Consider the following 202,295-nt stretch of genomic DNA (forward strand, 5'->3'; position numbering starts at 1 on the left):
AACCAGCGGCCGACAGATCCAAACCAGGACACCACGGTCCGTTCTCGCGCGGGTCAGGCCACGGCCCGGGACAGCACCCGTCGATTCTCACAGTTCTCGCTCGTGAGTTTGTGAGACCACTGGTGGTGGAAGTTCCGGCGGGCGTCGGCGACTTTGGCGTGGGCCCTGGCGAAACGGATGCGGGCCTTGTCTCGGTTCTTCGATCCCTTCTGCTTACGTGACAGCTCGCGTTGCCGCTTCTGGAGCTTCTTTTCTGCCCGGCGAAGGTACCTCGGGCTGGAGATGTGGCTGCCATCTGAGAGGACAGCGAACCGGGTCAGACCAAGGTCGATGCCGATGTCGCCGGTTGCGTCCGGCATCAGGTCAGCCGCGGGGTGGGTCACAACGACAAACGAACAGAAGTACCGGTCGGCAGCATCTTTGATCACCGTTACCGAAGACGGCTCAGACGGCAGACCACGCGACCACCGCACCCGGACCTCACCGACACCGGGCAGCCGGAGCCGGCCACTGTCCGTGATCCGGAATCGGGTGTTTCGAGCGAATCGGATCGCAAACCGACTGTCCTTGCGGCTCTTGAAGGCTGGCTTGCCCATTCTCGGCCCCTTGCGGGTGCCCCTCCGCGACGCGAAGTGGTTTGACCAGGCCCTCCCGAGGTCCCGTACGGACTGTTGGAGCACAGCCGCGGAGACGTCGCCGAGCCAGGCCCGTTCCGGCGTCTTCTTGGCCTCGGTGATCACCAACTTCGACAGCTCTACGGCAGTCGGGACCCTCGCTCCATGCGCGGCGGCGTCCAGGCATATCTGGAGGCCGTCGTTGTAGACCACCCGCGCACAGCCGAACATGCGGGCCAGCGCGACACGCTGGCCCGCCGTCGGTTCCAGTCGGAAGCGATACCGGAGCTGCATGTGACCGAGTCTGCACGCGCATTCGGCTCTGGACATGCGAACTGGGGATCTTCACTCGCAAGAGTGAAGATCCCCAGTTCGCAAAAACTGTTGGAGCGAATGCCGATCCCTTCGAATCGAAGGAAAAGTGCCCCGAGTGGGATTCGAACCCACACTGTATGGTGTTTGAGACCATTGCCTCATGCCAATTGGGCTATCGGGGCCTACGATTTGAAGGCGCTTGCCTTCGCGTCGTGTCTCAAACATACCGTGTCTAGGTACCCTCGTGCATGCAGTACCCCGCCGGAACTAGGAGCCCCGTGAGCACCGCCGACGAGCAGGCACAGCCGCTTGAGACCGATACGCCCCAGATCACCCGGATTGTGATCGCCGAGGACGAGGCGCTGATCCGCCTCGACCTGAAGGAGATGCTGGAGGAGGAGGGGTACACCGTCGTCGGGGAAGCGGGCGACGGGGCGACGGCGGTGCGGCTGGTGAAGGAGCTGAGGCCGGATCTGGCGATCTTCGATGTGAAGATGCCGGTTCTGGACGGGCTCTCGGCCGCTGAGCAGATCCACGAGGAGCACCTGGCTCCCGTCCTGATGCTGACGGCGTTCTCGCAGCGGGAGCTGGTGGACCGGGCCCGTGACGCCGGGGCGATGGCGTACATCGTGAAGCCGTTCTCGAAGTCGGACCTGGTGCCGGCGATCGAGATGGCGGTGTCGCGGTACACCGAGATGCGGGCGCTGGAGAAGGAGATCGGGGATCTCACCCAGCGGCTGGAGACCCGGAAGCTGGTGGACCGGGCGAAGAGTGTGCTGCAGACGAAGTTCGGGCTGAACGAGCCGGCGGCGTTCCGGTGGATCCAGAAGACCTCGATGGACCGCCGGATGACGATGGCGGCGGTGGCCGAGGCGGTCATCGAGGAGGGCGAGGCCCAGGACCGCAAGAAGGCGGAAGAGGGCGCGTCCGAGTAGTTCGGAACAAGGCGATACGCGGAAGGGCCCGGCAGAACGTTTCTGCCGGGCCCTTCTTGCGTGAGGCGACTCAGTCCTCGCCGAGGTACGCCTTGCGGACGGACTCGTCGTGGAGGAGGTCCGCGCCCGTCCCGGAGAGGGCGATGCGGCCGGTTTCCATGACGTAGCCGTGGTCGGACAGCGACAGCGCGGCCTGGGCGTTCTGCTCGACGAGCAGGATGGTCGTTCCGCTCGCCTTGAGCTCGACGATGGTGGACATGATCTTCTGCATCATCAGCGGGGAGAGGCCCATCGAGGGCTCGTCCAGCATGAGCAGCTTGGGCTGGGACATCAGCGCCCGGCCCATGGCGAGCATCTGCTGCTCGCCGCCGGAGAGCGTCCCGGCCGCCTGGCGGCGGCGTTCGCCGAGGATGGGGAAGAGGGTGTAGGCCCGTTCCACGTCCGCCGTGATGCCCGCCGCGTCGGTGCGCAGGAAGGCGCCGAGGAGGAGGTTCTCCTCGATGGTCATCCGGGGGAAGATGTGCCGGCCTTCGGGGGAGTGGGCGAGGCCGAGGGCGACGATCTTGTGCGCGGGGACCGTGCTCAGGTCCTGGCCGTCGAAGGTGATCCGGCCGGCGGTGGGTCTGAGGAGGCCGGAGAGGGTGCGCAGGGTGGTGGTCTTGCCGGCGCCGTTGGTGCCGATGAGGGTGGTGACCTCGCCCTGGTTGACGGTGAAGCTGATGCCCTTGACGGCTTCGATCTTGCCGTAGGCGACGCGGAGGTCCTCGACCTCGAGGAGTGCGGTCACTGGTCGGTCTCCGTAACGGCGGGGGTGGTGCCTTCGAGCGGGGTGCCGAGGTAGGCGCTGATGACGCGTTCGTCGTTCTGGACGGTCTCGCGGTCGCCTTCGACGATCTTCTGGCCCTGGACCAGGACGGCGGTGCGGTCGCAGAGGTTGAAGATGAACCGCATGTCGTGCTCGATGACGAGGACGGAGACGCCCTTGTCGCGGATGGCGAAGACGAGTTCCTCGGCGGCCCGGGTCTCCTGGGGGTTCATGCCGGCGGTGGGTTCGTCGAGGAGCAGCAGGCCGGGGTCGGAGGCGAGGGCGCGGGCGATCTCCAGCTTGCGCTGTTCGCCGTAGGGGAGGTTGCGGGCGAGGTGGTCGGCCTTGTGGGCGAGGCCGGTGAAGGCGAGGAGTTCCATGGCCTTCGCGCGGCTCTCGGCTTCGGCGTGGTGGTAGCGGGGGAGGCGGAGGATGGCGGAGAAGATGCCTTCCTTGGTGCGGCTGTGCCGGCCGACGAGGACGTTCTCCAGGACGGTCATGTTGGCGAAGAGCCGGATGTTCTGGAAGGTGCGGGCGATGCCGGCCTGGGTGACGAGGTGGGGTTTGGGGGGCAGGACGGTGCCGCGGTAGCGGACGGCGCCTTCGGTGGGGACGTACAGGCCGGTGAGGCAGTTGAAGAAGGTGGTCTTGCCGGCGCCGTTGGGGCCGATGAGGCCGATGATCTCGCCCTCGCCGACGGTGAGGGAGACGTCGTTGACGGCGGTGAGGCCGCCGAAGCGCATGGTGACGCCGGTGACGTCGAGCAGGGGCGCAGCGGTGGTGGTCATCTGGCGGGTCACGCCCCTGCCTTGGTGAGTGCGGTGGCGTCGTCGCCGGTGGGTTGGGCCGGGATGTCGGCTTCGTGGAACTCCAGTTGCCGGCGCCGGTTGGGGATGAGGCCTTCGGGGCGGACGCGCATCAGGATGATGAGGGCGGCGCCGAAGGCGAGGAGCTGGTAGTCGGAGAGGAATTCGAGCTTCTTCGGGATGAGGAAGAGGAGGGTGGCGCCGGCCAGCGGGCCGCTGATGGTGCCCATGCCGCCGAGGATGACGGCGGCGAGCAGGAAGGCGGAGTTGGGGGGCAGGGCGTCGGCGAAGGTGTACTGGTCGGGGGTGACGGTGTAGCTGACGTGGGCCTGGACGGTGCCGGCGAGGCCGGCGAGGCAGGCGCCGAGGGCGAAGGCGAGGAGCTTGAGGCGGAAGCCGTTGATGCCCATGGCTTCGGCGGCGGTCTCGTCCTCGCGGATGGCGACCCAGGCGCGGCCGATGCGGGAGTTGCCGACGCGGGCGAAGACCAGCACGACCAGGGCGGTGACCAGCAGCATCAGCAGGTAGTAGTTGGAGAAGCGGCCGAGTTCGATGCCGCCGATGGTGTGCGGCTTGCCGAGGTCGAAGCCGAAGATCTCCAGGTCGGGGATGCGCGGGATGCCGTTGGAGCCGTTGGTGACGTTGGGTCCGGTGGTGCCGTTGAGGTTCTGCATGGTGATGCGGAAGATCTCGCCGAAGCCGAGGGTGACGATGGCGAGGTAGTCGCCGCGCAGGCGCAGGGTGGGGGCGCCGATCACCACGCCGAAGATCATGGAGACGGCGGCGCCGGTGAGCATCGCGGCCCAGAACGGAAACTGGACGTGGATGGGCGAGGCGGGGGAGCCGGAGACCAGGGCGGCGGCGTAGGCGCCGACGCCGAGGAAGGCGACGTACCCGAGGTCGAGCAGGCCGGCCAGGCCGACGACGATGTTGAGGCCGAGGGCGACGGTGGCGAAGATCAGGATGTTGGTGGCGACCGAGGTGTACTGGTCGCTGCTCTGGGTGAACGGGAAGCTCGCGGCGGCGGCGAAGGCGGCGCCGGTGGTGACCGGGCGGTACTTGACGGTCAGTGTGCGTAGCCTGCCCAGCAGGCCGGACCCGGTGAGTGCGGCGATGGTGGGGCCGGCGAGCAGCAGGTAGCCGATGAAGAGTTCGCCGTACTCGGTGTCGATGCCGAAGGTGATCGCGTACAGGCCGAGTCCGAAGGCCAGGACGATGAGCAGGACCTCGGCCCAGGACGGGAGTTCGCGGGGTGCGGGGAGAAGGCGGTCGATCTTGCCGAGGCGCAGCCGGCTGTTGGCGAGGTGGCCGAGCTGGAGCAGCAGGACGGCGCCGGCGGCGATGGCGATGGCGCCGGACAGGGCGGTCATCACCGGGGCGACGGGTTTGTCGCCGGGGATGGCGTGGGCGGCGATCCAGCCGACGGGGGCGGCGGGCAGGAGCAGGAAGAGTCGCTTGTCGAGGATGCGGAGCGGTACGTGGGTGCGTCGGTCGAGGGGGAGGCCGAGGGCGCCGAGGACGCCGAGCAGGCCGCCGGCGGCGAGGACCCAGCCGCCGGGTTCGAGGTTGGCGAGGCCGCCGAGTTCGACGGAGATGGCGGCGACGGAGTAGGCGGCGACGGCGAGGGCGCCGGTGGCGGCGTACAGGACGGCGTTGTTGCTGCGGGTGGGGGCGGCCCAGCGCAGGCCGGGGGTGCCGTGGGTGGCGAGCAGCAGGGCGAGGGTGAGGACGCCGGCGGCGACGGCGAGCCACTGGAGGCCGGCCGGGGAGCCGTAGTAGGTGAGGTCGCCGGGGAAGTCGCTGGTCCAGGTCCAGGACATGGCCGCGGAGGCGGCGACGGCGAGGGCGCCGAGGCCGGTGAGGGCGGTGGCGGCGGTGGCGGGCAGGGGGATGACCGGGGTGGTCTCGGTTCTGGTGCTGGTCATGGTGGTCACGCCCTGTCCGCGACGCGCTCGCCGAGCAGGCCTTGGGGCCGGACGAGGAGCACGAGGATGAGGAGTACGAAGGCCCAGACGTCCTTCCAGGCGCCGCCTCCGAAGAGGTGCATGCCGGGCAGGTGCTGGATGTAGCCGGTGGCGAGGGCTTCGGCGAGGCCGAGGGCGAGGCCGCCGAGCATGGCTCCGTAGATGTTGCCGATGCCGCCGAGGACGGCGGCGGTGAAGGCTTTGAGGCCGAGGATGAAGCCCATCCGGAAGTCGACCTGGCCGCTGCGCAGGCCGTAGGCGACGGCGGCGACGGCGGCGAACGCGGCGCCGATGGCGAAGGCCATGACGATGATGCGGTCGGTGTCGATGCCCATCAGCTTGGCGGTGTCCGGGTCCTGGCTGGTGGCCTGCATGGCGCGGCCGGAGCGGGTGCGGGTGACGAACCAGCCGAGGGCGAGCATGCACAGGGGGGCGGCGATGATCAGGAAGATGTCGCTGCGCTGGATGGTGACGGAGCCGAGGCTGAAGGGGTCGCCGGGGATCTTGGGGAAGACCCGGGCCTTCTTGGCGTCGGGGTAGAAGGAGAAGACGAGTTGCTGGAGGAAGATGGACAGCCCGATCGCGGTGATCAGGGGGGCGAGCCGGGGGGCGTTGCGCAGCGGCCGGTAGGCGAAGCGTTCGGCGGCGACGGCGGTGAGGGTGGAGACCAGGATGCCGGCGATCAGCATGAGTGGCAGGGCCAACCACAGGGTGGTGCCGCCGGGGAGGGCGAGGTAGGCGGTCAGGGCGCCGAAGCCGCCGACCATGACGATCTCGCCGTGGGCGAAGTTGATGAGCTGGACGATGCCGTAGACCATCGTGTAGCCGATCGCGACGAGGCCGTAGAGGGCGCCGAGGATCAGGCCGTTGGCCAGCTGCTGCGGTAGGTCGTGCACCGCTGGGCCTCCGTAGTGCGTTCTGGGGTGTCCGCGTGGGTGGTGGATGTGGGGGCGCGCGGGGGCGTTCGTGGCGCCCCCGCGCGCTGGTGGTGCTGCTGGTGCTGGGTTCCGAGGGGCGGTCAGCCGTTGAAGGTGCCGGACTTCTCCACGGCCCACTTGCCGCTCTTGACGGTGTAGACGGTGAGCTGCTTGTTGGTGGTGTCGCCGAACTCGTCGAAGGAGACCTTGCCGGTGACGCCGTCGAAGGAGACCTTCTGGACGGCGTCGCGGACGGTCTTGCGGGCGTCGCCGGTGGGCAGCTTGCCGTTGTTGGCGGCCACGACGTTCTTGACGGCCTCGATGATGGCCCAGGCGCTGTCGTAGGAGTAGCCGCCGTAGGTCTCGTAGGCGTCCTTGTAGCCGGCGGTCTTGTAGTCGGCGATGAACTTCTTGGCGGTGTCGAGGGTTTCGACGGGCAGGCCGACGGCGGTGGCGAAGTCGCCCTGGCTCTTGGGGTTGAGCTTGATGAACTCGTCGCTCTGGATGCCGTCGCCGCCCATCAGGGGGATGTTGACGCCGGCGTCCTTGAGCTGGAGGGAGAGCGGGCCGGCGGCGGGGTACTCGCCGCCGTAGTAGACGGCGTCGGCGCCGGAGGCCTTGACCTTGGTGACGATGGCGGAGAAGTCGCGGTCGTCGGGGTTGACGTGTTCCTCGCCGGCGAGGGTGCCGCCGAGCTTGGTGAACTCGCCCTTGAAGGTGGCGGCGAGGCCGGCGCCGTAGGTCTTCTGGTCGTCGATCAGGAAGACCTTGGTCTTCTTGGCGTCGTTGTAGAGGAACTGGGCGGCGAAGGGGCCCTGGACGGCGTCGGTGGTGGCGGTGCGGAAGTAGGACTTGAAGGGGCGCTTCTTGTCGCCGCTGGCCCACTTCTCGCCCTGGCTGAGGGCGACGCCGGTGTTGGCGGGGGAGATCTCGGTGAGGCCGGCGTCGTCGAAGATCTGCTGCATCGACTGCGCCACGCTGGAGTTGAGCGGGCCGACGACGCCGAGGACCTTGGAGTCGCTGACGAGTTGGGTGGCGTTCTGCTGGCCGGGGGCGGGCTTGGCGGTGTCGTCCAGGGCCTTGACCTCGAACTTGACGCCGGGGACCTCGTTGGTGGCGTTGGCGTTCTTGACGGCGAGGTCGACGGAGTTGCGGATGCCGAGGCCGAGGGCGGAGAGGTCGCCGGTGAGCGGGGCGTCGACGCCGATCACGACGGTGGTGGCGGCGCTGTTGTCCTTGCTGCCGGCGTTGTCGCCGGACTTCCCGCCGCGGGAGCCGCAGGCGGTGAGGCTGAGGGCGCCGATCACGGCAATGCTCACGACAACTGCTGAACGGTGACGCACGAGGGTCCCCTTCGGTTCAGGAGGCGCCCGCGCCGATTGGCGGGAGCCGGGATTGCGCGGAGGGCCGGGTCCATTCCGGATGGCGCGGTGACTGGCCGTGACTCTAGATGTCGTTGGGCGGCTCGGGCAGTGGTGCGAGCAGGCTGTGATTCTCTTGTTATGAGCACACGGAGCAGTTGTCTCAGAATGTGGTCGTTCCGGCCCGACCGACCCTGAACTGCCGGGCGCTTACCCGCTGGTAGAAGGATGTAAGGCCCAGAAATGGGGGTTGCAGCTGGCACTGTCGATAATCGGACGCCAGTGTCCGGTGTGCTGCTTTCGACCGCGCACGTCCGCATTGCGGACAAGGAGCGCGGTGGCGGAAGGGGCTCCGCGGTCCTTGCGGCCTTGGAGCCGCCACTTGCGTGGATTTCCTACTTGTTACGCAGCGTTACAGGGGTGGGAGACGCGTCGATCGCATCCGGACATGCCGACGCCCCCCTGCTCAGACCAACGCCTGCCCAGCGAGGCGGAAGGTCAAACAGGGGGGCGGGAAAGGGACTTGATGTTCTCCGTGCCGAACGGTCCGTACCCGGACGCCCGTTACAGGTCGCGCAGCATGCAGGTCAGTCGGCAGCTGGTGACCCGCTTGCCGGTGTCGTCGGTGATCGCGATCTCGTAGGTGGCGGCCGTACGGCCCTTGAACACCGCCGTGGCCACCCCGGTGACCAGGCCGGAGGTGGCCGAGCGGTGGTGGGTGGCGTTGAGGTCCACGCCCACCGCGTACCGGCCCGGGCCGGCGTGCAGCATCGCGCCGATCGAGCCGAGCGTCTCGGCCAGCGCCGCGGAGGCGCCCCCGTGCAGCAGCCCGTACGGCTGCTGGTTGCCCTCCACCGGCATGGTGCCGACCACCCGGTCGCCGGAGGCCTCGACGATCCGGATGCCGAGCTTCTCGCCGAGGTGGCCGCCGGAGAAGGTCTCCGGGCTCACCCCGAGCTTGGCGAAGTGGTCCAGCACGTCCTGCGGGACCTTCAGGACGGGGGCGGTGTCGGGGGCCGCGTCGGTCATGGGGAACTCCTGCCGCTCGGGGGTGTCACGTCGTCGTGCTGCCTGTGATCGTACGACCGTCCTACTCGCCGGTAGTGGCGCTGGCCGGACTGGCGCGGCGCCCCTTTTGTCGGTGCCGGGCCATAGGATCGGTGACCGGTAGTGGAATCGGCAGGAACGGACGTTGACGTGGCTACGCAGAGTACGGACAAGGGTGCGACGGGTGACGGCTGGGCCGGTCCGCGGCCCCGGCTGATGCTGCTCGACGGGCACTCGATGGCCTACCGGGCCTTCTACGCCCTGCCCGTGGAGAACTTCAACACCTCCACGGGTCAGCCCACCAACGCGGTCTACGGCTTCGCCTCGATGCTCGCCAACACCGTCCGCGACGAACAGCCCACCCACCTCGCCGTCGCCTTCGACCTCTCCCGGCAGACCTTCCGCTCCGCCGAGTTCCCCGACTACAAGGCCAACCGCGCCAAGACACCGGACGAGTTCCGCAGCCAGGTCGGCCTGATCGGCGAACTCCTCGACGCCATGCACATCCCCCGGATGACGGTCGAGGGCTTCGAGGCCGACGACATCATCGCCACCCTGGCCACCGCCGCCGAGGCGGCCGGCTACGACGTCGACATCGTCACCGGCGACCGCGACTCCCTCCAGCTGGTCACCGACCACGTCACCGTGCTCTACCCCACCAAGGGCGTCTCCGAGCTCACCCGCTTCACCCCGGAGAAGGTCACCGAGAAGTACGGCGTCACCCCCCGCCAGTACCCCGACCTCGCGGCCCTGCGCGGCGACCCGTCGGACAACCTGCCCGGCATCCCCGGCGTCGGCGAGAAGACCGCCGCCAAGTGGGTCAACCAGTTCGGCTCCTTCGACGAACTCGTCGCCCGCGCCGACGAGGTGAAGGGCAAGATCGGCGAGAAGCTGCGCGACAACCTCGACTCGGTCAAGCGCAACCGGGTGCTCACCGAGCTGGTCCGCGACGTCGAACTCCCGCTGGGCGTCGGCGACCTGGCCCGCCGGCCCTTCGACAAGACCGCCGTCGGCACCCTGATGGAGTCGCTGGAGTTCCGCAACGCCAACTTCCGCGACCGGGTCTTCGGCATCGACCCGTCCGTCGGCGAGGAGGAGGCCGTCGAGCTCGCCCCCGGCGTCGACGTCGACGGCGAACTGCTCACCGACCCCGGCACGCTCGCCGGCTGGCTGCGCGAGCACGCCTCCGACGGCAAGACCACCGTCGCCCTCGCCGCCGTCTACCAGTGGGCGCTCGGCACCGGCGAGGTCACCGAAGTCGCCCTCGCCGCAGGCGAGTCGGCCGCCTGGTTCGACCCGGCACTGCTCGCCGAAGAGGACGAGCAGGCCTTCGCCGGCTGGCTCGCCGACGCCGCCGCCCCCAAGGCCCTGCACATCGCCAAGCAGGTGATGCGCGCCTTCGCCGAACGCGGCTGGACCATCGCCGGCGTCGTCGCCGACACCGCGCTCGCCGCCTACCTGGAGAAGCCCGGCCGCCGAACCTTCACCCTGGAGGTCCTCGCCGAGGAGTACCTGGCCCGCTCCCTCACCCCGGCCCCCGCCGCCGAGAGCGGCCAACTGGCCTTCGACGCACCGGAGGAGGACCCGACCGCGCACGCCCAGGCCCTCATGCTCCAGGCCCGCGCCGTGCTCGACCTCGCCGCGCTCTTCGACACCCGCCTCGCCGAGGTCGGCGCCGCCGGGCTGCTGCACGACATGGAACTGCCCATCGCCGCGCTGCTCGCCCGCATGGAGCGTCACGGCATCGCCGCCGACCGCGACTGGCTCACCCGGCTGGAGAGCCAGTTCGCCGCCGAGATCCAGCGCTGCGTCGAGGAGGCCCACGCCGCCGCCGGGCGCGAGTTCAACCTCGGCTCGCCCAAGCAGCTGCAGGAGATCCTCTTCGGCGAACTCGCCCTCCCCAAGACCAAGAAGATCAAGACCGGCTACACCACCGACGCCGACGCGCTCACCTGGCTGGCCACCCAGACCGACAACGAGCTGCCCGTCATCCTGCTGCGCCACCGCGACCAGGCAAAGCTGCGCACCACCGTCGAGGGCCTGCTCAAGACGGTCTCGCCCAAGGGCCGGATCCACACCACCTTCAACCAGATGGTCGCCGCCACCGGCCGGCTCTCCTCGCAGGACCCGAACCTGCAGAACATCCCGGTCCGGACGGAAGAGGGGCGCGCCATCCGCCGCGCCTTCATCGTCGGCGAGGGCTACGAGTCGCTGCTCACCGCCGACTACTCGCAGATCGAACTGCGGATCATGGCCCACCTCTCCGAGGACGAGGCGCTGATCGAGGCCTTCGCCACCGGCGAGGACCTCCACACCACCGTCGCCTCCCAGGTCTTCGAGGTCCCCGGCGCAGCCGTCGACGCCGAGATGCGCCGCAAGATCAAGGCGATGTCCTACGGCCTCGCGTACGGGCTGTCCGCCTACGGGCTCTCCCAGCAGCTCGGCATCAAGCCGGCCGAGGCCCAGGGCCTGATGGACACCTACTTCGAGCGCTTCGGCGGCGTGCGCGACTACCTGCGCCGGGTCGTCGAGGAGGCCCGCGCCACCGGCTACACCGAGACCCTGCTCGGCCGCCGCCGCTACCTGCCGGACCTCAACAGCGACAACCGCCAGCGCCGCGAGATGGCCGAGCGGATGGCCCTCAACGCCCCGATCCAGGGCTCGGCCGCCGACATCGTCAAGATCGCCATGCTGCGAGTGGACGACGCCCTGCGCGCGGCCGGGCTCACCTCCCGGATGCTGCTCCAGGTGCACGACGAAATCGTGCTGGAGCTGGCCCCGGGCGAGCGCGAGCAGGTCGAGGCCATCGTCCGCGAGCAGATGGCCGGCGCCTACCCGCTGCGCGCCCCGCTCGACGTCTCCGTCGGCGTCGGCGCCGACTGGGAGGCCGCCGCGCACTGACGCTTCCGTTGACGGCGGGCCCGGGCACGGGGAGTGCCCGGGCCCGCCGGCTTCTCGGCTACGGCAGCTCCGGCTTCTCGCCTACGGCAGCTCCGAGGTCCGGGCGTGGCTACGGAAGTCCGGGTAGCCCAGGATGAGGACCTTCTCGGACGGGTCGAGGGCGTAGGGGACCACCTTGCCGGTGGGCTCGAAGCCGAGCCGCCGGTAGAACGCCAGTGCCCGCTCGTTGCCCTCGTGCACGCCCAGGGTCAACCACCGGACGTCGGTGTGGACTTGGGCGTAGCGGACGCCGGCCCTCATCAGGTCGGCGGCGGGGCCGGTGGGCCCGCGGTGCTCCGGGCGCACGTAGACCGAGTGGATGTGGACGTGGTCCGGGACGTCCGGGAGCGGCCCGACGCCGGCGATCCCGAGCCAGTTCCCGGCGTCGTCGGCGGCGATGAAGGTGGCGGAGTCCACGGCGGAGGCCTCGACGGCGGCCCGCTGCTGCCAGACGTCGTCGGGGAGGGCGGCGGTGTCGTCGTAGGAGGAACCGAAGGCCATGGGTGAATCGCGCAGCGCCTCCAGCCTGATCGCACGGAGTTCCCGGTGCTCGGTGCCGGTCACCCGGCGTATGAGGTAGTGCATGGGCTCAGACCTGCTCGAAGTGGAACGCCTTGATGAAGCAGTCGCGGGGCTGGGCGACCGCGAAGAGGACGCACTGCACGAGTGACTGCGCGGTGAGGGCGTCCTCGGCCCCGCGCGGTGTGGTCTCCCACTCCTTGGTGAGGGGGTCGGGGTTGTCGAAGTCGGGCGGGTAGAGGGAGATCACCCGAACTCCCCGGGGCCGCAGGCGCTTGGAGAGGATGTCGACGAACCCTGCCTGGGCGCTCTTGGCCGCGTAGAAGGCGTCGTGCGCGTCCGAGCGGTGGTGCCCTGCGGTTCCGCAGGCGGAGACCATGGTCACCACGTCGGGCTTGTCCGAGTTGAGCAGGAGGGGGAGGAAGTTCTTCACGGTCAGGACGGTGCCGGTGGCGCCGGAGGTGATCGTGTCGACGACGTCCTCATCGGAGGCGGAGAGCAGGTCCGGGCCTTCGAGGTAGCGGGAGCCGTTGTTGATCAGCACGTCGATGTGGCCGGTGTGCCGGCCGACCTCGGCGGCGAAGCCGCGGATCGAGGCGGGGTCCGTCAGGTCGCAGGCGAAGGCGTGGACGCGCTGGTGCCCTCGGCCGCGAATCTCGTCCCGGACCCGCTCCGCGGCGGCGAGGGTGCGCGCGGAGAGGAAGACCTCGGCGCCGAGGTCCGCGAGACGGATGGCCAGTGTGCGCCCGAAGTCGCGGCCGGCAGCGGTGATGACCACCCGGTGGTCGTCGAATCTCATGTCAGCACTCCTGGTCGGTGGATCGGGCGGCACACCGACGATGACATGTCACCCGAGGGGTTGGCTAAGTCTGTCCAGCAGCCCGCGTTCGAGAGCCACGACCACCGCGTGGGTGCGGTCGCTGACGTCGGGCTTGGCGAAGACCCGCAGCAGATGGGTCTTCACGTCGCAACCGATCTCTGGACTCCCTCGCTTCATGTCATGCGTGCCAGCGAGCCCTTGGCATCAATCATCAAGTGAGGCGACCGTCGCGGCTGCGGGCCCCGCCGAACGGGGGGAACCAAAGGCGGCCATCCGGGCATCCATTAACCTGTCACCCCAAAAGCGATCGAACGGACACGGGGGAGGGTTGATGGCGGACGGGTTCAAGGTCGACCTGGATTCGCTCGACAAGGCGGCCTCGGGCATCACCGACACCTTGGCAAAGCTTCAGTTCAAGAAGGTCAGCGACCTCGACCACAAGAAGGAGGACATCGGTCACGACCATCTGGCCGACGTCCTCGGGCACTTCCTGAAGCGCTGGGAGATCGGCGTGGAGAACCTTGGGAAGGACGCCGCCCAGGTCTCCCAGCGCCTCAACGCGAGCGTGAAGGCGTACGGACAGCTCGACGGGCAGATCGCCGGGCACCTGCACGGCACGCTCAGCCGTGACAGCGGTGAGGACCCGGGGGCGAAGTAGTGGCGAAGGAACTCGGAGAGACGTCCGACCCGAAGGAACTCGTACCCGGCGACCCGGAAGCGGTCGGGTCGACCGCCGCCTGGCTGAAGAGCTACGGCGACACCCTGCACTCAACCGGTGAGGGGCTCAAACGGATCGACACCACCGACGGGTGGTCGGGTAAGGCCGGTGACGCGTTCCGGGCCGCCTTCAAGGGCGAGCCCAAGAAGTGGCTGGAGGCGGGTGACTGCTTCCACGACGCCGCCACCGCGCTGACCACCTACAAGTCGACCCTGGAGTGGGCGCAGGGGCAGGCCAAGGACGCGATCCGGCAATGGGGCGAAGCCCAGGCTGCGACCGACAAGGCCAAGACCGAGCACGACGCGCAGGAGAAGAGCGAAGGCCACACGCTCCCGTTCACCGATCCCGGCGACGGCACCCGGACCACCGCCCAGCACACCCTGAGCAACGCGCGGAGCCAGCTCAAGACCGCGGGCGACACCGCAGCCGACGCGATAGCCAAGGGCCGCGACAAGGCCCCTGAGGAGCCCGGCTGGCTGGACAAGGTGGGCGACTTCTTCTCCGACGCCGGGGACTTCCTCGAGGACGTCGGCAAGACCGCCGTCGCGGACCTGGCCTCCGTCGGCAACGCGATGATCCACGACCCCGGCTCCGTCCTGGAGATCGCGGGCGGCCTCGGTCTCGCGACGCTCGGCGCCGGTGGCGAGATTCTGGGCGTCGGCCTGGACCTGACCGGTGTCGGTGCGGCCATCGGAGTGCCCGTCAACATCGCCTCGGCCGGCGTCATCGCCACCGGCCTCGGCATAGCCGGTCTCGGTGGGGCTCAGATCGCCCAGGACGCGGTGGGACCCGACCGGGTCCAGATGGAGGGCAACGGCGGAGGCGGTGGAAGCAGTTCGCCGGACATGCGGACTCAGCCCTCCAAGCCGGCGGACCCCAACGCCAGCCCCGAGGGGCGCGTCACCAACATCCCCAAGAACGCCGACCCGACGACCGTGCGCGCGTTCACCCGGGAGAACGAGTCGGCCGACATCCTCGCGAAGAACGGCTACAAGGTCGAGCAGAACCCCGACGTCCCCGGCACGACCAAGAATCCCGACTACCGTGTCGAGGGTGAAGTGATGGACTGCTACGCGCCCACCGCGAAGAACCCCCGCTCCATCGCCACCGGCATCCAGAAGAAGGTCGACGAAGGACAGGCGGACCGCATCGTGCTGAACCTGTCCGACAGCGACGTCGACGTGGGCGCCATGCGTAAGCAGCTGAACGACTGGCCGATCGACGGACTGAAGGAGGTCACCGTGATCGACAAGGCCGGCAACGTGATCTCCCTCTACCCGTAGCAGAACAGAAAGACGGACATGGCAATCTCCTACAGCCTCGAGCTGGTGACCCCGTGGTCCACGGCCCAGGTCGCCCAGACGTTCGCCGACGTCGCCCGGTCCCTGCGGCTCGTCGACGCCTCCGCGACCGTCGACGCGCTGCTCGGCGACGGCGTGCTCACGGTGTACGGCACCTGGCTCCGGGTGGCCACCCGCAAGCCCACCCCGTGGGGGGACCCGGAGATCGGCGGCCGCGTCTTCACCCCGACCGTCTCAATCGTGTTCCGGCTGGGCAAGGACGCCGACATCTCCGGCCAGCAGGACGACATGACCCGCCTCGCCGACGGCCTGCTGGCGCAGGTGCCCGGCGACGCGGTCCTGCACCTCGACCACGAGGACGTCTGGATGGTGCGCCAGGACGGCGAGTTGGCCCTGAGCGAGCGCTCCGACTTCTGGCCGCCGAACCGTCTTGCCGGCATCTCGGCGCCGTACCGCCGCCGGAACCACGAATTCGTCGACGAGGAGTGAGCAACACCCGGCCCGTCTCGGCCTCGGCCTCGGCCCGCTTCGTGCGGACCGGCTTGCCGCGGGCCGCACGGCGGGCCAGCACTGCCACAGGGGCGAACCAGGCGGGGGCCTCATCGTCGGGCTGTACCACAACGAAGACGTTGCCGGAATCGTCCAGGCCGTTGATCAGATCGAGAACGCTGCTGGGCATGGCGGCGGGTGTGCTGTGCGTAGGAAGTCGGTGGGGTCTTCTGCTGCTACTTTCTCGCGTTGGTGCGGCGGGTGGGCTCTGCTGTGGTCGGGTCTTCGGGCCAGGGGTGGCGGGGGTAGCGGCCCCTCAGCTCGGCGCGGACGGCGTGGTAGCCGTTCTGCCAGAAGCTCTCCAGATCTCCGGTGACGGCGGCGGGGCGGCCTGCCGGGGAGAGCAGGTGGATGGTCAGCGGGACGCGGCCTCCGGCCAGGGCGGGAGTTTTGGTCCAGCCGAAGAGTTCTTGCAACTTGACTGCAAGCACTGGTCGTTCGGTGGTGTAGTCGACTCGTATCTTCGAGCCCGAAGGCACGGTGATGCGCTCGGGGGCGAGTTCGTCGAGGCGGACTGCTTCGCCGGTGGCCCAAGGGAGTAGGCGCTGCAACGCGGCTGTCGTATCGATTCGCGCGAGGTCGGCGCGGCGGCGGGCGCGGGAGAGTTCGGATTCCAGCCACTCCTCCGCGCGGTCGAGGAGTGCCTCGTCGGAGACGTCCGGCCAGGGGGCGCCGATGGCGGTGTGGAGGAAGGCGAGGCGTTCGCGTAGACCAGAGGGGAAGGTCAGGAGCGTGCTGATGCCTTCGCGGGTGAGGCCTTCGAGGATCGCGGCCCGGACGAGCGCCGGGTCGGGGCGGTTGAGGGGTTTCCCGGAAAGCTCGATCGCGCCGAGGGCTTCGAGCCGGCGGGAGACGACTTCGTCCCGGCGGGTGTCCCAGTGGACTTCCTCGCGCGAAGCGAGCAGGGCCGCGCCGGCTTGGAGGGCGGTGTCCTCGTCCAGTGCGGCGGCGTGCAGGATGCGGGCGGAGTGGGAGCCGGCCGGGCGGTCGGCGACAGCGACGGCGAGCCAGGGGAGGGCGCCGAGCCGGGTGTCGGGGGCGAGTTCAGCAGCCGTACCGGAGGCCATCAGGTACGGGCTGCGCTCGCCGGGGGCGGGCCGCTCCACCCGGGCGCGGGCGATGCGTTCGGGGAAGGCGAGGGCGACGACGAGTCCTGCAGCGGTGGTGTCGGGCAGGGCGGTGGCGGGTTCGTCGGAGGTGGCGCGCAGGAGGCGGCGGACTTCGTCGCGCCAGCGGCCGGCGTAGGGGTCGCTGGAGGAGCGAACCAGCCGCCAGACCGCACCGAGGTCGTCGCCGAGGGCGCGCGGTGGTTCCTCGGAGAGCAGCGCGACGACTTCGGCCGCCCGGCGGGCGCCGACCGCCGCCGCGCCGTCGACCAGGGCGCGGGCCAGTCGGGGGTGCAGCCCCGTGCGGGCGAGGCGCACACCGCGCGGCGTCGCCCGGCCGTCGGGGTCGACGGCGCCGAGGGCCTGGAGCGTCTGCCGGGCGGCGGCCATCGCCCCGGCGGGCGGGGCGTCGGGCAGGGCGAGGCCGGTGGCATCCGGGTCGCCCCAGCAGGCGGCCTGGAGAGCGAACGAGGTCAGGTCGGCGAGGGCGATCTCGGGGGTGGGGTAGCGGGCGGCGCGCGCGTCCTCGGCCTCGTGCCAGCAGCGGTAGACGGTGCCCGGGGCCTCGCGCCCCGCACGGCCCGCGCGCTGGCGGGCGGCGGCGAGCGACGCCCGTACGGTGACGAGTCCGGCGAGGCCACGGGCGTGGTCGGTGCGCGGTTCGCGGGCGAGTCCGGCGTCGACGACGACCCGCACGCCGGGGACGGTGAGCGAGGATTCGGCGACGGAGGTGGCGAGGACGACACGGCGTCCCGCCCCAGCGGAGAGCGCGGCGTCCTGGACGGGCTGCGGGGCGCGGCCGTGGAGTTGGAGCACCTCGGCGGCCACACCGCCGAGCAGGCCGGCGACCCGCGAGATCTCGCCGACGCCGGGCAGGAAGCAGAGCACGTCCCCGTCGCGCTCACCCAACGCCCGCCGCACAACAGCCGCGACGTGGTCGAGCAGCGCCGGGTCGACCCGGGTCCCGTGCGCGGGCCGGACGGCGCGCGGCGGCGGCGCCCAGACCACGTCCACCGGGTGGGACACCCCGTGCGCCTCCACCACCGGTGCGCCGCCGAGCAGTTCGGCCCAGGCGGCCGTATCCGAGGTGGCGGAGGCGCAGACCAGTCGCAGTTCGGGCCGCAGGGCGGCGCGGACGTCCAGCAGGAAGGCGAGCGCGGTGTCGGCGTCCAGGTGCCGTTCGTGACACTCGTCCAGGACGACGACGTCCACCCCGGGCAACTCCTGATCGCGCTGCAGCCGCTGCAGCAGCACGCCGGTGGTGACCACCTCGACGACCGTCTCCGACCCGACCCGGCGCTCCCCGCGCACGGTGTAGCCGACCCGGCCGCCCACGGACTCGCCGAGCAGCCAGGCCATCCGCCGGGCGGCGGCCCGTACGGCGAGCCGGCGCGGCTCGGCGACCAGCACGCGCCGGACAGCACCCGAGTCCAGCAGCCCGGCCAGGGCGAGCGGCACCAGCGTCGTCTTGCCGGTGCCGGGCGGTGCGGCGAGGACGGCGGTCCCGTCCTGCTCCAGCGCCTCGTGCAGAGCGGGCAGGGCGGTGCGAACAGGTAGCTCTCGCCACGCGGGGTTCAAAGGGCTCAGCCCCGCTCGGTGACGAAGATCGCCGTGCCGGGGATCAGCCGCCCGCGCAGCGGGGACCAGCCGCCCCACTCCTGTTCCAGTCCGGCCGGCCACTCGGGCTCGACCAGGTCGATCAACCGGAAGTCGGCGGCGACGAGTTCGCGGACCCGGTCGCCGAGGGTGCGGTGGTGTTCGACGTAGGTGGCGCGGCCCTGCTCGTCCTCCTCGACGTACGGGGTGCGGTCGAAGTAGGAGGACATCGCGGTGAGCCCCTCGACGCCGGGCTCGTCGGGGAAGGCCCAGCGGATCGGGTGGGTGACCGAGAACACCCAGCGCCCGCCGGGCCGCAGCACCCGGTGCACCTCGCGCATCAGGCGTTCGGTGTCGGCGCTGAACGGGACGGCGCCGTAGGCGGAGCAGGCGAGGTCGAAGGAGGCGTCGGCGAAGGGCAGGACGGCGGCATCGGCCTGGACGACGGGGACGGGCGTGGTGCCGCGGCCGAGGTCGATCCGGCGGGAGTGCTGGAGCTGGCGGTAGGAGATGTCCAGGGCGACGGGGCGGGCGCCGCGGGCGGCGAGCCAGCGGGAGCACTGGGCGGCGCCGGCGCCGATCTCCAGCACCTCCTTGCCGCTGACGTCGCCGAGCAGGCGGGCGTCGGCCTCGTCGAGGCCTTCGGGGCACCAGGTGAAGCGGTCGTCGCCGAGGAACTCGCCGTGCTCGTCCTGGTACTCGTCGGCGTTGCGGTCCCACCAGTGCCGGCTGGCCCGGCTGCTCTCCCCGACGCCGGCCGAGCGCCGCACCGCGTCGTCGCCCTCCTCCTCGACCTCCGAGGGGGAGGTGTCAAGATCGTGAAGGGAGGAGTGGGGGGTGGTGGCCACGGTGACAATGCCCATCGCGTAGGGTATGGAACTGCGGAAGCGCCGCTGCCGCGAACCGGCCCGTCAAGGGCCGGGTCCTGGCGGTGGCATCCGGGGAAGGGCCCCTTCGAGCGCCACCGCGAGGTGCGCAATCGGAGGATATGGCCTGATCCGTACCGGGCTCCACCGTCTTGCCTCTCTTGGCGTTGACCGTGCCTGGCCGTCCCCGTATGCTACAAGTTGCGCTGCGGGCCTGCGCGCCTCGGACGGAGCAGGTCGCGCTCGCATCTGTCGAAGACCCCACGGTCGCAAGACGGACGCCGGTTCTCGTTGTCACGGGATCGCCGGTGCGCCGTGTTCTTGGCTGTCCGGCTTTCGGTGGGAGCGATACGGGCCCTCCGCGTGGCATTACCTACGACTTTCATGTCCGTACCGGAGCCCTTTTCCTAATGACGAGCCCCACCGACTCCTCCCTCAGCACCACCCCGCAGGTCGCGGTCAACGACATCGGCGACGCGGACGCGTTCCTCGCCGCGATCGACGAGACCATCAAGTACTTCAACGATGGCGACATCGTCGAGGGCGTCATCGTGAAGGTCGACCGTGACGAGGTTCTCCTCGACATCGGTTACAAGACCGAGGGCGTCATCCCGTCCCGCGAGCTCTCGATCAAGCACGACGTTGACCCGCACGAGGTCGTCGCCGTCGGTGACAACATCGAGGCCCTGGTTCTCCAGAAGGAGGACAAGGAGGGTCGTCTCATCCTGTCCAAGAAGCGCGCTCAGTACGAGCGTGCCTGGGGCACGATCGAGAAGATCAAGGAAGAGGACGGCATCGTCACCGGTACCGTCATCGAGGTCGTCAAGGGTGGTCTCATCCTCGACATCGGCCTCCGCGGCTTCCTCCCGGCCTCGCTCGTCGAGATGCGTCGCGTCCGCGACCTCCAGCCCTACGTGGGCAAGGAGCTCGAGGCCAAGATCATCGAGCTGGACAAGAACCGCAACAACGTGGTCCTGTCCCGCCGTGCCTGGCTGGAGCAGACCCAGAGCGAGGTCCGCCAGACCTTCCTCACCACCCTGCAGAAGGGCCAGGTGCGCTCCGGCGTCGTCTCCTCGATCGTCAACTTCGGTGCCTTCGTGGACCTGGGTGGCGTCGACGGCCTGGTGCACGTCTCCGAGCTGTCCTGGAAGCACATCGACCACCCGTCCGAGGTTGTCGAGGTCGGCCAGGAGGTCACCGTCGAGGTTCTCGACGTTGACATGGACCGCGAGCGCGTCTCCCTGTCGCTGAAGGCGACCCAGGAGGACCCGTGGCAGCAGTTCGCCCGTACCCACCAGATCGGCCAGGTCGTTCCGGGTAAGGTCACCAAGCTGGTTCCGTTCGGTGCGTTCGTCCGCGTGGACGAGGGCATCGAGGGTCTGGTCCACATCTCCGAGCTGGCCGAGCGCCACGTCGAGATCCCGGAGCAGGTCGTCCAGGTCGGCGACGAGATCTTCGTCAAGGTCATCGACATCGACCTCGAGCGTCGTCGCATCAGCCTGTCGCTGAAGCAGGCCAACGAGGCCCTGGGTGCCAACCCGGCCGAGGTCGAGTTCGACCCGACCCTGTACGGCATGGCCGCCTCGTACGACGACCAGGGCAACTACATCTACCCGGAGGGCTTCGACCCCGAGGCGAACGACTGGCTGCCCGGCTTCGAGAAGCAGCGTGAGGAGTGGGAGCGCCAGTACGCCGAGGCGCAGTCCCGCTTCGAGCAGCACCAGGCCCAGGTCATCAAGAGCCGCGAGGCCGACGCCGAGGCCGCTGCCGAGGGTGGCGACGCCGTCGCCGCTGCCGCCGGTGGCTCCTACTCGTCCAGCAGCGACGAGGGCTCGGGCGCCCTGGCCTCCGACGAGGCCCTGGCCGCCCTGCGCGAGAAGCTGGCCGGCGGCCAGAGCTGAGGCTCTCGCCCCCCGCTAGCTGACAGCTAGGGAACGGGCCCCATCCGGATTCGTCCGGGTGGGGCCCGTTTCGTGTTTCCCGGCTCCGAGCCGGTGTTTCCCGGCTCCGAGCCGGTGTTGTCCGGCTCCGCGCCGGTGCTTTCCGGCTCCGGGCCGGATCCATTGAGCGCCTTCGTTTTCCGGTTTGACTTATGTGTGGTTTATGTGTAGGGAAATGTGAGATGAGGCTCATTGCCCTGCTATAGGTCGGAGTTCGGCTTGCACCTACATTGAGTGGAGCTGCCCGAAAGGCTCCTTCATGCGCAAACCCTCCTCCGCCGCCCCCACCGCTGTGGTCGGCGGCCGGCTCGCCGCGATCGGCCGGTTCTGCTTCCGCCACCGCCGCTGGGTGCTCGGCTTCTGGGCCGTCGTCCTGGTCGTCGGGGTGCTGATCGGGGGGCGGGTCTTCGAGGGTTCGGTGGCCGGGGCCTCCTCCGCCACCGCCGAGGCCGACCGGGGCAGCGCGGTGGTCGCCGCGGCCGATCCGGTCAAGGGCACGGTGACCGCGGTGGTGGACGGCAAGCCGGTGGACGACCCGGCCGTGCGCGCCGCCGTCCAGAAGGCCACCGCCGGCATCACCGCCCTGCCCGGGGTTTCCGGCGTCCAGGACGCGTACGGCCCGGGCCCCGGCCCGGCCGCGCTGCGGGCCCCCGACGGGACGGCGAGCCTGGTCACCGTACGGATGGCCGGCACCGCGACCTCCGCCCAGACCGACGCGGTCACCCACCGGCTCGCCGCGCTGGACGGCGCGGGCGGGGCGCACGTGACCGTCGGCGGGGACCTGGTGCTCCAGCAGGAGGTCAAGAAGCAGACCGAGCAGGACACCCGCTTCGGCGAGATGGTGACCCTGCCGCTCACCCTGGTCGTGATGGTGCTGGTCTTCGGCGGCCTGGCCGCCGCCTCCCTGCCGGTGATCGGCGCCGTCGCCTCGGTGGGCGGGGCGCTGCTGGCCATGTTCGGGTTCAGCCGGATCATGGCCATCGACACCAGCGTGCTGCCGATCGCCACCGTGCTGGGGCTCGGGCTGTCGATCGACTACGCGCTGCTGATGGTGAACCGTTTCCGCGAGGAACGCGGCCACGGCGCGGGCATCGCCGCCGCCGTCGAGCGCACCGCCGCGACCGCCGGACGCACCGTCGCCTTCTCCGGACTGACCGTGGCCGTCGCCCTGTCCGGCCTGTTCGTCTTCACCAGCCCGGTGCTGGGCGCCGTCGCCGCGGCCGGGGTGAGCGTGGTGGTGATCGCGGTCGCCGCGGCGCTGACCCTGATCCCCGCGCTGCTCGGCTTCGCGGGCTCGCGGATCAAGACGCCGACCTCGCCCGTCCCGGACGAGGGCTTCTTCAGTCGGACCGTCCGCCGGGTCCGCAAGCGCGCGGTGCTGGTCACGCTCGCCTGTGTGGGGCTGCTGATGGCGGCCGGGGCGCCCTTCTTCCACGCCGAGATGCGCAGCTCCGGCGCCGCCGTGCTGCCCGCCTCCTCGGCCGGTCGGCAGGTCGCCGAGACCGTCGACCACCGCTTCCCGCAGGTCGCGGCCGCGCCGATCACCGTGGTGGTCGAGGGCGGGGCGCCGGTGGCGCAGGCGTACGCGGACGAGGTGGTCGCCAAGCTGCCCGGGGTGAGCGGGGTGCGGGCGGTGACGCCGGTCAGCGACAAGGTGTCGACGGTGGACGTGCTGGTGCACGGGGACCCGCAGGGCGACACGGCCAAGCAGGTGGTGGACGAGCTGCGGGCGGACCGGGGCGGGCTGCGGACGTACGTCACCGGTGGCGCGGCCTCGGTGGTGGACTTCAAGGACGAGCTGCTGTCGCGCGGGCCGTGGGCGCTAGGCCTGGTCGCGGCCGGGACGCTGGTGCTGCTGTTCCTGATGACCGGCTCGGTGGTGATGCCGGTCAAGGCACTGCTGATGAACCTGCTGTCGCTGGGCGCCTCGCTCGGCGCGCTGACCCTGGTGTTCCAGGACGGGTGGTTCAGCGGGCTGCTCGGCTTCAGTCCGACCGGCGGGCTGGAGACCTTCATCCCGGTGCTGGTCTTCGCCTTCGCCTTCGGGCTGTCGATGGACTACGAGGTGTTCCTGCTCTCCCGGATCAAGGAGCTGACCCAGCGCGGGCACGGCTGTGTCCGGGCGGTGGAGCTGGGCGTCCAGCGCAGCGGTCGGATCATCACCTCGGCGGCGCTGCTGATGGTGATCGTCTTCGCGGGCTTCGCGCTCGGGGACATGCTCATGGTCAAGCAGATGGGCATCGCGCTGGCCGTGGCCGTCGCGGTGGACGCCACCCTGGTGCGCTGCCTGCTGGTGCCCGCCGCGATGAGCCTGTTCGGCGAGTTCAACTGGTGGGCGCCCGCTCCGCTGCGGCGGCTGCACCGGCGGTTCGGGCTGAGCGAGCACGTCGACCTGCCGGAGATCGAGCAGCCGGCGATCCCGGTTCAGGCGCAGCGGCCGGAGCTGGTGGGGTCGGCTCAGACGCCGTAGCGGCCGCGGCGGTGGTGGGGTCGGCGCAGACGCCGTAGCGGCCCCGGTGGGGTCAGCTAAGGCGCTGGAGCAGCTCGACGCTCGCGCGCAGCTGGGCCCGTTCCTCGGAGCTGAGCCGGGTCTCGATGGCCGTGGCGATGTGGTGCTCGCGGCGGGCGCGCTGGTCGAGCAGGGCGGTGCGGCCGGCCTCGGTAGGGGCGATCAGCTGCTTGCGGCCGTCGGTGGGGTGGGGCTGCTGGGCGACCAGGCCGGCTTCGGTCATCAGCGCGACGGTGCGGGCCATCGACTGGTGGCGCACGCGTCGGCGGTCGGCGAGTTCGGCGACGGTGTAGGAGCGTTCGTCGCGGACCAGCAGGCCGAGCACGGCGGCCTGGTTCGGCGGCAGGTCGTCGTTGTCGCGCAGGGTGCGGACCAGGCTGCCGAGGGCGGTGCGCAGGTCGGCGGCGAGGTCCAGGGTGTCCGGGTGCGGGGCGTCGCTGGTCATGGGAGAAGTGTATCCGGAAGATATGCAGCAAGACTGTACAGCGATGCTGTATTGTTTCGGGTATGCGAATCACGAAGTTCGGACACGCCTGCGTACGCGTCCAGCACGACGACACCACCCTGATCGTCGACCCCGGGGCGTTCACCGACCCCGCCGCACTGGCCGGGGCGGACGCCGTCCTGATCACCCACGAGCACATGGACCACTTCGAGGAGTCCCGGCTGCGCGCCGCGCTGGAAGCCGACCCGGCCCTGCGGGTGTGGACCAACAGCGCCGTCGCCGCCCAGCTGGAGGGCCTCGGGCAGCGGGTCACCGCGGTCGGCGAGGGCGACGCCTTCGAGATCGGCGAGGTCGGCGTCTCGGTGCACGGCGAGTGGCACGCGGTGATCCACCCGGACGTCCCGCGGGTGAAGAACATCGGCTTCCTCTTCGACGGCCGGCTGTTCCACCCCGGCGACGCCTTCACCGTGCCGCCGCACGCCGTGGACACCCTGCTGCTGCCGCTCGCGGCGCCGTGGAGCAAGGCCTCCGAGGTGGTCGACTACGTCCGGGAGTCGGGCCCGCGCCGGGCCGTCCCGGTGCACGAGGCGACGCTCAGCCCGATCGGGCACATGGTGGCCACCCGGCTGCTCGGGCCGGACGGGCCGGGCACCGGCGGCGCGGATCTGGTGGTGCTCGGCGAGAGCGAGAGCCTGGAGCTGGGCTGACGGTTCAGGTGTTGCGCCGGTAGCCTGACGCCATGCTGAAGATCGGACTGACGGGTGGCATCGGCGCGGGCAAGAGCGAGGTGTCCCGGCTGTTCGCCGCGCACGGCGCGGTGATCGTGGACTCCGACCTGATCGCCCGCGAGGTGGTCGCCCCCGGGACGGACGGCCTGGCGGCCGTGGTCGCCGAGTTCGGCCCGCAGGTGCTGCGGGAGGACGGCACGCTGGACCGCCCGGCCCTCGGGGCGATCGTGTTCGCCGACCCGGAGAAGCTCCGGGCGCTGAACGCGATCGTCCACCCGCTGGTGCGGGCCCGCTCCGCCGAACTGGAGGCGGCGGCCGCACCGGACGCGGTCGTCGTGCACGACGTGCCGCTGCTCACGGAGAACGGGCTGGCCCCGCTGTTCGACCTGGTCGTGGTGGTCGACGCCGACGACGAGGTGCGGGTGGAGCGGCTGGTGCGGCTGCGCGGGATGGCCGTGGAGGAGGCCCGGGCCCGGATGGCCGCGCAGGCCTCGCGGGCGGACCGGCTGGCGATCGCCGACCTGGTGATCGACAACGGCGGGCCGCTGGAGGCACTGGCGGCGCGGGTCGACGAGGTCTGGGCGGAGTTGGTGAAGCGGGCCGCCGCCGCGTAGTTCGGGCCGGGTTCAGGCCACCGTCAGCGGCAGCCGGGCCCGGACGGCGAAGCCGCCCTCGGGGGTCGGGCCGGCGTGCAGGGTGCCGCCGAGGTCGTCGGCGCGGGTGCGCATGCCGTCCAGGCCGTGCCCGCCCGAGGGCAGGCCCGGCCCCGCGTCGTCCGGATCGGCGGGCTCGGCGGGAGAGTTGACCACCGCCAGGCGCAGCCCGTCCGGTTCGACCGCGACCGTGACGGCCACCTCGGCGGCCGGGGCGTGCTTGTGGGCGTTGGTCAGCGCCTCCTGGACGATCCGGTAGGCCGCGTACTGCACCTTCGGGCCGGGCGCGGGCAGCCCGTCGTCCGGGCCGGTGACGGTCAGGCCCACCGCGAGTCCGGCCTGCCGGGACTCCTCGACCAGGGTGGGCAGGCCGCGCAGCGAGGGCGCCTGGTCGGAGGCCGGGGTCAGCACCCCGAGCAGGCCGCGCAGTTCGGTGAGCGCCTGCAGCCCCAGGGCGCGGATCAGGCCGAGGGTCTCCCGGACGGCGGCCGGGTCGTCGGCCTGGGCGACCTGCCCGGCGCCCGCGTGCAGGGTGATCAGCGAGACCCGGTTGGACACCACGTCGTGCATCTCCCGGGCGAGCCGGGCGCGTTCGGCGGCCACGGCTCGTTCCTCGGCGTGCCGGCGGGCCTCCACCAGCAGCCGGTTGCGCTCGGCGAGCACGCTGACGGTGCGGGCGCGCTGGTGGGCGGTCAGGCCCAGGGCGAGCGGGACGGCGCCGAAGACCAGTGGGTCCTCGATCAGGTTGGCCAGCGCGGTGGGGGTGCTGACGTCCCCGAGGTCGAAGGGGACGAACAGCCGCACCTCCGACAGCACCGCCAGGACGTACAGCAGCAGGGTGGCGCCGCGTCGCGCGGTCAGCCCGTAGAGTGCGACGGCGAGCGGGAGTTGGCCGCTCAGCAGGGTGGCGGCGGCGGTCGCCGCCGGGAAGCGGCGGCGGAAGGCGAGGGCGAGGGCGCCGAAGGCCATCAGGGCCGCGTTGGTCGGCGGCGAGCCCGTCGGCCCGAAGTCCGGATCGTGCGCGGCGAGCGGGACCAGCACCAGCAGCACCACGGCGGTCGGCCCGAGGGTCCGGACCGGGCGGGGCAGGCGCAGCAGGGGGCCGGGCAGCGGTGCCGCGAGGAGGTCGTCGGCCGGCTGGTCGGTGGGCTGGCGCATGAGGGGCATGCTTCCACACCGGGGGTGTCCCGGGATGATCTTCCGACCGGGATGGCCGGTATAGGTGGCCGGTATCAGGTGGCCGGGACGGGACTTGGACGGCGCTCCGCTGGGAAGGGAGCATCAAGTGATGAATGATCGTTTTTCTGCTGAACCGCTGGCCGTCGAGCGGCTGGAGGAGTACTCCCGCGCCGACCAGGACGTGATCCTCGGCCCGGGCGAGGACCCGTACGGCGTCGCCTACACCGGGTTGACCTTCCTGCCCAAGGAGATCCACTTCGGCATCCGGGCCGCCGGCGGCCGGTTGATCGCCCACACCGGGCTGCTCCCCGTCCCGCTCACCGTCGGCGGCACCGACCTGGAGGCGATCGGCGTCGGCGGGGTGTGCGTCGCGGCCGAGCGGCGGGGCGAGGGCCTGGCGCACGCCGTGGTCGGGACCGCCCTGGACCACGGGCGCGCGCTCGGCTTCCGGTACGCGCTGCTGTTCTGCCGCCCGCCGCTGGCGGTGTTCTACCGGGGGCTGGGCTTCCGCGAGGTGGCCGAGGAGGTGACGGTCGAACAGCCGCAGCGGCGGCTCGCGGTGATGCCGCTGTGCACCATGTGGCGGCCGCTGACGGCGGACGCCGGGTGGCCGGAGGGGCCGGTGCGGCTGCGCTCACTGCCGATGTGACGGGCTGCCCGTTCGATCAGGCGGGCGTCGCCTCGCCGAGCGCCGCGTGGGCGACGGCGGCCGCGGCCAGGGCGCGGATCATCGGATGGGCCCGGGTGCCGTCGCCGGACAGCTCGGGCTGGAACAGCGAGGCGAGGAAGAACGGGTGCCCGGGCAGTTCCAGGACCCGGACCTGCCCGGACTCGTCCGCCCCGCTGAAGCGCAGCCCGTGGGCGCGCAGCCGGTCCAGGTAGTCGGCGTTGAGGCCGTAGGAGCAGTGGTAGCGCTCCAGGGTGTCGGTGGCGCCGAGGGCGCGCTCGGCCAGGGTGCCGGGGGTGATCACGACGGTGCCCTCGTGGCCGACCAGGGAGCAGGCGAGCGGCACGATCACCTGCTGCTCGCGGTCGGGTTCCTCCTCGCCGTGGACGGCGTCGGTGAGGCCGCAGACGTTGCGGGCGTACTCCAGCACCGCGTGCTGGAACCCGGCGCAGGTGCCGAGGAAGGGGATGCCGCCCTCGCGGGCGGTCCGGATCGCGGCCAGGGCGCCCGCCTCGCTGCGGTACGGGCTGCCGGGCAGCAGCCAGACCGCGTCGAAGCCGTCGAGGGCGCCGGGCGCCCCGGCGTCCTCGGTGGGGATCCAGTAGGCGTCCAGGACGAGTTGGTCGCGGTCGGCGAGGGCGTCGAGCAGGCCGGGGATGCGGGCGTGCGAGCGGACGGCGGGGGAGCGGTCGCCGACCAGGGCGATCCGCGGGGTCAGGTAGGTCATGGGGCTATCCTGACCCCGCACCCGAGATCAGCGCCAACGATGATTTCTTACCTATCGATCAGATCGGTTGATGGCCACCGTGGATCCGCAGCAGCTGCGCACCTTCGCCACCGTCGCCCGGCTCGCCTCCTTCTCCGAGGCGGCCCGGGAGCTCGGCTACACCCAGTCCGCGGTGTCCCAGCAGATCGCCGCGCTGGAGGCGGACCTCGGCACCGCCCTGCTGGTGCGCCGCCCGGTCGGCCCGACCGTGGCCGGGCGGCGGCTGCTGGAGCACGCCGTGCCGCTGCTGGTCCGGCTGGAGGCGGCGCGCGCCGACGTCGCACGCCTGGCCGGTGCCCCGAGTGCCCGACTGGTGCTCGGCGCCACCCCGCTGGCGGTCGGGGCGGCGCTGGGGCGCGCGCTCGGCGAGGTGCGCCGGGCGTACCCGCAGGTGGAACCGGTGGTCCGGGTGCTCGCCCAGGACGTGCTGGCGGCCCGGGTCGCCACCGGTGAGGTCGACCTCGCGCTGATCGACGGCCTGGCCGCGCCCAGCGATCCGCTGCCGCTGCCCGAGGTCGGCCCGCTGACCACCGTCGCGGTGGACGAGCAGCCCGTCGCCGTCGCCCTGCCGGCCGGGCACCCGCTGGCCGGCCGCACCGGCCTCGCCCTCGCCGACCTGTCGGCCGCACGCTGGCTGGACGCCCCCGACCTCGCCCCGACCGCCGCCCGGCTGCGCGCTGCCACCGGCACCGACGGCTTCCGGCCCGCCACCCGCTACCGGGGCACCGACCTGCACGGGCTGCTCGCCCTGGTCGCCACCGGACACGGGCTCACCCTGCTGCCGGAGCCGGTGGTGGCCCGGGCGCCCGGCGTCGACCACGCGCCGATCGCCGCGCCCCGGCTGGTGCACCGCACCGAACTCGTCCACGGCAGCCTGCCGGAGGGGCCGGCGGCGCTGCTGGCACGGCTGTTGGTCGACTGACGCGCGTGCGGATGTGGAGGGGTGGTCACCACTCGTTCACATCCCGGGGCTGACGGTGGTCGCGCGGACGGTGCTGTCATGGGCACAGTCGCCCGGCGATCGGCCGGGCCGGTCCAGGAGAGCGCCCTCATGATGCTCCGTCAGCGTCTCACCGTCGTCGCCACGGTGGCCGTCCTCGCCGCCGCCGGGCTCGCCACCGGCACCGCGCAGGCCGCCGCGCAGGCCGCCGCCCCGGCCGCCGCCCAGGCCAAGCACAAGCCGGTCAAGTCCGGTACGCTCACGGCGAGTTGCTCGCAGGCCCACCTGCCGCTGCCCGACCCGTCCTGCACCCCCGGCGCGTACAACCCGGCGGTCACCCAGGCCACCATCGGCCGGACCATCTGCGTCTCCGGCTGGACGGCCACCGTGCGCCCGCCGGTCAGCTACACCAACGCGCTGAAGATCCAGCAGATCGCCCAGTACGGCTACTCGGACACCAACCCGGCCGACTACGAGGAGGACCACTTCGTGCCGCTGGAGCTCGGCGGCGCGCCGCGTGACCCGCGCAACCTGTGGCCCGAGCCGCGCTACGGCAACGAGCCCGCGCAGAGCAAGGACTCGGTCGAGACCAGACTGAAGAACGCGGTGTGCGGCCACAAGGTGACCCTGGATGCCGCCCGGAGCGCGATCGCCAGCGACTGGACCACGGCGCTCAGTCGCCTGGGCCTGTGAGCACCTGAAAAGGTGCCGCCCGGTCCGTCCGGTCCCCTGTGCCGGACGGACCGGGCGGCCGTCTGTGTGGGTGGTGCGGGGCTGCTCGGATCAGCAGCCCGGATCTAGTCGCAGCCCGGAAGGACCTCGCAGAGCGCGGCCGTCATACCGGTGAAGACGTACTTGTCCTCGGGTGCCTTCCAGGCGTCCTTGGGCTGGGCGCCGCCCTTGGTGGTGGCCCAGACGGACAGTTCGCTGACCGTCCCGCCCGCGTTGATCACGTACTCGTGCAGGGTGACGGTGGAGCCGTCCGCCTGCGGGACCGTCAGGGTGGCGGCGAAGTCCGGCGCGTCGGCCGCGGTGGACATCTTCACGGTGGCGCCCGGCGCGGTCTTGCCGCAGTCCTTGACGTACTGGGTGAGGCGGTCCTTGATGAAGCCGACGCTCTGGCCGGTGCCACTGCTGTGGGTCGGGTCGCCGAAGAAGAAGAGGGTCTGCTGCGCCGTCCAGCGGTCGCCGCCGAAGCCGACCGAGGCCATGGCCTTGGCGGTGCCGCCGGTGAAGAGGTCCTCGTCATCCTTGGAGAGCGAGGAGTGGCACACCTGCATGCCCTTGAAATCGGACGATCCGGTGACCGACTTGGCGTTGGCGGCCAGCGGGGCGTAGTGGTAGGTCTCGTCCATCGGGATGCTCTTGGTGTCCATCCAGGCCTTGGCCGGAATGCCCTTGCCGTCGGCGGGCTTGGACGCTCCGCCGGTGGGCTTGGCGGTGCTGCCCCCGGTGGCGGGCGCTCCGGTGGGCGCGGCGCCGGTCGGTGCGGCGCCGGTCGGTGCAGGGGCGGCGGTCTTGCCGCCGTCCTGGCCGCCGTTGTCCGGGCCGCAGGCGCTCAGGGCGCCCACGCAGAGCAGGGCGGCGGCGGTGGCGGTGACCAGTCGGGTGCTGCTGCGCAACTGACGATTCCTCGCGTGTCCGGTGTCGTGGTTCGGGGCCGGGGTCACTGGTGGCCGTCGCAGCCCGGGAAGGCCTCGCACAGCGGGGCGCTCATGCCGGTGGCGACGTACTTGTCCTCCGGGCCCTTCCAGGCGTCCTTCGGCTGGGCACCGCCCTTGGTGACGGCCCAGACGGACAGCTCGCTGACCCACCCGCCGTCGGTGGTGACGTACTCGTGCAGGGTGGTGGTGGAGCCGTCCTGCTGCGGGACGGTGAGTACGGCGGCGAAGTAGGGCGCGCCGTCCGCGCTGTTGACCTTCACCGTGGCGCCGGGTGCGGTCTTGGCGCAGGCCTTGAGCGCGTCCGTCAGGTTGCCCTCCGCCAGGTTCGTCAGCTGCTTGGTGCCGCTGCTGTGGGTCGGGTCGCCGTGGACGAGCAGGGTTTGCTGGGCGGTCCAGCGGTCGCCGCCGAAGCCGACCGAGGCCTTGGCGGCGGTGCCGGTGAACTGCCCCTCCTGGTCCTTGGTGGGCGCGGCGTGGCACAGCTCCATGCCCTTGAACGTGACCGCTCCGGTGACCGGCTTGGCGTTGGCGGCCAGCGGGGCGTAGTGGTAGGTCTCGTCCATCGGGATGCTCTTGTTGTCCATCCAGGCCTTGGCCGGGAGGGTCTTGCCGTCGGCGTCCGGCTTCGACGTGCTGCCCCCGGTGGCGGGCGCTCCGGTCGGTGCGGCGCCGGTCGGTGCGGCGCTGGTCGGTGCGGGGGCGGCGGTCTTGCCGCCGTCCTGGCCGCTGTTGTCCGGGCCGCAGGCGCTCAGGGCGCCCACGCAGAGCAGGGCGGCGGTGGTGGCGGTGACCAGTCGGGTGCTGCTGCGCAACTGACGATTCCTCGCGTGTCCGGTGTCGTGGTTCGGGGCGGAGGCCGGGACCGGTGACGCTTCGGCCGCCCGTCCTCGCCGCCCGGTCGACCCGTGGCTGCGGGCACTCGACATGGCTGTTCCTCCCCCGTTTCGTGCTGCCGTCAGGCCCCCTGGCTCCGCAGCTCACCGCAGGTCTGATGGTTGGTCAGAGCGGGTGCTGCGTTGACGGCGGACGAAACTTATGACACGGGGGCGCCGGGAGCAAAGCGGGATTCCTGCCGGGGGCCGGGGGAGTGCGGCAGTTGCAGCGGGCTGGTGGGGAACATGTGTGCGGCCGCGGCGGAAGAGATGGGCGGGGCGCGGGTGCGCTCGGCGGATCCGCCCGCGCCCGGACGCCGCCGGGCGCGGCGGATCCCTTGCCGGGCGCGTGGTTCGGCGGTGGGTCGTGCCCGTCCGGAGCGGCGTCGGCCCGGACGGGCGGGGCGGCCGATGCCAAGGCTTTCCCCTGGCCGTGGGCGGGTGTGATCCCACCCACGGTCCGTGTCGGGGCGTCCGCACAGGGTGGCGGTTCGGGTACGGACGGTACGGAATCCGGACGGAATCCGGACCGGGCCGTTACGACCGGCGGGGCGCCCGGGCCGTTACGGCTGCGGGTGGGTCTCCGGGCCGTTACGGCCGGAGGGGCGCCCGGTCGTCAGGGCTGCGGGTGGGTGCCCGGGACGCCGAGTTGGGCGGCGAGCCAGGGCAGGGCCTGGGTGAAGGTGGCGGCGCCGGTCTGCCAGGTGTGCTTGCCGGAGCCGACGACGGAGGTGGTGCGGATGCCGTCCCGCTTGGCGGCCGCCTCCAGCGCCTTGGCGGACTCGATCTGGCCGTGCTCCTCGTCGCCCTGGCCGAAGAAGCCGGAGACGGCCTGGTACTTGGGGTGGTGGGCGAGCACGGTCAGCGGGTCGTGGGCGGCCCAGGCCGCCGCGTCGCCGCCGTACAGCTCCTGGATGGTGTGGTCCTTGTCACCGATGTACGGGCCCTTGTCCCCGGAGAAGTCGCCGAAGTGGGTGAAGCGGTTGGGGTGTTCGACGACCAGGTCGACGGCGCAGGTGCCGCCCATCGACCAGCCGGCCACGCCCCACTTGTGCGGGTCGGTGGCGGCGTTGAAGGTCTTCTCTATGTACGGCGGTACGTCCTTGAGCAGGTGGCTCTCGGAGTTGCCGTGCGGCCCGTCCACGCACTCGGTGTCCACCCGGAAGCCGCCGGTGGCGTCCACGAAGACCAGGATCGGGGCGAAGCCGTTGTGCTTGGCGGCGAACTCGTCGGCGGTCTTCACCGCGTTGCCGGAGCGGATCCAGTTGTCCGGCGCGGCGAACTCGCCGCCGATCATCTCCAGCACCGGCAGCCTGGGCCGGCTCTGGCTGCGGAACCAGGCGGGCGGCAGGTAGACCAGCTCCTGGCGGTGGGCGAAGCCGCTCGCGGTGTCCGGGATGTCGACCTGGACGATGCGGCCGGTCTTGGTCTTGCCGTGGATCGAGCCGAGTTCGGCCAGGGTGATCTGGTCCGGCAGCGGCTGTCCGCTGAGCTCGCCGATCGCGTCGTCGATCGTCGGGTAGTAGCCGGTGGCGATGTTCACGCTGTTCGCGGCGCAGAACAGCGCCAGCAGCGCGGTCGGCGCCACCAGCGCCCGCCGCCACCACTTCGCGCCGCGCCAGCCGAAGCCCAGCACGGAGAACGCCGCGATCGCCACCCCGCTCCACAGCCACACCCCGAACGGGATCGGGTCGGTGATCCCGCCCAGGGTGAGCACCCCGACGGCGAGGACCGCGGTGATCGCCAGCGCCGTCCCGAGCGCGATCGGCCCCCACTTGCGCTGCCAGGTCCGGTCCCGCCAGCCCACCGTGGCCACCAGCAGGGCGAGGGCGGCGGCCTGGACCGTCCAGGGGAACCAGCCGTCGAGCAGGGAGACGTTCATGCGCGGAGGCTAGGCGCGGCGGATGAGAAGGGGCTAAAGAAGCTGACCGTCCGCTGGTCGTCCGCTGATCGGATGCTGGGAGCCGGCGGGGAGCCGGAGCCTCCGGGTCGCTTTGTTCGCGCGCCGTCAGACGGTGAAGCGCTCGTGCGGGATCCCGCGCTCCCAGGCGGCCTCGTAGGCGGTGGAGACCGTCTTCACCACGGCGGGGTCGTCGGTGAACTCGTGGCCGGCCCAGGCGCCGTCACCGGTGAACCAGTGGAAGAGGACCAGGCGGTCGTCGATCAGCCAGAGGTCGTTGCCCGGGAGGGCGAGGTCCGAGGCGAGACGGCGGGGAAGCCAGCGGACCCGTTCCCCGGCCGCGATGTTCGCCGCCGTCAGGGCGTGCTCCCAGCGGATGTAGTCGGTCACGGGCTCGGAGACGATCCGGGCCCGCCGCAGCACCACGCCACGGGCGACGGTCTCCCGCACCAGAGGGAGCCAGCCGGCCCAGAACTCGGAGTCGGGATCGAGGTCGACCGCGCCGGAGCGCTTGAACTCTTCGAAGGCGGCGGCCTCGTCGGCGACGCCGTAGACGTCACGCATCTCCAGGTGGACGGCCGTTCGCTGCGCGCTGTTCAACAGGGCGGAGAAGTCCGGCACGTTCTGCGTCATCGCACACCTCTCGCGGGGTCGGGATCGTTGCGGCGGACGAGGGGGATCAGTTCGGCGCGGTCCCGCCACCAGGGCAGGAGCTGTACGGCGCCGAACGTCACCTCCACGGCGAAGAAGAGCCACAGCACCCGGGTGGCGCCGTGGGCCAGCGCGTACGCCTGCCACGCGGCGAACAGCGTACGCGCGATTCCGTCCAACAGGCCGTGCAGCGGCAGGGGTTGGACGATCCGCAGGAGCGCCCAGACCACCACGACCGAGCCCATCAGGTTCGCGTACAGGGTCTGGACCGGATCGAGGGCGGGCAGGGCGCCCAGCCCGAACCGTGTGCCGAGCGACGACAGCGCGCCGTGCAGCAGTGCGTACGTCCACGGCGTCGCGAATCCCGCCGTGACGACGAGGTCGTACCAGGCACTCGCACGTACGAGCCGAAGGTAGGCGGCGGTGCGGGGCGGGGCGAGTGGGTCGGGCTGACGGATCACGAGGGGGCTCCTGCCGGTCTCTGTGGGGCGACGGCCTCACGGTAGACAGTGGAGTACTGTCCAAGGTCAAGCCCACAGTTCGGCGAGAACGTTCGGCGGAGGGTCATGAGGATCGGGGAGCTGGCCGCGCAGGCGGGCGTCAGCAGGGACACCGTTCGGTTCTACGAGAAGATCGGCCTGCTCGAAGGACGTCGGCAGGCCAACGGCTATCGCGACTTCCCGCCGGAGGCGGTGACCTGGCTGCACTACGTCCGCACCGCGCAGACGCTCGGGTTCACGCTGGCCGAGATCGCCCAGCACGGCGCGCAGCTGCGCGACGCGCCCGATGGCGCGGAGGCGCTGTCCGCGCTGCTGCGGGAGAAGATCCGGATCATCGACGAGCGCATGGCCGAACTCGCATCGCTCCGGGCGGACCTCGATGCGCGCGTGGGCACCGGATGCCCGCTGCGGGGCTGAGTCGGCTGGGTCAGCCGGTGGGGACCCCGGGTGCGGTCCAACTGGCCAGCACCCGGAGGGACTGGGCGGTTTCGGATCCCGGCTCGACGTTGTAGACGCACAGCGTCTGCTCGGCGTCGCCGGGGACTTGGAAGGACTCGTAGGAGAAGTGCAGGTCGCCGACGAGCGGATGGTGGTAGTGCTTGGCGCCGTGGGTGCGGCGCAGCACCCGGTGGTCGTTCCACCAGCCGGTGAACTCCGGTGACTGAATGGTGAGTTCGCCGACCAGGTCGGCGAGCCGGCGGTCGTGCGGGTAGCGGCCCGCTTCGAGCCGGAGGATGGCCACGGTCTCGGCGGCGATCCGCTCCCAGTCCCCCACGCGCTCGCGTGCCCGGGGGTCCAGGAGGTAGTAGCGGGCCAGGTTGCGGCGGGTGGCGGGCAGGGCGTCGAAGTCCGTGAGCACCTCCCGGGCGAGCCGGTTGGAAGCCAGCACGTCGGTGCGCCGGCCGAGGATGAAGGCCGGTACGTGGTCGAGGGTTTCGAGCATCAGGTGCAGGCCCGGCCGGACCCGCTGCGCCCTGGCGGGTGCGCGGCGAGGGGCTTGGGTGCCGGAGTGCAGGAGGTCGGTGAGGTGTTCGCGTTCGGTGTCGTCCAGGCGTAGCGCGCGGGTGATCGCGTCGACGACCTCGCGGGACGGGTTGAGGGCGCGGCCCTGCTCCAGGCGCGTGTAGTACTCGGTGCTGACGCCGGCCAGGCGGGCCACCTCGTCCCTGCGCAGGCCGGGTACGCGGCGGACGCGCCCGTCGGAGGGCAGCCCGGCTTCCTCGGGGGTGACGCGTGCGCGGCGTGAGCGCAGGAAGCCGGCGATTTCCTTGGTGCGGTCCATGGAGTCCATTGTCGGTGTGGCGGCGGGGTTGTGGTGGGCCTTGGGTGGCCCTGGTAGTACCTGCCTGGGCAGGGCCAGTTATGGCGTCCTGGGGGGCTGGTTCGGGGGCTGTACTGGATCTGCGGCCGACGGGGATCGGCCGGAAGATTCGGTAACTCCCTTGGAGGGAAAGCAACATGTCTACGAACACCTCGTCCCAGCCGCTGGTCGGTCGCGTCGCCGTCGTCACCGGTGCCTCAAGCGGCATCGGTGAGGCGTCCGCCGAGCGCCTGGCGGCTCTGGGTGCCCGCGTTGTCGTCCTGGCGCGGCGGGCCGAGCGGCTGGCGGAGTTGGTCGAGCGGATCGAGAAGAACGGCGGCAGCGCGCTGGCGATCGCGGTCGACGTGACCGACCTCGCCGCCGTGCAGGCCGCCGCCGACCGGGTGGAGGCCGAGCTCGGCGGTGCCGACCTGCTGCTGAACAACGCCGGCGTCATGCTGCCCTCTCCGATCGAGGAGCGGGCGACGGGCCAGTGGAAGCAGCAGATCGACCTGAACATCACCGGCCTGATGAACGCGATCGGTGCCTTCACTCCGCAGCTGGTCAAGGCCGCTGCCGAGCGCGGGGTGGCCGATCTGGTCAACACCTCGTCGATCGCGGCGCAGAACATCTTCCCGACCTTCGCGGTCTACTCCGGGACCAAGGCGTACGTCTCCCACCTGTCGCGTCACCTGCGGACCGAGCTGGGCCCGAAGAAGGTGCGCGTCTCGGCGGTGGAGCCGGGGATCGTCGCCACCGAGCTGCAGAGCCACGTCACCGACCAGGACGCCAGGGACTGGCTGGAGGGTTCGCGGGAGACCATGGAGTGGCTCACGCCGGATGACGTCGCGCAGATGGTCGGCGTCATCGCGATGCTGCCGCCGCGGGTGAACCTCCAGCAGGTCACCATCATGCCGACCGGCCAGGCCAGTTGAGCGGTCCGAAACGGGTGGCCCCGCGCGCTGCGCGGGGCCACCCAGGTGGGTACGCCAGGCAGCCTCGATTCGTTTCGGGACGTCCCCAGAGCGTCCCGAAACGTGGTTGGAAGGCACCCAGTAGGCCCGCCAGAATCAGGGAAAATTCTCCGTTCCGACGGCGCAAGGTACTCGCAGCCTGAAAACAGCGCTGCTTCTGGAGCCGGCGCAAGTCGCGCAGCCCTCTTCCCGGACGGCATTCCCCTGAAAGGCAGGTGCCCATGAAGCGCGAAGTCAGGCAGACAACCCTGAAGGTGATGGACAACCGGTACTCGCCCGGTATGCGCAAATGGAACCTCCGGTTCGGCATTACGTCCCGCTGCAATATCCGCTGCCAGTACTGCCTGCCGGAGGGGAAGCAGGGAGTCATCGTTCAGCCTTCGCTGGAGGAGGCGATCGAGGTCCTGCAGGCCGGCTACGACATCGGGTTCCGGCGGGTCCACTACACCGGTGGAGAGCCGACCGTGAGGCGCGACTTCGTGGATCTGCTGCGCGCCGGCAAGGAGATCGGCTATGACCAGCAGATCGTCACGACCAACGGCTACCGCCTGCACCACTTCATCGAGGAGGCGGTCGACGCCGGCCTGACCCGGGCGATCGTCAGCATCGACACCCTGGACGAGCAGCGCAATCTGCTGATCACCCGCCGGGGCTTTCACGATGACACCCTGCGCAGCATCGAGCGTTCGGTCGAGCTGCTGCCGACCCTGACGAAGATCTCGTGCGTGACGATGCGCGACACCCTTCACGAGCTGCCCGCCTTCATCGACTACGCCCGTCAGCTGAACAACAATGGAGGGGCGGGCCAGCTGGCGATCAAGCTGAACCAGTTCTTCCCCTCGAACCCCGCCCAACTCGGGGCCGAGGGCGAGGCATTCTGGAAGCACCAATTTGTGGAGGAGCAGGCAATCCTCGAAGCACTCGCAAAAGCGGGTGAGCTGCGGCCGGTGCGGCGGGAGTCGATCGAGGGCGACAACCCGAGCTACAACTACTACGAGATCGGCGACACCGGGGTGAAGGTCGCGGTGCTCGCGATGTTCTCCTGGGACTACCCGTGCGGCGGCTGCTGGAAGCTACGGATCAGCCCGAACGGGATGACGACGGTCTGCATCAGCCAGAAGAACCCCCCGGTCCTGTGGGGGATGTCCCTGGACGAGAAGCGCGAGACGTTCAAGCGGCTGACCGGCTACCGCGACAGCGAGCAGTTCGACATCGACAATCCGAACCGAAAGCACTACCGCGACCAGCTCGGCGAGCTGCGGTTCGACAAGGTCGTCGGCGAGAAGAAGACGATCGCGCACTTCCGCACCATCCTGACCCGCGAGGCGCTGGAAGCACGGGGAGAGATGTGACGGGTCTGGAACGCCTGTGCTTCGGCACCTCGACGTTCGTCGCCGGCCGTCTGCTGCCCGGCAAGGACTCCCGGCCCGGACTGGAAGCGCTGCGTACCGCGCTGAAGGTCGGGGTCCGCACGATTCACTCCAACCCACACCTCGGCACGCAGTGGGCGGTGCGGGAGGTGCTGGACGAGGTCGGCCCGGTCGCCGGGCTCCGCCACCTGGTCAAGGCGGAGTGCCCGCTGCGGGGGGATCTCGAAGCGCGCATCAACACGGCCATCGAGATGTCCACTGGCCAGCTGGGAATCGGCCGGATCGACGCCGTGGTGCTGCAAGTTGATCTCAAACGCACAGAGCGGACCGGACTGCTCAATGATCAGGCGGCGTTGAGGGAGTTCTACCGGTATGGCGCCCAGGTGGCGTTCGCCTCCGGCCGGATCGATGCGGTCTACGCCTACTGCCATGGCCCCGCGGCCGTCCGTGCCGCTCTGCGGGAGGAGTCGATCACGGCCGTCGCCGCCCAGTACCACCTCGCCTCACCCTGGCCGATCTCCCATCTGGCCCAGATCTCGCAGGCCGGCCGCGGCTTCGTCGGGATGTCGCCGCTCAACCGCGGCGCCCTGATCGATCCGCTCGCCCACACCGTCAGCAGCAGACTCCGTCCTCTCGCCTGGGCGCTACGTGACCCGCGTGTGGAGACCATCGCCATCACGATGTCCTCACCGGAGCACGTCAACGAAGTGCTCGAAACCGTCCGGAACTCGCAACGCTCAAGGCCCTCCGGTCCTCGCACCGGCAGCGCAGAGCGGATCGGCAGGCGCTGTTGACTCTGACCCTGGGGCTGAACTTCGGTAGCCACGACGCGGCGGCGGCCATCGTTCACAACGGGACGGTGGTCGCCGCCGTCGAAGAGGAGCGCCTGAATCGGATCAAGAACACGAAGGTGTTCCCCGAGCAGGCGATCTGGGCCTGCCTGGACCTGGCCGGCGCCCACCCGCAGGACCTCGACCAGGCCGCGCTGTTCGTCGATCCGAAGCTCCACCTTCTCCTGGCGCCGTCGAACCTGCGCTACGGCACGCCGGCGTCGATCGGCTCGCTGCTGTCTGACCTGGACAAGTACCGCACGCGGCGCAGGCTGCCCAAAGTGGTTCGCCGCAGCGGTCTCTTACCGGGCGACCTGCCGCTCATGCCCGTGCCGCACCACCGAGCGCACGCCGCCAGCGCCTACCTGACCTCCCCCTTCGATGACGCTCTGGTGGTCACCCTCGACGGCCGCGGCGAGTACGAGACCGCCGCGATCTACGACGGCACCGACGGCCGGATGACGAGGCGCCATCACATCGTCTATCCCCACTCGTTCGGATACCTGTACAGCGCCCTGACCCGTTACCTCGGCTTCCGGCCGCAGAGCGACGAGTACAAGGTGATGGGCCTGGCAGCCTATGGAGGCCCCCGGTACTTCGACCGGATCAGGCGCCTCGCCTGGTTCGCCCAGCGCACCGGCCGACTACACCTGAACCTGCGCTACTTCGACCACCACCGCCGGCCCAGCACCCAGCGCAACCTGTACAGCCCCGCTCTGGTCGAACTCCTCGGGCCGCCCCGTAGCCCCGAGGACGCGATCACCGATCGGCACCGCGACATCGCCCGCGCCCTCCAGCACCTCCTGGAGCAGTTGGTCGGCTCCTACCTCGTCTTCGCCCAGCGCCTCGTACCGCGACGATCCCTCTGCCTGGCCGGCGGCGTCGCACTCAACTGCGTCGCCAACGCCACGGTGATCGCCTCGGGCCGGTTCGACCGGATCTTCATCCAGCCGGCAGCAGGCGACGCCGGCACCTCCATCGGCGCGGCGCTGGCCGCCTCGGCCGGCCCGGTCCGGCGCCCGCTTCGACACGCCTTCCTCGGCCCCTCCTACGACGAGGAGACCATCCGCTCGGCCCTGAGCGGCATCCCTGCCGACCGCTACCGGGTGCGGCGCACGGCCGAGCCGCACCGAGAAGCCGCCCGGCTGCTGAGGGAGGAGAAGGTGATCGGCTGGTTCCAGGGCCGCATGGAGTTCGGACCGCGGGCGCTGGGAGCCCGCAGCATCCTGGCCTCTCCCCAACACGCCACGACCGCTTCCCGGATCAACGCCATGATCAAACAGCGGGAGGCGTTCCGCCCGTTCGCGCCGGCTGTACTGGCTGAGCACGCCGACGGCTTCTTCGCCCTGCAGTCGGCCGGCGCACTCGTCTACCCGTACATGCTGGCGACCAGCACGGTGCGCCAGCACCAGCGGGATCGCCTTCCAGCCGTGGTCCACGTGGACGGCTCCGCCCGCGTCCAGACAGTGCACCGGGACACAAACCCGCTGCTGTGGAACGTCATCGATGCCTATCACCAGCTTTCGGGTCTACCCGTCCTGCTGAACACCTCGTTCAACGGCGTGGACGAGCCGATCGTCTGCACCCCGAGTGATGCGGTCAGCACCTTCCTGCGCTGCGACCTGGACGCGCTCGTGGCCGGCCCGTACGTCATCGAGGAGACCGCCCGTTGACCACCTCGGCGGCATCCTCCCCGCCCCCTTGCGCGAGCTGGCAAGACGGCGATTCACACCACCACCGTGACGCCACTCAGGGTGATCGGCCGATTCTGGACGGCGATTCTGCGTTGCTCGCTCCGCCTGGGAGTTCTATCCTCTGGGCAACGCGCTGACGGAGACAAGTAGCCGCAGGGCACGCGAGCCGAGAGAGCTGCCGGCAGCTGTGAAGGCAGCCTCGCGTCCTGGGGTGAATCCCCTCCCGAGTGCGGGGAGGAACGGCCGGCCGCGGCCCAATGCCCCGCCGGTTCGCTCCCGTTATCGAGCTGTCGAGGCCGTCATCTTCGGGTGGCGGCGAAGGCGTGGTGGCACCGCGAGTTCCCTTCTCGCCCACGCCCCCAAGGGATCACGTCGCACTCCGACTGATCGATGGGACCCGAAATGCTGGACATCACCGTGATCCGCGAGCACCCGCAGCGCGTCGAGCGCGCGCTGGCGAAGCGAGCCGTTCACATCGACCTCACCGCCTTCCTCGCCCTGGACGAGAAGTACCGGCACGGCACGACCGAGGTCGAGACGCTACGCGCCGAGCGCAAGCAGATCTCTCGCGAGATCGCGCGGCTCGACTCGACGGACCCGAATGCCCTCGCCAAGCGCACCGAGGCAACCGAACTCGGTGCCCGCCTTGCCGCACTCGAAGAGCAGCTCACCGCTCTGGCCGGCGAGCGCCAGGCGTTCCTCGACCAACTGCCCAACCTGCCCGACGAGGACGTGCCGACCGGCGGCAAGGAACAGAACCAGGTCGTCCGCGAGCACGGCACCCGGCCGGACTTCGACTTCGATCCGCACAACCACGTCGATCTGGCCCGCCGGCTGGGGCTGATCGACTACGAGCGCGGCGTCAAGCTCGGCGGCACCGGCAACTGGGTCTACCGCGGCAACGGCGCTCTCCTCGAATGGGCACTGCTCAACTTCTTCATCGAGACCCACGTTCAGGACGGCTACGAGCTGGTCCTGCCGCCCCACCTGCTGACCTATCAGGCTGGCTACGCCGCAGGCCAGTTCCCCAAGTTCGCCGATGACGTCTTCGCCCTCGAACAGGGTCCGGCCGGGCCGCAGCGGTTCCTACTGCCGACCTCGGAGACCGCCCTGGTCAACCTCCACCGCGACGAGGTCCTGACGGAGGACGAACTTCCGCGCAAGTACGTCGCCTACTCGCCCTGCTACCGGCGCGAAGCCGGCAGCTACCGCGCCGCCGACCGTGGAACCCTTCGCGGCCACCAGTTCAACAAGGTCGAGATGTTCCAGTTCGCGCACCCCGACGCCTCCGACACCGCCCACGAGGAACTCCTCACCAAGGCAGCCAACTTGGTCGAGGCACTCGGCCTGCACCACCGAATCACCCGGCTGGCCGCCGAGGACACCAGCGCCTCGATGGCCAAGACCTTCGACGTCGAGGTCTGGCTGCCCAGCATCGACGGCTACGTCGAGGTGAGCTCGGTGTCGAACGCCCGGGACTACCAGGCGCGACGCGGCAACATTCGCTACCGCCCCGCAACGGGAAAGCCCGGCTACGTGCACACCCTCAACGGCTCCGGGCTGGCCACCAGCCGCCTGGTGCCGGCCCTACTGGAACAGCACCAGCAGTCGGACGGGACTGTCGCGGTGCCGCCGGTGCTGCAGCGCTGGCTCGGCTGCAAGTCCCTGACCCCGGCAGCACCCAGGTAGTCGTACCGCCGGTAGGCCCGGAACAGCACATCCGGGCCTACAGCGCAGGAGCGGCCACTGCCAGGGTCGCCGCCTCGGCGGCGACCCTGGCAGTGCGTGCCCTCCTGCAGCAACGCATGGACCAGGCACCAGGTGGGGAGGCCGACAGCGTGATGGAGACCTTGGCCCAGTGGGCATGGAGGATCGCCGAGCAGGAGCTGGCGGACACCCTGTCGAGGCGGTGGTCGCACTCCCAGGGAGTGGCACGCCGAGCGGCGCAACTGGCTGCGATCGCCGGGCCGGATGATGGCCTGCTGGTCGCCGCCGCGGTGCTCCACGATGTCGGCTACGCACCCCGCCTGGCCCTGACGGGCTTTCACCCTCTCGACGGTGCCAGGTTCCTGCGGGACGCGTACGGCGCGGACACGCGTCTCGTGCGACTGGTGGCCAATCACTCGCTCGCCCGGCTGGAAGCCGAGGAGCGCGGGCTGCGCGAGGTGCTGGAGGACGAGTTCCCGATGGTCGATGACCAGGTGCTGGTGGACGCTCTGATCTTCTGCGACATGACCACCGCCCCGGACGGGACACCGACCAGCGCCCGTGACCGGGTCACGGAGATCGTTACCCGGTACGGAGCCGGCACGCTGGTAGGACGGTTCATCCAGCGCGCGCAGCCGGAGCTAGAGGCGGCAGTGGCCCGCACCGAACACCGGCTCGCTCTTGCGAGTCAGCCGAGGTAGGGGTACCGGCCGCTGAGGTAGTGGCCGATCTGCTGGCGCATGCTCGGGTGGATGTCATAGTCGTCCAGGTCGCCCGGCCGCACCCAGCGCACATCGTCGGCCTCATCGTTGATCGTCGGGCTACCGCCGATCGGGCGGCCGATGTACGCCACCTCGAATTGTTGGCGGGCTTCGCCGTTGCTGCTGTAGACGACGATGTGCTCCGGATTGGAGTAGACCCCGAGGAGCCCGGTGATCTCCGCCTTGATCCCGGTTTCCTCCTCGCACTCGCGCACCGCGCAGTCGGCGGCGGACTCGCCGATGTCCTGCTTACCGCCGGGCAGCGCCCACTGCCCGGTGTCGCGCCGGCGCTGCAGCAGGATCTCGCCGGCCTCGTTCTGCACGAGCAGGTTGCTCGCAGGGACCAGCGAGTTCGCGGCCGGTGCGTCCGGATCGCCGTAGTACTCAGTCCTGCCGGCCATGAGACTGGGCCCCCTCCGTGTCGTCGGTCCACGGCCGGGCAGCGCCCCAGACCGCATCGAAGCTCTGAGCGTAGCCGTCGAACCAACCCAACTCGCCGCCCCTCTGAAGGTGCAGCAGCGGGTTGGCGGACGCCGGCCGGCCCCAGACGTGCGGGTTGACCAGTAGGTCGTCGTCGAAGCGGAACAGCGAGTTGTACAACGTGGTGTCATGCAGGCGGATCTCGCATCCGGGCGTGCCCAGCAGCGGCCGGTAGTAGGTCAGCGAGGCGCCGATCTTCGCTGCGAGGGCGTCGCCGATGCCCTCCTCCCGTCCGCGGATCGCCACCGCGCGGCCCTGCGGATCACCGAAGCACAGCCGGACGTTCACGCCGGCCGCCGCGCGCTGCGCCAGCATCGTGGCGATCCGCGGGTTCGACTGGGCGAAGAACGTCCCCGAGAACACCAGCACGTCGATGTGCTGCGCTGCCTCGAGGAGCAGGGACAGCCACATCTCCCGCGGGACGCTGGCACGGTCGGGGTAGGTCGCCACGAGGCCGGCACCGGGACCGGTGACCTGTGCGGCTCGGGGATGGGGCTCCGGCCAGAGGAAAGTCTCGTCTACCTGGAGGTGGTGTGCAACGGTCCACCGGTGACGGGCATGGGGTACGCGACCGCCTAACCAGCGGGTCACGGTCTTGGGGTCCACCTCGCAGACCGTCGCAAGTGTCGCAGGAGGCACACCGCGCTGGGCGAGTGCGGAGCGCAATCGCTCGTTCACAGTGGATATCCAATCGGACTCCGTCGGGACCTGCAAGGACGTCTTGGCCCGCGGCTCGGCCGATCTTGGCCGACCTGCCGCCTGCGTGACCCACTGGCGGGTGGCCCCGCGCGCTGCGCGGGGCCACCGGTGCGTCGTTCAAGGTGCGGTGGCGACGAGGCGGCGCAGGGCTGCGTGGGCGGGCGGGCCCCAAGTCGCCTTGCCACCGGGGCGGTTGTGGCGGCCCGCCTCGCCGATGAGGATGCCGCCGAGGGCGCGGATGAGGGCCCAGCCGCGGGCGCGGCGCAGGGTGGCGGGGTCGGCGGCGGGTTCGTAGGCCTGGTGGAAGAGGTCGGCGGCGCCGTCCGGGAGGAGGTTCCAGGGGGCGGCGAGGTCACAGGCCGGGTCACCCGCGCAGAGTTCGCCGAAGTCGATCACGCCGCAGAGGGTGCCGTCGGCGGTGAGGACGTTGGCGGGGTGGAGGTCGCCGTGGATCCAGAGGGCCGGGCCGCTCCAGGGCGGGGCGGTGACGGCGTCGTCCCAGACGGCGCGGACGGCGCCGGGGTTGGGGATCAGCCCCATGTCGGTGGCCGCGGCGAGGCCCTTGGTGAACTGGTCGGCGTGGTGGGCCAGCGGCCCTCCGCGTGCGTCGCGCCCGGTGGGGGCGTCGGCGGGGGCGGGCTGGTGGAGGGTGGTGAGGAAGGCGGCCAGGCTGCGGGCTGCAGTCGCGGCGCGGGTGACCGGGGCGCGGTCGGCGGGGGCGCCCGGGACCCAGGTGGTGATCAGCCAGGGGTGGGGGAAGCGCTCGGAGGGCTCGCCGAGGCGCTGCGGGACGGGGATCCGGAGGGGGAGCGGCTGCGGGAGGGCGGGCAGCCAGGCGTGTTCCTTGCGTAACAGGGCGCTCGCCGAGTCCGTCGCCCAGGGCAGCCGGACGGCGAGGTCGTCCCCGAGCCGCCACATCTGGTTGTCCCAGCCGCGCGCCCCGAGGTGGAGGGGGAGGTCGGCGAGGTCGGGATGCTGGTCGAGGAGGAGGTCGCGGATGAGGTCGGCGGTGATCTCGGTCGGGGTGTGGGGCATAGGGGAAGGGTAGTTGGACGTACGGGAAACGGGCGGCCCCGCGTGGTGCGCGGGGCCGCCCGTTGGGGAGTGCGTCAGCGGTTGGTGGGGAAGTCGTCGGAGCGGATGCCGTCGATGAAGGACTGCCAGGCCTCCGGGGTGAAGCCGAGGGCCGGGCCGTGGGGGTCCTTGCTGTCCCTTACTGCGACAACACTCGGTATGAAGTCAGCCACTTCGATGCAATCGCCGCCCGATGGGTTGCTGTAGCTGCTCTTGCGCCAGTTCATACTCCGTACCCTTCTGTTGCCAACTTCTGCATCCAAGACGCGGAGTCCGTCGGAGTCATCGCCAACGAGGCTATGTGCTCGAAGACATGCTCGTGTCGAGCGACGTCAGACTTCTTCTCGATGTAGAGGCTGCTGGTGACTGACTCGCAGAAGACGATCTCGCCAGGAACCTCGGAGAACGACAGGATGCGGAAGTTCGTGCCCATCGCCGGGTGTGCGCCAGCACTGAACGGGAGCACCTGGACAGTGATGTTCGGCTGCTGAGCGGCCTTGATCAAGTGGTTGACCTGCTCCGTCATCACATCGGCGCCACCAACGGCGCGACGGAGAACCGCCTCGGACAGTACGGCATGCACGGTGAGGGGCTCTGGGCCTCGAATGATTTCCTGGCGCTGCATTCTGAGCTTCACGCGGCGCTCGATGATGTGGTCGCTGTCCTGCTCCGGCCAGAAGGACCGGAATACCTCACGTGCGTAGTCGGCGGTTTGAAACAGGCCGGGCACCAACTCGGACTCGTATGACCGAATCCGCGAGGCGTCGGCCTCCAGGCCGACGTAGGTCTGGAACCACTCCGGCAGGGTGTCCCCGTAGTCGTGCCACCAACCGCGTTGCGTGCTGCGGCGGGTCAGGGAGATGAACTGGTGCAGTTCGACCTCGTCGCTGACACCGTACAGTTCGAGCATCGCGCGGATGTCGGATTCCTTCAGGGTTGTCTGGCCTGACTCGATCCGCGACACCTTGGACGCGCTGAAGCCGAGTTCGTCTGCAACGAACTTGGCTTGAAGATCGGCCCGTTCGCGCAATCGTCGCAGCTCGGAGCCGAGCCTACGGCGCAGCACGGTTGGACTGTCCACGCTCGTCGCTCCCTCTTGGTTGACATCGAGTCACAGTCTGCCACCTCCTTCGGTAAGCACAGGGGTCTTGCGATGTCATGCAATTGCATGGAGGCGGGCTTGCATGAGCCCCCGAGTGCGTCGCATGCTACAGGGAGTAGCTCATTGGGTCGCATGAGTGACCGTGATGGATCTGCTGCCGGGCATTCCTTTGCCTCCGCCCGGCCGTCGCATGGCTTCAACCCCTCTCCCTGGAAGGTGACTTCGCCATGTCTCGAACCTCCTCCTCCACTATCTGGCTCCCGCGCAGCCGCCGCTCGCCCGCGATCGCCCGCCAGCGGCTCGCCGCCCTGCTCTCCTCCACCCCGCACGGGGACCGCTTCCTCGACTCCGGGCTCGTGGTCACCACCGAGTTCGTCACCAACGCCGTCCTGCACGGCACCCCGATCGGGCACCTCATCTACTTCGCCCTCGATGTCGACCCCACCCGCCTCCGCATCGAGGTCCACGACGCCCGGGGCGACCGCCTCCCTGCCCTCTCGGCGCCCGGTCTCGACGGCGAGACCGGGCGCGGCCTTCACCTCGTTGACTCCCTCACCAAGCACTGGGGCTGCTGCCCGCGCCGGCCCGTGGGCAAGATCGTCTGGGGCGAGGTGGCCGCGTGAGGGCCGATCACGAAATCCGCGTCGAGATCCCCGGGTTGAGGCCCCCGTTGGTCCGCACCCTCATTCCCCACGCCCTCGAATCCATCTGGAACTCGATCTGCTTCCGCCCGATGCCCAGGTGGCAGCATCAGCTCCTGGAGCACGCCCTCACCGGCCCCTGCGCCGAGCGCGACGTCATCCGTCACCTCGCCGCGAACCCGTTCCTCGTTCTCCCCTTCGGGGACTGCGAGTTGCGCATCAGCTGGGCGAACACCGCTGAGGGGGACCCCGCGTGATCGACCACTTCCGGGACTGGTGGTTCCAGCACTGTTCCCGCGCGCCTGTGGCCCGTCTCCTCCGCGCCGAACGGCGCCGCCTCGAAGCCGAGTTGGCCTGCTGGCTGCCCGATGCCGCCGCTGCGGTCCGCCAGCGCGTGCTCGCTGCGATCCGCGACGAATCCACCTGATCGCGCCCGCCCCGCACGCTTGGTTTGAACGCGTTCAAAGTGCTGGTGGGGATGGCCGTGGTTCCCGCGAGTGCGCGGTGGTTGGCCGGGGTGGCGTGCGCGGTGTTCGTGGTGCCACTGGTGCTCATCATGGTGGCGTACGGAGTCAGTGCGCGGCTGTTCCTGCTGTTCCTGTCTATGGTCGGGCTGCTGACCGCCGCCGTCTGCACGGTGCCGGTCTTCTATCGTCGCCAGGACCGATTCCGGGTTGCCTGTGCGGCGGCCGGGTTCACGGTTGCCGGGGTTTGGGTGCCGCTACTGATCCTCGGCGTCCTGGCGGCCCTGGACCAGGGCAGCTGGGCCTGGTGCCTCGCCTATCTCTTCATGTCGGTCGCGGCGATCGCCGCGCTGATCGCCGCCTTCCAGCGTGCCTGCGGGCCTGACTGCGGCCGGGTGGCGGTCGCCCTCGGGTGGTCGGCCGCAGTGGTCTCCATGGCCTGCTGGTTCCCGCTGGCCGCGTGAGGCAGGTCGACCCGGCGCGGCGCCGGGTCGATCTGCCTCGCCGCTCCGCGGGTCAGCCGGCGACGACGATGGCCGTGGTCCTGGCGCGGGTGAGCTCGGCCACGGGCTGTCGGGCGAGGCGGCGCTGACCGGAACGGTCGCGGTCGCCAGCGCGCCGGTGCAGGGGACGTGGACTCGGCCACGGCCCGACACGGCGACGTTCACCGGTAGCGAGTGATCCGGACCGAAATCACGCCCTCATGCTCCATATCGGCTCCCTCGCCGGTAGCAACGTCAAGAAGCACCGGCCCCCTGGATGTATGCGCCACAGCGATCAGCCTGCCGACGCTCTCCCGCCCTCGGCGGTCACGCCGGCGGACCCAGGCCAACATGCGAGCGCCCTCCGGGGTGCGGACCACCCCGGCCATTGCGGTCAGCCAGTCGGCGAACTCGGCCGTTTCCAGGACCGGTCCCAGCCGCGCCAGGGTAGGTGCGAACCAGGCCGCTTGGCCGGGAGCGGGCGGCAAGGCCATCTCATCCAGCCCGGCACGCCGTCGGCGAGCCACCGGTCCAGCCAGCCCCATGGGTCGGTGTTGGGTAGTCCGAAGGGTGAAGTGTCATCCTTCGGCACTACAACGGCAGCATCCAACATTCCCTGGGACCAATCCCCGGTCGCGAGAAAGGCGCGGTTGTTGCACGCGAAAAGCCAACCCCGGCCGAGATCGTCCTGTTCGCCGTGATCGACTAGAACGACCTCGCCGCGGTAGTGCTCAGCCAGCCAGGCCTCAGCCTTGGCCACTGCTGAGGCGAGGTCGGTGGCGGCGCGCCGCCACGGTGGAGAGGCGGAGGATGCGCCACCACGCGGTCGGTGGAAACGGGCCAGGGCGAGCTGGCGCACCCCGGTCGTTTCGAGACGGGCGAGTCCGCCGCTCTGTCCGTCCAGCACGGTGACGCGGGTTCCGTCGTTGTAGACGTACAGCAGATGCCCGGTTGCCTCGAAACCACCCAGCTCACGACGGATCCGCACGACACCGCGCGTGTCCTGGCCTCCCTGGCCGACAGCCGTGAGTACCTCGTCCCAGTCCGCGCAGGTGCCGACTTCGGCGCCAGTGAAGTATCGGCGGATCAACCGCGGCCACCAGCCCGGCGCTTCATGGTATGGCTTCCACGGCAACATACTGATCGCCGCCTGGTCGATGGCTGCGTCCACTGCTACCACACAGCTCCGGGCATTGACTCGGTTCTCCCAGTCCTGCCGAGTGCGCGGACTGGGGTCCTGAGCGAGCGCCGTCGCATCTCCCCAAGGGTCACTGTTGCCCGGGTGGAAAGGAGCCGAGCCATCCTTCGGCACGACGATGGAGGCGTTGAGCATCGGCGTGGTCTTGTAACCGGGTTCGGACAACGCGCGCAGGGCATACCACCACGCCTGCTCGGTTTCGGCGACCGGCTGGTCAGTTGCGAGGTCGACCACCGGCCCGTAGAGCTGTCGCAGCCAGGCCCGCGTACGGGCAGTGGTGTCGTTCACAGCTCAGAGTCCGGGGGCGGGGGGAAGATGCCGGTTTCCAGGAAGTAATTGCTCTGCTTGACGGACAATGCGGACGAGATAAACTCGACTGCCCCGTTGTCCTTGCGAACGTACAGGTGTCGGCTCATCGGTCGTGTGCTGGTGTCGCCGGTGTCCAGGTACTCCTGGGTGTCGAATGCCACCTTCCAAGCCCACCTGTACTCCTTGATCCATTCGTCCCGAAGCACAATAGTCGGCGGCGCCATGGGGTAGAGAACGGAAAGACGGGCTCGCGCCGCCTCGATTACTTCCTGTCGCGTCATCGACGCCAAACTCCTAACGCAATAATTCAAGGCGATTTCGACATTGGCTATCGATAAGGCATATATTTTATACTGACAATATCGTCTTTCTCCAGCGTTGCCAGTCTGCCGGTTTGACCGTCTATATAGATCACGCGACCATCAATATTGACTACGTTGAACACGTGGCCGCTTCCCCCTTCCCGGCCAATCTGCACGACTCCACGAGAGCCGGGCCCTCTTGCCGACATGTCCTCGCTGATCACATCGTATCCGCGAACCTCTTGGAACGATGCTGTCGGATTTCCGAGCTCTTTTTTGAACAGCTCTTCGGTCTCCAGTTCAGTACGCCCAATCGGATGTGGCGCAGTGTACAGGTCCAGGCCATCAAGTCTTTTGTCGACCGTGACAACATTGTTGGTGCAGTTCACCCCGTATCCAGGCTGTTCGGAATCCCAGCGCGGCTTGTTCATGTCCTTCAGCCAGGGGAATTCGCTGTCGATCAGGGCCTGGGCCTGCTCCGGTGACAGTGAGCCCGCATGGTAGGCCGGGTATGTGGCTTGGGTGTCCGGCCGCCAGGGACCTTGCGGCTTGAAGATGTCCTTGTACCAGTCGGCCGTGCCACCCTGCCCAGCGGCGTCCTTGGCGACCTGTTCGGCGGTGTTCTTGGCTGCGTCTTCGGCTACCGCGGTGGCTCCGCGTTCGGCGGCGGTGGCGGCGACGCCGCTGCCTCCGGTTTCGGGGGCGAGTAGCAGGTTGCCGAAGAGTTTGCCGCCGGCTTCGGCGGGGTCGGAGCCCCAGCCGCTGCCGACGAGACCCTTGACTGCCTCGGTCGGGTTGTTGGCGGTGCTGGACAGACCGGACAGGAGGCCGGAGAGGCCGGTTGCGTACTCGGCGGGGTGGGTGGCGTTGTAGGGGTCGATCGGGTTCACGCTGCGCAGGAGCTTGTTCAGGTCGACGGCGCTTTTGATGACGCCGCCGCCGAAGTGGACGGCGAGCTGCGGGACGGACGTGGCGGTGTCCATCAGGTCGGCTTTGAGGATCTCGGTCTGGCTCGGCATCGCCGGGGCGGACTCCACGAGCGCCTTGACCGTCGCGAGTGCCGTTCGGGCGGCCGAGTCCCGCTGGGTGCGGGCGGCGTTCAGCTTGTCCTCGGCCTCTTTGAACTGGGCGACCGCGTCCGCAGGGGCCGTGAATTCGCCGGGCTTGGCCGGCGGGTCACCCTGGCGCTGGTCGGCCGGCGTCGCGTTGTACGCCTTGAGCCGCAGGTCGTAGGTCATCGCGTCGTTCATGTAGGTCTTGGCGGCGGCGTCCGTCTTCTTCTGCGCCTCCTTCCAGATCCTGACGGCCTCCTTCGCCTGGTCCTGCGCCCAGCTGACGGTGTGGGCATAGGCGGTCAGAGCGGTTCCGGCCTTCGCGAAGGCGTCCGCCGCCGCCAGCCACTGCTTGGGCTGGGGGTCGAACTCCCCGCGGAACTTCTCGGCGGCCTCTCCGGTCCAGTGGTCGGTGTCCAGGCGGGTCAGGCCCTGGCCGGCCTTGTCGAACGCGTCGTGGAACTTCTGCAGGTGGCCGGCGACCTCGTTCAGCTTCTTGGCGTCGCCGTGCAGCAGTTCCTTCGGGTCGTCGCTCTGGTCGAGGTTGCGTTCCTTGACCTTGAGGCCGGCGTCGTCGGCGATGTCGTCGCCCCAGCCGCTGACGGTCTGTCCGGCGCCGTGCAGACCGGCCGCGTCGAGTGCCTCCCCGGCCAGGTGCCCGCCCTTGCGCAGGCCCTTGGCGACGAACTTCGTCCCGCTGTCGACGGCATCGTCGACGAAGTCCAGGGCGTCTCCGAGAAATCCCATGCCGTCACTTCTCCGGGGCCGGCGGGACGGGGCCGACCGTCGCGGTCAGCGTCATGTTGACCATGCCGGGTTTCTGGACCGCGTCCTGGGCCGCCTTCTGCCACTGCTGCTTGATGTCGCCTTCGGCTTTGTCGAAGGACTTGCCGGAGTAGTCGGGGTGCATGACGTCGTTGATCGGGTTGTCGGCCCACACCTGCGACCACGACTCGTGTTCGACCTGTTCCTCGGTGAGGTGGGGATTGCCGATGATGCCGGCCACGACGTCCTTCGTCAGCCCGCTCGCGTACTGCTCCTGCTCGTGGTAGGTGCCGGCCGCCAGGCCGATCTTGCTTGCCATGTTCGAGCCCTTCACCACCAGCGACCTGACCGCCCAGCTCCAGCGCTCGCAGAACTCCCCGAACGACGTGGACAGTTCGAAGTCACCGACGTCCATCCCGCCCAGTTCCAGCTCGGTGAAGCCGCGCCCGCCCTCCGCGATCCCGGCTATGCCGATCGACTTCAACTCGGCGATCACTCCGTTGAGGCCGTCCGCTACCAGCTTCAACGCCTCAGGATCTGCTTGATAGCCCTCACCCAACGCCCACAACCCCCGTCGTCTCTGGCCCGTCCAGAGCCACCTCGTCCGGCACGATCCCCCGCACCGGAGGAAAGAGCATCGGCTCCTTCCCCACCACATCCAGCGCGATCCCCCCGGGCACACCCAGACCCGGCACCGCGACATCCAGCAACCGGCTCCCCAGCACCGTCATGTACGGAAACCCGTCCAGCGACAGCCCCTTCGACCGCACGAACGCCGCCAACTCCTCCTCGGACGAGAACGCGAAGATCCACCGCAGACCCCCCTCGTCCCCCGTCCACACCGCCTCGTCGCCCCACAACGGCACCAACACCGCGCTCAATCGAAACTGCGCCAGCATCACCGACGGATCCCCGACCCCAGCCCGCAGCATCCGCACCTGGTGCACCAGGCCCGCGTTACCCACCGTTACCCCCAATACACAAACCGCTCGACACCTTAGCGCACACACTTTCGAGCAGAGTGTCACCGGGCTGTGAGGGTCTCCCAGGGGATAAGCGGCTCCGCATCCGTGAATGGGAGTGACCGCACCGTGGGTACTCGCCACGACCGAGCGGCCCGTGTACCTCGACGCTTCCGCCTTGGCTTGCGAACCGCGAACGACCTGCCCAGGGCCAGATCGACGTGACGTTCATCGAAACCGATCGGGCTCCGGCCCGCGCCCTGGCGCGCAGTACTGAGCTTTGCTCGGCAGCTCGGCTGGTCGCGCGATCGGTACCCTCGCCCCGTGATCGATCACGGCATCGCCTTTCCGAACTTCCGGCTCCACGTCGTGCCTGCGGTCGTGGCTCTGGCCAGCCCGACCTGGCAGCGGGAAGTGTGGCTCGACCGGGACCAGTTCGAGGATCTCGACCACGTCGTGCACGTGCTCTTCGACGACTTCTGCGATGCGCACGAGCCCGCGCGTTTCCTGGCTGGGAGCCTTCGCACCGCGGAGGAGGTCGAGCTGATGTCGTGTCTCGGCGCTGCCTACGGCGCGGTGCAGGACGCGGTCGGCGCTTCTTCTCCCGACGAGGCTTTCCTGGATGATCCGGGCTGGCCTGCCGTGGTGGCTGCGGCCGCCCGATTGGCCCAGGTGATGCTGAGCAACGACTACCGGGCCCTGGCCGCGCTACACGAGGCCGGTCACAGCTGGCCGCCCGGGGCCGGCCGGATGGCGGAGGAGGGCGAGGCGGCCGGCGGTGCGGTCGAGGCCGTGTAGGAGAGCGGCGTCGGTGGGGGAGGCCGGTGAGTGGGTTGGCGCCGACAAGTGCGACTCCACCGACATGCGGAGCTGGGAACCCGCGCCGACCACCCGGCAGCTGGACCTGAGGGACGGCGGGGCAGGTCCGTCGGACCCGCCCCGCGTGGTCAGGCGGCGAAGCGGTCGCGGAGGCCGGCCAGGCCGGTGGTGAAGACGCCGTGGACGCGCTCGGTGGAGTCCTTGCGGTGCTCGGCCTCGATGTCGTACGTGACGCTCCACTCCACGAAGCTCGCGCCCAGCTCGGTCACCGGGGTGACCCGCAGGGTGGCGCGGTAGCCGTCGAAGTGGAAGGTGCCGTCGGGGAAGCTGTAGGTGTAGCTGCGGGCCTCCTGGTCGTAGGCGAGCAGCGTCTCGTGCAGCACGACGCCGTCGGGCAGTTCGAAGACCCGGACCGAACCGATCGCGTTGCCCGCCGGCCCGTTGCCGAGTCGGCTCGGTGGCAGGTGAGGGTGCCAGTCGCCGAGGGAGTGGAAGTCCCCGACCAGCTCCCACACCTGCTCGGCGGGGGCCTCCACCACTGTGCTGACCGTCAGGACCGCCATGATTGTTGCCGCCTTTCGTCCGCTGGGCCGGGGACCAGTCTGACGTCACGTCAGGCGGCGGCGCCAGGGGACAAGCCGTTCAGGGCCGGCCGTAGGATCGCCGATCATGGAACCAAGTACCGGACTGATCGCCGTTCCGCCCGGCCGCGTCACGCTCTCCGACCGCCGTACGCAGCGGACTTGGAGCGTGGAGGTGGACCCGTTCGAGCTGGCGCCCTGTCCGGTCACCCGCGAGCAGTACGAGGGTGTCGTGGGTGACCGCCGACCCGCACACAGCGTGTCCTGGCTCGACGCCGTCCGCTACTGCAACGAGCTGTCCCGGCGCGAGGGCCTCGCGTCCGCCTACCGGGTGGACGGCGACGAGGTGGCCTGGGACGGCAGCGCCGACGGCTACCGGCTGCCGACCGAGGCCGAGTGGGAGCACGCCTGCCGCGCCGGGACGGACGGGCCGCGGTACGGCCCGCTGGACGAGATCGCCTGGCACCGCGGCAACTCGGGCGAGCGTCCGCACGAAGTCGGCGAGCTGCGGCCCAACGCCTACGGGCTGTACGACCTGCTCGGCAACGTGTGGGAATGGTGCTGGGAGCTCTACGACCCCGAGGTGTACGGCAGTTACCGCGTCCTGCGCGGCGGCGGCTGGTTCGACGAGCACTGGAGCTGCCGCGCCTCCGTCCGCCGCCGCAGCCACCCGACCCTGCGGATCGACGACGTGGGCTTCCGGCTCGCCCGCTCGACCGGCCCCTGATCCCGGCGAATACCCGGCGAACACCCGGCGACTACCCAACGGAACCCTCCCGGCGGGCCGCGCGTTGGCGCCTGCATGAGCGATGAAACGGTATCCCTGCGTCCGATAGCCGAAGCCGACCTCCCCGCGTTCGGCCGACTGGTCAACGACCCCGAGGAGATGGGCGAGTTCCAGTGGTACGGCTGGCGGGACCCGGAGCGGTTCCGGCGCCGGTGGGCGGAGCACGGGCTGCTCGGGGAGGACCAGTGGATCTTCGCGGTCGTCGCCGGTGACGAGTTCTGCGGCTTCGTCGCCGCCAGGCGGAAGGGGATGCTGCCGACGGCGCCGTACTGGAACATCGGCATCCAGCTGATGCCGCAGGCGTGCGGGCGGGGGATCGGCACCCAGGCCCAACGGCTGCTGGTGGACTACCTGTTCACGCACACGCCGGTGATGCGGGTGGAGGCGGACACCGACGTCGACAACATCGCGGAGCAGCGCGCCCTGGAGAAGGTCGGCTTCACCCGTGAGGGTGTCCACCGCGCGGTGACCTTCCGGGGCGGGCAGTGGCGCGACGGGGTGATCTACGGCCTGCTGCGCACCGATCCGCGGCCCTGACACAAGGCTTCTCAGGCGACCCCGAACCACTCCTCGGCGAGCTCGTCCAGGGCCTGCGCCGAGGGCTTCAACTCCCGCAGGTACCACGGCAGATTGCTGTACACGTGCAGCAGTGTGTACGCCATCAGCAGTCGCGGCTCGAAGGGACGGCCGTAGGCGGTGAGCAGCTGTCCGAGCAGGCGCGGGTCGGCTCGGGTGGTGAAGAGGCCGACGGCGACCAGGTCGTAGGCCGGGTCGCCGATCATCGCGGGCCCGAAGTCGATCAGGCCGGTGAGCCGCCAGCGGCCGGCCGGATCGGTGATCAGGTGCTCGCGCATGAACTCGGTGTGCAGCAGGGTGCGTTGTGGGATGGCCGGCAGCGGGGCGGCGGCGAGGAAGTCGGGGATCTGCTCCAGCCAGGCCTCCGGCAGGCCGTGTTCGCGCTGCCGGGCGACGGCGCCCGCGCGCTGCCGGGCCAGGAAGGCGGGCCAGTCGCCGGGGGCGAGGGTGCCGGCGAGCGGCTCGGCGTCGAGGGCGTGCAGGGCGGCGAGCGCCTCGCCGCAGTCGCGGGCGATCCGCTCGCGGTCGGTCTGCGGGATGCGCGGCCAGGCGGGAGCCAGGCCCTCGCCGTGGAGGCGGGACATCAGGACGTAGCGCCAGCCGTTGACGTACTCGCCCGCCGCCCGGGCGGCGGGGATGGGGATCGGCAGCGCGCCGTCCAGGAAGGTCAGGACGCGCTCCTCGGCGGTGCCGTCCTGGGCGCTTGCCGCCGGGAACAGCTTGAGCACGTGCTCCCCGCCGACCGCGTAGACCGGGACGGACCCCTCCGCGAAGCGCGTCAACGGCTGCCCGCCGACGCCCAGTTGCGTGCAGAGGGCCTCGGCGCCCGGGCGCATCACCGACTCGTCGGGGACGACCGCGTCCCACTGTTCGTCCGTCTCCACCAGAGGCAGCATGCGGTCACCGTAGGCACACCAACCGCCCTGCGGCAAAGGCTCTTCAGTCCGTGCCGGGCCGGGTGTCGCAGCCGCTCCGGACGTCGGCCGGGACGGGTTCCGGGCCGGTGCCCGGGTCGCGGGTGAGCAGGTAGCGGGCGCCGGGGCCGGCCTGGGCGGCCCGGTCGTCGGCGTTGTAGAGGGCGCAGCGGGTGAGCGAGAGGCAGCCGCAGCCGATGCAGCCGCTGAGCTTGGCCTTGAGCAGTTCGAGTTCGGCGATCTGTTCGTCGATCCGGCTCTGCCAGGACGCGGCGACGGCGGTCCACTCGGTGCCGCTGGGGGCGGGGCGCTCGGGCAGCCGGTCGAGGGCGACGCGGGCCTCGTCCAGGGAGAGGCCGACCCGCTGGGCGGCCCGGACGAAGGCGATCCGGCGCAGCGTGCCACGGAGGTAGCGGCGCTGGCCGCCGGCGGTGCGGGTGGCGTGGATCAGGCCGAGGCTCTCGTAGTAGCGCAACGCGGAGGCGGCGAGCCCGCTGCGGGCGGCCAGCTGGCCGATGGTGAGGAGGTCGCCGGTGCGCGGGCCGGTGGTGCGGTCGCCGTCGGGTATCGCGGTCATGGGCACTCACTGTAGCGGCTTGACCTCAAGTTCGCTTTAAGTTGCACGATCGGTGCATGACGACGAAGACCGCCACGGAAACCACCGCGGGCACCGCCCGCTTCGAGGACCTCCAGCCGCTGATGGCCCTGATGACCGGCGACGAGAAGCACGACGTCGCGGCCACCTCCACCCTGGACGCGCTCTGGGTGCTGTACGACCGGGTGCTGCGGGTCACCCCCGACACCGCCGAGGCGCAGGACCGCGACCGCTTCCTGCTCTCCAAGGGCCACGGCCCGATGGCCTACTACGCCGTACTGGCCGCCAAGGGCTTCATCGACCCCGCCGTGCTGTCGAGCTTCGGCGGCTACGACTCGCCGCTGGGCTACCACCCGGACCGCACCCTGCTGTCCGGTGTGGAGATCTCCTCCGGCTCGCTCGGGCACGGCCTGCCGCTGGCCGTCGGCACCGCGCTCGGCCTGCGGGCGCAGGGGCTGACCGACCCGGCGGTGTGGGTGCTGGTCGGCGACGCCGAGTTCGACGAGGGCTCCAACCACGAGGCGGTGGCCTTCGCCGGCGCCTACGGGCTGGACCGGCTGCACGCGGTGGTGATCGACAACTCCTCGGCCACCCACGGCTGGCAGGGCGGGATCGCCCAGCGGTTCGCCGCCGCGGGCTGGTCGACCGCCACGGTGGACGGCCGTGACCACGAGGCGCTGCACCGCGCCTACACCACCGCGCACCCGGGCCGCCCGCACGTGGTGGTCGCCCGCGTCGAGCCGAAGAACTCGTGAGCCGAAGAAGCCCTGAGTCGAAGAAGCCCTGAAGAACTCCTGAGCCCAAGAACTCCTGAGCTCGCCAACCCCACCAGAACGAAAGGCACTTCACCGATGGACACCATGCGCGAGCGCTTCGTCGACGTCACCACCCGCCTCCTGGACGAGGACCCCCGGCTGGCCGTGGTGCTCGCCGACATCACCGCCGCCGCCTTCGAGCCCGCCCGCGAGCGCCACCCCGACCGGGTGGTCAACGTCGGCATCCGCGAGCAGCTGCTGGTCGGCGCGGCCGGCGGCCTGGCGCTCAGCGGGATGCGCCCGATCGCCCACACCTTCGCCAGCTTCCTGGTCGAACGGCCCTTCGAGCAGCTCAAGTTGAGCCTGGTCCACCAGGGCGTCGGTGCCGTCCTGGTGAGCGCGGGCGGCTCCTACGACAACCCGGCGGCCGGCCGCACCCACATGTCCCCGGGCGACATCGCCCTGCTGGACACCCTCCCGGACTGGACGGTGCACGTCCCCGGCCACCCGGAGGAGGCCGAGCAGCTGCTGCGCCACGCCGTCGCCGACGGCGACCGCAACGTGTACGTCCGGCTCTCCAACCACCAGAACGCCGCGCCGGTCGCGGTCGAGCCCGGCCGCTTCACCACCGTGCGCACCGGCTCGCGCGGCGTGGTGCTGGCCGTCGGCCCGATGCTGGACGCGGTGCTGGCGGCCACCGAGGGCCTGGACGTCACCGTGCTGTACGCGGCGACGGTGCGCCCCTTCGACACCGCCGGGCTGCGCGCCGCATTGGGCGAGCGGACGGACGTGGTGCTGGTGGAGCCGTACCTGGAGGGCACCTCGGCCAACGAGGCGCACGCGGCGCTGACCGACCGCCCGCACCGGGTGCTGGCCCTGGGCGTGCCGCGCGGGGAGCACCGGCACTACGGCTCGATGACTGAGCACCTGGCCGCCTACGGCCTGGACGCCTCCTCACTCAAGGAGCGGATCGCCACCTTCCTCTGGTGATCCCTCAAGTGCGGACGATCGCGACCGAGTTCGCCGCCAGCCGCACCGCCGCTCCTTCCAGCGCGGCCGTCCCGAAGGCCGCCACCATCTCCCGTCCGGCGGCCGCCAGCGGCAGCGCCGCCCCGGCCGGGCCGAGGTTGACCGCCACCCGGTACGGCCCCCGGTGCACCACCAGCCAGCCCGCCGCCTCGTCGAAGGCGACCCGCACCGCGCCGAGCTCGGGGTCGGCCAGTTCCGGGCGTTCGCGCCGCAGACGGATCAACGTCCGGTACCAGCCGAGGAGTTCGGCGTGCGGGGCGCGCCGGGTCTCGGTCCAGTCGAGCACCGACCGCAGTACGGTGGCCGGCTCCTGCGGGTCCGGGACGGCCTCGGCGGCCCAGCCGTGCTCGGCGAACTCCCGGCGCCGGCCCTGTCGGACGGCCTCCGCCAGGTCCGGGTCGGTGTGGTCGGTGAAGTACTGCCAGGGGGTGGCGGCGCCCCACTCCTCGCCCATGAACAGCATCGGGGTGAACGGTGAGGTGAGCACCAGCGCGGCCCCGCAGGCCAGCCGTCCGGCGGGCAGCGAGGTGGAGATCCGGTCGCCGAGCGCCCGGTTCCCGACCTGGTCGTGGGTCTGCAGGTAGCCGAGCAGCCGGTGGCCGCTGCCCGGGCCGAACGGCCGCCCGTGGCTGCGCTCCCGGAACGAGGACCAGGTGCCGTCGTGGAAGAACCCGCGCCGCAGCGTCTTGGCCAGGGCGGCGAGCGGCCCACGCGCGAAGTCCCCGTAGTAGCCCTGGGATTCGCCGGTGAGCGCGCAGTGCAGGGCGTGGTGGAAGTCGTCGCTCCACTGCGCGGTGAGGCCCTGGCCGCCGGCCTCGCGGGCGGCGGTGGTGCGCGGGGTGTTGAGGTCGGACTCGGCGATCAGGAACAGCGGCCGGTTGCTCGAAACCGCCAGCCGCTCGACCTCGTGCGAGAGCTCCTCCAGGAAGTGAACGGCCCGGTCGTCCACCAGGGCGTGTACCGCGTCCAGTCGCAGGCCGTCGATCCGGTAGTCGCGCAGCCAGGCCAGCGCGCTGCCGATCAGGTAGGCGCGTACCTCGTCCGAGCCGGGTGCGTCCAGGTTGACTGCCGAGCCCCACGGGGTGTGGTGCCGGTCGGTGAAGTACGGGCCGTACGCCGGAAGGTGGTTGCCGGACGGGCCGAGGTGGTTGTGCACCACGTCGAGCACCACTCCGAGGCCCTTGCGGTGCGCGGCGTCCACGAAGCGCTTGAGCCCCTCCGGCCCGCCGTAGGGTTCGTGTACGGCCCACAGGGACACCCCGTCGTAGCCCCAGCCGTGCTTGCCGGGGAACGGGCAGACCGGCATCAGCTCGACGAAGTCCACGCCCAACTCGACCAGGTGGTCCAGCTGTTCGGCGGCCGCGTCGAAGGTACCGGGCGCGGTGAAGGTGCCGACGTGCATTTCGTACAGCACCGCGCCGGGCAGCGCGCGGCCGCGCCGGCCGGTCTGCGACCAGCGGAAGGCGGCGTGGTCCACCGCCCGGCTGGCGCCGTCCGGGCCGTGCGGCTGTCGGGGCGAGCGCGGGTCGGGCAGCGGCGGGCCGCCGTCCAGCCGGAAGGCGTAGTCGCCCTCGGGCGCCTCGCCCGCCCACCAGCCGTCCCGGTCGGCGCAGCGGGCCAACTCGTGGACACCGCCGTCCACTTCGACATCGACCCGGTGTTTCGCGTACGGCGCCCACACCTCGTAGCGCGACATCCTCAGCCCCTCCTGGTCAGCAGTGCCACCGGGTACGTCGCCAGCAGCTCCGCCACCGGCACCGCCCCGGCCGGGAAGCTGCGCAGCGACAGCAGCTCCGTCCACGGGCCGCCGGCCGGCAGCTCCAGCACCTCGCCGCGCCAGCCGCCCGCCCGGGCCAGCCCGTAGGGCAGCCGGGTGACGGCGGTGACCACGTCCTCGCCCCGGGCGAAGGCCAGCAGGTGGTCGGGGGCGGCCAGCGGCCGGTAGGCGCCGAGCGGGCCGGAGCGGCGCAGGTGCAGGGCGGTGGCGGTCAGGTGGAGTTTCTCCCGGGCGAGGTCGCCGGGGCGCGGGGTGGCCGCGTCGGTGAGCCGCACGGCCAGCGCGCCGAGGTCCACCACGCCCCGGTTGTCCGGGTCCACCAGGGTGTACAGCGGCTCCTCGCTGCCCTGGTAGAGGTCCGGCACGCCCGGGACGGTCAGGTGCAGCAGGGCGGCCGCCAGGGTGTTGGAGCGGGCGTACGGGGCGAGGGCGTGCACCAGGCCCTCGATCCGGGGGAGCAGCCCGGCGTTGCCGTGGACGGCCCGGGCCCGCTGCTCCAGGGCCTGCTCGTACCCGGCGTCGGGGGCCGTCCAGGAGGTGCGCAGCTTGGCCTCGCGGGCGGACTTGAGCAGGGCGGCGACCAGCCGGTCCGGGCTGATCGGCCAGGCGGCGACCAGGGTGTGCCAGAGCAGCCAGTCCGCGTCGCGATCGAAAGCGGGCCCGGCGGCGGTGGACCAGGCGGCGGCCTCGGCGGCCCAGGCCTCGGGCTGCTCGGCGAGGACGGCGAGCCGGGCCCGGGCGTCGGCGCTGCGCTTGGTGTCGTGGGTGGAGAGCACCGTCATGCTGTGCGGCCAGGTGCGCTCCAGGTAGCGGCACCAGTCGTGGAACTCGGCCGGGTGGAGTCCGGGCCGGGCGGGGTCGCCGCCGACCTCGTTGAGGCCGGGCAGCGCGTTCCAGCGGTAGAAGGCGGTGTCCTCGACGCCCTTGGCGGCGACGGCGGCGGCGGTCTGGGCGAAGCGCACGCAGAACTCGTCCTTGTCGGTGCTGCGCCCCAGCTCGCCCAGGGCGAGCGCGGCGACCAGGCGCTCGGTCGGGTCCGCCGCGCCGTCCGGGCCGAGCGGGCCGGTGGCCTGCAGCGGGTCGTCGAAGGCGGGCTCCCCGGGCCGCGCGTAGGGCCGGTACGCCGGGTAGTCGGTGAGCAGCCGCCGCAGCGCGGCCCGCAGCTGCCCGGGCGCGTGGTCGGCGTGGGCGGGTTCGGCGGCGCCGATCCGCAGCGCGATCCGGACCAGCCGCTCGACCTCGGCGGTCAGCTCGCCGTCGGGCCCGGTCATGTCGGCCCGGCCGCGCCGGGCGGCCGCGATCGCCGGGTGCGGGTCCTGGCACAGGTCGCGGACCGGCCCGCCGTGCAGGAAGGACTCGTACGCCCCGGCCAGCCGGCAGGCGCCCGCGTGGTCAGTGAGCACGCCGTCGATCCGGCGCAGCGCGTCGTAGCCGGTGGTGCCCGCGACCGGCCAGTCCTCGGGCAGCCGCTCATCGCCGGTGAGGATCTTCTCGACCACGATGTACGCGCCGCGCGCGGCTTCGCTCAGGCGCCGCAGGTAGCCGCGTGGGTCGGCGAGCCCGTCCGGGTGGTCGATCCGGAAGCCGTCCAGGACGCCGTCGGCGTGCAGTCCCAGCAGCACGGCGTGGGTGGCGGCGAAGACCTCCGGCTCCTCGACCCGGACGGCGATCAGTTCGTTGACGGTGAAGAAGCGCCGGTAGTTGAGCTCGGTGCGGGCGAGGCGCCACCAGGCCAGCCGGTACCACTGGCGGGCGAGCAGCTCGGGCAGCGGCAGCTCCTCCGTGCCCGGGCGCAGCGGCAGCTCGTGCCGGTGGTAGCGCAGCCGTTCGCCGTCCACCGTCAGCTGGTCCAGGACGGCGCCGAGCCGGTCGCCGAGCAGCGGCAGCAGCACCCGCCCGCGCCCGGGGGCGTCGGCGGGCCCGGGCTGGGCGGTCCAGTCGATGTCGAACCAGTGTGCGTACGGCGAGTCGGGCCCGTCCCGCAGGACCTGCCAGAGCGGTTGGTTGAGCCGCTCGGGCACGGGCACGGCCATGTGGTTGGGCACCACGTCGGCGATCAGCCGCAGGCCGTGCCGGTGCGCCTCGGCGGCCAGGGCGCGCAGCGCGGTCTCGCCGCCGAGTTGCTCGCTGATCCGGGTGTGGTCGACGGTGTCGTAGCCGTGGGTGGAGCCGGGGGCGGCCTCCAGCAGCGGGGAGAGGTGCAGGTGGGAGACGCCGAGGGCGGCCAGGTAGGGGACGGCGGCGGTGGCGTCGTGGAGGGTGAAGCCGGGCTGGAGCTGCAGGCGGTACGACGCGGTGGGAAACGAGGTGGGGGGCGTGGTCGGGGGCGAGGCGGGGTGGGTAGCGGCCGGGCGGGGCTGCGCGGGCTCGGCGGCGGAGGTCATAGGTCCATAGGTACCCGGCCGGGCCCGCCGCCAAGACCCGCTGCTGACCCGAACAGGTGAGCGCACGCCCGCTACGCCGGTCGCTGCAGCACCATCACCGAGCGGTCGGTGAGCCACAGCGCGTCCCCCGCCTTGACCCGCGCGCCGGCGCCCGGGGCGGGCAGCCGGGGCTGCGCGGTGTCCACCACGACCTGCCACTCCTGCCCGTGGTCGGCGGGCACTCTGAACTCCAGCGGCTCGAAGTGGGCGTTGAACATCAGCAGGAAGGAGTCGTCGACGATCCGCCCGCCGCGCCGGTCCGGCTCGGAGATGGCGTAGCCGTTCAGGAAGACGGTCAGCGACTTGGCGTAGCTGGCGCCCCAGTTGCGCTTGGTCATCTCCTCCCCGGCGGGGGTGAACCAGGCGATGTCGGTGAGGTCGTCGTAGCCGTTCGGGGAGAGGACCCCGGAGCCCTGCCGTCCGGACACCGGCCGCCCGTGGAAGAAGCGCCGCCGCCGGAACACCGGGTGGTCGCGCCGCAGCCAGATCATCCCCTGGGTGAACTCCAGCAGCCGTGCCGCCGGCCCCTCGCCCTCGGGCCAGTGCACCCAGGTGAGCTCGTTGTCCTGGCAGTACGCGTTGTTGTTGCCCAGCTGGGTGCGGCCGAGCTCGTCGCCGTGGGAGAGCATCGGCACGCCCTGGGAGAGCATCAGGGTGGCGATGAAGTTGCGCTGCTGGCGGGCTCGCAGCTCCTCGACGGCCGGGTCGGTGCTCGGGCCCTCGACGCCGCAGTTCCAGGAGCGGTTGAAGGATTCGCCGTCCCGGTTGTCCTCGCCGTTGGCCTGGTTGTGCTTGTCGTTGTAGGAGACCAGGTCGCGCAGGGTGAAGCCGTCGTGGCAGGTGACGAAGTTGATGGAGGCGATCGGGCGGCGGCCGTCGTCCTGGTAGAGGTCGGAGGAGCCGGTGAGCCGGGAGCCGAACTCGGCCAGGGTGGCGTTCTCGCCGCGCCACAGGTCGCGCACGGTGTCCCGGTACATGCCGTTCCACTCCGTCCACAGCGGGGGGAAGTTGCCGACCTGGTAGCCGCCCTCGCCGAGGTCCCAGGGTTCGGCGATCAGCTTGGCCTGGGAGACCACCGGGTCCTGCTGGACCAGGTCGAAGAACGAGGACAGCCGGTCCACCTCGTGGAACTGCCGGGCCAGGGTGGCGGCGAGGTCGAAGCGGAAGCCGTCCACGTGCATCTCGGTGACCCAGTAGCGCAGTGAGTCCATGATCAGCTGGAGCACGTGCGGGCTGCGCATCAGCAGGCTGTTGCCGGTGCCGGTGGTGTCCTCGTAGAAGCGCTGGTCCTGGGCGAGGCGGTAGTAGGAGACGTTGTCGAGGCCGCGCAGCGACAGTGTCGGCCCGAGGTGGTTGCCCTCGGCGGTGTGGTTGTAGACGACGTCGAGGATCACCTCGATCCCGGCCGCGTGCAGCGCCTTGACCATCGACTTGAACTCCTGCACCTGCTGGCCGCGGTCGCCGCCGGAGGAGTAGGAGGAGTGCGGGGCGAAGAAGCCGATGGTGTTGTAGCCCCAGTAGTTGGCCAGGCCGAGGTCGCGCAGCCGGTGGTCGCGGACGAACTGGTGCACCGGCATCAGCTCGATCGCGGTGATGCCGAGCTTGGCCAGGTGCTCGATCGCGGCCGGGTGGGCCAGGCCGGCGTAGGTGCCGCGGATCTCCTCGGGGATGCCGGGGTGCAGCTGGGTGAGGCCCTTGACGTGGGCCTCGTAGATGACGGTGCGGTGGTAGTCGGTGCGCGGCGGGTGGTCGGTGCCCCAGTCGAAGTACGGGTTGATCACCACCGAGTGCATGGTGTGCGGGGCGGAGTCGAGGTCGTTGCGGCGCTCGGGTGCGCCGAAGTGGTAGCCGTAGACGGACTCGTCCCAGTCGATGTGGCCGCTCATCGCCTTGGCGTAGGGGTCCAGCAGCAGTTTGGCGCTGTTGTGCCGCTGGCCCAGGCCCGGGTTGTACGGGCCGTGCACGCGGAAGCCGTAGCGCTGGCCGGGCTGGACGCCCGGCAGGTAGGCGTGCCGGACGAAGGCGTCCGTCTCGCGCAGTTCGACGGCGGTCTCCGAGCCGTCCTCGCCGATCAGGCACAGCTCGATCCGGTCGGCACTCTCCGAGAACACCGCGAAGTTGGTGCCGGCCCCGTCGTAGGTGGCACCGAGGGGGTAGGGCTTACCGGGCCAGACCTGCATGACGTCCTCAACTTCCTAGCGGTGTACAGAAACTGACATGTAGTCCGACAATCTGCCTGGACCCGTGCGCTCTCTTCCCGGCCGGGCGGTCGGGCATGTGCGACGCTCTCGCGCCGTGACGCACGGCACAGCCCGCAATACTTCCCGAGCCCTTCCCCGACGGCCGGGAGATAGCGCCGGGGTTCGCCCGAACGGGTGTCCAGCGGCGAATCCTGTGAAGAGTGGGGCGGGTGGTGCGCGCGAGCCCCCTCGCCCATCCGGCTGCGGGCGGCTCGCGGCGGGCAGTACCCTTGATCGTCCGGCCGCCCCGGCCGGTCCCGCGGACACCGACGGTCCGTCAACCTCCCCGGGGCAGAACGAGCAGCAACCAGATGAGGTGGCGCATGGTGTTCCCCGCCGGCGGCCGTGGCTCCGGGCCCGACGGCCCCGACCGGGGCGGTACCCGCAGCGAGGCGCCCACGGTGGTCATGCGCCCCACCATGACCGGCCGCGCCCTGGTGCCGGCCCAGGGCGGCCCCGTCGAGGTCCCCGCGCTCGCCTGGTCGGCGGGCGAGTGGGAGGACGCCTACCAGCGGGTCCGGCTGTCCGGCCGCGCCTACGTCTGGCTCAACCTGGTCGAACAGCGGCTGCGCTCCCTCGTCGACGAGGTGCTGCACCCCATCTACGCGCCCGCCCACGGAGAGGACTGGGTCACCGCCGCCGCCGGCCCGGCCGGCGAGGAATGGGCCCACCGGGCCGGCGCGGTGCGCGAGGTCAGCCGCCGCAAGGGCTACCTGCTCGACCCGGCCGACGACGACCCGCTGGTCTTCCTCACCCTGCCCCAGCTGCGCGAACTGATGGTCCAGCACTGGCCCTGCTTCGAGCCCTACCTCGCCGACCGGCGCGAGATCGAACTCGCCCTGGACGAGCTGGAAGTGGCCCGGCACGTGGTCTCCCGCAACCGGGTGCTCACCCAGACCGTGCTGGCCCAGACCGAACGCGCCGCCGCCCGGCTGCTCGCCGTCCTCGACGGCGGCGCTGGCGGGGTGCCCGCCGACGTGGTGGAGTCGCTCGTCGCCGGGCGCTACGCGGACGTCGTCGCCGTACACGCCGACCGGGTCCGGCTCCAGCGCGACCTGCCCGTCGAGGACCTGCTCGACGGCGCCCGCCGCCTGGACGCCCTCGGCATCGGCCTCGGCATGCTCTGCCAGAACTACACCGGCAAGCGCCTGGTCCGCCTGGCCGGCGAGGGCTGCCGGGTGCGGCTGCTGTTCCTCAACCCGGCGAGCAGCGCCGTACGCCGCCGCGAACGCGAACTCGGGCTCTCCCGCGGCGAGTTGTCCCGCTCCATCGAGATGAACATCATGCACGTGCGGAGGGTCCGGGCCCGGCTGCGGGACCAGGGCGGCTTCGAGATCCGGGTCTTCGACGAGACCCCGCGCTTCACCGCCTACCTCGTCGAGGGCCCCCGCCCCACCGGCCCGGTCGCCGGCCGCAGACAGAGCCGCGACCTCGGCGTCATCCAGCCCTACCTGCGCCGCTCCCGCGGCATGGAGTCCCCGGCGCTGATCCTGCGCGGCGGAGCGGGCCAGCAGCCGGGCGGCACCGAACCGGGGCTGCTGGAGGTCTACCGCGAGGAGTTCGAGGGGGTCTGGGCGGACTCCCGGAACGTGTCCTGAGGCTCGCATCGTGAGATAACCGCTGGTCACGGCGGCGGCGCCGGTGGAACACTGCGGGCCGTGAACAGCCTCCCCGCCTGGACCCTGGAACCCGCCGGCCTCAAGGACCTCGAACCCATCGTCGAACTCAAGGCCCAGGTCATGCGCGCCGACCTGGAACGCCTCGGCCGCTGGGACCAGGAGCGGTCCCGGGAACGCGTGCGGAAGTCCTTCTCCACCCGGTACACCTCCGTGCTGCTGGTCGAGGGAGCCTTCGCGGGCTGCGTCACCATCCGCCCCGACGAGCAGGGCGGGCGCCACCTGGAGCTCTTCTACCTGGCCCCGCACCTCCAGGGCCGCGGCCTCGGCACCGCCGTCCTGCGCCACCTCCTCGCCGACGCCGACGCCGCCGGGGACCCGATGCGCCTCGTCGTCCTCCAGGGCAGCGCGGCCCAGCGGCTGTACGAGCGGCACGGCTTCGAGGTCGTCCACGAGGACCCGATCGACGCCACCATGCACCGGGAGCCCGCCCGATGACCCCCGACGATGCCCGCGAGGACCTGTACGACCGCTCCGCGCTCTGGGCCATCGGCGAACTGCGCGCCCGTGACGTCGTCGACGCCGCCTGCGCGGCCCTGGTTGCCGGACTGGACACCCCGGCCCTGCGCGTCCTGGCCGCCTGCACCTACGGCGAGGCGGACACCGACGTGGAGGGCCTGCTGCCACCCGTCATGGCCGAACTCGGCCTGGACCTGCCCGAGCTCGACACCCGGGAGAGCGAGGAGGCCGGCCTGCGGGCGCTCGCCCGGCAGCTGCTGAACGCGGAGCTGACGCCCCGGGAACTCGCCCGCACCGTCCACCGCCGGTTCGGGCACCGCCTGGAGCTCGCCGAACCGCTCTCCTGCCTCGACTACGAGTACGACGCACTGGAGTACGGCACCCGCACCCGGGAGCAGCTGGACGCCGAGGCCCGCGCCGAGGCGCTACGACTGGGCCGGGGTCGCCACGCTCAGTAACGATTCCCTCAAAACCGCTGGTCGTCCGGGTTGCGCACGTGGTAGGTGTAGCTCCCGTGAAGATCATGGGGGAGGGCGGGGCCGCTGTGCTGCGCCTCGAAGACGTACACCGCACCTACGGCACCGGCCCGGAGGCCGTGCGGGCGCTCAGGGGGGTGGACGTCAGCTTCGACCGCGGCACCTTCACCGCCGTGATGGGCCCCTCCGGCTCCGGCAAGAGCACCCTGCTGCAGTGCGGCGCCGGCCTCGACCGCCCCGACAGCGGCCGGGTCGTCCTGGACGGCACCGACCTCGCCGGGCTGACCGAGACCCAGCTGACCGTCCTGCGCCGGCAGCGACTCGGCTTCGTCTTCCAGGCGTTCAACCTGGTCGGCTCGCTCACCGCCGAGCAGAACGTCGGCCTGCCGCTGCGCCTGGCCGGGCGCCGGCCCGACCGCGCCGAGGTCCGGCGTGCCCTCACCCAGGTCGGCCTCGGCGAGCGCACCGGCCACCTGCCCTCCCAGCTCTCCGGCGGCCAGCAGCAGCGCGTCGCCATCGCCCGCGCCCTGATCACCAAGCCCCGGATGCTGTTCGCCGACGAGCCGACCGGCGCCCTCGACAGCTCCAGCAGCCGCGACGTGCTCGCCCTGCTGCGCGACCTGGTCGACCACGAGGGCCAGAGCACCGTGATGGTCACTCACGACCCGGTCGCCGCCTCCTACGCCGACCGCGTCCTCTTCCTCGCCGACGGCCGGATCGTCGACGACCTGCCCCACCCCAGCGCCCAGCAGATCGCCGAGCGGATGACCGCCCTGGAGACCGTCGCATGACGTCGCTCGGCACCCTCCTGCCCGTCGCCGCCGCGAGCCTGCGCCGCCGCAAGGCCGCCTTCGCCGGCTCCTACGTCGCCCTCACCCTCGGCGTCACCCTGGTCGCCACCACCGGCAGCCTCCTCAACGAGACCGCCGGGGACGACTCCCCGATCGGCGCGCCCTCGCTGCACAAGGTGCTCCAGTTCACCTCCGCGATGGCCGCCTTCGTCGCTGTCTTCGTCGTCGCCGGCACCTTCGCATTCGCCGTCGCCCAGCGCCGCCAGGAGATCGCGATGCTGCGCGCCGTCGGCGCCACGCCCCGCCAGATCGTCTGGCTGATCACCGGCGACGCGGCGGTCGTCGCCCTCGCCTCCGCCGTCAGCGGCTGCCTGCTCGCCCTGGCCGGCGCACCCGCGCTCGCCGCCTGGCTGGTCGCCCGCGGCGCCGCCCCCGACGGCTTCACCGCCCGGCCCGCCGTCGGCCCGATGCTGCTCGCCGCCGCCGTCGGCCTGCTGGTCGCCCTGCTCGGCGCCGTCACCGCCGCCGCCCGGGCCGGGCGGGTGCGCGCCGTCGAGGCGCTCGGCGACGCCGCCGTCGACCGCAAGGTCATGACCGGGCCGCGCTGGGCCTTCGCACTGCTCGGACTGCTCGCCCTCGCGGGCACCGTCTACTACTACCTCTCCGCGGCCACCATGCCGCCCGTCCCCGGCGACCAGCCGGACGACCCCCAGGTCGCCTCCCAGTGGGTGCTCGGCGCCGATCTGGCCGCCATCACCACGATCGCCCTGTTCGCGCCCGTGGTCGTCCCGGTGCTGGTCCGGCTGCTCAGCGCCCCGCTGGCCCGGCTCACCGCCGCCGCCCCGCTGCTCGCCCGGCAGAACGCGCTCACCGCGGTGCGCCGCACCGTCTCCACCGCCACCCCGGCCTTCCTCACCATCGCGCTCACCGGCACCATGGTCGGCTCCACCGCCGCCTTCGCCGACGCCATGACCGCCCAGGGCAAGGCCACCGCCGCCGCCCGCTACGTGCTGCGCCCCGGCAGTGCCCCGCTGCCCGCCGACGCCGCCCGCCGGCTCACCGCCGGTACGCCCGGCCTGCACGCCACCGCCACCACCTCCACCGTGGTCATGGGTCTCGGCGCCGACCGGCCCGCCTTCGACGACCACGGCGAGGACTCGCCCGCCTCCGTCCCGTCCGCCGCCACCGTCGTCGACGGCGACCTCGCCACCGCCTGGACCCTGCCCGCCGTCGACGGCACCGCCGCCGACCTGCGCGGCGCCACCCTCGCCGCCTCCACCGATCAGGCCCGCGGCCACGGCTGGAAGCTCGGCGACCAGGTCAACCTGCGCCTCGCCGACGGCACCATCGCCAGCCTGCGGCTCGCCCTCGTCTACCGCACCCAGCTCGGCCTGGACGAGATCATGCTCAGCGGCGACGCCGCCGCCGGCCACCTCGACGGCGCCCGCCCCGGCGCCGTCCACCTCAGCGCCGAACCCGCCGACCGGCTCGGCGGCGTCCTCACCGACGCCCACGACCCCGGACCCGACCCCAACGCCCACTACGCCTGGATCGCCACCACCACGATCCTCGGCCCCGCCCTGCTCTACGCCCTGATCGCCATCGTCAACACCATGGTGATGAGCGCCGCCGACCGCCGCCGCGACTTCACCGTGCTGCGCCTGGCCGGAACGGTGCGCCGCCAGGTCCTGCAGATGGTCGCCCTGGAAGCCGTCCTGGTCGTGGCCACCGCCGCCGTCCTCGCCCTCGCTGTCACCGCACTCACCCAGTACGGCACCACCGCCCTGCTCAACCACCGCATCCTGGCCGGACAGGCCGGCGTCGCACTGCACCTGCCCTGGCTCCCCCTCGGCGCGGGCGCGGCCCTCTGCCTGGCCCTCGCCGTGGCGGCCAGCGTGCTGCCCAGCCGCCTCGCCCTGACCGGCCCGGTGGCGGCGCGGTAGGGCCCAGGACCGGTCGTCGTACGACACCGTCACTCGGCCCCGGCGCGCTCGCGAGCGCGCCGGGGCCGTTCCGTGTGGCCACTCAACAGCCCTACAGGACAGTGGTGTCGGTCCGGCGGACGGCTTGCTCGAATCCCGCCCGGACGGCAACCCCGTGGGCCCGGCGAGTTGGGGGCCGAGACGGCCGCCGACGCGGTCCTGGCAGCCGCCCGAGCAGCCGGGACGGCTCCCCTGGCGGCCGGGTTGTCGGTGGGGCGGGTGATGATAGGGGCTGTTTCGCTGGAGGACGGAAGGACACACCTGATGAGCTGGTGGCAGCAGCCACTGGTCGGCTTCGACCTGGAGACCACGGGCACCGACCCGGCCGTGGACCGCATCGTCACGGCCGCGCTCGTGGACACGGTCGGCGCCGTCCGGGTGGAGGTCGCCGACTGGCTGCTCGATCCCGGGGTGCCGATCCCCGCCGAGGCGGAGGCGATCCACGGGATCGGGGATGCGATGGCGCGCAGCAGGGGGCGGCAGGCCAAGGAGGCGGTGGAGGAGATAGCCGCGGCGCTGTGCGCGCGGATCGCGGACGGGCGGCCGGTGGTGGCGTTCAACGCGCCGTTCGACCTCTCGCTGCTCGACGCCGAGTTGCGCCGGTACGGGCTGCCGAGCCTGGCCGAGCGGCTCGGCGGGCCGGTCGGGCCGGTGCTGGACGCGCTGGTGATCGACCGGGCGGTGGACAGGTACCGCAAGGGCTCGCGGACCCTGCAGCGGGTGTGCGAGGTGTACGGGGTGGAGCTGACGGACGCCCACGAGGCGGGCAGCGACGCGCTGGCCGCCGTACGGGTCGCCGTCGCGCTGGCCGGGCGCTACCCGGCCGAGGTGGGGGAGGTGGCGCCGGCCGAACTGCACGGGCGGCAGATCGGCTGGTACCGGGAGTGGGCCGAGGGCCTGCAGGCCTGGCTGCGCCGCGGCAAGGACCCGCTGGCGGTGGTGGATCCGCGCTGGCCGTCCAGGCCGACGGACCAGGAGTCGCCGGGCGTGACCGGATGACCGTGACCGTACGCCCGGCCCGCCCCGGGGACTTGCCGGGCTTCCTCGCCCTCGCCGCCGAGGTCGAGCACTGGTTCGGCCCGATGGTGGCCGAACCCGGCTTCCACCGCGCGGTGGAGAGGTCCCTCGCACGGGGGAGCGCGACCGTCGCGGAGGATGACCGGGGCCTGCTCGGCGGCCTGCTGTTCGGCGGCGGGCCCCCGTTGCACCACCTGCACTGGCTGGTGGTGGCCGAGCGCGCCCGGGGTACCGGCGTCGGCCGGGCGCTGGTGGAGGACGCGCTGCGCCGGCACGTCCGCGCCCCGGCCGTGGTCGAGGTGGTCACCTTCGGCCCGGACCACCCCGGCGCGGTGACCAGCGGCGCCCGGGTGTTCTACGAGCGGCTGGGCTTCACCGCCGCCGAGGCCGCCGAGCCCGGACCGGAGGGCGGCTCCCGCCAGGTCTACCGGCTGCGCGTCACCTGACCGCTACTGCAGGTCCAGCCCCACCGGGTGCGCCACGTCCACCGGGCAGACGAACACATGCAGTTCCCCGTGCCGTCCGACGGACAGGTCCGGGTCGTCGCCGCTCTCCACGGTCAGCAGGTGCGTCATCCGCTCGCCGCACCGCCCGCAGTCGACCGGGACGAGGTCGGTGAGGTGCCAGGACGGCCAGCCGCCCAGCTTCCAGCCCTCCGCGCGGCCCGGGTCGCGCTCGTACTCGATACCCTGCCGTTCGGCGAACTCGGCGACGGCGCGGGCCAGTTCCTCGGGCAGCTCGTCCCGGTCGGGCAGGTCGAGGAGCTGTTCGGGGCGCAACGCGCACGGCTGCGGCAGGTACTCCTCCTCGCTGAGCCGGGGCGGCGGGGGAGTGGCCGGGGCGAGTTCGGCGGCGCGCTGCCAGTGGAGTTCGACGGCGGGGCCGTAGTAGTAGCGCTCGCCCTGGATGTCGTCGTGGTCGTTGGGGCACCAGAGCACCTGGAGCAGGTCGGTGCCCTCCGGCCGGGGCAGGTGCGGCGCGTCCTCGGCGCGGATCAGGGCGAGCGGGATCAAGGCCGTTGGGACGGCCCGCAGTTCGGGGTCAGGGCGGGGGATCCGGTCGTCCTCCTCCGGGTGCCTGGCGGTGCAGTGCGGCCAGGGTTCGCCGGCCGGCCACAGCGCCGGGCCGCCGATGCCGCTCGCCCCCGGCGCGGGCTGCGCGGCGTACGGGTGCAGCAGGGTGGCGGGCCGCAGGTAGGGGGCGAGCCCGGGGACCGCGGCGACGAGTTCGGCGGGGCTGGGTGGAAGATCCGTCACGGTGAACCACCTTAGGGACAGCCGTAACTCCCTTACGCCGCAGGGAGGTCGAAGGTGTACCCCTGGGCGACGAGCCAGGGCAGCAGCTGCTTGAGCGCGGCCACGGTCTGGCTGCGGTCGCCGCCGCCGTCGTGCATCAGGATGACGCCGCCGGGCTTGAGCTGGCTCTGCACGGTGGAGACGATCGCGGGCACGCCGGGGCAGGACCAGTCGCGCGGGTCGACGGACCAGGCGAGGGAGGACATCCCGAGCCCGGCCGCGATGTGCTCGTTGTCGGCGTTGAAGCCGCCGCCCGGCGCGCGGAACCAGCTGACCTCGGTGCCGGGCCCGCCGGCCTTGACGATCATGTCGTGGGCGGCGGTGACCTCGTACACCGCCTTGTCGTGGGGGAGCTTGGCGAACGGCTGCGGGTGGTGGACGCTGTGGTCGCAGAGCCGGTGGCCCTCGGCCAGCACCCGCTTGACCAGGGCCGGGTTGGCGGCGGCGTTCTGGCCGATCTCGCAGAAGGTGGCCTTGACGTGGTACTGGGCGAGCAGGTCGAGGATCTGGCCGGTGGCCGGGCCGGGGCCGTCGTCGAAGGTGAGCGCGACGGTGCGGCCGCCGGAGGCGGTGGAGCCGATCACCTTGGTCGCCTTGCCGGTGGCGGCGGGCGGTGCCGCGGGCGGTGCCGCGGGTGTGCCGGGCGCGGAGGAGGCGGCCGGCGCGGTGGACGCGGCCGGCGCGGCGGGCGTGCGCGGTTTCGCGGTGGCCGACGGGGCGGCCGGGCCGGAGCCGGTGGCCGCGTCGGAGCCGGGGGCGGGCGCGATGGTGGTGGCCGCCGTGCCGGTCGGCTGCTGCTGCGGCGAGGCGGTGCCGGTGGTGGTGCCGGTGCCGGTGCCGGTAGTGGTGGTTCTCGGCTGCAGCGCCCCGCTGGCGGTGCCGCACGCGGACAGGCCCAGGACGGCGGCCACCGCGATGCAGCCCGCGATCAGCCGACTGCGGCCGACGGCCGGGCGGGCCGGACGGGTCGGGAGGGAGGGGCGGTGGCGGGCGGCGTTCCAGTGCATGGCGGCGGCTCCTGAGGGGCGGGAAGGGTGCCGATCCATCGGTCAGGATGACTGTGCGATAGGACGCCGATCGTACGTGCCCCAGTTGCGCGCCGGACCGATCCGGCGCGGGAGTCTTCTCACACTCGGCCGGTTTGGCGTCCGCCGTTCAGAAGGGGTAGCGGCGCCCGGTCAGAACGGGTACCACCGCACCTCGGTGGCCCCCTCGCGGAGCGAGGCGACCCGGCGGCCGAACTCCGCGAGCGCCGCCGGGTTCCCGGCCACCTGCTGGGCGACCCAGGAGGCGCTGGCGGTCTCCCGGGCCCCGCGCAGCACCGCGAAACCGGGCCAGTCCCGTACGTCCCAGCCGTAGGCCTCGGTGAACGCCCGGTACTCCTCGCCCGGCACGCCGTAGCGGTCATGGCTGAGCGCGAGGACCACCAGGTCGTGTTCGCGCAGGTCGTGCGAGACGTTCTCCAGGTCGAGCAGCACCGGCCCGTCCGGACCGACGTGGACGTTGCGCGGCAGCGCGTCGCCGTGGATCACCCCGGAGTGCAACTGCGGCACGAGGTCGGGCAGGGCGGCCTCGAAGGCGTCCCGGCGGTGGCGCAGGAAGGCGACGTCCGCGGGGTCGACCTGCCCCTCGGCGGAGGCGAGCCAGCGCTCGACCGGCGCCAGCAGGTCGCGGCGGCCGAGCGGGAAGGGCGGCAGCGGCAGCCGGTGCAGGGCGCGCAGCAGCGGGGCGAGGTCGGCCGGGCGGGCCGGGCGGACGGCGGGGGCGAGCCGGTGCCAGAAGGTGACCGGGTGGCCGTCGGCCAGCTGCGGTTCGGGCGCCACCGCCTCGTACGGGCGGACCACCGGGACGTCCTGCCCGGCCAGCCAGTGCGCGACGGCCAGCTCGCGGTGCGCCCGGTCGTACAGTTCGGGGCCGCGGCCGACCTTGGCGACCACGGCCGGGTCGCCGAGGTCGAAGACGGCGTTCTCGCCGAGCGCGAGCAGCCGGGCGTCGCCCGGGCCGGGCAGTCCGGCGGACTCGCAGGCGCGGGCGAGCAGCAGCCGGGCGAGGCCCTCGTCGAAGGGGATCATGGCTGGACTCCGTTCCGCCGTCGTTCATCCGGAGGACTCCCGGACGGAGATCATCATGGCGCACGGGGCGGCGCGCGGACGCCGGGCCCCGCGGTGCGCGGCGGTGGCCCGGTCGCCTCGACCGCCGTGGGTCGCCCGCCGGGTGCGGCTCCGGCGCCCCAACCGACAGTAGGGAAGCGGTGGTTGGGCGGTAATCCGGCTGGCGGGAGAACGCGCCCTGGTGCCCGCCTCGGGGCCGGGGTGGAGTTTTCCCTACCCGCGGACCCTGATACCTCCTCCTCGGAGGTAGGGGGCGGACTCCACCCTGAGGGGGAGAAGACTCCACCCAGAGCACGAGGTCAACGGGGTTGCGGCCGGGAGAGACTGGGGCGGGGCCGTTCGGGGCGGCCCACAACGGGGGTTGGACAACGGGGGCTTCCTTGCCGCGCGGCAAGCACGTACTCGTAGGATGACGCCCAGACCTACTTACCTGCCGACCGGCTAGGGAGCGCCAGCGCGCGTGGCCCGCCCGGTCCTGCCGTCGCCCAGCGTCCCGTCCCCCAAGGGCTGCGGTGAACCATGCCCAGGAGGCATCGAGCATGTTCCACCGACTAGGACAATTCGCCGTACGCCGCGCGTGGTGGGTGATCGCCGCGTGGCTCGTCGCCATGGTCGCCATCTTCATCTCCTCGCCCAAGGTGAGCTCCCAGACGGACGAGGCGTCGTTCCTGCCCAAGCACTACGAGTCCATCCAGGCCGCAGAGCTGCAGGCACGGGCCTTCCCGTCCGCCTTCACGCCCGACGCCCTCATCCTCTTCGAGCGCAACGACGGCGCCGCGCTCACCGACGCCGACGCCAAGGCCATGGGCAAGCTGACCCAGGACCTGACGGCCAAGAAGATCGACGGGGTCGAGGCGGTCAACCCGCCGGCCGAGAAGCTGGGCTACTCGCCGGACCACAAGTACGCGATGGGCACGATCGCCATCGCCAAGGACAAGCAGCAGGACCCGAAGCTGATCGCGGACGTCGCCAAGGCGGTCCGCAACGACGGCAAGGAACTGGCGGCCTCCACCGACCTGAAGTTCCAGCTGGGCGGCTCCGCCGCCCAGACCCTGGACCAGCAGGAGTCCTCCAACGACACCGAGGGCCTCATCACCATGGCCACCCTGGTGCTGGTCATCGTGATCGTCGGCATCATCTTCCGCAGCGTCCTGGCCGGCCTGCTGCCGATCCTGGTCTCGCTGATCATCGCCCTGCCCACCTCCATGGGACTGATCAACTACGCCACCAAGGCCTTCGACCTCAAGAGCACGGCGATCCTCACGCCGATCCTCATCGTCGTCGTGCTCGGCGTCGGCACCGACTACTTCCTCTTCCTCGCCTTCCGCTACCGCGAGCGGCTGCGGGCCGGTGAGGACCGCAAGAACGCCGTCGTCAACGCGGTCGGCCGGGTCGGCGAGGCGATCGCCTCCGCGGCCGGCGCCGTCACCATCGCCTTCGCCGCGCTGATCCTCTCCAGCCTCGGCATGTTCCAGGCCCTCGGCCCGGCGCTGGCCATCGCGGTCGTCGTCACCGCCCTCGCCTCCGTCACCCTGGCCCCGGCGCTGCTCTCCGTCATCCCGGCCCGCGGCGTCTTCTGGCCCGGCAAGAAGTGGATGCGGGAACCCAGTGACGCGCGCTTCACCGCGCTCGGCCGGGTCGTCGAGAAGCGCCCGGCGCTCACCGCCATCGCCTCCGGCGGCGTGCTGATCGCCCTGACCCTCGGCGCCCTGGGCTACAACGGCCTGTTCGACATGACCAGCGGCTCGATGCCGAAGGAGAAGGAGTCGATGGTCGTCCAGGACAAGATGTCCACCGCCTTCTCCAAGGGCGCGGCCTCCCCCAGCCAGGTCTTCCTGAGCAGCACCGACGGCAAGAAGCTCGACCCGGCCTCCTTCCAGGCCTACGCGGACAAGCTCCACGGCGTCGCCGGCGTCGCCCAGGTGTTCCCGCCCTCCTCCGCGGGCCAGAACAAGACCATCAGCGACGACGGCACCACGGCCCAGTTCACCGTGATGCTCAAGGACGAACCCTCCAGCAACGAGGCCATCGACAGCGTCACCAAGCTGCGCGAGGTCGCCCACGGCCAGGCCCCGGCCGGCACCGAGGCCAAGGTCGGCGGCCTCAGCTCGGTCTTCAAGGACATCAACCTGGCGATGGCCCACGACTACAAGCTGGTCTTCCCGATCGCCGGGCTGCTCATCCTGCTCATCCTGGCGCTCCAGCTGCGCAGCGTGGTCGCCCCCTGGTACCTGATGGCCTCGGTCGGTCTCGGCTTCGGTGCCACCCTCGGCGCCGCCACGCTGCTCTTCCAGAAGATCGGCCACGAGACCGGCCTGATGTTCATGATGCCGATCCTGATCTACCTCTTCGTGGTGGCGATCGGGACGGACTACAACATCCTGATCATCGCCCGCCTGCGCGAGGAGGCCCGAGCGGGCCGCTCCCCGCGCGAGGCGGCCCGCGAGGCGCTGCGCCACGGCGGCCCGACCGTCGCCGCGGCCGGCTTCATCCTGGCGGCCTCGTTCGGGACCTTCATGCTCGCGGGCAACACCTTCATGCTGGAGTTCGGCTTCGCGATGGCCTTCGGCATCGTGCTGGCGGCCTTCGTGATGGCGATGTTCTTCACCCCGGCGCTCACCGCGCTGATCGGCAACAAGGCCTGGTGGCCCGGCCGCGGCGCCGACGCCCGTCCGGGCCACGGCGAGGGCCCGGCCCCACTGGCGGGCACCCACGGCGTGCCGGAGCCGGCCGGCCGGCGTTGACCGAGGTCTGAACGGCGGCCGAACACCAGGCGGCGCCCCGCTCCGGCGGGGCGCCGCTCCCCGTTTTCCGGGGGCGGCAAACGTGATCTGCCAAGCATAAAAGTCCCCGGTCAATCAGGGTGCGACCGTGCTACAGTCGAAGCAGTTGCAGTTTTGGTTCCCATGAACGTGTGTGTGCGCCTGCTGGTACCAACCAACAGGCGCATTTGTTTTGTCCGGTGTTTCAGTCTCCGGATGGGGATCGCGGCTACTTGGGGATTCACGAGGTGTGGGTCCCTGATGCCCCAATAGGAGGAGACGGTTATGGCTACCGGCACCGTGAAGTGGTTCAACAGCGAAAAGGGCTTCGGTTTCATCGAGCAGGACGGCGGCGGCCCGGACGTCTTCGCCCACTACTCGAACATCCAGGCCCAGGGCTTCCGTGAGCTCGTCGAGGGTCAGCGCGTCGAGTTCGACGTCACCCAGGGCCAGAAGGGCCCGCAGGGCGAGAACATCCAGGTCATCGCCTGACGTCAGCTTCCACGCTGACGCGCGATCCCCTGTGATCTCGTGAAGCGGGGGCCCGCACCGGTCGACGGTGCGGGCCCTCGTCCATGCCGCCGTACGGCCGGGGCGGCGATCTCCCAGAAGACGGCCGACCAGTCCGCGACCGCGGGCTGCCGACCGACGGACGGAGAACCCGTGACCACCCCTGCCCGCACGCCCCGCGACCGCGGCGACCGCACCACCGACCGCTCCACCGCCCGCTCGGGTGACCAGGGCCGCACCGGCCGCCCGCGCCGCAGCGGGGACAGCCCCGAGCGTGCCCGCCGCAGCGGGGAGGGCGCGGACCGCGACCGCAAGCCGCGCAACCGCGCCGGTGCCCCCAAGACCGCCCGCACCGCCGTCCCGGAGCCCGCCGACTTCACCGTCGTCGAGGGCACCCCGGCCCGGCCGCCGGCGGCCTCCTTCGCCGAACTCGAACTGCCCAAGGCGATCCTCTCCGCGCTCACCCGCGAGGGCGTCACCGAGCCGTTCCCGATCCAGGCCGCCACCCTGCCCGACTCGATCGCCGGGCGCGACGTCCTCGGCCGCGGCCGCACCGGCTCCGGCAAGACCCTGGCCTTCGGCCTGCCGCTGCTCGCCCGCACCGCCGGGCGCCGTGCCGACTCCCGGCACCCGCTGGCGCTCGTCCTGGTACCCACCCGCGAGCTGGCCCAGCAGGTCACCGAGGCGCTCACCCCGTACGCCACCGCCGTCAACCTGCGGATCACCACCGTCGTCGGCGGCATGGGCATCAGCCGGCAGGCCAACGCGGTGCGCCGCGGCACCGAGGTCCTGGTCGCCACCCCCGGCCGACTGGACGACCTGATCGGGCGCGGTGACGTCAACCTGTCCGACGTCGCCATCACCGTCCTCGACGAGGCCGACCAGATGGCCGACATGGGCTTCCTGCCGCAGGTCAGCAGGCTGCTGGAGCAGGTCGCCGAGGGCGGGCAGCGGATGCTGTTCTCCGCCACCCTGGACCGCAACGTCGACCGCCTGGTCAAGCGCTTCCTGGCCGACCCGGTCACCCACTCGGTCGACCCCTCGGCCGGCGCGGTCACCACCATGGACCACCACGTCCTGCAGCTGGAGCCCGCCGACAAGGCCTCCGCCACCGCCCACATCGCCTCCCGCGACGGGCGCGTGATCATGTTCGTGCACACCAAGCACGGGGCCGACCGGCTCGCCAAGCAGCTGCGCGCCACCGGCGTGATGGCCGCCGCTCTGCACGGCGGCAAGTCCCAGCCGCAGCGCAACCGGGTGCTCGACCAGTTCCGCGAGGGCGAGGTCACCGCGCTGATCGCCACCAACGTGGCCGCCCGCGGCATCCACATCGACGGCCTCGACCTGGTCGTCAACGTCGACCCGCCGATCGACCACAAGGACTACCTGCACCGCGGCGGCCGCACCGCCCGGGCCGGCGAGTCCGGTACGGTCGTCACCCTCGTGCTGCCCGAGCAGCGCCGCGAGGTCAACCGGCTGATGACGGTCGCCGGGATCCGCCCCACCGTGACCAAGATCCGCCCCGGCGACGTCGACCTGGCCCGGATCACCGGCGCCCGCACCCCCAGTGGTGTCCCGGTCGCACTGGTCGTCCCGGCCACCGCCCAGCCCGCGGCCCAGGCCGCCTCCGCCGACGGCAAGGGCGCCGACGGCAAGTCGGGCAACCCGCGCCGCCGCCCCGGCAAGCGCTCCGGGCTGCCCGCCGACGTCGACATGAACGGCAACCCGCGCCGCCCGCGCCCCAAGCAGCGCCTCGGCGCCGCGGGCCAGGGCGAGCGGCCCCAGGCCGCCGGGTTCATCGGGCGCTCCTCCGGCCGGGCCCGGCCGGGCAGCGGCTCGAAGTCCGGTGGCAACTACGGCACCGGGCGCCAGCGCCGCAAGTTCGACTGACCGTCGTACACGGAGCCGTCGTACACGGACCGAGTCCCGCTGAACGGGCTCCGCGACTTCCCCCGGGACGGGGGAGCGCGGGGCCCGTTCCGCTTTTTCCGGACGCCTTTCCCGGCCGAGGCCGACAGCTGACGTGAATCCGTTGTAGTTCGCCTTGAACTAACGCTTGACGGAGGACTGTCCACCCCGGATTCTTTTACGCGGCCCACACATCTGTCGCACAGTCACCAAACCTGCGCGGATGTTGAGTTGACGTGATTCGCCGACCCGGAAGGACCACCGTCCCCATGCGCCGAACCTCCGCCCTGCTGACCACCGCCCTGCTCGCAGGGGCCGCCGCCCTGGCCGCACCGGCCACCTCCGCCCAGGCCGCGCCCGCCTGCAGCGCCTTCGTCGCGGGCTGGAGCGCCGTCGGCAGCTGCAGCGGCCTCGACCCGATGCAGGTCTGGTCCGTGGGCGCCACCTGCTACTACTGGAACTCCACCCACACCGTGCAGTTCTCGCGGCCCGCGATCGGCGGCGTGGCGATCGGCGACGGCAGCACCTCCGCGTCCTGCGGCATCGGCGACAGCGTGATGTTCCCGCACATCATCATGGGCGCCGCCCCGCCGGCCGGCCCCACCGGCCAGATCACCGGCTACGTCGGCAAGTGCGTCGACGTGCAGGGCGCCAACCTCGGCAACGGCACCCCCATCCAGATCTACGACTGCAACGGCACCGTGGCGCAGAAGTGGCGGGTGGGCGCCGACGGCACCATCCGCGCCCTCGGCAAGTGCATGGACGTCTCCGGCGGCGGCACCGCCAACCACACCATGGTCCAGCTCTGGGACTGCAACGGCACCGGCGCCCAGCAGTGGCAGCACCGCGCCGACGGCTCGCTGCTCAACCCGCAGTCCGGCCGCTGCCTGGACGACCTCGGCTTCTCCACCGCGAACGGCAATCAGCTCGGCATCTGGGACTGCAACGGCGCCGCCAACCAGAAGTGGAACCTGCCTGCCTGAGGCAGCGTCAAGTATGGCCCGCTGAACGTAAAGTGCGGTCAGCCGCGCGTCAAGTGTGGTCCGCCGCCCGGCCCTTGCGCCGGGCGGCGGACCGCCTCCACGCCGGGCGGCTACACCGCGGCGGCCGTCGGAGCCAGCCGGCGCAGCCGCTCCGCCGTCTCCGCGTCACGCGGCGACATCACGATCAGCTGCAGCCCCTCCGCCGCCAGCAGCACGTGCTGGTCGATCCGCAAGACGCCCAACTCCTCGTGCCGGACCACCTTCTCGGCCCCCGAACGCTCCGCGACCTGGTGCTCGTCCAGCCAGCGGTCCGCCTCCGGATGCTCGCCCCGCACGTGCTGGATCATCCGGCCCAGGTGCCGGCCCACCGCCGTCGCCTCCCCGCCGCGCTCCGCGTACGCCGCCCGCAGCTGGGCCAGGAAACGGCGGGCGTGCCGCTCCCAGTGCTCCACCCGGCGGCGGTGCACCGCGTTGCCGAACACCACCCACGCCAGGTTGCACTCCTGCGGCGGCCGCCCGGACAGTTCGAACAGCGCGTCCGCGCCCGGATTCCAGGCCCGCAGGTCCCAGTTGGCGTCCATCACCCAGGCCGGCGCCGGCCACTGCGCGTGCATCAGCCGCAGCAGTGCCGCCGGCACCTCCGCGGGCGCGCCCACCTCCCCGTCCAGCGGATGGCTGCCCGCCAGCCGGAACAGGTACGCCGTCTCCGCCCGGTCCAGCCGCAGCGTCCGGGCCAGGCTGGCCAGCACCTCCGGCGACGGATGGATGTCCCGCCCCTGCTCCAGCCACGTGTACCAGGTCACCCCCACCCCGGCCAGCAGCGCCAGCTCCTCCCGCCGCAGCCCCGGTGTGCGCCGCCTGGCCCCCGGCGCCAGCCCCACCTCCTGCGGCGTCAACCGGGCCCGGCGGCTGCGCAGGAAGCCCGACAGCTCCGTGCGGCGCTCCTCCGACTCGTCCATGTCCCCCGTCCTTCCTGGTGGTCGAACTACCAGTATCCTTACGCACTGTTGCCACCCCGGCCCGCGCGGCAGGCTTGATCACGACAACGCAAGCCAGCTCCGAGGGGCCCATGATGAACCGTCAGCACCGCACCGTCCGCCGCGCCGTGGTCGCCCTCGCGGCCGCCGCCCTGCTCGGCACCGCCGGTACGCTACCCGCCGCCGCGGCCGCCCACTGCCCGGCCCCCGCCGTGATCAGCGGCCACGCCCCCACCCTGGTGCCCGAGACCGCCGTCTGGGACCAGGCCCACCACCGCTTCCTGGTCGGCTCGATGCGGCACGGCACCGTCTCCACCGTCGCCCTCGACGGCACCGTCCGCACGCTGATCGACGACCCCGACACCCTGATCGAGATCGCCGGCCTGCGGATCGACCAGGCCCACCGCCGCATCCTGGTCACCAACCTCGACAACGGCATCGGCGAGCGCACCAGCCCCGCCACCCTCGGCCGGGTCGCCGGCATCGCCGCCTACGACCTGGACACCGGCCGCCGCCTCTACTACACCGACCTCGCCGCCGTCGCCGGTGACGGCGGCAGCCACCTCGCCAACGACATCGCCGTCGCCCCCGACGGCACCGCCTACGTCACCGACTCCTTCGCCCCCGTCGTCTACCGGGTCGACCCGGACGGCACCGGCTCCGTCCTGCTGCGCGACGACCGCCTCACCCCCGCCCCCGGCGCCTACGGCCTCAACGGCATCGCCTACCGCGACGGCCGGCTCGTCCTCGGCAAGTGGGACGACGGCACCCTGTGGCAGCTCCCGCTGTGGGACCCGGCCGGACTGCGCCGGGTCGAGATCGCCGACGGCGGGGCGCTGCTCCACCTCGACGGCATCTTCGCCCGCCCCGACGGCACCATCGCGGGCGTCACCAACGCCTTCTACGGCGCCGGCCGCGACGCCGAGGTCGAACTGCGCTCCGACGACCACTGGCGCACTGCCCGCCTCACCGCCGTCCGCCCCTCCACCGACCCCACCCCCACCGCCGTCACCACCGGCCCCGCCGGCGCCCTCTACCAGCTCTCTGGCGGCCTCGCGGACGCCAACGCCGGCCACCCGGGCGACACCTTCACCCTCCGCCGGGTCTGAGCGGACTGAAGTCCCACCGTCGCTCGATGTTGGTGAGATACAATGCTATGTACATCGCCAATATCCATCGGAGGTGCCCGATGTCCGTGACCCAGATCGACCTCGATGACGAAGCACTGGAGCGCGCAATGGCTCTTGCCGGGGTGCGGACCAAGAAGGAGGCCGTGAACCTCGCGCTGCGTTTCTATGCCGAGCGGCAGGAACGCGCGGCACGCATCAGCAGGCACTTCGAGCGGGCCCAGCACTGGGAGGCCCTTGAGCACGCCGAGCGGCTGCATCGGGCCGAGAAGGATGCTCGGTGATCTATCTCCTCGACACCTCCGCACTGTTCCGCCTGATGCGCGAGCCGAGGCTGAAGACCGCCTGGTACGACGCGATCGACGCAGGGTCGATCGCGTCGTGCTACCCACAGCGTGCCGAACTCCTCTGTAGCGCGCGCGACGGCCGGGAGTACGACGAGATCTCCGAGATGTTCGCCGAGCTCTACCCGGACATCTCGGTGCCGAAGAACGCAGGACGCTGGATCGACATGGTGCAGCGGCGGATGGCGCTCGCCGGACAGCATCGAAGTGCCTCTGCGGTCGATCTGATGATCGCGGCGACGGCTGCGCACCACGGACTCACGGTTCTCCACGACGATGCGGACTACCGCACGGTGGCGCGGCACGCCACCGACCTGAGCGAGCACAGCATTCTGGACTGTGCCTGATCCGGCCTCGCCCTCAGGCGGTGAGTGCGGGGACGACGGTCACCGTCGCCCGGCGGGCCTCGTCGTAGCGCTGCAGCAGCAGCGCCGCCAGTTCGGGGGCGGGGCCGAGGACGTCGGCCAGGACGTCGGCGTCGGAGGCCGCGGCCGTGATGCGGTCGGGGAGGAGGCCCGGGGCGAGCAGGTAGGGGGAGACGGCGGTGTGCTCGGCGCCGGCGGCGTGCAGGGCGGCGAGGGCGTCCGGGACGCGGGGGCCGGTGGCGGAGGCGTAGGCGACCTCGACGGCGGCCCAGCCGCGGGTGCGGCGCCACTCGGCGGCGACGGCGCGGGTGGCGGCGTCGGCGGCCGGGTCGGAGGAGCCGGCCGCGGCCAGCACCACGCCGGTACGGGAGCGGGCCGCGGCCGAGCGCACGTCGAGTCCGGCCTCGGCCAGCCGGCGGTCCAGCGCGGCGAGCAGCAGCGGCGAGGGCCCCAGCACGTCGGCGACGGGCAGGGCCGACCCGGCGGTGCGCAGCGCGGCGGGGATGTCGTGCTTGGCGTGGAAGGCCCGGTTCAGCAGCAGCGGGACGGCCACCGCGTCCGTCAGCCGGCCGACCACCTGGGGGATCCGCGGCGCGCAGTGGTCCAGGTACGCGGTGGCGACCTCCAGGGCGGGCCGCTGCGCCCGCACCTGCTCGACCAGAGCGGCGACGGTCGCGGCGTGCCGCGGATCACGGCTTCCGTGGGCGATGAGCAGCAGGGAGGCCATCAGTGGGTCCTCACTTGGTGGAGGCCAGCAGGCCGCGGTTGCGCAGCACCCGCCGCTCGACCGGGGTGAACACCAGCAGCTCGATGGCGATGCCGACGAACAGGATGAGGATGATGCCGAGCAGCACCCCGGACATGTCGGAGAACTCGCGCTGGTCCTCCAGGAACCGGCCGAGGCCCCGCCCGAGGTCGGGGGAGGAGGCGACCAGTTCGGCGGCCATCAGCGAGCGCCAGGAGAACGCCCAGCCCTGCTTGAGCCCGGCCAGGTAGCCGGGCAGCGCGGCCGGGATGAGCACGTGCCGGGCCCCGGTCAGGCCGGTGGCGCCGATGGTGCGTCCGGCCTGCAGGAACAGCGGCGGCACCTGGTCGATGCCGGCCACCAGCCCGTTGGCGATGGAGGGGACGGCGCCCAGCAGGATCACCGCGTACATCATCGAGTCGTTGATGCCGAGCCAGATGACGGCGGCCGGCACCCAGGCGACCGAGGGCAGCGACTGCAGGCCCTGGAGCACCGGGCCGATCGCGGTGCGCACCGGCTTGACCCGGGCGACCACCAGGCCGATCGGGGTGCCGATGACGACGGCGAGTAGGAAGCCGGACAGGCCGCGCCAGACGCTGGTCCAGATGATCGAGAACAGCGTGCCCTGGTACCAGAGGTCCTGGAGGGAGTGCCAGACGTCGGCGGGGCTGGGCAGCTTGTACGAGGAGGTGAGGTGGAGGCTGTACGCGCCCTGCCACAGCGCCAGCACCACCAGCACGCCGATCAGCGGCGGCAGCGCCTTGGTGCGCAGCACCTCGCCGAGCGAACTGCGCTGGGCGGCGACGGAGTCGAGGGCGTCCAGGCCCGCGCCGACCTCGGCGGTGTCGCCGTCGTTCCTGGCGGGGGCGGTGTCAGTGCTGGACATGGCGACGGATCTCCCCACGCAGTTCTTCGGTGATCTCGATGGACAGGTCGGCGACGCCGGAGGACTCGATGCGGCGCGGCTGCGGCAGGTCGATCCGCCACTCGCGGGCGACCCGGCCGGGCCGGGAGGAGAGCAGGACGACGCGCTGGGCCAGGCGCACGGCCTCGCGCACGTTGTGGGTGACGAACAGGACGGACAGCTGCCGCTCGGCCCAGATCCGGGTGATCTCGTCGTGCAGCACGTCGCGGGTGATGGCGTCGAGCGCGGCGAACGGCTCGTCCATCAGCAGCACCTTGCTGCCCTGGGCGAGGGCGCGGGCCATCGCCACGCGCTGGCGCATGCCGCCGGACAGCTCGTGCACCCGCTTGCCGTACGCGCCGCCCAGGCGGACGAGTTCGAGCAGGCGCTCGGCCTCGGCGCGGCGCTCGGGGCGGGGGACGCCGGCCAGCTTGAGGGCCAGCTCGATGTTCTTCCCCGCGGTGAGCCAGGGGAAAAGGGCATGCTCCTGGAACATCAGGGCGGGGCGGCCGCCGGAGACCTCGATGCTGCCGCGGCTGGGCTTGTCGAGGTCGGCGACCAGGTTGAGCAGGGTGGACTTGCCGCAGCCCGAGGCGCCGAGCAGGGTGACGAACTCGCCGGGCGCGACGTCGAGGGTGATGTCGTCCAGCACGTGGGTCTGGGCGCCCGGGCGGCCGAAGGACTTGTGCACGTGCGAGATCCGGACGGCGGGCGCGCCGCCGTCGGTGTCGAGGGCGGGGGCGTCGGCCTCGGTGGTCAGTGCCGGGGTCATCGGGGCACCTCCTGCGTGTGGTCTGGGGGGCTTGCGAGGCGGTTCGGAGCCGGGGTCCGGGCCCCGCCCGCGCCGGTGGGCATCGATCGGGGATCGACCGGGCGGGCGGGGCCGGACCGCGGAGTCACTTGGTGCCGAGTCCGGCGTCCGCCACGGGCGCCTGGCCCTTGGCCGCGAGGACCTTGTTCAGCAGGGTGAGGTCGTAGATGCCGTTGAGATTGGGCTTCTTGAGGAGCCCGGCGGTCACGGCGTGGTCGGCCTCGGCCTGCAGGGTGTTCGCCAGCGGGTCGTCCAGGAAGTCGATGTCGGACCAGGCCGGGTCGAGGATGGCCGGCTCCAGCGCGTTGCCGGCCTCCTTCTTGATCGCCTCGTTGGCGTCGGCCTTGGCCTTGTCGGGGTTGGCCTTGATGAAGGCGTTGGTGTTCACCGAGCCGCGCAGCACGGCCTCCACCACGTCCGGGTGCTCCTTGAGGAACTTCTGCGAGACGATGATGTTGGTGATCACGAACTTCTTGTCCGGCCAGACGTCCTTCTCGTCGAGCAGGACCTTCGCGCCGAGGGTGACCAGCTTGGAGGCGGTGGGCTCGGGCACCCAGGCGCCGTCGATGGAGCCCTGCCGGTAGGCGTCGGGGGTGACCTTGTTGTCGGTGCGCACCACCGAGACGTCGCCCGCGCCGGACGCCGCGTCCACCTTGTAGCCCTTGCCCGCCAGGTAGTTGAGCAGGGCCACGTCCTGGGTGTTGCCGAGCTGCGGGGTGGCGATCTTCTTGCCCTTGAGGTCGTCCAGCGAGGAGATCCTGTCCGGGTTGACCACCAGCTTGACCCCGCCGGAGGCCGAACCCCCGATGATCTTCAGGGACTTGCCGTCGGACTTGGTGTAGCCGTTGATCGCGGGGGAGGGGCCGATCCAGCCGATGTCGATGGAGCCGGCGTTGAGCGCCTCGATCTCGGCCGGGCCCGCGTTGAAGACCTGGGTCTTGACCTGGGTGGCGCCCAACTCCTTCTGGAAGATGCCCTCCTGGAGGCCGACCAGCGCGGTGCCGTGGGTCAGGTTGGCGAAGTAGCCGATCCTCACCGTGGGGGAGGACAGCTTGACGCCCGAGGCCCCGGCCGCGGCCGCGGAGTCGGCCGAGCCGCCGGAGCCATTGTCGGCGGCCTTGGAGCCGTAGCCGCAGGCCGACAGCAGGGCCACGGCGGTCAGGCCGGCGACGGCGGCCGCGGCGGAGCGTCTGATCCGGCCGGCGTTGGGGCGGACGAAGGTATGGGAAGGGGCCGGGTTGGGTGCCATGGTGGTGAGTCCTGTTCGCGGACGGACCGTCAGGAAGCGGTCCCGGGCGGACGGTTGGAAGTGGTGCTCGCGGCACGTCGGTGCCGGGGCAGGCCGGGCGCGGTCGGGAAGCCCGGTGACGGGGCGTGCTCAGCCCCGTCGGCCCGCACATCGGGTCAAGCCGCCCTGGCCGCTGCCGAGGACGCCGCTGCCGATGCGGCCGCCTTCCTTGTCCATGCCCGAGAACGCCTCGCTGGGCATCAGACCCAGTCCTCCTCAGCGGGTTCCGTGGCTCGTACGGTCTCGAAGGCCTCGCCCGCCATGCCGGCGGTGAGGGTGGTGCCGTCGGCCGGGTCGATCAGCAGGAACGAGCCGGTGCGGCGGTTGTCGATGTAGTCGTCGAGTGCCAGCGGCTCGGCGGTGCGCAGCTTCACGTGGCCGATGTCGTTGACGTTCAACCCCTCGGGGGCGGGGCGCTGTTCCAACGTGTCGATGTCGATCCGGTAGGAGATCTCCTTGACCAGCGCGCGCACGGTGCGGGTGGTGTGCTTGAGCAGCACCTTGTCCCCGGCGCGCAGTGGCCGCTCGTTGAGGTGGCTGACGGTGGCCTCGATGTCCTTGGTGGGGACGGGCGCCGCCCCGGCCGCGATCAGGTCGCCGCGGGAGATGTCGAGGTCGTCGGCGAGCCGGACGGTGACCGACTGCGGCGCCCAGGCGATGTCGCTCTCGCGGCCGAGCGCGTCGATCCCGGCGACGGTGGTGGTCAGGCCGGAGGGCAGCACCGTGACGGCGTCGCCGACCCGCAGCACCCCGGAGGCCAGCTGGCCCGCGTAGCCGCGGTAGTCGGGGTGCTCCTCGGTCTGCGGGCGGATCACGTACTGGACCGGGAAGCGGGCCGGCTCCGTGCTGGGGTCGCTGCCGACCGGGACGGTCTCCAGGTGCTCCAGCAGGGTCGGGCCGCCGTACCAGTCCATGTGCGCGGACGGCTCGACGACGTTGTCCCCGGCGAGGGCCGAGATCGGGACCGCCAGCACGTCCTTGACGCCGAGCGAGGCGGCGTAGCCGGTGAACTCCTCGGCGATGGCGGCGAAGACGGGCTCGGCGTAGTCGACCAGGTCCATCTTGTTGACGGTCAGCACGACGTGCGGCACCCGCAGCAGCGCGGCGACGGCGGCGTGCCGGCGGGTCTGCTCGACCACGCCGTTGCGGGCGTCGACCAGCACGACGGCGAGCTCGGCGGTGGAGGCGCCGGTCACCATGTTGCGGGTGTACTGCACGTGCCCGGGGGTGTCGGCGAGGATGAACCGCCGCCGGGGGGTGGCGAAGTAGCGGTAGGCGACGTCGATGGTGATGCCCTGCTCGCGCTCGGCGCGCAGGCCGTCGGTGAGCAGCGCGAGGTCGGGCGCCTCCTGGCCACGGCTCAGGGAGACGCGCTCGACGGCCTCCAGCTGGTCGGCGAGCACCGACTTGGAGTCGTGCAGCAGCCGGCCGACCAGGGTGGACTTGCCGTCGTCGACGGAGCCGGCGGTGGCGAAGCGCAGCAGCGACGTGGCGGTGGCTTCCTGGGTGGTGCTGGTCATGGTTAGAAGTACCCCTCGCGCTTGCGGTCTTCCATCGCGGCCTCGGACAGCTTGTCGTCGGCGCGGGTGGCGCCGCGCTCGGTGAGGCGGCTGGCGGCGATCTCGGCGATCACGGCCTCGATGGTGGTGGCGTCGGAGTCGACGGCGCCGGTGCAGGACATGTCGCCGACGGTGCGGTAGCGGACCAGCCGCCGTTCGACCGGCTCGCTGTCCTTGGGGCCGCCCCACTCGCCGGCGGTCAGCCACATGCCGTTGCGGGAGAAGACGTCCCGCTCGTGCGCGTAGTAGATCTCCGGCAGCTCGATGCCCTCGCGCTCGATGTACTGCCAGACGTCCAGCTCGGTCCAGTTGGACAGCGGGAAGACCCGCACGTGCTCGCCGACCGCGTGCCGACCGTTGTACAGCGACCACAGCTCGGGGCGCTGGCGGCGCGGGTCCCAGGCGCCGAACTCGTCGCGCAGGGAGAAGACGCGCTCCTTGGCTCGGGCCTTCTCCTCGTCCCGGCGGCCGCCGCCGAACACGGCGTCGAAGCGGCCCTTCTCGATCGCGTCGAGCAGCGGCACGGTCTGCAGCGGGTTGCGGGTGCCGTCCGGGCGCTCGCGCAGCCGGCCGTCGTCGATGAAGTCCTGGACGTGGGCGACGTGCAGGCGCAGGTTGTGCTCGGCCACGACGCGGTCGCGGTAGGCGAGGACCTCGGGGAAGTTGTGCCCGGTGTCAACGTGCAGCAGCGAGAAGGGGACGGCGGCGGGCGCGAAGGCCTTGAGCGCGAGGTGCAGCATCAGGATGGAGTCCTTGCCGCCGGAGAACAGGATCACCGGGCGCTCGAACTCCCCCGCGACCTCGCGGAAGATGTGCACCGACTCGGCCTCCAGCGCGTCCAGGTGGGACAGCGCGTACGGCGTGTCGTCGGTGCGGACCGGACTGTCGGTCGCGGTGGTCATGCCAGGCCCCTCTCGGTCAGGAAGCTGTGCAGCTCGGCGGTTGACTCGGCTACCGAACGGCCCTGCGTCTGGATGCGAAGCTCCGGGTTCTCCGGGGCCTCGTACGGGTCATCGACGCCGGTGAGACCCGAGATCTCACCGGCGGCCTGCTTGGCGTACAGGCCCTTGACATCGCGATCCGAGCACAGCTCGACCGGGGTGGCGACGTGGATCTCCAGGAACTCGGTGCCGGTCGCCGCGTGCCGCTCGCGCACGGCGGTGCGGGAGTCGGCGAACGGGGCGATCACCGGGGCGAGCACCTTGACGCCGTTGGCGGCGAGCTTCTCGGCGACGAAGCCGATCCGGGTGACGTTGGTGTGCCGGTCCTCGCGGGAGAAGCCGAGGCCCTTGGAGAGGAACTCTCGGATCTCGTCGCCGTCCAGGACCTCGACCTTGTGGCCCTCGGCGCGCAGCCGTCCGGCCAGCGCGAAGGCCAGGGTGGTCTTGCCCGCGCTCGGCAGCCCGGTCAGCCACACGGTGGCGCCGCGCTCGCAGGGGGCGGCCACGGGGGCCGCCCCTGCGGCTCCGTCGGCGGCCAGAGTGTCAGCTGTCACGGTTCTTTCCTTACACGAAAGTTGACGGATCGTCAGAGGTGGATGCCGCACTCGGTCTTGCCGGAGCCGGACCAGCGCCCGGCCCGGGCATCCTCGCCCTCGCCCGGCTTGCGGGTGCAGGACAGCGGCGAGCAGCCGATCGAGGTGTAGCCCTCCCACAGCAGCGGGTTGAGCAGCACGCCGTTGGCGGCGACGTAGGCGTCCACGTCCTCCTGCGTCCACCGGGCGATCGGGGCGATCTTGACCTTGCGGCGCTTCGGGTCCCAGGCGACCACCGGGGTGTTCGCCCGGGTCGGGGACTCGTCGCGGCGCAGTCCGGTGGCCCAGGCGTCGTAGCCGCCGAGGCCGCGGTCGAGCGGCTCGACCTTGCGCAGCGAGCAGCACAGGTCCGGGTCGCGGTCGTGCAGGTCCGGCCCGTACTCGGCGTCCTGCTCGGCGACGGTCTTCAGCGGGGTGAGCGTGATGACGTTGACCGGCATGGTCGCCGCCACCGCGTCCCGGGTGCCGATGGTCTCCGCGAAGTGGTACCCGGTGTCCAGGAACACCACGTCCACGCCGGGGAACACCGAGGCGGCGAGGTGGGCGACCACCGCGTCCTCCATGGAGGAGGTCACGCAGAACCGCTTGCCGAAGGTGTCGGCGGCCCAGCGCAGGACCTCCTGCGCCGTGGCCTCCTCCAGCTCGCGGCCGGCCCGGACGGCGATCTCCTCGTAGTCAGTCGCGGTGCTGCTCATGGGACGTACCCCCGTTGGTCGGTGACAGCAGGCCGAGGAACTTCAGCTGGAAGGCGCGGCGGCACCCGTGGCACTCCCAGGCGCCGTGGCCGGCCTCGGACGGGCGCAGGTCCTCGTCCCCGCAGTACGGGCAGAAGAACGGGGCGGCTCGCTCGGTCATGAGAGCTGCTCCTCGGTGGCCCGGGCCGTCCACTGGGCGAAGCGCTCGCCCTCGGTGCGGTCGGCCTGGTAGCGGGTCAGCAGGCGCTCGACGTAGTCGGGCAGGCCGGCGCTGGTGACCTTGAGGCCGCGGACCTTGCGGCCGAAGCCGGCCTCCAGGCCGAGCGCGCCGCCCAGGTGCACCTGGTAGCCCTCGACCTGGTTGCCGTGCTCGTCGGTGACGAGCTGGCCCTTGAGGCCGATGTCGGCGACCTGGATGCGGGCGCAGGCGTTGGGGCAGCCGTTGATGTTGATGGTCAGCGGCTCGGCGAAGTCCGGGAGGCGCTGCTCGAGTTCGTCGATCAGGGAGCGGCCGCGCTCCTTGGTCTCGACGATGGCGAGCTTGCAGTACTCGATGCCGGTGCAGGCCATGGTGCCGCGGCGGAACGGCGAGGGGGCGACCCGCAGGTCGAGCGCCTCCAGGCCGGCCACCACCGACTCGACGTGCTCCTCGGCGACGTCGAGGATCAGCATCTTCTGCTCGGTGGTGGTGCGCACCCGGTCGCTGCCGTGGGCGGCGGCGAGGTCGGCGATCCGGCCGAGCAGCTTGCCGTCGACCCGGCCGACGCGCGGGGCGAAGCCGATGTAGTAGCGGCCGTCCTGCTGCTGGTGGACGCCGACGTGGTCGCGCCAGCGGGCGACGGGCTCGGCGGGCGCGGGGCCGTCGATCAGGCGGGCCTTCAGGTACTCGTCCTCCAGCACCTGGCGGAACTTCTCCACGCCCCAGTCGGCGACCAGGAACTTCAGCCGGGCGCGGTTGCGCAGGCGCCGGTAGCCGTAGTCGCGGAAGATGCTGATCACGCCGCCGAAGACGTCCGGCACCTGCTCCAGCGGGACCCAGGCGCCCAGCCGCACGCCCAGCTTGGGGTTGGTGGACAGGCCGCCGCCGACCCACAGGTCGAAGCCGGGGCCGTGCTCGGGGTGGACCACGCCGACGAAGGAGACGTCGTTGATCTCGTGCGCGACGTCCAGCAGCGGGGAGCCGGAGATCGCGGCCTTGAACTTGCGCGGCAGGTTGGAGAACTCCGGGTTGCCGATGAAGCGGCGCTGGATCTCCTCGATCGCCGGGGTGCCGTCGATGATCTCGTCCTGGGCGACGCCGGCCACCGGGGAGCCGAGGATGGCGCGCGGGGTGTCGCCGCAGGCCTCGGTGGTGGACAGGCCGACGGCCTCCAGCTTCCGCCAGATCGCCGGGACGTCCTCGATCCGGATCCAGTGGTACTGGATGTTCTGCCGGTCGGTCAGGTCGGCGGTGCCCCGGGCGTACTGCTCGGAGACCTCGGCGATGGCCCGCAGCTGGGGGACGGTCAGCCGGCCGCCGTCGATGCGCACGCGCATCATGAAGTACTCGGCGTCCAGCTCGTGCGGGTCCAGGATCGCGGTCTTGCCGCCGTCGATGCCCTCCTTGCGCTGGGTGTAGAGCCCCCACCAGCGCATCCGGCCGCGCAGGTCGGCGGGGTCGATCGAGTCGAAGCCCCGGTGCGCGTAGATCGTCTCAATGCGTGTCCGCACATTGAGACCGTCGTCGTCCTTCTTGACCTGCTCGTTGGCGTTCAGGGGCGTGAAGTGGCCCATGCCCCACTGGCCCTCGCCACGGTGGCGGGTCACCTTGCGAGCCGCGGCGGGGCGGCGCGCGGCAGTGCGGTCGGCCGTGGGCTCGGCGGTCTCGGGAGAGGTGGCCATGCTGAAGTCCTTCGGGGCAGGTGGCGCTGACGCCGGGTGGGTCGCGGAGCGTGCTCGGCGGTGCGGTGCTGCTGTGACCTGCGGGTTTCTCAGGGCCGGGAGAGCAGTGACCGAGCCGGGCGGGCGCCTGCGCATCCGCTGGTGCGGGGATGGCGGTGGGATCGGCGCCGGGTGCGGTGGTGCGGCGGGGTGGGGGCTCAGATCACCGGACAGATGGCGCTGGACACGCGAAGGAGATCGACGTGGAGTCGACCTACTAGGGTGGTTCCGGCGCTAGACATGGCAAGAGATTCGCACGGCGCGGGACTCGCGGTCCACTAACATCCGGATGCTGGACGCTGGGGTTTCGAAATGTGGGACAGCTGACCGTTCCCGCCGCTCCCCGCCAGGCGTCCGTACATGCGGTGTGCACGCGCCCGTACCCCCGGGGGAGATCAACCGCAGCGCCCCGGCCCGATACCGTTAGCGCTGTGCAAGCAGCAGGCGATACGAGCAGACCGACCCCCGAGCGGCCGTCCCGGCGTCGGGGCAAGGGCTCCCGGCGCGCGGCCAAACGGGCCACCTGGCGCCGTACGGCGTGGGACTTGGTCAAGGACACCACCAACACCTGCGTCGAGTACCGGGTCACCGGCCTCGCCGCGGAGGCGGCCTTCTTCACCCTGCTGTCGATCCCGCCGCTGCTGCTCGGCCTGGCCGCCACCCTCGGCTACCTCGACAAGTTCGTCGGCGCCGGCACCATCGACCGGCTCAAGCACGACATCGTCTCGGCCTCCGGGACGATCCTGTCGGACTCCTCCGTCAACGAGGTCGTCAAGCCGCTGCTCAGCCAGGTCTTCGACCGCCCCCGGCCCGACCTGATCTCGATCGGCTTCCTGCTGTCGCTGTGGTCCGGATCCCGGGCGCTCTACATCTTCATCGACACCATCACCGTGATGTACGGGCTGGACGGCAAGCGGGGCATCGTCAAGACCCGGCTGCTGTCGCTGGGCCTCTACCTCGGCGCCCTCGTCATCGGCTCCCTGGTGCTGCCGCTGATGATGGCCGGGCCCGGGCTGGTCGAGAACGCCGTGTCAGGCCTCGCGGGGCTGGTCAGCGCCGCGTACTGGCCGGTCGCGATCCTGCTGCTGATCGTCTCCCTCACCACCCTCTACCACCTGGCCGTACCGGTCTCCACGCCCTGGCGCGAGGACATCCCCGGCGCGCTGGTCGCCCTGGTGGTGCTGGTCTTCTGCAGCGTCGGCCTGCGGATCTACCTGATCAGCTCGGTCGAGGGCCCCTCGGTGTACGGCTCGCTGGCCGCTCCGGTGGCCGTGCTGCTGTGGATCTTCGTGGTGGCCCTCGCGGTGCTCATCGGCGCCGCCATGAACGCCGCGATAGACCGCCGCTGGCCCACCCTGGAGACCGCCGACGCCCGCGCCGAGAACGAGCGCGCCCACGAGGAGGCGGCCGCCGCCGTGGTCCGCGAGGTCGCCGCCCGACGGGCCGTCGAACGGGCCCGGCGCGCCCGCGAACTGGGCCTGGCCGAGGGCGTCGAGGAGGAGTGGGGCGAGGAGGAGGCGGACGACGTCGACGCGCCCGCCGAGTACCCCGAGCGGTGGGCCGACGTGCTGGCCGCCGACAACGTGCGCGGCCGGCTCACCGCCCGGCCCGGGCCGCACCACCGGCCCGCCCCGCCGCCGCCGGACAGCGACCGGCCGCTGGGGCCGCCGCCGGAGCCGCCGGGGGCGGAGCGGCACGGGCCGGGGTCGGGGCCGGAACGGCCGGGGTCGGGGCCGGGCTACCCGCCCAGGCCGCCGCGGCCGCCGTGGGAGCAGCGGTAGCGGGTTCTCCGTGCACAGGTACGGGCAGGGCCTCCCTCGCGGGGGAGGCCCTGTGCGTTCGTGCGTGCGTGCGGCCGGCCGGCTGCACGGTCTGCGGTCCTCGGCGGTTCTCTCGGGTCCGGGGTCTCAGCTGGCGGGGTTCGAGGGGAACGGGGACTGCGGCGGCGGGCCGTAGCCGTGGGTGGGCTGCTCGTTAACCGGCGGGTAGCCGTACGAGGCCTGCGGGGCGGACGACTGGGGCCCGGCAGGGTGCTGCGGCGCGACGGGGGCGTGGCCGAACGCGGGGCGCAGCTCGGTGGCGGCGCCCGGGTCCGCGAGGCCGGGGCCAGCGGTGGTCTGCGCCGTCGGGTCGGGTCCCGGCGCCAGGGGCCGGCCCGCGCCGCCCAGGGTCTGGCCCGGGCTCGGGTGCGGGGTCGGGCTCGGGTTCGGGCTCGGCGAGGCCGGGTCGGTGGCCGCCGAGCGGTCGCCCGGGCCGGCCTGCGCGGGGAGCGGCTCGGGGGTCGGCTGGACCGGGTCCAGGGCGGTGCGACCCGAGGAGTCGCTCAGCTTGATCAGCAGCGCGACCATCAGCCAGTTCGCCAGCAGTGAGGAACCACCGGCCGCCAGGAACGGCAGCGCCTTCCCGGTCAGCGGGACCAGTCCGCTCACGCCGCCGACCACCACGAAGATCTGCAGCGCGAGCGCCGCCGACAGCCCGGCGGCCAGCAGCTTGCCGAACGGGTCGGTCAGGCCGATCGCGGTGCGCAGGCCGCGCTGGATCAGCAGCACGTACACCAGCAGGACGGCGGTCACCCCGGCGAGGCCCAGCTCCTCGCCGATGGTGGTGAAGATGAAGTCGCTGCGCCCGGCGAAGCCGATCAGCCACGGCCGGCCCGAGCCCAGGCCCGTCCCGGTCATGTGTCCAGTGCCGAGGCTGAACAGGGCCTCGGCGGGCTGTTCGGAGATCGCCGGGTCGTGCACGTCCTTGTAGTAGTCGAGGGGGTGCAGCCAGGCCTCGACGCGGCCGTGCACGTGCGGTTCCAGGGTGCCGACCACCGTCGCGCCGCCGACCGCCATGATCAGGCCGAGCACCACCCAGCTGGTGCGCTCGGTCGCCACGTACAGCATCACGATGAAGAGGCCGAAGAAGATCAGCGAGGTGCCGAGGTCGCGCTCGAAGATCAGCACCAGCAGGCTGATCGCCCAGATCGCCAGCACCGGGCCGGCGTGCCGGCCGCGCGGCAGGGTCATCCCCCAGACCTTCCGCCCGGCCAGTGCCAGGGCGTCCCGGTTGGCCATCAGGTAGCCCGCGAAGAAGATCGTGATCGCGACCTTCACGAACTCGTCCGGCTCGAAGGACGGCAGCCCGGGGAGCTTGATCCACCGCTTGGCGCCGAAGCTGTCGGTCGGCGAGAACACCGGCGCGGTCAGCAGGACCAGCGCGCCCGCCATCATCAGGTAGACGTACCGCTGGAAGAAGCGGTGGTGCTTGACGAAGACGATCAGTGCGATCGCCGCAGCCACCGAGATGAACACCCACATCAGCTGTGAGGGCGCGGCGGGGAGCTTCTGGTAGTCACCCTTGCCGGAGTGCGCGGCCTTGTAGCTGAAGTCCAGCCGGTCCAGCAGCATCAGCCCGAAGCCGGTCAGGAAGACGCCCAGCGGCAGGATCAGCGGGTCCGCGTACGGCGCGAACCGGCGCACCGCCAGGTGGGCCACCGCGACCAGCGCCCCCAGGGACAGGCCGTGGACCAGCAGCCCGGGCGGCAGCTTGCCGGTCAGCGCCAGCGAGGCGTCGATGTGTCCGGCCAGACAGACGGCCACCGCGAGCGCCAGCAGGCCCAGCTCGATGTTGCGGTGGCGCGCGGCCAGCCGGCGGCCCTCGCCGCGTGCAGTGCTTTGCACCTCTTGTCGTCCCCTTGTAGTCACCCACGTGGCCGGTATCGCGCCGACGGTGCATCCTGCCAGACGAACGTGGCCCCGCGCCGGTTGCGCCTCCGGTCCCGGCAAGGGCAGAACTTTGCCTCGGCAAAGCTTTGTCGGGCTTTGGCAAAGCTTTGGTCAGGCCCGGGTATAGAGGTGGGCCCCGGGTGCGGTGGGCCGGGGCGGGAGGGCCATCATGGCCGGGCGTCGCGGCCCCTGCCCGGCGACTCCCGGCGCCACCCCGGCGACCCCGGGTGGCGGGTGCGGATGAGGTGGGCGGACGGATGAACGGCGCGGTGGATGTCGCGGCCCAGGCGCTCGGCCACGGGGGCACCGTCCGGGCGCTCGGCCACGGTGGCGCGGCCCACGCGCTGGCCTACAGCGGACCGCCCGCGTGGCAGTGGTCCGACCTGGCCACCTCCTGGACCCTCGAACCGCTGGTGCTCGCCCTGTCGGTGCTGCTCGGCGGCTGGTACCTGACCGCGGTGCGCACCGTCCACCGCGGCGACGGCGAACGTTGGCAGCCCACCCGCACCGCGGCCTTCCTCGGCGGGCTGCTGCTGTGGATCTGGTGCACCTGCTCCGGCCTCGGTGTGTACGAGCGCGTCCTCTTCACCGACCGGGCCGTGCAGGTCGTGCTGCTGCTCATGGTCGTCCCGCTGCTGCTCGCGCTCGGCGCGCCCGTCTCGCTGCTGGTCGAGTCCTCGCCGGAGCACCGGCGGGAGCGGATCCTGCGGGTGCTGCGCAGCCGGCCGTCCAAGGTGCTGATGTTCCCGGCGGTCTCCACGGCGCTGCTGATGGCGCCGCCGTGGCTGCTCTACTTCACGCCCTGGTACGAGTGGTCGCTCTCCAGCGGGTTCGGGAACGTGGTGCTGCACCTGGCGCTGGTGCTGCTGGGCCTCGCCTACTTCTGGCCGCGGCTGCAGCTCGACCCGGTCGGGCACGAGTACCCCCACCTGGTCGGGCTGTTCATCACCTTCGCCGAGGTGATCTTCGACGCCGGGCTGGGGATCGTGCTGATCTACGGCGGCCACCTCGTCGCCGAGCACTACTACGTCGCGCTCGGGCGGCCCTGGGGGCCGAGCCTGGCCCAGGACCAGACCTGGGGCGGCAACGCCTTCTGGGTGCTGGGCGACCTCGTCGGGCTGCCGTTCCTGGCCGCGCTGGTGCGGCGGATGGTGGTGCAGGGGCGCGAGGAGATCAAGGCCGTGGACGCCGAGCTGGACGCCCGCTTCGAGGCGCAGGCCGCGCAGGCCCGGGCGGAGGGGCTGCCGGAGGAGGAGGAAACGGGCATGCGGCCCTGGTGGCTGGACGACCCGAACCTCAAGCACCGGTACGGCGGGTAGCCGGGGTCCGGCTTCAGTAGCGCTGTTGCAGTGGCGGCCAAGCACCTCCAAGAGGTAGAGGCAGAGAACCCCTAACCAAGAACTTATTCCGGCGGCCCGGGCGGCATACGACGCCGCAGACAAAGTCGTACAGGGCGCCCAAGACAACTTGGACATGGCCGAGATAGCACTACAAGAGTGCGGAAATCCTCTGGTGCCCTAGCCTTACGCCTGCCGAGGAAAAGATGGGTGCGCAGAGAAAGGGCGAAAGGCACAAACAGTTCGGCACGTCGGGCCGGCTCCCGCCCGTCTCCTTACCTCGCTCGCCATGCCGCACGTGCAGCAGTTCTGCCCCCGGCACCCTGTGGGGGTGCTCGGTGCACTGGGTAGCAAAATTAGCCATAAAGAAACCGAGTGTTACGGCTTCGCGCGAGCCTGGCCCTCGGTCCCGGCTGGCTTGAGCTGAGCAAATGACGATCAGCGTCCGGGCTGGGAAGCGATAGCTACGCCCAGTAGTGAGTCGACCGACCTACGGCGCCACTAATTGAGGGGGCGAAGTCCGCTCTCCAGTGGCGAACCAGGTGCAGCAATCGCAGACTGAAAGTGGACGATGGAACAGGGTAGCTCGCTCATGACTACCGGCTCCATAAGACGGCCTGCCGGTAATTCTATCGCTGCCTCAGTCCAAGTCTTCCTCGCGCGTGATGGTAGGCCGATATATGCGTGGAGCTTCCACGGAAACTACGGACTCTCCTGAAGGAATGACATGTTCTTCTACAATGAACAAACGAGAGCAGCCGCATCCGGCAGGCTCGACAGCAGTGGCAACTTCACCGTGCTGCAAGACCTCAGCGGTGACGGGTTCGGGCAGTGGACCCACATTGTGCCTGGCGACAGCCAGCTCTTCTTCTACAACGAAGGCACCCGGGGGGCTGCATCGGGCAGGCTCGATGACAGTGGTAATTTCACCATGCTGCAAGATCTCAGCAGCGACGGGTTCGGCGATTGGACTCAGGTCGTCCCCAACGGTTCCCTGATCTTCTTCTACAGCGCAAACTCGCGAGGTGGCTGCATCGGGCAAGCTTGATAGCAGTGGTAACTACGCCATGCTGCAGGACCTCAGCGGCGACGGGTTCGGAGAATGGACCCACATCGTCTTCGCTGGCGGCGACTCCCTTCCGCTGTTCTTCTTCTACAGCGCAAACTCGCAGGGGGCTGCATCGGGCGAACTCGATGACAATGGTAACTGCATCACCCTGCAGGACCTTAGCGGTGACGGGTTCGGAGAATGGACCCACATCGTCTTCGAAGGAGATCCTTCGGTGCTCTTCTTCTACAACGAAGGCACCCGAGGGGCCGCATCGGGCAGGATCGATAGCAGTGGCAACTTCACCATGCTCCAAGACCTCAGCGGTGACGGGTTCGGAGAATGGACCCACATCGCGCCCACCAGTCGCCGGCTCTTCTTCTACAGCGCGGATACGCGAGGGGCTGCATCGGGCGAACTCGATGACAGCGGGAACTACACCATGCTGCAGGACCTCACTGGTGATCAGTTCGGGCTGTGGACCCATATTGCCGCAACACAAGCAGGGATCCCCTAGTAGCGGTTGGTGTGGGCAAACATCACCATTCGCTCTCACGTAGCCCACTCCACGCTGTGCGAGTCAAACTCCTGACGTCGCGCCAAGTTGTGGTCAAATCCTGGGCCCCCTTCGGGGGCTTTCTCATGTCCACGGCATCCGGCGGCTGCATGCCTGCGGCCCGCTGGAGACGCAGCGGTAGTCAGCCCCCGCGACGAGCTGGGCGAACCCGTGGTGCGGCTTGTCCCCTATCTGTGGGCGTCACGCACTTGACCCCCGGACCGGTGTCACACCCGTGCCACAGACCCCATCTGCCCGTCCGGAGCGCAACGCGCTGACCTGCACTTTTGTGGGCTGGGGGGACTGGAAGGACGCCCAGAATCCGTGGTTCATCCTGCAGGTCAAAAATAGGTTGGCCGTCGTCGAGCGCTCCGCTAGCGTGTGACGCGTCAGGTTCGGGGGCCGTTGGGCCGCCCGAGGAGTAGAGAGCAGGAGGTGAACACCCGTGGTCGTTGTCGCCCCGATAGCTGCCCTGGGCAGCACGCGCGTTCATCTCCTTTTCCCGGCCGCCGGCTGAGCCTTCCGCACCAGCCGTAGCCCGCCGGGGCCATCTCCTCCCGAAGGGCCACTGCGTTGTTCAACGCTGCCTCCGTTCCGTCGTTCTCTTCTTCCTTCTCCAACTCCTTCTCCAGCGACAGCCTCACCGAGAACTCCACCGAGAACTCCCCGCTGGCCGGCTACGGCTGGTCGCCCGAGCTCGACGAGCTCTTCGCCCCGCTCGCCGAAGCCGGGCTGCTCCCGGCCCGGATCGTCCGGGTCGACCGCGGCCAGTGCGACGCCGTCCTCGCCGACCCGGAGACGGGCGAGCTGCGCACCGTCCGGCTCGACACGCGGCGGGTGGGCGACGCCGACATGATCAACTGCCCGTGCACGGGCGACTGGGCCGCCGTCGACCTGCACGCCCAGCCGATGGCCGCCATCTCCGCACTGCTGCCGCGCTCCACCGCGATCATCCGCAAGGTGGCCGGCAAGCGCTCCGACGGCCAGGTGCTGGCGGCCAACGTCGACACCGTCCTGATCGCCGCCTCGCTCGCGGCCGATCCCGACCTCGGGCGGATCGAGCGCTTCCTCGCCCTGGCCTGGGAGTCCGGCGCCGAACCCCTGGTCGTCCTCACCAAGGCCGATCTGGTGGACGACGCCGACTTCATCCGGGCCGATGTCGAAGCGGTCGCCCCCGGCGTCACCGTGCTGGTGGTCAGCGCCGAGACCGGCGAGGGCATCGACGTGCTCCGCGCCTGCGCCCCCGGCACCGCCGTACTGATCGGCCAGTCCGGCGTGGGCAAGTCCACCCTCACCAACGCGCTGGTCGGCGCCGATGTGATGACCGTCCAGCAGGCCCGCGAGGTCGACCAGAAGGGCCGCCACACCACGACCACCCGCGAACTGATAGCGCTGCCCGGCGGGGGCGTCCTGATCGACACCCCCGGGCTGCGCGAGGTCGGCCTCTACGGTGGCGAGGGGGTGGACCTGGCCTTCGCCGACATTGCCGAACTGGCCGAGGAGTGTCGCTTCCACGACTGCAACCACCACACCGAGCCCGGGTGTGCGGTGCGGGCGGCGCTGGCCGACGGCACGCTGCCGCAGCGCCGGATGGACAGCTACCTCAAGCTCCAGCGCGAGAACGAGTGGATCGCCTCCCGCTCGGATGCCCGGGTGGCCAAGGCCCGGCTGAACAAGTGGAAGGCGATCACGAAGTCGATGCGTGCGGCGGGAGGTCCGGTGAAGCGTTGAGCGGATGTGCTCCCTGGCCCAGGGGCTGGGCGTCGGCCGGGCCCGGCCGGGGCTGAACACTCGCACTGACCACCTGGGCCGGCCACCTGCGGTTGGCCACCTGCACTGGCCGGCCGCCGGCGGCCGGCCAGTGCAGGACGGGCCGGGGTGCGTGGGCGCTCCGGCGGTGCCGGAGCGGCGACGGGGGGACAGCCGAGGGCCCCCGAACGGTGATGTCCGATTCCCGCCAGTCACCCCCGCGCCCGGTGTCGCAGACTGGACAACGTGATCGACGACGACATCCGGTACCGAGCCGTGGACAGCCGAGACTCCCGCTTCGACGGGGTCTTCTTCACGGCCGTCACCTCCACCGGCATCTACTGCCGACCGAGCTGCCCCGCCGTGACCCCCAAGCGGGCCAACTGCCGCTTCTACCCCAGCGCCGCGGCCGCCCAGGGCGCCGGCTTCCGGGCCTGTCGCCGCTGCCGCCCGGACTCCGTGCCCGGCTCCCCGGAGTGGAACCACCGCGCCGACCTGGTCGGCCGCGCGATGCGCCTGATCGGCGACGGCGTGGTGGACCGCGAGGGCGTCGCGGGCCTGGCCGGCCGGCTCGGCTACAGCGCCCGGCAGCTGCAGCGCCAGCTCATCGCCGAGCTCGGCGCCGGCCCGATCGCGCTGGCCCGGGCCCGCCGCGCCCAGACCGCCCGGCTGCTCCTGCAGACCACCGAGCTGCCCGTCACGGACATCGCGTTCGCGGCCGGCTTCGCCTCCGTCCGCCAGTTCAACGACACCGTCCGCGAGGTCTATGACCGCACCCCCAGCGGCCTGCGCGCGGAGGTCGTGGCGGGCCGCCGCACCGCGACCCCGGCCGGTGGCCTCACCCTGCGCCTGGCCTACCGCGGCGCGATCGACAGTGACCACCTGATCGACTTCCTGGAGCTGCGCGCCGTCCCCGGCGTGGAGGAGGTCGTGCCCGGCGCGCGTCCAGGCGTGCGCACCTACCGGCGCACCCTCGCGCTCCCGTACGGGCACGGCATCGCCGAGGTCGACGGCCTCGCCCCGGAGGACCCGCGCACCCGCGGCTGGCTCGACTGCCGCCTGCTGCTCGCCGACCTGCGCGACCTGCCGACCGCCGTCCAGCGCCTGCGCATCCTCTTCGACCTGGATGCCGACCCCGACGCCGTTGACGAGCAGCTCGGCGCCGACCCGGTGCTCGGCCCGCTGGTCCGCGAGCGCCCCGGTCTGCGCTCGCCCGGCCACGTGGAGCCGCACGAGCTCGCCGTCCGCGCCGTGCTCGGCCAGCAGATCACCGTCGGCGCCGCCCGCACCCTGGCGGGCCGGCTCGCCGAGAAGTACGGCACCGCGCTGCCCGAGCCGAACGGCGGCCTGCGGCTGCTCTTCCCCTCGGCGGCGGCCCTGGCCACCGCCGACCCCGAGGACTTCGCGATGCCCGCGGCCCGCCGCCGCGCGCTCACCGGCCTGTGCGCAGCGCTGGCCGAGGGCGTGGTGCGCCTGGACGGCGGGGTGGACCGGGAGGAGGCCGCCGCCCAGCTGCTGGCCCTGCCCGGCATCGGCCCGTGGACGGTCGGCTACCTGCGGATGCGCGCCCTCGCCGACCCGGACGTCTTCCTCCCGAGTGACATCGGCGTCAAGCACGGCCTGATCCGGCTCGGCTCCCCCGGTGACCCAAAGGCCGCCGCCCTCGCCGCCGAGGCCTGGGCCCCGTGGCGCTCCTACGCCGTCCACCGGCTGTGGGCCGGCCCAGCGAGCACCGCCGCGAGCACCGCCCCAAGCGCCGGAACCAGCACCGGAACCGACATCAGCACCAGCACCAGCACCAGCACCGGAACGGAGAACGACCCGGCATGAGCACCACCGTCTACACCACCATGGAGAGCCCCTTCGGCCGCCTGCTGCTCAGCGGCGTGCTGCCCGAGGACGGCGGCGCTGCGGCCCTGGCCACCGTCACCGTGCCCGGACAGAAGTACGCGCTGGCCGAGCCCGCCGACGGCTGGGAGTTCGACCCCGAGGCCCTCGCCGAGCCGGTCGCCCAGCTGACCGCCTACTTCGCCGGCGAGCGCACCACCTTCGACCTGCCGCTCGCCCCCGAGGGCACCGAGTTCCGCCGCCGGATCTGGGCCGCGCTGGACGAGGTCCCGTACGGCACGACCGTCACGTACGGCCAACTCGCCGAGCTGGCCGGCCAGTCGCCGCAGATGGTCCGGGCGGTCGGCGGCGCGGTGGGCGCCAACCCGCTGCTGATCGTGCGCCCCTGCCACCGGGTGCTCGGCGCCAACGGCTCGCTCACCGGCTTCGCGGCGGGCGTGGACCGCAAGCGGTGGCTGCTGGAGCTGGAGAGCGGCACGCTCTTCTGAACACGCTGCTCCGGGTGAACACGCTGCTCCGGGCAGGCCCTTCCGAAGCGCGTCAGCCCCGCAGGTCCACCCGCCAGTTGTTGCTGCGCATGAACCGCCCGGGCGGGAACTCGAACTCCGTCTCGCCGAGCAGCGTGAACCCGGCCTTCGCGCACACCGCGTTGGAGGCGGGGTTGTCCACCGAGGGGAAGGCGTGCAGGAAGCGGTGCGCGGCCTCGCGCCGGGCGGCCGCGACGGCGGCCCGGGTGGCGGTCACCGCGATGCCCTTCCCCTGGTGCCCGGGCAGAACGTTCCACCCCATCTCGTGCACGGTCTCGCCCGCCCAGGTGCGGGTGCCGTAGCCGACCGTGCCGACCGCCTCGCCCTCGGGCAGCAGCACGATCCGGTACATGCAGCCCAGGCCGGAGGGGACGAAGTCCAGGTAGCGGCCGTGCCGGACGAGCAGCTGCTCCTCCGTCTCCGGTCCGCCGACGTGCTTCTTCATCTCCGGGGTGTTCACCCGGCGCAGCAGCGCGAGGTCGGCGTCCGTCCAGGGCTCGATCTGTACCTCGATGTCGGTCATGCCGGGGACGCTAGCGGCCGCCGCGTCCGGGCGGCCACCCATTTCAGCCGGCCGAAGGCCCCTCGGTGAGGGTTCCCGGCTGGGCGAGGGCGCGGGCGAGCTGTTCGAGTGCGGGCAGCGCGTGGACGACGGCCTCGCGGTCGGCCGGGTCGAGGGTGCCGAGGGCGGTGGCGATCCGGCGTTCGTGGGCGTGCTGCCAGTCGTCCAGCTGGCGGCGCCCGGCCGGGGTGAGCGCGATCCGGGCGGTGCGCCGGTCGCCGGGGTCGGCCTGGCGGTCGACGAAACCGGCTTCCAGCAGTTTGCCGACCAGCCCGCTGACGGTGTTGGGGGCGAGCCGCTGGCGGGCGGCGAGTTCGCCGACCCGCAGCGGGGCGGCGGCGAGGGTCTGGAGGAGTTCGACCTGCGCCATCGGCAGGGACTCCCACGGGTAGTCGGTCCGGATGCTGCTGCGCAGCGCGCGGCGCAGCCGGGTGACGGTGTCGGTCAGCCGCCGGGCGTGCTCGACCGCCGGGTCGGGGCTTTCGGTGGCGGATTCGGGAACGTGTGGTGACGACGGCATGGCGGACAGCGTATCGCCTGGTACGGGGCCTTCCCGGGGCGCAGTCCGTCTCTCGGACGCGGGGTGGACGCACCGCGAGATCCTTCGTGTCGCAGCACGAGCAAATCGTAGAGAGAACATATCGGCATCCGATATATTTGGGGCATGAACGCCACCGCCCTTGCCGCGCGCCTGCTCACCGAGCGGCCCCGGCCCCGCGGCATTGCCGGCTGGCGCCACGCCCACTGGCTGGCCGTCGGCACAGTGTGCCTCGGAGCCTTCCTCGGCCAGCTCGACGCCAGCGTCATCGCCCTGGTCTTCCCCGCCCTCGGCCGCCACTTCGACGCGGGCTTCGCCGCCGTCGAGTGGGTCGCCCTCGCCTACCTGCTCGTCCTGGTCGCCCTGCTGGCCCCGATCGGCTGGCTGTCCGACCTGGTCGGCCGCAAGACCATGTACATCGGAGGCTTCGCCGTCTTCGGCCTGTCCTCGCTCGGCGCCGGGTTCGCCGACGCCCTGTGGATCCTGGTCGGCTGCCGCGCCGTGCAGGCCGTCGGCGCCGCGATGATGCAGGCCAACAGCGTCGCCCTGGTCGCACGCGGCGTCCCCGAGCACGCGATGCGGCGCGCGCTCGGCATCCAGGCCGCCGCCCAGGGCCTCGGGCTGGCACTCGGGCCCAGCCTGGGCGGGCTGCTGGTGGAGCACGCGTCGTGGCGGTGGGTGTTCTGGGTGAACGTGCCGATCGCCGTGTTCGGCATCGTGGCCGGCTGGTACCTGCTGCCCCGCACCCGGACCTGCACACCGACGCCGGTCCCGAAGCCGCGTGGCCGGGAGCCGCGCGAGCCCCGCTTCGACCTGCCCGGCATGCTGCTGCTCACCGGCGCGACCACCGCGCTGCTGCTCGCCCTGTCCACCGCCTCCGGTCTGCCGCTGCCCGGCTGGGCCGTCGCCGTCCTGCTGCCGGCCGCCGCCGTCCTCGCCGTGGCGCTGGTGCGCCAGGAGCGACGGGCGGCCCGGCCGATCCTGGCGCCCGGGCTGGTCAACACCCCGGGCGTGCGGTCCGGACTGGTGGTCGCGCTGATCGGCTACCTGCTGCTGTTCTGCCCGCTCGTGCTGGGTCCGGTGCTGCTCACCGGCGCCGGCGTGTCGACGGCGGCCGCCGGGCTGGTGGTCACCCTGCTGCCCGCCGCGTTCGCCGTCGCCGCGACGGTCGGCGGCGGGCTGCTGCCCCGGGGCTGGTCGGACGTCACCCGGTGCCGCTTCGGTGCGGGCCTCACCGCCGCCGGACTGCTGCTGTTCGCCGTGCTGCCGGTCTCGGCCGCCGCCGTGGCGGCCCCGCTGCTGGTCGCCGGGTACGGGCTGGGCCTGCTGCTGCCCGCCAACAACGCCCTGGTGATGCGGGCGATCCCGGCGGAGTGCTCGGCCGTCGGCGGCGGCATGGTGAACATGGCGCGCAGCCTCGGCACCGCGCTCGGCATGGCGCTGTCCGTGCTCGGTGTCCACCTGGCGGGCGCGGCGTCCGGTGGGCGGACGGTGCTGGTCGCCCTCGCGGCGGTCGCGGTGGCGGCCGTGGTGCTGACCCGCCCCGCCACCGCCCGGGCCCGTCCGGCGGCGGCTACGCGCTGACGTTCAGGGCGTCCTGGGCCCGGTTCAGGCCGAGCCGCACCAGCGTCTCCAGGGCGTCCGCGCAGCGGTCCGACACCGCCGGCATCGCGGCCAGTTCCTCGTCCGAGAACTTCTTCAGCACGTAGTCGCCGACGCTCTGCCCCTTCGGCGGGCGCCCGATGCCGAAGCGCAGCCGGACGAAGTCCCGGGTGCCGAGCACCTCGCCCACCGACCGCACCCCGTTGTGCCCGCCCGGGCCGCCGCCGCGCTTCAACTTGCCGGTGCCGTAGGCGAAATCCAGGTCGTCCTGGACGACCACCAGGTGCTCGACCGGCACCCCGTACCGGCGCAGCAGGGCGGCCACCGGGCGGCCGGACAGGTTGATGAACCACTGCGGCTTGGCCAGCAGCACCCGGCGGCCGTCCACCTCGATCTCGGCGACCACGGCGCCGATCCCGCGCCGGCGGAACCGGGCGCCGTGCCGCTCGGCCAGCCGGTCCACGGTCAGGAAGCCCGCGTTGTGCCGGGTCAGCCGGAACCAGGGGCCGGGGTTGCCGAGTCCGGCGATCAGCCAGGGCGCGTCGGTGGTCATGCGGGGGTGCTCCAAGGGGTGCGGACGACGGACGGCCGGGGCGCGCTGCGGGCGGTCGCGGGACCGCCCGTCGCGCCCCGGCCGTCCGGGGGGAACGAGGGGAAGGAAAGGGACTGCGGGTGTCAGGACGCGGGCACGCCGGGGGCGGCGCCGCGCTCCTTGAGCATGTCGGTCATCAGCTCCAGCTCGGACGTCTGGGCGACCACCATCGACTGGGCGAGCCGCTTCTCGACGTCGTTCTTCGCCATGTCGACGTAGCCCTGGGCCATCTCGACGCCGCCCTTGTGGTGCTCGATCATCAGCTGCAGGTAGTACACCTCGGCGTCCCGCCCGCTGAGCATGCGCAGCTTCGCCAGCTGGGCGTTGGTGGCCATGCCGGGCATCAGCGAACCGTCGTGCGCCTGGTAGTCGTGGTCCATCTTCATCCACGCCATCGGCTTGGCGGTCGAGTGCTGCGACAGCCCCCACTGGTCGAGCCAGCCCGTCATCATCCCGCGCTGGTTGGCCTGGGTGTTGATGATGTCGAAGGCGAGGGTGCGGGTCGGCTCGTCGCTCGTGCGGTCCCGGACGATGAACGACAGGTCCACCGCCTGCTGGTGGTGGGTCGCCATGTCGCGGGCGAACCCGGCCTCGGGCGAGTCGTCCGCGGGCACGGCTATCGAGGCCGAACCGGAGGCCGAGGTCCCGCCGGCCACCAGGGCCGGCACCCCGAGCGCCAGCGCCACCACGGCGGCCAGCGCGGCCGGCCACCACATCCGGCGGCGGCCGGGACGGGCGGGCGTCTCCTCCGGTGCGCCGGTCTCCGCCGCCGCGCCGCCTGCCGCGACCTCCTCGGGGCCGGTCCCGTCGGCGGTCACATCTCCCCCATGCTGCAGGAGGCGCCCGGCTCCTGGGTCTGCTTGCCCTGGACGTACTTGGTGAAGAACTGGTTGACCCGCGGGTCGCTGGCGCTGTCCACGATCAGCTGGGTGCTCCAGGCGTTCAGGGTGATGGTGCCCTGCTCGTCCGGGTACGGGCTCATCAGCGAGTACGGGGTGGCCTTGACCTTGTCGGAGAGGGTCTTGATGTCATCCGCCGTGGCCTTGCCGTTGTACGTCACCCAGACCGCGCCGTGCTCCAGCGAGTGGACGGCGCGCTCGTTCTCGACCGGCTTGTCGTAGACGTGGCCCATGCAGTCCAGCCAGACCGCGTTGTGGTCGCCGCCGACCGGCGGGGTCATCGGGTAGTTGACCTTCTCCTTGACGTGGTTGCGGCTCAGGTCGCCGAAGGTCTTCACGCCCGGGATGTCCGCGCTGGCGGCGGCCTCGCGGTCCTTCTTCTTCTGGTTCTGGTCCATGACGAGCCAGGTGCCGGTGGCGATCGCGCCGATCACCAGCACGCCGGCGGCCACCGAGGCGATCACCTTGTTGCGGCGGTCGCGGCGCTGCTCGGCGGCGCGCAGCTCGGCTATCCGGGTGCGGCGGTCGACGTCGCCCTTGCCGCCGGGCTTGTTCGACTGCTTCGAGGCGGAACCCATGATGGTTGTCCTTGTCCCCGCCGCGCACGGCTGGTGGCGGCGGTCGGCTGAAGAGGGGGAGGAGTGGACCCGCCGACGGGGAGCGTCGGCGGTGGGTTCCGCTCAGGACCGATGGACCTGGAGTTCGTGCAGATCAGGGGCTGGGTGCGGGCCGTCCAGCAGGCCCGCGGGCACCACCCGGGGCAGCGCCTCGGGCGCGGGGGAGACGAGCGGCCACGCGGCGGGCTGCGGATGCGGCGGCGGGTTCGGCAGCTGGGCGTCCTGCGGGCAGAACGGGTGGCTGGAGCAGCCGTTGTCGCGCGGCGGCTGGCCGTCGGCGGTGCACAGGATCCAGTGGTCCTGCTGCTCCGCGAACCGGTGGTGGCCGTCGGACGCCTGGGCGGCGTCGCGCGCGGCGTCACGGGCGAGCGGGGTCTGCGCGGTGGCCTCCGCCGCACTGACCACCGAGACGGCGCTCACCGGGCCCGGCCCCGGACGGGCGGACGCGTCCGCCTTCGCCAGGCCCGTACACGGCAGCGCGGTCAACAGGGCGACCAGCATCAGGACCAACAGCGCACCCGCCGGGCGGCCCGCCGATGCGGCCCTCCCCGGTCGGGGTGAGCTCGGGGCCGACGCGGTCATGCGCACATTTAATCAGCCGAACGGGTGAAGCGATGCCCCTCATCGGCCCTCATTTTCGGCTGCCAACGCGCCGCAATGTCCAGGAAACGCCCTGCTCGGGGCACACCCGGCAAGCCCGGACGGAACGGAAACGGAAGCGGTGGTGTCAGCCCTACCACCTCGCCGCCCCGGCGCCGGCGAAGCACCAGGTGAACGCGGTGGCCGGGATGATCCGATCGGTGACCGGTTGTCGCCGAAACCCGGACAGGGTCGTTGCACTTGGAGACAATGACGCCAGTCCGGCCCCGCCGGGGGCGGCGCGACCACGGACCGATCAGGAGCCGCCAGATGAGCAAGCAGGGTGCACCCGCACAGCCGCCCCGGCCCGACGACGGCTGGTGGGACACCGTCTATGACGGCCCGGCGGGCACCCTCCCCGACACCCCGCACGCCGACCCGGGCGACGGCAGCGTCGACGACTGGTTCGACACGGCGGCGGGGCTGATCGGGCAGCAGCGGACGGCGGAGCCGGAGCCGGAGCCGGAGCCGGTTGCGGAGCCTGCGGCCGAACCCGTGGCGGCGCGGGACAGCATCGACGACTGGTTCGACACCGCGATCGGCGTGATCGAGGGGAGCGGCGGCATCGGACGCCAGCGCAGCTCGACCGAGACCGCCGCCGATGCGCCGGCGGCGGAGGCTCGGGAGCCGGAACCGGAGCCGGAGGTGCCGCCCACCCCGGTCTCCCTGGAGAAGTCCGCCCCAACGCCCGAGCCCGAACCCTCTGTGGAGCCGGCACCGGAGCCGGCACCGGAGCCGGAAGCCGTCCCCGCCCCGGAACCCCTCGCGGTCAAGGAACCGACCCCCGAACCCGAACCCGACCACGCGCCGCAGCCCGACCCGGAGCCGTCCGCCCCCATCCCCGACCCGCGCCTGGCGATCCGTGCCCCACGCACCGACAGCGGTCCCACCGTCCCGCACGTCGGCGAGCGCCCCCCGACGTACGGGCCCGAGCCGACGGTCGTACCCGAGGCCGACCCGGGAACACTCGACACCGTCGTACCGGACACCGCGCTGGAGGGCGCCCAGTACGGGTCGACCGTGCTCCGGGCCGTCTCCGTCCGGGGCGACTCCGCCCGCTACCGGGGCGAGCCGCGCCGGGACAGCCTGCTGGTGACCAGGTTCGGCGACGGCCCCGACGGGCTGCTGCTCGCCGTCCTCGCGGGCTACGACCGTACGGGCGGCGCGGAGGACGAGTCGCTCACCGCGCAGGCCGTCGCCGCCGGAACCAGCGAGGCCTGCCGCCAACTCGCCGCCGCGATCGGGCGCAGCCGGGCCGGCCTGGCCGCCGACCTGCGCGACGGTGCCCGGGACCGCCTGCGCTACGGCCTCCAGCGCCTGGCCACCGGCGCCGCAGCCCCGCTGCGCGCGCTGGCACCCCGGGAGGAGGGGGACGACACCCCGTCCCCGGCCTCGCTGCACTGCCTGCTGGTGTCGCTGGACCCGGCGGCGGGCTACCGAGCCGCCTTCGGCGTCGGCCCCGGCGGGCTCTACCTGCTGCGCTCCGGCCACTGGATCGACGCCTACGCGGCCCGGCTGCTCCACCACCCGGACGGCCAGCCGCCCGTCCCGGAGGCTCCGGTACCGGACCCGCGCCCGTTCCGCTTCCGCCTCGTCCCCGCCACCCCGGGCGACATCCTGCTGCTCTGCACCCCGGGTCTGTCCCACCCGATCGCCGACGAGCCCGCCGTCGCCCACTTCCTCTCCGCCCACTGGGCCCACCCCCACCCCCCGGGCACCGTCGACTTCCTCCGCCAGGTGCAAGTCCGCGCCAAGGGCTACGCCGACGACCGCACCGCCGCCGCAATCTGGACCGAGTAAGCAGGCGCCCGCACCAGAAGTCGGCCCACCCGACTTCTGGGGCGGGCTCAGGTGCGGAGCAAAACCGTGGCGACCGAGGTGGCGTGGGTGAGGGCGGTGGGGGGGTGGGTGTCGGGGAGGCCGATGGCGATGGGGACGGCCAGGCCGTCGAGGAGGGCGCGGAGTTGAGCGGCGCGGGCGGGGGCGGGGCCGGGGGTGAAGTGGCCGGTGGTGGTGCCCTGTTCGATGAGGGTGACCAGGTCGGCCTGCCAGGGGGCTTCGATCTCCTGTTGGCCCTGGCGGAGTTCGGCGCTGGCGGGGGAGCGGCCCCAGACCTCGACCCAGAGGATCCAGCGCGGGTCGCCGGGGCCTTCGGGCAGGTAGAGACGCAGGTAGGCGTCGAGGCGCTGCCAGGGGTCGAGGGTGGGGTCGGTGAGGGCTTCGCGGCGGCGGGCGCCGAGTTGGTCCTCGCTCCAGCGGAGGGTCTCCAGCAGGAGCTGGTCCTTGCTGCCGAAGTAGTAGAGCAGGTGTCCGGCGCTCATCTGGAGCTGTTTGCCGAGGCCGGCCATGGTGAGTTTGGCGAGCCCGTGTTCGGCGATGGCGGCCCGGGCGGTGGCGAAGACCTCCTCGCGGGGGCGCGCCGGTCGGCGCGGGCGGGGGTCGGCCATGGTGGGGCTGCTTCCTGAGAAGGGAGTGCGGGGAGGGAACGGTACCGGAGTGGGGAGGGCGCCCCCACGCCGGTACCGGGCGCGTCAGGCCCGGGGCTGCTGCTGGGTGATGCAGTGGATGCCGCCGCCGTTGGCGAAGATCTCGCGGGCGTCGACGAGTTCGACGGTGCGGCCGGGGTAGGCCTCGGCGAGGATGTCGGCGGCCGCCTGGTCGCGGGGGTCGTCGAAGGCGCACAGCACGACGACGCCGTTGGCGACGTAGTGGTTGATGTAGGAGTAGTCGACCGGCTCGCCGTCCTCGTCGAACAGGACGGTGGGGGCGGGCAGTTCGATGACCTCCAGCTGCCGGCCCCGGGCGTCGGTGGAGGCGCGCAGGAGGGTGACCAGTTCCTGGCAGACGGCGTGGTCCGGGTGGGCGGGGTCGGGCTGTACGTGGGCGACGACGACGCCGGGGCGGACGAAGGAGGCGACGATGTCGATGTGGCCACGGGTGCCGAACTCGTCGTAGTCGCGGGTGAGTCCGCGCGGCAGCCAGATGGCCTTGGTGGTGCCGAGGTGGGCGTGCAGCTCGGCCTCGACCTGCTCCTTGGTCCAGTCGGCGTTGCGGCCCTCGCCGAGCTGGACAGTCTCGGTGACGAGTACCGTGCCCTCGCCGTCGACGTGGATGCCGCCGCCCTCGTTGATCAGCCGGGAGGCGAAGCGCTGGACGTCGGTCAGTTCGCTGATGTGCTCGGCGATGTGCTGGTCCTTGTCCCAGCGGGCCCAGGACTGGGCGCCCCAGCCGTTGAAGATCCAGTCGGCGGCGGCGAGCGAGCCCTTGCCGTCGATCAGGAAGGACGGGCCGATGTCGCGCATCCAGGCGTCGTTGAGCGGGCGTTCGACGATCTCGACCTGATCGGAGACGTACTTGCGGGCCTCGGCGGTCTCACCGGTGTTGACGATCAGCGTGACCGGCTCGTACCGGACGATGGTGTCGGCGACGGCGGCCCAGGCCTGGCGGGCGGCGTGCAACTGCTCGGGGCCGTCGAAGGTGGGGTTGCTGGTGGGGAAGGCCATCCAGGTGCGGTCGTGGGGGTGCCATTCGGCGGGCATCCGGTAGCCGAGGGAGGCGGGCGTGGGGGTCGTCATCGCGCGGTCCTAAGCGGGTCAGGGGGGTCAGAGGAAGTAGAGGCGGCTGAGGGAGACGCTGTCGGCGGGTTCGGAGCGCAGCGGCGAGCCGTCCAGGGAGACCAGCCCGGTCTCGGTGACGTCGACGTGGCCGACCCGGGCGTTGCGCACCATGTCGCGCGGTCCGATGCCGCGGGTGCCGCGGACGCCGACGCGGCGGCGGCGGGTGGGCAGTCCGTCGGCGGGGCGGTCGAGGTAGGCGGCGTCGGCGGCGGCCTGGGCGACGAAGGCCACCGAGATGTCGGCGGCGGTCGCGCCATGGGCGCCGAACTGCGGTCCCAGGACGAGCGGTTCGCAGCGGTCGGTGGAGGCGTTGGGGTCGCCGACCACGCCGTACGCGGGGAAGCCGGACTTGAGGACGAGCTGCGGCTTGGCACCGAAGTGGTCCGCGCGCCACAGCACGATGTCGGCGAGCTTGCCGACCTCGATCGAGCCGACCTCGTGGGAGAGGCCGTGGGCGATGGCCGGGTTGATGGTGAGCTTGGCGATGTAGCGCAGCACGCGCTCGTTGTCGTCGCCGCTCTCGGTGGTCCCGTAGGAGCCGGTGCCGTCGAGCGGGCCGAGTTCGGCCTTCATCTTGCCGGCCATGGCGAAGGTGCGGCGCACGGTCTCGCCGGCCCGGCCCATGCCCTGGGCGTCGGAGGAGGTGATGCCGATGACCCCGAGGTCGTGCAGCACGTCCTCGGCGCCCATGGTGCCGGCCCGGATGCGGTCGCGGGCCATGGCGGCGTCGCCGGGCAGGTCGACCTTGAGGTCGTGCGCGGAGACGATCATGTCGAAGTGCTCGCCGAGGGCGTCGCGGCCGAACGGCAGGGTGGGGTTGGTGGAGGAGCCGATGACGTTCGGCACGCCCGCCATCTTGAGCACGTTGGGGACGTGCCCGCCGCCGCAGCCCTCGATGTGGAAGGCGTGGATGGTCCGGCCCTCCAGGACGCGAAGGGTGTCCTCGACCGACAGGCACTCGTTCAACCCGTCGGTGTGCAGGGCGACTTGGACGTCGTACTCCTCGGCGACCCGCAGCGCGGTGTCCAGCGCGCGGGTGTGCGCGCCCATGTCCTCGTGCACCTTGAAGCCGGAGGCGCCGCCCTCGGCCAGCGCCTCGATCAGCGGGGCCTCGTCGGAGGACGAACCGCGGCCCAGGAAGCCGATGTTGACGGGCCAGGCGTCGAAGGCGTTGAAGGCGTGCCGCAGCGCCCAGGGCGAGTTGACGCCGACGCCCCAGACCGGGCCGAACTCCTGGCCGATGATCGTGGTGACGCCGGAGGCGAGCGAAGCCTCCATGATCCGCGGCGAGAGCAGGTGGACGTGGGTGTCGACGGCGCCGGCGGTGGCGATCAGGCCCTCGCCGGAGACGATCGTGGTGCCGGTGCCGACGACCACGTCCACGCCGTCCAGGGTGTCCGGGTTGCCGGCCCGGCCGATCGAGGCGATCCGGCCGCCGATCAGGCCGATGGACGTCTTGCGGATGCCCTGGATCGCGTCGATCACCAGGACGTTGCTGATCACCACGTCGCAGGTGTCGCGGACGGCGGCGGGCTTGAGGTGCAGGCCGTCGCGGGCGGTCTTGCCGAAGCCGGCCAGGAACTCGTCGCCGGGCGCCTGGGAGTCGGATTCGACGCGGACGATCAGTCCGCTGTCGCCGAGGCGGATGCGGTCGCCGGCGCGCGGGCCGTGGACGGAGATGTAGTCGTGCGGGGAGATCGCGGTCATGCCCCCACCTCGCTGCGCTCGGCGGACCACGACCTCGTGGAGGCTCTGTTCCATTGCTCGTTCCGCTCGTTCCGCTCGTTCACGAGGGCACCTCCGAGTCGTCGAAGCTGGTCAGGTAGCCGGTCGCGCGGGCCTTCTCGAGGGCGGCTTCCTTCGCGCCGGGCGCGTCCAGCGGGCCGTCCACGAGCCCGGCGAAGCCGATCGCGACCCGGTCGCCGCCGATCGGGACCAGGCCGACCTCGACGGTGGCGCCGGGGTCGAAGCGCACCGAGGAGCCGGCCGGGACGGCCAGGTGGGTGCCGTAGGCGGCGGCGCGGTCGAAGGCCAGGCGCGGGTTGGCCTCGAAGAAGTGGAAGTGCGAGGTGACCGAGATCGGCACCGCGGACGTGTTGTGGACGGGGATGAGCTGCGTCTCCTCGATCGGGTCGTAGCCCGCGCCGTCGCCGATCAGCGCGCCGCCGGGGGCCTCGTCGCCGAGCGAGCCGGCGCCCTTGAAGGGGTCGTTGACGACGGCGAGGCGGGTGCCGTCGTCGAAGACGGCCTCGACCTGGACGACGGTGACCACGTCCGGTACCCCGGGCAGCACGTCGTCGGCGGTCAGCACGGAGCGGCCGGCCTCGATGGCCTCGGCCAGGCGCAGGCCGTCACGGGCGGCCTCGCAGACGGTGTCCGCGATCAGGGCGGTCGCCTCGGGGATGTTGAGGCGCACGCCCCGGGCTCGGCGGGTGCGGGCCAGTTCGGCTGCTGTGAAGATCAGCAGCCGGTCCCGCTCGGTGGGGGTCAGTCGCACGGTTCCTCGCTCGCGGTCGCCGGGGAGGGGGTCGGCTCGGGGGCCGGGGCTTCCGGGGGTGATGTTAGAACGACGTTCAAACATCTTGGGTCATTGAACCCGCACCGGGGCGTCGTGTCCAGCGTTGCCGCTCCGCGGGGGTTCGGCTTGTCGGACGGGCGGCGGGGGTGAGGCAGGGGCGAGAAGGGGGCGAGGCAGGGGCGTGGCAGGGGCGAGGTGGCGGAGAACGGGCGGGCGCGCGGCGCTCCGCGGGGGCGGGTGTGGAGGTCGGCGCGCGGTGGTGGCAGAGGTGGGGCGCGCGGCCCGCGCACCTTCCGTACAGGCGCCGGGTGTGCGCGGGATCGGGAGGGGGCGGGCTCGAAAACAGCCTCTGCGCTTCGCAAACCTGTCCGGCGCGGGCAGTTGGATCACGTGAACCTCCCCGTGCCCCTTTCACCCCACGTGATCGGACGCACACTGTTGCAAACGTCGTCAACTGGGCATGAGGATGGGTGGTCAGAACGAGGGGGCCACCCGGCCGGCGGGGGATCCGGAGGCGGGGGCCCGGATTCGAAGGCGGGGGCATGTGGTGATGGACGGTCAGTCGCGATTCCCGCGGCAGCGGACGAGTTCGGGCGACGCCTACCGGTCCGGGGCGGCCCAGGGCCCGGTCAACGGCACCGGAACCGGCACCGGGACGACCCTGCCGGGTGCGTCGGCCCCGGGGTGCGCGCTGCACCGCCGGCTGCACCTGATGCTCGACCCGGCCGACCTGGTCGCGGTGGGCGCGGTACGGCACCGGCTGCGCACGGCGCTGAGCCACTGGGGGGTGCCGGAGCTGTCCGACACCGCCGAGCTGCTCTCCTCCGAGCTGGTCACCAACGCACTGCTGCACACCACCAAGGGCGCGGTCTTCGACGCGGTGCTCGGCTCGGACAGCCGGCTGCGGGTCGAGGTGCAGGACGGCGCGAGCCGGCTGCCCGGGCGCCGGCGCGATCCGGAGGCCGAGTACGCGACCTCGGGCAGGGGCCTGCTGCTGGTGGAGGCGCTCGCGGACTCCTGGGGCGTGCAGCTGCGGGGCGACGGCAAGGTCACCTGGTTCGAGCTCGCCCTGCCGTAGGCGCGACCCGCACCGCGCAACCGCACCGCGTACCCGCACCGCGCGCCCCCTTACGGCGCACCGCCGCACCGCGCGCCCACACGATTGTTCGTCGTCGATTGATCCGTTCTCGAAGCAACCCCTGAACACAAGGCGGAGTGGAAGATTTCCGGCCCGTTGCCATTGCCGCTCAGCCGAACATTGGCCAGGATGGTGGGAATGTGTGTCCACGTGCGGGAAGCAGCGGGGAGACCGAACCTCGACTGACCACCGTCCGTCGACACCGTCCGATCCAGCACCACCCATCACACCGCCACGCGGCCCGTCCGGACGGTCGGCGCGGTCCGCCACGGCAGCGGCAGGAGCAGCATGCCCACTGAGCCCGAGTCGCCGGGGCCGGCCCTTCCTCCCGGCGCGTCCGCCGTGGAGCCGCCGCCAGTCGTCCGCCCGCCCGCCCAGGCCACCCGCCGGAACTCCGTGCGCACGCCTCCCGCGCTCGCCTCCGGGCGGCTGGCGCCCGTGCTGTCCGGCGGACTGCCGCCCGCCTCCGGCGACTCCATGCCGGACTGGCTGGAGCCCGCGATGGCCGCCAACGGCATCGGCTCCTTCGACTGGGACATCCGCCGCGACGTCCTGGAGGGCGACCATCGGGCCTGCGCGATCATCGGCCTGGACTCCGTCGAGCGGGGCCGCTTCGACCGCACCGCCGCCTCCTTCCTGTCCCTCCTGCACCCCGAGGACGCGCCCGTGGTGCGCCGCCGGGTCGAGCGCGCGGTGGCCGAGCTGGGCCAGTGCGGCGCCTACTACCGCACCGTCGGGCCGAACGGGACTATGCGCGCGGTGCGCTTCCGCGGCCGGGTGCTCGCGGACGCCTTCGGCCGCGCCTCCCGGATGGTGGGCTTCGTCTGGGACGCCACCGTCGAGCTGCACAAGCGCGACCGGGCGGGCCGGCTCGCCCTGCTGCGCGAGGAGCGCTCCCGGTTCATCAAGGAGGCCGCGCGCGCCCTCTCCGAGGCGGTCACCGTCCGTGACGTGGCCCGGGTGTTCACCGAACTGCCGCTGCCCGGACTGCCGCCGGACGGCCTGGTGCTCGCCTCCTTCGAGGCCGGACGGGCCCGGATCCTCGGCGCCTCCGGCTACCGCTCCCAGGCGCTCGCCGTATGGGACCGCACCGTGCTGCCGGCCGGCCACCCGGCCGCCGAGGCACTCAGGTACCGCGCCCCGGTCTTCATCTCCAGCCGCGAGGACTTCCGCGACCGCCACCCCGACGTCTGGGAGCAGACCAGCCGCACCGGCCGCGGCTCCTGGGCGTACCTGCCGCTGGTGGCCAGCGGCCGGGCGATCGGCGTCTGCGTGGTCAGCTTCGACGACGAGCGCGAGCTGGACGCGGACGAGCGCACCCTGCTGTCCACCCTGGGCGGGCTGGTCGCCCAGTCGCTGGCCCGGGCCCGGCTGCACGACGCCGAGCACGAGCTGGCGGCGGGCCTGCAACGGGTGATGCTGCCGCGCACCGTCCCGTCCATCCCCGGCGTGACCACCGCGGTGCGCTACCTCGCGGCCGGCTCCGGGCTGCAGATCGGCGGCGACTGGTACGACGTGGTGCCGCTGCCCGGCGGGCACGTCGGCCTGGTGATCGGCGACGTCCAGGGCCACGACGTGCACGCCGCCGGGATCATGGGCCAGCTGCGGATCGCGCTGCGCGCCTACGCCGCCGAGGGCCACCCGCCCGCCGCGGTGATGGCCCGCGCCTCCCGCTTCCTCGCCGACCTGGACACCGACCACTTCGCGACCTGCACCTACGCCGAGGTCAACGTGGACTACGGCGTGGTCTACGCCGTCCGGGCCGGCCACCTCGACCCGGTGGTGCGCCGCGCGGACGGCACGGCCGCCGTGGTGCCGGTGGCCGGCGGGCTGCCGCTGGGCATCGACCCGGACCAGGAGTACCGGGTCACCCGGTTCAGCCTGGACCCGGGCGAGACGGTGGTGCTGTGCACCGACGGCCTGGTCGAGGCGCGCGGCATGGACCTGGACGAGGGCATCGGCCGACTGACCAGCACCCTGGCCCGCCCGCTGCCGGTCGCCGACGAGGCGGCCCGCGATCCGCTGGAGGAGCTGGCCGACCGGATCGCCTCCCAGGCCGCCGACTCCAGCGAACGCGAGGACGACATAGCGCTGCTGCTCCTGCGCTGGGACGGCCCGGCGGGCGGGCTCGCCGCCCAGCAGCTGCGCCGCCGGATCGGCCAGGCCGACCTGGCGCGGGTCGCCGAGGTCCGCGCCGAACTGCGCGACGCGCTGCGCCGCTGGGGCGTCGCCGAGTTCATCGACACCGCCGAGCTGCTCTCCTCCGAGCTGGTCACCAACGCGATCCGGCACACCGACCGGGACGCCATGTTCACCGCCCGGCTCTACCGGGAGTCGGCCTCGGACGGCGGCCGGGCCCGGCTGCGGGTCGAGGTGGAGGACGAGTCGGACCTGTGGCCGACCCGCCGGACGCCGGGGGAGCAGGCCTCCTCCGGGCGCGGGCTGATGCTGGTCGAGGCGCTGGCGGACGCCTGGGGCGTGGAACCGCGCGGGTCCGGCAAGCGGATGTGGTTCGAACTCAGCGGGGTGAGCGCGGCGTAGGACCGGATCTGCCGGACACCCCCGGGGCCGGTGCCCCGGGGGGTCAGCCGAACTGCTGCTCCAGGTCCTTCAGTTTGCGCTCCAGCGAGTCCAGCCGGGGCAGGGTGACGGTGTCCTCGTCGACGGTGAGGTCGATGGTGCGCCGTTCCGGACGGGCCGGCAGGCTGGACTGGACGACGGTGCCCTCGGCCACCTCGACCTCGCGCACACCGGGCCCGGGAGAGGCCGCGGCCTCGACCTCCCGTGAGTCCGCCGGACGCTCCGCCCCGGGCCCGCCGGCTATCGCGGGCTCCGAGCCGCCCGACTCCAACTGCCGTGCGGCGCCGCCGCGTCCGCGCCAGTGGCTGCCGCTCCGGCTGATCGCCCGGATCTCGGCCCGCTCGCGGCGGCCGGCCAGCTTGCGGCGCTCCTTCTCCAGCGCGCGCTCGCGCTTGTCGTCGCGGACCTCGTCCACCGCCTCGTCCAGGCTGCGCACGCCCTCCAGGAGCATCAGCGACCAGGCCGCGTAGGTCTCGCGCGGGGCGCGCAGCCAGCGGACGATGCGGATCTGCGGCAGCGGGCGGGGCACCAGGCCCTGTTCGCGCAGTGCGGCCCGGCGGGTCTGCTTGAGCGCGCGGTCGAACAGGATCGCGGCGGACAGCGACATGCCGGAGAAGAACTGCGGGGCGCCGGCGTGGCCGAAGCCGCGCGGGGCGTGCACCCAGTTGAACCAGGCCGAGGCGCCGGCGAAGAGCCAGACCAGCAGCCGGGAGCCGAGCGCCGCGTCGCCGTGGCTGGCCTCGCGGACGGCGAGCACCGAGCAGAACATCGCGGCGCCGTCGAGCCCGAACGGGACGAGGTACTCCCAGCCGCCGGAGAGGCCGAGGTTCTGCACGCCGAAGCCGACCAGTCCGTGGAAGGAGAGCGCGGCCGCGACCCCGGCGCAGCAGAACAGCAGCGTGTAGGAGGCGGCGCCGTACAGGGATTCCTTGTTGCGGCGCCGTTCCTCGGAACGCTCCCAGGAATCCCCGCCGGCGGCGGATCCCCGGCTTCGGGCCAGGGGCACCAGGAGGGCGCTGACCAGCAGCCCCGCTACCCCGGTGACGGCCCAGCCGAGCGGTATGTCGGACAATTTCATCGCCGGAACCAGCCTCGCTTTCTGCGTCGCGTTCCTGCGCCGCCCACTGCGTTCCAGCAGCGCGGCGGGGACCATCATGACGGATGCCCGGCGGACGAAAGGCCGATTCGCCGTCAATGCGCTGGGGAGAGGGATTTCTGACCCGCCACCAATCGAATTGTCATATGAATTTGGCGTGGGAGGTTCCCGGAATTACGGGCTTTTCGAATCCTGAATCGGACGAATTTTCGTCAACGTCGCGTGACGCGAGGGCAGCCGCCGCACATCTCCCCGGATTCCACGGTGTAGACGAGGCAACAGCTGGCCCGGGCCCGGTCCGTACCCGAAGCACCGGTGCGTCCTGGCGCCGGGGGCGCGAAACCGGCGCCCGGGGTGAAGGGGGCCGGGGCGGGGGTGGGTCCATGACCCGCGCCGGGCGTGCACGCCGGTCGCTTCCCGGGCGCCGGCAGTGCGGCCGGCCCCCCAGGGGTCAGCAGTGCGGACAGTTCGGCGCGCGCCCGCTCCTGCTCCCCGAGCAGCCCGCCCGCGTACCAGAGCCCCTCCACCACCGCGTCGGTGGCCATCGCCCACAGCACCCGCGGCCCACGCCGCACCTCCGGCCCGAAGGCGGTCAGCACCGGTTCGAGGAACTCGCCGAGCGAGCAGCGCAGTTGGGCCGCGAGCGCGTTCTCGTCCGGCGCCGTACGGGCCCCGGGGGAGTCGGCCGCCGGATCGTCCGGCAGGCAGACGAAGGCCTCCGGGCGCACCGTCAGCTCCGCCGAGGCGGGGCCGCGGCGCAGCGAGACGTCGTCGGGGCCGAGCAGCGGGACGCGCCGTTCCAGGAACCATGGCACGGTGAACAGCAGCGAGACCGGCCAGACCAGGCGGTGCAGTCCGAAGCCGGCCGCCACGTCCGGGCGCAGCGGCTGCCCGTAGCGGGCGAGGCCCTGCCGGGCGTCGTGGGCGACCAGCTCGCGGACGGCGCCGCGGTCGGTGGTGAGGTCGGCGACGGGCAGCCAGCCGCCGCCCCGGCGGGGTGGGGCGCAGTGCACGTCCAGGATCGGGGTCAGCGCGGCCAGCCGGTGGTACGAGGGCGCGCAGGGGGTGGGGGTGTCCGGCGCGTGGGCCGGGGTGTGCGCCTCGGTGGTGCGGGGGGCGCACGGCGCCGGGCCGGGCCGGGTGCTGCTCGCGGTCATGGCGGGCCCCATCGGGTCGACCGGGGCGCCGGCGGACCGGCCGGCGGCCCCGGCCGCGAGGCGCCGGGCCCGGCCGGACCGGGGCGCGGCGGTGCCCGGGGGACGGCAAGGCGACCTGTCCGGGGCGCTGCTCACCCCGGACAGGTTAGGCTCACCTTAGCTGATTGTCCCTCGGGTCTCGCTGGTGATGCGCCCGTCCGGGGGAGGCCCCGGCGCGCGCCCGGTTCCGGGGGGCGTGTTCGACAGCTGGCGTGCGAGCCAGACCGGCACCCCGCCCAGGGCGTGCACCAGGCGGGCGGCCTCGGCGCGCAGCCGCGCCGCCTCGGGAGGCTCGGACACCTCGGCGAGCGCGGCGAGCGCCGGCGCCACCCCCACCGTGAAGCCGAGTTGCTCGCGCAGCCGCAGGGAGGCGTCGAAGCCCTCCCGGGCGTTGCCGCGCTCCCCGCGGGAGAGGGCCAGGGCGGCGAGGTGCCGCCAGGTGTAGGAGCGCAGCAGTTCGTCCCCGCGCTCGCCGGCGCCCTCGTGCGCCCGGCGGTAGGCGATCCAGGCGGCGCTGCGGTCGCGCAGCAGGTTCTCGGCGACCAGTCCGCGTCGGAAGTCCAGCAGGGGTCGGCCCGGGGCGTCCGGCGGCAGCAGGGCCGAGGTGCGGCCGAGTGCGGCCTGCGCCTCGTCCAGCCGGTCCCGTGGGCCGAGCACGCTGGCCAGGTAGGCGAGGAAGCCGCGGGCGCAGGCGGCGGCCGCGCGCTGTTCGGTGCCCTCCGCCAGGGCCTCGGCGAGTCGTAGCGCCTGTTCCGCCTGGGTCCACTGCGAGGCGGTGAACAGGCACTGTTCGATGAGGAGTTCGGCCCGTGCGAGGGCGATGGTCGGGTCGTGTTCGGCGGCCGGTCGCAGCAGTTCGGCGGCCTCCTGCCAGCACCCCCGGGACCGCAGCCGCCACACGGTGTCGCCCGGTTCCTCCGCTGCCGCCCGCCCCCGTTCGTCCGGGCCGTTCGGGCTCCATCCGTGCTCTGACAACGCCACCTCCTTGTGTGCGCCATCCAGCAGGGCACGGACCTGCCCCTGGGGCCCTGCCGCCACGACCGTGCGCATGGCGACGGCAGGGCGAAAGGCCCGCGCTGTGGCGGCAATTCAACACGGGGGCGAGCTTGTGCACCAGATCACGAGCGGAGGTTGTTGCTTTTGCCGGGGAGATGATCTAGTGGGGTCGGCGGTCGGGTCAGGAGGTCCAACCGGTCTCCATCAGGGCTTCGGCGGCGCCGTTGGCGGGCTGCGGCACGCCGGCCAGGTCCAGGCTGAACAGGGCGACCAGCAGTTGTTCGCCGCGCACGGTGGCCTGGTGGGAGTAGCCGGCCAGGGTGAACATGGCGGCGGCCATCTCCTCGGCGTGCAGGGTCTGCAGCCACAGGCACTCGACCGACTTCACGTCGGCGGGCTCGGTCCAGGTGTCGACCTGGGCGACCATCCGGCTGCCCAGCAGGGTGACCCCGTCGCGCTCCTGAGCCTCGGTCAGCTCCAGGTCGTCGAAGCCGAGCCACTCCAGGTAGCGGGCGGCGGTGAACACCGCGTCCTGCGAGGTGCGCACCGGGTGGGGGCGGAACGGGGTGCGGTGGCGGAACGGGCGAGGGCGGCCCGCCGGGCCGCCGGGGGGCGCGGGCGGGGCGGGCGCCGGGGTGTTCACCGGGTGTGCCGGGTACGGGCGGGAGGCCTGCGGGCCGGGGGCGGCGAGCGGGCCGGCCGTGCCGCTGCCCAGCCGGGTGGTGCGGTCCACCGGGAGCCGGACGGTGGCGCCGCAGTTGCAGGTGAACTCGGGCTGCGGCCACTGGTCGGAGCGGCCGCAGTGCGGGCAGCGCATGCTCAGCCAGGAGTCCTCCCAGGAGCGGAACCGCACCTGCACCGGCACCCCGCCGCGCAGCAGCGGCACCTTCAGCGAGGCGCCGCACGGGCAGGGCAGGGACGGCGGCTCGTACAGGTGCTCGCGGCGGCAGGCGGGGCAGCGGATCGCCCGGGCGGCACCGCCCGCCCCGGGCCCTGGCAGCGCGGGGTCGTGTCCGGTGAAGTCGTCGGGCAGTCCTGCCATCGCGGGCTCCGTCCGTCGGTGTCGGGTGGGTGCTTCCCATGCTCCCCGAAACCTCCGGTCCTGGGCGCGGAATGGGGCAATCCTCAGGGACAGATCAGGGCGCGCCCCTCGGCCGGACCCTTCGCAGGGAGGATGCGCCGTCGGCGTACGGAGGACGTCAGCGGGCCGACCAGCGGGCCAGGTCGGCGGGGGTGTCGAGGTCGTCCGGGACGGCGACGTCCGCGCACTCGACCAGGACGAGCTCCGCGGCGTGCGCCGCCAGCAGGGCGCGGGCCCCGGCGTCGCCGGCGGCGCCCCCGGCCGCCTCGGCGAAGTGCCGCGCGCCGATCAGCACCGGGTGCCCGCGCCGCCCGTCGTACGCCGCCGCGGCCAGCTCGGCGCCGGCCCGGTGCGCGGCCAGCAGCCGGGCCACCGCGGCCGGGGTGACGCCCGGGGTGTCGACCAGCATCACGAGCACCGCCGGGGCGTCCGGCGCCAGCGCGGCCAGCCCGGCCCGCAGCGAGGAGCCCATGCCCTGGGCCCAGTCCGGGTTGGCCACCAGCCGGCAGCCCGGCAGGTGCGCGGTGGAGCGGACCCGGTCGCGCTCCGCGCCCAGCACCACCGTGACGTCCGGGCAGCCGCCGGCCCGTACGGTGGCCACCGCGTGCTCCACCAGCGGCCGGCCCGCGTACCGGACCAGCGCCTTGGGCCGCCCGCCGAGCCGGCGTCCGCCCCCGGCGGCGAGGACGAGGGCCGGGACGGCGGCGGGCGGTGTGTTCTGCATGCGCCCAGCCTGCCCGCTCCGGGGGCGCTCGCGCAGCGGTTCGCGGATTGTACGAATCCACAAGACGAAGGCGCGGGTCGGGGGCGCTCCCCGGCGGTTCGGCCGCTGGTCCGGCGGCGCGCTTGCCCCTGTACTGGGGCGATGAACACCGCACCGCGCCCGCTGGTGGACCGCTTCGGACGGGTCCACACCGATCTGCGGGTCTCCCTGACCGACCGCTGCAACCTGCGCTGCACCTACTGCATGCCGGCGGAGGGGCTGGACTGGCTGCCCCGGGCGGAGGTGCTCGGCGACGACGAGGTGGTGCGGCTGGTACGGATCGCGGTGCAGCGGCTGGGGGTGCGCTCGGTGCGGCTGACCGGCGGGGAGCCGCTGCTGCGGCGGGGGCTGCCGGGGCTGGTCGGGCGGCTGGCGGCGCTGGGGGTGGAGCTGTCGCTGACCACCAACGGGATCGGCCTGGCGCGTACGGCCGTCCAGCTCCGGGAGGCGGGGCTGGGGCGGGTGAACGTCAGCCTGGACACGCTGCGCGCGGACCGGTTCGCGGCGCTCACCCGGCGGGACCGGATCGGCGACGTGCTCGCGGGGCTGGCGGCGGCGAAGGCGGCCGGGCTGGACCCGGTGAAGGTCAACGCCGTGCCGGTGCGCGGGGTCAACGAGGACGAGATCCCGGAGTTGGCGTCCTTCGCCGTCGAACACGGCTACCGGATGCGCTTCATCGAGTCCATGCCGCTGGACGCGCAGGGGAGTTGGGACCGGGCCGCGATGGTGACGGCCGACGAGATCCTGGCCCGGCTGGGCGAGCGCTTCGACCTCGTGCCGGTCGGGCGGAGCGGCAACGCCCCGGCGGAGGAGTGGCGGATCGCCGGGACGGACACGGTGATCGGGGTGATCGCCTCCGTCACCCGCCCGTTCTGCGGCGGCTGCGACCGGGTCCGGCTGACCGCCGACGGGCAGCTGCGCAACTGCCTGTTCGCCACCGAGGAGTCCGACCTGCGCGCCCTGCTGCGCGGCGGCGCGGACGACGGGCGGATCGAGGAGGCCTGGCGGGCCTCGGTGGCCGGCAAGGGGCCCGGACACGCCATCGGCAGCGCCGACTTCGTCCGGCCCGAGCGGCCGATGTCGGCGATCGGCGGCTGAGCACACCGGGCTGGTCGGGGATCTGGCGGAGTGTGAGCTTCGACATGCTCCTTGGCCTCGTTTCGCCCCGCGGTGACGAGGCGGCGGTAGGACCGCGACAAGGCGGGGAGGGCGACGTGTCCCGGGAGCGCGCCGGGTGGTATTCGTGGGCGGTGCCCTCGACGACCCCCCGCCTCCCGCGGCGCGCCCTGCCCGCCCTCGCCGCCCTCCTCCTCGCCCTGCCCGTCGGCTGCTCCGGCCCCGGCGGCGCACGCGACGCGGGCGCCCCGACGAGCCGCCCACCGCTCGCCGAGCGGGTCTCCGCCGACACCTCCCCGGCCCTGCGGGCCTTCTACGACCAGCGGCTCGACTGGGCCCCCTGCGACGCCGACGCGGACCCCGCCGACCAGGACGAACCCGTCCTGCAGTGCGCCACCCTCAAGGTCCCGCTGGACTACGCCGACCCCGGCGGCCGCACCACCGACGTCCCGCTCGCCCGGGTGCCCGCCGCCGACCCGGGCCACCGCACCGGCGCCCTGCTGCTCAACCCCGGCGGGCCCGGCATCTCCGGCATCACCATGGCCCGGCGCTGGCAGGGCAACCAGGGCCCGCTGCGCGACCACTTCGACCTGGTCGGCTTCGACCCGCGCGCCGCCGGCGGCACCCTCCCCGTCCACTGCCTGGACGACCGCACCCGCGAACAGTGGACCAGCACCGACGACCCGGCCTACGACCACGGCCAGGTCCTCGCCGACGCCTGCCAGGCCAAGTACGCCGACGTGCTCCCCTACCTCGGCACCCGCAACACCGCCCGCGACATGGACGTGCTGCGCGGCGCCCTCGGCGAACGCAAGCTCGACTTCTTCGGCCTCTCCTACGGCACCTACCTCGGCGCCCTCTACGCCGAGGAGTTCCCCGACCGCACCGGCCGGCTCGTCCTCGACGGCGCCGTCGAACGCAGCACCGACCTGATGCACCTCAACGGCGAACAGGCCGTCGCCACCGAGGCCGCCTTCCGCGCCTACGCCACCGGCTGCGCCGCCGAGGACGACACCTGCCCGCTCGGCAGCGACCCGGCCGCCGCCCCCCAGCGCCTCGCCGACTTCCTCGACGGCCTCAAGGACCACCCGCTGCCCGCCCGTGACGGCCGGACCCTCACCGCCGCCCTCGCCTGGACCGGCGTCCTCGACGCCCTCGACGACGGCCGCCGCAACTGGCCCCGGCTGCGCGCCGCCCTCGACCCCGCCCTCGCCCACGGCGAGGCCGACGAACTGCTCAAGCTCGCCGACGGCACCACCGGCCGCGACGAGGACGGCCACTACGACACCGCGGCGGACGCCTACGCGGCCATCCACTGCGCCGACGCCCCGCTCGCCCCCACCGCCGCGGACCTGCACGTCGCGCTCGCCGACCTCGCCGCCCGGGCCCCGCTCACCAGCCGGCACGACACCCGGGTCACCCTCCTCGACCCCGACTGCCGCCGCTGGCCGTACCGCTCCACCGAGCAGCCGCACACCGTGACGGCGACCGGCAGCGCACCGATCCTGGTGATCGGCGGGACGGACGACCCGGTCACCCCCTACGCGTGGGCGCAGCGGATGGCGGCCGGGCTGCAGCACGGCGTGCTGCTCACCCGCGAGGGCGACGGGCACATGTCCTGGGACCGCAGCGCGTGCGTGCGCGACGCCGTCGCCGCGTTCCTGGTGGACGGGGTGCTGCCGGCCGCCGGGACGCGCTGCGGCTCGGACTGAGCCGGGGAACGCGAAGAGGGGGCGTGCCGCGCGAACGCGACACGCCCCCTGGGGAGTTGAGTCTCCGGATCAGGGTTTCCCGGAGCTTGGACTCCCGGGTGAGGACTCCCGAGCCTGATCCGGGAGCAGGGATCAAGGCTCCCGGATCAGGATTCCGGAGTCAGGACTTCGGAGCCGTCAGGTCGTAGAAGGTGGCGCCGCCGACCGTCTTGGCGGTGAAGTGGCTGGTCACCCAGGCCTCGATCTGGGCGGCCTCGGTCTGCTGACCGCCTTCGCCGCCCTCACCGCCCGCGCCGCCGAAGCCGCGGTGCGAGCCGCCGGCGATGAACCAGTGCACCTTGCCCTGCTGGACGTACTTCTGGAAGCCCTCCAGGCTGAGCGAGGGGTCCGTGCCGTTGAAGCCGCCGAGCGCCATCACCGGCTTGCCGGTGGCGAGTTGGTAGCTCGCGGCGTTCTGCGAACCGGTGGTGGCGGCCGCCCAGGTGTAGTGGCCGGCGTCCTGCGAGAGCAGCGCCACGGCCTCGTCGCTCACCTTGGTGCCGCCGAGCAGGCCGCCCATGCCGCCGGCGAAGCCGCCGGGGCCGCCGGCGCCCTCGGGGCCCTGGCCGCCGGGGAAACCGCCCGGGAAGCCGGTGGCGCCGCCGGGGCCGGTGGCGCCGCCGGTACCGCGCTCGTGGCGGCCGCCCGGGGCAGTGCCGCCGCCGGAGCCCCGGCCGGAGCCGCCGGGGAAGCCGCCCTGACCGTGGGTGCCCTGGCCGTTCTGACCACCCTGACCACCCTGACCGCCGGGGAAGCCGCCCTGACCGCCCCAGCCGCCCTGGCCGTTCTGACCGCCCTGGCCGAACATCCGGCCGTTGCCCAGCGCGCCCTTGCCGCCCTTGCGCCCGAACGACCCCGGCCCGAACGCGCCCTTCACGGACGGCCCGGCGGTGATGATCGAGCCGTTGTGCGCGGTGCCCACGGTGTCCACCGCGTACGCGGCCGGACCGCCGAGCGCCGCCGCCACGCCCACCAGGCCCGCCACCGAGGCGATCCGCGCGCCGGTCCGTCCGGAGACGCCGCCGACGTACTGCCCGGCGACCAGCGCGACCGCCGCCGCCAGCCCGCCGACCAGCACCGCCCAGCGCAGCCAGGGCAGGAAGTCGGAGCTGCGGCCGAGCAGGACGAACGCCCACCCCGCCGTCACCGCGAGCACGCCCGCCAGCAGCAGGGCGTACGGCAGCCGGTGCCGCGCCCGCCACAGACCGTCCACGCCCATGCCGACCAGCGCCGCGACGGCCGGGGCCAGCGCCACCGTGTAGTACTGGTGGAAGATCCCGGACATGAAGCTGAAGATCAGCGCGGTGGAGATCAGCCAGCCGCCCCAGACCAGGAACGCCGCGCGCGCGGTGTCCGGCCGGCCGTAGCGGCGGGTCGCCCACAGGCCGACCACCAGCAGGATCAGTGCGGCCGGCATCAGCCAGGCGATCTGCCCGCCGATGTCGCTGCCGAACAGGCGGGTGATGCCGGTCTGGCCCCAGCCCCGGTTGTGCATCGCGCCGGCCGGCAGGTCGAGCCCGGCCGGGAGGTGTCCGCCGCCGCCCACGCTGCCGCGCTCGTTGCCGTCGACCCGGCCGAGGCCGTTGTAGCCGAAGGTCAGCGACAGGAAGCTGTCGTCCTGCGAGCCGCCGACGTACGGGCGGGCCGAGGCGGGCAGCAGCTGGACGACCGCCACCCACCAGCCGGCCGAGAGCACGAGTGCCAGGCCCGAGAGCAGGGTCTGCCGCAGCCGCCGCCAGAAGCCGGTGGGGGCCACGACCAGGTAGATCACCGCGAAGGCGGGCAGGATCAGGAACGCCGCCAGGGTCTTGGTGAGGAACGCGAAGCCGAACATCGTCCCGGTGAACAGCAGCCACCGGGTGCTCGCCGTCTCGACCGCCCGCACCATCCCGTACGCGGCCAGGGTGAGCAGCAGCACCAGCATGGCGTCCGGGTTGTTGAAGCGGAACATCAGCGTCGCGACCGGGGTGAGCGCCAGCGCGGCGCCGGCCAGCAGGCCGCCCAGCGGGGAGAAGCGGCGGCGCACCGTGGCGTACAGCACGCCGACGGTGGCGGCGCCCATCAGCGCCTGCGGGGCCAGGATCGACCAGGAGGACAGACCGAAGAGCCGCACCGACAGCGCCATCGGCCACAGCGACGCCGGGGGCTTGTCCACGGTGATGAAGTTGCCGGCGTCGGAGGAGCCGAAGAAGAAGGCCTTCCAGCTCTGGCTGCCGGCCTGGACGGCGGCCGAGTAGAACGCGTTGGCCCAACCGGAGGCGCCCAGGCCCCACAGGTAGAGGACGACGGTCGCGGCCATCAGCGCCAGCAGGGCCGGGCGCACCCAGCGCGGGTCGTCCGCGCGCCCGCGCCAGGCGCGGACCGGGAGGGTGCGCAGCCGTCCGGACCAGGAGGCCGGGCCCTTCGGGCCGACGGGCGGCAGGGGCTGCTCGGGGAAGAGCGGCGCCGGGGTCGGTCGACCGGTGCCCGGCTGCGGCACCTCCGGCGGCGGGTAGTTCGCGGCCTCGGGCCACGGATCGCCGGCCGGAGGGGAGTAGCTGCTCGTGGTCATGCGCCATACCGTGCGTGGCGTGGCTGAGAGAACCGTGAGACGCGGCTGTGAGACGGGTGTGATGTGTCCCGTCTCACCCGTACGGCCAGGGGCTCAGGAGGTTCTCATCCGGCCTTCATCCGGCCGTCGCGCGGGCGTCCGTCCGGGTATCGGCTTCCCGGCTCCCGGGCTCAGGCGGCGGCCGGCATGGTGATGTGCTTGCCCAGCCACTCCAGGGCCGGGGGGATCTCCCGGGTCCAGGTGTGGAAGTTGTGGCCAGCGGTGTCCAGGGTGATGGTCGACATCTTGGTGGGGGCCTTGAAGGCGGCGACCATGGCCTTGGTCTCGTCGTAGTTGTTCTCGTCGTACGCGCTGGTCAGCAGCAGCGAGACCGGGACGGGCGGCTGGTTCTTCAGCCGCCACAGCAGGTCGTTCTCCTGCTTGAGCTTGTCGTCGCCGCCGAACAGGTCGCCGGTGGTCGGGTCGTGGGCGGCGCTGTAGTAGCCGGAGAGCGCGATCGCCGCCGGGTAGGAGTCGGGCTTGCGCAGCGCGAACTTGAGCGCGCAGTAGCCGCCGGTGGAGTTGCCGATCACGGCCCGGTTGGCCGGGTCGGTGCCGATCCGGTAGGTGGTGGCGAGGGCCTTGGGCAGGTCGCTGGTGAAGAAGGTCTCGACCTGGGGGCCGTTCGGCACGTCCACGCACTCGGTGTCCCGGTCGCCGACGAGGGTGGGGCGGGTCATCACCAGGATGGTCGGCGGCAGCTTCTTCTGCTCGATGGCGTCGAGGGTGGACGCCGGGTACTGCATCAGCGAGATCAGCTTCTCCGGGGTGCCCGGGTAGCCGGTGAGCACCACGGCCATCGGGAAGCGCTGCTTGGCGAAGCCCGGCTGGAAGTACTGCGGCGGGAGGTAGACGTACGCCTCGGTGCTCAGGCCGCTGCCGGCTCCTTTGACGTCGACCTTCTGGATCAGGCCGGAGCGGTCGCGGTCCGAGCCCTGGGCCGAGTAGAACTTCTGCTCACCGGTGATCGACACCCCGGAGGCGTTGGGCTGGTGGTCGACCACCGTGCCGAGCCCGCCGCTGGTGCCGAGCAGGTCGGTCCAGGAGCTGTAGAAGCCGAAGTAGCTGTTGGCGATCAGGCCCATGGCCGCCAGCACCGAGAGCTGGGTGGCCAGGAAGGCGCCGATCCGGCCCAGCCAGGACTTCCAGCCCTTCCCGCCGAACTTCGGCCAGAACCACATGGTGGCGGCGAAGACGACGATCGCGATGACCGAGGTGATGATCTGGAGGGGGAGTCCGGTGAGACTGAGCACGTGCCCGATCGTAGTTGACCCCGATGGGAGGGCCGGGACGGCCCCTGGGGGTGATCGATTCCAAACCGGTTGACCGGGACGGTCCATGATCGGCACCATGTCGCCCCGTGTGCGCACGGAGTGTGCGCCCGGCGCCATCGGGGTGGGGTTGTGAAGTTCCTGGGGTCCACGGGTAGGTCCGGTCTGGCCGTCGGTGCGGCGCTGCTGCTGGCGGCGTGCTCCGGCGGGGGCGGTACGGCCGCGTCGAGTGCCTCGCCGTCGGCCGCCGCGACGCCGTTCGGTACAGCGCTCGACCAGGCACTCGGGCCGGTCGGCACGGCGTTCGGCAAGGCGACCTCGGCCAAGAGCGCGTACGACCTCGAAACCGCGCTCGCCGGCCTGGCGTCCGACGCCAACCGGGCCGCGCGGAACCTGAACGCCGCCACCGCGCCCTCCGACGCCGCGCCGGCGCGGGCCGACCTGGCGACCGCCCTGACCACGCTCGCCACGGACACCGAGGCGGTCCGGGCCGATATCACGAAGCACAAGCTCTGCGCCGCCGGCGCCGGCCTGGCCCAGTTCGGAGCCGGTCAGGGAGTGGCGGGGGTCTCGGCGGCGCTCGCCAAGCTGACGGCGGCCGGCTACCGGACCGCCTTCGCCGTCCCGGAACTGCCCAAGTCCCCGGCGCAGCCGCGGACCCTGGAGCACGGCACCGTGGTCCGTGAGGGCGGCAAGGGCGGAAAGGGCGTGGTGAAGGTCGACAACAACGGCCAGACGGACGCGGTCTTCACGATCGCCGCGAACGGCACGTCGGTGGCCTCGGTGTACGCGGCCAAGGGGCAGCAGGCCACCATCGAGGGCATTCCGGACGGCCTGTACGACTTCTACTTCACCGGTGGGGTGGACTGGGACTCCGGGACGAAGCAGTTCACGCAGGGCTGTGCGTTCGCCAAGTTCACGGGCAGGAATGACTTCACGCCGGACCGGGGCGGGACGATCTGGACGGTCACCCTCATCTCGCCGGACGGCAAGAGCCGACCCGATATCGAGTGGGTGGACGTGAACACCTTCCCGCAGCCGTAACGTTCACCGGCTCCGCCCGTAACGGGCATACCAGGACGGGTTGTTGCCAATCGATGGCACAACCCGTCCCGCACTGTGGCGAGTTGTGCAAGAACAGTTGACCGCTTGAAGTGACCATGGCACTTTCGTGCGGGCGCGGGCCTCGGCGACTAGCCGGGCACCCCGCGATCCCCCACAAGGAGAGCCATGTTCAAGAGACTTGTCGCGGTGGCCGGTACGAGCGCCGTCGTCGCGGGCGGGCTGGCCTTCGCGGCCGCCCCCGCGCACGCCGTCCAGGCGGCCGACCTGACGGCGACCATCGCCCTGGACGACTGCTCGGCCTCGCTGGTCCGGTTCCCCGCCTCGGTGGCCGGTGACCGGGCTATGATGCTCACCAACGGGCACTGCCTGCCCACCATGCCCTCGGCCGGCCAGGTCATCCAGAACGTCAGCGCCAGCCGCAGCGGCACCCTGCTGGACGGTGCCGGCAACAGCCTCGGCACCGTCCAGGCCGACAAGGTGATCTACGCGACGATGACCGGCACCGACGTCGCGCTCTACCAACTCACCGACACCTACGGCTCGATCAGCTCCCAGTACGGCGTCACCGCCCTGACGGTCAACGACGCCCACCCGGTCGACGGCGCCTCGATGTACATCCCGTCCTCGTACTGGAAGCAGGTCTGGAACTGCTCCGTCAACGGGTTCGTGCCCACCCTGCGCGAGGACCAGTGGACCTGGCACGACTCGCTGCGCTACAGCTCCGGGTGCAACACCACGCACGGCACGTCCGGTTCGCCGATCATCGACTCCGCGAGCGGGCGGATCGTCGGCATCAACAACACCGGCAACGACGACGGCCAGATGTGCACCCTCAACAACCCCTGCGAGGTCGCCGCCGACGGCTCCACCACGGCCACCAAGGGCCAGAGCTACGGCGAGGAGACCTACTGGTTCACCACCTGCCTGAACTCCAGCCGCGCCATCGACCTCACCGTGCCCGGCTGCCTGCTCACCAAGCCGGCCGGCGCCTCGGTTTCGGTGGCCAGCCCCGGTGACCAGTCCACCACCGTCGGCGGCGCGGTGAACCTCCAGGTCAACGCCTCCGGCGGCACCGCCCCGCTGTCCTACTCGGCCAGCGGCCTGCCGGCCGGGCTGTCGATCAACTCCTCGACCGGCCTGATCTCCGGCACCGTCTCCACCGCCGGCAGCTCCACCGTGACCGTCACCGTCACCGACGCCGCCGGCAAGTCGGCCACCACCAGCTTCGGTTGGACGGTCGCCGGCAGCGGCGGCGGCTCCTGCACCCCGGCCCAGCTGCTCGGCAACCCGGGCTTCGAGACGGGTTCGGCGGCGCCGTGGACGGCTTCGAGCGGCGTGATCGACAACAGCTCCTCGCAGCCGGCGCACGGCGGCAGCTGGAAGGCGTACCTGGACGGCTACGGCAGCAGCCACACCGACACCCTGTCCCAGACGGTCACCATCCCGTCCGGCTGCAAGGCGACGCTGAGCTTCTGGCTGCACATCGACACCGCCGAGACCGGCTCCACCGCGTACGACAAGCTGACCGTCTCGGTGAACGGCACCACGCTGAAGACCTACTCCAACGTGGACGCCGCCACCGGCTACCAGCAGCGCACCTTCGACCTCTCCGCCTACGCGGGCAAGAGCGTCACCGTGAAGTTCACCGGCACCGAGGACTCCTCGCTGCAGACCAGCTTCGTGATCGACGACACCTCGATCCAGACCAGCTGACGATCATTTGGTAGAGGGGCCCGGCGGCTTCGGCCGCCGGGCCCTATCGGTTGCTCATGTTTCGCTCAACTTCCTTGCACCGCAGGGACCGATGGCTAGGCTCCCAATTGACGTGGACCGGACGGGGAGTCCGTCCGCGCATGGACAGGGGTGGGAGAAATTGACTGACCTGGATTTCGAGCGACGGGTGAATCCGTGGCTCTTCGACAGCTCCGGAAACCTGACGGAAGCGGCGAAGAAGCAGTTCCCGGACCTCGCCGCCGCCGCGGCCGGCGCCCAGCCTCCAGGGTGGTCGCCGGAACCGGTGGTCGGTGCGAGCGGCAGCGGCCCGACGGTGAAGGTCAGTCCGGAGGCGCTGCGTCGGGCGGCGACCAATGCGGAGACTCTGCACACCAAGTTCGATAAGGCATGCCAGGACATATGGAGGAATAACCTCCACCCCACGGAGGACGTGTCCGGGGATTGGGCGATCGTCAAAGCCATTGAAGGCATGGGGCAGATCTGGGGTGGCCAGGTGTCGGCAACCAGTCAGATGATGGGGAACATATCCACCGCACTTGCCAGCAACGCCGACCAGTACGCGCGTGCCGAACAGGCGAACGCCCAGAACTTCGGAACCAGCTGAGGACTTCGACATGGTGACCGTTCACGATCTGAGTGCATCGTCCTTCAGCGGCATAGAGGGCCTGGCCGAATCCTTCGAGTCGCTGGTGCGCAACTGGGAGTTCTCCTCCGAGCTCACCGGGGATGTCATCACGCCGCTTCAGGGAGCGGGCTGGCGGGGCGACGCGGCCGAACGGGCTGCCGCCACCATTGCCAAGGTCCGGAACGAGCTCGACGCGGCATTCGAGGAGGCAAGCGCCATCGGGAAGGCCCTGCGCGATGCCTGCACCGAACTCAACGCGGCCAAGGCAGACCTGAACGCGGCCGTGAAGAAGGCCGCCGACCACGCCATGCAGGTGAGCATTGCCGACGGCCGGGTCACCTGGCCCGCACCGAAGACTGCGGCGGACAAGAGCGACCCGAACTACGCCACCACCTACGAGCAGCTGGCGAAGGAGGTGGCCGACGACATCGGGAAGGCCCTGGCGCGAGCGGAAGCCGCAGACGCCGCGGCCGCCACGGCGCTCGCCGCCGTTACGGGGAAGGACGCGACCAAGTTCCAGCCCGCACCGGGCAGCCCCGAGGACCAGGCCAAGCAGGCGGCCGACATCCTGAAGCTGGCCGGGAACGCCACCGACGCCCAACTGGACCAGCTCAACAAGGCCTTGAAGGACCACGCCAACGACCCGCGGTTCACCACGGCCTTCTACCAGAACCTCGGGCCGGACGGATTCCTGAAGTATTACGGCCAGTTGGCCGCCGCCTCGGCCGACAAGGGTGGCAACCGGCCACAGGCCATCGTCGACCTCCAGGCGAACCTCGGCACGGCGCTGGCCACCGCCACCAACACCCGCAACTACCCTCGTCTGTCGGACGAGTGGGAAGCGGGGTTGCGTCGCGCGGGCGTAGCCCGGGTGGACGTCTGGCCGGCCGGCGGCGCCCAGCCGTTCGGCTACCAGGTCCTGTCGAACATCCTGCGGACCGGCACGTACGACAAGCACTTCCTGAACCCGATCGCTGAGCACGTCACCCAGCTGAGCGAGAAGGACGCGGTCTGGACCTCGGACGGGTGGAACGTCAGGGATTTCAACCGGTTCAAGTTCCTGGGCGCCCCGCAGGGCGGCCTCAACCCGATGGCGGGGGTGCTGGAGGCCCTCGGACACAACCCGCAGGCTGCGATGGCCTACTTCCACGACCCGACCACGACCTACAACGTCGACGGGTCGGTCAAGGCGTACAACCAGGAGAACAAGCACTTCGACCTGCTGACCAGGTCGGGCGGCGATTCGCCGCTCCAGGACGTGTGGACGGGGCGCACCGAGCTGTACGGTCACGCGGAGCAGGCCGGGGCGACCTCCCTGGGCCACGCCCTGGAGGCGGCCACCACCGGCCGCGCCTACGACTCGCAGGACCCACTGACGCCGCACACTCCGGAGGAAGCGGACCTGATGAAGAAGGTGGTCGACCGCTTCGGCAACGGGGACGGCCCCAAGTCGCTCCGTGCAGGGGCGCCGTTCGCTGGTGCCGCGCCGAGTCTGGGCCACATGATGGCTGCCTACATGGGCGACGTGCAGGCGGCGATGAGTCCGCAGGACCACACGCTGACGACCTACGGCACCCCGGTGAACAACCTGCGCACGGAGGAGACTGCGAAGCTGCTGGGCGCGTTGGGCCGCAACCCCGAGGCCTTCGGTGCCATCGCCCAGGCCCAGCAGGCCTACACGACGGCGCACATCCAGGACGTCATGCTGCACCAGGATGTCTACGGTGCCCAGTTCAACCAGGCCGTGAACAATGCGGCGCGCTCCGGCGGCGAGGTGGCCGGCATCCTCACCGCGGCGCGGACGGACGCGCTGGTGAAGGAGATGCACGCCCAGGCGGACGCGTACAACAAGTCCATCGACCAGAACGCCATGTGGGGGAAAGCGGTCTGGACTGCGACCGGCGGCAAGGTGTTGGGGATGATTCCCGGCGTCGGCTCGGGTGTGTCGCTGCCGGTGAACTACTTCGTCGACCAACTGACGTCGAGCTACCACATCACTGACGTCAACACCGCGGACCCGGCCACCTCAGCGGACGTGGCGGGCGTCGGCGGTCCAGCCGGCGCTGCCAAGCAGGCCGTGGAGACCGCCGCGCAGGGAAGCGGCCTGAACACGGATCAGATCGAGGCGCTGTCCGGAGGGGCCGCGAACGCGGTGCGGGACGGCGCGAACGACAGCGCAGGGCTCTTCACCCGGGCCGTCAATGGCTGAGGGAAGGGGGAACGGACGGCGGTGGCTCGCCGCCGGGGTCGTGGCGGTACTGCTCGCCGGGGCCGGGTGGTGGTGGCGATCGGCCCACGCACCGGCGGAGCTACCCGCCAGCGCCTGCTGGTCGGTGCTGACCCGGGCGGACCTCAAGCCCCTGGCAGAGGGTGAGCACGGGACGTTCGCCGCGTCCTACTGGCTGGACGACGACGGGAAGCGGCTCCGCCCGAACCCGAAGGAGTACGAGCAGAGCTGCGAGGTCGGTCGGAGCCCGGAGGACACCATCCTGAGGGTCGTTGTGCAGCCTGTGCGCGACTCCGGAATGCAGGGCCGCTTCGCCCCGTCGGGGACCGACGGTCAGCTCGACTTCGGTGCTGACGTGCAAGGGTTGGTCAGGCAGGAGAAGGCGAGTCTCGGGTTCCGGTGTGACAACCCGGAGACCACGCGCATGGGCGCGCCGTACGTGGAGGTCGAGGTCAGCACGCGCTTCACCCAGCCGGTACCGGACAGGAGCCACCGGGCGGTCCTCGACATCCTGCTGAAGACCACCAAGGCCGTCGTGGCGGACTACCCGTGCTCGAACCCGCTGCACCTGCCGGACAGCGTGCCCACGACGGCGGCGAACTTCCCGCCGCCGGGGCCGTGAGCGGATCGGGGCCGCCCTATGCTGATCCGATGATCGACCCGATAGAGCTGGTGATATTCGACTGCGACGGCGTCCTGGTGGACAGCGAGGTGATCGCCGTCCGCGTCCTCGTGCAGCTGGGGGAGGAGTACGGCTGGCCGCTGACCGAGGCGGAGGCGATCGAGCGGTTCGTCGGGCGCTCCGAGGCGGCCAACCACGCGATGGTCGCCGAGCGGCTCGGGGAGGAGACCGCGACGCTGTTCGACAAGCGCTTCCGTGAGCTCCACGCCGAGGCCGTCGACGCCGGGCTGACGCCGGTGGACGGCCTGCCGGAGGCGCTGGATGCGCTGGAGGCGCTCGCGCTCCCCACCTGCGTGGCGTCCAGCGGCACCCACGAGAAGATGCGTCACACCCTGGGCCGTACCGGACTGTACGGCCGCTTCGAGGGCCGGATCTTCAGCGCCACCGAGGTCGGGCGCGGCAAGCCCGCGCCCGACCTCTTCCTGCACGCCGCCCGCAGCATGGGCGTCGACCCGGCCCGCTGCCTCGTGGTCGAGGACAGCGGCCCCGGCGTCGCCGCCGCCCGCGCCGCCGGGATGCGCGCGCTCGGCTACGCGGGCGGCGTGACGGCGGCGGAGCGGCTGGCCGGGCCGGGCACGGTCGTCTTCGACGACATGCGTGAACTGCCCAGCCTCATAGCCTCTTACCAGGGGTAGCGACCGCCCTCCGGGTGGAAGAACTGGCCGCTGGGCTCGGTCAGGGCCTCGCCGAGCTGGCGGGCGATCCGGCGCCCGTCCTCCTCGACGCTGGACGGCCCGGAGTGGTGGTTGAGGTCGGTCGCGCAGTGGCCCAGATCGATATGGCTCAGATGCGTGCCGACGAACACCTTGTGTCAATATCCCGTCACAAAACAAGAGAAAGAAAGCGAGGGTGTGCAATATTCGGCAATTTCCAGCTTCTGATCGACTGACGCGAATAGCGTGGAAGAGTGGCCTTCGTGAAGGCTGACATGGGACGCCGGTATCGGCTGTATCCCACCGTTGGACAGGAGGAGACCCTGACTCGGTGGGCTCACACCTGCCGGGCATTGTGGAATGTGGCGTTGGAACAGCGCTGTTACCTCTATCGTCAGCGCGGGATCACTCTCATGGGAACCGCGCAGAGCAAGCAACTCGTTCAAGCGCGCGCCGAACTGGAATGGATGGCCGATCTCCCGTCGGAGTGTGGCCAACGGGTCCTGGCAAACCTGGATGCTGCCTACCTGAACTTCTGGAACCCCGATCACCCGGCCGGATTTCCATCACGGAAAAAGCGCGGTCACCGGACGAGTGTCCCGTTCAAGGGCCAACGTGTCAGGGTTCGCAAGCTGAACCGGCATTGGGCCGAGGTTAGGCTTCCGAAGCTCGGGTGGGTTCGGTTCCGGCTCTCCCGCGCTCTCGGCGGCGTGATTCGCAATGCGACCGTGTCTCGGGACGGGACCGGCTGGCACGTCTCCTTCGGCGTCCATACCGGCTGGAAGCCGGGTGCGCCGAACGGCAGGCCGGGATGCGGCGTGGACTTCGGAGTGGCAGCCTCGGCGTTCGTCTCCACCGAGGCCGGGCCCCGCCTGATGCCGCCCACGCTCACCAAGGCCGAACAGGCCCGCCTCAAACACCTGGAACGCAAAAAGGCCCGGCAGCTCACCTACGCCAGGAAGCACAACGGCGGCCGGTACTCGAACCGGATGCGCCGCACCATAGCCCGGATCACCAAGCTCAAGACCCGGCAGGCCAATCGCCGGGCCGACTTCACGCACAAGCTCACCACTGACCTCGCCCAAAACCACGGCTTCGTCGGGATCGAGGACCTGCGCGTGAAGAACATGAGCGCCAGCGCCAAGGGCACCATGGATACCCCCGGGAAGAAGGTCGCGCAGAAGTCCGGGCTCAACCGGTCGATCCTGGACAACGCGCCTGGGGAGCGCAGGCGGCAGCTGACGTACAAATGCCGCCTGTATGGCTCCAAGCTCATTCCTGTACCGGCGTTCCAAACCTCTCAGACCTGCGCAAACCCGGTGTGTGGCAAGGTCGATCCGGCCAGCCGTCCCGGTTGTGGACGCATCTTCCGATGCGTCCACTGCGGATGGGAGGACGATGCCGACCACAATGCCTCGGTCGAGATCGAGGCCCGAGCCCGCCGGACGGGTGGCTTGGTCACCAACAGCACGCGCAGCGCCGCCACGGCGCGAGTCCCGGTCCAGAGCCGGAGGCGGATGCGTGAAGCCCTCTCGGCCACCCGTGTGTAGTCGAAGGGAATCGCCCCACTTGTGGCGGCGAGCATCGTCAACAGTGGACGATCTTCTAACGGCCGCCCCCAGTACCCCCTCGCACTCGGCGCTGCGGCTGCTCAAGGTGGTGGGGAGTCAGGACCTCGCGGTACGGGAGTGAGCTGCCGACCGCAGGGCGGGGACGGCGAGGTCGAGGAAGTCGCGTACCGGGCCCGGGCGGTCGCCGCCCTCCAGCACGGCCAGGCAGGTTTCGACGGGTGGGAAGTCGGCGATGGGCAGGTAGACCAGGTCGGGGCGGGAGTAGGAGCCCGCGACGCTCAGCGGGACGATGGCGACGCCCTGCCCGGCGGCGATGAGCTCGAACTTCTCGTCCAGGGTGTAGGTCCGCCGGGCCCGGGCGTCGAGGACGGGCTCACCGTCGAGGTCGGCCGTGGCGAGGCTGCTGCGGCCGGCCAGTGGGTGGGTCACGGGCAGGCACGCGACCTTGGTCTCCCGGCCGATCGGGACGGTGCGCAGGCCCGTGTCGTCGAAGGGGCGCCGCAGGTAACCGACGTGGGCGCGGCCGTCACGCAGCGGCGCGTCCTGCTCCCACCAGCGCAGCGGGAGCACGTCGACCGTGACCTGCGGGTGGCGTGCCGTGAAGGCGCGGATCGCCTCCGACACGTGCAGGCCGGGGGAGAAGGCGACCACCAGCCGCTGTTCGCCCAGCGCGGCCTCCTGCACGCGCCGCAGGGCGGTGTCCACGGTGGCGGTGATCCGCTGCGCTTCCTCGTACAACTTCCGCCCGGCGGCCGTCAGTTCGACGCTGCGGGTGGTTCGGGTGAACAGGGCGCAGCCCAACTCCTGCTCGAAGGCCCGGATCTGCCGGCTGAGCACCGGCTGGGCGATGAACAACGCGTCCGCCGCCCGGCCGAACCGGCCGTGTTCGGCCACCGCGACGAAGTAGCGGAGCTTGCGCAGGTCCAGATCCATGCCCGCACGGTATCAATGCGCCCGGAAGGGTATTGGACGCCCGGGCCCGGCCGCTTCGAGACTGGTCGCATGACCGACAGCACCCGCAGCACCGCCCTGATCATCGGAGCCTCCCGCACCCTCGGCCTCGGGCTCGCCGCCGAACTCCTCCGCCGCGACTGGGACGTCATCGGCACCGTCCGCGGCACCCGGCGCACCGGCCTGCACGACCTGGCGGACGCCTCCGACGGGCGGCTGACCGTCGAAACCCTGGAGATGACGGACCCGGGGCAGATCGCCGCGTTGCGCGACCGGCTGGCCGGACACGCCCTCGACCTGCTCTTCGTCAACGCCGCCGTCACCCGCGGCGACCTGCCGATCGGCGAGGTCCCGACGGACATGTTCACCGAGGTCATGGTGACGAACGCGCTCAGCTCGATGCGCGTCGTGGACGCCATCGGCCCGCTGGTCGCGCCGGCCGGGACCATCGGCGTCATGTCCTCCGACCAGGGCAGCATCGCGCTGAACACGGACGGCGGCCAGGACCTGTACCGGGCCAGCAAGTCCGCGCTGAACCAGCTGATGCGCTGCTACGCGGCCCGCGAGGCGGACGGCGCACGGACGCTGCTGCTGATGGACCCGGGCTGGGTGCGCACCGAACTCGGCGGGTCCGAGGCCGAGTTGAGCGTGGAGGAGAGCGTTCCCGGGGTGGCGGAGACGATCGAGCGGCACCGGGGGAAGGGCGGCCTGCACTTCGTGGACCACCTGGGGCAGGTCGTGCCCTGGTAATTCGTTTGCCGGGTCCGACGGGTGCTGGCAGGGTCGGGCGCCATGTCGTCTCCCCGCAAGATGCACGCGAACGAACTGGACATCGACGAGGCACTGGTCCGTCGGATGGTGGCCGCGCAGTTCCCGCAATGGGCGGGTCTGCCGGTCGAGTTGGTCGACTCCTTCGGGACCAGCAATGCGATGTACCGGCTGGGCGCGGATCTGGTGGTGCGGATCCCGCGCATCCCAGGAGCGGCCGAGGACATCGCGAAGGAGTGCAGCTGGCTGCGCCGCCTGGCGCCCGAACTCCCGGCCGCGGTACCGGTACCGGTGGGCCTGGGCGAGCCGGTCGACGGGTGCCCCTGGCGGTGGTCGGTGCTCCGGTGGCTGGAGGGGACCAACCCGGTGGCCGGACGTGCTGACCAACCTGCACTGCTGGCAGGCGACTTGGCGTCGTTCGTGACCGCGATACACCGGGTGGACACGGCCGGCGGTCCGGCCTCCTACCGCAGCGAGACGCTCGCGGAGCGGGACGGCGCGGTCCGGCGGGCGGTCGCGGCGCTGGCGGGCGTGGTGGATGCCGATGCCGTAACTGCGCTGTGGAAAAACGCAGTTGCGGCGCCGGAGCACCCCGGCCCGCCGGTCTGGATCCACGCCGACCTCCAGCCCGGCAACCTGCTGGTCGACGGCCGCGGGCGGCTGAGCGCCGTCATCGACTTCGGCTGCGCGGGCCTCGGCGACCCGGCCGTCGACCTGATCACCGCCTGGTACGTGCTCCCAGCCGCCGTGCGCGACGCCTTCCGGACGGCCGTCGGCGCCGACGACGCGCAGTGGGAGCGGGGGAGGGGCTGGGCGCTGTCCGTGGCGCTGATGGAGCTGAGCTGCTACCGGGAGAGCAACCCGCGGATGGCGGACACCGCCCGGTACGTGATCGGCGAGCTATTCGCCGATTGTGACCGCGGGAACCGTCCCGGCGGAGGGAGCAGGGCCGAGCGGACGGAGGCGTTCGGGTGACGCCGCCCGGGCGGTTCGGCGTGGCTGGGCGGTGGCGACGGGGCGGGGCGGGCAGGCTTCTCCGCCATGTCCACCGATGACAACAAGCGACTGGTCCGGCGCTTCTACACGGAGATCGACGCCGGCAACCTGGAGGCCATGGACGAGCTGGTCGCCGAGGACTACGTCGACCACCATCCGCCGCCGTTCCCGGTTTCCCCGGGACGTGAGGGGCTGAAGGAGGCGTTCCGGCTGTTCTGGGAGGCCACCCCCGGCACGCACCGGATCGAGGACCAGATCGCCGAGGGCGACAAGGTGGTGACCCGGCTGACCGCCGTCGGGGTCCACCGAGGCGATCTGCCGGGCGCTCCCGCCACCGGGAACCCGATGGAGATGACGGCGACGGTGATCCACCGGATCGAGAACGGGAGGCTGGCCGAGAAGTGGTCCGACAAGGACGAGCTCGGCCTGCTCCAGCAGCTCGGCATCCTCCCGCCGCTCGGCGGCCCGCCCGCCGACTGAGCCGCCGACGCGGGGCCCGCGACTCAGGCGAGGTGGGCAGCCGTGAGGAGCCGCTTGGTCATGCCCAGGCGCTCGTACACGGCGATGGCGGACGGATTGTCCGCGTGCACCATCAGGGCGGCACGCCCGTGCCGGCGCACCAACTCCCCGAGGACGAAACCGCAGACGGCTCGCGCCAGCCCGCGCCCGCGGGCGGCGGGGTGGGTGCACACGCCGGCCAGGAACCCGCAGTCGGCCGCGGACCAGACGTCGGCCGCCACGGCCAGGGGCTCCGGTGGGGCGCCGTTCCCGGGGGAGTCGACGATTCCGGCCCAGCGGTGCGCGCCGCCATCCTCCGGTTGGGCGAAGGAGTCGGGGAAGAAGCGGTCGAACAGCGAGGCCGCCTCCTTCACCGTCACTTCGTCCAGCCACTCCACCCCGGCGGTGGGGGAGTCGGGCAGGGTCGAGGTCTCCATCCAGAAGAACGCGCCGAGCGGCGTCAGCCCGGGGATCCGGTCGATCAGCGCGTCGACCAACGACGCCTGGCCGACGGGACGGTAGGCCGGTCCGACCTCGTCCAGCACGCTTCGCACCAGGTGGGCGGCGTCGTCGGGGTCACCGTTGATCGCCAGCCGGTCGCGTCGGGAGAGGTCGGGGCTCGTCACAGCGAGGGCCGTTCCGTGCCGCCAGGCCCGTACTCCGGGGCCCAGTCGGCCGTTGGGCCCTCCCTGGGCCGCCCACAGCAGGTGCGCGTCCCCGGCGGCAGCTTCCCGGACGTCCCCGAGGTTTCTGAGTTCTTCCATGCGTCTCTACCTATCAACCGGCGTGATCATGCGCAGTGATCCAGCGCTCACCCGGCCTCGCCGAGATCGACGAGCAGCGCGTCGAGCGCGTCGGTCAGGGCCTTGGAGTTGGCCGCGTCGAACCAGGTGGTACGGATGCGCTCGTTGAGGCCGCCGGGCGTCTCGTGGTCCCGGGCGAGCCGGCGCAGGTCACGGGTGTCGTCGCCCAGCGCGCGCTCGACGCCCTGGAACAGGCCGCGCACGTAGCGGTCCGCGGCCTCGGGTGGAACTCCGTGCCGGGCGGCCCATTCGGTGAGCGTGGCCAGGTACTGGTAGTGGGCGGTCAGGGTGCCGGTCAGTGCGGAGAAGACGTCGAAGGCCGCCTCGTCCGCGACGGAGAGCGCACCGCCGAGGCGGTCGAAGAGGGAGTCCACCACCGGGTGGGAGGGGCAGGTGACGGTGACGGAGCGGCGCTCACGCACCGCGGGCAGCGGGATGGCGCGCACCAGCGGGGCGTCGGTGCCGAGCGTCCGGCGCAGTTCGTCGATCCCGGTGCCGGCCATGAGGCTGACCAGCACGCAGTCGCCGCGGACCCGGAGCCCGGCGAGGGCCTCGCCGCGGTCCTGGGGCCGGACGGCGATGACCACCACGTCGGAGCGGTCCAGCACCTCCTGGTTGTCGGCGCACACCCGTACGGTCGGGTACCGCTCGGACAACTCGGCCGCCGTACGGGCCCCTCGCGGGGAGAGAAGCAGCTCCGGGGGCTCCTCGATGCCGTCGCACAGGCCGACCACGAGGGCCCGGCCGATCTCGCCCACGCCGATGATCCCGATGCGTTCCACTGCGTCTCCCCGTCGTCCTGCGGCCGTGCGGCTTCGCACGCCGCCCGGATCGCCGCTCCCCGAGCGATCCAATCACCGTGGTGATCGTTTCGTCGAGGATTTCAGGGCGTGCGGGGGTGGTCGGTGGGCAGGCGCCACTCGAACGGGAACAGGTCTGCGGCCCAGGCGGGGTCGGAGGAGGCTGCGGGGGCGCGCAGGAAGGTGCGGTGGCGAAGGAGTTCGCGGCGCTCGGCGGGGGTGAGGAGGCGCTCGTCGGGGCCGAGGTTTCCGTAGTCGTCGGGGTCGAGGTCGGGGCGGCCGTCGATCGGGGCGTCCTCGGCGACGTTGAGCAGGTCGCCGTCGGCGGTGCGGTAGTCGAGGCGGAAGTCGGTGCGCCACTGCGAGTTGTTGCCCCAGCCCTGGGAGAGGTCACGGGTGGGGCGGTGGGCGCGGCGGTGGGTCCAGTAGATCGGCCAGCGGTCGGCCACCCCGCGCTCGGCGTGGGCGGCGCCGGCCCGGACCCGTACGCCGGCGCGGCTGAACAGCAGCTCGCCGAGCATCAGGCCGGGCCAACGGATGTCGAGGATCTCGATGGGAGTGTTGGGGTCTTCGGCCTGTTCGACCTCGGTGATCTCGTGCAGGAAGGGGTCGAAGGGGGAGTGAGTGTCGAAGGGCGTCATGCCGAGGGCCGTGAACAGGTGGAGATAGGGCGGGAGTTGGGGGTCGAGGAGGAGGTAGTCGCTGACGCGGCTGAGGGCGTAGAGCTCTTCGAGGAGGTCTTCGTCATCGGCCCACCAGTGGCCGTGAGGGGTGGCGGCGGTGCGGAGGCGTGCCCGGTAGCCGTCGGCGGCGGACTGTTCGAGCCAGGGGCCGATGACGTCCTCGTAGGGGCCGTCGGTGTCGAGTAGCGCCTCGTACAGCGCGCGAGCGTTCACCCCTGTGATCCTGGCAGGTTTTGCCAAACGGTCGACCAATTTAATGGTCGGCCCGGGTAGCGTCCCAGGTCATGAGCTCGGTGGACGTGAGGGAACATGCGGCCCAACTGCCCGACGCCTGGCGTTCGGTGGTGCTGGGGAGGGTCGGGACGGCAGCGGTGAAGGTGCTGCGGATGGACGGCCGGGAGCTGGAGCAGGAGGTGCACGGGACGGCCGAGGTGCTGTTCGTCGCCGACGGCGTCCTGGAACTGGAGCTGGAGGGCGATGCGCTGACGGTCGGCGCCGGAGAACTGTGCCAGGTGCCGGCGGGCGCCCGGCACGCGGTGCGGGCGGGCAGCCGGGGGACGCTGCTGATCGTGGAGGTCCCCGAGGAGGGGTGATCGGTGGCGGCGCCTCGCCCGAAATCGGGCGAGGCGCCGCGAGGTGGGCTTAGAGGAGCCCGAAGTCGAACTCGCCTACGGTGATGGCCTGGATGAAGGCATCATGCGCCGCGCGGTTGAATGCGAGAGCGGGGCCGGAGGGGTCCTTGCTGTCTCGGATCGCGACCGTCTCAGGAAGGAAGGCGCACTCAACGCAGTTGTCGTTACCCCCGCTGTAGCTTGACTTCCGAAAGGCGAGCCCGGTGGCGGAAGCGTTGGGGTAGTAGTAGGTCACTTGACTTTGTCTCTCTGTGCGGTGATGAAATCGAGCGATGAGTCAACTGGCAAGGCCTCAGCCGTGATCTCCTGGAACTTCGCTCGGTAGATCTCCACGTCGTTTGGGTGCTCAACCCAGAGGCTGCTGATCAGGCCTTCTGCGAGGACGACGTCCAGGTCCGCACGTTGGGGAAACCCGAGCAGGGCAAAGGCCCCTGCCATTCCGGGGTGGATTGCTGCTCCTGCTGGCATGACCTGGATGTTGACATTGGACAGGCGGCTCAACGAGATGAGCTTGTCCAACTGGGCAGACATGATGTCGGGACGGTTGGCGTTCGCGCACAGCGCCGTCTCATGGATGACGGCCCAGACCTGGACCGGGTTCGGCCGGGTGAGAATCGATTGCCGTGCCATCCGGACCTGGACCATGTCCTCGACCGTTCCGCTGGACTCGGTTCGAAGCCGGTCGATGACGATGCGGGCGTACTCGGGAGTCTGGAAGAGCCCGGGGATGAATGCCGGCTCGTAGGTCCGCAACGTCGAAGCATCGGATTCCAGCAGGATCAGATCCGTGGCGGTCGCGTGAAGGACATCTCGGTAGCTCAGCCACCAGCCTCGTTTGCTGCCGTCTTTGGTGATGGCGATCAGCCCGGCTCGGAAGTCCTCATCGTCGCACCCGTAGTAGTCGAGGAGTTTGTTGACGTCCTCGATCTTGGCTGCGGTGTGAGCTGTCTCGATCCGAGTGAGCTTGGGCTGGCTCATGCCGGTGGCCTCTGCGACCACCTCTGCGGTGAGCTTCCGCTCCTCGCGGAGTTTTCGCAGCACGCCGCCGAGCCTCCGTCGGCGCACGGTCGAGACTGCCATGTTGTCCCCTCCTGAGCTGTCAGCTGACCAGTCTGCCTGTGTGAAGGGCACCAGCGCTACCAACAACTGGTAGCCCTGACCGCCGAATTCAGGTTCGATTTGCATATATGCGACTTCTGGCGAAGGAGTTGCGTCGTGCATCGCATAGGCCCCATGCTGAGCGTAGCGACCCGTGTGCACTGTGTATGCGGAAGCCTGTGACTCGCCGTTGTCCAAGGCGTGCCTGCCTGTATGCGGCGATGAGTGATCCATTTCGCCCCCACGGAGGTTCCTTCGTGTTCTCCCTCGAACTCCCCCCTGACTGGTCGGCCCCGCGCGAGGAGTTGCGCGAGGCCACCTCGCGCGCCGGGTGGAAGCCCGACCTGGTCGCCGACGCCGAGGTCGCGCTCCTCGAACTCTTCGTCAACGCCTGGCGTCACGGCGGCAGCGCGGCGCCCCTGGTGGTCGTCGTCCTCCTCGACGACGTCCTGCGGGTCTCCGTCAGCGACCAGAACCCGCTGTTCCCCACCCCGCGCGGCGACTCCGACCCCTACGCCGTCACCGGCCGGGGCCTGCACCTCGTTCGCTCGCTCACCCACCGCTTCGGTACGGAATCCCGCAAAACCGGCAAGTCAGTCTGGTTCGAGCTGGACGCCGCCGCGTGAGGGCCGCCGGCGACCGCCCGCGCGGCCCGATCGAGCCGGTCGACCCGCTGATGCGCACCTACACGGAGATCGAAGTCTCCTACCTGCTCGCCGAACTCGCCGAGCGCGGCCGAAAGTTCGGCCTCCTCTGGCCCTCGGCCAGCACCGACAGCGTGGTGGACGGCCGCGTCCTCGTCCGCTTCGGCAACGCGCCGGCCAGCACTGTGCTCAACCTCCTCACCCTCCTCCGCGACCACGACAAGAGCAGCGAGGACGACGACCCGTGCGACTCCTGATCGGCCTCGCCCTCCTCACCCTCCTGCTCCTCGCCATTGCCGTCGTCGCCCTCGGCACGCTCGCCGTCCTGCGGATGCCCCACCGCCCCGACGACGCCACCCCCACCCCCACCCCCGACCGCCAACCGGTGGCCTGACCCGTCACCCCGCCCAAGCCGCCCGGCCGGACCCACCGGGCGGCTACCCGCTTCCCGCCCCCTGTTGCCGGGCCTCTGCAGGCGGCGCAGGCTGGAAGAAACCCAAGAGATCCGGTCTGCCGGGCCAGGAGGCGAGTTCACATGACCAGGCTCAGGGAACAGATCACCGTCGATGCCCCCGCGCAGGAGGTCTGGGGGCGGCTACACGACGTCGAGGCCTATTCGACGTTCATGGACGGTGTCGAACGTGCTTATGCACCCAGCAGCAACCGCGCCCATCTGGACGTGCGGGCCGGTGGGGTGCAGCGGGAGTTCGATGCCATTCTCACCGACCGCAGCAACGACCAGGTCCTGGCCTGGGAGACGCAGGGCAGCCCGGAGCTGAAGGGCACCCTCTCGGTGCGGTCGCTGGACCGGGACCACAGCCAGGTGCAGATGGAACTGGAGTATGAGCCGCAGGCCATCCAGGACACCTTCGGCGGCCCGGCGGGCATGGCCCAGGTCCACCGGATCGAGAACACCGTCCGGGGCGGCCTGGAGCACTTCAAGGACCTGGTGGAGTCGGAGCGGTAGCCGACCCCCCACCGAGTGCGAGCGCCATGACCGACCCGCTCCCCACCTCGGCCTCCGCTGGCTGACCGCGGCGGCCCTCGGGCGCGACCTGATCACTGAGGAGCGCCGCGACCGGCTCCACGTCGATGTCACGGCCGCCGCCGAACAGGGCGTTCTCACCTGTCGGCGACGATCTTCGCCGCCGCCGCCCACCGGCCCGGCTGACCGGCGCCGGGCGCCGTGGAAAGTCGCGAGGCCGGGCGGCCGGGATCCACTCCGGCCGCCCGGCCTCAGCAGACTTGGGTTAGCGGGCCAGTAGCTGCTGCAGCTGGTCGATGACGAACTGCGGGTCCTCCTCCAGCACCCAGTGGTTGGCGTTCGGCACCACCGAAGTGGTCACGTCCCGGGTCCCGCGGGCCGGAAGCGGACGGCCTCGCACCAGACCCGACCGGGTCGTGGCGGACCGAGCGTACTCCTCGCGGAAGATCCGCCACCTGCTACGGCAGCGGAAGATCAGGACGACGATCCCGGAACGGCGCGACCAGATTGCCAACCGGGCTCGCCGAGGCGGGCTGGGCGGCCGACCTCCCACGTTCCGGGCCGTCGCCACCCGGTTCGACAAGCTGGCCGCCCGTTACCGTGCCGAGTGTTGATCGCGTCACTGGTGTTGTGGCTGCGGGACACGGCGGCCTGACCCGACGGCCGAGAGGGGCCGAGTCCGCTACTTGACCAGGTGGAAGTCCGGATGCCGAAGCCAGGCGGCCAGGAACTCCACGTCACCGACGTGCCGGAACCAGCGGCCAGCGCTGCCCGTGTCGTAGCAGACCTCTGCGACCTTCCCTGGCAGGGAGGCCACCAGTGCCCTCGCCTTGGCGAGATCCGCCTCGTCGCGCGTCTCATCGCGCGGGACGGGGTAGCCGAGGACGCCGTCGAAGTCGACCAGCGCATCGAGACGGCGGGCTATGGCGAGGGCGAGGTAACCGAGCAGCAGATGGTTCTCCGGCCCCGAGCAGCCGGCGCAGAGAACCAGCCCCTGCACCGGTGGCGTCGAGAAGGCCGAGTAGTCCTCGTCGTCCGCCAGCATGTACTCGTCCTCCGACAGGAAGATGCCGCCGACGTTGACCGGATCAAAGTCCTGTAGCCCCAAGGGCGAAGCGTCTCGCACCCAGAAGGCCAAATCGCCACCGGCCTGGGTCTCGACCGGCTTGCAGAAGGTCTCCAACCACGGGACCACTCCGGCCCGGATGTCCTCGAAGGCGCAGGATTTGAAGAGCCACAGCCCAACTGCTGGTCCCGACACGATGCCTCCAGAAAAGCGTGGTCCGGCGCCACATGCGGCCCCGGTTCTACCAGGTCCCGGAGGCATGCACGTGATCATTTATGAGACACGGCCTAAGGTCGCGGCCCGTCACCCCCCCCGGTCCGCCCTGGAGCCCCTCACCTATTCCATGCAGGAGGAGCGCTTCGCCGAGTCCGCCGCCCGGGCGTACGGGGTCCACGTCTCGGCCGTCGAGAGCTGACTCCGCTCCGCGCCGGGAGTCGCAGGAAGTCGGCCCGTCCGACTTCCTGCGGCTCGGCGACCGGTTGTCAGAGGCGAGCGGCAGACTCTTCCGCATGACGCTCGCTCAGTCCTTTCCGCCCGTGGCACCGCCGCTGTGGCAGCCGCTCCGGCGCCTGCACCACCGGACGGTGGAAAGGCGCACGGCCGCGGCGGCCAAGGACCTCCGGGCGGTCGTGGGGAAACCGCTCGATGTCGCTCTGCTGCGCCGTGCACTGGCCTGCCAGGCCGACGGAGGCAACGTGTTCCGGCTCGTCGCGACCGGGTTCCTGGCCATGATGGCAGTCGGGTACCTCATTGCGGGCATGAAGGGGCTCTGCACGCCCGGGGGATTGCTCCCCACCTCAGGTGGCGAACTCGGTCCCTGCCCGACGCACCAGGACAAGGTGAACGTCGCGGAGGTGGTCGGCTTCTGTGCGGCCGTGTTCATCGTGACCGCAACGGTGCGCAACGCGCTGCGGGCCACCGCTGTCCGGCCCGCTCAGAAGCCGGTGTTCCCGGCGCTCGCCGTCCTGAGGGCGTGCGCTCGGCTCACCGAACCCGGGGCGGGGCATGCGGAGGCGGCCGAGCTGAGTGTGAAGGCGCAGGCCCTGGGGCAGGCGCTGATCGATGCGGCGGGACGGGTCGCGAGCGACTACGGCTCCCGGGCGAGCACCCGCAAGAGCCTGCTGGACCATGCCCGACAGGTCGCGGCCCTGCTGGAGCGAACCGCCGACGAACTGCTGCCGGACCGGGAACGCGCCACCCGGAAACTGGCGGAGCTCGCCGGGGCGATCGCCGAACAGACCGCTGACGGGCGGTTCACCGATCTCCTGGGCGCGATGGGGCAGCCCCCGGACCTGCCGACGAGCGCCCCCGAGTCGCCGGACCGTGCCGACGGGCGCAGGCTTGCCGTCGCGGCCGTGACGGCTTTGCTGCTCACCATCTCGGTGGCCGTCACGACCGGGATGCTCGGCCTCCCCGCCTTCGTCACCGCGCCCCTGGCGGCGATCACCGTCCCGCTGCTCACCTTCCTGCTGCTGGGGTACCGCTTCGGGCTCATCGAGGCGCTGCGCCTCGTCCAGGTCCTGCGAACGGTGCGTGGGGAGAACGCCGTGGAGCCCACGGCGACGACCGCACGACCGGAGGCCGGGCAGGCCGACGGGGGCGCCCCGCCCTCGTAGGAGGCTCACGCACCCATGGTGCTGCGGTGGTTGACGGGTCTACCTTGGCGCGGTGAGTGCGGCGCGGCGCAAGAGCGTGCGGGTGGCCGGCGGGCTGGTGCGGGCGCGCACCTGGTCGGGCGAGCGGGAGGTGGACCTGCGGGACCTCGCCATCGTGCGCGCCTGGGAGGCGATGTCGAGGGACCGCCCGCAGATCGTCGTCTCCCTGACGGACCGCTCCGGCGGCTGGGTGGTCCTGGTCGCCGACGCCTGCACGTGCCATCGGTACCGCGCTCCGGGCAGCACCCGCTCGGCCGCTACCTGCCGAGCCCAGCCCGTTGCCGTCTCTTCCCTTGCCGGGCCGACCACCACCAACACCCCACCGGGGCACAGCAGTTCCCGCATCCGGGCGAGTGCGGCCGTGAAGTCCAGGTGGTGGACGGCCGTGACCGAGCAGGCGAAGTCGAAGCCCTCATCGGGTAGTTCAGTCGTCGGCGAGCGCAGCGGCCACGGCGGCTTCGGCGTGCAGGCGGGCGGTGGGGAACACCGGGATGGGGCTGTCCTCCGCCCCGACCAGCAGTTCGATCTCGGTGCAGCCGAGGATGATGCCCTCGGCGCCCGCCGCGACCAGCTCCTCGATGACGTGCCGGTACGCCGCCCGTGACTCCTCGCGGACCACCCCGAGGCACAGTTCCTCGTAGATCACCCGGTGCACCAGGGCGCGGGATTCGGCGTCGGGGACGAGGACGTCCAGGCCGCCGGCCGTCAACCGACCCCGGTAGAAGTCCTGTTCCATGGTGAACGCCGTTCCCAGCAGCCCGACCCGCCGGAGGCCCGCCGCTCGCACCGCGTCCGCCGTGGCGTCGGCCAGGTGTAGCAGCGGGACGGTCACCGCGGCCGAGACCTGGTCGGCGACCTTGTGCATGGTGTTGGTGCAGATCAGCAGCAGCTCGGCGCCCGCCGCCTCCAACGCCCGTGCCGCGTCCGCGAGGACCGCACCCGCCTCCTCCCACCGCCCGGCCGCCTGAAGCTGCTCGATCTCGGCGAAGTCGACCGAGTAGAGCACGAGTTGGGCGGAGTGCAGGCCGCCGAGCCGGTCGCGGGTGAGTTCGTTCAGGGTGCGGTAGTACTCGGCGGTGGATTCCCAGCTCATGCCGCCGATAAGGCCGAGGGTCTTCATGCGGCCATTTATAAGGCAGAAGAGAAAAGCAAAGCAAGTGTATAAGAATAACTTTGATTAACTCCCCCGAGCCACCCGGTGCTGCCATTCCCGGGTGAACACCACGGACCCCGCCTCCAGTGCCTGCACCTGCACCACGCTGAGGAAGTACTCGGCGTCGCAGCGCAGTTGGGTGCGGGTCTGGACGGTCACGTCCCAGCCGAGGTCCGGCCGTTCCAGCCGTACCGTGTGGTCCGTACGGGCCTGGGCGCTGAGCGGGGCGCCGGTGAGGATGCGGTAGGCGGTGACGGTGTGCTCGTCGCGGACCAGGCCGTCGGGGTGGGTGCGGGTGCCGTCGGTGGCGGGGGAGAGTTCGGCGCGCCATTCGTGGCGGCCGAGGTCGTGCATAGTGATGTGTTCGGGCCGGGCGGTGAGCGGTTCGGTGACGTGGACGGCCAGCGGGTCGGGCAGCGAGGGGGCCTCGAAGGTCACGGGTGCGGCGCCCACGTCGGCCGCCAGGTGGCGGACCGGCAGGCTGAGGGTGGAGTGGGACGGGTCGAGGGCGTACCCGCTGTCGTCGGCGGGCGGCCACACCCAGGGCCAGTAGACGGAGGAGAGCGCGAGCCGCAGCCGGTGCCCGGCCGGGACGGTCGCGGCGCAGGCGGCGAGTTCGACCTCGGCGTCCGGGCCGGCGGCGGTGAGCACGCCGCGGGTGAGCAGGGCGGAGGTGCCGTCGGGGCCGACCGCGCACAGCCGCGCCACCACCTGGACCGGGGAGCCGGCGGAGCGCAGTCGCAGCCGCGCGACCGGGATGCCGAGCAGTTCGACGGGCTCGGGCAGCGGTTGGGAGTCGAAGCAGACCGAGCGCCCGTCCTCCTCGCGCTGGTCCGGCGGCTGGTCGGCGGGGCGTCCGTGCGAGACGTACGCGCCGGCGTCGAGGCCGGTGTGCTGGGGGGAGCGGATGTGGACGTACCGGTCGTCGGAGGCGGTGCCTGCGGTGCGCAGCTGGCCGTCCAGGTCGTAGTGGATCTCCCGGACGTCGGGGGAGGGCCAGGCCTCGTCGCCGGTCCAGCGGGTGCTGATCCAGCTGCGCAGGGCCGGTTCCTTGGCGGCGCCGGTGTCGACGCCGCGCAGCCAGTGGTCCCACCAGCGCAGGGTCTCGGGCAGGGCGGCCTCGGGCAGGCCGTGCGGCCAGGGGCCGAGCAGGGCGCGCGCGGTGGGGGACTCGGCGAGCAGGCGCAGCACGAAGGAGCAGGACGGGTCGCCCCAGCCGGCCACCGCGAGGACGGGGACGGACACCGGCACGGTGGTGTCCCCGGCGGCGAGCCAGGTGTCGACGGGGGGTTCCAGCGATTCGAGCCGGGCCAGCCAGCCGGGCCGCCAGGCGTCGCCGAGCTGGCGCGGGTCCGGCGGCAGGGCGGCGTCGGCGATCAGCGCGGTGAGCCGGGTGTGCAGGTCGGCGGCGAGGACGGCGCCGCCGAGGCGGTGGCCGCCCTGGGGGCAGGCGGTGACCGCCGCGCCGACGGTGTCCGGCACCCGGGCGGCGAGCCGCAGTGCGGTGGTGCCGGCGGCGCCGACGCCGAGCAGGCCGACGCGGCCGCCGCACCAGGGGCGGCGGGCGATCCAGTCGATGACGGCGGCGCCGTCGGTGAGTTCCTGTTCGCCGCCGGGCTCGCCGGGCAGTCCGCCGGAGTTGCCGTGGCCGCGGGTGTCGACCCGGACGGCGGCGTAGCCGTGGCCGGCGTACCAGGGGTGGCGGCGGGCGTCCTCGGCGGCGGTGCGGTCGCTCAGGCGGTCGGCCGAGTACTCCAGCAGGGCGGGGACGGGGTCGTCACCGACCGGGCGCCACACGCGGGCGGCGAGTTCCGTGCCGTCGGGCAGCGGGATGCGGACGTCCTCGCGGGTGGTGTGGAAGGGGTACGACGGCATGGCCGCTCCCATCGGGTCCCGGGCCGGTGAGCGCCGAGCGGCCCGGGGCGCGGACGGAGATCGCGCCGTGGGTGCCGGCATTCCGACCCTAGGGGAGGAACCGGATGATTTCCTGATGAAGGCCCCACCGCAGTGATGCCCCGGAGGAGTGCGGCCGCGCCCCGCACGCCCCCGGCCTGCGCCGTCGTGGATCGGTTCGCCGTCGTCCGGCATTTGCACATGACTTGCAACTGCTTGCCCGAGCGGGGAAAGATGGCCCAGCTCGGCCCGGACCGGCGAGCCCGGACCACCCGAAAGGATCACAGGATGCCCAGCACCGCCCCAGGTGCCCCGGCAGGTGCCCCAGCCGTCAGATGGCGCGACCGGCTCACCCGTGAGGAGTGGATCCGGCTGGCCGGGATGGGTGGCTTCATCCTCGCGCTGCACGCCATCGGCTGGTTCACCCTGCTCGCCCTGGTCGCGCCCGAGCACTACGACGTCGGCGGCCAGGTGTTCGGCGCGGGCATGGGCCTGACCGCCTACACCCTCGGGATGCGGCACGCCTTCGACGCGGACCACATCGCGGCGATCGACAACACCACCCGCAAGCTGATGGGCCAGGGCAAGCGGCCGCTGTCGGTCGGCTTCTGGTTCTCGCTCGGGCACTCCTCGATCGTCTTCGGCCTGTGCGCGCTGCTGGCCTTCGGCATCCGCACGCTCGCCGACCAGGTGCAGGCGGACGACTCGACCCTGCACAAGATGACCGGCCTGATCGGCACCACCGTCTCCGGTTCGTTCCTGCTGCTGCTCGGCCTGATCAACCTGGGCGCCTTCAACGGCATCCTCAAGGTGTTCCGCCGGATGCGCCTGGGCGAGTACGACGAGGCCGAGCTGGAGCGCCAGTTGGAGCGGCGCGGTCTGATGAACCGGATCCTCGGGAAGGTCACCCGGGCGGTCACCAAGCCCTGGCACATGTACCCGGTGGGCCTGCTGTTCGGCCTGGGCTTCGACACCGCCACCGAGGTGTCCCTGCTGGTGCTGGCGGGCGGCGCGGCGGCCTTCTCGCTGCCCTGGTACGCGCTGCTGACGCTGCCGATCCTGTTCGCGGCGGGGATGAGCCTGCTGGACACCATCGACGGCTCGTTCATGAACTTCGCCTACGAGTGGGCGTTCTCCAAGCCGGTCCGCAAGATCTACTACAACCTGACCGTCACCGGCCTGTCGGTGCTGGTCGCGCTGGTCATCGGCCTGGTCGAGCTGATCGGCCTGCTCGGCGAGAAGCTGGACATCACCAGCGGGCCGATCGCCTGGATCGGCGGCCTGGACCTGAACTTCGTCGGCTACGCGATCGTCGGCCTGTTCGTGCTGACCTGGATCGGGGCGATCGCGTTCTGGAAGTTCGGCAAGGTCGAGGAGAAGTGGTCGGCCGGTTTGGCGGCCGCCTCCGCGGCCGAATCGGAATAGCGCCGGAAAAGCGTCGGGAAGCGCCGAACGCAACCGAGGGGCCGGTGACCGGGGTCTGGTCACCGGCCCCTCGGGGCTTTTCCGAAACCTTCCGCCGCTGCCGCTGCCGCTGCCGCTGCCGCTGCCGCTGCTGCGGCTACTTCAGCGCGGCGAGCACCGCGTTCGCCATCACCTGCTCGCCGGTCGCGTTCGGGTGGAACGGCACGGCGGGCGAGCCGGGCAGGGCGCCCTCGATCCAGCGGTCGTCGGAGCAGACGTCGTGCCCGCGGGTCGGCGTCGCGGTGTCCACGTACGTCGCGCCGTTGGCGGCCGCGGTGGACTTGAGGGCGGCGTTCAGCTTGTTGAGCACCCCGTACATGTACTCGACGTCGCCCGGGGTCACCGGCTGGCGCAGGATGCACGTCGAGCCGTCGGCGGGCAGCACGGACGGGTAACCGACCAGCAGCACCCGGGCCTTGGGCGCCTTGGCGTGGATCTGCTGGAGGGTGGTGGCGATCTGCGGGGCGATGGTGGTGGTGATCCGCTCGGCCAGGTCGTCGTTGCCGTACTGCCAGGACCAGGTGTTCCAGTCCCAGTAGCCGTGGTGGTAGACGTCCTTGCAGGGCGTGCCGAGCGGGTTGACGGCCGCGCCGGCGATGCAGGTGGCGACCAGTTCACCGAGGCCGAGGTCGCTGGTGGCGAGGTCGTTGCCGCCGATCCCGAGGGTGACCAGGTCGGTGTCGGCGGTCACCGAGTCCAGCTGCGGGTCGTTGACCCGGATGAAGGCGTCGTACTGCGGCTGCGTCATGGCCTTGACCTTGGCGGCCGCGCAGGTGACGTCGGTGTAGGCGCCGGCCTTGAGCGAGGCGGCGACCAGGTGGCCGTAGTTGTGGTCGGAGCGCAGGCACAGGCCGGCCGACTGGCCGGGCACGCCGGCGCCGGCGGCGTAGGAGTCGCCGAGGGCCACGTAGTGCTTCGGGGCGGGGGTGGCGGCCTGGGCGGTGGTGGAGGTGAGCGCGAGGGCGGCGCCGACGGCGACGGCGGCGAGCATGCTCGAATTGCGGAGTCGCCGGGAATTCCGGGCAGGGCGGAGCACGGTTCCTCCTGGGGGAGAGAAACGACGGGTGGGGGGTCGTGCCGAGCCGGGCCACAGCTACTCGCAGGTAAGTTACTGCCAGGTTTCGTCGGCGTCCATGGTCTCGACGGAAATTCCGAAAATCCCGTCAGGTCGGAAATCCCGTCAGATGGCACCGGGTGACATTTCGAATTCCGCTCCACCGTGTTTCGAAAACAACTCCGATACGCGGTGGAGCGGAATTCGCGTCACTCCGCGGGACCGGCCGGGGCGCGGCGCCGGGCGGCGGCGAAGGAGGCGATGACGACCGCGCCGAGCATCCCGAGCACGGTGAGCAGGGCCCCGAGCACCATCAGCAGCGCCGCGCCGATCAGCTTGCCGGGCAGGGCGGGGGAGTCGCTGCCGGAGTGCCAGACCACCCGGTCGCCGGTCAGTTTGGTGAGTTCGACGGTGCCCTGGTGGCCGTCGTCGAGGTGGAGCCGGGAGTCGGTCACGGTGGCCCGCCGGTCCGCCATCAGGAAGGCCCGCCCGGGCGGGACGGTGACGTCGAAGTCGCGTCCGCAGGTGTCGGCCCGCCGGTCGGCCGGTTCGTCCAGCGGCTGCCCGCCGAGGGTGAGCTGCCCGCCGGTGCAGGCGATGCGCTGGCCGCCGAGGGCCATCACCCGGAAGACGGGGGAGCCGTGGAGGTCCCACGGGGAGTCGGCGATGTAGATCTCGCCGCGGCGGACGTCCGCGGCCGCGACCTCGTCGGCCAGCATCCGGTCGCCCGGCCGGAGTCCCGGCTCCATCGCCGTGCCGTCCATGCGGTGGACGGAGTAGCCGCCGGTGAGGACCACCGAGAGTCCGAGCGCCCCGCACAGGATCCCGGCCACCGCCACGGCCACCGCGAACCACAGGCCCCGGGCCCTCCGCTTCGGCATCCGCCCGTTCCTCTTCCCTCGGCCGCTCGTCGGTCGGATCCTATTCCAGGCCGATCGGGTGGCCCTCGGGGGCCCGCGGCCTGACAGGTACAGTTCCGGTGCAGAGCGTGCCGTCGACCGGGGCCGCCGATCAGGAGGGGGAGCAGAGCGGATGAGCCGTCGAGACCGTGAGCGTGATCGTGACGGCAGGGACGGCCGCGACCGGAAGCGGGGCGCGGGCTCCCCGGTGACCGTCACCGTCTGCCGCGGCTGTTGCTGCGGCACTGAGGCGAAGCACCCGGGGGTGGACCACGCGGGGCAGTACGAGCGGCTGCGCACGGCCGTCGGCTCGGCCGGCCGGGTCCGGGCGGTCACCTGCCTGGACGTGTGCACCCAGTCCAACGTGGTGGTGGTCGGTCCGTCCAGCGAGGGGCGGGCGGCGGGCGGCCGTCCGGTCTGGCTCGGCTTCGTGCTGATGGACGAGATGATCGACGACATCGCCGCCTGGGTGCACGCGGGCGGGCCCGGCCTCGCCGACCCGCCCGGGCTGCTCGACCTCCAGCTGATCTCGGTCTCCCGTCGGGTCCGCGAGGGCCTCCCGGAGTGACCCACCACAGCTGACTGTCCGTCAGATTCACGCCCCGGGGCGGCTTCGAGGCCGGACCACTACCATGACCAGTGGCGTCGAGCGGTTCCGCGCAACGGGAGGAAGACGATGACGACGGTCTGCCGCATCTGCGCGGGCACCGGCCGGACCGCCGGCCTCAACTGCCGTACCTGCCAGGGCACCGGCACCACCGAGGTGGGCGGCGGGGGCGGCAACTGCTTCCTCTGCGACGGCACCGGGGTGTACGTCCGCTACCGGGTGGACGCGACCGGCGCCAAGCAGGCGTACCGGGACGAGATCTGCCGCACCTGCGACGGCACCGGCAGCCGGTCCGTGAACCTCTGGGACGAACCGTCCACCTGACACCCCCTCCGGCGCCCGCCGGGGCGGTGGCCCGGCCCACCCCGCCGACCGGGGGCATGATCCGACATCGCTCCGGTACGGACATGTTCTTTACCTACGCATGGCCAAGCGTTGGCGTTCGAGTGGGGGATGCGCTGAGGCCCGTTCACCGGAAGTCCGCGTGGGGTCAACTCGCCGCTGACAGAGTCCCGCGCATGGATATCCCCAACATGGGCGTGCCAGCCAAGCTTGCCGACCGCATGAGCATGGCCGAGCAGCACGAGTACCTGCGGGCCCGTTTCTCCCGTCGCCGGATGCTGCGCGCCGGCGCGGTGACCGTGGGTGCCGTCGCCGTCGGCGGTGCACTGGGCAGTGCACCGGCCTTCGCCGCCCCGGCCGGCCCCGAGCTGCTGACCGGCGCCACGACGGCCGGCATCGACGGCGCGCTGGTCGCGCCGATCGGCCGTCACCTCCAGTTCGGTGCCGAGCCGGACACCCAGTTCCGCATCAGCTGGCAGGTGCCGGCGCCGGTCAAGAATCCGTTCCTGCGCTTCGGCAAGCACCCGTGGGACCTCAGCCACAAGATCCAGGCCGAGGTCCGCGCCCTGCACACCCCAGCGCTGACCCCGAACAGCCAGCCGGTGGACCAGTACTACCTGCACGTGGCGCTGGAGGACCTCCACCCCGACACCACCTACTACTACGGCGTCGGCCACGAGGGCTTCGACCCCGCGTCGCAGCAGCAGATCTCCACCCTGCGCACCTTCCGCACCGCGCCCTCCCGCGACCACCGCTGGGGCAAGGTGTACGAGCCGTTCACCTTCACCGCCTTCGGCGACCAGGGCGTCAGCGCCCACGCGGCGGGCAACGACAACATCATCAGGGCCCAGAAGCCGGCCTTCCACCTGCACGCCGGCGACATCTGCTACGCCGACCCGGCCGGCTCCGGCACCGACCCGGACAAGTCCGTCTTCAACGCGAAGACCTGGGACGACTTCCTGGTCCAGACCGAGACGGTCGCCGCCGAGATCCCGTGGATGGTCGCGTACGGCAACCACGACATCGAGGCCTGGTACTCGCCCAACGGCTACGGCGGCGAGAACACCCGCTTCTTCCTGCCGGACAACGGCCCGGACCCGCGCAACGTCCCCGGCGTCTACACCTTCCGCTACAAGAACGTCGGCGTCATCTCGCTGGACGCCAACGACGTCTCCTACGAGATCCCGGCCAACCTGGGCATCTCGGCGAACAAGCAGACCAAGTGGCTGGAGCGCACCCTCAAGGACCTGCGCGGCGACGAGACCGTCGACTTCGTCGTGGTCTTCTTCCACCACTGCGCCTTCTCCACCACCGTCGCCCACGCCTCCGAGGGCGGCGTCCGCGAGGCCTGGGTGCCGCTGTTCGAGAAGTACCGGGTGGACCTGGTCATCAACGGCCACAACCACATCTACGAGCGCACCGACGCCATCCTCGGCAACAAGGTCTCGAAGCAGGTGCCGAGCGGCGCCACCATCGAGCCCGCCAAGGACGGCGTGGTCTACGTGACCGCGGGCGCGGCCGGCCGCAGCCTGTACAAGTTCGACGTGCCGGACACCTACGAGGGGCACGAGAACCACCAGGACGAGGTCAAGTCGTACTACTGGGGCAAGGGCCGGGTGAAGGTCCCCGAGACCATCCAGTGGTCGCGGGTGCGCTACACCGGCTACTCCTTCATCAAGGTCGACGTCACTCCGGCCCACCTGGGCCAGAAGTCGGTCATGAAGGTCACCGCGCTGGCCGAGGACGGCACGCAGATCGACAACTACACAATCCTGCGCAAGGTCGGCGAGGGCTGGGACTCGAACGGCGACGACGACGGGCAGGGCGGCGGCTGGGGCTGGTAGTCCCCGGCGGTCCAGTCCCCCGGGGTCGTGACGGTGCCCCGGCGCTGGAGGTTCAGCGCCGGGGCCCGTACATGATCACGCCCACCCCGGCCAGGCAGACCAGTGTGCCCAACACGTCGTAGCGGGTCGGCCGGAAGCCGTCCACGACCACGCCCCACAGCAGCGACCCGGCCACGAACACCCCGCCGTAGGCGGCCAGCACCCGGCCGAAGTCGGCGTCCGGCTGCAGCGCCGCGACGAAGCCGTACGCGCCGAGCGCCACCACGCCCAACCCGGCCAGCCACCACGGCCGTTGCTCCCGCATGCTCTGCCAGACCAGCCAGCAGCCGCCGATCTCGGCGAGCGCGGCGACGGCGAACAGGGCGACGGAACGGAGGACGGCCATGGGGCCGATCGTAGGCGCTCAGCTCTGCCGGTACGTCGCCAGGAAGCGCCCGATCCGGTTGATCGCCGTCTCCAGGTCGTCGGCGCGCGGCAGGGTGACGAAGCGGAAGTGGTCCGGGCGGGGCCAGTTGAAGCCGGTGCCCTGGACGACGTGGATCTTCTCGCGCAGCAGCAGGTCCAGCACGAAGCGCTCGTCGTCGACGATCCGGTGCACGGCCGGGTCGAGCCGGGCGAAGGCGTACAGCGCGCCCTTGGGCTTGACGCAGCTGACGCCGGGGATCTCGTTGAGCGCCTTGACCGCGATGTCGCGCTGCTCGGTGAGCCGGCCGCCGGGCAGGACCAGGTCGTTGATGGACTGGTAGCCGCCGAGCGCGGCCTGGACGGCGTACTGCGCGGGCACGTTGGGGCACAGCCGCATGCCGGAGAGCATGGTCAGGCCCTCCAGGTAGTCGGTGGCGTGCTGCTTGGGGCCGGAGACGACCAGCCAGCCGCTGCGGAAGCCGGCCACCCGGTAGGCCTTGGAGAGGCCGTTGAAGGTGAGGGTGAGCACGTCGTCGGCGAGGGCGGCCAGGCAGTGGTGCTCGGTGCCGTCGTAGAGGATCTTGTCGTAGATCTCGTCGGCCAGCACCATCAGCTGGTGGCGGCGGGCCAGGTCGAGGATGCCTTCCAGGAGTTCCTTCGGGTAGACCGCGCCGGTGGGGTTGTTGGGGTTGATGACGACGATCGCCTTGGTGCGGGCGGTGATCTTGGCGGCGATGTCGTCCAGGTCCGGGTACCACTCGGCCTCTTCGTCGCACAGGTAGTGCACGGCCTTGCCGCCGGCCAGCCGGACGGATGCCGTCCACAGCGGATAGTCCGGCATCGGGACGAGCACCTCGTCCCCGTCGTCGACCAGCGCGGTGATCGCCATCTGGATCAGCTCGGAGACGCCGTTGCCGAGGTAGACGTCGTTGACGCCGACGCCCTGGACCCCGCGCTGCTGGTAGTACTGCACCACCGCGCGACGGGCCGGCAGGATGCCGCGCGAGTCGCTGTAACCGTGCGCCGCGGGCAGGTTGCGGATGATGTCCTGGATGATCTCCTCGGGCGCCTCGAAGCCGAACGGAGCCGGGTTGCCGGTGTTCAGCCGCAGCACGCTGTGCCCGGCCTCCTCCAGGGCGTTGGCCTGGTCGACCACCGGCCCCCGGATCTCGTAGCACACGTCATTCAGCTTGCTGGACTGCCGAAACTCCATCTGCGGCCTCCCGACCGTCACCACCGCTCCGTTGCTTCTGCTTTGTTCTACCAAGCTGGCACTTGGAAAGTCCAACCTCTTGGCTATGCTGATCCACATGTCACGCCGAAGCTACGACCAGTACTGCGCCGTCGCCCGCGCCCTGGACGCGGTGGGGGAGCGCTGGAGCCTCCTGATCGTCCGTGAACTCCTCCGCGGCCCCCGCCGCTACACCGACCTGCACGCCGACCTGCCCGGCGTCTCCACCGACATCCTGGCCGCCCGGCTCAAGCAGCTGGAGGGCGAGGGGCTCGCGGAACGGCGCCGACTCGAACGGCCGGCCAACGTGATGGTGTACGAGCTGACCGAACGCGGACGCGAACTGCGGCCGGTGATCGAGGCCCTGGGGGAGTGGGGGCTGAGCGCCCTGGGTGAACAGCGGCCCACCGACGCGGTGCGCGAGCACTGGTTCACGGCGCCGAAGGCGGCGCTCCCCGGCTGAGTCCCCCGGGAGCGGTGGTGGGGCGGCGGCAAGGCCCCCGTCGCCGGCCGCCGCCCCGTGGTCCCAGGATGGCGCGGACCGATAAACGCACAGTGGACGCCGAATGAGCGGCCGGGACCCCCGCGGAACTGGTTGGTAAGTGCACACGTAGGATCGTCGGATCGCGGAGCCATCTCAGGAGAGCGGAGGCAGCCCGTGCCCACCACCAGCCGCAGCTACGCCAGCTACGTCGCCCTCGGGGACTCCTTCACCGAGGGCATGTGCGACGACCTCCATCCCGACGGCCACTACCGCGGCTGGGCCGACCGGGTCGCCTCCGCGCTGGCCGCCGAAGCCGAGGCCGACGGGGGCGCGGACTTCCGGTACGCCAACCTCGCCGTCCGCGGCAAGCTCATCGGCCAGATCCACGACGAACAGCTCGCCACCGCCGTCGGGATGGGCGCCGAACTCGTCACCCTGGCCGGCGGCTTCAACGACGTGCTGCGCCCCGGCTGCGACATCGACCGGGTCGAGCGGCTGCTCGGCCGCTGCGCCTCCGACCTGCGCGCCACCGGCGCCACCGTGGTGCTGTTCACCAGCACCGACCCCACCCGCCGGCTGGCCGGCAGCGCCCGACTGCTGCCCGCCATCCTGCGGATGAAGGCCTTCGTGCAGGAGCTCGGACAGCAGGACGGCTTCGCCGTCGTCGACCTCTTCTCCGCGCCCTGCTTCGACGACCGCCGGCTCTGGGCCGAGGACCGGCTGCACCTGTCGCCCGAGGGCCATCGCCGGGTCGCCGAGGGCGTGCTGGAGGCGCTCGGCCGCCCCGCCGCCACCGACTGGCGCGCCCCGCTGCCCGCCGCCGCCCCGTCCGGCCGCGCCGAGAAGCTGCGCTCGGACGCCCGCTGGCTGGGCGCCCACCTCGGCCCGTGGATCGGCCGCCGCCTCACCGGCCGCTCCTCCGGCGACGGCCGCCCGCCGAAGCGGCCGGAGCTGCTGCCCTTCCGGTGAGTCCTCTTCTGGGCCCTCCTAGTCCAGCCGCGTTCTGCTCCGGGTTCTCCGCTTCGAGTACCAGGCTCGCCATCGGGGCACGGGTGGTCCAGCCGAGCGCCGTGTACAGCGCCTGGCCGGCCGCCGTGCCGACCAGCACCCCGGTGCGGGCGCCCGCTTCGTACGCGCCGGACTGCAGCGCCCGCATCACCACCGAGCCCAGCCCCCGGCGGCGGTGCTCGGGGGCGGTCACGATCTGGTCCGGCACGGCCACCGGGCCCGCCAGACCCGCCTGGCCGCGGGCGGCGAGGTGCCCGTCCTCGCTGCGCACCAGGGCGCGCAGGACGCCGCCCCGGGTCCAGGTGGTCAAGGTGTAGCCGGCCGGCAGCCCGAGCCGCGCGGGCTGCTCGGGGGTGAGCGGGGCGGTCATCAGGAAGCCCGGCCGGTCCAGCCGCCACTGCGGGCCCAGCCAGGGCCGCACGGTGTCGTCCTCGGTGAACAGCTTCAGCCAGGTGGTCGGCGCGGTGGTCTCCTCGGCGAGCTTGCGGACCTCGGCCTCGGTCGGCTCGGGCAGCACGTGCCGCCCCACCTCGCCGGTCGGCGCGCCGACGTCGATGGTCCAGCCCCAGGGCCGCTCCACCGGATCGGCGGCGCCCCGGGAGGCGACCCAGCCGCCGATCCACATTCGGACCAGCTCGGTGATGTTCGACTGCGGCATGGTGCGCATTCCCCCGTCGGTAATGGTCACTTTCTCACTTGGGACCTTACCGGCGTGAGGGCGGCCCTGCCCAGTAGGATTTCCGGTCCAAGGCAGCCAGCAGTCGAGAGGACCCGGACCGTGAGCGAGACCGAGTCGCCGCAGGACCCCACGGCGGCCGCGCCGACCCCGCTCCAGTCCGACTGTGGCAGCTGCTTCGGGCTCTGCTGCGTCGCCCTGCCCTTCGCCGCCGGCGGCGACTTCGCCGTCAACAAGGCCGCCGGCAGCCCCTGCCGCAACCTGCGGACGGACTTCAGCTGCGGCATCCACGCACGGCTGCGCGACAGCGGCTTCCAGGGCTGCACCGTCTACGACTGCTTCGGCGCCGGGCAGCGGGTCTCCCAGGTCACCTTCGGCGGGGTCAGCTGGCGCGAGGAGCCCGACACCGCCAAGCCGATGTTCGACGTGTTCCCGATCGTGCGGCAGCTCCACGAACTGCTCTGGTACCTCACCGAGGCGCTCACCTTCGCCCCCGCCCGCCCCCTCCACGCCGAACTGCGGCAGGCCCTCGAAGAGACCGACCGCCTCGCCGGCGGCACCCCCGAGGAGATCCTCGCCGTCGACGTCCCGGCCCACCGCCAGCGGGTCAGCGACCTCCTGCTGCGCGCCGGCGAACTCGTCCGCGCCGCCGTCCCCCGCCGCGGCGAACACCGCGGCGCCGACCTCTTCGGTGCCCGCCTGCGCGGCGCCGACCTCCAGGGCGCCAACCTGCGCGGCGCCCTCCTCGTCGCCGCCGACCTCTCCGGCGCCGACCTGCGCCTCGCCGACCTCATCGGCGCCGACCTCCGCGACGCCAACCTCGTCGGCGCCGACCTCACCACGGCCCTCTTCCTCACCCAGGCCCAGCTCAACGCCGCCCGCGGCGACGCGACCACCCGCCTCCCCGCCACCCTCACCCGCCCCACCCACTGGCCCGAAACCGCCCCGGCGACAGCTACCGGCGACCGCAAGCCCCGCAGCGGCCCCCGCCCGCAGGGCGGCAGCCGCTCCGGCCGTCCGCGCCGGCGGTAGGGACGGGCCGCTGCTGTTCAGGGCCCGGGATGGGGCGGGTCCTCGGGGACAACCGCGGCGATCCGCACGGTCGGGGGCCAGGGCGGCGCGGGGGCGAAGGCGTGCACGACGTTGACAGCCGGGCGATCGGTCGCCGGGTCACCCTCGATGCGGGTGGAGTAGAGCTCGACCTGCTGCGTGCCTTCGGCGACCGTGCGGATGTGGCGACCGAGCCGGGGCTCGTGTTCGAGTTCGGCGCGGAGCGCCTCCAAGGCCTCGGTGACGCCGAGTTCCTTGGCCCGCTGGGCAGCTCGATCGGTGACGGCCGCGATCGCGGTGCTACCCGGGTCGCCCTGGTGGTGCGGGTCGTTCACTCGGTGCCCTGCCGGGTCAGCAGGTCGTTCACGGCCTCGTTCACAGCGTCGGCCGTCTCGCGGTCGGCCGCGAGCAGCACTCGGCCCCGGTAGGCGGCGACGATCTCGGCGACTGCGACCAGGTCGACCACTGTGCCAACCTCCCCGACCTGATCGAGCTGGTCGACCGGCACTTGGCGCAGCAGCTGCTCGGCGAGCTCGGCGTCCAGCCGCTCCGCGTCGCCCGGGAAGCCGTGGCCGGCCCGCAGCGCGGCCCGAAGCTCCTGGAGCGTGTCCATCGGCGGCAGGCCCAAGCGACCTGCACCATGCCCGTGTTCGGTGGGCTGGGCACTCATCCCCACCAACCCCTTCCTCGTCGGTTCACCCGGCGCCGGGCCGAGCCCTGAGCCCCTAACGGTAGTCGCCCCGAGCCGGTCCGTGGGCCCGCGCCCGGCAGCCCGTTACAAGTGGTCAGGACGTGAGCAACCGTGATCGCAGGGCGTCGATCCGGCCGCGGTCGAGGCCGACGGTGCCGGTGAGGTAGGCCTCGACGGAGCCGTAGCGGGTGGCGAGGTCGGCCAGGGTGAGGCGGATGACGGTCTCCGGGGCGCGGCCGTAGCCGGGCCAGCGGAGGGTCTGGCCGGGGTGGGCGGCGTGCCAGTCGGCGATGAGGTGCGGGGTGGCGTGCTCGGTGAGGGCGAAGTCGGCGGCGATGTCGTCCTCGCAGACGCCGAGCAGGGTGAGCACCAGGGCGGCGATCAGGCCGGTGCGGTCCTTGCCGGACATGCAGTGGAAGACCACCGGTGCCTCGGCGGCGGCGATCACGTCCAGGGTTTGGCGGATCTCCTTCACCCCGTCCTCGGCGACCTCGGCGAAGCGGTCGGCGAGGTAGCGCCAGGGGTCGAGCTCCGGGTCGATCGAGGCCTGGTCGTACGGGCGGTGCTCGATCGGGAGGTTGTGGAAGTCCAGGCCGTCGAAGTCGGGGACCCGGCCCTTGGCGGCGATCTCCCAGTCGTAGCGCAGGTCGATCACGGTCCGCACGCCGAGGGCCCGGAGCTGCTCCAGATCGGCGGGGGAGGACTTGCCGAGCGAGTCGGAGCGGTAGAGCAGGCCCCGCCGGACGGTCCGTCCGCCGGCGGCCGGATAGCCGCCCAGGTCACGGAAGTTGTGCAGGGCCTCGAACTCGATGTGACGCGTTGACATGTGCGGCACTCTAGCCAGCGGGGTCAGGGGGTGTACCCTCGGGCGAGGAGTTCGAAGGCGCGCTCGGCGTCGGCGGCGGCCTCGGGGTGGAGGTCGTCGGCGGTGCGGCCGTCGTCGTGGAGGCGGCGCCAGTTGTGCAGGGCGAGGACCCGCTGGGTGGCGGTGACCTGGGCGGCGAGCAGCTGCGCGGTGAGCTCCCGGGGCGGGGCGAGATCGGGGGCCTCGCGCAGTGCCTCGGCGAGCGACTGTTCTGCGCGGGCCACGTACGCGCCGACCCGGGCGGCCAGGCTCGGGGTGCCGTGGACCAGCGCGGTGAAGGCCAGGACCTGGGGGTGGTCGTTGAGGCCGGTGACCGGGTCGCGCCGGGCCAGGCCGTCCAGGAAGTCCCGGCGCAGGGCGTCGAGCACCGTCTCTCCGTCGGCCCGGCCCCGGACCACGTCCGCCGCCTGCTCCTGGTGGTCGGCGAAGCGGTGGACGACCAGCTCCTCCTTGCTGGCGAAGTAGCTGAACAGGGTGGGCTTGGAGACCTCGGCGGCGGCCGCGACGTCCGCCACCGAGACCTGGTCGAAGCCGTGCTCCAGGAAGAGCGCGATGGCCGCCTCGGAGATGGCCTGTCGCGTCCGTTCCTTCTTGCGCTCCCGCAGTCCGCTCATGTGAGCCAGGCTAACAGGCGGGCTTGACCAAGGCAGGTTTCTGACCCGGTATGAAAATCAGGAGTTGAGCGCCGCGCGGCGGGCGGTCACCTCGATCTCGATCCGCATCCGGGGGTCGGCGAGGCCGCACACCTGCATCGTCGCGGCCGGGCGGACGTCGCCGAAGCAGCGGCGCAGGGCGGGCCAGCAGGGCTCGAAGTCCGCGCGTTCGGGCAGCAGGTAGCGCACCCGCACCACGTCGGCGAAGCCGCAGCCGGCCTCGGCGAGCGCGGATCCGATGTTGCGCAGGCACTGTTCGGCCTGCTCCACCACGTCCTCGGAGATGGTCATGGCGGTGTAGTCGAACCCGGTCGTGCCGGACACGTGCACCCAGTCGCCGTCGACCACGGCGCGGGCGTACCCGATCTGCTCCTCGAAGGTGGAACCGCTGAGTATGGCGCGTCGCTCTGTCATCCGACGAACGCTAGGTGGCCTGCGGAGATAAGTCCAATACTCCCGAAGCCCCGATCTGATATCCCTGGAGGTATGTCCCGCCCCGAACTCCCCCTTGCCGCAGCTGCACGTCTGGTCGGCCACCTGCCGGCGATCGTGGGGCCCTGACGGCTTCACACGCTGCGGTCGGCGAGCACCTCGCGGACGACGTGGCGGGCGTTGGCGGTCAGGGCGGGGTTGGTGTGGCGGTAGTACGGGATCGTCACCAGGGCGATGGAGAAGGCCCAGGCCCGGCCGCGGGCCCACATGGCGTCGTCGGTGCGCAGGGCGGCGCGAAAGGCCGGGCGGGCGGAGGCGGGGAGCAGGTTCCAGGCGGCGATCAGGTCGGCGGTGGGGTCGCCGACGCCCATCAGGGCGAAGTCGATGACGGCGGCGAGCCGGCCGGATCTGTTGAGCAGCAGGTTGCCGGGGGTGAGGTCGCCGTGCATCCAGGTCGGCGGGCCGGCGTACTCGGGGAGGCGAAGCGCCTTGTCCCACAGGGCGGTTGCGGCCGCGGTGTCGATCGCGCCGGCCAGCTGGGCGATCGCCGCGCGGGTGGAGCCGTCCCGGGAGGCGAGCGGCACGCTGCGGGGTCCGGCCGGGGCGCCGGCGGGGTCGAGGGCGCGCAGGGCGTTGATGAAGCCGGCCAGGTCACGGGCGAGGGCCTCGGGTGCGGCGAGCACGCCGACCGCAGGATTGACGCCGTCGAGCCAGCGCAGCACCGACCACTGCCACGGGTAGTTCGCGGCGGGGCCGCCGACGGCCAGCGGGGTGGGGACGGGCCGCGGCAACTGCGGTGCCAGCCGGGGCAGCCACTGCTGTTCGCGGCGGAGGTCCCCGGCGGCCCACTCCACCCGGGGCAGCCGGACGGCGAGTTCGGGCCCGAGCCGGAACATCGCGTTGTCCGTCCCGGCGGACCCGACGGGCGTGACCGGAAGGCCCACCCACTGCGGGAACTGGGCGGAGATCAACCGCCGTACCAGGGCCGCGTCGACGACCGGTTCATCGGGGTGCATCCGGGCGGCAGCGCACATGCCCGGCAGCGTACAGCGCAGATCGCCGGGGTTCAGCCGGATTCGCGAACTGCGCACATGACTTCGATCAGCCGCGGTCCGACTGAGGTCCAACCGAGGTCCAACTGACGTCCAGCCGAGGTCCGACCGGGGTTCAGGCGGTCGCCACGCCCGCCGCCCCGCGTGCGGCCGGTGGGCGTCACCGGCACCTGCCAGAATGCAGGGCGTACGGCGAACGCTCTGAAGGAGAAGGTGACCGGCTTCGTGACCACGCCAGTCGAACAGGTGGCCCGGCAGGCCCAGCAGGCGATCGAGCGCAAGATCGCCGAGGAACTGGGCGTCCGCGAGGGGCAGGTGAAGGCGGCGGTCGAACTGCTCGACGGCGGCTCGACCGTGCCGTTCGTGGCCCGCTACCGCAAGGAGGTCACCGGCTCGCTGGACGACGCCCAGCTGCGCACCCTGGAGGAGCGGCTGCGCTACCTGCGCGAGCTGGAGGAGCGGCGGGCGGCCGTCCTGGAGTCGATCGAGTCCCAGGGCAAGCTGGACGACGCGCTGCGCGCCCAGGTGCTGGCCGCCGATTCCAAGGCCCGGCTGGAGGACATCTACCTGCCGTTCAAGCCCAAGCGGCGCACCAAGGCGCAGATCGCGCGGGAGGCCGGGCTGGAGCCGCTGGCCGACACCCTGCTCGCCGACCCGACCCAGGACCCGGCCGCGCTCGCCGCGCAGTACCTGAACGAGTCGGTGGCGGACCGGAGCGCGGCCCTGGAGGGCGCCCGGGCGATCCTGGTCGAGCGCTTCGGCGAGGACGCCGACCTGGTCGGCTCGCTGCGCGAGCGGATGTGGACCCGCGGCCGCCTGGTCGCCACGGTCCGGGACGGCAAGGAGGGCGACGGCGCCAAGTTCGCCGACTACTTCGACTTCGCCGAGCCGTACACCAAGCTCCCCTCGCACCGCATCCTGGCGATGCTGCGCGGCGAGAAGGAGGAGGTGCTCGACCTCGAACTGTCGCCCTACGACGGCGAGTCCGAGGGCGACCTGCCGGGCGAGAACGACTACGAGCAGCGCATCGCCGCCCGCTTCGGCATCGCCGATCGCGGCCGCCCGGCCGACAAGTGGCTCGGCGACACCGTCCGCTGGGCCTGGCGCACCCGCATCCTGGTGCGCCTCGGCATCGACCTGCGCGCCCGGCTGCGCGCCGAGGCCGAGGACGAGGCGGTGCGGGTCTTCGCCGCCAACCTGCGCGACCTGTTGCTCGCCGCCCCGGCCGGCACCCGCGCCACCATGGGCCTGGACCCGGGCTTCCGCACCGGGGTGAAGGTCGCCGTGGTGGACGCAACCGGCAAGGTCGTCGCGTACGAGACCATCTACCCGCACCAGCCCGCCAACAAGTGGGACGCGGCCCTGGCGACCCTGGCCACGCTGGCGAAGAAGCACGACGTCGACCTGGTGGCGATCGGCAACGGCACCGCCTCCCGGGAGACCGACAAGCTCGCCGAGGACCTGCTCAAGCGCCACCCCGAGCTGAAGCTCACCAAGGCGATGGTCAGCGAGGCCGGCGCCTCCGTCTACTCGGCCTCCGCGTTCGCCTCGCAGGAGCTGCCGGAGCTGGACGTGTCGATCCGCGGCGCGGTCTCCATCGCCCGCCGCCTCCAGGACCCGCTGGCCGAGCTGGTCAAGATCGACCCCAAGTCGATCGGTGTCGGCCAGTACCAGCACGACCTGAGCGAGGTGAAGCTCTCCCGCTCACTGGACGCCGTGGTCGAGGACTGCGTCAACGCCGTCGGCGTGGACGTCAACACCGCCTCGGCGCCGCTGCTCACCCGGGTCTCCGGCATCACCGCCACGCTGGCCGACAACATCGTGGCCCACCGCGACGCCAACGGCCCGTTCCGCACCCGCAGGCAGCTCAAGGACGTCTCCCGGCTCGGCCCCAAGGCCTTCGAGCAGTGCGCCGGCTTCCTGCGCATCCCCGGCGGAGACGACCCGTTGGACGCCTCCAGCGTGCACCCCGAGGCCTACCCGGTGGTGCGCCGCATCCTCGCCTCGACCGGCGGGGAACTGCGTGAGCTGATCGGCAACGGCGAGCGGCTGCGGGCGCTGCGCCCGGCCGACTTCGCCGACGACACCTTCGGCATCCCGACCGTCACCGACATCCTCGGCGAGCTGGACAAGCCGGGCCGGGACCCGCGCCCGGCCTTCCGCACGGCCGTGTTCAAGGAGGGCGTCGACAAGATCGGCGACCTGGAGGTCGGCATGGTGCTGGAGGGCGTGGTCACCAACGTCGCCGCGTTCGGCGCCTTCGTCGACGTGGGCGTCCACCAGGACGGGCTGGTGCACGTCTCGGCGCTGTCGAAGAACTTCGTCAAGGACCCGCGCGAGGTGGTCAAGCCCGGCGACATCGTCAAGGTCCGGGTGGTCTCGGTGGACGTGCCGCGCAAGCGGATCGGGCTCACCCTGCGGCTGGACGACGAGGTCGGCCGTGAGCGCGGCGACCGCGGCGGCGACCGGGGTGACCGGGGCGACCGGCAGGCCCGTCCGCCCCGCCAGGAGCGGCGCGGTGGCGGCCAGGGCGGTCAGGGCGGCGCGGGTGGTCAGGGCGGTCGCGGCGGCCAGGACCGGCGCGGCGGCGGTGACCGGGGTGACCGCGGCGGCTTCGGTGGCGGCGCCCCGGCGAACAGTGCCATGGCGGACGCGCTGCGCCGGGCCGGCCTGGCCGGCGGCGGCTCCGGCGGCTCGAAGGACGGGCGCTCCGGCCGGCGCTGAACCGTGCAGGTGACGGCCGGGGCCGGTGGACACCCGTCCACCGGCCCGGCCGTCCTCTGCGCTCACACCAGGAGTTTGTCCTTGGCCTTCTGGTACTCCTCGTCGGAGATGGCGCCCCGGTCCCGCAGGTCCGCCAGTTTCGCCAGGTCCTCGACGTGGCTGCGGCCCGCGCCGCCACCACCCTCGGGTTGCGGCCCGGCCGCGGCGTCCCGGATGTAGGCCCGGACCGCCGCGTCGGCCTGTTGGGCCTGCTCGACGTCCCGCATGCCCATGCTCTGACCGCGCGCGATCAGGTAGGCGAGCACGCCGATCAGCGGCAGGATGATCACCAGGACCACCCAGCCGGCCTTGCCCCAGCCGCTCAGGTCGTGGCTGCGGAAGATGTCCGTGATGATCTTGAACAGCAGGAAGAACCAGAGCACCCAGAGGAACAGCTCCAGCATCGTCCAGAAGATGTTGAGCACCGGGTAGTCCACGGCCAGCAGCTTGGTGTCCATGATTACGTGGTATCACCGCAAAACGGACACTGCTCTCCGATGCTCAGCCGTTCCGGTGGTTTTCGGGCGCGCTGGGAATACCTCAGCCCCGCCCGGCCCTCCGCCGCAGCTCCACCGCGAGCCCGATCAGCTCGCCCCACCACGCGTCGTGCCCGGTGAGCAGCAGCCGCTGTGCCTCGGCGACCGGGACGGCCCGGACCTCGACCACCTGCTCGCCGTCCGCCGGGTTGGTCGGCGTCGAGTCCAGCTCGACCTCACCCCAGCCCCACAGCCAGGCCTTGTCCGGGTGCGGCTGCCACGGCCGGTACGGCACCGCGTCCTCGGTGTGGCAGCGGTGCGCGCCCAGCCAGCCGGGCTCGCCGAGCAGCCGGGCGCCGGCCTCCTCGCGCAGCTCGCGCTCCAGGCAGTCCGTGACGGACTCGTCCTGTTCCCGGGTGCCGCCGGGCAGGAACCAGTGGTCCCGGTCGTCGCGGCACAGCACCACGTTGCCGTCCGCGAACCCGACCAGGTGGATGTTGGTGACCAGCTCGTCCGGCGGCAGCTCGGTGGAGAACTGGGCGTCGTAGCGGCCCCAGGTCCAGTACTGCGGCGCGTGCAGCGCCGGGAAGAGGACGGCGAATTCGGCGGCTCTGGCGGAGGTGTCGGTGCGGTCCGTGGTGTCGGTCATCATGACTCCTTCATGGATGCCCCCGACTCCGGTCGGGGGTGCGGGTGGCCTTTTCGCTGTCGGGGTAGAACCGGCATTTCGATGGGAAACCACCTGCTGGTTTTCACAATCTGACGGTGTCTCTTGTAAACCATGGCGGCCTCTCCTGTGAAGCGGGCCTACAAGTTCCGCTTCTATCCGACCGATGAGCAGGCGGCTGAGCTGTCCCGCACATTCGGGTGCGTGCGGAAGGTCTACAACATGGCGTTGCAGGCCCGGACCGAGGCCTGGTGGCTTCGGGGTGAGCGGATCAACTACAACACCACGTCGGCGATGCTGACGGCGTGGAAGAAGACCGGGGAACTGTCCTACCTGTCCGAAGTTTCGTCCGTGCCGTTGCAGCAGACGCTCCGGCATCTCCAAGGGGCTTTCACGAACTTTTTCGCGAAGCGGGCGAGGTACCCGCGGTTCAAATCGAAGAAGAAGTCCCGGGACAGCGCCGAGTACACCACGTCCGCGTTCCGGTACCGGGGCGGACGGCTCACCCTGGCGAAGATGGCCGAGCCGTTGGCGGTCGCGTGGTCCCGGCCGCTGCCCGAGGGGCAGTCGCCGTCCACGGTAACCGTGACCCGGGATGCGGCGGGTCGTTGGTTCGTCTCGATGCTGTGCGACGATCCCGACGTCAAGCCCCTGCCCGTCATCGACACGGCTGTGGGTGTCGACGCCGGAGTCACCAGCCTGGTGACGCTCTCCACAGGGGAGAAGGTCACCAACCCCCGGTATGAACGCCGTGATCGGGAGCTGCTCGTCAGGGCCCAGCGGGATCTTGCCCGCAAGGCCAGGGGCTCGGCCAACCGGGAGAAGGCCCGGCGCAAGGTTGCTCGCGTTCATGCGAGGATCGCCGACCGACGCAGGGACTTCCTGCACAAGCTCACCACTCGACTCGTCCGTGAGAACCAAACGGTCGCGATCGAGGATCTGACGGTCCGCAACATGCTCAAGAATGGCAACTTGTCCCGGGCCATCTCGGACGCGAGCTGGAGCGAGCTGCGGACCATGCTGGAGTGCAAGGCCCAGTGGTACGGCCGTGACCTGGTGACCATCGACCGGTGGTTCCCCAGCTCAAAGTTGTGCTCGGCCTGCGGGACCATCCGCGACAAGATGCCACTGAACGTTCGTGCGTGGGAGTGCGACTGCGGGGCAGTCCACGACCGGGACGTGAACGCGGCACGCAACATCCTGGCCGCCGGGCTGGCGGTCGCAGCCTGTGGAGACGGTGTAAGACCTCAACGGAGCACTCCGGGCGGGCGGTCGTCGGTGAAGCAGGAAGTAGTCCCACCGCCGCGCTCACGCGCGGCGGCTCAGCCGCGAGGCTGAGGGGAATCCCCCGCCCCTCGGGAGGGGGAGGAAGTCAATCGGAGATCGTAGTGCCGGCCGGGAAACGGGGGTGGACGCCCTGGTGGACGAGGGCGATGTCGGAGGTGGAGATGGCGCGCGGACGCCGGCGCACCGGCTCCGCCGTGACGCCGACCCAACTGCCCAGGGAGATCTCGGCGGTGATGCCCGGCCCGAAGCCGGCGATCAGGCCCGGAGTGCCTTCGGGTACGCCGCCGTCGTCGAACAGCCGGGCGAGGGCGTCGAAGACGACGGCGCTGGCGATGTTGCCGCGCTCGGTCAGGGTGGCCCGGCTGTAGCGGAACCGTTCCGGCTCCAGGTTGAGGAAGCGGCACAGGTCGTCCAGGATCCGCGGGCCGCCCGCGTGCACGATGTAGAAGCCCAGCCCGGAGACGTCCCAGCCGTGCTGCCCGGCCAGGGTGCGCAGCGCGGGGGCGAGCATCTCCATGGTGCCGGGCACCCGTTTGTCCAGCTGGAAGTGGAAGCCGGTGTCCTTGACCCCGTACGAGATCCAGCCCTCGGTGTCCGGGACGAGGTGCGAGCCGTTGCGCTCGATGTGCACCCCGCTGCCGCCGTGCCCGCGCATCACTACGGCGGCGACGGCGTCGCCGAACAGGCCGTTGGAGAGCAGCGAGCCGACTTCGAGGTCGGTCGGCTGGTAGCAGAGGGAGCAGAACTCGCAGGCGACGATGAGCACGTTGGCGCCCGGGTAGGCGCGGCAGAAGTCGTGGGCGCGGTTGACGGCGGCGCCGCCGGCCGCGCAGCCGAGCTGGGCGATCGGCACCTGGCGGGTGTCGGAGCGGAAGCCCATGGTGTTGATCAGCCAGGCGGTCATCGACGGCATCATGAAGCCGGTGCAGGACACGTAGATGATCAGGTCGATGTCCGGGGCGCCCAACTCGGCGTGGTCGAGGGCGCGTTCGACCACCTCGGGCACGCGGAGCTTGGCCTCCCGCTCGTACACCTGGTTGCGGACGGTGAAACCCGGGTGGGTGAGGGTCTGCTCGATCGGCTGGACCAGGTGCCGGGTGCGCACCCCGGTGTTCTCGATCAGCCGCAGGGCCAGGCCGAGTTGGGGGTGGCCGGCGTGCAGGGTGCGGGCCAGGTCGAGGGTCTCGTCGAGGGTGATGACGTGCTCGGGCACGGCGATGGCGGGGCGGCAGAGTGTGGCCATGGTGTGGGTCTCCCCGGTGCGGGAACGGTGTGTCGAGGGGAGGTGCTACCAGGCGACCGGCAGGGTGCGCGGGAAGCGCCAGATCGAGCCGGAGTTCCAGTCGAGTTCGGACGGGTCGACGGCGAGCCGCAGCCGGGGGAAGCGCCGCAGCAGGGTGCCGATGGCGACCTGCAGTTCCATCAGCGCGAGGTGCGAGCCGAGGCAGCGGTGCTGGCCGTGGCCGAAGGCCATGTTGACGGGCCCGGCGGCGCGGTCGAAGTCCAGCTCGTCGGGGCGCTCGTACACCGCTGGGTCCCGGTTGGCGGTCAGGTAGGAGACGTGCACGGCCTCGCCGGCCCGGATCAGCACCCCGCCCAGTTCGACGTCCTCGGTGGCGACCCGGGCGATGCCGGGGCCTTGGCGGAACGGGATGAAGCGCAGCAGCTCCTCCAGGGCGTGCGGCAGCGTGTCGGGCCGGGCGCGCAGCTTGGCGAGCTGTTCGGGGTGGGTGAGCAGGGTGTAGGTGATGTTGCTGAGCTGGTAGGTGCTGGTGTCGTGGCCGGTGACCAGCAGGACCATCGCCATGACGGCCAGCTCGTCCGCGTCCAGCAGGTCATCGCCGTCGCGGGCGGTGGCGAGCGCGCTGATCAGGTCCTCGCCGGGGTGGGCGCGGCGCTCGGCGGTGAGCGCGGTGAAGTAGGCGCGCAGCCCGGTCTTGGCCGCCTCCTGGCCCTCGCGGCTGCCCGGGCCCATCCGCATCATCGCGACGGCCCAGCCGCGCAGCCGGTCGCGGTCCTGCGCGGGGATCTCCAGCACCTCGCAGATGGTGGTGAGGGGGAGCCGGGCGGAGAGGAAGTGCGCCAGGTCGGCCGGGGCGCCGTGCTCCTCCAGCTCGTCGAGGTAGCCGTCGACGATCCGCTGGGTGGCGGGGCGCATCCGCTCGACCTGGCGGTTGGTGAAGCCCTGGGCGACCAGGCGGCGCAGCCGGTTGTGCTCGGGCGGGTCCATCAGGTTGATCGACTCGGCCTGGGCGATGGTGGCGGGCGTCATCCGGGGCAGGTCGCGGCCGATGCCGGCGGCGCGGCTGAACCGGCGGTCGGTGGTGACCACCTTGACGTCCTCGTAGCGGGTGGCCAGCCAGGCTTCGCCCTCGCCGTGCGGCAGTCGGATCCTGGTGATCGGGGCCTCCGTGAGCAGGCGCTTGAGGAGGGGGTCGAACTCCAGGCCGTCGGTGTGGTGGAACGGGCAGTCCCACACGGGGGCGGTGGTGGTCACGGGCCTGTCCAATGGTCTTCGTCTGGTCTTCGTCATACGGGGTGATGCCGCCCGAATCGGTTCCGGGTGATTCGGGCGCGGACATCCCGATGCTGCCCCATGGACTGGCAAAAATGTGAATCCCGAGTGTGGTTCCCCCTAACGAGTGAGATAGCCGATTGTCAGCTGAATTCACCGTCCTTATCGGGGAGTTGACGGTCAGTCGTTCGCGCCCGGTGCGACCAGCCCGGTCTCGTAGGCGAGCACCACCGCCTGGGCCCGGTCGCGCAGGTTCAACTTGGCGAAGATCCGGGCCACATGGGTCTTCACCGTCGACTCGCTGAGGGTCAGTTCGACCGCCAACTCGGTGTTGGACAGCCCGCGTCCGAGCAGGCCGAGCACCTCCACCTCGCGCGGGGTGAGCGGGGCGAGGTCGCGGTGCAGCCGGGGCGAGCCGGCGCCGCGGGCGGCCGGGTGCGGGGCGCCGGTCGCGAAGCGCTCGACCAGCCGGCGGGTGATCGAGGGGGCGAGCAGGGCGTCGCCGGTGTCCACCAGCCGTACGGCGGCGGCGAGATGGGCCGAGGTGACGTCCTTGAGCAGGAAGCCGCTGGCCCCTGCGGACAGCGCCGCGTAGACGTAGTGGTCCAGGTCGAAGGTGGTCAGCATGATCACCCGGCAGCCGGGCACCTGGGCCAGGATCCGGCGGGCGGCCTCCAGGCCGTCCATGGTCGGCATCCGGATGTCCAGCAGGGCCACGTCGGGCCGGTGCCGGACGGCGGCGGCCACCGCCTCGGCGCCGTCCGAGGCCTCGGCGACCACGTCGATGCCGCGCGCGGTGAGGATCATCCGGAAGCCGGTGCGGACCAGCTCCTGGTCGTCGGCGATCACCACCCGGGGGCGGCGCTGTTCGTCCTGTTCCATCTGCTCCTCGTCCTCCACGATCGTCACGGCCGGTCCAGCGGGATGCGGGCGCGCACCCGGTAGCCGCCGCCGAGCCGGCGCCGGGCGTCGAAGTCCCCGCCGTACACCGCGACCCGCTCGCGCAGGCCGAGCAGCCCGCGCCCGGCGCCGTCCGCCTGCTTCGGTGCGAGGGCGGACGAGCCGGAGAGCACGCTCGGGCCGCTGTTCAGCACCTCCACCCGCAGGTAGTGGTCCGCGTACCGCACCGTCACCTCCGCCGTCACCCCGTCCCCGTGCTTGAGCGCGTTGGTCAGCGCCTCCTGGACGATCCGGTACGCCGTCACGTCGATGCCGCCGGGCAGCGGCCGGGGCTCGCCGGAGATCCGCACCTCCACCGGCAGCCCGGCGAAGGCGAAGCGGTCGATCAGCGGGCCCAGCCGGCTCAGGCTCGGCTGCGGGGCGAAGCCCTCCGGCTCCGGCTCCTCGCTGCCGTCCGCGGCCGGGGCCAGCAGGCCCAGCAGGTGCCGCAGTTCCGTCATCGCGTCCCGCCCGGCCGCCTCGACCGCGGCCATCGCGGCCGCGGCCTCCTCCGGCATGGTGGCCAGCACCTCGCGCGCGGCCCCGGCCTGCACCACCATCAGGCTCACGTTGTGGCTGACGATGTCGTGCAACTCGGAGGCGATCCGCGCCCGTTCGGCGTCCACCGCGGCGCTCGCGGCGCTCTCCCGCTCCCGCTCCAGCAGCCAGCCGCGCTCGCCGATGGCCGCCCGGTACAGCCGGCGCGCCCGGGCCAGCGCGAGGCCCAGCCAACCGGCGCCCGCGCAGGCCGTACCCGCCACCGCCACCGCGATCCAGTCCGTCCCTGTTCCCCACACCGCGCCAGCTTCCCAGGTGGGAGCTTGATCGACATCATCCGGGGGTGCCGCCCCCGTACATCCCCGGTACTACGGCGACCTGCGGTTACACCCGGGGTGGGACGACCGGCCCCGAACGCCGCGCCTACCGTCATCGACCATGAGCAACGACCACGACGGGACCACCCGGCCCGACGACGCGCCCTTCGTCGTCGAGCTGTCCGGGGTGCACAAGGAGTTCGGCGACGCCAAGGCGCTCGACGGCGTCGACCTGCGGATCAGGGCGGGCGAGGCGGTCGCCGTGATGGGCCCCTCGGGGTGCGGCAAGTCCACCCTGCTGAACATGGTGGCCGGGCTGGACCGGCCCAGCTCCGGCACCGTCCGGGTGCAGGGGCAGGACCTCGGCGGGCTGAACGAGAACGGGCTGGCCCTCTTCCGCCGCCGCAACATCGGCATGATCTTCCAATTCTTCAACCTGATCGACGACCTCCCGGCCCTCGACAACGTCGCCCTGGCCGCCCAGCTGACCGGCACCACGGCCAAGCAGGCCCGCCGCCGAGCACTTGAGCTGCTGGACGAACTCGGTGTCGCGCACCGCAAGGACGTCTACCCGGCCGCGCTCAGCGGCGGCGAGCGCCAGCGGGTCGCGGTGGCCCGCGCCCTGATGAACCGCCCGGCGCTGCTGCTCGCCGACGAGCCGACCGGCGCGCTGGACAGCCGCTCGGGCGAGCAGGTGATGGACCTGCTGATCGACCTCAACCAGATCGGGCAGACCCTGCTGATCGTCACCCACGACCCCAACCTGGCCACCCGCTGCGCCAGCCGGCTGGTCGAGGTCGCGGACGGCAAGGTGGCGCGCGAGCGGATGCTGGAGAGCCAGTCGTGAGCGGTGCGGTTTGGCGGGCCTCACGGGCGGCGGTGAAGCGCCGCCGGGTGCAGACCATCGTGATCGGCCTGGTCGTCTTCTGCTCCACCGCGACGGTGCTGCTCGCCCTGGCGGTGATCAGCGCGGCCCGGGCCCCGTTCGACGCCGCCTTCGAAGGCGAGCACGGCGCGCACGTCACCGCCCTGTTCGACCCGGGCAAGGCCTCGGCGGAGCAATTGGCCGCCACCGCCCACCGGCCTGGCGTCGAGGCGGCCGCCGGGCCCTTCGACCAGGCCGTGGTGACGATCCCGCAGGACTGGGTCGGCCACGCGCCGGGCCCACTGACCCTGGTGGGCCGGCCCGACCCGGCGGCCGGACCGGTGGACCGGGTGGAGGTGTTGTCGGGCCGCTGGGCCACCGCTCCCGGCGAGGTGGTCATCGACACCCCGGGGTCGGCGAAGTACCTCGGCACGCCGATCACCACCAGTACCGGGCTGAAGCTCACCATCGTCGGCTTCGCGACCGACATGAGCCAGTCCTCCGGCGGCTGGGTCACCCCCGAGCAGGCGGCCGCCCTGCACCCCACGGGCCGGCAGATGCTCTACCGCTTCACCGACGCGGGCACCGAGCAGCAGCTGACCGCCTCGCTGGCCAACACCACCGAGGGCCTGCCCAAGGACGCCGTCGTCAGCGGGCAGTCCTACCTGGTGCTCAAGCAGGCCTTCTCGGCGGGCGCCGACGCCTACCTGCCGCTGATGACGGTCTTCGGCGTGCTCGGCCTGATCGTCGCCGCGCTGATCGTCGGCAACGTGGTGAGCGGCGCGGTGGTCTCCGGCTACCGGCACATCGGGGTGCTGAAGTCGATCGGCTTCACCCCGCGCCAGGTGGTGGTGGTCTACCTGACCATGGTCTCGGTGCCCGCCGTCGTCGGCACCGTCCTCGGCACGGCGGCCGGCTGGGTGGCCTCGTACCCGATGCTCCAGGCCGCGTTCTCCGGGATCTCGACCGGCACCGCCGTGATCGAACCGGCCGGCTGGCTGCCCGTCGCCACCCTGCTCGGCGTCCCGTTGCTGGTCGCGCTCGCCGCGCTCGTCCCCGCCTCCCGGGCCCGCCGGCTCTCCGCCGCCCAGGCCATCTCGGCCGGCAGCGCGCCGCGTACCGGGCGCGGGCTCAAGATCCAGCGCTGGCTGAGCGGCACCCGGCTGCCGCGGGCCGTCAGCCTCGGCCTGGGCCAGCCCTTCGCCCGCCCGGCCCGCACCGCGCTGACCATGGCGGCGATCGCGCTCGGCGTGGTCACCGTGACCGTGACCACCGGGGTGACCACCACCCTGGCCAAGTCCATGCCCGCGCCCGACCGCCAGACCCACATCGACGTGCAGACCAGCGCCTTCTCGGGCAACAAGATCGCGCCCCGGCTGACCCCGGAGCAGACCGCGGCGATGCTGCACAGCACCCCCGGCGCCGAGCGGGTCTCCGTCCGCGGGCTGGTCCGGGTCGGCATCGTGGGCCAGCCCCAGCTCGTCTTCGCCAACTTCTACGGCGGCGACGCGATGGTCGACCACCGGCGGCTCAACGTGGTAGAGGGCCGCCCGGCGACCGGGCCGAACGAGGCCGAGGTCGGGCCGGCCTTCCTGGACCAGCACGGGCTCAAGCTCGGCGACCGGGTCACCCTGTTCCTGGACGGCCGGCAGGCCGCCGTCACCCTCGTCGGCCTGGAGGACCAGGGCAACGCCAACGCGATCACCTCCAACGACGCCACCCGGACCCAGCTCACCGCCGACCCGCACGTGGTCGAGTACGACGTACGGCTCGCCGACGGCACCGACGCCGAGGCGTACCGGAAGGCCGTCACGGACGCCGACCCGAGCCTGTCCACCTCGGTGGTCACGGCGAGCACCGACGGGTCGATCGTCGCGATCCAGACCTTCAGCACGACCTTCTCCGTCCTGCTGTCGGTGGTCGCCGCGCTCGGCGTCTTCAACACCCTGCTGCTGACCATCCGGGAGCGCCGCCGCGACCTCGGCATGCTCAAGTCGATCGGCATGACCCCCCGGCAGGTCGTCGCGATGACGATCACCTCGGTGGCCTGGCAGGGCGTGGTCAGCGGGATCATCGGCATCCCGATCGGGATGCTGGCGCACCGGCTGATCGCCGAGAACGTCCGGATCATCCACTTCCCGGACGCGGCGATCGACGTCTGGGGCGCCCCGCTGCTCGCCGAAGTCGCCCTCGCGGGCATCGCGATCGCCGTCCTAGGCGCCCTCGTCCCGGCCCGCTCGGCGGCCCGGCTGCCGATCGCCGAGGTGCTGCACAACGAGTGAGGTCCTACGGGAAGAAGACGGCCGGGTGGTTCGCCGCCCGGCCGTCCGCCGTATGGCTGACGCACCGGCAACCTCCGGTGTTCGAGCGCCTATCATCGCGCCATGGCCACCGCTGAGCTGATCCGCATCGTCTCCCGCTCCTCGCCCATGGCGCTCGCCCAGGTCGACCGGGTCCGCGCCGAACTCGCCGCCCTGCACCCGGGGTTGCGCACCGAGGTGGTGCCGGTCACCACCTCGGGCGACCGCTGGACCGGCGATCTCGCCCAGCTGGGCGGCAAGGGGGCGTTCACCAAGGAGGTCGACGCCGCGCTGCTCGCCGGGGAGGCCGACGTCGCCGTGCACTGCCTCAAGGACGTGCCCGCCGACCGCCCGCTGCCCGCCGGCACCGTCTTCGCCGCCTACCTGCGCCGCGACGACATCCGCGATGCGCTGGTCCACCCCGGCGGCCTGACCCTGGCCGAACTCCCGCCCGGCACCCGGATCGGCACCTCCTCCGTCCGCCGCATCGCCCAACTCGCCGCCACCCACCCGCAGCTGGAGTGCGTTCCGATCCGCGGCAACGCCAACAGCCGGCTCGCCAAGCTGGAATCCGGGGACGTCGACGCGCTGCTGCTCGCCGTCTCCGGCCTGGAGCGGATCGGCGAGCAGGCCCGGATCACCGAGGTCCTCGGCGTCGAGGAGATGTGCCCGCCGATCGGCGCCGGCATCCTCGTCCTGCAGTGCCGCGAGGACGACACCGCGACCATCGAGGCCGTCACCGGGCTTGGCCACCACGACACCTGGCGCGAGGCGGCGGCCGAGCGGATGTACCTGCACGTGCTGCAGGGCCACTGCAACAGCCCGATCGCCGGCTACGCCAAGGCGGAGGCGGACGGCCGGCTCTCGCTGCGCGGCCGGGTCTTCACCCCGGACGGCAAGCGGGTGCTGGACGCCCACGAGTGGGCGGGCGCGCTCAGCCCGGAGGACCTCGGCACCTCGGTCGCCCTGGCGCTCAAGCGGCAGGGGGCGCAGGAGTTGATCTCCTCGATCCCGCACTGAGGTTGCCCGGGCCCCGGGTGATCTCTTTGCCTCCGTGAACTGTTCCGCCGCGCCCGCAGCTGAGATGATTCCGGCTGCGGGGTGGGACAGTTGATGCCCCGTCGGTCAGTACGACCCGCAGAACGTGGAACGCGCACGCCGGGGGTGGACGTGGAGGCGTTGAGACCTGCCGATCCGACGACGATCGGCGGCCGCTACCGGCTGCTGGCCCGGCTCGGCAGCGGTGGGATGGGGGTCGACCGCTGTTGCCGTTTCCATCGGCAAGTCTCAGCGATTCGGACATTTCGGCCGCTTGTCAGTGCTGTCCGGTACGGTCCGGGGAGTTGTCGGTCTGGCTCGGGTTGGGGGTGTCTTGTGCGGGGGTTCGAGGCGCGTCCCGGTTTCGTGGTCCAGGCGTACCGTTTCGCGCTGGATCCGAACTCCGGGCAGGAGGCGGCTCTTCGGTCGCACTGCGGTGCGGCGCGGGCGGCGTACAACTGGGCGGTCTCATGGGTCGGGGCGGCGTGGTGGCAGCGCAGGGCCGAGGAGTCCTACGGAGTGCCCGAGGCCGGGTTGACGCCGTGGCGGCCGTGGTCGCTGCCCGCGTTGCGCAAGGAGTTCAACCAGGCCAAGAAGGCTGACCCGCGTTTCGCCGGCTGGTGGGAGGAGAACTCCAAGGAGGCTTACAACACCGGTCTGGCGAACGCCGCTGCCGCGTTCGACAACTACGCCAAGTCCAAGCGCGGCCAACGCAAGGGCAAACGCGTGGGGATGCCGCGCCGCAAGTCCAAGCACACGTCCCGGCTGGCGTGCCGGTTTACCACCGGCACCATCCGCGTCGAGGCGGACCGCCGCCATGTGACGCTGCCCCGGCTCGGGGCGATCCGCACCCACGAAAACACCCGCAAGCTGGAACGCCGCATCTCCAACGAGACGGCTCGCATCCTCTCGGCGACGGTGCGCCATGAGCGTGGGCGGTGGTTCGTCTCGTTCCAGGTCGAGGTCAGGAGGACCGAACGCGCCGCCGCGCGGCCGGAGATGGCGGTGGGCGTGGACCTGGGCGTGAAGTGTCTGGCGGTGATGGCGGACAGTACCGGCGCGGTCCGGTACGAGCCCAACCCCCGGCACCTCGACAGCGCTCTCACACGGCTTCGCCGGGCCTCGCGCCGCGTCTGCCGCCGCCAGGGGCCGCAGCGGAAGAAGGGCGTCGAACCGTCGAAGCGGTGGCTGAAGGCGAACGCCGAGCGGAACCGTATCCACCATCGGGTGGCCAACCTGCGTGCCGATGCCCTGCACAAGTTCACCACCGGCATCACGGGTGAGTACGGCACCGTCGTGGTCGAGGACCTCAACGTCGCCGGGATGCTCCGCAACCGCCGGCTGGCCCGGAAGATCGCTGACGCCGGGTTCGGCGAGATCCGCCGACAGATCACCTACAAGACCGACTGGGCCGGTGGCCGCGTGATCGTCGCGGGCCGCTGGTACCCGTCCAGCAAGACCTGCTCGACGTGCAAGGCAGTGAAAGCGAAGCTGCCGCTGCACGTTCGAGTGTTCACCTGCGACGCGTGCGGCCTGGTCATCGGCCGGGACGAGAACGCGGCCCGCAACCTCGCCGACCTCGCGTCGGCCGATATCACGGGTACCGGAGTGGCCGGAGACCCGGACGCGCAAGCGTCGAAACCGCGTGGAGCCGACCGGAAGACCCGCACCACCTGCACCCGCCGCACGGCGAGCGCGGGGCGGGCAGGTGGCGCAGTACCGCAGCAGCGGAAGGAAACGCGAGACCGTACTCAGGACACCGAAGCGCAACTCGCGCTCCGGTGACACCGTGACGGACCTTCCGGGCCGTAGTGCCCGGATTGCTGATATCCGACTACGGAATCAGCAACGGAGCGAGCAGCGGTACCTGGTCGTCCAGTGATCGGCCGGCCGCGACGGCGCGGCCCGGTGGTCGCGACGGAGAACCGACCGGGTGTTCGGGGCGTCCGTTGAGGCGTGATCAGTGCGGTGCTCGGCGGGATGCCGAACTTCTGGCCCGGGCTGCTGCTCTCGCTTGTGCCGGCGGCCCTGCTGAACCGGCCGGTGGGGCGGCTGCTGCGGGCCCACTGGGTGGTGGGCTTCCTGCTGCTGCTCGGGCTCGGCGGGGTGGTCGTGGCGACGCTGCTGCCGGAGGCGTTCCGGCCGTCGGTGGTCCGGCACGCTGCGGAGGCCGCCCGGCACTGCGCGGTGGCGGGCGCCCGGCCGCGCTCGCCGTACGAACTGCTGCATGTGCGGCACATCGAGCTCAAGCTGGCGACCTACGCCCCGGTGGGCTTCGCGGCCGCCCTGGCCGGGACGCGGCGGCGGGCGGCGGTGGCACTGCTGGGCACGGCGGTGCTGCCGTTCGCGGTGTCGGCGCTGCAGTACGCGGTGCCCGCGCTCGGGCGGGCCTGCGATGTGCAGGACGTCTGGGACGGTGTGCAGGGGGTCGTGCTGGGGGCGGCGCTGGGCCTGGTGGTGGGGCCGGTGGCCCGGGCGGTGACCAGGGCCCGGGCGGCCTGACTGCCGGCCCGACTACCGGTCGAGCAGGGGGAACAGGCGCGTCACGGCGGCGACCGGACGGGCCCCGGGCGGCCGCGCTCCCGGGTCGGTGTCCCGGTCGCGGTAGCGGGCGAGCAACTGCCGCACGGCGTCCGCGACGGCGGTCAGCTCCTCGGGGGTGAGGTGGACGACGGCGCTGAACGCCTCGTCCTGCTGCCACTCGGCCGGCGCTTCGGCCCGCCGGGCGAGCCAGCGCCGGTGACTCTCGTCCTCCAGGCGGCGGGCCAGCTCGCCGAACTCGTCATCGGCCGTGGGCGGTTGGTCCTGGGGCAGTCGCCACGGCCGGGCCCGGCCGTCGGCGGCCGGGGCCTCCTCGATCAGCCCGTACCGGGCGAGTTGCCGCAGGTGGAACGAGCACAGGCCAGAGCTGTACCCCAGCTGGGCGGCCGCCTCGGTGGAGGTGAGGGTGCCGCGTTCGGCCAGCAGCTCCAGCAGGGCGGTGCGGACGGCGTGCTCGGGGAGGGCCCTGGTTCTGACGATGTCTTCGGTCACTTTGCAAAGTCTGCTACTTTGCAAAGTCGACAGCAAGTCCATCGAGATCGAGGGGGAGCGACAGTGTCCGAGTCGCGCGAACGTCCGACCGTCCTGCGGATCACCGAGGTGGGGGAGGAGATCCTCCGCCGCACCTGCCGTACGGCGACCGAGGAGGACTTCGGCAGCGAGCGCCTGGCCCGGCTGATCGACGACATGTTCGCCACCATGTACGTCGCCGACGGCTGCGGACTCGCCGCCAACCAGGTGGACGTGGACCTGCGCCTGTTCGTCTACGACTGCCCCGACGACGACGGCGTCCGGCACGTCGGGCACGTGCTCAATCCGGTGGTCGAGGAGCAGGAGCCCGGCCGCCCCCTGATCGAGGACATCGAGGGCTGCCTGTCCGTACCCGGCGCCAACACCCGACTCGCCCGCCCGGCCCACGCCGTGGTGCACGGTGTCGACCAGCACGGCGCGCCCGTGACGATCGAGGGCACCGGCTACTTCGCCCGCTGCCTCCAGCACGAGACCGACCACCTGAACGGGGGCCTCTACATCGACCGGCTCTCCGCCCGGGACCGCAAGCGGATGATGAAGCAGACCGCCGACCGGCGGGAGAAGGTCTTCGCCGAGCGTGCCGCCAAGGCGGTCGAGGTCGGCGGGGTCGCCGGGGTGACGCGGTGACCGAGCCCGCCCACCTCGCCGCCGTCCGGGAGTCCTACGACACCGTCGCCGCCGAGTACCTCCGCCTCGTCGTCCCGCCGGAGGGCATGGACCCGTTGTCCCGGGCGATGCTCGCCGCCTTCGCCGAACTGGTCCGGGAATCGGGCGGCGGCGAGGTCGCCGACCTCGGCTGCGGGCCCGGGCGGGTGACGGCGTACCTGAACGGTCTGGGACTGTCGGTCTCCGGCATCGACGTGTCCGGCGAGATGATCGCCCTCGCCCGCCGCGCGCACCCCCAACTCCGCTTCCAGCAGCGCACGATGGCCGACCTCGACCTCCCCGACGGCGCCCTCGGCGGCATCCTGGCCTGGTACTCGGTGCACCACACCCCGGGTGATCAACTGCCCGCGCTGTTCGCCGAGTTCCGCCGGGTGCTCGCCCCGGGTGGGCACCTGCTGCTGGGCGGGCACACGGGGGACGGGGAATCGCGGCCGGGCTCGGCGTACGGGCACCCGGTGTCGTACACCTCGTACCTGGTCCCGGCAGACCGCCTGGTGGAACTGCTGGCCGGGGCGGGGTTCACCGTCACCACCCGGCTGGACCAGGCCCGGCCGGAGCGTCCGGAGCGGGGGTACGTCAGCCTGCTGGCGCATGTGTGACTGGCTCCGCCGGGGGAGGCGGTTCGGCCCTGCGGTCGAGGTGGGGGCGGGGCGGTCCCGGCGAGGGTGGACGCATGTTGAAGAACATCCCGGTCGGTGACACCGAACGCCCCGCTCCCCGTTGGGCGCTGCGCCTCGCCAAGGCCCTGCCGTTCATCCTCATGCCGCACTGCCTGTGGCGGCTGCCGTTCGCCTTCGACTTCACGATGGGCATGGTCGATCCTGGCCGCCCACCCATCACCTGGTGGGCCACCCCGTACGTGTTCGCCCTGAGCCTGATCACCGAGGGGCTGGCGCTGCTCACCCTGGGGCTGGTGAGCGGCTGGGGCGAGGTGTTCCCGCGCTGGGTGCCGTTCCTGCGGGGGCGCCGGGTGCCGCCGCTCGGGCCGCTGGTCGCGACGGTGCTGGGCGGGCTGGTGCTGTTCGGACTGTTCGGGCTCCAGCCGCTCGCCTGGTTCGGCGTGCTCGACGAGGTCGGGTTCAGCAACGGGTGGTGGGAGGCCCTCTACCGGGTCTGCGTCAGCCCGGCCATGCTCTGGGGCCCGATCACCATCGCCCTCGGCATCGCGTACTACCGGCGCCGCACCGCCTGAACCCTGATTGGCGCAGGAAGTCGGACCGGCCGACTTCCTGCGCCGCCGCGTTTCAGTGCGTGCGGTAGTACTCGCCGACCGCGGCGAAGGCCTCCTTCGGGTCCCAGGGGAGGCCGGGGAACGTGCTGCCCGGGCGGCCCTCGTGGACCTTGACGATGCCGTAGCTGGCCAGGTCGAGGTCCTCGCGCGGGTCGGCGCCCGAGGTGCTGCACCCGCGGGTGGCGACGGTGGCGGTGGTGTTGTTGCGCAACGAGTTCGTCGTCCGGGGCGTGCCGACCGCGCCCGACGACGTCCTGGTGGAGATCGTTGACGAGGTGTACCTGCCGCTGGTCCGGCGCCGGGGCTCTAACTGACCCGGTTGCCCTCGGTCAGGGTGGCGGCGAGGCGCTCGGCGACGGTCGCGTCCAGCGGGGCGTGGCCGAGCAGGAAGCGGTACCAGAACAGCCCGTAGACCTGGTCCACGATCAGGTCCAGGTCGGCGTCGCCGGCCAGTTCGCCGCGCTCGCGGCCCCGGGCGAGGAGTTCGTGCAGCGCGGTCCGCCGGGTGGCGGTGAAGGTCTGCATCAGTTCGGCCAGGTGCGGGTCGCGGGCGGCCTCGCGGACGACGGTGCGCAGCGCGGAGGCGGTGGTGCTGCGCTGGGCGGCGTCGAAGGTGGTCTCGATGAAGGCGTGCAGATCGGTGCGCAGGGTGCCGGTGTCCGGTTGGTCGGAGACGTCCTGGTCGGCGCGGTCGGTGAGGGCGTCCAGCAGGACCGCGCCCTTGGAGGGCCACCAGCGGTAGACGGTCTGTTTGCCGACGCCGGCCGTGCGGGCGATGGCGTCGATGGTGACGGGTGTGCCGTCGGAATCGGCGAGCAGGTGCAGTGCCGCGTCCAGGATCGCCCGGTGGGCCGCCTCGTTGCGGCGGCGGCCGGTGTGCGGCCGGGTGGAGGGGGCCTGTTCGGCCCGCGGGTCGGTCTCGCTCATCGTGGTCCCTTTCTTCCTGCCCCTGCTTGACGAGACTAACAGTCTCGGCAACCATCATTACCGGAACACGCGGTCTCGACAAGCTGGCGAACAAGCCAGTGAACAAGCCGGAAAGGCCAGGACCATGAGCACTGCATCGAACCTCTTCGCCGGACAGCGCATCGTCGTGATGGGCGGCAGCTCGGGCATCGGCGAGGCGACCGCCACCGCCTTCGCGGCGGACGGCGCCGAGGTCGTGATCACCGGCCGCGACCGCGAGAAGCTGGACGCCGCCGTCGCCCGGATCGGCGGCAAGACCAGCGGCGCCCGGCTGGACGCGACCGACCCGGCCGCCCTGGCCGACTTCTTCACCGAGGCCGGCGCCGTCGACCACCTGGTCGTCGCGGTCAGCGGCGCGGCCGGCGGCGGCCCGTTCGCCGAGCTCGACCTCGCCGACCTCGCGCACGGCTTCGACGCCAAGTTCTGGCCGCAGGTCCGCGTCCTGCAGGCGGCCCTGCCGCACCTGCGCAAGGACGGCTCGGTCACCCTGATCACCGCCGCCTCGGCCCGCGCCGCCATCCCCGGCACCGCCGGACTGGCCGCCATCAACGGCGCCCTGGAGGCGATGGTCCCGCCGCTGGCCGTCGAACTCGCCCCGCTGCGGGTCAACGCCGTCTCGCCCGGCGTCATCGACACCCCGTGGTGGGACCGCGTCCCCTCCGAGCAGCGCACCGCCCTCTTCGACGGCCTGGCCGCCACCACCCCGGTCGGCCGGGTCGGCCGCCCCGAGGACGTCGCCCGGGCGATCCACATGTTCGCCGCCAACACCTTCGTCACCGGCGTGGTGCTCGACTGCACCGGCGGCGCCAACCTCCCCACCGGCCGCTGACCACAGCATGACGAACGGCCCGGCCCGGGATTCCTCCCGGTCCGGGCCGTCGTGGTGAACCCGTCATTCTCCGCCCGTCACCACTCCGCCACCCGGTAGTCCTTGAGGAACACCCCCGACACCGGGTGCCCGGCCTCGCCGCGGACGATCGGGTCGTACACCCGGGCGGCGCCGTCCACGATGTCCAGCGGGGTGCGGAAGCCCCGGGCGGCGATCCGGGTCTTCTTGGGCGCCGGGTTCTCGTCGGTGATCCAGCCGGTGTCGACGGCGCACATGTGCACGCCCTGCGGGGCGAGTTCGGCCGCGCTGGTGCGGGTGAGCATGTTGAGCGCGGCCTTGGCCATGTTGGTGTGGGGGTGGCGCGCGGTCTTGTTGCGGACGGCGAACCGGCCCTCCACGGCGGTGACGTTGACGATGTAGCGGGCGGGGTGCGGGGAGGCGAGCAGCAGCGGCAGCAGCCGGTCGCAGAGCAGTGCCGGGGCGAGGGCGTTGACCAGCTGGGTCTCCAGCACCTCGGCCGGGTCGAGTGAACCGAGCGTGGCGGACCAGGAGTTGGCGGGCGCGAGGTCGGGCAGCAGCCCGGCCTCGTCGGTGAGGTCCAGCAGGGAGCCCGCGCCCGAGGACAGTTGGGCCCTGTCGGTGAGCGGCCGGAAGCCGGGCGCCCGGGTGATGGCCCGGCGGTCGGCGGACGGCAGGGCCGTGGACTCCCCGGCGGCCAGCAGGGCGTAGGACTCCGGCGGGCGGCGCAGCGTCTGTGCGGCGTTGTTGACCAGGATGTCCAGCGGTCGGCCGTCGGTGCGCAACTGCTCGGTCAGGCCGAGGACTTGGCGCGGGTCGCGGAGGTCGATGCCGACCACGGTCAGCCGCTCCCACCACTGGTCGCTGCCCTCGGCGGCGCGGAAGCGGCGCACGGTGTCCTGGGGGAAGCGGCTGGTGACGGTCAGCTCGGCGCCGTCCCGCAGCAGCATCAGCGCGAGCTGGAAGCCGATCTTCACCCGCCCGCCGGTGAGCAGCGCGCGGCGCCCGCGCAGGTCGGTGCTGAGGCCGCGGCGGGCGGTGTTGTCGGCCGCGCAGTCCGGGCAGAGCATGTGGTAGAAGCCGTCGACCTGGCGGTACGGCTGCTTGCAGACGTAGCACCTGCGCGGCATCCGCAACTCGCCGACCGGTCCGCCGGCCGGGGCGAGCGGTGCGTCCTCGCGGCGGTGCCGGGCGCCGGTCGCGGTGGTGGCGAGCAGCTCGGCGTCGGCCTGCCGGAGCGTCTCCTTGGCCTCCTGGCGGCGGCGCTTGCGGCTCTCCATCACGAAGGAGCTGAGCTGTCGCTCGGCGTGCAGCCGGGTGCGGTCGTGGGAGGGAAGTGCGCGCAGTCGGCCGAGGGTGCGGCTGAACGCGGCGAGTTCCTCGGGGCTGAGGCAGACGCCGGGACCGGCCTCACATGCGGCGTCGCCGGTCGGAAAGGTCGTGCTGAGCTGGTTGTGGTCGTCCCGGACCGTCATGTCCGCCCCTTCGTGCCGTACAGGTGGGACGGACTGTAGTTGACGGCCCGGCATGATGAGATGCCAATTTCGGCGGAGGGTCAGCCGCAGTCGGCCGTGGTCGAGCCGACCCGGCGGCCGTCGAGCTCGTGGTCGCCGAAACCGGCGACGATCTGCTCGTTCCCGGCGACGTGGGGCTGGTCGTTCAGCCGGAGGGCGCAGCCGAAGGCGTCCGGGAGCGGGTTGTGGACGGAGCGCGGGGAGATCGACGGCAGGCGAGGGCGGCGCGGAGCAGACGGTGGCGCACGGGGACTCCTGATCGGTGCGTGAGGTCGGTTACCGTCCCTGGTGCTTCTCCGGCACGTCCCGGCACACGCGGAGGTGCCGGCGGCCCCCCGGACCGCCGGCACCTCGGAATCGCTGGGGCTCAGCCCGCGTACTGGCTGAAGATCTTCGCGAACTCGTACGGCTGCTGCGGGATGTTGGTGCACTTGGCCAGCGAGCCGCCGGTGCAGGCGTTGGCGTCCCGGGTGGCGTCCCAGAAGGCGAGCAGGCCGAGGTGGTTCTGCTTGGCGAAGGCCACCAACTGCTGGGCGGCGGCCTGGTTGTAGATCTGGTGGTCGTCGTTCTCGCCGATCATCGGGGTGACCCCGACCATGGCCCACAGCTGGGCGTCGGTCTTCGCCGGGTAGAGCGCCTTGAGCTGGCCGAAGGTCGACTGCGCGGCCTGGACGGCGGCGTTGCCGTAGTCGGTGCCGGAGCGGTAGTAGTCCATCGCCATGACGTTGACCAGGTCGAGGTTGACCCCGGCGTCCCGGGCGGACTTGACGATGGCGACGCCGTCGCTGGTCAGGCCCTCGGGCAGGACGGGCAGGGTGAGCGAGACCTTGAGGCCGGGGTGGGCCTGCTGGAGCTTGGCGAGTGCGGCCGAGCGGCGGTCGTTGGAGGCGGTGTCGGCGATCGCCGCGCCCTCGATGTCGTAGTCGACGTAGCGCAGGCCGTAGGCGTTGACCACGGCGTCGTACTCGTTGAACAGCGAGTCCACCGAGGTGCAGGCGGCGGCGAGTTCGGTGCCGGCCGCGCCGCCGAAGGAGAGCTTGACGTCGCCGCCGGCCGCGCGCAGCGCGTCGACCTGGTCCTTGGCCCAACCGGTGCGCGGGTCATAGGCGTTGAACCAGCTGGCCTTGCAGCCGACGCCGGTGACGAAGCCCATGCTGTAGCCCTTGACGCCGCCCGCCCTGGCCATGTCGGGCATGGACGGGGTGGGCCAGGCACCCATGTCGATGTACGGGGCGACCGGGAGCGTGACGTTCGGCGGCGGGGTGCTCGGACCGCCGGTGGGTGTGCCGGTGGGCGTTCCGGTCGGGGTGCCGGTCGGCGGGGTCGACGGGCTGCCGCCGCCCGGGCCGGTGAGCGTGACGTCGTCGGCGAGGTAGGCGCCCTGCCCGTACCAGCCGTGCAGGTAGACGGTGACGCTGGTGGTGCTCGGGCCGGTGGTGAAACTGGCGGACAGCTGCTGCCAGTTGGAGCCGCCGGGGGTCCATGCGGCGGGGTCGGTGACGCCGTTGCCGGTGGCACCGAGGTATACGTACTGGCCCTGCACCCAGGCGCTGAGGTGGTACGTGGTGTTGGGCTGGACGCTCACGGTCTGGCCGCACTGCGCGGTGTCGCTCGCGTTCGCCGCCCCCTTGAGTGCGTAGGTCCCGCTGTGGGCACCGGAGTTGACGACGCTGCCGGTGCCGGCGGAACAGCTCCACGGGTCGAGGGCGCCGCTCTCGAAGCCGCCGTTGGCGAGCAGGTCGGCGTCGGCGGCGCCGGCGTTCCCGGCGAGGGTGGCGAGGCCGCCGGCGGCGAGCACGGTGATGGCGGCGAGGCTCAGTAGTTTGGTCCGGCCGGCGGGGCGGCGGTGCGTGGGGGCGTGCTGGAGCGCACTGGGCATGGGGGTGCCTCTCGGGACGTGGGGCCGCCCGCGCCGTGAAGGGGGGAGACACGGGGCGGGCGGCAGCATGGGGGCTGGTCCGGTGCGGGGAGGAGCGCGGTGCTGAGGATCAAACTGGACTAGACCAGCTGGGCACGTCAAGCACTTCCCGGCTTCCGGAAGCCGTCCGAGGGCAGGTTTAGGGCGGATTTAAGGACCGCCCTCCCGCAGGCTCCTTCAGCCGCAGCAGGACTTGCACTCCTTCACCTGGACGTTGTCCAGCACCGGTCCGAACGCGCCGCCCACCGTGCTCTCGAAGGTCAGCGTGGTGCTGGAGTTCTGCGCGACGAAGCTGAACTGCCGTCCGACGTAGCCCATCGCGGCCCTGGTCTTGCCGGTGACGTCGAAGGAGTAGTCCTGGAAGTCCTGCCCGTCGATGAGTGCCCTGCCCGTCCGGACGGCGGGCCCGCCGTCGGGGTTGCCGGCCAGCGCGTACGTCACCGAGTAGGTGGCGCCGGGGACGGTGGTGAAGGTCTGGGCGATGGTGCCCGGGGCGTTGCCGTTGAGGTCGAGCGACTGGTCGCCCTCGGCGGCCTGCCACATGCCCGCGCCGATCAGGTCGACACTGCCGTTGGTGACCTGCCACGGGCCGATGGTCTGCCCGGCGGCGAACTCGGTGAAGCCGCCCGCCGGGGCCTTGGGGGACTCGAAGCTGCCGTCGTCGAAGCGGCTGAAGGCGCGGTGGCCGGCCGCCTGGGCCGGGGCGGCGAGCGCGGTGGTGGTCAGCGCGGTGGCGGCGGCGACGGCCAGGGCGAGCGCGGCGGTGCGCGTGTGCGAGAACGACATGGGTTCCTCCCCGGGTTCCATGACTTTTCGGTCACTTCCGTGATGTCGGGCCGAGTTGATCGGCCGCGAACAGAGCGTCGGTCGTCCCGGCGAGCCGTGCCAAGGCCGGTCGGGCGGCGCCCGGTGGTGCGGGGTGCCCGGGGGTGGGCTCTCGCGCGCCGGTTTGGCGGGGGCGGGGCCGCAGGGGCCCGGCGGACCGTGCGGGGACGAACGCCCGGGGCCGACGGCCGGGTGCGGGAGCCCGGTGGTGAATCCGGAGTCGCGCGCCCCGTTCGCACCTCCATGCCAGGTTGATGACCATATGAACCGTCCGGCGATCCTCGGAGGACAAAGGCTGGAATCAGCCGAACAGCCAAGGCACTTGATCAAACGTCAGACATGATCGATCGTGGGATCGATCGATCGCAGGACCAGCCGGAAACCAGACAGGAGCACCGTCATGCGCAACGCCCCGTTCGGCAGCAGCGGCCCGGAGGTCGGCGTCATCGGCCTCGGCTGTATGGGGATGACCTTCGCCTACGACGTGCGGAACCGGGACGACGACAAGTCCATCGGGGTGATCCGCCAGGCGCTCGACCTCGGCGTCACCCTGATCGACACCGCCGACATCTACGGCCCGTTCACCAACGAGGAGGTGGTCGGCGCCGCCCTGGAGGGCCCGTACCGCGAGCGCGCCTTCCTGGCCACCAAGGTCGGCATGGTCCCGGGCTCGGTGGGCCAGAACGGGGAGCGTGACGGCAGCCCCGAGCACGTGCGCCGCTCGATCGACGACAGCCTGCGCCGACTGCGCACCGACCACCTCGATCTCTACCAGCTGCACCGGGTCGACCCGGCCGTCCCGATCGAGGAGACCTGGGGCGCGCTCGCCGAGACCGTCCAGGCGGGCAAGGTCCGGCTGATCGGGCTCTCCGAGGTGGGCGTCGAGGAGATCCGGCGGGCGCAGGCGGTGCACCCGGTGGCCTCCGTGCAGTCCGAGCTGTCGCTGTGGACGCGGGACGCGCTCGCCGAGGTGCTGCCGTACACCGAGGAGCAGGGCATCGCCTTCCTGCCGTACTCGCCGCTCGGCCGCGGCTTCCTGACCGGCGGCATCACGTCCCTCGACGAGCTGCCCGAGGACGACTTCCGCCGCCGGCTGCCGCGCTTCCAGCAGGACGCGCTGCAGGCCAACCTGGAGCTGGTCGGGCGGGTCAGGACGGTCGCCGACCGGATCGGCGCCACGCCCGCGCAGGTCGCGCTGGCCTGGACGCTGGCGCAGGGCCGGTACGTCTTCCCGATCCCGGGCACCAAGACGCCGCGCTACCTGCTGGACAACGCGGGCGCGGCCGGGATCGAGCTCTCGGCGGCCGACCTGGCCGAGCTGGACGCGCTGCCGGCCGCGGAGGGCGGGCGCTACTACTGAGCCTCAGCGCTCCTTGACCCACACCAGCTGCCGTCCGGTCTCGCCCGGCGCCCGGGCGGCGGCCTCGGCGACCCGGTCCAGCCGGTAGCCGAGCTTGCGCGGGACGGCCGCGCTGGCGCCGTTCGCCTGGTCGCAGCGGATCTCCACCCGGGCGATCCCCGGCAGTGCCAGCGCGGCCTCGGTCAGCGCCCCGGCCGCGGTGGTGGCGATGCCGCGGCCGACGTGCCGGGCGGCGACCCAGTAGCCGATCTCCAGCGCGCCCGGGCCGATCCGCCCGTGCAGGCCGAAGGCGCCGACCACCCGGCCGGGTGCGGCGTCCAGGTCGGCCAGGTACATGAAGTCCGTGCCGGCCTCCCAGGCGGCGGTGCCGGCCCGGGTCTGCTCGGCGGTCCGGGCCCGGGTGGGGGCCTCGGCCGCCCACTCCATCCAGGGCCGCAGGTGCTCCAGGTTGGCGTGGACGGCCCGGTTCAGTGCCGGTGCGTGGGAGCTGCGACGGCGGTGCAGGCGGAGGCCGCCGGGCAGCCGCAGCAGCTCGGGCGGCCGCCCGGTGGTCACCTCCGGTGCGGCCCGGGCGGGCTCGCAGGACCGCGGTTGTGCTCGGCTCATGGCCGCGATTATGTCCTTGGCCCGGACCTGCCACATCCGGGCGGGGGCGCGGCCGGAGCCCCCGGTCGGGGGTGCGGGCGGCGCGCCCCCGGCGCGTCAGAGCCGGACCATCACCTCGTCGAGCTCCTTGCGCCGCAGATCCGGCACGCGCGCCCCCTCGGCCGGGTAGCCGACCGGGATCACGTACGCCGCGCGCTCCTCGGCCGGGCGGTCGCACACCTCGTTGAGGAAGCGCATCGGGCTCGGCGTGTGGGTCAGCGTGGCCAGCCCGGCCTGGTGCAGCGAGGCCAGCAGCAGCCCGACCGCGATCCCCACCGACTCCTTGGTGTAGTACGGGCGCGGCGAGCTGGGCCCCTTGTGCACCTCGAAGACCACAATCACGGCCGGCGCGTCCTCCAGGAACGGCTTGTGCCAGTCGGTGCCGATCGGCGCCAGCGCGGCCAGCCACTCCTCGGACGCCCGGTGGTCGTAGAACTCGCGCTCCTCGGCCTCGGCCGCCTCGCGCAGCAGCCGCTTGCGCTCCGGGTCGGTGATCACCACGAACCGCCAGGGCTGGACGTGCGCGCCGCTGGGCGCGGTGCTCGCGGTGCGGACCGCCCACTCGATCACCCCGTCCGGGATCGGGCGGGTGTCGTAGTCGCGGACGGTGCGGCGCTGTGCCATCACGTCGTGGAAGGCCTTGCTGCGGTCCTCGGCCTGGTGGGCCGGCACCGTCATCGGGGTGAGCGGGACGGTCGGGTGGGACGTCCCTGCCACTGCGCTGTCAACCATGGCCGACAGCACAGCACATGACGGCCGCTCCGGGAAGAGGTAGAGACCAATTCCCGGAGCGGCCGACCGTGCCCGGGGGTTGCAGCCCACGCTGTTCGGGGGTTGCGGCCCACGCTGTTCGGGGGTTGCGGCCCCGCTGTTGGGGGGGGGTCACAGCTCGTGCACCCGCCCGTCCCGGACCTCGATCCGCCGGTTCACCGCCACGGTGTCCAGCATCCGCCGGTCGTGGGTGACCAGCAGCAGGGTGCCGGTGTACGAGCCGAGCGCCGACTCCAGCTGCTCGATCGCGGGCAGGTCCAGGTGGTTGGTGGGCTCGTCCAGCACCAGCAGGTTGACCCCGCGCCCCTGCAGCAGCGCCAGCGCGGCCCGGGTGCGCTCGCCGGGGGAGAGGGTGCCGGCCGGGCGCAGCACGTGCACCGCCTTGAGGCCGAACTTGGCCAGCAGGGTGCGCACCTCCTCCTCGGTGAACTCCGGTACGGCGGCCGCGAAGGCGTCCGCCAGCGGCTCCCCGCCCAGGAACAGACCGCGCGCCTGGTCCACCTCGCCGACCACCACGCCCGAGCCCAGCACGGCGCTGCCGCCGTCGAGTTCCAGCCGGCCGAGCAGGGCCGCCAGCAGGGTGGACTTGCCCGCCCCGTTGGCACCCGTGATGGCGACCCGGTCGGCCCAGTCGATCTGCAGGTCCACCGGGCCGAAGGCGAAGTCGCCGCGCCGGGCGACGGCCGCGCGCAGGGTGGCGACCACCGAGCCGGAGCGCGGCGCGGTGGCGATCTCCATCCGCAGCTCCCACTCCTTGCGCGGCTCCTCGACCACGTCCAGCCGCTCGATCATCCGCTGGGTCTGCCGGGCCTTGGAGGCCTGCTTCTCGGTGGACTCGGCGCGGGTGGCGCGGGCCTTCTTGTCGTTGTCGCCGCCCTTGCGCCGGGCGTTGCGGACGCCGTGCTCCATCCAGTTGCGCTGCATCTGCGCCCGGGCCTCCAGCGAGGCCTTGGTGTCGGCGTAGTCCTCGTACTCCTCGCGGGCGTGCCGGCGGGCCACCGCCCGCTCCTCCAGGTACGCCTCGTAGCCGCCGCCGTACAGGTTGACCTGCTGCTGGTGCAGGTCCAGCTCCAGCACCTTGGTCACCGTGCGGGCCAGGAACTCGCGGTCGTGGCTGATCAGCACGGTTCCGGCGCGCAGGCCCTTGACGAAGGCCTCCAGCCGCTCCAGGCCGTCCAGGTCGAGGTCGTTGGTGGGCTCGTCGAGCAGGAACACGTCGTAGCGGGAGAGCAGCAACGAGGCCAGGCCCGCGCGGGCGGCCTGGCCGCCGGACAGCGCCGTCATCGGAAGGTCGAGGGAGACCTTCAGGCCGAGCGAGTCGGCCACCTCCTCGGCCCGCTCCTCCAGGTCGGCGCCGCCGAGGTCCAGCCAGCGGTCCAGGCTCGCGGCGTACGCGTCGTCGGCGCCCGGACGGCCCTCGACCAGGCCCTCGGTGGCCTCGTCCAGCGCGGCCTGGGCGGCCGCGACGCCTGTGCGCCGGGCCAGGAAGTCGCGCACCGACTCGCCCTCCCGCCGCTCGGGCTCCTGCGGCAGGTGGCCGACGTTGGCGCTCGCCGGGCTGAGCCGCAGCGACCCGCCCTCGGGGGTGTCCAGCCCGGCCAGCAGCCGCAGCAGGGTCGACTTGCCGGCGCCGTTCACGCCGACCAGGCCGATCACGTCGCCCGGGGCGACGACCAGGTCCAGGCCGGAGAAGAGGGTGCGTTCGCCGTGGCCGGCGCTGAGGTCCTTGACTACGAGTGTGGCGCTCATGATGGGCCGATTGTAGGAGGAGCGGGCCCCGAGCCGGAAAAGCCCGGACCGCGGAACGGTCCGGACCCGGGAAAGCCCCGGGGGCCACGGCTGTGACAGCCGTGGCCCCCGGATCAGTGGATCACTGCCTAGCGGGTCACTTGGCCTTCTTGGAGAAGTAGTCGAACATGTGCGCCGCGACGTCCTCCAGGTAGGGGCCGGCCTCGTAGGTGTTGGCGCCGTTGCCGACGGAGGTGTCGCTGACCAGGGCCGGCTTGCCGTCCTTGGTGGCGTACCAGCCGCCGCCGCTGCTGCCGCCGGTCATGTTGCAGCCGATCATCAGCATCGCCGGGCGGTCCGGGACGCCGGGCTTCGCGGTCGGCTTGCCGCCGTCGCAGTGCTCCAGCTCGACGCCGTCGAAGGGCTTGCCCTCCGGGAAGCCGTAGTTGGAGACGGAGGCGAACTGGTCACGCGGGGCGTTGAACCACAGCGGCACCGAGCCGCCGACGGTCTCCTCCAGCGACTTGCCGTTCGGGTCGGGGTTGGCGACCTTGATGATGCCGAAGTCGTACTGGCTCCAGGGGCCGCCCTTCTCCGGGTCGGCCTCCTGCGTCCACTGCGGGGAGACCATGCCGGCGGTCGCGCCCCACTCGCCGTACGGCTCGGCGTCCTCCAGCTTGGACTTCTGCTTGTTGCCGTTGCTCAGCACGCCGTTGCTGTTGAAGGCCGGGGCGAAGGTGATGTCGGTGTAGTACTTGTTGCCCTTGCCGCCGTGCAGGCAGTGGCTCGCGGTCCACACCAGGTTGCTCTTGCCCGGGTTGGCCGGGTCGGAGACGACGGTGCCGGAGCACACGTAGTCGTCGTTGCCGTCCTTGAAGAAGATCTTGCCGTTGACGTGCATGTTCTTCGGGAACGGGTGCGCCACCGGCTTCGCCGCGACGGTCGCGGGCAGCTGGTCCGGCCCGGTCGGCGGCTGCGCGGCGGTGGGCTGGGCCGGGGCCGCGCTGGTCGGCTGGGCGGTCGGCTGGGCCGGGTCCTGCGCCGGGGACTGCGGCAGCGGCTTCGGCTTGGCGTTCAGCAGCTTCTGCAGGGTCCAGTAGCCCTTGACCGCCGGGGTGATCACGTTGGCCTGGGCCCACTTGTCCCAGTCCTCGAGCTTCCAGGTCTTCAGCTCCTGGACCGTCGGCAGCTTGATCGGTGCGGCGCCCGGCTTCCCGGAGGCGGAGGCGGCGACCGTCGGAGCCGCGCTCTGGGCTCCGGCCGGGTCACTGTTGTCCGGCCCGCAACCGGTGGCGACCACCATGGTCAGCGCGGCGACGGAAGCACCGATGACGGCACGGCTGGGCCGGGATATGCGTGACATGAGTTCAAATCCCCCTGTTGACTACCGCCATACGCCCCATTCCTCGGGTACGGCCCCCGGGGCCGCAGGTATGGCAGGTGAGGAGTCTGCCATGCGGATAAGGAACTCCTTACATCCGCCCCCGGCCGGGACGAGGCTGTCACCGGATCGGCACGGGATCGGCACCGGGCCTTTGCCGGGAGCGGATGAACGGGGCCTTTGCCGGGGGCGGATGGACGGGGCAGGACGGCTGCGCCGGATAAATCGGTTGCACCCGATCGTCGGCGTGCCTAACGTGGTCCACGTCATCCGCCAGACAAGGAGAAGGCCGTTGCTCTACTGAGGTCCCGGGACACCGCCCCCGCCACGCAGGCCCTGTCGCCGTGTGGTGTGCGAGTGTGCGACCTCAGTCACGGCCCCGTGGCGCCTCTCTAGCGCCGCCCTGTCCTTCGGCCGTTCCGGTTCCGCACCCGCGGTGTCTCCCCGTGTTGCTCTTCACCCCTTCAGCAACCACCCGGGAGGCCTTGCATGGCACAACCCACCACCGCCGTCCTCTGCACCGACCTCGCGTTCGAGTGGCCCGACGGCAAACCCGTCCTGGACGGCTTCCACCTCGCCGTCGGCCCCGGCCGCACCGGACTGATCGGCCTCAACGGCGCCGGAAAGTCCACCCTGCTGCGGCTGATCGCCGGCGAACTCACGCCCACCGGCGGCACCGTCCGGATCGCGGGCGAACTCGGCTACCTTCCCCAGGGCCTGACGCTCGACACCGGCCTGCGGGTCGACGAGGCGCTCGGCATCCGGGCGGCGCGCGAGGCCCTGCACGCCATCGAGTCCGGCGACACCGACCAGCGGCACTTCGACGCCGTCGGCGACGACTGGGACGTCGAGGAGCGCGCCCGCGCCACCCTCGACCGGCTCGGCCTGCACCGCCTCGGCCTCGACCGCACCACCGGCGAACTCTCCGGCGGTGAGGCGGTGTTGCTGCGGCTGGCCGCCCTGCTGCTGCGCCGCCCCGACGTGCTGCTGCTCGACGAGCCCACCAACAACCTCGACCGGGCCGCCCGGGAACGGCTCTACGAGACGGTGGCCGGCTGGCACGGCGTCATGGTAATCGTCAGCCACGATCGCGAGCTACTGCGGCACGTCGACCAGATCGCCGACCTCCGGGACGGCGAAGTCACCTGGTACGGCGGCAACTTCGAGGAGTACGAGCGCACCCTCGCGGCCCAGCAGGAGACGGCCGAGCGGCTGCTGCGCAACGCCGAGGCCGACGTCCAGCGCCAGAAACGGGACTTGGTCGAGGCCCGCAGCAGGCTGGAGCGCAGCGCCAGCTACGGCCGGAAGCGCTCGGTCACCCGCAACGATCCGCACATCTTCGCCGGGATGCTCAAACGCAAGGGCCAGGAGACGGCGGGCCGGCTCACCGGCATGCACACCGAGCGCCTGGAGGAGGCCAAGGCGCGGCTCACGGCCGCCGAGGAGGCGGTGCGCGACGACGCCGAGATCCGGGTCGACCTGCCGCGCACGGCCGTGCCGGCCGGGCGCGGGGTGCTCACCCTGCAGAAGGTCCGGCTGCCCGACGGCGCCACCGTCGACCTCGATCTGCGCGGCCCCGAGCGGATCGCCCTGGTCGGGCGCAACGGCTCCGGCAAGACCACGCTGCTGAGCACCATCGCGGGCGAGCTCGCCCCGCTGGACGGCATGGTCACCACCCAGGTGCCACTGCGCCACCTGCCGCAGCGGCTCGACCTGCTGGACGACAAGCTGACGGTCGCGGAGAACGTCAAGCTGTTCGCCCCGGGCGCCGGGGACAACGCCGTCCGCGCCCGGCTGGCCCGCTTCCTGTTCCGCGGCGGCCGGGCCGACCAGCCGGCCGGCACCCTGTCCGGCGGCGAGCGCTTCCGGGCGACGCTGGCCGCCCTGCTGCTGGCCGACCCGCCGCCGCAGCTGCTGCTGCTCGACGAACCGACCAACAACCTGGACCTCGCCAGCGTCGGCCAGCTCACCCAGGCGCTGGCCGCCTACCGGGGCGCGCTGATCGTGGTCAGCCACGACCTGCCGTTCCTGCGCGGCCTGGGGCTGACCAGGTGGCTGGAGCTGGACGGCGGACTGAGGGCGGTGGATCCGATGTAGCGGCTACTGCTGCCGGTCCTGGTCACCGTGCTCGCCCTGGACGCCCTGCTCGCCCTGGACACCCTGGTCGCTCTGGTCACCCTGTGCGTCCCGGGCGTCCTCGGCGAGCACCCGGCGGGGGGGGGGGGGGGGGGGGGGGGGGGGGGCCCGCCGCGGCGGGGGCGGGGCGGGGCGGGGGGGGGGGGGGCCCCCCCCCCCCCCCCCCCCGCCGCCGCAGGAAAACCGCCTAAAGGACGCCG

196 protein-coding genes, 1 tRNA gene and 5 pseudogenes are annotated in these 202,295 nt (G+C 71.9%); 93 read left to right on the forward strand and 109 right to left on the reverse strand.

What is annotated here, in order from left to right:
- Nucleotides 1-53: 53 nt before the first annotated feature.
- A complete protein-coding gene (locus ACIG5E_RS06430) occupies nucleotides 54-908 on the reverse strand; it encodes an RNA-guided endonuclease InsQ/TnpB family protein (RefSeq protein ID WP_396531926.1) in 855 nt (284 codons plus the stop codon).
- A gap of 128 nt (nucleotides 909-1,036) precedes the next feature.
- Nucleotides 1,037-1,111, reverse strand: a tRNA-Leu gene (locus ACIG5E_RS06435).
- 66 nt (nucleotides 1,112-1,177) lie between these two features.
- Here ACIG5E_RS06435 and ACIG5E_RS06440 point away from each other — a divergent pair.
- Nucleotides 1,178-1,864 carry an ANTAR domain-containing response regulator gene (locus tag ACIG5E_RS06440; protein ID WP_396531927.1) on the forward strand — a complete coding sequence of 229 codons (687 nt, stop codon included), beginning with the start codon at nucleotides 1,178-1,180 and terminating at the stop codon, nucleotides 1,862-1,864.
- 70 nt (nucleotides 1,865-1,934) lie between these two features.
- Here the strand turns inward: ACIG5E_RS06440 and ACIG5E_RS06445 are convergent, their stop codons facing one another.
- The 6 genes from ACIG5E_RS06445 to ACIG5E_RS06470 all read right to left on the reverse strand — a co-directional run bounded on the left by ACIG5E_RS06445 (nucleotide 1,935) and on the right by ACIG5E_RS06470 (nucleotide 8,746).
- The gene (locus tag ACIG5E_RS06445) at nucleotides 1,935-2,651 is read right to left on the reverse strand and encodes an ABC transporter ATP-binding protein (protein WP_396531929.1); all 717 of its coding nucleotides are present in this window, start codon (nucleotides 2,649-2,651) and stop codon (nucleotides 1,935-1,937) included.
- A complete protein-coding gene (locus tag ACIG5E_RS06450) occupies nucleotides 2,648-3,457 on the reverse strand; it encodes an ABC transporter ATP-binding protein (protein ID WP_396532270.1) in 810 nt (269 codons plus the stop codon). The genes ACIG5E_RS06445 and ACIG5E_RS06450 overlap by 4 nt, the downstream gene beginning before the upstream one ends.
- An 8-nt stretch (nucleotides 3,458-3,465) precedes the next feature.
- Complete coding sequence (locus ACIG5E_RS06455; RefSeq protein WP_396531930.1) at nucleotides 3,466-5,400, reverse strand: branched-chain amino acid ABC transporter permease; 1,935 nt, start codon at nucleotides 5,398-5,400, stop codon at nucleotides 3,466-3,468.
- Between the two features lie 5 nt (nucleotides 5,401-5,405).
- Entirely contained in the window at nucleotides 5,406-6,335 is a 930-nt protein-coding gene (locus tag ACIG5E_RS06460) for a branched-chain amino acid ABC transporter permease (RefSeq protein ID WP_396531932.1), read from the reverse strand.
- Between the two features lie 122 nt (nucleotides 6,336-6,457).
- The gene (locus ACIG5E_RS06465; RefSeq protein ID WP_396531934.1) at nucleotides 6,458-7,699 is read right to left on the reverse strand and encodes a branched-chain amino acid ABC transporter substrate-binding protein; all 1,242 of its coding nucleotides are present in this window, start codon (nucleotides 7,697-7,699) and stop codon (nucleotides 6,458-6,460) included.
- A 582-nt stretch (nucleotides 7,700-8,281) separates the two neighbouring features.
- Nucleotides 8,282-8,746: a PaaI family thioesterase gene (locus ACIG5E_RS06470; RefSeq protein WP_030281858.1), complete on the reverse strand. Its 465-nt coding sequence runs from the start codon at nucleotides 8,744-8,746 to the stop codon at nucleotides 8,282-8,284.
- A gap of 234 nt (nucleotides 8,747-8,980) precedes the next feature.
- On the opposite strand from ACIG5E_RS06470, the gene polA reads away from it, so the two are divergent.
- Nucleotides 8,981-11,665, forward strand: coding sequence for a DNA polymerase I (gene polA / locus ACIG5E_RS06475; RefSeq protein WP_396532271.1), 2,685 nt, complete (start codon nucleotides 8,981-8,983; stop codon nucleotides 11,663-11,665).
- Nucleotides 11,666-11,746: 81 nt separating this feature from the next.
- On the opposite strand, the gene ACIG5E_RS06480 is transcribed toward polA, so the two are convergent.
- The 3 genes and pseudogenes from ACIG5E_RS06480 to ACIG5E_RS06490 all read right to left on the reverse strand — a co-directional run.
- Complete coding sequence (locus tag ACIG5E_RS06480; RefSeq protein WP_396531936.1) at nucleotides 11,747-12,289, reverse strand: GNAT family N-acetyltransferase; 543 nt, start codon at nucleotides 12,287-12,289, stop codon at nucleotides 11,747-11,749.
- 4 nt (nucleotides 12,290-12,293) lie between these two features.
- Nucleotides 12,294-13,022: an SDR family oxidoreductase gene (locus ACIG5E_RS06485; RefSeq protein ID WP_396531937.1), complete on the reverse strand. Its 729-nt coding sequence runs from the start codon at nucleotides 13,020-13,022 to the stop codon at nucleotides 12,294-12,296.
- A 48-nt stretch (nucleotides 13,023-13,070) separates the two neighbouring features.
- Nucleotides 13,071-13,187, reverse strand: a pseudogene (locus ACIG5E_RS06490) (DNA-binding response regulator); the annotation flags it as partial.
- Nucleotides 13,188-13,374: 187 nt separating this feature from the next.
- Here ACIG5E_RS06490 and ACIG5E_RS06495 point away from each other — a divergent pair.
- The 3 genes from ACIG5E_RS06495 to ACIG5E_RS06505 are packed head-to-tail and all read left to right on the forward strand — an operon-like array spanning nucleotide 13,375 to nucleotide 15,551.
- Complete coding sequence (locus tag ACIG5E_RS06495; protein ID WP_396531939.1) at nucleotides 13,375-13,701, forward strand: hypothetical protein; 327 nt, start codon at nucleotides 13,375-13,377, stop codon at nucleotides 13,699-13,701.
- Nucleotides 13,701-15,044: a putative T7SS-secreted protein gene (locus tag ACIG5E_RS06500; RefSeq protein WP_396531941.1), complete on the forward strand. Its 1,344-nt coding sequence runs from the start codon at nucleotides 13,701-13,703 to the stop codon at nucleotides 15,042-15,044. The genes ACIG5E_RS06495 and ACIG5E_RS06500 overlap by 1 nt, the downstream gene beginning before the upstream one ends.
- 18 nt (nucleotides 15,045-15,062) lie before the next feature.
- Nucleotides 15,063-15,551: a SitI3 family protein gene (locus tag ACIG5E_RS06505; protein WP_396531943.1), complete on the forward strand. Its 489-nt coding sequence runs from the start codon at nucleotides 15,063-15,065 to the stop codon at nucleotides 15,549-15,551.
- Between the two features lie 236 nt (nucleotides 15,552-15,787).
- Here the strand turns inward: ACIG5E_RS06505 and hrpB are convergent, their stop codons facing one another.
- Both hrpB and ACIG5E_RS06515 read right to left on the reverse strand, forming a co-directional pair.
- Nucleotides 15,788-18,295: an ATP-dependent helicase HrpB gene (gene hrpB, locus ACIG5E_RS06510; RefSeq protein ID WP_396531944.1), complete on the reverse strand. Its 2,508-nt coding sequence runs from the start codon at nucleotides 18,293-18,295 to the stop codon at nucleotides 15,788-15,790.
- A 5-nt stretch (nucleotides 18,296-18,300) separates the two neighbouring features.
- Complete coding sequence (locus ACIG5E_RS06515; protein WP_396531945.1) at nucleotides 18,301-19,176, reverse strand: class I SAM-dependent methyltransferase; 876 nt, start codon at nucleotides 19,174-19,176, stop codon at nucleotides 18,301-18,303.
- A 413-nt stretch (nucleotides 19,177-19,589) separates the two neighbouring features.
- Between ACIG5E_RS06515 and rpsA the strand changes: the two genes are divergently transcribed.
- Together rpsA and ACIG5E_RS06525 are read left to right on the forward strand one after the other, a co-directional pair.
- The gene (rpsA, locus tag ACIG5E_RS06520) at nucleotides 19,590-21,080 is read left to right on the forward strand and encodes a 30S ribosomal protein S1 (RefSeq protein WP_030281838.1); all 1,491 of its coding nucleotides are present in this window, start codon (nucleotides 19,590-19,592) and stop codon (nucleotides 21,078-21,080) included.
- Between the two features lie 298 nt (nucleotides 21,081-21,378).
- Nucleotides 21,379-23,589 (forward strand): MMPL family transporter, encoded by a 2,211-nt coding sequence (locus ACIG5E_RS06525; protein WP_396531947.1) that lies wholly within the window; start codon nucleotides 21,379-21,381, stop codon nucleotides 23,587-23,589.
- 52 nt (nucleotides 23,590-23,641) lie between these two features.
- On the opposite strand, the gene ACIG5E_RS06530 is transcribed toward ACIG5E_RS06525, so the two are convergent.
- Nucleotides 23,642-24,073 carry a MarR family winged helix-turn-helix transcriptional regulator gene (locus ACIG5E_RS06530; RefSeq protein ID WP_396531949.1) on the reverse strand — a complete coding sequence of 144 codons (432 nt, stop codon included), beginning with the start codon at nucleotides 24,071-24,073 and terminating at the stop codon, nucleotides 23,642-23,644.
- Between the two features lie 62 nt (nucleotides 24,074-24,135).
- Here ACIG5E_RS06530 and ACIG5E_RS06535 point away from each other — a divergent pair, with 62 nt between their 5' ends.
- Entirely contained in the window at nucleotides 24,136-24,780 is a 645-nt protein-coding gene (locus ACIG5E_RS06535) for an MBL fold metallo-hydrolase (protein ID WP_396531951.1), read from the forward strand.
- 32 nt (nucleotides 24,781-24,812) lie between these two features.
- Nucleotides 24,813-25,415 (forward strand): dephospho-CoA kinase, encoded by a 603-nt coding sequence (coaE, locus tag ACIG5E_RS06540; RefSeq protein WP_396531953.1) that lies wholly within the window; start codon nucleotides 24,813-24,815, stop codon nucleotides 25,413-25,415.
- Between the two features lie 12 nt (nucleotides 25,416-25,427).
- Here coaE and ACIG5E_RS06545 read toward each other — a convergent pair whose 3' ends face one another.
- The gene (locus ACIG5E_RS06545) at nucleotides 25,428-26,612 is read right to left on the reverse strand and encodes a sensor histidine kinase (RefSeq protein WP_396531955.1); all 1,185 of its coding nucleotides are present in this window, start codon (nucleotides 26,610-26,612) and stop codon (nucleotides 25,428-25,430) included.
- Nucleotides 26,613-26,742: 130 nt separating this feature from the next.
- On the opposite strand from ACIG5E_RS06545, the gene ACIG5E_RS06550 reads away from it, so the two are divergent.
- On the forward strand, nucleotides 26,743-27,282 hold the full coding sequence (locus tag ACIG5E_RS06550) for a GNAT family N-acetyltransferase (protein WP_396531956.1): 540 nt from the start codon (nucleotides 26,743-26,745) through the stop codon (nucleotides 27,280-27,282).
- A gap of 16 nt (nucleotides 27,283-27,298) precedes the next feature.
- Here ACIG5E_RS06550 and ACIG5E_RS06555 read toward each other — a convergent pair whose 3' ends face one another.
- Nucleotides 27,299-28,027 carry a hypothetical protein gene (locus ACIG5E_RS06555; protein ID WP_396531957.1) on the reverse strand — a complete coding sequence of 243 codons (729 nt, stop codon included), beginning with the start codon at nucleotides 28,025-28,027 and terminating at the stop codon, nucleotides 27,299-27,301.
- A 70-nt stretch (nucleotides 28,028-28,097) separates the two neighbouring features.
- On the opposite strand from ACIG5E_RS06555, the gene ACIG5E_RS06560 reads away from it, so the two are divergent.
- Together ACIG5E_RS06560 and ACIG5E_RS06565 are read left to right on the forward strand one after the other, a co-directional pair.
- The gene (locus ACIG5E_RS06560) at nucleotides 28,098-28,988 is read left to right on the forward strand and encodes a LysR family transcriptional regulator (RefSeq protein WP_396531958.1); all 891 of its coding nucleotides are present in this window, start codon (nucleotides 28,098-28,100) and stop codon (nucleotides 28,986-28,988) included.
- 78 nt (nucleotides 28,989-29,066) lie between these two features.
- The gene (locus ACIG5E_RS06565; RefSeq protein WP_396531959.1) at nucleotides 29,067-29,699 is read left to right on the forward strand and encodes a hypothetical protein; all 633 of its coding nucleotides are present in this window, start codon (nucleotides 29,067-29,069) and stop codon (nucleotides 29,697-29,699) included.
- A 104-nt stretch (nucleotides 29,700-29,803) separates the two neighbouring features.
- Here ACIG5E_RS06565 and ACIG5E_RS06570 read toward each other — a convergent pair whose 3' ends face one another.
- The 5 genes from ACIG5E_RS06570 to ACIG5E_RS06590 form a co-directional block, all read right to left on the reverse strand.
- Nucleotides 29,804-30,628, reverse strand: coding sequence for a hypothetical protein (locus ACIG5E_RS06570; protein WP_396531961.1), 825 nt, complete (start codon nucleotides 30,626-30,628; stop codon nucleotides 29,804-29,806).
- Nucleotides 30,629-30,672: 44 nt separating this feature from the next.
- Nucleotides 30,673-31,482, reverse strand: coding sequence for a hypothetical protein (locus tag ACIG5E_RS06575; RefSeq protein WP_396531963.1), 810 nt, complete (start codon nucleotides 31,480-31,482; stop codon nucleotides 30,673-30,675).
- Nucleotides 31,483-32,158: 676 nt separating this feature from the next.
- A complete protein-coding gene (locus ACIG5E_RS06580; RefSeq protein ID WP_396531964.1) occupies nucleotides 32,159-33,424 on the reverse strand; it encodes an alpha/beta hydrolase in 1,266 nt (421 codons plus the stop codon).
- Between the two features lie 126 nt (nucleotides 33,425-33,550).
- Entirely contained in the window at nucleotides 33,551-34,075 is a 525-nt protein-coding gene (locus ACIG5E_RS06585) for a DUF6879 family protein (RefSeq protein WP_396531965.1), read from the reverse strand.
- Nucleotides 34,072-34,554: a hypothetical protein gene (locus ACIG5E_RS06590; RefSeq protein WP_396531966.1), complete on the reverse strand. Its 483-nt coding sequence runs from the start codon at nucleotides 34,552-34,554 to the stop codon at nucleotides 34,072-34,074. The genes ACIG5E_RS06585 and ACIG5E_RS06590 overlap by 4 nt, the downstream gene beginning before the upstream one ends.
- A gap of 105 nt (nucleotides 34,555-34,659) precedes the next feature.
- Between ACIG5E_RS06590 and ACIG5E_RS06595 the strand changes: the two genes are divergently transcribed.
- Nucleotides 34,660-35,010: a MerR family transcriptional regulator gene (locus ACIG5E_RS06595; protein WP_396531968.1), complete on the forward strand. Its 351-nt coding sequence runs from the start codon at nucleotides 34,660-34,662 to the stop codon at nucleotides 35,008-35,010.
- 10 nt (nucleotides 35,011-35,020) lie between these two features.
- Here ACIG5E_RS06595 and ACIG5E_RS06600 read toward each other — a convergent pair whose 3' ends face one another.
- Nucleotides 35,021-35,875 carry a helix-turn-helix transcriptional regulator gene (locus ACIG5E_RS06600; RefSeq protein ID WP_396531970.1) on the reverse strand — a complete coding sequence of 285 codons (855 nt, stop codon included), beginning with the start codon at nucleotides 35,873-35,875 and terminating at the stop codon, nucleotides 35,021-35,023.
- A gap of 176 nt (nucleotides 35,876-36,051) precedes the next feature.
- Between ACIG5E_RS06600 and ACIG5E_RS06605 the strand changes: the two genes are divergently transcribed.
- The 6 genes from ACIG5E_RS06605 to ACIG5E_RS06630 all read left to right on the forward strand — a co-directional run bounded on the left by ACIG5E_RS06605 (nucleotide 36,052) and on the right by ACIG5E_RS06630 (nucleotide 43,169).
- Entirely contained in the window at nucleotides 36,052-36,828 is a 777-nt protein-coding gene (locus ACIG5E_RS06605; protein WP_396531972.1) for an SDR family oxidoreductase, read from the forward strand.
- A gap of 260 nt (nucleotides 36,829-37,088) precedes the next feature.
- Nucleotides 37,089-38,219, forward strand: a complete 1,131-nt coding sequence (locus ACIG5E_RS06610; protein WP_396531973.1) for a radical SAM protein — start codon at nucleotides 37,089-37,091, stop codon at nucleotides 38,217-38,219.
- Nucleotides 38,216-39,031 carry a hypothetical protein gene (locus tag ACIG5E_RS06615; protein WP_396531974.1) on the forward strand — a complete coding sequence of 272 codons (816 nt, stop codon included), beginning with the start codon at nucleotides 38,216-38,218 and terminating at the stop codon, nucleotides 39,029-39,031. Before ACIG5E_RS06610 ends, ACIG5E_RS06615 begins: the two co-directional genes overlap by 4 nt.
- Nucleotides 39,028-40,740, forward strand: coding sequence for a carbamoyltransferase (locus ACIG5E_RS06620; protein WP_396531975.1), 1,713 nt, complete (start codon nucleotides 39,028-39,030; stop codon nucleotides 40,738-40,740). Before ACIG5E_RS06615 ends, ACIG5E_RS06620 begins: the two co-directional genes overlap by 4 nt.
- Before the next feature lie 411 nt (nucleotides 40,741-41,151).
- Nucleotides 41,152-42,450 (forward strand): serine--tRNA ligase, encoded by a 1,299-nt coding sequence (gene serS, locus ACIG5E_RS06625; RefSeq protein ID WP_396531976.1) that lies wholly within the window; start codon nucleotides 41,152-41,154, stop codon nucleotides 42,448-42,450.
- A 152-nt stretch (nucleotides 42,451-42,602) separates the two neighbouring features.
- Nucleotides 42,603-43,169, forward strand: coding sequence for an HD domain-containing protein (locus ACIG5E_RS06630; RefSeq protein ID WP_396532273.1), 567 nt, complete (start codon nucleotides 42,603-42,605; stop codon nucleotides 43,167-43,169).
- Here the strand turns inward: ACIG5E_RS06630 and ACIG5E_RS06635 are convergent.
- The 5 genes from ACIG5E_RS06635 to ACIG5E_RS06655 all read right to left on the reverse strand — a co-directional run bounded on the left by ACIG5E_RS06635 (nucleotide 43,157) and on the right by ACIG5E_RS06655 (nucleotide 46,563).
- Nucleotides 43,157-43,630, reverse strand: coding sequence for an NUDIX hydrolase (locus ACIG5E_RS06635; protein ID WP_396531977.1), 474 nt, complete (start codon nucleotides 43,628-43,630; stop codon nucleotides 43,157-43,159). The genes ACIG5E_RS06630 and ACIG5E_RS06635 overlap by 13 nt on opposite strands.
- Nucleotides 43,614-44,387, reverse strand: coding sequence for an XRE family transcriptional regulator (locus ACIG5E_RS06640; protein ID WP_396531979.1), 774 nt, complete (start codon nucleotides 44,385-44,387; stop codon nucleotides 43,614-43,616). Before ACIG5E_RS06640 ends, ACIG5E_RS06635 begins: the two co-directional genes overlap by 17 nt.
- Before the next feature lie 138 nt (nucleotides 44,388-44,525).
- Nucleotides 44,526-45,443 carry an aminoglycoside phosphotransferase family protein gene (locus ACIG5E_RS06645; protein ID WP_396531980.1) on the reverse strand — a complete coding sequence of 306 codons (918 nt, stop codon included), beginning with the start codon at nucleotides 45,441-45,443 and terminating at the stop codon, nucleotides 44,526-44,528.
- Between the two features lie 74 nt (nucleotides 45,444-45,517).
- Nucleotides 45,518-45,709: a DUF397 domain-containing protein gene (locus ACIG5E_RS06650; protein WP_396531982.1), complete on the reverse strand. Its 192-nt coding sequence runs from the start codon at nucleotides 45,707-45,709 to the stop codon at nucleotides 45,518-45,520.
- The gene (locus ACIG5E_RS06655; RefSeq protein ID WP_396531983.1) at nucleotides 45,706-46,563 is read right to left on the reverse strand and encodes a helix-turn-helix domain-containing protein; all 858 of its coding nucleotides are present in this window, start codon (nucleotides 46,561-46,563) and stop codon (nucleotides 45,706-45,708) included. The genes ACIG5E_RS06650 and ACIG5E_RS06655 overlap by 4 nt, the downstream gene beginning before the upstream one ends.
- Before the next feature lie 248 nt (nucleotides 46,564-46,811).
- On the opposite strand from ACIG5E_RS06655, the gene ACIG5E_RS06660 reads away from it, so the two are divergent.
- From ACIG5E_RS06660 to ACIG5E_RS06675, 4 genes are read left to right on the forward strand one after another with little or no spacing between them, the layout of a single operon-like run.
- On the forward strand, nucleotides 46,812-47,207 hold the full coding sequence (locus ACIG5E_RS06660) for an ATP-binding protein (RefSeq protein ID WP_396531984.1): 396 nt from the start codon (nucleotides 46,812-46,814) through the stop codon (nucleotides 47,205-47,207).
- Complete coding sequence (locus ACIG5E_RS06665; protein WP_396531985.1) at nucleotides 47,204-47,482, forward strand: hypothetical protein; 279 nt, start codon at nucleotides 47,204-47,206, stop codon at nucleotides 47,480-47,482. Before ACIG5E_RS06660 ends, ACIG5E_RS06665 begins: the two co-directional genes overlap by 4 nt.
- Nucleotides 47,479-47,652, forward strand: a complete 174-nt coding sequence (locus ACIG5E_RS06670; RefSeq protein ID WP_396531986.1) for a hypothetical protein — start codon at nucleotides 47,479-47,481, stop codon at nucleotides 47,650-47,652. The genes ACIG5E_RS06665 and ACIG5E_RS06670 overlap by 4 nt, the downstream gene beginning before the upstream one ends.
- A gap of 51 nt (nucleotides 47,653-47,703) precedes the next feature.
- The gene (locus ACIG5E_RS06675; protein ID WP_396531988.1) at nucleotides 47,704-48,153 is read left to right on the forward strand and encodes a hypothetical protein; all 450 of its coding nucleotides are present in this window, start codon (nucleotides 47,704-47,706) and stop codon (nucleotides 48,151-48,153) included.
- 412 nt (nucleotides 48,154-48,565) lie between these two features.
- On the opposite strand, the gene ACIG5E_RS06680 is transcribed toward ACIG5E_RS06675, so the two are convergent.
- Genes ACIG5E_RS06680 through ACIG5E_RS06700 form a run of 5 tightly spaced genes read right to left on the reverse strand, consistent with a single transcriptional unit; the run spans nucleotide 48,566 to nucleotide 52,744 of the window.
- Nucleotides 48,566-49,657 carry a YrhB domain-containing protein gene (locus tag ACIG5E_RS06680; RefSeq protein WP_396531989.1) on the reverse strand — a complete coding sequence of 364 codons (1,092 nt, stop codon included), beginning with the start codon at nucleotides 49,655-49,657 and terminating at the stop codon, nucleotides 48,566-48,568.
- Complete coding sequence (locus tag ACIG5E_RS06685) at nucleotides 49,654-49,959, reverse strand: YrhB domain-containing protein (protein WP_396531990.1); 306 nt, start codon at nucleotides 49,957-49,959, stop codon at nucleotides 49,654-49,656. The genes ACIG5E_RS06680 and ACIG5E_RS06685 overlap by 4 nt, the downstream gene beginning before the upstream one ends.
- Before the next feature lie 47 nt (nucleotides 49,960-50,006).
- A complete protein-coding gene (locus ACIG5E_RS06690; RefSeq protein WP_396531992.1) occupies nucleotides 50,007-51,779 on the reverse strand; it encodes a putative T7SS-secreted protein in 1,773 nt (590 codons plus the stop codon).
- Nucleotides 51,780-51,783: 4 nt separating this feature from the next.
- Nucleotides 51,784-52,323, reverse strand: coding sequence for a hypothetical protein (locus ACIG5E_RS06695; RefSeq protein WP_396531993.1), 540 nt, complete (start codon nucleotides 52,321-52,323; stop codon nucleotides 51,784-51,786).
- Nucleotides 52,324-52,348: 25 nt separating this feature from the next.
- Nucleotides 52,349-52,744: an SseB family protein gene (locus ACIG5E_RS06700; protein ID WP_396531995.1), complete on the reverse strand. Its 396-nt coding sequence runs from the start codon at nucleotides 52,742-52,744 to the stop codon at nucleotides 52,349-52,351.
- A 339-nt stretch (nucleotides 52,745-53,083) separates the two neighbouring features.
- Here ACIG5E_RS06700 and ACIG5E_RS06705 point away from each other — a divergent pair, with 339 nt between their 5' ends.
- Nucleotides 53,084-53,557 carry a hypothetical protein gene (locus tag ACIG5E_RS06705; protein WP_396531996.1) on the forward strand — a complete coding sequence of 158 codons (474 nt, stop codon included), beginning with the start codon at nucleotides 53,084-53,086 and terminating at the stop codon, nucleotides 53,555-53,557.
- A 149-nt stretch (nucleotides 53,558-53,706) separates the two neighbouring features.
- Here the strand turns inward: ACIG5E_RS06705 and ACIG5E_RS06710 are convergent, their stop codons facing one another.
- On the reverse strand, nucleotides 53,707-54,141 hold the full coding sequence (locus ACIG5E_RS06710; RefSeq protein ID WP_396531997.1) for an SRPBCC family protein: 435 nt from the start codon (nucleotides 54,139-54,141) through the stop codon (nucleotides 53,707-53,709).
- Between the two features lie 106 nt (nucleotides 54,142-54,247).
- Here ACIG5E_RS06710 and ACIG5E_RS06715 point away from each other — a divergent pair, with 106 nt between their 5' ends.
- Both ACIG5E_RS06715 and ACIG5E_RS06720 read left to right on the forward strand, forming a co-directional pair.
- A complete protein-coding gene (locus ACIG5E_RS06715; protein WP_396531999.1) occupies nucleotides 54,248-54,886 on the forward strand; it encodes a formylglycine-generating enzyme family protein in 639 nt (212 codons plus the stop codon).
- Nucleotides 54,887-54,961: 75 nt separating this feature from the next.
- Nucleotides 54,962-55,483, forward strand: coding sequence for a GNAT family N-acetyltransferase (locus ACIG5E_RS06720; RefSeq protein WP_396532001.1), 522 nt, complete (start codon nucleotides 54,962-54,964; stop codon nucleotides 55,481-55,483).
- A gap of 11 nt (nucleotides 55,484-55,494) precedes the next feature.
- Here ACIG5E_RS06720 and ACIG5E_RS06725 read toward each other — a convergent pair whose 3' ends face one another.
- Both ACIG5E_RS06725 and soxR read right to left on the reverse strand, forming a co-directional pair.
- Nucleotides 55,495-56,418 carry an aminoglycoside phosphotransferase family protein gene (locus ACIG5E_RS06725; protein WP_396532003.1) on the reverse strand — a complete coding sequence of 308 codons (924 nt, stop codon included), beginning with the start codon at nucleotides 56,416-56,418 and terminating at the stop codon, nucleotides 55,495-55,497.
- Between the two features lie 43 nt (nucleotides 56,419-56,461).
- Complete coding sequence (gene soxR, locus ACIG5E_RS06730; protein ID WP_396532005.1) at nucleotides 56,462-57,013, reverse strand: redox-sensitive transcriptional activator SoxR; 552 nt, start codon at nucleotides 57,011-57,013, stop codon at nucleotides 56,462-56,464.
- Nucleotides 57,014-57,069: 56 nt separating this feature from the next.
- Here soxR and ACIG5E_RS06735 point away from each other — a divergent pair, with 56 nt between their 5' ends.
- Both ACIG5E_RS06735 and ACIG5E_RS06740 read left to right on the forward strand, forming a co-directional pair.
- A complete protein-coding gene (locus ACIG5E_RS06735) occupies nucleotides 57,070-57,786 on the forward strand; it encodes a thiamine pyrophosphate-dependent enzyme (RefSeq protein ID WP_396532006.1) in 717 nt (238 codons plus the stop codon).
- A gap of 96 nt (nucleotides 57,787-57,882) precedes the next feature.
- Nucleotides 57,883-58,776 carry a transketolase family protein gene (locus ACIG5E_RS06740; protein ID WP_396532008.1) on the forward strand — a complete coding sequence of 298 codons (894 nt, stop codon included), beginning with the start codon at nucleotides 57,883-57,885 and terminating at the stop codon, nucleotides 58,774-58,776.
- A gap of 4 nt (nucleotides 58,777-58,780) precedes the next feature.
- Here the strand turns inward: ACIG5E_RS06740 and treZ are convergent, their stop codons facing one another.
- From treZ to glgX, 3 genes are all read right to left on the reverse strand, one after another.
- Complete coding sequence (treZ, locus tag ACIG5E_RS06745) at nucleotides 58,781-60,511, reverse strand: malto-oligosyltrehalose trehalohydrolase (RefSeq protein ID WP_396532010.1); 1,731 nt, start codon at nucleotides 60,509-60,511, stop codon at nucleotides 58,781-58,783.
- 2 nt (nucleotides 60,512-60,513) lie between these two features.
- A complete protein-coding gene (gene treY, locus ACIG5E_RS06750) occupies nucleotides 60,514-62,976 on the reverse strand; it encodes a malto-oligosyltrehalose synthase (protein WP_396532011.1) in 2,463 nt (820 codons plus the stop codon).
- A gap of 71 nt (nucleotides 62,977-63,047) precedes the next feature.
- Nucleotides 63,048-65,195 carry a glycogen debranching protein GlgX gene (gene glgX, locus ACIG5E_RS06755; RefSeq protein ID WP_396532013.1) on the reverse strand — a complete coding sequence of 716 codons (2,148 nt, stop codon included), beginning with the start codon at nucleotides 65,193-65,195 and terminating at the stop codon, nucleotides 63,048-63,050.
- A 383-nt stretch (nucleotides 65,196-65,578) separates the two neighbouring features.
- Here glgX and ACIG5E_RS06760 point away from each other — a divergent pair, with 383 nt between their 5' ends.
- From ACIG5E_RS06760 to ACIG5E_RS06790, 7 genes are all read left to right on the forward strand, one after another.
- The gene (locus ACIG5E_RS06760) at nucleotides 65,579-66,853 is read left to right on the forward strand and encodes an SAV2148 family HEPN domain-containing protein (protein WP_396532015.1); all 1,275 of its coding nucleotides are present in this window, start codon (nucleotides 65,579-65,581) and stop codon (nucleotides 66,851-66,853) included.
- A 60-nt stretch (nucleotides 66,854-66,913) separates the two neighbouring features.
- On the forward strand, nucleotides 66,914-67,369 hold the full coding sequence (locus ACIG5E_RS06765; protein ID WP_396532016.1) for a GNAT family N-acetyltransferase: 456 nt from the start codon (nucleotides 66,914-66,916) through the stop codon (nucleotides 67,367-67,369).
- The gene (locus ACIG5E_RS06770) at nucleotides 67,366-67,848 is read left to right on the forward strand and encodes a hypothetical protein (RefSeq protein WP_396532017.1); all 483 of its coding nucleotides are present in this window, start codon (nucleotides 67,366-67,368) and stop codon (nucleotides 67,846-67,848) included. The genes ACIG5E_RS06765 and ACIG5E_RS06770 overlap by 4 nt, the downstream gene beginning before the upstream one ends.
- A gap of 65 nt (nucleotides 67,849-67,913) precedes the next feature.
- Nucleotides 67,914-68,657 carry an ABC transporter ATP-binding protein gene (locus tag ACIG5E_RS06775; RefSeq protein ID WP_396532274.1) on the forward strand — a complete coding sequence of 248 codons (744 nt, stop codon included), beginning with the start codon at nucleotides 67,914-67,916 and terminating at the stop codon, nucleotides 68,655-68,657.
- Nucleotides 68,654-70,600, forward strand: coding sequence for an FtsX-like permease family protein (locus ACIG5E_RS06780; protein WP_396532018.1), 1,947 nt, complete (start codon nucleotides 68,654-68,656; stop codon nucleotides 70,598-70,600). Before ACIG5E_RS06775 ends, ACIG5E_RS06780 begins: the two co-directional genes overlap by 4 nt.
- A gap of 303 nt (nucleotides 70,601-70,903) precedes the next feature.
- Nucleotides 70,904-71,638 carry an exonuclease domain-containing protein gene (locus tag ACIG5E_RS06785; protein ID WP_396532019.1) on the forward strand — a complete coding sequence of 245 codons (735 nt, stop codon included), beginning with the start codon at nucleotides 70,904-70,906 and terminating at the stop codon, nucleotides 71,636-71,638.
- Nucleotides 71,639-71,640: 2 nt separating this feature from the next.
- Nucleotides 71,641-72,102, forward strand: coding sequence for a GNAT family N-acetyltransferase (locus ACIG5E_RS06790; protein WP_396532275.1), 462 nt, complete (start codon nucleotides 71,641-71,643; stop codon nucleotides 72,100-72,102).
- Nucleotides 72,103-72,105: 3 nt separating this feature from the next.
- Here ACIG5E_RS06790 and ACIG5E_RS06795 read toward each other — a convergent pair whose 3' ends face one another.
- The 3 genes from ACIG5E_RS06795 to ACIG5E_RS06805 all read right to left on the reverse strand — a co-directional run bounded on the left by ACIG5E_RS06795 (nucleotide 72,106) and on the right by ACIG5E_RS06805 (nucleotide 75,023).
- Nucleotides 72,106-72,912, reverse strand: coding sequence for a DUF1963 domain-containing protein (locus tag ACIG5E_RS06795; RefSeq protein WP_396532021.1), 807 nt, complete (start codon nucleotides 72,910-72,912; stop codon nucleotides 72,106-72,108).
- Nucleotides 72,913-72,944: 32 nt separating this feature from the next.
- Nucleotides 72,945-73,958, reverse strand: coding sequence for a polysaccharide deacetylase family protein (locus ACIG5E_RS06800; RefSeq protein ID WP_396532023.1), 1,014 nt, complete (start codon nucleotides 73,956-73,958; stop codon nucleotides 72,945-72,947).
- A gap of 171 nt (nucleotides 73,959-74,129) precedes the next feature.
- The gene (locus ACIG5E_RS06805) at nucleotides 74,130-75,023 is read right to left on the reverse strand and encodes a phosphotransferase enzyme family protein (RefSeq protein ID WP_396532025.1); all 894 of its coding nucleotides are present in this window, start codon (nucleotides 75,021-75,023) and stop codon (nucleotides 74,130-74,132) included.
- A gap of 578 nt (nucleotides 75,024-75,601) precedes the next feature.
- Here ACIG5E_RS06805 and ACIG5E_RS06810 point away from each other — a divergent pair.
- The 4 genes from ACIG5E_RS06810 (at nucleotide 75,602) to ACIG5E_RS06825 (ending at nucleotide 81,225) form a co-directional block, all read left to right on the forward strand.
- On the forward strand, nucleotides 75,602-77,806 hold the full coding sequence (locus tag ACIG5E_RS06810) for an MMPL family transporter (protein ID WP_396532027.1): 2,205 nt from the start codon (nucleotides 75,602-75,604) through the stop codon (nucleotides 77,804-77,806).
- 303 nt (nucleotides 77,807-78,109) lie between these two features.
- Complete coding sequence (locus ACIG5E_RS06815; protein ID WP_360234731.1) at nucleotides 78,110-78,316, forward strand: cold-shock protein; 207 nt, start codon at nucleotides 78,110-78,112, stop codon at nucleotides 78,314-78,316.
- A gap of 171 nt (nucleotides 78,317-78,487) precedes the next feature.
- Nucleotides 78,488-80,224, forward strand: a complete 1,737-nt coding sequence (locus tag ACIG5E_RS06820; protein WP_396532029.1) for a DEAD/DEAH box helicase — start codon at nucleotides 78,488-78,490, stop codon at nucleotides 80,222-80,224.
- Between the two features lie 287 nt (nucleotides 80,225-80,511).
- Nucleotides 80,512-81,225, forward strand: coding sequence for a ricin-type beta-trefoil lectin domain protein (locus ACIG5E_RS06825; protein ID WP_396532031.1), 714 nt, complete (start codon nucleotides 80,512-80,514; stop codon nucleotides 81,223-81,225).
- Between the two features lie 110 nt (nucleotides 81,226-81,335).
- On the opposite strand, the gene ACIG5E_RS06830 is transcribed toward ACIG5E_RS06825, so the two are convergent.
- Entirely contained in the window at nucleotides 81,336-82,184 is an 849-nt protein-coding gene (locus ACIG5E_RS06830; protein ID WP_396532032.1) for a helix-turn-helix transcriptional regulator, read from the reverse strand.
- 113 nt (nucleotides 82,185-82,297) lie between these two features.
- Between ACIG5E_RS06830 and ACIG5E_RS06835 the strand changes: the two genes are divergently transcribed.
- The 3 genes from ACIG5E_RS06835 to ACIG5E_RS06845 all read left to right on the forward strand — a co-directional run bounded on the left by ACIG5E_RS06835 (nucleotide 82,298) and on the right by ACIG5E_RS06845 (nucleotide 84,020).
- Nucleotides 82,298-83,311 (forward strand): hypothetical protein, encoded by a 1,014-nt coding sequence (locus ACIG5E_RS06835; RefSeq protein ID WP_396532034.1) that lies wholly within the window; start codon nucleotides 82,298-82,300, stop codon nucleotides 83,309-83,311.
- Between the two features lie 80 nt (nucleotides 83,312-83,391).
- The gene (locus ACIG5E_RS06840; RefSeq protein WP_396532036.1) at nucleotides 83,392-83,613 is read left to right on the forward strand and encodes a type II toxin-antitoxin system VapB family antitoxin; all 222 of its coding nucleotides are present in this window, start codon (nucleotides 83,392-83,394) and stop codon (nucleotides 83,611-83,613) included.
- On the forward strand, nucleotides 83,610-84,020 hold the full coding sequence (locus ACIG5E_RS06845; RefSeq protein WP_396532038.1) for a PIN domain-containing protein: 411 nt from the start codon (nucleotides 83,610-83,612) through the stop codon (nucleotides 84,018-84,020). Before ACIG5E_RS06840 ends, ACIG5E_RS06845 begins: the two co-directional genes overlap by 4 nt.
- A gap of 13 nt (nucleotides 84,021-84,033) precedes the next feature.
- Here ACIG5E_RS06845 and ACIG5E_RS06850 read toward each other — a convergent pair whose 3' ends face one another.
- From ACIG5E_RS06850 to ACIG5E_RS06900, 11 genes are all read right to left on the reverse strand, one after another.
- Nucleotides 84,034-84,765 (reverse strand): sirohydrochlorin chelatase, encoded by a 732-nt coding sequence (locus tag ACIG5E_RS06850; RefSeq protein WP_396532039.1) that lies wholly within the window; start codon nucleotides 84,763-84,765, stop codon nucleotides 84,034-84,036.
- Nucleotides 84,766-84,775: 10 nt separating this feature from the next.
- A complete protein-coding gene (locus ACIG5E_RS06855; RefSeq protein ID WP_396532041.1) occupies nucleotides 84,776-85,669 on the reverse strand; it encodes an ABC transporter permease in 894 nt (297 codons plus the stop codon).
- Nucleotides 85,656-86,459 (reverse strand): ABC transporter ATP-binding protein, encoded by an 804-nt coding sequence (locus ACIG5E_RS06860; protein WP_396532043.1) that lies wholly within the window; start codon nucleotides 86,457-86,459, stop codon nucleotides 85,656-85,658. The genes ACIG5E_RS06855 and ACIG5E_RS06860 overlap by 14 nt, the downstream gene beginning before the upstream one ends.
- 124 nt (nucleotides 86,460-86,583) lie before the next feature.
- Nucleotides 86,584-87,747 carry an aliphatic sulfonate ABC transporter substrate-binding protein gene (locus ACIG5E_RS06865; protein WP_396532044.1) on the reverse strand — a complete coding sequence of 388 codons (1,164 nt, stop codon included), beginning with the start codon at nucleotides 87,745-87,747 and terminating at the stop codon, nucleotides 86,584-86,586.
- Between the two features lie 239 nt (nucleotides 87,748-87,986).
- Entirely contained in the window at nucleotides 87,987-89,306 is a 1,320-nt protein-coding gene (locus tag ACIG5E_RS06870; RefSeq protein ID WP_396532046.1) for a sulfate adenylyltransferase subunit 1, read from the reverse strand.
- Between the two features lie 2 nt (nucleotides 89,307-89,308).
- Nucleotides 89,309-90,247: a sulfate adenylyltransferase subunit CysD gene (gene cysD, locus ACIG5E_RS06875; RefSeq protein WP_396532048.1), complete on the reverse strand. Its 939-nt coding sequence runs from the start codon at nucleotides 90,245-90,247 to the stop codon at nucleotides 89,309-89,311.
- Complete coding sequence (cysC, locus tag ACIG5E_RS06880; RefSeq protein ID WP_396532276.1) at nucleotides 90,244-90,792, reverse strand: adenylyl-sulfate kinase; 549 nt, start codon at nucleotides 90,790-90,792, stop codon at nucleotides 90,244-90,246. The genes cysD and cysC overlap by 4 nt, the downstream gene beginning before the upstream one ends.
- Before the next feature lie 80 nt (nucleotides 90,793-90,872).
- A complete protein-coding gene (locus ACIG5E_RS06885; RefSeq protein ID WP_396532050.1) occupies nucleotides 90,873-91,574 on the reverse strand; it encodes a phosphoadenylyl-sulfate reductase in 702 nt (233 codons plus the stop codon).
- Nucleotides 91,555-91,734, reverse strand: a complete 180-nt coding sequence (locus tag ACIG5E_RS06890; protein ID WP_396242390.1) for a hypothetical protein — start codon at nucleotides 91,732-91,734, stop codon at nucleotides 91,555-91,557. Before ACIG5E_RS06890 ends, ACIG5E_RS06885 begins: the two co-directional genes overlap by 20 nt.
- Nucleotides 91,731-93,455: a nitrite/sulfite reductase gene (locus ACIG5E_RS06895; RefSeq protein ID WP_396532051.1), complete on the reverse strand. Its 1,725-nt coding sequence runs from the start codon at nucleotides 93,453-93,455 to the stop codon at nucleotides 91,731-91,733. The genes ACIG5E_RS06890 and ACIG5E_RS06895 overlap by 4 nt, the downstream gene beginning before the upstream one ends.
- 197 nt (nucleotides 93,456-93,652) lie before the next feature.
- Entirely contained in the window at nucleotides 93,653-93,736 is an 84-nt protein-coding gene (locus ACIG5E_RS06900) for a putative leader peptide (RefSeq protein WP_317621159.1), read from the reverse strand.
- Nucleotides 93,737-93,925: 189 nt separating this feature from the next.
- Between ACIG5E_RS06900 and ACIG5E_RS06905 the strand changes: the two genes are divergently transcribed.
- Nucleotides 93,926-95,275: a YihY/virulence factor BrkB family protein gene (locus ACIG5E_RS06905; protein WP_396532052.1), complete on the forward strand. Its 1,350-nt coding sequence runs from the start codon at nucleotides 93,926-93,928 to the stop codon at nucleotides 95,273-95,275.
- Nucleotides 95,276-95,401: 126 nt separating this feature from the next.
- On the opposite strand, the gene ACIG5E_RS06910 is transcribed toward ACIG5E_RS06905, so the two are convergent.
- On the reverse strand, nucleotides 95,402-97,159 hold the full coding sequence (locus tag ACIG5E_RS06910; protein WP_396532054.1) for an FtsW/RodA/SpoVE family cell cycle protein: 1,758 nt from the start codon (nucleotides 97,157-97,159) through the stop codon (nucleotides 95,402-95,404).
- 302 nt (nucleotides 97,160-97,461) lie between these two features.
- On the opposite strand from ACIG5E_RS06910, the gene ACIG5E_RS06915 reads away from it, so the two are divergent.
- The 6 genes from ACIG5E_RS06915 (at nucleotide 97,462) to ACIG5E_RS06940 (ending at nucleotide 104,230) form a co-directional block, all read left to right on the forward strand.
- Nucleotides 97,462-98,523, forward strand: a complete 1,062-nt coding sequence (locus ACIG5E_RS06915) for a cytochrome c oxidase assembly protein (RefSeq protein WP_396532055.1) — start codon at nucleotides 97,462-97,464, stop codon at nucleotides 98,521-98,523.
- A gap of 745 nt (nucleotides 98,524-99,268) precedes the next feature.
- Nucleotides 99,269-99,589, forward strand: a complete 321-nt coding sequence (locus ACIG5E_RS06920; protein WP_396532057.1) for a hypothetical protein — start codon at nucleotides 99,269-99,271, stop codon at nucleotides 99,587-99,589.
- Nucleotides 99,567-100,106 carry a hypothetical protein gene (locus tag ACIG5E_RS06925; protein WP_396532059.1) on the forward strand — a complete coding sequence of 180 codons (540 nt, stop codon included), beginning with the start codon at nucleotides 99,567-99,569 and terminating at the stop codon, nucleotides 100,104-100,106. Before ACIG5E_RS06920 ends, ACIG5E_RS06925 begins: the two co-directional genes overlap by 23 nt.
- Nucleotides 100,107-100,718: 612 nt before the next feature.
- Complete coding sequence (gene rsgA, locus ACIG5E_RS06930) at nucleotides 100,719-101,876, forward strand: ribosome small subunit-dependent GTPase A (protein ID WP_396532060.1); 1,158 nt, start codon at nucleotides 100,719-100,721, stop codon at nucleotides 101,874-101,876.
- A 264-nt stretch (nucleotides 101,877-102,140) separates the two neighbouring features.
- Nucleotides 102,141-103,724 carry a DNA-3-methyladenine glycosylase 2 family protein gene (locus ACIG5E_RS06935; RefSeq protein ID WP_396532062.1) on the forward strand — a complete coding sequence of 528 codons (1,584 nt, stop codon included), beginning with the start codon at nucleotides 102,141-102,143 and terminating at the stop codon, nucleotides 103,722-103,724.
- The gene (locus ACIG5E_RS06940) at nucleotides 103,721-104,230 is read left to right on the forward strand and encodes a methylated-DNA--[protein]-cysteine S-methyltransferase (RefSeq protein WP_396532064.1); all 510 of its coding nucleotides are present in this window, start codon (nucleotides 103,721-103,723) and stop codon (nucleotides 104,228-104,230) included. The genes ACIG5E_RS06935 and ACIG5E_RS06940 overlap by 4 nt, the downstream gene beginning before the upstream one ends.
- A 52-nt stretch (nucleotides 104,231-104,282) precedes the next feature.
- On the opposite strand, the gene ACIG5E_RS06945 is transcribed toward ACIG5E_RS06940, so the two are convergent.
- A complete protein-coding gene (locus tag ACIG5E_RS06945; RefSeq protein WP_396532066.1) occupies nucleotides 104,283-104,792 on the reverse strand; it encodes a GNAT family N-acetyltransferase in 510 nt (169 codons plus the stop codon).
- Between the two features lie 43 nt (nucleotides 104,793-104,835).
- Nucleotides 104,836-105,351, reverse strand: a complete 516-nt coding sequence (locus tag ACIG5E_RS06950) for a MarR family winged helix-turn-helix transcriptional regulator (RefSeq protein WP_396532068.1) — start codon at nucleotides 105,349-105,351, stop codon at nucleotides 104,836-104,838.
- A gap of 144 nt (nucleotides 105,352-105,495) precedes the next feature.
- On the opposite strand from ACIG5E_RS06950, the gene ACIG5E_RS06955 reads away from it, so the two are divergent.
- Complete coding sequence (locus ACIG5E_RS06955) at nucleotides 105,496-106,953, forward strand: MFS transporter (protein ID WP_396532070.1); 1,458 nt, start codon at nucleotides 105,496-105,498, stop codon at nucleotides 106,951-106,953.
- Here the strand turns inward: ACIG5E_RS06955 and pth are convergent.
- From pth to ACIG5E_RS06975, 4 genes are all read right to left on the reverse strand, one after another.
- Nucleotides 106,943-107,524, reverse strand: coding sequence for an aminoacyl-tRNA hydrolase (gene pth, locus ACIG5E_RS06960; RefSeq protein ID WP_396532071.1), 582 nt, complete (start codon nucleotides 107,522-107,524; stop codon nucleotides 106,943-106,945). The genes ACIG5E_RS06955 and pth overlap by 11 nt on opposite strands.
- A gap of 122 nt (nucleotides 107,525-107,646) precedes the next feature.
- Nucleotides 107,647-108,279: a DUF305 domain-containing protein gene (locus ACIG5E_RS06965; RefSeq protein ID WP_396532277.1), complete on the reverse strand. Its 633-nt coding sequence runs from the start codon at nucleotides 108,277-108,279 to the stop codon at nucleotides 107,647-107,649.
- 98 nt (nucleotides 108,280-108,377) lie between these two features.
- Nucleotides 108,378-109,040, reverse strand: coding sequence for a DUF3105 domain-containing protein (locus tag ACIG5E_RS06970; RefSeq protein WP_396532073.1), 663 nt, complete (start codon nucleotides 109,038-109,040; stop codon nucleotides 108,378-108,380).
- Between the two features lie 102 nt (nucleotides 109,041-109,142).
- Nucleotides 109,143-109,661, reverse strand: coding sequence for a hypothetical protein (locus ACIG5E_RS06975; protein ID WP_396532075.1), 519 nt, complete (start codon nucleotides 109,659-109,661; stop codon nucleotides 109,143-109,145).
- 327 nt (nucleotides 109,662-109,988) lie between these two features.
- On the opposite strand from ACIG5E_RS06975, the gene ACIG5E_RS06980 reads away from it, so the two are divergent.
- Nucleotides 109,989-111,518, forward strand: a complete 1,530-nt coding sequence (locus ACIG5E_RS06980) for a hypothetical protein (RefSeq protein WP_396532077.1) — start codon at nucleotides 109,989-109,991, stop codon at nucleotides 111,516-111,518.
- 47 nt (nucleotides 111,519-111,565) lie between these two features.
- Here the strand turns inward: ACIG5E_RS06980 and ACIG5E_RS06985 are convergent, their stop codons facing one another.
- The 4 genes from ACIG5E_RS06985 to ureA all read right to left on the reverse strand — a co-directional run bounded on the left by ACIG5E_RS06985 (nucleotide 111,566) and on the right by ureA (nucleotide 115,832).
- Nucleotides 111,566-112,165, reverse strand: a complete 600-nt coding sequence (locus ACIG5E_RS06985; protein WP_396532078.1) for a TetR/AcrR family transcriptional regulator — start codon at nucleotides 112,163-112,165, stop codon at nucleotides 111,566-111,568.
- A gap of 84 nt (nucleotides 112,166-112,249) precedes the next feature.
- Nucleotides 112,250-113,293 carry an agmatine/peptidylarginine deiminase gene (locus ACIG5E_RS06990; RefSeq protein WP_396532079.1) on the reverse strand — a complete coding sequence of 348 codons (1,044 nt, stop codon included), beginning with the start codon at nucleotides 113,291-113,293 and terminating at the stop codon, nucleotides 112,250-112,252.
- 27 nt (nucleotides 113,294-113,320) lie between these two features.
- Nucleotides 113,321-115,042, reverse strand: a complete 1,722-nt coding sequence (locus ACIG5E_RS06995) for an urease subunit alpha (protein ID WP_396532081.1) — start codon at nucleotides 115,040-115,042, stop codon at nucleotides 113,321-113,323.
- 79 nt (nucleotides 115,043-115,121) lie between these two features.
- On the reverse strand, nucleotides 115,122-115,832 hold the full coding sequence (ureA, locus tag ACIG5E_RS07000) for an urease subunit gamma (protein WP_396532082.1): 711 nt from the start codon (nucleotides 115,830-115,832) through the stop codon (nucleotides 115,122-115,124).
- A gap of 571 nt (nucleotides 115,833-116,403) precedes the next feature.
- On the opposite strand from ureA, the gene ACIG5E_RS07005 reads away from it, so the two are divergent.
- Both ACIG5E_RS07005 and ACIG5E_RS07010 read left to right on the forward strand, forming a co-directional pair.
- Nucleotides 116,404-116,931, forward strand: a complete 528-nt coding sequence (locus ACIG5E_RS07005; RefSeq protein ID WP_396532084.1) for an ATP-binding protein — start codon at nucleotides 116,404-116,406, stop codon at nucleotides 116,929-116,931.
- Nucleotides 116,932-117,279: 348 nt separating this feature from the next.
- Entirely contained in the window at nucleotides 117,280-119,532 is a 2,253-nt protein-coding gene (locus tag ACIG5E_RS07010) for a SpoIIE family protein phosphatase (protein WP_396532086.1), read from the forward strand.
- 43 nt (nucleotides 119,533-119,575) lie between these two features.
- Here the strand turns inward: ACIG5E_RS07010 and ACIG5E_RS07015 are convergent, their stop codons facing one another.
- The 5 genes from ACIG5E_RS07015 to ACIG5E_RS07035 all read right to left on the reverse strand — a co-directional run bounded on the left by ACIG5E_RS07015 (nucleotide 119,576) and on the right by ACIG5E_RS07035 (nucleotide 124,664).
- A complete protein-coding gene (locus tag ACIG5E_RS07015; RefSeq protein WP_396532088.1) occupies nucleotides 119,576-120,649 on the reverse strand; it encodes a DUF2637 domain-containing protein in 1,074 nt (357 codons plus the stop codon).
- A 230-nt stretch (nucleotides 120,650-120,879) separates the two neighbouring features.
- Nucleotides 120,880-121,824 carry a (2Fe-2S)-binding protein gene (locus tag ACIG5E_RS07020; RefSeq protein WP_396532089.1) on the reverse strand — a complete coding sequence of 315 codons (945 nt, stop codon included), beginning with the start codon at nucleotides 121,822-121,824 and terminating at the stop codon, nucleotides 120,880-120,882.
- Nucleotides 121,825-121,980: 156 nt separating this feature from the next.
- A complete protein-coding gene (locus ACIG5E_RS07025) occupies nucleotides 121,981-122,838 on the reverse strand; it encodes a hypothetical protein (RefSeq protein WP_396532091.1) in 858 nt (285 codons plus the stop codon).
- A gap of 202 nt (nucleotides 122,839-123,040) precedes the next feature.
- The gene (locus tag ACIG5E_RS07030) at nucleotides 123,041-123,901 is read right to left on the reverse strand and encodes a hypothetical protein (protein ID WP_396532092.1); all 861 of its coding nucleotides are present in this window, start codon (nucleotides 123,899-123,901) and stop codon (nucleotides 123,041-123,043) included.
- A 157-nt stretch (nucleotides 123,902-124,058) separates the two neighbouring features.
- A complete protein-coding gene (locus ACIG5E_RS07035; protein WP_396532094.1) occupies nucleotides 124,059-124,664 on the reverse strand; it encodes an NTP transferase domain-containing protein in 606 nt (201 codons plus the stop codon).
- A 141-nt stretch (nucleotides 124,665-124,805) separates the two neighbouring features.
- Between ACIG5E_RS07035 and moaA the strand changes: the two genes are divergently transcribed.
- The gene (moaA, locus tag ACIG5E_RS07040; protein ID WP_396532095.1) at nucleotides 124,806-125,801 is read left to right on the forward strand and encodes a GTP 3',8-cyclase MoaA; all 996 of its coding nucleotides are present in this window, start codon (nucleotides 124,806-124,808) and stop codon (nucleotides 125,799-125,801) included.
- A 152-nt stretch (nucleotides 125,802-125,953) separates the two neighbouring features.
- Nucleotides 125,954-127,531 carry an alpha/beta hydrolase gene (locus ACIG5E_RS07045; protein WP_396532097.1) on the forward strand — a complete coding sequence of 526 codons (1,578 nt, stop codon included), beginning with the start codon at nucleotides 125,954-125,956 and terminating at the stop codon, nucleotides 127,529-127,531.
- A 160-nt stretch (nucleotides 127,532-127,691) separates the two neighbouring features.
- Here ACIG5E_RS07045 and ACIG5E_RS07050 read toward each other — a convergent pair whose 3' ends face one another.
- Nucleotides 127,692-130,121, reverse strand: coding sequence for a glycosyltransferase family 39 protein (locus ACIG5E_RS07050; protein ID WP_396532098.1), 2,430 nt, complete (start codon nucleotides 130,119-130,121; stop codon nucleotides 127,692-127,694).
- A 170-nt stretch (nucleotides 130,122-130,291) separates the two neighbouring features.
- Nucleotides 130,292-131,413, reverse strand: coding sequence for an alpha/beta hydrolase (locus ACIG5E_RS07055; RefSeq protein ID WP_396532099.1), 1,122 nt, complete (start codon nucleotides 131,411-131,413; stop codon nucleotides 130,292-130,294).
- A 150-nt stretch (nucleotides 131,414-131,563) separates the two neighbouring features.
- Between ACIG5E_RS07055 and ACIG5E_RS07060 the strand changes: the two genes are divergently transcribed.
- The 7 genes and pseudogenes from ACIG5E_RS07060 (at nucleotide 131,564) to ACIG5E_RS07090 (ending at nucleotide 138,399) form a co-directional block, all read left to right on the forward strand.
- On the forward strand, nucleotides 131,564-132,475 hold the full coding sequence (locus tag ACIG5E_RS07060) for a hypothetical protein (protein ID WP_396532100.1): 912 nt from the start codon (nucleotides 131,564-131,566) through the stop codon (nucleotides 132,473-132,475).
- A 366-nt stretch (nucleotides 132,476-132,841) separates the two neighbouring features.
- Nucleotides 132,842-133,279 (forward strand): annotated as a pseudogene (locus ACIG5E_RS07065) (trypsin-like peptidase domain-containing protein); the annotation flags it as partial.
- A gap of 216 nt (nucleotides 133,280-133,495) precedes the next feature.
- Nucleotides 133,496-134,209: pseudogene (locus ACIG5E_RS07070) on the forward strand (putative Ig domain-containing protein); the annotation flags it as partial.
- A 160-nt stretch (nucleotides 134,210-134,369) separates the two neighbouring features.
- Nucleotides 134,370-134,834 carry a WXG100 family type VII secretion target gene (locus tag ACIG5E_RS07075; RefSeq protein ID WP_396532101.1) on the forward strand — a complete coding sequence of 155 codons (465 nt, stop codon included), beginning with the start codon at nucleotides 134,370-134,372 and terminating at the stop codon, nucleotides 134,832-134,834.
- Nucleotides 134,835-134,844: 10 nt separating this feature from the next.
- Nucleotides 134,845-137,064 (forward strand): DUF6571 family protein, encoded by a 2,220-nt coding sequence (locus ACIG5E_RS07080; protein WP_396532102.1) that lies wholly within the window; start codon nucleotides 134,845-134,847, stop codon nucleotides 137,062-137,064.
- Between the two features lie 124 nt (nucleotides 137,065-137,188).
- Nucleotides 137,189-137,704: a hypothetical protein gene (locus tag ACIG5E_RS07085; protein ID WP_396532104.1), complete on the forward strand. Its 516-nt coding sequence runs from the start codon at nucleotides 137,189-137,191 to the stop codon at nucleotides 137,702-137,704.
- 29 nt (nucleotides 137,705-137,733) lie between these two features.
- The gene (locus tag ACIG5E_RS07090) at nucleotides 137,734-138,399 is read left to right on the forward strand and encodes an HAD family hydrolase (RefSeq protein ID WP_396532105.1); all 666 of its coding nucleotides are present in this window, start codon (nucleotides 137,734-137,736) and stop codon (nucleotides 138,397-138,399) included.
- Here ACIG5E_RS07090 and ACIG5E_RS07095 read toward each other — a convergent pair.
- Complete coding sequence (locus ACIG5E_RS07095; RefSeq protein ID WP_396532106.1) at nucleotides 138,387-138,569, reverse strand: hypothetical protein; 183 nt, start codon at nucleotides 138,567-138,569, stop codon at nucleotides 138,387-138,389. The genes ACIG5E_RS07090 and ACIG5E_RS07095 overlap by 13 nt on opposite strands.
- Before the next feature lie 102 nt (nucleotides 138,570-138,671).
- Here ACIG5E_RS07095 and ACIG5E_RS07100 point away from each other — a divergent pair, with 102 nt between their 5' ends.
- Nucleotides 138,672-139,967: an RNA-guided endonuclease InsQ/TnpB family protein gene (locus ACIG5E_RS07100; RefSeq protein WP_396532107.1), complete on the forward strand. Its 1,296-nt coding sequence runs from the start codon at nucleotides 138,672-138,674 to the stop codon at nucleotides 139,965-139,967.
- A 117-nt stretch (nucleotides 139,968-140,084) separates the two neighbouring features.
- On the opposite strand, the gene ACIG5E_RS07105 is transcribed toward ACIG5E_RS07100, so the two are convergent.
- Complete coding sequence (locus ACIG5E_RS07105; protein WP_396532109.1) at nucleotides 140,085-140,921, reverse strand: LysR family transcriptional regulator; 837 nt, start codon at nucleotides 140,919-140,921, stop codon at nucleotides 140,085-140,087.
- Nucleotides 140,922-140,990: 69 nt separating this feature from the next.
- On the opposite strand from ACIG5E_RS07105, the gene ACIG5E_RS07110 reads away from it, so the two are divergent.
- The 3 genes from ACIG5E_RS07110 to ACIG5E_RS07120 all read left to right on the forward strand — a co-directional run bounded on the left by ACIG5E_RS07110 (nucleotide 140,991) and on the right by ACIG5E_RS07120 (nucleotide 143,183).
- Nucleotides 140,991-141,689: an SDR family oxidoreductase gene (locus ACIG5E_RS07110; protein WP_396532110.1), complete on the forward strand. Its 699-nt coding sequence runs from the start codon at nucleotides 140,991-140,993 to the stop codon at nucleotides 141,687-141,689.
- A 60-nt stretch (nucleotides 141,690-141,749) separates the two neighbouring features.
- Nucleotides 141,750-142,682 carry an aminoglycoside phosphotransferase family protein gene (locus ACIG5E_RS07115; RefSeq protein ID WP_396532112.1) on the forward strand — a complete coding sequence of 311 codons (933 nt, stop codon included), beginning with the start codon at nucleotides 141,750-141,752 and terminating at the stop codon, nucleotides 142,680-142,682.
- A 66-nt stretch (nucleotides 142,683-142,748) separates the two neighbouring features.
- A complete protein-coding gene (locus ACIG5E_RS07120) occupies nucleotides 142,749-143,183 on the forward strand; it encodes an ester cyclase (protein ID WP_396532113.1) in 435 nt (144 codons plus the stop codon).
- A 23-nt stretch (nucleotides 143,184-143,206) separates the two neighbouring features.
- Here the strand turns inward: ACIG5E_RS07120 and ACIG5E_RS07125 are convergent, their stop codons facing one another.
- The 3 genes from ACIG5E_RS07125 to ACIG5E_RS07135 form a co-directional block, all read right to left on the reverse strand.
- On the reverse strand, nucleotides 143,207-143,965 hold the full coding sequence (locus ACIG5E_RS07125; RefSeq protein WP_396532114.1) for a GNAT family N-acetyltransferase: 759 nt from the start codon (nucleotides 143,963-143,965) through the stop codon (nucleotides 143,207-143,209).
- Nucleotides 143,966-144,012: 47 nt separating this feature from the next.
- Entirely contained in the window at nucleotides 144,013-144,786 is a 774-nt protein-coding gene (locus tag ACIG5E_RS07130) for an NAD(P)-binding domain-containing protein (RefSeq protein WP_396532116.1), read from the reverse strand.
- A 101-nt stretch (nucleotides 144,787-144,887) separates the two neighbouring features.
- Entirely contained in the window at nucleotides 144,888-145,700 is an 813-nt protein-coding gene (locus ACIG5E_RS07135) for a hypothetical protein (protein ID WP_396532117.1), read from the reverse strand.
- Nucleotides 145,701-145,771: 71 nt separating this feature from the next.
- Here ACIG5E_RS07135 and ACIG5E_RS07140 point away from each other — a divergent pair, with 71 nt between their 5' ends.
- Nucleotides 145,772-146,080 carry a cupin domain-containing protein gene (locus ACIG5E_RS07140; protein WP_396532118.1) on the forward strand — a complete coding sequence of 103 codons (309 nt, stop codon included), beginning with the start codon at nucleotides 145,772-145,774 and terminating at the stop codon, nucleotides 146,078-146,080.
- Nucleotides 146,081-146,129: 49 nt separating this feature from the next.
- Here the strand turns inward: ACIG5E_RS07140 and ACIG5E_RS07145 are convergent, their stop codons facing one another.
- Together ACIG5E_RS07145 and ACIG5E_RS07150 are read right to left on the reverse strand one after the other, a co-directional pair.
- Entirely contained in the window at nucleotides 146,130-146,354 is a 225-nt protein-coding gene (locus tag ACIG5E_RS07145; RefSeq protein WP_396532119.1) for a DUF397 domain-containing protein, read from the reverse strand.
- Nucleotides 146,351-147,199: a helix-turn-helix transcriptional regulator gene (locus ACIG5E_RS07150; protein ID WP_396532120.1), complete on the reverse strand. Its 849-nt coding sequence runs from the start codon at nucleotides 147,197-147,199 to the stop codon at nucleotides 146,351-146,353. Before ACIG5E_RS07150 ends, ACIG5E_RS07145 begins: the two co-directional genes overlap by 4 nt.
- A 275-nt stretch (nucleotides 147,200-147,474) precedes the next feature.
- Between ACIG5E_RS07150 and ACIG5E_RS07155 the strand changes: the two genes are divergently transcribed.
- The 5 genes and pseudogenes from ACIG5E_RS07155 to ACIG5E_RS07175 form a co-directional block, all read left to right on the forward strand.
- On the forward strand, nucleotides 147,475-147,843 hold the full coding sequence (locus ACIG5E_RS07155) for an ATP-binding protein (RefSeq protein ID WP_396532122.1): 369 nt from the start codon (nucleotides 147,475-147,477) through the stop codon (nucleotides 147,841-147,843).
- The gene (locus ACIG5E_RS07160) at nucleotides 147,840-148,118 is read left to right on the forward strand and encodes a hypothetical protein (protein WP_396532123.1); all 279 of its coding nucleotides are present in this window, start codon (nucleotides 147,840-147,842) and stop codon (nucleotides 148,116-148,118) included. The genes ACIG5E_RS07155 and ACIG5E_RS07160 overlap by 4 nt, the downstream gene beginning before the upstream one ends.
- Nucleotides 148,106-148,255, forward strand: a complete 150-nt coding sequence (locus ACIG5E_RS07165) for a hypothetical protein (protein WP_396532124.1) — start codon at nucleotides 148,106-148,108, stop codon at nucleotides 148,253-148,255. Before ACIG5E_RS07160 ends, ACIG5E_RS07165 begins: the two co-directional genes overlap by 13 nt.
- A 141-nt stretch (nucleotides 148,256-148,396) precedes the next feature.
- The gene (locus ACIG5E_RS07170) at nucleotides 148,397-148,828 is read left to right on the forward strand and encodes an SRPBCC family protein (RefSeq protein ID WP_396532125.1); all 432 of its coding nucleotides are present in this window, start codon (nucleotides 148,397-148,399) and stop codon (nucleotides 148,826-148,828) included.
- Nucleotides 148,829-149,211: 383 nt separating this feature from the next.
- A pseudogene (locus ACIG5E_RS07175) lies at nucleotides 149,212-149,501 on the forward strand (IS5/IS1182 family transposase); the annotation flags it as partial.
- A 27-nt stretch (nucleotides 149,502-149,528) separates the two neighbouring features.
- Here the strand turns inward: ACIG5E_RS07175 and ACIG5E_RS07180 are convergent.
- Nucleotides 149,529-150,185, reverse strand: coding sequence for a DUF6368 family protein (locus tag ACIG5E_RS07180; RefSeq protein WP_396532127.1), 657 nt, complete (start codon nucleotides 150,183-150,185; stop codon nucleotides 149,529-149,531).
- Nucleotides 150,186-150,421: 236 nt separating this feature from the next.
- On the opposite strand from ACIG5E_RS07180, the gene ACIG5E_RS07185 reads away from it, so the two are divergent.
- Nucleotides 150,422-151,528 (forward strand): hypothetical protein, encoded by a 1,107-nt coding sequence (locus tag ACIG5E_RS07185; RefSeq protein WP_396532128.1) that lies wholly within the window; start codon nucleotides 150,422-150,424, stop codon nucleotides 151,526-151,528.
- Nucleotides 151,529-151,567: 39 nt separating this feature from the next.
- Here the strand turns inward: ACIG5E_RS07185 and ACIG5E_RS07190 are convergent, their stop codons facing one another.
- Genes ACIG5E_RS07190 through ACIG5E_RS07200 form a run of 3 tightly spaced genes read right to left on the reverse strand, consistent with a single transcriptional unit; the run spans nucleotide 151,568 to nucleotide 154,595 of the window.
- Nucleotides 151,568-152,011: a class I SAM-dependent methyltransferase gene (locus ACIG5E_RS07190; RefSeq protein WP_396532278.1), complete on the reverse strand. Its 444-nt coding sequence runs from the start codon at nucleotides 152,009-152,011 to the stop codon at nucleotides 151,568-151,570.
- Nucleotides 151,992-152,687, reverse strand: a complete 696-nt coding sequence (locus ACIG5E_RS07195; protein ID WP_396532130.1) for an aspartate/glutamate racemase family protein — start codon at nucleotides 152,685-152,687, stop codon at nucleotides 151,992-151,994. The genes ACIG5E_RS07190 and ACIG5E_RS07195 overlap by 20 nt, the downstream gene beginning before the upstream one ends.
- 57 nt (nucleotides 152,688-152,744) lie before the next feature.
- On the reverse strand, nucleotides 152,745-154,595 hold the full coding sequence (locus ACIG5E_RS07200) for a CocE/NonD family hydrolase (RefSeq protein WP_396532131.1): 1,851 nt from the start codon (nucleotides 154,593-154,595) through the stop codon (nucleotides 152,745-152,747).
- Nucleotides 154,596-154,901: 306 nt separating this feature from the next.
- Here ACIG5E_RS07200 and ACIG5E_RS07205 point away from each other — a divergent pair, with 306 nt between their 5' ends.
- Complete coding sequence (locus ACIG5E_RS07205; protein ID WP_396532133.1) at nucleotides 154,902-156,038, forward strand: HoxN/HupN/NixA family nickel/cobalt transporter; 1,137 nt, start codon at nucleotides 154,902-154,904, stop codon at nucleotides 156,036-156,038.
- Nucleotides 156,039-156,174: 136 nt separating this feature from the next.
- On the opposite strand, the gene ACIG5E_RS07210 is transcribed toward ACIG5E_RS07205, so the two are convergent.
- Both ACIG5E_RS07210 and lepB read right to left on the reverse strand, forming a co-directional pair.
- Entirely contained in the window at nucleotides 156,175-157,068 is an 894-nt protein-coding gene (locus ACIG5E_RS07210; protein WP_396532134.1) for an SGNH/GDSL hydrolase family protein, read from the reverse strand.
- Between the two features lie 272 nt (nucleotides 157,069-157,340).
- Entirely contained in the window at nucleotides 157,341-158,012 is a 672-nt protein-coding gene (gene lepB, locus ACIG5E_RS07215) for a signal peptidase I (protein WP_396532135.1), read from the reverse strand.
- 151 nt (nucleotides 158,013-158,163) lie between these two features.
- Between lepB and ACIG5E_RS07220 the strand changes: the two genes are divergently transcribed.
- The 3 genes from ACIG5E_RS07220 to ACIG5E_RS07230 all read left to right on the forward strand — a co-directional run bounded on the left by ACIG5E_RS07220 (nucleotide 158,164) and on the right by ACIG5E_RS07230 (nucleotide 160,823).
- Nucleotides 158,164-158,598: a (2Fe-2S) ferredoxin domain-containing protein gene (locus ACIG5E_RS07220; RefSeq protein WP_396532136.1), complete on the forward strand. Its 435-nt coding sequence runs from the start codon at nucleotides 158,164-158,166 to the stop codon at nucleotides 158,596-158,598.
- A gap of 108 nt (nucleotides 158,599-158,706) precedes the next feature.
- Nucleotides 158,707-158,961 (forward strand): hypothetical protein, encoded by a 255-nt coding sequence (locus ACIG5E_RS07225; RefSeq protein WP_396532137.1) that lies wholly within the window; start codon nucleotides 158,707-158,709, stop codon nucleotides 158,959-158,961.
- A gap of 194 nt (nucleotides 158,962-159,155) precedes the next feature.
- Nucleotides 159,156-160,823 carry a fibronectin type III domain-containing protein gene (locus tag ACIG5E_RS07230; RefSeq protein WP_396532139.1) on the forward strand — a complete coding sequence of 556 codons (1,668 nt, stop codon included), beginning with the start codon at nucleotides 159,156-159,158 and terminating at the stop codon, nucleotides 160,821-160,823.
- 52 nt (nucleotides 160,824-160,875) lie between these two features.
- On the opposite strand, the gene ACIG5E_RS07235 is transcribed toward ACIG5E_RS07230, so the two are convergent.
- Nucleotides 160,876-161,208, reverse strand: coding sequence for a YnfA family protein (locus tag ACIG5E_RS07235; protein WP_396532141.1), 333 nt, complete (start codon nucleotides 161,206-161,208; stop codon nucleotides 160,876-160,878).
- An 18-nt stretch (nucleotides 161,209-161,226) separates the two neighbouring features.
- Nucleotides 161,227-162,441 carry a pyridoxal phosphate-dependent aminotransferase gene (locus tag ACIG5E_RS07240; protein ID WP_396532143.1) on the reverse strand — a complete coding sequence of 405 codons (1,215 nt, stop codon included), beginning with the start codon at nucleotides 162,439-162,441 and terminating at the stop codon, nucleotides 161,227-161,229.
- Nucleotides 162,442-162,538: 97 nt separating this feature from the next.
- On the opposite strand from ACIG5E_RS07240, the pseudogene ACIG5E_RS07245 reads away from it, so the two are divergent.
- Both ACIG5E_RS07245 and ACIG5E_RS07250 read left to right on the forward strand, forming a co-directional pair.
- Nucleotides 162,539-162,901: pseudogene (locus ACIG5E_RS07245) on the forward strand (winged helix-turn-helix transcriptional regulator); the annotation flags it as partial.
- A gap of 216 nt (nucleotides 162,902-163,117) precedes the next feature.
- Nucleotides 163,118-163,912 (forward strand): SGNH/GDSL hydrolase family protein, encoded by a 795-nt coding sequence (locus tag ACIG5E_RS07250; protein ID WP_396532145.1) that lies wholly within the window; start codon nucleotides 163,118-163,120, stop codon nucleotides 163,910-163,912.
- On the opposite strand, the gene ACIG5E_RS07255 is transcribed toward ACIG5E_RS07250, so the two are convergent.
- Nucleotides 163,848-164,618, reverse strand: a complete 771-nt coding sequence (locus ACIG5E_RS07255) for a GNAT family N-acetyltransferase (protein WP_396532146.1) — start codon at nucleotides 164,616-164,618, stop codon at nucleotides 163,848-163,850. The two genes, ACIG5E_RS07250 and ACIG5E_RS07255, sit on opposite strands and share 65 nt — an antisense overlap.
- Before the next feature lie 111 nt (nucleotides 164,619-164,729).
- Between ACIG5E_RS07255 and ACIG5E_RS07260 the strand changes: the two genes are divergently transcribed.
- The gene (locus ACIG5E_RS07260) at nucleotides 164,730-165,659 is read left to right on the forward strand and encodes a pentapeptide repeat-containing protein (protein WP_396532147.1); all 930 of its coding nucleotides are present in this window, start codon (nucleotides 164,730-164,732) and stop codon (nucleotides 165,657-165,659) included.
- Between the two features lie 17 nt (nucleotides 165,660-165,676).
- Here ACIG5E_RS07260 and ACIG5E_RS07265 read toward each other — a convergent pair whose 3' ends face one another.
- From ACIG5E_RS07265 to ACIG5E_RS07290, 6 genes are all read right to left on the reverse strand, one after another.
- On the reverse strand, nucleotides 165,677-166,012 hold the full coding sequence (locus ACIG5E_RS07265; RefSeq protein WP_396532149.1) for a hypothetical protein: 336 nt from the start codon (nucleotides 166,010-166,012) through the stop codon (nucleotides 165,677-165,679).
- On the reverse strand, nucleotides 166,009-166,290 hold the full coding sequence (locus tag ACIG5E_RS07270; protein WP_396532150.1) for a hypothetical protein: 282 nt from the start codon (nucleotides 166,288-166,290) through the stop codon (nucleotides 166,009-166,011). Before ACIG5E_RS07270 ends, ACIG5E_RS07265 begins: the two co-directional genes overlap by 4 nt.
- Before the next feature lie 172 nt (nucleotides 166,291-166,462).
- Complete coding sequence (locus ACIG5E_RS07275; RefSeq protein WP_396532151.1) at nucleotides 166,463-167,194, reverse strand: tyrosine-protein phosphatase; 732 nt, start codon at nucleotides 167,192-167,194, stop codon at nucleotides 166,463-166,465.
- Nucleotides 167,195-167,217: 23 nt separating this feature from the next.
- Nucleotides 167,218-167,847 (reverse strand): TetR/AcrR family transcriptional regulator, encoded by a 630-nt coding sequence (locus tag ACIG5E_RS07280; RefSeq protein WP_396532153.1) that lies wholly within the window; start codon nucleotides 167,845-167,847, stop codon nucleotides 167,218-167,220.
- A gap of 57 nt (nucleotides 167,848-167,904) precedes the next feature.
- Nucleotides 167,905-168,300, reverse strand: coding sequence for a RidA family protein (locus ACIG5E_RS07285; protein ID WP_396532155.1), 396 nt, complete (start codon nucleotides 168,298-168,300; stop codon nucleotides 167,905-167,907).
- A gap of 152 nt (nucleotides 168,301-168,452) precedes the next feature.
- A complete protein-coding gene (locus ACIG5E_RS07290; protein WP_396532157.1) occupies nucleotides 168,453-169,352 on the reverse strand; it encodes an aminoglycoside phosphotransferase family protein in 900 nt (299 codons plus the stop codon).
- A gap of 243 nt (nucleotides 169,353-169,595) precedes the next feature.
- Here ACIG5E_RS07290 and ACIG5E_RS07295 point away from each other — a divergent pair, with 243 nt between their 5' ends.
- Complete coding sequence (locus ACIG5E_RS07295; protein ID WP_396532159.1) at nucleotides 169,596-172,094, forward strand: Tex family protein; 2,499 nt, start codon at nucleotides 169,596-169,598, stop codon at nucleotides 172,092-172,094.
- A gap of 62 nt (nucleotides 172,095-172,156) precedes the next feature.
- Here the strand turns inward: ACIG5E_RS07295 and ACIG5E_RS07300 are convergent, their stop codons facing one another.
- Both ACIG5E_RS07300 and ACIG5E_RS07305 read right to left on the reverse strand, forming a co-directional pair.
- Complete coding sequence (locus ACIG5E_RS07300) at nucleotides 172,157-172,591, reverse strand: SHOCT domain-containing protein (RefSeq protein WP_396532161.1); 435 nt, start codon at nucleotides 172,589-172,591, stop codon at nucleotides 172,157-172,159.
- Between the two features lie 82 nt (nucleotides 172,592-172,673).
- The gene (locus ACIG5E_RS07305; protein ID WP_396532163.1) at nucleotides 172,674-173,258 is read right to left on the reverse strand and encodes an NUDIX domain-containing protein; all 585 of its coding nucleotides are present in this window, start codon (nucleotides 173,256-173,258) and stop codon (nucleotides 172,674-172,676) included.
- Between the two features lie 132 nt (nucleotides 173,259-173,390).
- Here ACIG5E_RS07305 and ACIG5E_RS07310 point away from each other — a divergent pair, with 132 nt between their 5' ends.
- Nucleotides 173,391-174,614 carry an RNA-guided endonuclease InsQ/TnpB family protein gene (locus ACIG5E_RS07310; RefSeq protein ID WP_396532164.1) on the forward strand — a complete coding sequence of 408 codons (1,224 nt, stop codon included), beginning with the start codon at nucleotides 173,391-173,393 and terminating at the stop codon, nucleotides 174,612-174,614.
- 34 nt (nucleotides 174,615-174,648) lie between these two features.
- Here ACIG5E_RS07310 and ACIG5E_RS07315 read toward each other — a convergent pair whose 3' ends face one another.
- From ACIG5E_RS07315 to ACIG5E_RS07330, 4 genes are all read right to left on the reverse strand, one after another.
- Complete coding sequence (locus tag ACIG5E_RS07315) at nucleotides 174,649-175,806, reverse strand: type III polyketide synthase (RefSeq protein WP_396532165.1); 1,158 nt, start codon at nucleotides 175,804-175,806, stop codon at nucleotides 174,649-174,651.
- A 45-nt stretch (nucleotides 175,807-175,851) separates the two neighbouring features.
- Nucleotides 175,852-177,060 (reverse strand): cytochrome P450, encoded by a 1,209-nt coding sequence (locus ACIG5E_RS07320; protein WP_396532166.1) that lies wholly within the window; start codon nucleotides 177,058-177,060, stop codon nucleotides 175,852-175,854.
- Between the two features lie 198 nt (nucleotides 177,061-177,258).
- Nucleotides 177,259-177,960 carry a response regulator gene (locus ACIG5E_RS07325; protein ID WP_396532279.1) on the reverse strand — a complete coding sequence of 234 codons (702 nt, stop codon included), beginning with the start codon at nucleotides 177,958-177,960 and terminating at the stop codon, nucleotides 177,259-177,261.
- Nucleotides 177,961-177,983: 23 nt separating this feature from the next.
- Nucleotides 177,984-178,814 carry a sensor histidine kinase gene (locus tag ACIG5E_RS07330; protein ID WP_396532167.1) on the reverse strand — a complete coding sequence of 277 codons (831 nt, stop codon included), beginning with the start codon at nucleotides 178,812-178,814 and terminating at the stop codon, nucleotides 177,984-177,986.
- 139 nt (nucleotides 178,815-178,953) lie between these two features.
- Between ACIG5E_RS07330 and ACIG5E_RS07335 the strand changes: the two genes are divergently transcribed.
- The 5 genes from ACIG5E_RS07335 (at nucleotide 178,954) to ACIG5E_RS07355 (ending at nucleotide 185,537) form a co-directional block, all read left to right on the forward strand.
- Nucleotides 178,954-179,679, forward strand: a complete 726-nt coding sequence (locus ACIG5E_RS07335) for an ABC transporter ATP-binding protein (protein ID WP_396532168.1) — start codon at nucleotides 178,954-178,956, stop codon at nucleotides 179,677-179,679.
- Complete coding sequence (locus ACIG5E_RS07340) at nucleotides 179,676-181,979, forward strand: ABC transporter permease (protein ID WP_396532169.1); 2,304 nt, start codon at nucleotides 179,676-179,678, stop codon at nucleotides 181,977-181,979. The genes ACIG5E_RS07335 and ACIG5E_RS07340 overlap by 4 nt, the downstream gene beginning before the upstream one ends.
- Before the next feature lie 102 nt (nucleotides 181,980-182,081).
- The gene (gene hemC, locus ACIG5E_RS07345) at nucleotides 182,082-183,017 is read left to right on the forward strand and encodes a hydroxymethylbilane synthase (RefSeq protein WP_396532170.1); all 936 of its coding nucleotides are present in this window, start codon (nucleotides 182,082-182,084) and stop codon (nucleotides 183,015-183,017) included.
- A gap of 384 nt (nucleotides 183,018-183,401) precedes the next feature.
- Entirely contained in the window at nucleotides 183,402-184,820 is a 1,419-nt protein-coding gene (gene tnpB, locus ACIG5E_RS07350; RefSeq protein WP_396532171.1) for an IS607 family element RNA-guided endonuclease TnpB, read from the forward strand.
- A gap of 171 nt (nucleotides 184,821-184,991) precedes the next feature.
- Nucleotides 184,992-185,537 carry a hypothetical protein gene (locus ACIG5E_RS07355; RefSeq protein ID WP_396532172.1) on the forward strand — a complete coding sequence of 182 codons (546 nt, stop codon included), beginning with the start codon at nucleotides 184,992-184,994 and terminating at the stop codon, nucleotides 185,535-185,537.
- A 12-nt stretch (nucleotides 185,538-185,549) separates the two neighbouring features.
- Here ACIG5E_RS07355 and ACIG5E_RS07360 read toward each other — a convergent pair whose 3' ends face one another.
- On the reverse strand, nucleotides 185,550-186,068 hold the full coding sequence (locus ACIG5E_RS07360) for a helix-turn-helix domain-containing protein (RefSeq protein ID WP_396532173.1): 519 nt from the start codon (nucleotides 186,066-186,068) through the stop codon (nucleotides 185,550-185,552).
- Between the two features lie 63 nt (nucleotides 186,069-186,131).
- Between ACIG5E_RS07360 and def the strand changes: the two genes are divergently transcribed.
- From def to ACIG5E_RS07375, 3 genes are all read left to right on the forward strand, one after another.
- Nucleotides 186,132-186,734 (forward strand): peptide deformylase, encoded by a 603-nt coding sequence (def, locus tag ACIG5E_RS07365; protein WP_396532174.1) that lies wholly within the window; start codon nucleotides 186,132-186,134, stop codon nucleotides 186,732-186,734.
- The gene (locus ACIG5E_RS07370) at nucleotides 186,731-187,372 is read left to right on the forward strand and encodes a class I SAM-dependent DNA methyltransferase (RefSeq protein ID WP_396532175.1); all 642 of its coding nucleotides are present in this window, start codon (nucleotides 186,731-186,733) and stop codon (nucleotides 187,370-187,372) included. Before def ends, ACIG5E_RS07370 begins: the two co-directional genes overlap by 4 nt.
- 74 nt (nucleotides 187,373-187,446) lie before the next feature.
- Entirely contained in the window at nucleotides 187,447-187,965 is a 519-nt protein-coding gene (locus tag ACIG5E_RS07375) for a hypothetical protein (protein WP_396532176.1), read from the forward strand.
- A 52-nt stretch (nucleotides 187,966-188,017) separates the two neighbouring features.
- On the opposite strand, the gene ACIG5E_RS07380 is transcribed toward ACIG5E_RS07375, so the two are convergent.
- The gene (locus ACIG5E_RS07380; protein ID WP_396532177.1) at nucleotides 188,018-188,215 is read right to left on the reverse strand and encodes a hypothetical protein; all 198 of its coding nucleotides are present in this window, start codon (nucleotides 188,213-188,215) and stop codon (nucleotides 188,018-188,020) included.
- Nucleotides 188,216-188,310: 95 nt separating this feature from the next.
- Nucleotides 188,311-188,931, reverse strand: a complete 621-nt coding sequence (locus ACIG5E_RS07385) for a TetR/AcrR family transcriptional regulator (RefSeq protein ID WP_396532178.1) — start codon at nucleotides 188,929-188,931, stop codon at nucleotides 188,311-188,313.
- A 124-nt stretch (nucleotides 188,932-189,055) separates the two neighbouring features.
- Here ACIG5E_RS07385 and ACIG5E_RS07390 point away from each other — a divergent pair, with 124 nt between their 5' ends.
- Nucleotides 189,056-189,799, forward strand: a complete 744-nt coding sequence (locus tag ACIG5E_RS07390) for an SDR family oxidoreductase (RefSeq protein WP_396532179.1) — start codon at nucleotides 189,056-189,058, stop codon at nucleotides 189,797-189,799.
- A 77-nt stretch (nucleotides 189,800-189,876) separates the two neighbouring features.
- Here ACIG5E_RS07390 and ACIG5E_RS07395 read toward each other — a convergent pair whose 3' ends face one another.
- From ACIG5E_RS07395 to ACIG5E_RS07405, 3 genes are all read right to left on the reverse strand, one after another.
- Nucleotides 189,877-191,292, reverse strand: coding sequence for an SDR family oxidoreductase (locus tag ACIG5E_RS07395; protein ID WP_396532180.1), 1,416 nt, complete (start codon nucleotides 191,290-191,292; stop codon nucleotides 189,877-189,879).
- 406 nt (nucleotides 191,293-191,698) lie between these two features.
- Nucleotides 191,699-193,210, reverse strand: a complete 1,512-nt coding sequence (locus tag ACIG5E_RS07400) for a carbohydrate binding domain-containing protein (RefSeq protein WP_396532182.1) — start codon at nucleotides 193,208-193,210, stop codon at nucleotides 191,699-191,701.
- A 216-nt stretch (nucleotides 193,211-193,426) separates the two neighbouring features.
- Complete coding sequence (locus ACIG5E_RS07405; protein WP_396532183.1) at nucleotides 193,427-194,035, reverse strand: choice-of-anchor C family protein; 609 nt, start codon at nucleotides 194,033-194,035, stop codon at nucleotides 193,427-193,429.
- 439 nt (nucleotides 194,036-194,474) lie between these two features.
- Here ACIG5E_RS07405 and ACIG5E_RS07410 point away from each other — a divergent pair, with 439 nt between their 5' ends.
- Nucleotides 194,475-195,434: an aldo/keto reductase gene (locus ACIG5E_RS07410; protein ID WP_396532184.1), complete on the forward strand. Its 960-nt coding sequence runs from the start codon at nucleotides 194,475-194,477 to the stop codon at nucleotides 195,432-195,434.
- Between the two features lie 3 nt (nucleotides 195,435-195,437).
- On the opposite strand, the gene ACIG5E_RS07415 is transcribed toward ACIG5E_RS07410, so the two are convergent.
- The 4 genes from ACIG5E_RS07415 to ACIG5E_RS07430 form a co-directional block, all read right to left on the reverse strand.
- On the reverse strand, nucleotides 195,438-196,040 hold the full coding sequence (locus ACIG5E_RS07415) for a GNAT family N-acetyltransferase (protein ID WP_396532185.1): 603 nt from the start codon (nucleotides 196,038-196,040) through the stop codon (nucleotides 195,438-195,440).
- A 96-nt stretch (nucleotides 196,041-196,136) separates the two neighbouring features.
- Entirely contained in the window at nucleotides 196,137-196,811 is a 675-nt protein-coding gene (locus ACIG5E_RS07420) for a nitroreductase family protein (protein ID WP_396532186.1), read from the reverse strand.
- A 150-nt stretch (nucleotides 196,812-196,961) separates the two neighbouring features.
- Complete coding sequence (locus ACIG5E_RS07425; protein WP_396532187.1) at nucleotides 196,962-198,599, reverse strand: ABC-F family ATP-binding cassette domain-containing protein; 1,638 nt, start codon at nucleotides 198,597-198,599, stop codon at nucleotides 196,962-196,964.
- A gap of 136 nt (nucleotides 198,600-198,735) precedes the next feature.
- The gene (locus ACIG5E_RS07430; protein ID WP_396532188.1) at nucleotides 198,736-199,941 is read right to left on the reverse strand and encodes a trypsin-like serine peptidase; all 1,206 of its coding nucleotides are present in this window, start codon (nucleotides 199,939-199,941) and stop codon (nucleotides 198,736-198,738) included.
- A 507-nt stretch (nucleotides 199,942-200,448) separates the two neighbouring features.
- On the opposite strand from ACIG5E_RS07430, the gene ACIG5E_RS07435 reads away from it, so the two are divergent.
- A complete protein-coding gene (locus ACIG5E_RS07435; protein WP_396532189.1) occupies nucleotides 200,449-202,056 on the forward strand; it encodes an ABC-F family ATP-binding cassette domain-containing protein in 1,608 nt (535 codons plus the stop codon).
- Nucleotides 202,057-202,295 lie beyond the last annotated feature (239 nt).

Source organism: Kitasatospora sp. NPDC053057, from assembly GCF_044546945.1.
In the GTDB taxonomy this organism is placed as follows: domain Bacteria; phylum Actinomycetota; class Actinomycetes; order Streptomycetales; family Streptomycetaceae; genus Kitasatospora.

Coding starts and splice junctions, on each gene's coding strand:
- ACIG5E_RS07010 (WP_396532086.1), top strand. CDS start 117,280: ATGCCCACTGAGCCCGAGTCGCCGGGGCCGGCCCTTCCTCCCGGCGCG.
- soxR (WP_396532005.1), bottom strand. CDS start 57,013: ATGACCGCGATACCCGACGGCGACCGCACCACCGGCCCGCGCACCGGC.
- ACIG5E_RS07390 (WP_396532179.1), top strand. CDS start 189,056: ATGAGCACTGCATCGAACCTCTTCGCCGGACAGCGCATCGTCGTGATG.
- treY (WP_396532011.1), bottom strand. CDS start 62,976: ATGACCTCCGCCGCCGAGCCCGCGCAGCCCCGCCCGGCCGCTACCCAC.
- ACIG5E_RS07405 (WP_396532183.1), bottom strand. CDS start 194,035: ATGTCGTTCTCGCACACGCGCACCGCCGCGCTCGCCCTGGCCGTCGCC.
- ACIG5E_RS07300 (WP_396532161.1), bottom strand. CDS start 172,591: ATGGACACCAAGCTGCTGGCCGTGGACTACCCGGTGCTCAACATCTTC.
- ACIG5E_RS06525 (WP_396531947.1), top strand. CDS start 21,379: ATGCGCAAACCCTCCTCCGCCGCCCCCACCGCTGTGGTCGGCGGCCGG.
- ACIG5E_RS06690 (WP_396531992.1), bottom strand. CDS start 51,779: ATGGGATTTCTCGGAGACGCCCTGGACTTCGTCGACGATGCCGTCGAC.
- ACIG5E_RS06770 (WP_396532017.1), top strand. CDS start 67,366: ATGACCCCCGACGATGCCCGCGAGGACCTGTACGACCGCTCCGCGCTC.
- ACIG5E_RS06995 (WP_396532081.1), bottom strand. CDS start 115,042: ATGACCGCGATCTCCCCGCACGACTACATCTCCGTCCACGGCCCGCGC.
- ACIG5E_RS06515 (WP_396531945.1), bottom strand. CDS start 19,176: ATGGGCATTGTCACCGTGGCCACCACCCCCCACTCCTCCCTTCACGAT.
- ACIG5E_RS06740 (WP_396532008.1), top strand. CDS start 57,883: ATGGACACCATGCGCGAGCGCTTCGTCGACGTCACCACCCGCCTCCTG.
- ACIG5E_RS06505 (WP_396531943.1), top strand. CDS start 15,063: ATGGCAATCTCCTACAGCCTCGAGCTGGTGACCCCGTGGTCCACGGCC.
- ACIG5E_RS06870 (WP_396532046.1), bottom strand. CDS start 89,306: ATGACCAGCACCACCCAGGAAGCCACCGCCACGTCGCTGCTGCGCTTC.
- ACIG5E_RS06535 (WP_396531951.1), top strand. CDS start 24,136: ATGCGAATCACGAAGTTCGGACACGCCTGCGTACGCGTCCAGCACGAC.
- ACIG5E_RS07235 (WP_396532141.1), bottom strand. CDS start 161,208: ATGGCCGTCCTCCGTTCCGTCGCCCTGTTCGCCGTCGCCGCGCTCGCC.
- ACIG5E_RS07205 (WP_396532133.1), top strand. CDS start 154,902: ATGCCCAGCACCGCCCCAGGTGCCCCGGCAGGTGCCCCAGCCGTCAGA.
- ACIG5E_RS06595 (WP_396531968.1), top strand. CDS start 34,660: ATGAGGATCGGGGAGCTGGCCGCGCAGGCGGGCGTCAGCAGGGACACC.
- ACIG5E_RS07420 (WP_396532186.1), bottom strand. CDS start 196,811: ATGGTTGACAGCGCAGTGGCAGGGACGTCCCACCCGACCGTCCCGCTC.
- ACIG5E_RS06610 (WP_396531973.1), top strand. CDS start 37,089: ATGAAGCGCGAAGTCAGGCAGACAACCCTGAAGGTGATGGACAACCGG.
- ACIG5E_RS07200 (WP_396532131.1), bottom strand. CDS start 154,595: ATGCCGTCGTACCCCTTCCACACCACCCGCGAGGACGTCCGCATCCCG.
- ACIG5E_RS06675 (WP_396531988.1), top strand. CDS start 47,704: ATGGCCGTGGTTCCCGCGAGTGCGCGGTGGTTGGCCGGGGTGGCGTGC.
- ACIG5E_RS06920 (WP_396532057.1), top strand. CDS start 99,269: ATGTTCTTCTACAATGAACAAACGAGAGCAGCCGCATCCGGCAGGCTC.
- ACIG5E_RS06895 (WP_396532051.1), bottom strand. CDS start 93,455: ATGGCCACCTCTCCCGAGACCGCCGAGCCCACGGCCGACCGCACTGCC.
- ACIG5E_RS06975 (WP_396532075.1), bottom strand. CDS start 109,661: ATGACCGCGTCGGCCCCGAGCTCACCCCGACCGGGGAGGGCCGCATCG.
- moaA (WP_396532095.1), top strand. CDS start 124,806: ATGAACACCGCACCGCGCCCGCTGGTGGACCGCTTCGGACGGGTCCAC.
- ACIG5E_RS06545 (WP_396531955.1), bottom strand. CDS start 26,612: ATGCGCCAGCCCACCGACCAGCCGGCCGACGACCTCCTCGCGGCACCG.
- ACIG5E_RS06805 (WP_396532025.1), bottom strand. CDS start 75,023: ATGATCCCCTTCGACGAGGGCCTCGCCCGGCTGCTGCTCGCCCGCGCC.
- ACIG5E_RS06585 (WP_396531965.1), bottom strand. CDS start 34,075: ATGACGCAGAACGTGCCGGACTTCTCCGCCCTGTTGAACAGCGCGCAG.
- ACIG5E_RS06775 (WP_396532274.1), top strand. CDS start 67,914: ATGGGGGAGGGCGGGGCCGCTGTGCTGCGCCTCGAAGACGTACACCGC.
- ACIG5E_RS07290 (WP_396532157.1), bottom strand. CDS start 169,352: ATGTGCGCTGCCGCCCGGATGCACCCCGATGAACCGGTCGTCGACGCG.
- ACIG5E_RS07080 (WP_396532102.1), top strand. CDS start 134,845: ATGGTGACCGTTCACGATCTGAGTGCATCGTCCTTCAGCGGCATAGAG.
- ACIG5E_RS06485 (WP_396531937.1), bottom strand. CDS start 13,022: ATGAGATTCGACGACCACCGGGTGGTCATCACCGCTGCCGGCCGCGAC.
- ACIG5E_RS06735 (WP_396532006.1), top strand. CDS start 57,070: ATGACGACGAAGACCGCCACGGAAACCACCGCGGGCACCGCCCGCTTC.
- ACIG5E_RS06660 (WP_396531984.1), top strand. CDS start 46,812: ATGTCTCGAACCTCCTCCTCCACTATCTGGCTCCCGCGCAGCCGCCGC.
- ACIG5E_RS06650 (WP_396531982.1), bottom strand. CDS start 45,709: ATGAACTGGCGCAAGAGCAGCTACAGCAACCCATCGGGCGGCGATTGC.
- ACIG5E_RS07150 (WP_396532120.1), bottom strand. CDS start 147,199: ATGGCAGTCTCGACCGTGCGCCGACGGAGGCTCGGCGGCGTGCTGCGA.
- ACIG5E_RS06530 (WP_396531949.1), bottom strand. CDS start 24,073: ATGACCAGCGACGCCCCGCACCCGGACACCCTGGACCTCGCCGCCGAC.
- ACIG5E_RS06855 (WP_396532041.1), bottom strand. CDS start 85,669: ATGTCCAGCACTGACACCGCCCCCGCCAGGAACGACGGCGACACCGCC.
- ACIG5E_RS07005 (WP_396532084.1), top strand. CDS start 116,404: ATGGACGGTCAGTCGCGATTCCCGCGGCAGCGGACGAGTTCGGGCGAC.
- ACIG5E_RS07115 (WP_396532112.1), top strand. CDS start 141,750: ATGCACGCGAACGAACTGGACATCGACGAGGCACTGGTCCGTCGGATG.
- ACIG5E_RS07125 (WP_396532114.1), bottom strand. CDS start 143,965: ATGGAAGAACTCAGAAACCTCGGGGACGTCCGGGAAGCTGCCGCCGGG.
- ACIG5E_RS06825 (WP_396532031.1), top strand. CDS start 80,512: ATGCGCCGAACCTCCGCCCTGCTGACCACCGCCCTGCTCGCAGGGGCC.
- ACIG5E_RS07395 (WP_396532180.1), bottom strand. CDS start 191,292: ATGACGGTCCGGGACGACCACAACCAGCTCAGCACGACCTTTCCGACC.
- ACIG5E_RS06760 (WP_396532015.1), top strand. CDS start 65,579: ATGGTGTTCCCCGCCGGCGGCCGTGGCTCCGGGCCCGACGGCCCCGAC.
- ACIG5E_RS07415 (WP_396532185.1), bottom strand. CDS start 196,040: ATGAGCCGAGCACAACCGCGGTCCTGCGAGCCCGCCCGGGCCGCACCG.
- ACIG5E_RS06800 (WP_396532023.1), bottom strand. CDS start 73,958: ATGCACTGGAACGCCGCCCGCCACCGCCCCTCCCTCCCGACCCGTCCG.
- ACIG5E_RS06455 (WP_396531930.1), bottom strand. CDS start 5,400: ATGACCAGCACCAGAACCGAGACCACCCCGGTCATCCCCCTGCCCGCC.
- ACIG5E_RS07035 (WP_396532094.1), bottom strand. CDS start 124,664: ATGCAGAACACACCGCCCGCCGCCGTCCCGGCCCTCGTCCTCGCCGCC.
- ACIG5E_RS07275 (WP_396532151.1), bottom strand. CDS start 167,194: ATGTCAACGCGTCACATCGAGTTCGAGGCCCTGCACAACTTCCGTGAC.
- hemC (WP_396532170.1), top strand. CDS start 182,082: ATGGCCACCGCTGAGCTGATCCGCATCGTCTCCCGCTCCTCGCCCATG.
- ACIG5E_RS06630 (WP_396532273.1), top strand. CDS start 42,603: ATGGAGACCTTGGCCCAGTGGGCATGGAGGATCGCCGAGCAGGAGCTG.
- ACIG5E_RS07285 (WP_396532155.1), bottom strand. CDS start 168,300: ATGACAGAGCGACGCGCCATACTCAGCGGTTCCACCTTCGAGGAGCAG.
- ACIG5E_RS07240 (WP_396532143.1), bottom strand. CDS start 162,441: ATGGAGTTTCGGCAGTCCAGCAAGCTGAATGACGTGTGCTACGAGATC.
- ACIG5E_RS06780 (WP_396532018.1), top strand. CDS start 68,654: ATGACGTCGCTCGGCACCCTCCTGCCCGTCGCCGCCGCGAGCCTGCGC.
- ACIG5E_RS06810 (WP_396532027.1), top strand. CDS start 75,602: ATGTTCCACCGACTAGGACAATTCGCCGTACGCCGCGCGTGGTGGGTG.
- ACIG5E_RS07050 (WP_396532098.1), bottom strand. CDS start 130,121: ATGACCACGAGCAGCTACTCCCCTCCGGCCGGCGATCCGTGGCCCGAG.
- ACIG5E_RS06470 (WP_030281858.1), bottom strand. CDS start 8,746: ATGACCGACGCGGCCCCCGACACCGCCCCCGTCCTGAAGGTCCCGCAG.
- ACIG5E_RS06900 (WP_317621159.1), bottom strand. CDS start 93,736: ATGTCTAGCGCCGGAACCACCCTAGTAGGTCGACTCCACGTCGATCTC.
- ACIG5E_RS07430 (WP_396532188.1), bottom strand. CDS start 199,941: ATGTCACGCATATCCCGGCCCAGCCGTGCCGTCATCGGTGCTTCCGTC.
- ACIG5E_RS06985 (WP_396532078.1), bottom strand. CDS start 112,165: ATGGCCGACCCCCGCCCGCGCCGACCGGCGCGCCCCCGCGAGGAGGTC.
- coaE (WP_396531953.1), top strand. CDS start 24,813: ATGCTGAAGATCGGACTGACGGGTGGCATCGGCGCGGGCAAGAGCGAG.
- ACIG5E_RS07015 (WP_396532088.1), bottom strand. CDS start 120,649: ATGAAATTGTCCGACATACCGCTCGGCTGGGCCGTCACCGGGGTAGCG.
- ACIG5E_RS07375 (WP_396532176.1), top strand. CDS start 187,447: ATGTTGAAGAACATCCCGGTCGGTGACACCGAACGCCCCGCTCCCCGT.
- glgX (WP_396532013.1), bottom strand. CDS start 65,195: ATGCAGGTCTGGCCCGGTAAGCCCTACCCCCTCGGTGCCACCTACGAC.
- ACIG5E_RS07195 (WP_396532130.1), bottom strand. CDS start 152,687: ATGAAGACCCTCGGCCTTATCGGCGGCATGAGCTGGGAATCCACCGCC.
- treZ (WP_396532010.1), bottom strand. CDS start 60,511: ATGTCGCGCTACGAGGTGTGGGCGCCGTACGCGAAACACCGGGTCGAT.
- ACIG5E_RS07180 (WP_396532127.1), bottom strand. CDS start 150,185: ATGATCACGTGCATGCCTCCGGGACCTGGTAGAACCGGGGCCGCATGT.
- ACIG5E_RS07120 (WP_396532113.1), top strand. CDS start 142,749: ATGTCCACCGATGACAACAAGCGACTGGTCCGGCGCTTCTACACGGAG.
- ACIG5E_RS06950 (WP_396532068.1), bottom strand. CDS start 105,351: ATGCCGTCGTCACCACACGTTCCCGAATCCGCCACCGAAAGCCCCGAC.
- ACIG5E_RS07270 (WP_396532150.1), bottom strand. CDS start 166,290: ATGGACACGCTCCAGGAGCTTCGGGCCGCGCTGCGGGCCGGCCACGGC.
- ACIG5E_RS07020 (WP_396532089.1), bottom strand. CDS start 121,824: ATGACCGCGAGCAGCACCCGGCCCGGCCCGGCGCCGTGCGCCCCCCGC.
- ACIG5E_RS07105 (WP_396532109.1), bottom strand. CDS start 140,921: ATGGATCTGGACCTGCGCAAGCTCCGCTACTTCGTCGCGGTGGCCGAA.
- ACIG5E_RS06840 (WP_396532036.1), top strand. CDS start 83,392: ATGTCCGTGACCCAGATCGACCTCGATGACGAAGCACTGGAGCGCGCA.
- ACIG5E_RS06635 (WP_396531977.1), bottom strand. CDS start 43,630: ATGGCCGGCAGGACTGAGTACTACGGCGATCCGGACGCACCGGCCGCG.
- ACIG5E_RS06970 (WP_396532073.1), bottom strand. CDS start 109,040: ATGGGTTCCGCCTCGAAGCAGTCGAACAAGCCCGGCGGCAAGGGCGAC.
- ACIG5E_RS06785 (WP_396532019.1), top strand. CDS start 70,904: ATGAGCTGGTGGCAGCAGCCACTGGTCGGCTTCGACCTGGAGACCACG.
- ACIG5E_RS06565 (WP_396531959.1), top strand. CDS start 29,067: ATGGGCACAGTCGCCCGGCGATCGGCCGGGCCGGTCCAGGAGAGCGCC.
- ACIG5E_RS06980 (WP_396532077.1), top strand. CDS start 109,989: ATGAGCAAGCAGGGTGCACCCGCACAGCCGCCCCGGCCCGACGACGGC.
- ACIG5E_RS06550 (WP_396531956.1), top strand. CDS start 26,743: ATGAATGATCGTTTTTCTGCTGAACCGCTGGCCGTCGAGCGGCTGGAG.
- ACIG5E_RS07225 (WP_396532137.1), top strand. CDS start 158,707: ATGACGACGGTCTGCCGCATCTGCGCGGGCACCGGCCGGACCGCCGGC.
- ACIG5E_RS07335 (WP_396532168.1), top strand. CDS start 178,954: ATGAGCAACGACCACGACGGGACCACCCGGCCCGACGACGCGCCCTTC.
- ACIG5E_RS06560 (WP_396531958.1), top strand. CDS start 28,098: ATGGCCACCGTGGATCCGCAGCAGCTGCGCACCTTCGCCACCGTCGCC.
- ACIG5E_RS06430 (WP_396531926.1), bottom strand. CDS start 908: ATGCAGCTCCGGTATCGCTTCCGACTGGAACCGACGGCGGGCCAGCGT.
- lepB (WP_396532135.1), bottom strand. CDS start 158,012: ATGCCGAAGCGGAGGGCCCGGGGCCTGTGGTTCGCGGTGGCCGTGGCG.
- ACIG5E_RS07315 (WP_396532165.1), bottom strand. CDS start 175,806: ATGGCCACACTCTGCCGCCCCGCCATCGCCGTGCCCGAGCACGTCATC.
- ACIG5E_RS06715 (WP_396531999.1), top strand. CDS start 54,248: ATGGAACCAAGTACCGGACTGATCGCCGTTCCGCCCGGCCGCGTCACG.
- ACIG5E_RS06685 (WP_396531990.1), bottom strand. CDS start 49,959: ATGACGCGACAGGAAGTAATCGAGGCGGCGCGAGCCCGTCTTTCCGTT.
- ACIG5E_RS07170 (WP_396532125.1), top strand. CDS start 148,397: ATGACCAGGCTCAGGGAACAGATCACCGTCGATGCCCCCGCGCAGGAG.
- ACIG5E_RS06600 (WP_396531970.1), bottom strand. CDS start 35,875: ATGGACCGCACCAAGGAAATCGCCGGCTTCCTGCGCTCACGCCGCGCA.
- ACIG5E_RS06885 (WP_396532050.1), bottom strand. CDS start 91,574: ATGAGCAGCACCGCGACTGACTACGAGGAGATCGCCGTCCGGGCCGGC.
- ACIG5E_RS06860 (WP_396532043.1), bottom strand. CDS start 86,459: ATGACCCCGGCACTGACCACCGAGGCCGACGCCCCCGCCCTCGACACC.
- ACIG5E_RS06605 (WP_396531972.1), top strand. CDS start 36,052: ATGTCTACGAACACCTCGTCCCAGCCGCTGGTCGGTCGCGTCGCCGTC.
- ACIG5E_RS07425 (WP_396532187.1), bottom strand. CDS start 198,599: ATGAGCGCCACACTCGTAGTCAAGGACCTCAGCGCCGGCCACGGCGAA.
- ACIG5E_RS06720 (WP_396532001.1), top strand. CDS start 54,962: ATGAGCGATGAAACGGTATCCCTGCGTCCGATAGCCGAAGCCGACCTC.
- rpsA (WP_030281838.1), top strand. CDS start 19,590: ATGACGAGCCCCACCGACTCCTCCCTCAGCACCACCCCGCAGGTCGCG.
- ACIG5E_RS06835 (WP_396532034.1), top strand. CDS start 82,298: ATGAACCGTCAGCACCGCACCGTCCGCCGCGCCGTGGTCGCCCTCGCG.
- ACIG5E_RS06480 (WP_396531936.1), bottom strand. CDS start 12,289: ATGCACTACCTCATACGCCGGGTGACCGGCACCGAGCACCGGGAACTC.
- ACIG5E_RS06865 (WP_396532044.1), bottom strand. CDS start 87,747: ATGGCACCCAACCCGGCCCCTTCCCATACCTTCGTCCGCCCCAACGCC.
- ACIG5E_RS07210 (WP_396532134.1), bottom strand. CDS start 157,068: ATGCTCGCCGCCGTCGCCGTCGGCGCCGCCCTCGCGCTCACCTCCACC.
- ACIG5E_RS07230 (WP_396532139.1), top strand. CDS start 159,156: ATGGATATCCCCAACATGGGCGTGCCAGCCAAGCTTGCCGACCGCATG.
- ACIG5E_RS06580 (WP_396531964.1), bottom strand. CDS start 33,424: ATGAACGTCTCCCTGCTCGACGGCTGGTTCCCCTGGACGGTCCAGGCC.
- ACIG5E_RS06645 (WP_396531980.1), bottom strand. CDS start 45,443: ATGCCCCACACCCCGACCGAGATCACCGCCGACCTCATCCGCGACCTC.
- ACIG5E_RS06990 (WP_396532079.1), bottom strand. CDS start 113,293: ATGACGACCCCCACGCCCGCCTCCCTCGGCTACCGGATGCCCGCCGAA.
- cysD (WP_396532048.1), bottom strand. CDS start 90,247: ATGACCACCGCGACCGACAGTCCGGTCCGCACCGACGACACGCCGTAC.
- serS (WP_396531976.1), top strand. CDS start 41,152: ATGGGACCCGAAATGCTGGACATCACCGTGATCCGCGAGCACCCGCAG.
- ACIG5E_RS06440 (WP_396531927.1), top strand. CDS start 1,178: ATGCAGTACCCCGCCGGAACTAGGAGCCCCGTGAGCACCGCCGACGAG.
- ACIG5E_RS06555 (WP_396531957.1), bottom strand. CDS start 28,027: ATGACCTACCTGACCCCGCGGATCGCCCTGGTCGGCGACCGCTCCCCC.
- ACIG5E_RS07410 (WP_396532184.1), top strand. CDS start 194,475: ATGCGCAACGCCCCGTTCGGCAGCAGCGGCCCGGAGGTCGGCGTCATC.
- ACIG5E_RS06955 (WP_396532070.1), top strand. CDS start 105,496: ATGAACGCCACCGCCCTTGCCGCGCGCCTGCTCACCGAGCGGCCCCGG.
- ACIG5E_RS07220 (WP_396532136.1), top strand. CDS start 158,164: ATGAGCCGTCGAGACCGTGAGCGTGATCGTGACGGCAGGGACGGCCGC.
- ACIG5E_RS07030 (WP_396532092.1), bottom strand. CDS start 123,901: ATGGCAGGACTGCCCGACGACTTCACCGGACACGACCCCGCGCTGCCA.
- ACIG5E_RS07255 (WP_396532146.1), bottom strand. CDS start 164,618: ATGCGCACCATGCCGCAGTCGAACATCACCGAGCTGGTCCGAATGTGG.
- ACIG5E_RS07385 (WP_396532178.1), bottom strand. CDS start 188,931: ATGAGCGAGACCGACCCGCGGGCCGAACAGGCCCCCTCCACCCGGCCG.
- pth (WP_396532071.1), bottom strand. CDS start 107,524: ATGACCACCGACGCGCCCTGGCTGATCGCCGGACTCGGCAACCCCGGC.
- ACIG5E_RS06450 (WP_396532270.1), bottom strand. CDS start 3,457: ATGACCACCACCGCTGCGCCCCTGCTCGACGTCACCGGCGTCACCATG.
- ACIG5E_RS07435 (WP_396532189.1), top strand. CDS start 200,449: ATGGCACAACCCACCACCGCCGTCCTCTGCACCGACCTCGCGTTCGAG.
- ACIG5E_RS07400 (WP_396532182.1), bottom strand. CDS start 193,210: ATGCCCAGTGCGCTCCAGCACGCCCCCACGCACCGCCGCCCCGCCGGC.
- ACIG5E_RS06850 (WP_396532039.1), bottom strand. CDS start 84,765: ATGGCCTCCCTGCTGCTCATCGCCCACGGAAGCCGTGATCCGCGGCAC.
- ACIG5E_RS06815 (WP_360234731.1), top strand. CDS start 78,110: ATGGCTACCGGCACCGTGAAGTGGTTCAACAGCGAAAAGGGCTTCGGT.
- ACIG5E_RS07185 (WP_396532128.1), top strand. CDS start 150,422: ATGACGCTCGCTCAGTCCTTTCCGCCCGTGGCACCGCCGCTGTGGCAG.
- ACIG5E_RS06940 (WP_396532064.1), top strand. CDS start 103,721: ATGAGCACCACCGTCTACACCACCATGGAGAGCCCCTTCGGCCGCCTG.
- ACIG5E_RS07280 (WP_396532153.1), bottom strand. CDS start 167,847: ATGAGCGGACTGCGGGAGCGCAAGAAGGAACGGACGCGACAGGCCATC.
- ACIG5E_RS07305 (WP_396532163.1), bottom strand. CDS start 173,258: ATGACCGACACCACGGACCGCACCGACACCTCCGCCAGAGCCGCCGAA.
- ACIG5E_RS06965 (WP_396532277.1), bottom strand. CDS start 108,279: ATGTGGTGGCCGGCCGCGCTGGCCGCCGTGGTGGCGCTGGCGCTCGGG.
- ACIG5E_RS07310 (WP_396532164.1), top strand. CDS start 173,391: ATGGCGGCCTCTCCTGTGAAGCGGGCCTACAAGTTCCGCTTCTATCCG.
- polA (WP_396532271.1), top strand. CDS start 8,981: ATGCTGCTCGACGGGCACTCGATGGCCTACCGGGCCTTCTACGCCCTG.
- ACIG5E_RS06830 (WP_396532032.1), bottom strand. CDS start 82,184: ATGGACGAGTCGGAGGAGCGCCGCACGGAGCTGTCGGGCTTCCTGCGC.
- ACIG5E_RS06710 (WP_396531997.1), bottom strand. CDS start 54,141: ATGGCGGTCCTGACGGTCAGCACAGTGGTGGAGGCCCCCGCCGAGCAG.
- ACIG5E_RS07090 (WP_396532105.1), top strand. CDS start 137,734: ATGATCGACCCGATAGAGCTGGTGATATTCGACTGCGACGGCGTCCTG.
- ACIG5E_RS06890 (WP_396242390.1), bottom strand. CDS start 91,734: ATGACCGAGCGAGCCGCCCCGTTCTTCTGCCCGTACTGCGGGGACGAG.
- ACIG5E_RS06915 (WP_396532055.1), top strand. CDS start 97,462: ATGAACGGCGCGGTGGATGTCGCGGCCCAGGCGCTCGGCCACGGGGGC.
- ACIG5E_RS07140 (WP_396532118.1), top strand. CDS start 145,772: ATGAGCTCGGTGGACGTGAGGGAACATGCGGCCCAACTGCCCGACGCC.
- ACIG5E_RS06495 (WP_396531939.1), top strand. CDS start 13,375: ATGGCGGACGGGTTCAAGGTCGACCTGGATTCGCTCGACAAGGCGGCC.
- ACIG5E_RS06945 (WP_396532066.1), bottom strand. CDS start 104,792: ATGACCGACATCGAGGTACAGATCGAGCCCTGGACGGACGCCGACCTC.
- ACIG5E_RS07325 (WP_396532279.1), bottom strand. CDS start 177,960: ATGGAACAGGACGAACAGCGCCGCCCCCGGGTGGTGATCGCCGACGAC.
- ACIG5E_RS07110 (WP_396532110.1), top strand. CDS start 140,991: ATGACCGACAGCACCCGCAGCACCGCCCTGATCATCGGAGCCTCCCGC.
- ACIG5E_RS06725 (WP_396532003.1), bottom strand. CDS start 56,418: ATGCTGCCTCTGGTGGAGACGGACGAACAGTGGGACGCGGTCGTCCCC.